This is a genomic window from Streptomyces sp. NTD91 (assembly GCF_059510455.1).
Genome location: NZ_JCAJZW010000003.1, coordinates 57,672 through 286,593, shown reverse-complemented (window position 1 = coordinate 286,593; position 228,922 = coordinate 57,672). Strand labels below are relative to the sequence as shown.

At 71.3% G+C, this 228,922-nt stretch carries 197 protein-coding genes, 5 tRNA genes and 5 pseudogenes (2 of these 207 only partly in view); 152 read left to right on the top strand and 55 right to left on the bottom strand.

From position 1 onward, the window contains the following. The 9 genes from AC5WRT_RS05835 to AC5WRT_RS05795 form a co-directional block, all read left to right on the top strand. A protein-coding gene (locus AC5WRT_RS05835; RefSeq protein ID WP_496096097.1) for an enhanced serine sensitivity protein SseB crosses the window boundary here: on the top strand, positions 1-362 show its 3' end. The gene continues 430 nt to the left of window position 1, outside the view; only the last 362 of its 792 coding nucleotides appear in the window; its start codon lies off the left edge, out of view; the stop codon is at positions 360-362. Positions 363-590: 228 nt separating this feature from the next. Next, positions 591-1,343, top strand: a complete 753-nt coding sequence (locus tag AC5WRT_RS05830; protein WP_496096128.1) for an enhanced serine sensitivity protein SseB C-terminal domain-containing protein — start codon at positions 591-593, stop codon at positions 1,341-1,343. 374 nt (positions 1,344-1,717) lie between these two features. After that, positions 1,718-2,716 carry an ABC transporter permease gene (locus AC5WRT_RS05825; protein ID WP_496096096.1) on the top strand — a complete coding sequence of 333 codons (999 nt, stop codon included), beginning with the start codon at positions 1,718-1,720 and terminating at the stop codon, positions 2,714-2,716. Positions 2,717-2,744: 28 nt separating this feature from the next. Further along, positions 2,745-4,487, top strand: a complete 1,743-nt coding sequence (locus AC5WRT_RS05820) for an ABC transporter substrate-binding protein (RefSeq protein ID WP_496096095.1) — start codon at positions 2,745-2,747, stop codon at positions 4,485-4,487. A 90-nt stretch (positions 4,488-4,577) separates the two neighbouring features. Continuing rightward, positions 4,578-5,588, top strand: coding sequence for an ABC transporter permease (locus AC5WRT_RS05815; protein WP_496096094.1), 1,011 nt, complete (start codon positions 4,578-4,580; stop codon positions 5,586-5,588). After that, complete coding sequence (locus AC5WRT_RS05810) at positions 5,585-6,667, top strand: ABC transporter ATP-binding protein (RefSeq protein ID WP_496096093.1); 1,083 nt, start codon at positions 5,585-5,587, stop codon at positions 6,665-6,667. The genes AC5WRT_RS05815 and AC5WRT_RS05810 overlap by 4 nt, the downstream gene beginning before the upstream one ends. An 11-nt stretch (positions 6,668-6,678) precedes the next feature. Then, on the top strand, positions 6,679-8,004 hold the full coding sequence (locus AC5WRT_RS05805) for an ABC transporter ATP-binding protein (protein WP_496099992.1): 1,326 nt from the start codon (positions 6,679-6,681) through the stop codon (positions 8,002-8,004). 56 nt (positions 8,005-8,060) lie between these two features. After that, complete coding sequence (locus tag AC5WRT_RS05800; protein WP_496096092.1) at positions 8,061-9,452, top strand: M1 family metallopeptidase; 1,392 nt, start codon at positions 8,061-8,063, stop codon at positions 9,450-9,452. Positions 9,453-9,499: 47 nt separating this feature from the next. Continuing rightward, positions 9,500-10,159: a trimeric intracellular cation channel family protein gene (locus AC5WRT_RS05795; RefSeq protein WP_496099991.1), complete on the top strand. Its 660-nt coding sequence runs from the start codon at positions 9,500-9,502 to the stop codon at positions 10,157-10,159. Here AC5WRT_RS05795 and AC5WRT_RS05790 read toward each other — a convergent pair. Further along, positions 10,068-11,321 (bottom strand): alpha/beta hydrolase, encoded by a 1,254-nt coding sequence (locus AC5WRT_RS05790; protein ID WP_496096090.1) that lies wholly within the window; start codon positions 11,319-11,321, stop codon positions 10,068-10,070. The two genes, AC5WRT_RS05795 and AC5WRT_RS05790, sit on opposite strands and share 92 nt — an antisense overlap. 197 nt (positions 11,322-11,518) lie before the next feature. On the opposite strand from AC5WRT_RS05790, the gene AC5WRT_RS05785 reads away from it, so the two are divergent. Next, complete coding sequence (locus AC5WRT_RS05785) at positions 11,519-12,382, top strand: thioesterase family protein (protein ID WP_496096089.1); 864 nt, start codon at positions 11,519-11,521, stop codon at positions 12,380-12,382. Here the strand turns inward: AC5WRT_RS05785 and AC5WRT_RS05780 are convergent. Continuing rightward, on the bottom strand, positions 12,369-12,968 hold the full coding sequence (locus AC5WRT_RS05780; RefSeq protein ID WP_496096088.1) for a TIGR03086 family metal-binding protein: 600 nt from the start codon (positions 12,966-12,968) through the stop codon (positions 12,369-12,371). The two genes, AC5WRT_RS05785 and AC5WRT_RS05780, sit on opposite strands and share 14 nt — an antisense overlap. A 115-nt stretch (positions 12,969-13,083) precedes the next feature. Between AC5WRT_RS05780 and AC5WRT_RS05775 the strand changes: the two genes are divergently transcribed. Further along, positions 13,084-14,061, top strand: coding sequence for a helix-turn-helix transcriptional regulator (locus tag AC5WRT_RS05775; RefSeq protein WP_496096087.1), 978 nt, complete (start codon positions 13,084-13,086; stop codon positions 14,059-14,061). A gap of 79 nt (positions 14,062-14,140) precedes the next feature. On the opposite strand, the gene AC5WRT_RS05770 is transcribed toward AC5WRT_RS05775, so the two are convergent. After that, entirely contained in the window at positions 14,141-14,767 is a 627-nt protein-coding gene (locus AC5WRT_RS05770) for a TetR family transcriptional regulator (protein ID WP_496096086.1), read from the bottom strand. A 146-nt stretch (positions 14,768-14,913) separates the two neighbouring features. On the opposite strand from AC5WRT_RS05770, the gene AC5WRT_RS05765 reads away from it, so the two are divergent. The 3 genes from AC5WRT_RS05765 to AC5WRT_RS05755 all read left to right on the top strand — a co-directional run bounded on the left by AC5WRT_RS05765 (position 14,914) and on the right by AC5WRT_RS05755 (position 16,738). Next, positions 14,914-15,081 carry a hypothetical protein gene (locus AC5WRT_RS05765; protein ID WP_496096085.1) on the top strand — a complete coding sequence of 56 codons (168 nt, stop codon included), beginning with the start codon at positions 14,914-14,916 and terminating at the stop codon, positions 15,079-15,081. 32 nt (positions 15,082-15,113) lie between these two features. Further along, on the top strand, positions 15,114-15,392 hold the full coding sequence (locus AC5WRT_RS05760) for a DUF4190 domain-containing protein (RefSeq protein WP_496096084.1): 279 nt from the start codon (positions 15,114-15,116) through the stop codon (positions 15,390-15,392). 176 nt (positions 15,393-15,568) lie between these two features. After that, the gene (locus tag AC5WRT_RS05755; protein ID WP_496096083.1) at positions 15,569-16,738 is read left to right on the top strand and encodes a cysteine desulfurase family protein; all 1,170 of its coding nucleotides are present in this window, start codon (positions 15,569-15,571) and stop codon (positions 16,736-16,738) included. 271 nt (positions 16,739-17,009) lie between these two features. Here the strand turns inward: AC5WRT_RS05755 and AC5WRT_RS05750 are convergent, their stop codons facing one another. After that, positions 17,010-17,663 carry an N-acetylmuramoyl-L-alanine amidase gene (locus tag AC5WRT_RS05750; protein WP_496096082.1) on the bottom strand — a complete coding sequence of 218 codons (654 nt, stop codon included), beginning with the start codon at positions 17,661-17,663 and terminating at the stop codon, positions 17,010-17,012. A 119-nt stretch (positions 17,664-17,782) separates the two neighbouring features. On the opposite strand from AC5WRT_RS05750, the gene mnmA reads away from it, so the two are divergent. Next, entirely contained in the window at positions 17,783-18,907 is a 1,125-nt protein-coding gene (gene mnmA, locus AC5WRT_RS05745) for a tRNA 2-thiouridine(34) synthase MnmA (protein WP_496096081.1), read from the top strand. Positions 18,908-19,384: 477 nt separating this feature from the next. Here the strand turns inward: mnmA and AC5WRT_RS05740 are convergent, their stop codons facing one another. Both AC5WRT_RS05740 and AC5WRT_RS05735 read right to left on the bottom strand, forming a co-directional pair. Next, positions 19,385-20,167, bottom strand: coding sequence for an alpha/beta fold hydrolase (locus AC5WRT_RS05740; RefSeq protein ID WP_496096080.1), 783 nt, complete (start codon positions 20,165-20,167; stop codon positions 19,385-19,387). Positions 20,168-20,204: 37 nt separating this feature from the next. Next, on the bottom strand, positions 20,205-20,528 hold the full coding sequence (locus tag AC5WRT_RS05735; protein WP_496096079.1) for a DUF427 domain-containing protein: 324 nt from the start codon (positions 20,526-20,528) through the stop codon (positions 20,205-20,207). Between the two features lie 65 nt (positions 20,529-20,593). On the opposite strand from AC5WRT_RS05735, the gene AC5WRT_RS05730 reads away from it, so the two are divergent. The 18 genes and pseudogenes from AC5WRT_RS05730 (at position 20,594) to AC5WRT_RS05645 (ending at position 40,149) form a co-directional block, all read left to right on the top strand. After that, positions 20,594-21,133, top strand: coding sequence for an LOG family protein (locus AC5WRT_RS05730; RefSeq protein WP_496096078.1), 540 nt, complete (start codon positions 20,594-20,596; stop codon positions 21,131-21,133). A gap of 16 nt (positions 21,134-21,149) precedes the next feature. Next, positions 21,150-21,839, top strand: a complete 690-nt coding sequence (locus AC5WRT_RS05725; RefSeq protein ID WP_496096077.1) for an SDR family oxidoreductase — start codon at positions 21,150-21,152, stop codon at positions 21,837-21,839. Beyond that, positions 21,836-22,048, top strand: coding sequence for a hypothetical protein (locus AC5WRT_RS05720; protein ID WP_496096076.1), 213 nt, complete (start codon positions 21,836-21,838; stop codon positions 22,046-22,048). Before AC5WRT_RS05725 ends, AC5WRT_RS05720 begins: the two co-directional genes overlap by 4 nt. 225 nt (positions 22,049-22,273) lie before the next feature. Beyond that, positions 22,274-23,281, top strand: a complete 1,008-nt coding sequence (locus AC5WRT_RS05715; RefSeq protein ID WP_496096075.1) for a methionine synthase — start codon at positions 22,274-22,276, stop codon at positions 23,279-23,281. 15 nt (positions 23,282-23,296) lie between these two features. Further along, positions 23,297-25,492: an NAD-dependent DNA ligase LigA gene (ligA, locus tag AC5WRT_RS05710; RefSeq protein WP_496096074.1), complete on the top strand. Its 2,196-nt coding sequence runs from the start codon at positions 23,297-23,299 to the stop codon at positions 25,490-25,492. A gap of 259 nt (positions 25,493-25,751) precedes the next feature. Further along, positions 25,752-28,025, top strand: a complete 2,274-nt coding sequence (locus AC5WRT_RS05705; protein ID WP_496096073.1) for a putative bifunctional diguanylate cyclase/phosphodiesterase — start codon at positions 25,752-25,754, stop codon at positions 28,023-28,025. Positions 28,026-28,116: 91 nt separating this feature from the next. Continuing rightward, a pseudogene (locus tag AC5WRT_RS05700) lies at positions 28,117-28,368 on the top strand (DUF4267 domain-containing protein); the annotation flags it as partial. A 33-nt stretch (positions 28,369-28,401) separates the two neighbouring features. After that, complete coding sequence (locus AC5WRT_RS05695) at positions 28,402-28,896, top strand: cupin domain-containing protein (protein ID WP_496096072.1); 495 nt, start codon at positions 28,402-28,404, stop codon at positions 28,894-28,896. Positions 28,897-28,988: 92 nt separating this feature from the next. Then, positions 28,989-29,285 (top strand): Asp-tRNA(Asn)/Glu-tRNA(Gln) amidotransferase subunit GatC, encoded by a 297-nt coding sequence (gene gatC, locus AC5WRT_RS05690; RefSeq protein ID WP_004925108.1) that lies wholly within the window; start codon positions 28,989-28,991, stop codon positions 29,283-29,285. A 5-nt stretch (positions 29,286-29,290) separates the two neighbouring features. After that, on the top strand, positions 29,291-30,790 hold the full coding sequence (gatA, locus tag AC5WRT_RS05685) for an Asp-tRNA(Asn)/Glu-tRNA(Gln) amidotransferase subunit GatA (protein ID WP_496096071.1): 1,500 nt from the start codon (positions 29,291-29,293) through the stop codon (positions 30,788-30,790). After that, positions 30,787-31,026, top strand: a complete 240-nt coding sequence (locus AC5WRT_RS05680) for a hypothetical protein (protein ID WP_330337665.1) — start codon at positions 30,787-30,789, stop codon at positions 31,024-31,026. Before gatA ends, AC5WRT_RS05680 begins: the two co-directional genes overlap by 4 nt. A 16-nt stretch (positions 31,027-31,042) precedes the next feature. Then, positions 31,043-32,557: an Asp-tRNA(Asn)/Glu-tRNA(Gln) amidotransferase subunit GatB gene (gene gatB, locus AC5WRT_RS05675; protein WP_496096070.1), complete on the top strand. Its 1,515-nt coding sequence runs from the start codon at positions 31,043-31,045 to the stop codon at positions 32,555-32,557. A gap of 268 nt (positions 32,558-32,825) precedes the next feature. Further along, positions 32,826-35,057, top strand: a complete 2,232-nt coding sequence (locus tag AC5WRT_RS05670; protein WP_496096069.1) for an MMPL family transporter — start codon at positions 32,826-32,828, stop codon at positions 35,055-35,057. Then, on the top strand, positions 35,035-35,589 hold the full coding sequence (locus tag AC5WRT_RS05665; protein ID WP_496096068.1) for a GNAT family N-acetyltransferase: 555 nt from the start codon (positions 35,035-35,037) through the stop codon (positions 35,587-35,589). The genes AC5WRT_RS05670 and AC5WRT_RS05665 overlap by 23 nt, the downstream gene beginning before the upstream one ends. Positions 35,590-35,643: 54 nt before the next feature. After that, positions 35,644-36,243 carry a hypothetical protein gene (locus AC5WRT_RS05660; RefSeq protein WP_496096067.1) on the top strand — a complete coding sequence of 200 codons (600 nt, stop codon included), beginning with the start codon at positions 35,644-35,646 and terminating at the stop codon, positions 36,241-36,243. Positions 36,244-36,440: 197 nt separating this feature from the next. After that, the gene (locus tag AC5WRT_RS05655; RefSeq protein WP_496096066.1) at positions 36,441-36,632 is read left to right on the top strand and encodes a hypothetical protein; all 192 of its coding nucleotides are present in this window, start codon (positions 36,441-36,443) and stop codon (positions 36,630-36,632) included. 203 nt (positions 36,633-36,835) lie between these two features. Next, positions 36,836-39,880 carry a helix-turn-helix transcriptional regulator gene (locus AC5WRT_RS05650; RefSeq protein ID WP_496099996.1) on the top strand — a complete coding sequence of 1,015 codons (3,045 nt, stop codon included), beginning with the start codon at positions 36,836-36,838 and terminating at the stop codon, positions 39,878-39,880. Positions 39,881-39,930: 50 nt separating this feature from the next. Continuing rightward, positions 39,931-40,149, top strand: a complete 219-nt coding sequence (locus tag AC5WRT_RS05645) for a DUF6191 domain-containing protein (RefSeq protein ID WP_496096065.1) — start codon at positions 39,931-39,933, stop codon at positions 40,147-40,149. 14 nt (positions 40,150-40,163) lie between these two features. Here the strand turns inward: AC5WRT_RS05645 and AC5WRT_RS05640 are convergent, their stop codons facing one another. Together AC5WRT_RS05640 and AC5WRT_RS05635 are read right to left on the bottom strand one after the other, a co-directional pair. Beyond that, positions 40,164-41,333, bottom strand: coding sequence for a PQQ-dependent sugar dehydrogenase (locus AC5WRT_RS05640; RefSeq protein WP_496096064.1), 1,170 nt, complete (start codon positions 41,331-41,333; stop codon positions 40,164-40,166). A 95-nt stretch (positions 41,334-41,428) separates the two neighbouring features. Further along, positions 41,429-42,427: an aldo/keto reductase gene (locus AC5WRT_RS05635; protein ID WP_496099990.1), complete on the bottom strand. Its 999-nt coding sequence runs from the start codon at positions 42,425-42,427 to the stop codon at positions 41,429-41,431. A gap of 76 nt (positions 42,428-42,503) precedes the next feature. Here AC5WRT_RS05635 and AC5WRT_RS05630 point away from each other — a divergent pair, with 76 nt between their 5' ends. The 6 genes from AC5WRT_RS05630 to serA all read left to right on the top strand — a co-directional run bounded on the left by AC5WRT_RS05630 (position 42,504) and on the right by serA (position 52,478). Beyond that, positions 42,504-43,445 carry a 2-hydroxyacid dehydrogenase gene (locus tag AC5WRT_RS05630; protein ID WP_496096062.1) on the top strand — a complete coding sequence of 314 codons (942 nt, stop codon included), beginning with the start codon at positions 42,504-42,506 and terminating at the stop codon, positions 43,443-43,445. A gap of 377 nt (positions 43,446-43,822) precedes the next feature. Continuing rightward, complete coding sequence (locus tag AC5WRT_RS05625; RefSeq protein ID WP_496099989.1) at positions 43,823-46,852, top strand: putative bifunctional diguanylate cyclase/phosphodiesterase; 3,030 nt, start codon at positions 43,823-43,825, stop codon at positions 46,850-46,852. A 243-nt stretch (positions 46,853-47,095) separates the two neighbouring features. Next, positions 47,096-48,943 carry an acetolactate synthase large subunit gene (locus AC5WRT_RS05620; protein ID WP_496096060.1) on the top strand — a complete coding sequence of 616 codons (1,848 nt, stop codon included), beginning with the start codon at positions 47,096-47,098 and terminating at the stop codon, positions 48,941-48,943. A gap of 22 nt (positions 48,944-48,965) precedes the next feature. Next, complete coding sequence (ilvN, locus tag AC5WRT_RS05615; protein WP_055708145.1) at positions 48,966-49,490, top strand: acetolactate synthase small subunit; 525 nt, start codon at positions 48,966-48,968, stop codon at positions 49,488-49,490. 120 nt (positions 49,491-49,610) lie between these two features. Continuing rightward, entirely contained in the window at positions 49,611-50,609 is a 999-nt protein-coding gene (gene ilvC, locus AC5WRT_RS05610; RefSeq protein ID WP_496096059.1) for a ketol-acid reductoisomerase, read from the top strand. A gap of 279 nt (positions 50,610-50,888) precedes the next feature. Continuing rightward, complete coding sequence (serA, locus tag AC5WRT_RS05605) at positions 50,889-52,478, top strand: phosphoglycerate dehydrogenase (RefSeq protein WP_496096058.1); 1,590 nt, start codon at positions 50,889-50,891, stop codon at positions 52,476-52,478. Between the two features lie 62 nt (positions 52,479-52,540). Here the strand turns inward: serA and AC5WRT_RS05600 are convergent. After that, positions 52,541-52,858: pseudogene (locus AC5WRT_RS05600) on the bottom strand (MFS transporter); the annotation flags it as partial. On the opposite strand from AC5WRT_RS05600, the gene AC5WRT_RS05595 reads away from it, so the two are divergent. Next, complete coding sequence (locus tag AC5WRT_RS05595; RefSeq protein ID WP_496096131.1) at positions 52,806-53,108, top strand: hypothetical protein; 303 nt, start codon at positions 52,806-52,808, stop codon at positions 53,106-53,108. The pseudogene AC5WRT_RS05600 and the gene AC5WRT_RS05595 sit on opposite strands and share 53 nt — an antisense overlap. Positions 53,109-53,153: 45 nt before the next feature. Here the strand turns inward: AC5WRT_RS05595 and AC5WRT_RS05590 are convergent, their stop codons facing one another. Further along, a complete protein-coding gene (locus AC5WRT_RS05590; protein WP_496096057.1) occupies positions 53,154-54,461 on the bottom strand; it encodes a PucR family transcriptional regulator in 1,308 nt (435 codons plus the stop codon). A 164-nt stretch (positions 54,462-54,625) separates the two neighbouring features. Between AC5WRT_RS05590 and AC5WRT_RS05585 the strand changes: the two genes are divergently transcribed. The 15 genes and pseudogenes from AC5WRT_RS05585 to AC5WRT_RS05515 all read left to right on the top strand — a co-directional run bounded on the left by AC5WRT_RS05585 (position 54,626) and on the right by AC5WRT_RS05515 (position 69,866). Beyond that, positions 54,626-55,552, top strand: coding sequence for a proline dehydrogenase family protein (locus AC5WRT_RS05585; protein WP_496099988.1), 927 nt, complete (start codon positions 54,626-54,628; stop codon positions 55,550-55,552). A 41-nt stretch (positions 55,553-55,593) separates the two neighbouring features. Further along, positions 55,594-57,225, top strand: coding sequence for an L-glutamate gamma-semialdehyde dehydrogenase (gene pruA / locus AC5WRT_RS05580; protein WP_496096055.1), 1,632 nt, complete (start codon positions 55,594-55,596; stop codon positions 57,223-57,225). A 107-nt stretch (positions 57,226-57,332) separates the two neighbouring features. Further along, positions 57,333-57,638, top strand: a complete 306-nt coding sequence (locus AC5WRT_RS05575; RefSeq protein WP_496099987.1) for a hypothetical protein — start codon at positions 57,333-57,335, stop codon at positions 57,636-57,638. A 187-nt stretch (positions 57,639-57,825) separates the two neighbouring features. Next, entirely contained in the window at positions 57,826-57,957 is a 132-nt protein-coding gene (locus AC5WRT_RS05570; RefSeq protein WP_107100810.1) for a hypothetical protein, read from the top strand. 82 nt (positions 57,958-58,039) lie between these two features. After that, positions 58,040-59,083: a 3-isopropylmalate dehydrogenase gene (locus tag AC5WRT_RS05565; RefSeq protein WP_496096053.1), complete on the top strand. Its 1,044-nt coding sequence runs from the start codon at positions 58,040-58,042 to the stop codon at positions 59,081-59,083. A gap of 247 nt (positions 59,084-59,330) precedes the next feature. After that, positions 59,331-60,419 (top strand): branched-chain amino acid aminotransferase, encoded by a 1,089-nt coding sequence (locus AC5WRT_RS05560; protein WP_496096052.1) that lies wholly within the window; start codon positions 59,331-59,333, stop codon positions 60,417-60,419. A 196-nt stretch (positions 60,420-60,615) separates the two neighbouring features. Beyond that, complete coding sequence (locus tag AC5WRT_RS05555) at positions 60,616-61,638, top strand: hypothetical protein (RefSeq protein ID WP_496096051.1); 1,023 nt, start codon at positions 60,616-60,618, stop codon at positions 61,636-61,638. A gap of 14 nt (positions 61,639-61,652) precedes the next feature. Further along, positions 61,653-62,972: a KamA family radical SAM protein gene (locus AC5WRT_RS05550; protein WP_496096050.1), complete on the top strand. Its 1,320-nt coding sequence runs from the start codon at positions 61,653-61,655 to the stop codon at positions 62,970-62,972. Between the two features lie 289 nt (positions 62,973-63,261). Continuing rightward, complete coding sequence (gene ureA, locus AC5WRT_RS05545; RefSeq protein ID WP_496096049.1) at positions 63,262-63,957, top strand: urease subunit gamma; 696 nt, start codon at positions 63,262-63,264, stop codon at positions 63,955-63,957. Next, positions 63,954-65,678 carry an urease subunit alpha gene (locus AC5WRT_RS05540; protein ID WP_496099986.1) on the top strand — a complete coding sequence of 575 codons (1,725 nt, stop codon included), beginning with the start codon at positions 63,954-63,956 and terminating at the stop codon, positions 65,676-65,678. The genes ureA and AC5WRT_RS05540 overlap by 4 nt, the downstream gene beginning before the upstream one ends. An 8-nt stretch (positions 65,679-65,686) precedes the next feature. After that, positions 65,687-66,724, top strand: a complete 1,038-nt coding sequence (locus AC5WRT_RS05535) for an agmatine deiminase family protein (protein ID WP_496096047.1) — start codon at positions 65,687-65,689, stop codon at positions 66,722-66,724. A gap of 17 nt (positions 66,725-66,741) precedes the next feature. Continuing rightward, the gene (locus AC5WRT_RS05530; RefSeq protein ID WP_496099995.1) at positions 66,742-67,344 is read left to right on the top strand and encodes a TetR/AcrR family transcriptional regulator; all 603 of its coding nucleotides are present in this window, start codon (positions 66,742-66,744) and stop codon (positions 67,342-67,344) included. Positions 67,345-67,405: 61 nt separating this feature from the next. Further along, entirely contained in the window at positions 67,406-67,531 is a 126-nt protein-coding gene (locus AC5WRT_RS05525; RefSeq protein WP_496096130.1) for a hypothetical protein, read from the top strand. A gap of 284 nt (positions 67,532-67,815) precedes the next feature. Continuing rightward, positions 67,816-69,426: a citramalate synthase gene (gene cimA, locus AC5WRT_RS05520; RefSeq protein WP_496099985.1), complete on the top strand. Its 1,611-nt coding sequence runs from the start codon at positions 67,816-67,818 to the stop codon at positions 69,424-69,426. Between the two features lie 13 nt (positions 69,427-69,439). Further along, positions 69,440-69,866, top strand: a pseudogene (locus AC5WRT_RS05515) (VOC family protein). Between the two features lie 16 nt (positions 69,867-69,882). On the opposite strand, the gene AC5WRT_RS05510 reads toward AC5WRT_RS05515, so the two are convergent. Together AC5WRT_RS05510 and AC5WRT_RS05505 are read right to left on the bottom strand one after the other, a co-directional pair. After that, positions 69,883-70,482: a GOLPH3/VPS74 family protein gene (locus AC5WRT_RS05510; RefSeq protein ID WP_496099984.1), complete on the bottom strand. Its 600-nt coding sequence runs from the start codon at positions 70,480-70,482 to the stop codon at positions 69,883-69,885. Beyond that, entirely contained in the window at positions 70,479-72,617 is a 2,139-nt protein-coding gene (locus AC5WRT_RS05505) for a ricin-type beta-trefoil lectin domain protein (RefSeq protein WP_496099983.1), read from the bottom strand. Before AC5WRT_RS05505 ends, AC5WRT_RS05510 begins: the two co-directional genes overlap by 4 nt. A gap of 146 nt (positions 72,618-72,763) precedes the next feature. Here AC5WRT_RS05505 and AC5WRT_RS05500 point away from each other — a divergent pair, with 146 nt between their 5' ends. Continuing rightward, complete coding sequence (locus tag AC5WRT_RS05500; RefSeq protein WP_496099982.1) at positions 72,764-75,778, top strand: glycoside hydrolase family 3 protein; 3,015 nt, start codon at positions 72,764-72,766, stop codon at positions 75,776-75,778. A 48-nt stretch (positions 75,779-75,826) separates the two neighbouring features. Beyond that, positions 75,827-77,266 (top strand): hypothetical protein, encoded by a 1,440-nt coding sequence (locus tag AC5WRT_RS05495; RefSeq protein ID WP_496099981.1) that lies wholly within the window; start codon positions 75,827-75,829, stop codon positions 77,264-77,266. Positions 77,267-77,394: 128 nt separating this feature from the next. Here AC5WRT_RS05495 and AC5WRT_RS05490 read toward each other — a convergent pair whose 3' ends face one another. Further along, on the bottom strand, positions 77,395-77,991 hold the full coding sequence (locus AC5WRT_RS05490; RefSeq protein ID WP_496096041.1) for a YceI family protein: 597 nt from the start codon (positions 77,989-77,991) through the stop codon (positions 77,395-77,397). A gap of 239 nt (positions 77,992-78,230) precedes the next feature. On the opposite strand from AC5WRT_RS05490, the gene AC5WRT_RS05485 reads away from it, so the two are divergent. The 3 genes from AC5WRT_RS05485 (at position 78,231) to AC5WRT_RS05475 (ending at position 80,863) form a co-directional block, all read left to right on the top strand. Next, entirely contained in the window at positions 78,231-78,728 is a 498-nt protein-coding gene (locus AC5WRT_RS05485) for a hypothetical protein (protein WP_496096124.1), read from the top strand. A gap of 284 nt (positions 78,729-79,012) precedes the next feature. Next, entirely contained in the window at positions 79,013-80,608 is a 1,596-nt protein-coding gene (locus tag AC5WRT_RS05480) for an acyl-CoA carboxylase subunit beta (protein ID WP_496096040.1), read from the top strand. Positions 80,609-80,665: 57 nt separating this feature from the next. Next, positions 80,666-80,863, top strand: coding sequence for an acyl-CoA carboxylase subunit epsilon (locus tag AC5WRT_RS05475; RefSeq protein ID WP_496096039.1), 198 nt, complete (start codon positions 80,666-80,668; stop codon positions 80,861-80,863). A gap of 509 nt (positions 80,864-81,372) precedes the next feature. Here the strand turns inward: AC5WRT_RS05475 and AC5WRT_RS05470 are convergent. From AC5WRT_RS05470 to AC5WRT_RS05435, 8 genes are all read right to left on the bottom strand, one after another. Then, the gene (locus tag AC5WRT_RS05470; RefSeq protein WP_496096959.1) at positions 81,373-81,954 is read right to left on the bottom strand and encodes a GTP-binding protein; all 582 of its coding nucleotides are present in this window, start codon (positions 81,952-81,954) and stop codon (positions 81,373-81,375) included. After that, on the bottom strand, positions 81,935-82,504 hold the full coding sequence (locus AC5WRT_RS05465; protein WP_496096958.1) for a DUF742 domain-containing protein: 570 nt from the start codon (positions 82,502-82,504) through the stop codon (positions 81,935-81,937). Before AC5WRT_RS05465 ends, AC5WRT_RS05470 begins: the two co-directional genes overlap by 20 nt. Before the next feature lie 93 nt (positions 82,505-82,597). After that, complete coding sequence (locus tag AC5WRT_RS05460) at positions 82,598-83,011, bottom strand: roadblock/LC7 domain-containing protein (protein WP_004983065.1); 414 nt, start codon at positions 83,009-83,011, stop codon at positions 82,598-82,600. A gap of 10 nt (positions 83,012-83,021) precedes the next feature. Further along, a complete protein-coding gene (locus tag AC5WRT_RS05455) occupies positions 83,022-86,291 on the bottom strand; it encodes a nitrate- and nitrite sensing domain-containing protein (RefSeq protein WP_496099980.1) in 3,270 nt (1,089 codons plus the stop codon). A 390-nt stretch (positions 86,292-86,681) separates the two neighbouring features. Next, positions 86,682-87,257 (bottom strand): GTP-binding protein, encoded by a 576-nt coding sequence (locus tag AC5WRT_RS05450; RefSeq protein ID WP_184970470.1) that lies wholly within the window; start codon positions 87,255-87,257, stop codon positions 86,682-86,684. After that, positions 87,238-87,636, bottom strand: coding sequence for a DUF742 domain-containing protein (locus AC5WRT_RS05445; protein WP_009190816.1), 399 nt, complete (start codon positions 87,634-87,636; stop codon positions 87,238-87,240). Before AC5WRT_RS05445 ends, AC5WRT_RS05450 begins: the two co-directional genes overlap by 20 nt. A gap of 112 nt (positions 87,637-87,748) precedes the next feature. After that, positions 87,749-88,162 (bottom strand): roadblock/LC7 domain-containing protein, encoded by a 414-nt coding sequence (locus tag AC5WRT_RS05440; protein WP_005479910.1) that lies wholly within the window; start codon positions 88,160-88,162, stop codon positions 87,749-87,751. A gap of 9 nt (positions 88,163-88,171) precedes the next feature. After that, positions 88,172-92,038: a sensor histidine kinase gene (locus AC5WRT_RS05435; protein ID WP_496096956.1), complete on the bottom strand. Its 3,867-nt coding sequence runs from the start codon at positions 92,036-92,038 to the stop codon at positions 88,172-88,174. 572 nt (positions 92,039-92,610) lie between these two features. On the opposite strand from AC5WRT_RS05435, the gene AC5WRT_RS05430 reads away from it, so the two are divergent. The 3 genes from AC5WRT_RS05430 (at position 92,611) to gltX (ending at position 95,248) form a co-directional block, all read left to right on the top strand. Further along, positions 92,611-92,802: a hypothetical protein gene (locus tag AC5WRT_RS05430; RefSeq protein WP_496096955.1), complete on the top strand. Its 192-nt coding sequence runs from the start codon at positions 92,611-92,613 to the stop codon at positions 92,800-92,802. Positions 92,803-92,985: 183 nt separating this feature from the next. Further along, positions 92,986-93,771, top strand: coding sequence for a fumarylacetoacetate hydrolase family protein (locus AC5WRT_RS05425; RefSeq protein WP_496096954.1), 786 nt, complete (start codon positions 92,986-92,988; stop codon positions 93,769-93,771). Next, positions 93,764-95,248: a glutamate--tRNA ligase gene (gene gltX / locus AC5WRT_RS05420; RefSeq protein WP_496096953.1), complete on the top strand. Its 1,485-nt coding sequence runs from the start codon at positions 93,764-93,766 to the stop codon at positions 95,246-95,248. Before AC5WRT_RS05425 ends, gltX begins: the two co-directional genes overlap by 8 nt. Before the next feature lie 60 nt (positions 95,249-95,308). Here gltX and AC5WRT_RS05415 read toward each other — a convergent pair whose 3' ends face one another. Continuing rightward, on the bottom strand, positions 95,309-95,671 hold the full coding sequence (locus tag AC5WRT_RS05415) for a hypothetical protein (RefSeq protein ID WP_496096952.1): 363 nt from the start codon (positions 95,669-95,671) through the stop codon (positions 95,309-95,311). Between AC5WRT_RS05415 and AC5WRT_RS05410 the strand changes: the two genes are divergently transcribed. The 6 genes from AC5WRT_RS05410 (at position 95,634) to AC5WRT_RS05385 (ending at position 96,932) form a co-directional block, all read left to right on the top strand. Beyond that, positions 95,634-96,380: an HAD family hydrolase gene (locus AC5WRT_RS05410; protein ID WP_496096951.1), complete on the top strand. Its 747-nt coding sequence runs from the start codon at positions 95,634-95,636 to the stop codon at positions 96,378-96,380. The genes AC5WRT_RS05415 and AC5WRT_RS05410 overlap by 38 nt on opposite strands. Positions 96,381-96,470: 90 nt before the next feature. Beyond that, positions 96,471-96,542: transfer RNA gene (locus AC5WRT_RS05405), tRNA-Gln, on the top strand. A gap of 21 nt (positions 96,543-96,563) precedes the next feature. Next, positions 96,564-96,636, top strand: a tRNA-Glu gene (locus AC5WRT_RS05400). Between the two features lie 29 nt (positions 96,637-96,665). Further along, a tRNA-Glu gene (locus AC5WRT_RS05395) sits at positions 96,666-96,738 on the top strand. A gap of 21 nt (positions 96,739-96,759) precedes the next feature. Then, positions 96,760-96,831 (top strand) — tRNA-Gln (locus tag AC5WRT_RS05390). A gap of 28 nt (positions 96,832-96,859) precedes the next feature. Further along, positions 96,860-96,932: transfer RNA gene (locus tag AC5WRT_RS05385), tRNA-Glu, on the top strand. Positions 96,933-96,988: 56 nt separating this feature from the next. Here AC5WRT_RS05385 and AC5WRT_RS05380 read toward each other — a convergent pair. Further along, complete coding sequence (locus AC5WRT_RS05380) at positions 96,989-97,633, bottom strand: MerR family transcriptional regulator (RefSeq protein ID WP_496096950.1); 645 nt, start codon at positions 97,631-97,633, stop codon at positions 96,989-96,991. An 83-nt stretch (positions 97,634-97,716) separates the two neighbouring features. Here AC5WRT_RS05380 and AC5WRT_RS05375 point away from each other — a divergent pair, with 83 nt between their 5' ends. Then, a complete protein-coding gene (locus AC5WRT_RS05375) occupies positions 97,717-98,226 on the top strand; it encodes a DUF4188 domain-containing protein (protein WP_496096949.1) in 510 nt (169 codons plus the stop codon). Between the two features lie 115 nt (positions 98,227-98,341). On the opposite strand, the gene ndgR is transcribed toward AC5WRT_RS05375, so the two are convergent. Further along, positions 98,342-99,058 carry an IclR family transcriptional regulator NdgR gene (gene ndgR, locus AC5WRT_RS05370; RefSeq protein WP_039656563.1) on the bottom strand — a complete coding sequence of 239 codons (717 nt, stop codon included), beginning with the start codon at positions 99,056-99,058 and terminating at the stop codon, positions 98,342-98,344. A 206-nt stretch (positions 99,059-99,264) separates the two neighbouring features. Between ndgR and leuC the strand changes: the two genes are divergently transcribed. The 4 genes from leuC to AC5WRT_RS05350 all read left to right on the top strand — a co-directional run bounded on the left by leuC (position 99,265) and on the right by AC5WRT_RS05350 (position 102,569). Next, positions 99,265-100,689, top strand: coding sequence for a 3-isopropylmalate dehydratase large subunit (gene leuC / locus AC5WRT_RS05365; RefSeq protein ID WP_496096948.1), 1,425 nt, complete (start codon positions 99,265-99,267; stop codon positions 100,687-100,689). A gap of 6 nt (positions 100,690-100,695) precedes the next feature. Further along, entirely contained in the window at positions 100,696-101,289 is a 594-nt protein-coding gene (gene leuD, locus AC5WRT_RS05360; RefSeq protein WP_496099979.1) for a 3-isopropylmalate dehydratase small subunit, read from the top strand. 262 nt (positions 101,290-101,551) lie between these two features. Continuing rightward, the gene (locus tag AC5WRT_RS05355) at positions 101,552-101,782 is read left to right on the top strand and encodes an SCO5555 family protein (RefSeq protein WP_496096947.1); all 231 of its coding nucleotides are present in this window, start codon (positions 101,552-101,554) and stop codon (positions 101,780-101,782) included. A gap of 136 nt (positions 101,783-101,918) precedes the next feature. After that, complete coding sequence (locus AC5WRT_RS05350) at positions 101,919-102,569, top strand: HU family DNA-binding protein (RefSeq protein ID WP_496096946.1); 651 nt, start codon at positions 101,919-101,921, stop codon at positions 102,567-102,569. A 71-nt stretch (positions 102,570-102,640) separates the two neighbouring features. Here the strand turns inward: AC5WRT_RS05350 and AC5WRT_RS05345 are convergent, their stop codons facing one another. Together AC5WRT_RS05345 and cofC are read right to left on the bottom strand one after the other, a co-directional pair. Beyond that, positions 102,641-102,844 carry a hypothetical protein gene (locus tag AC5WRT_RS05345; protein WP_496096945.1) on the bottom strand — a complete coding sequence of 68 codons (204 nt, stop codon included), beginning with the start codon at positions 102,842-102,844 and terminating at the stop codon, positions 102,641-102,643. A 146-nt stretch (positions 102,845-102,990) separates the two neighbouring features. Further along, entirely contained in the window at positions 102,991-103,629 is a 639-nt protein-coding gene (gene cofC, locus AC5WRT_RS05340; protein ID WP_496096944.1) for a 2-phospho-L-lactate guanylyltransferase, read from the bottom strand. Positions 103,630-103,782: 153 nt separating this feature from the next. Between cofC and AC5WRT_RS05335 the strand changes: the two genes are divergently transcribed. The 3 genes from AC5WRT_RS05335 (at position 103,783) to AC5WRT_RS05325 (ending at position 106,831) form a co-directional block, all read left to right on the top strand. Then, positions 103,783-104,562: a lysophospholipid acyltransferase family protein gene (locus AC5WRT_RS05335; protein ID WP_496099978.1), complete on the top strand. Its 780-nt coding sequence runs from the start codon at positions 103,783-103,785 to the stop codon at positions 104,560-104,562. After that, on the top strand, positions 104,559-105,569 hold the full coding sequence (locus AC5WRT_RS05330) for an NAD(P)H-dependent glycerol-3-phosphate dehydrogenase (RefSeq protein ID WP_496096942.1): 1,011 nt from the start codon (positions 104,559-104,561) through the stop codon (positions 105,567-105,569). The genes AC5WRT_RS05335 and AC5WRT_RS05330 overlap by 4 nt, the downstream gene beginning before the upstream one ends. Positions 105,570-105,673: 104 nt before the next feature. Beyond that, positions 105,674-106,831: a D-alanine--D-alanine ligase family protein gene (locus tag AC5WRT_RS05325; protein ID WP_496096941.1), complete on the top strand. Its 1,158-nt coding sequence runs from the start codon at positions 105,674-105,676 to the stop codon at positions 106,829-106,831. Positions 106,832-106,841: 10 nt separating this feature from the next. On the opposite strand, the gene AC5WRT_RS05320 is transcribed toward AC5WRT_RS05325, so the two are convergent. Both AC5WRT_RS05320 and AC5WRT_RS05315 read right to left on the bottom strand, forming a co-directional pair. Further along, the gene (locus AC5WRT_RS05320; protein WP_496096940.1) at positions 106,842-107,360 is read right to left on the bottom strand and encodes a DUF3515 domain-containing protein; all 519 of its coding nucleotides are present in this window, start codon (positions 107,358-107,360) and stop codon (positions 106,842-106,844) included. A 20-nt stretch (positions 107,361-107,380) separates the two neighbouring features. Then, positions 107,381-107,614: an Lrp/AsnC family transcriptional regulator gene (locus tag AC5WRT_RS05315; RefSeq protein ID WP_003997603.1), complete on the bottom strand. Its 234-nt coding sequence runs from the start codon at positions 107,612-107,614 to the stop codon at positions 107,381-107,383. 268 nt (positions 107,615-107,882) lie between these two features. On the opposite strand from AC5WRT_RS05315, the gene AC5WRT_RS05310 reads away from it, so the two are divergent. Both AC5WRT_RS05310 and thiD read left to right on the top strand, forming a co-directional pair. Next, positions 107,883-108,848: a thiamine-phosphate kinase gene (locus tag AC5WRT_RS05310; RefSeq protein ID WP_496096939.1), complete on the top strand. Its 966-nt coding sequence runs from the start codon at positions 107,883-107,885 to the stop codon at positions 108,846-108,848. Beyond that, positions 108,845-109,630 carry a bifunctional hydroxymethylpyrimidine kinase/phosphomethylpyrimidine kinase gene (thiD, locus tag AC5WRT_RS05305; RefSeq protein ID WP_496096938.1) on the top strand — a complete coding sequence of 262 codons (786 nt, stop codon included), beginning with the start codon at positions 108,845-108,847 and terminating at the stop codon, positions 109,628-109,630. Before AC5WRT_RS05310 ends, thiD begins: the two co-directional genes overlap by 4 nt. A 157-nt stretch (positions 109,631-109,787) precedes the next feature. Here the strand turns inward: thiD and rpmB are convergent, their stop codons facing one another. After that, positions 109,788-109,973, bottom strand: a complete 186-nt coding sequence (rpmB, locus tag AC5WRT_RS05300; protein ID WP_003993230.1) for a 50S ribosomal protein L28 — start codon at positions 109,971-109,973, stop codon at positions 109,788-109,790. A 258-nt stretch (positions 109,974-110,231) separates the two neighbouring features. Between rpmB and AC5WRT_RS05295 the strand changes: the two genes are divergently transcribed. Further along, positions 110,232-112,106, top strand: coding sequence for a DAK2 domain-containing protein (locus tag AC5WRT_RS05295; protein ID WP_496099977.1), 1,875 nt, complete (start codon positions 110,232-110,234; stop codon positions 112,104-112,106). Between the two features lie 13 nt (positions 112,107-112,119). Here AC5WRT_RS05295 and AC5WRT_RS05290 read toward each other — a convergent pair whose 3' ends face one another. Continuing rightward, positions 112,120-115,068: a tetratricopeptide repeat protein gene (locus tag AC5WRT_RS05290; RefSeq protein ID WP_496099976.1), complete on the bottom strand. Its 2,949-nt coding sequence runs from the start codon at positions 115,066-115,068 to the stop codon at positions 112,120-112,122. Beyond that, positions 115,068-116,903, bottom strand: coding sequence for an HSP90 family protein (locus AC5WRT_RS05285; RefSeq protein WP_496096963.1), 1,836 nt, complete (start codon positions 116,901-116,903; stop codon positions 115,068-115,070). Before AC5WRT_RS05285 ends, AC5WRT_RS05290 begins: the two co-directional genes overlap by 1 nt. Positions 116,904-117,125: 222 nt before the next feature. Here AC5WRT_RS05285 and recG point away from each other — a divergent pair, with 222 nt between their 5' ends. From recG to mutM, 8 genes are all read left to right on the top strand, one after another. Further along, the gene (recG, locus tag AC5WRT_RS05280) at positions 117,126-119,342 is read left to right on the top strand and encodes an ATP-dependent DNA helicase RecG (RefSeq protein ID WP_496096935.1); all 2,217 of its coding nucleotides are present in this window, start codon (positions 117,126-117,128) and stop codon (positions 119,340-119,342) included. Between the two features lies 1 nt (position 119,343). Beyond that, positions 119,344-120,051: a 16S rRNA (guanine(966)-N(2))-methyltransferase RsmD gene (gene rsmD, locus AC5WRT_RS05275; protein WP_496096934.1), complete on the top strand. Its 708-nt coding sequence runs from the start codon at positions 119,344-119,346 to the stop codon at positions 120,049-120,051. A 26-nt stretch (positions 120,052-120,077) separates the two neighbouring features. Further along, positions 120,078-120,557: a pantetheine-phosphate adenylyltransferase gene (gene coaD / locus AC5WRT_RS05270; RefSeq protein WP_496096962.1), complete on the top strand. Its 480-nt coding sequence runs from the start codon at positions 120,078-120,080 to the stop codon at positions 120,555-120,557. Between the two features lie 57 nt (positions 120,558-120,614). Continuing rightward, complete coding sequence (locus tag AC5WRT_RS05265) at positions 120,615-121,688, top strand: cell division initiation protein (protein ID WP_496099975.1); 1,074 nt, start codon at positions 120,615-120,617, stop codon at positions 121,686-121,688. A gap of 148 nt (positions 121,689-121,836) precedes the next feature. Beyond that, entirely contained in the window at positions 121,837-122,481 is a 645-nt protein-coding gene (locus tag AC5WRT_RS05260; RefSeq protein ID WP_496096932.1) for a YceD family protein, read from the top strand. A 2-nt stretch (positions 122,482-122,483) separates the two neighbouring features. Then, positions 122,484-122,657, top strand: a complete 174-nt coding sequence (rpmF, locus tag AC5WRT_RS05255; RefSeq protein WP_003951102.1) for a 50S ribosomal protein L32 — start codon at positions 122,484-122,486, stop codon at positions 122,655-122,657. Positions 122,658-122,665: 8 nt separating this feature from the next. Further along, positions 122,666-123,523 (top strand): ribonuclease III, encoded by an 858-nt coding sequence (gene rnc / locus AC5WRT_RS05250; RefSeq protein ID WP_496096931.1) that lies wholly within the window; start codon positions 122,666-122,668, stop codon positions 123,521-123,523. Positions 123,524-123,606: 83 nt separating this feature from the next. Beyond that, positions 123,607-124,467 carry a bifunctional DNA-formamidopyrimidine glycosylase/DNA-(apurinic or apyrimidinic site) lyase gene (gene mutM, locus AC5WRT_RS05245; protein ID WP_496096930.1) on the top strand — a complete coding sequence of 287 codons (861 nt, stop codon included), beginning with the start codon at positions 123,607-123,609 and terminating at the stop codon, positions 124,465-124,467. On the opposite strand, the gene AC5WRT_RS05240 is transcribed toward mutM, so the two are convergent. Beyond that, the gene (locus tag AC5WRT_RS05240) at positions 124,440-124,835 is read right to left on the bottom strand and encodes a winged helix-turn-helix transcriptional regulator (protein WP_496099974.1); all 396 of its coding nucleotides are present in this window, start codon (positions 124,833-124,835) and stop codon (positions 124,440-124,442) included. The genes mutM and AC5WRT_RS05240 overlap by 28 nt on opposite strands. Before the next feature lie 137 nt (positions 124,836-124,972). Here AC5WRT_RS05240 and AC5WRT_RS05235 point away from each other — a divergent pair, with 137 nt between their 5' ends. After that, positions 124,973-125,566: a flavodoxin family protein gene (locus tag AC5WRT_RS05235; RefSeq protein WP_496096928.1), complete on the top strand. Its 594-nt coding sequence runs from the start codon at positions 124,973-124,975 to the stop codon at positions 125,564-125,566. Positions 125,567-125,884: 318 nt separating this feature from the next. On the opposite strand, the gene AC5WRT_RS05230 is transcribed toward AC5WRT_RS05235, so the two are convergent. Beyond that, positions 125,885-126,133, bottom strand: a complete 249-nt coding sequence (locus AC5WRT_RS05230; RefSeq protein ID WP_496096927.1) for a hypothetical protein — start codon at positions 126,131-126,133, stop codon at positions 125,885-125,887. Between the two features lie 84 nt (positions 126,134-126,217). Continuing rightward, positions 126,218-127,564, bottom strand: a complete 1,347-nt coding sequence (locus AC5WRT_RS05225; protein ID WP_496096926.1) for a CAP domain-containing protein — start codon at positions 127,562-127,564, stop codon at positions 126,218-126,220. A gap of 181 nt (positions 127,565-127,745) precedes the next feature. Here AC5WRT_RS05225 and AC5WRT_RS05220 point away from each other — a divergent pair, with 181 nt between their 5' ends. The 4 genes from AC5WRT_RS05220 (at position 127,746) to AC5WRT_RS05205 (ending at position 134,137) form a co-directional block, all read left to right on the top strand. Beyond that, positions 127,746-128,027: an acylphosphatase gene (locus AC5WRT_RS05220; protein WP_496096925.1), complete on the top strand. Its 282-nt coding sequence runs from the start codon at positions 127,746-127,748 to the stop codon at positions 128,025-128,027. 381 nt (positions 128,028-128,408) lie between these two features. Further along, positions 128,409-128,612: a hypothetical protein gene (locus AC5WRT_RS05215; RefSeq protein WP_031167290.1), complete on the top strand. Its 204-nt coding sequence runs from the start codon at positions 128,409-128,411 to the stop codon at positions 128,610-128,612. A gap of 243 nt (positions 128,613-128,855) precedes the next feature. Beyond that, complete coding sequence (gene smc, locus AC5WRT_RS05210) at positions 128,856-132,488, top strand: chromosome segregation protein SMC (protein WP_496099973.1); 3,633 nt, start codon at positions 128,856-128,858, stop codon at positions 132,486-132,488. Positions 132,489-132,718: 230 nt separating this feature from the next. Continuing rightward, on the top strand, positions 132,719-134,137 hold the full coding sequence (locus AC5WRT_RS05205; RefSeq protein WP_496096923.1) for a sugar porter family MFS transporter: 1,419 nt from the start codon (positions 132,719-132,721) through the stop codon (positions 134,135-134,137). Between the two features lie 235 nt (positions 134,138-134,372). Here AC5WRT_RS05205 and AC5WRT_RS05200 read toward each other — a convergent pair whose 3' ends face one another. Together AC5WRT_RS05200 and AC5WRT_RS05195 are read right to left on the bottom strand one after the other, a co-directional pair. Beyond that, positions 134,373-135,356 (bottom strand): LLM class flavin-dependent oxidoreductase, encoded by a 984-nt coding sequence (locus AC5WRT_RS05200; protein WP_496099972.1) that lies wholly within the window; start codon positions 135,354-135,356, stop codon positions 134,373-134,375. Positions 135,357-135,459: 103 nt separating this feature from the next. Then, complete coding sequence (locus tag AC5WRT_RS05195) at positions 135,460-136,914, bottom strand: cytosine permease (protein ID WP_496099971.1); 1,455 nt, start codon at positions 136,912-136,914, stop codon at positions 135,460-135,462. A 171-nt stretch (positions 136,915-137,085) separates the two neighbouring features. Between AC5WRT_RS05195 and ftsY the strand changes: the two genes are divergently transcribed. After that, positions 137,086-138,288: a signal recognition particle-docking protein FtsY gene (ftsY, locus tag AC5WRT_RS05190; protein ID WP_496096920.1), complete on the top strand. Its 1,203-nt coding sequence runs from the start codon at positions 137,086-137,088 to the stop codon at positions 138,286-138,288. A gap of 193 nt (positions 138,289-138,481) precedes the next feature. Here the strand turns inward: ftsY and AC5WRT_RS05185 are convergent, their stop codons facing one another. Next, a complete protein-coding gene (locus AC5WRT_RS05185; protein WP_496096919.1) occupies positions 138,482-139,144 on the bottom strand; it encodes a bifunctional DNA primase/polymerase in 663 nt (220 codons plus the stop codon). Positions 139,145-139,601: 457 nt separating this feature from the next. Between AC5WRT_RS05185 and nsdA the strand changes: the two genes are divergently transcribed. The 6 genes from nsdA to ftsH all read left to right on the top strand — a co-directional run bounded on the left by nsdA (position 139,602) and on the right by ftsH (position 149,597). After that, positions 139,602-141,080: a transcriptional repressor NsdA gene (nsdA, locus tag AC5WRT_RS05180; protein ID WP_496099970.1), complete on the top strand. Its 1,479-nt coding sequence runs from the start codon at positions 139,602-139,604 to the stop codon at positions 141,078-141,080. Between the two features lie 338 nt (positions 141,081-141,418). Next, positions 141,419-142,762, top strand: a complete 1,344-nt coding sequence (locus AC5WRT_RS05175; protein ID WP_496096917.1) for an ammonium transporter — start codon at positions 141,419-141,421, stop codon at positions 142,760-142,762. Beyond that, complete coding sequence (locus AC5WRT_RS05170; protein ID WP_039656487.1) at positions 142,759-143,097, top strand: P-II family nitrogen regulator; 339 nt, start codon at positions 142,759-142,761, stop codon at positions 143,095-143,097. Before AC5WRT_RS05175 ends, AC5WRT_RS05170 begins: the two co-directional genes overlap by 4 nt. A gap of 28 nt (positions 143,098-143,125) precedes the next feature. Beyond that, positions 143,126-145,570, top strand: coding sequence for a [protein-PII] uridylyltransferase (locus AC5WRT_RS05165; protein ID WP_496099969.1), 2,445 nt, complete (start codon positions 143,126-143,128; stop codon positions 145,568-145,570). A gap of 476 nt (positions 145,571-146,046) precedes the next feature. Beyond that, complete coding sequence (gene ffh, locus AC5WRT_RS05160; protein ID WP_496096915.1) at positions 146,047-147,597, top strand: signal recognition particle protein; 1,551 nt, start codon at positions 146,047-146,049, stop codon at positions 147,595-147,597. A gap of 59 nt (positions 147,598-147,656) precedes the next feature. After that, on the top strand, positions 147,657-149,597 hold the full coding sequence (gene ftsH, locus AC5WRT_RS05155) for an ATP-dependent zinc metalloprotease FtsH (protein WP_496099968.1): 1,941 nt from the start codon (positions 147,657-147,659) through the stop codon (positions 149,595-149,597). 173 nt (positions 149,598-149,770) lie between these two features. Here the strand turns inward: ftsH and AC5WRT_RS05150 are convergent, their stop codons facing one another. Beyond that, positions 149,771-150,718, bottom strand: coding sequence for an SAM-dependent methyltransferase (locus tag AC5WRT_RS05150; protein WP_496096913.1), 948 nt, complete (start codon positions 150,716-150,718; stop codon positions 149,771-149,773). Positions 150,719-151,242: 524 nt separating this feature from the next. Between AC5WRT_RS05150 and AC5WRT_RS05145 the strand changes: the two genes are divergently transcribed. The 17 genes from AC5WRT_RS05145 to AC5WRT_RS05065 all read left to right on the top strand — a co-directional run bounded on the left by AC5WRT_RS05145 (position 151,243) and on the right by AC5WRT_RS05065 (position 164,302). Then, positions 151,243-151,839: a hypothetical protein gene (locus AC5WRT_RS05145; RefSeq protein ID WP_076091312.1), complete on the top strand. Its 597-nt coding sequence runs from the start codon at positions 151,243-151,245 to the stop codon at positions 151,837-151,839. 328 nt (positions 151,840-152,167) lie between these two features. After that, a complete protein-coding gene (rpsP, locus tag AC5WRT_RS05140) occupies positions 152,168-152,587 on the top strand; it encodes a 30S ribosomal protein S16 (protein WP_208898581.1) in 420 nt (139 codons plus the stop codon). Positions 152,588-152,592: 5 nt separating this feature from the next. Further along, entirely contained in the window at positions 152,593-152,832 is a 240-nt protein-coding gene (locus tag AC5WRT_RS05135; RefSeq protein WP_003973401.1) for an RNA-binding protein, read from the top strand. Between the two features lie 103 nt (positions 152,833-152,935). Then, positions 152,936-153,487, top strand: a complete 552-nt coding sequence (gene rimM / locus AC5WRT_RS05130) for a ribosome maturation factor RimM (RefSeq protein WP_496096912.1) — start codon at positions 152,936-152,938, stop codon at positions 153,485-153,487. Continuing rightward, positions 153,487-154,320, top strand: a complete 834-nt coding sequence (gene trmD / locus AC5WRT_RS05125; protein ID WP_496096911.1) for a tRNA (guanosine(37)-N1)-methyltransferase TrmD — start codon at positions 153,487-153,489, stop codon at positions 154,318-154,320. Before rimM ends, trmD begins: the two co-directional genes overlap by 1 nt. A 135-nt stretch (positions 154,321-154,455) precedes the next feature. Further along, complete coding sequence (gene rplS, locus AC5WRT_RS05120) at positions 154,456-154,806, top strand: 50S ribosomal protein L19 (RefSeq protein WP_055704359.1); 351 nt, start codon at positions 154,456-154,458, stop codon at positions 154,804-154,806. Between the two features lie 45 nt (positions 154,807-154,851). Further along, complete coding sequence (gene lepB / locus AC5WRT_RS05115) at positions 154,852-155,553, top strand: signal peptidase I (protein WP_496096910.1); 702 nt, start codon at positions 154,852-154,854, stop codon at positions 155,551-155,553. Next, the gene (lepB, locus tag AC5WRT_RS05110) at positions 155,546-156,637 is read left to right on the top strand and encodes a signal peptidase I (protein WP_496096909.1); all 1,092 of its coding nucleotides are present in this window, start codon (positions 155,546-155,548) and stop codon (positions 156,635-156,637) included. The genes lepB (AC5WRT_RS05115) and lepB (AC5WRT_RS05110) overlap by 8 nt, the downstream gene beginning before the upstream one ends. Next, positions 156,525-157,505 (top strand): signal peptidase I, encoded by a 981-nt coding sequence (gene lepB / locus AC5WRT_RS05105; protein ID WP_496096908.1) that lies wholly within the window; start codon positions 156,525-156,527, stop codon positions 157,503-157,505. Before lepB (AC5WRT_RS05110) ends, lepB (AC5WRT_RS05105) begins: the two co-directional genes overlap by 113 nt. Positions 157,506-157,633: 128 nt before the next feature. After that, complete coding sequence (gene lepB / locus AC5WRT_RS05100) at positions 157,634-158,368, top strand: signal peptidase I (RefSeq protein ID WP_496096907.1); 735 nt, start codon at positions 157,634-157,636, stop codon at positions 158,366-158,368. Then, complete coding sequence (locus tag AC5WRT_RS05095; RefSeq protein WP_496096906.1) at positions 158,358-158,882, top strand: NUDIX hydrolase; 525 nt, start codon at positions 158,358-158,360, stop codon at positions 158,880-158,882. The genes lepB (AC5WRT_RS05100) and AC5WRT_RS05095 overlap by 11 nt, the downstream gene beginning before the upstream one ends. A gap of 57 nt (positions 158,883-158,939) precedes the next feature. Continuing rightward, on the top strand, positions 158,940-159,248 hold the full coding sequence (locus AC5WRT_RS05090; RefSeq protein WP_003965949.1) for a DUF2469 domain-containing protein: 309 nt from the start codon (positions 158,940-158,942) through the stop codon (positions 159,246-159,248). Between the two features lie 117 nt (positions 159,249-159,365). Continuing rightward, the gene (locus tag AC5WRT_RS05085; protein WP_496096905.1) at positions 159,366-159,728 is read left to right on the top strand and encodes a YraN family protein; all 363 of its coding nucleotides are present in this window, start codon (positions 159,366-159,368) and stop codon (positions 159,726-159,728) included. Between the two features lies 1 nt (position 159,729). Beyond that, on the top strand, positions 159,730-161,355 hold the full coding sequence (locus AC5WRT_RS05080) for a YifB family Mg chelatase-like AAA ATPase (protein ID WP_496096904.1): 1,626 nt from the start codon (positions 159,730-159,732) through the stop codon (positions 161,353-161,355). Continuing rightward, on the top strand, positions 161,352-162,494 hold the full coding sequence (dprA, locus tag AC5WRT_RS05075; protein ID WP_496096903.1) for a DNA-processing protein DprA: 1,143 nt from the start codon (positions 161,352-161,354) through the stop codon (positions 162,492-162,494). The genes AC5WRT_RS05080 and dprA overlap by 4 nt, the downstream gene beginning before the upstream one ends. Positions 162,495-162,816: 322 nt before the next feature. Beyond that, positions 162,817-163,659 (top strand): RNA polymerase sigma factor WhiG, encoded by an 843-nt coding sequence (whiG, locus tag AC5WRT_RS05070; protein WP_496096902.1) that lies wholly within the window; start codon positions 162,817-162,819, stop codon positions 163,657-163,659. 85 nt (positions 163,660-163,744) lie between these two features. After that, complete coding sequence (locus tag AC5WRT_RS05065) at positions 163,745-164,302, top strand: TetR/AcrR family transcriptional regulator (protein ID WP_496096961.1); 558 nt, start codon at positions 163,745-163,747, stop codon at positions 164,300-164,302. Here the strand turns inward: AC5WRT_RS05065 and AC5WRT_RS05060 are convergent. Then, a complete protein-coding gene (locus AC5WRT_RS05060) occupies positions 164,191-164,892 on the bottom strand; it encodes a murein hydrolase activator EnvC family protein (RefSeq protein ID WP_496096960.1) in 702 nt (233 codons plus the stop codon). The two genes, AC5WRT_RS05065 and AC5WRT_RS05060, sit on opposite strands and share 112 nt — an antisense overlap. Before the next feature lie 281 nt (positions 164,893-165,173). Here AC5WRT_RS05060 and rpsB point away from each other — a divergent pair, with 281 nt between their 5' ends. From rpsB to AC5WRT_RS05035, 5 genes are all read left to right on the top strand, one after another. Continuing rightward, the gene (gene rpsB, locus AC5WRT_RS05055) at positions 165,174-166,064 is read left to right on the top strand and encodes a 30S ribosomal protein S2 (protein WP_496099967.1); all 891 of its coding nucleotides are present in this window, start codon (positions 165,174-165,176) and stop codon (positions 166,062-166,064) included. Positions 166,065-166,245: 181 nt separating this feature from the next. Continuing rightward, entirely contained in the window at positions 166,246-167,082 is an 837-nt protein-coding gene (gene tsf, locus AC5WRT_RS05050; RefSeq protein ID WP_496096900.1) for a translation elongation factor Ts, read from the top strand. A gap of 204 nt (positions 167,083-167,286) precedes the next feature. Further along, entirely contained in the window at positions 167,287-168,045 is a 759-nt protein-coding gene (pyrH, locus tag AC5WRT_RS05045; RefSeq protein ID WP_496096899.1) for a UMP kinase, read from the top strand. 177 nt (positions 168,046-168,222) lie between these two features. Continuing rightward, complete coding sequence (gene frr / locus AC5WRT_RS05040) at positions 168,223-168,780, top strand: ribosome recycling factor (RefSeq protein ID WP_014675285.1); 558 nt, start codon at positions 168,223-168,225, stop codon at positions 168,778-168,780. After that, entirely contained in the window at positions 168,780-169,943 is a 1,164-nt protein-coding gene (locus AC5WRT_RS05035) for a phosphatidate cytidylyltransferase (RefSeq protein ID WP_496096898.1), read from the top strand. The genes frr and AC5WRT_RS05035 overlap by 1 nt, the downstream gene beginning before the upstream one ends. A gap of 87 nt (positions 169,944-170,030) precedes the next feature. On the opposite strand, the gene AC5WRT_RS05030 is transcribed toward AC5WRT_RS05035, so the two are convergent. Beyond that, positions 170,031-170,681: a YceI family protein gene (locus AC5WRT_RS05030; protein WP_496096897.1), complete on the bottom strand. Its 651-nt coding sequence runs from the start codon at positions 170,679-170,681 to the stop codon at positions 170,031-170,033. 291 nt (positions 170,682-170,972) lie between these two features. On the opposite strand from AC5WRT_RS05030, the gene AC5WRT_RS05025 reads away from it, so the two are divergent. Then, positions 170,973-171,179 carry a hypothetical protein gene (locus AC5WRT_RS05025; RefSeq protein WP_496096896.1) on the top strand — a complete coding sequence of 69 codons (207 nt, stop codon included), beginning with the start codon at positions 170,973-170,975 and terminating at the stop codon, positions 171,177-171,179. Positions 171,180-171,237: 58 nt separating this feature from the next. On the opposite strand, the gene AC5WRT_RS05020 is transcribed toward AC5WRT_RS05025, so the two are convergent. Then, positions 171,238-171,399 (bottom strand): hypothetical protein, encoded by a 162-nt coding sequence (locus tag AC5WRT_RS05020; RefSeq protein ID WP_496096895.1) that lies wholly within the window; start codon positions 171,397-171,399, stop codon positions 171,238-171,240. 1,131 nt (positions 171,400-172,530) lie between these two features. Then, positions 172,531-172,704, bottom strand: a complete 174-nt coding sequence (locus AC5WRT_RS05015) for a hypothetical protein (RefSeq protein WP_496096257.1) — start codon at positions 172,702-172,704, stop codon at positions 172,531-172,533. A 365-nt stretch (positions 172,705-173,069) separates the two neighbouring features. Here AC5WRT_RS05015 and rlmN point away from each other — a divergent pair, with 365 nt between their 5' ends. From rlmN to AC5WRT_RS04990, 5 genes are all read left to right on the top strand, one after another. Further along, on the top strand, positions 173,070-174,176 hold the full coding sequence (gene rlmN, locus AC5WRT_RS05010; RefSeq protein WP_496099966.1) for a dual-specificity RNA methyltransferase RlmN: 1,107 nt from the start codon (positions 173,070-173,072) through the stop codon (positions 174,174-174,176). A gap of 206 nt (positions 174,177-174,382) precedes the next feature. Continuing rightward, positions 174,383-175,459, top strand: a complete 1,077-nt coding sequence (locus AC5WRT_RS05005; protein ID WP_496096259.1) for a thiamine ABC transporter substrate-binding protein — start codon at positions 174,383-174,385, stop codon at positions 175,457-175,459. Between the two features lie 38 nt (positions 175,460-175,497). Beyond that, on the top strand, positions 175,498-177,099 hold the full coding sequence (locus AC5WRT_RS05000) for an ABC transporter permease (protein WP_496096260.1): 1,602 nt from the start codon (positions 175,498-175,500) through the stop codon (positions 177,097-177,099). Beyond that, positions 177,100-178,119 (top strand): ABC transporter ATP-binding protein, encoded by a 1,020-nt coding sequence (locus tag AC5WRT_RS04995; protein WP_496096261.1) that lies wholly within the window; start codon positions 177,100-177,102, stop codon positions 178,117-178,119. Positions 178,120-178,356: 237 nt separating this feature from the next. Then, complete coding sequence (locus AC5WRT_RS04990) at positions 178,357-179,154, top strand: maleylpyruvate isomerase family mycothiol-dependent enzyme (RefSeq protein WP_496096262.1); 798 nt, start codon at positions 178,357-178,359, stop codon at positions 179,152-179,154. Positions 179,155-179,228: 74 nt separating this feature from the next. On the opposite strand, the gene AC5WRT_RS04985 is transcribed toward AC5WRT_RS04990, so the two are convergent. The 6 genes from AC5WRT_RS04985 to AC5WRT_RS04960 all read right to left on the bottom strand — a co-directional run bounded on the left by AC5WRT_RS04985 (position 179,229) and on the right by AC5WRT_RS04960 (position 184,897). Continuing rightward, positions 179,229-179,906, bottom strand: a complete 678-nt coding sequence (locus AC5WRT_RS04985; protein ID WP_496099965.1) for an LAETG motif-containing sortase-dependent surface protein — start codon at positions 179,904-179,906, stop codon at positions 179,229-179,231. 323 nt (positions 179,907-180,229) lie between these two features. Next, positions 180,230-180,637 carry a VOC family protein gene (locus AC5WRT_RS04980; protein ID WP_496096264.1) on the bottom strand — a complete coding sequence of 136 codons (408 nt, stop codon included), beginning with the start codon at positions 180,635-180,637 and terminating at the stop codon, positions 180,230-180,232. A 108-nt stretch (positions 180,638-180,745) separates the two neighbouring features. Further along, positions 180,746-182,083, bottom strand: a complete 1,338-nt coding sequence (locus tag AC5WRT_RS04975) for a hypothetical protein (protein ID WP_496099964.1) — start codon at positions 182,081-182,083, stop codon at positions 180,746-180,748. After that, positions 182,065-182,811, bottom strand: coding sequence for an ABC transporter ATP-binding protein (locus tag AC5WRT_RS04970; RefSeq protein ID WP_496096266.1), 747 nt, complete (start codon positions 182,809-182,811; stop codon positions 182,065-182,067). The genes AC5WRT_RS04975 and AC5WRT_RS04970 overlap by 19 nt, the downstream gene beginning before the upstream one ends. 197 nt (positions 182,812-183,008) lie before the next feature. Next, positions 183,009-184,373, bottom strand: coding sequence for an aspartate aminotransferase family protein (locus AC5WRT_RS04965; RefSeq protein ID WP_496096267.1), 1,365 nt, complete (start codon positions 184,371-184,373; stop codon positions 183,009-183,011). A 2-nt stretch (positions 184,374-184,375) separates the two neighbouring features. Further along, positions 184,376-184,897, bottom strand: coding sequence for an Lrp/AsnC family transcriptional regulator (locus tag AC5WRT_RS04960; RefSeq protein WP_496096268.1), 522 nt, complete (start codon positions 184,895-184,897; stop codon positions 184,376-184,378). 170 nt (positions 184,898-185,067) lie between these two features. On the opposite strand from AC5WRT_RS04960, the gene AC5WRT_RS04955 reads away from it, so the two are divergent. From AC5WRT_RS04955 to AC5WRT_RS04930, 6 genes are all read left to right on the top strand, one after another. Next, positions 185,068-186,507 (top strand): gamma-aminobutyraldehyde dehydrogenase, encoded by a 1,440-nt coding sequence (locus AC5WRT_RS04955; protein WP_496096269.1) that lies wholly within the window; start codon positions 185,068-185,070, stop codon positions 186,505-186,507. Between the two features lie 788 nt (positions 186,508-187,295). Continuing rightward, on the top strand, positions 187,296-188,252 hold the full coding sequence (locus AC5WRT_RS04950; RefSeq protein WP_496096270.1) for a hypothetical protein: 957 nt from the start codon (positions 187,296-187,298) through the stop codon (positions 188,250-188,252). A gap of 30 nt (positions 188,253-188,282) precedes the next feature. After that, the gene (locus AC5WRT_RS04945) at positions 188,283-188,936 is read left to right on the top strand and encodes a hypothetical protein (protein WP_496096271.1); all 654 of its coding nucleotides are present in this window, start codon (positions 188,283-188,285) and stop codon (positions 188,934-188,936) included. Further along, positions 188,920-189,876, top strand: coding sequence for an inositol monophosphatase family protein (locus AC5WRT_RS04940; protein ID WP_496096272.1), 957 nt, complete (start codon positions 188,920-188,922; stop codon positions 189,874-189,876). The genes AC5WRT_RS04945 and AC5WRT_RS04940 overlap by 17 nt, the downstream gene beginning before the upstream one ends. A 150-nt stretch (positions 189,877-190,026) precedes the next feature. Continuing rightward, entirely contained in the window at positions 190,027-190,881 is an 855-nt protein-coding gene (locus AC5WRT_RS04935) for a helix-turn-helix domain-containing protein (protein ID WP_496099963.1), read from the top strand. Beyond that, positions 190,838-191,044, top strand: coding sequence for a DUF397 domain-containing protein (locus AC5WRT_RS04930; RefSeq protein WP_496099962.1), 207 nt, complete (start codon positions 190,838-190,840; stop codon positions 191,042-191,044). Before AC5WRT_RS04935 ends, AC5WRT_RS04930 begins: the two co-directional genes overlap by 44 nt. Here the strand turns inward: AC5WRT_RS04930 and AC5WRT_RS04925 are convergent. Next, the gene (locus tag AC5WRT_RS04925) at positions 191,041-192,324 is read right to left on the bottom strand and encodes an ArsB/NhaD family transporter (protein ID WP_496096275.1); all 1,284 of its coding nucleotides are present in this window, start codon (positions 192,322-192,324) and stop codon (positions 191,041-191,043) included. The two genes, AC5WRT_RS04930 and AC5WRT_RS04925, sit on opposite strands and share 4 nt — an antisense overlap. 101 nt (positions 192,325-192,425) lie before the next feature. Between AC5WRT_RS04925 and AC5WRT_RS04920 the strand changes: the two genes are divergently transcribed. The 4 genes from AC5WRT_RS04920 to AC5WRT_RS04905 all read left to right on the top strand — a co-directional run bounded on the left by AC5WRT_RS04920 (position 192,426) and on the right by AC5WRT_RS04905 (position 201,670). Next, positions 192,426-198,254, top strand: a complete 5,829-nt coding sequence (locus AC5WRT_RS04920; RefSeq protein ID WP_496099961.1) for a WD40 domain-containing protein — start codon at positions 192,426-192,428, stop codon at positions 198,252-198,254. 87 nt (positions 198,255-198,341) lie between these two features. Next, entirely contained in the window at positions 198,342-198,842 is a 501-nt protein-coding gene (locus tag AC5WRT_RS04915; RefSeq protein WP_496096277.1) for a hypothetical protein, read from the top strand. A gap of 96 nt (positions 198,843-198,938) precedes the next feature. After that, positions 198,939-200,615, top strand: a complete 1,677-nt coding sequence (locus AC5WRT_RS04910) for a PP2C family protein-serine/threonine phosphatase (protein WP_496096278.1) — start codon at positions 198,939-198,941, stop codon at positions 200,613-200,615. Next, positions 200,612-201,670, top strand: coding sequence for a cobalamin B12-binding domain-containing protein (locus AC5WRT_RS04905; RefSeq protein ID WP_496096279.1), 1,059 nt, complete (start codon positions 200,612-200,614; stop codon positions 201,668-201,670). Before AC5WRT_RS04910 ends, AC5WRT_RS04905 begins: the two co-directional genes overlap by 4 nt. Before the next feature lie 27 nt (positions 201,671-201,697). Here the strand turns inward: AC5WRT_RS04905 and AC5WRT_RS04900 are convergent, their stop codons facing one another. Both AC5WRT_RS04900 and AC5WRT_RS04895 read right to left on the bottom strand, forming a co-directional pair. After that, complete coding sequence (locus AC5WRT_RS04900; RefSeq protein WP_496096280.1) at positions 201,698-202,384, bottom strand: glycerophosphodiester phosphodiesterase; 687 nt, start codon at positions 202,382-202,384, stop codon at positions 201,698-201,700. A gap of 19 nt (positions 202,385-202,403) precedes the next feature. Then, positions 202,404-203,607, bottom strand: a pseudogene (locus AC5WRT_RS04895) (adenosine deaminase). A gap of 830 nt (positions 203,608-204,437) precedes the next feature. On the opposite strand from AC5WRT_RS04895, the gene AC5WRT_RS04890 reads away from it, so the two are divergent. Further along, a complete protein-coding gene (locus AC5WRT_RS04890; RefSeq protein ID WP_496096281.1) occupies positions 204,438-204,821 on the top strand; it encodes a DUF4190 domain-containing protein in 384 nt (127 codons plus the stop codon). Between the two features lie 204 nt (positions 204,822-205,025). Here AC5WRT_RS04890 and ybiA read toward each other — a convergent pair whose 3' ends face one another. Then, entirely contained in the window at positions 205,026-205,589 is a 564-nt protein-coding gene (gene ybiA, locus AC5WRT_RS04885; RefSeq protein ID WP_496096282.1) for a riboflavin biosynthesis intermediates N-glycosidase, read from the bottom strand. Between the two features lie 209 nt (positions 205,590-205,798). Here ybiA and AC5WRT_RS04880 point away from each other — a divergent pair, with 209 nt between their 5' ends. The 8 genes from AC5WRT_RS04880 to AC5WRT_RS04845 all read left to right on the top strand — a co-directional run bounded on the left by AC5WRT_RS04880 (position 205,799) and on the right by AC5WRT_RS04845 (position 215,505). Then, entirely contained in the window at positions 205,799-207,334 is a 1,536-nt protein-coding gene (locus tag AC5WRT_RS04880) for a gamma-aminobutyraldehyde dehydrogenase (RefSeq protein ID WP_496096283.1), read from the top strand. A gap of 98 nt (positions 207,335-207,432) precedes the next feature. After that, entirely contained in the window at positions 207,433-208,680 is a 1,248-nt protein-coding gene (locus tag AC5WRT_RS04875; RefSeq protein WP_496096284.1) for an ABC transporter substrate-binding protein, read from the top strand. Positions 208,681-208,685: 5 nt separating this feature from the next. After that, positions 208,686-209,837 carry an ABC transporter ATP-binding protein gene (locus AC5WRT_RS04870; RefSeq protein WP_496099960.1) on the top strand — a complete coding sequence of 384 codons (1,152 nt, stop codon included), beginning with the start codon at positions 208,686-208,688 and terminating at the stop codon, positions 209,835-209,837. Continuing rightward, the gene (locus AC5WRT_RS04865; protein ID WP_496096286.1) at positions 209,837-210,766 is read left to right on the top strand and encodes an ABC transporter permease; all 930 of its coding nucleotides are present in this window, start codon (positions 209,837-209,839) and stop codon (positions 210,764-210,766) included. The genes AC5WRT_RS04870 and AC5WRT_RS04865 overlap by 1 nt, the downstream gene beginning before the upstream one ends. Next, positions 210,767-211,567 (top strand): ABC transporter permease, encoded by an 801-nt coding sequence (locus AC5WRT_RS04860; protein ID WP_496096287.1) that lies wholly within the window; start codon positions 210,767-210,769, stop codon positions 211,565-211,567. A 35-nt stretch (positions 211,568-211,602) separates the two neighbouring features. After that, a complete protein-coding gene (locus AC5WRT_RS04855; RefSeq protein WP_496096288.1) occupies positions 211,603-213,033 on the top strand; it encodes an NAD(P)/FAD-dependent oxidoreductase in 1,431 nt (476 codons plus the stop codon). Positions 213,034-213,190: 157 nt separating this feature from the next. Further along, on the top strand, positions 213,191-213,499 hold the full coding sequence (locus tag AC5WRT_RS04850) for a hypothetical protein (RefSeq protein WP_496096289.1): 309 nt from the start codon (positions 213,191-213,193) through the stop codon (positions 213,497-213,499). Positions 213,500-213,678: 179 nt separating this feature from the next. Further along, positions 213,679-215,505 carry a chitinase gene (locus AC5WRT_RS04845; RefSeq protein WP_496099959.1) on the top strand — a complete coding sequence of 609 codons (1,827 nt, stop codon included), beginning with the start codon at positions 213,679-213,681 and terminating at the stop codon, positions 215,503-215,505. A 73-nt stretch (positions 215,506-215,578) separates the two neighbouring features. Here the strand turns inward: AC5WRT_RS04845 and AC5WRT_RS04840 are convergent. Together AC5WRT_RS04840 and gabT are read right to left on the bottom strand one after the other, a co-directional pair. After that, positions 215,579-215,827, bottom strand: a pseudogene (locus AC5WRT_RS04840) (phosphatase PAP2 family protein); the annotation flags it as partial. A 734-nt stretch (positions 215,828-216,561) separates the two neighbouring features. Next, positions 216,562-217,896 carry a 4-aminobutyrate--2-oxoglutarate transaminase gene (gabT, locus tag AC5WRT_RS04835; RefSeq protein WP_496096291.1) on the bottom strand — a complete coding sequence of 445 codons (1,335 nt, stop codon included), beginning with the start codon at positions 217,894-217,896 and terminating at the stop codon, positions 216,562-216,564. A gap of 290 nt (positions 217,897-218,186) precedes the next feature. Between gabT and AC5WRT_RS04830 the strand changes: the two genes are divergently transcribed. From AC5WRT_RS04830 to AC5WRT_RS04815, 4 genes are all read left to right on the top strand, one after another. Continuing rightward, entirely contained in the window at positions 218,187-220,313 is a 2,127-nt protein-coding gene (locus tag AC5WRT_RS04830; protein ID WP_496096292.1) for an ATP-binding protein, read from the top strand. Between the two features lie 124 nt (positions 220,314-220,437). Next, positions 220,438-222,081 carry a PucR family transcriptional regulator gene (locus AC5WRT_RS04825; protein ID WP_496096293.1) on the top strand — a complete coding sequence of 548 codons (1,644 nt, stop codon included), beginning with the start codon at positions 220,438-220,440 and terminating at the stop codon, positions 222,079-222,081. A gap of 141 nt (positions 222,082-222,222) precedes the next feature. Continuing rightward, entirely contained in the window at positions 222,223-223,668 is a 1,446-nt protein-coding gene (locus AC5WRT_RS04820) for an aldehyde dehydrogenase family protein (RefSeq protein ID WP_496099958.1), read from the top strand. Positions 223,669-223,881: 213 nt separating this feature from the next. Beyond that, positions 223,882-225,249 (top strand): S53 family peptidase, encoded by a 1,368-nt coding sequence (locus tag AC5WRT_RS04815; RefSeq protein WP_496099957.1) that lies wholly within the window; start codon positions 223,882-223,884, stop codon positions 225,247-225,249. An 832-nt stretch (positions 225,250-226,081) separates the two neighbouring features. On the opposite strand, the gene AC5WRT_RS04810 is transcribed toward AC5WRT_RS04815, so the two are convergent. Continuing rightward, a complete protein-coding gene (locus AC5WRT_RS04810; protein WP_496099956.1) occupies positions 226,082-227,131 on the bottom strand; it encodes a LacI family DNA-binding transcriptional regulator in 1,050 nt (349 codons plus the stop codon). A gap of 318 nt (positions 227,132-227,449) precedes the next feature. On the opposite strand from AC5WRT_RS04810, the gene AC5WRT_RS04805 reads away from it, so the two are divergent. Next, positions 227,450-228,922, top strand: partial view of an acyl-CoA dehydrogenase family protein gene (locus AC5WRT_RS04805; RefSeq protein ID WP_496096297.1) — the 5' portion only. It continues 465 nt past the right edge of the window; 1,473 of the gene's 1,938 nt are visible here — the first part of the coding sequence; its start codon is at positions 227,450-227,452; its stop codon lies off the right edge, out of view.

Genomic DNA, 228,922 nt, shown 5'->3' with positions numbered 1-228,922 from the left:
GCACCCCGCTGGACGGCCCGAACACCGGCGGCCGGGTCCGGCTCTTCGAGCCCGACTGGCAGGACGACCCGGTCGACTTCCTGTCCGCGGCGTCCGCCGAGTTCGCCGAGACCGGGGTGGTCCTCACGGCCCGCCGCTGCCTCGCGGCGATCGAGACCGACGAACCGGTCATGTTCGTGGGCGTCGAGCTCTCGCAGTGGGAGGGCGACCTGCGCACCCTCCCCCTCCAGGCCCTCGGCAGGGCCCTCGGCAAAGTCCCGGTCAAGTGGCCGGTCAACCTGGTCCTCCTGGACGTCACGGACGACCCGGTGGCCGAATGGCTGACCGCAAGGGTCCGTCCCTTCTATCAGTACGGCCACTGAGGTGCCCGAAGGGGCGCGGGGCCGTGTCCGGTGCGCGGCTGCGCCGCGGTGCGGGTTCCCGGGTTCGAGCGAAGCCAGGACGGGGAGCGAGAACCCACCACTCACCCGCACTCGTGCACGCACCCGGGGCGGCACCCCGGCGGGCGCATAAGCTGTCCCCGAACGCGGGGCACGGAAAAGAGAAGGGCACGACAGGTGAGCGCGAGCCACAGCGGCGGCGTCGAGCACATGCTGCGCCAGGTCACCCCCGGCCGCTACGACGCCTACGAGGCCCTGCTCCGTGCCCTCGCCACGCCCTCCGCCGGTCAGATCTGGATGCTGTTGTGGCACGGCCAGGCCGGCTCCCCGGACGCCCAGTACGGGAACATGGAGGTCGACGGCTTCCACTACGCCCCCTGCGTCACCTCCGCCCAGGAGCTGTCGGCCAGCGGCTGGAACCGGTCGTACGAGGTCGTCGACGGGCTCGACGTGGCCCGCACCCTCTACCCCGACCACTACGGCCTCTGGCTGAACCCGCACGCCCCGGGCGGCGGTGTCGGCATCCCCTGGCTGGACCTGCGCCGGATCGCGACCGGGCTGGAGCGCCAGCCCGCGGGGCCCCTCCGGCTCGGCGAGCCCGGAATCGAGATCCCGCAGTTCTACGCCCTCCTCGCGCAGAACGCTCACCGCACCCCGGCCCTGCGGTCCCTGCGCCGTGCCTGGGTGCAGCCGGCACTGGGCGCGCCGTACCTCGCCATCGGCCTGGACGTGTACGACACCTCCCCGGCGGCGGTCGACTCGGTGCGCGCGATGATGCAGCAGTCCATCGGTGCGGTCCCGGAGGGCCTGCCGGTGTCGACGGTCGTGATGACGGACGACTACGACCCGGTGGTGATGTGGATGCGGGTCAACGCCCGCCCGTTCTACGACCGCGAGGCGCACGCGGCACCGGCGCCCGCCGCCGGTCCGGGGTACGGCTACACGGGCCCCCGGTCCTACTGAGCGCTCGGGCGCTGTGACGCCGACCACAACGCCGGTGCCTGCCCTCAACCACCCCGTATGTCCGCCCGATTCGGGCGAGGTGTCCGCCGATGTCCGCGTCCGGCAGTCGATCTTCCCTGTTCGGATAACGGATTCCCCTAGGTGGCATCACGTTTACGCATACTTTCTCCATCAGGCCTGGCGCGTGATCGAGAGCGCGTTGAAGACTCGCCTCTCAAGACGCGAGGCCATCGCTCCTGTGCTCGAACCAGTCACAGGATCAGCTGGCACTCCGGGGCCGTCACCAACGTGCGGCCGGCGCAGGTAAGTGAACCAAGCCGCCCACAGCGGCGGACAAAGGCCGGTCACCACCGGCGAGAGGGGTCAGGTCAACTGTGACCGCACCGATCGAGACCACCGGGGAAGAGGCTGCAGCGCCTCCCGAGTCCGTGCTCGCCGGGGCCAAGAAGAGCCAGATCGAAGGGCGTTCACTCAGCCAGATCGCCTGGACCCGGTTCAAGCGGGACAAGGTGGCCGTGGCGGGCGGCGTCGTCGTCATTCTGCTCGTGCTGATGGCGGTGCTCGCCAAGCCGATCGAGTCGATCTTCGGGCTCGACCCGGACAAGTTCCACCAGGACCTCATCGACCCGGCGCTGCTGGCTCCGAAGGGCGGCTGGGGCGGCATGAGCCTCGCCCACCCGCTCGGCGTGGAACCGCAGTACGGCCGTGACATGCTCGCCCGCATCATCGACGGCTCCTGGGTCTCCCTCCTGGTCGCCGGCGGCGCCACCCTCCTCTCGGTGGTCATCGGAACCGTCCTGGGCGTGATCGCCGGCTACTACGGCGGCTGGGTCGACAGCATCATCAGCAAGCTGATGGACACCTTCCTGGCGTTCCCGCTGCTGCTGTTCGCCATCGCCATCTCCGCCTCGGTGCAGGACGGCTTCTTCGGGCTCAACGGCCTGCCGCTGCGGATCTCCGTGCTGATCTTCGTGATCGGCTTCTTCAGCTGGCCCTACATCGGCCGCATCGTGCGCGCCCAGACGATGACCCTGCGCAGGCGGGAGTTCGTCGAGGCCGCCACCAGCCTGGGGGCCCGCGGCCCGTACATCCTGTTCCGCGAGCTGCTCCCGAACCTCGTCGCGCCGATCCTCGTCTACTCGACGCTGATCATCCCGACGAACATCCTCTTCGAGGCCGCGTTGAGCTTCCTCGGAGTCGGTATCGCTCCGCCGCAGGCCTCCTGGGGCGGCATGCTCAGCAACGCCGTGGATCTGTACACCGCAGATCCGCAGTACATGTTCGTGCCCGGACTGGCGATCTTCATCACCGTCCTGGCCTTCAACCTGCTGGGTGACGGGCTGCGTGACGCGCTCGACCCTCGCAGCAAGTGATCCATCGATAGGGGAGGCTTTCCTCAACGTGAAGACCAGAAGGGTTATCGCCGCCGTGGCGTCGGTCACGGCGCTCTCCCTGGGCGCGGCCGCCTGTGGCGGCGGGAGCGGCAAGAGCAGCAGCGGCGGCAGCGGCAGCAAGGACGCGGCGCTGAGCTCCATTGTCAATGCGTCGAGCAAGAAGGGGGGTACGGTCACGCTGGAGGACTCCGACGTGCCGGACTCCCTGGACCCGGGCAACACCTACTACGGCTTCGTGCAGAACTTCTCGCGCCTCTACGCGCGGACGCTCGTCACGTTCAAGCCGGCCGCCGGCAAGGACGGCCTCACGGTCGTCCCGGACCTCGCGGAGTCCCTGGGCACGCCCAGCAAGGACGCCAAGACCTGGACGTACCACCTGCGTCCGGGCCTGAAGTTCGAGGACGGCACCCCGATCACGTCCAAGGACGTCAAGTACGCGATCGAGCGCTCCAACTTCGCGCCCGAGGCCCTGTCCAACGGCCCGACGTACTTCAAGGCGTACCTGCAGGGCGGTGACAAGTACAAGGGCCCCTACAAGGACAAGAAGGGCCTGGACTCCATCGCCACCCCGGACGACCGCACGATCGTCTTCCACCTGAACCAGCCGTTCGCCGACTTCGACTACCTGGCGACCTTCTCCCAGACGGCCCCCGTGCCGCAGGCGAAGGACGACGGTGCGAAGTACGTCCAGCACATCGTCTCCTCCGGCCCCTACAAGTTCTCGTCGTACGAGGAGGGCGCCAGCGCCACCCTCGTCCGCAACCCGAACTGGGACCCGAAGACGGACCCGATCCGCAAGGCGCTGCCGGACAAGATCGTCGTCAAGTTCAAGGTCAACCCGGTCTCGATCGACAACGACCTGATGGCCGACAAGATCACGGCCGACATCTCCGGCGCCGGTGTGCAGCCGCAGACCCAGCCGAAGGTCCTGGCCGGCAAGTACGCCAAGCAGACGGACAACTCCTACGCCGGTGCCACCGGCTACATGGCGCTGAACCTGCACGTCGCGCCGTTCGACAACGTGCACTGCCGCAAGGCCGTGCAGTGGGCGGTCGACAAGCAGTCGGTGATCGACGCCATGGGCGGCGCGCCCAAGGGTGACGTGGCCACCACGCTGCTGCCGCCGTCGGTCAACGGCTACACCAAGTTCGACGAGTACCCGACGGCGGGCCACAAGGGTGACGTGGCCAAGGCCAAGGCCGAGCTGAAGCTGTGCGGCAAGCCGAACGGCTTCTCCACCACGCTGACGGCCCGTTCCGACCGTCCTTCCGAGATCGCGATGGCCACGGCCATCCAGAACTCCCTGAAGGCCGCCGGCATCAACGTCGACATCAAGCAGTTCCCCTCCGGCAAGTACTTCTCCAACTTCGCCGGTGTCCCGAGCTACGTCCACCAGCACAAGCTCGGCATGATGATGATGGCGTGGGGCGCCGACTGGCCGACCGGCTACGGCTTCCTGGACCAGATCATCGACGGCAGCGCCATCAAGCCCTCGGGCGGCAACAACCTGATGGAGCTGAACGACCCGAAGATCAACGCCGCTCTCAAGGCGGCCATCGGCAACACCGACGCCGCGGCTCGTACCAAGGCCTGGGGCGACATCGACAAGATGGTCGCCGACAACGCCTCGGTCGTCCCGCTGGTCTACCGCAAGAACCTGCTGATCAGGCCCACGTCCGCGACCAACGTCACGGTCACGCAGGCGTACCTCGGCATGTACGACTACCTGCTGCTGAGCTCCTCGAAGTAACAGCAGGCCGGATACCCCTGAAAGGCAGGTGAAGGCACCGGGTGGCCGGGGCGGACACACCCCGCCCCGGCCACCCGGAGCCGCACAGCTGTGGCTGCGTACATCATCCGACGCGTCTTCGGCGCATTGGTACTGCTGCTGGTGGTCAGCGCAGTCACCTTCGCCATCTTCTTCCTGGTCCCCCGCCTGGGCGGCCAGACAGCCACCCAGCTGGCCACCCAGTACGTCGGCAAGGACGCCAACCCCGCGTCCATCGCCGCGATCAAGCACAACCTGGGACTCGACCAGCCCATCTACATCCAGTACTGGCACTACATCAAGGGCCTGTTCGTGGGCGCCGACTACAACTTCGGCCCCGATGCGACGCACTGCAACGCCCCCTGCTTCGGGTACTCCTTCAAGAGTCACGTCGAGGTGTGGCCCCAGCTCGAGCAGCGGATCCCCGTCTCCTTCTCGCTGGCCGTCGGCGCTGCGGTGATCTGGCTGATCTTCGGTGTGACGACCGGTGTCGTCTCGGCGCTGCGCAAGGGCAAGCCGGTGGACCGCATCTCGATGTTCATCGCGCTCGCCGGCGTCTCGCTGCCGATCTTCTTCACCGGCCAGGTGATCAACGCGCTGTTCGTCTACCAGTGGCCCATCTGGGACAGCACCGACTACGTGCCGTTCACCCAGAACCCGGCCGACTGGGCCTGGCATCTGCTGCTGCCCTGGATCAGCCTCGCGTTCCTCTTCTCCGCCACCTACGCCCGGCTCACCCGGGCGGGCATGCTGGAGACGATGAGCGAGGACTACATCCGTACGGCACGGGCCAAGGGCCTCAAGGAGTCGGTGGTCGTCACCAAGCACGGGCTGCGTTCCACGCTCACCCCGATCGTGACGATCTTCGGCATGGACTTCGGCACCCTCGTGGGCACGGCGGTGCTCACCGAGACCGTCTTCTCCCTGCAGGGCGTCGGCGCGTACTCGATCCAGGCCATCAAGGACAACGACCTGCCCATCGTGATGGGCGTGACCCTGGTCGCCGCGTTCTTCATCGTCATGTGCAATCTCCTCGTCGACCTGGTGTACGCAGCCATCGACCCCCGCGTGAGGTACTCGTGAGCAAGCTCGACAAGGCGGCGGTCGGCGAACCGGCCATCACCGCCCCCTCCGACGCCGACGACGCGTTCCTCTCCGTTCGCGATCTGCGCATCCACTTCGACACCGACGACGGCCTGGTCAAGTCGGTGGACGGCGTCAGCTTCGACGTCAAGCGGGGCAAGACCCTGGGCATCGTCGGTGAGTCCGGTTCCGGCAAGTCCGTCACCTCGCTCGGTGTGATGGGCCTGCACCGTTCGGCCAACGCCCGGGTCTCCGGCGAGGTCTGGCTGGACGGCCAGGAACTGATCGCCGCCGACCCGGACGAGGTCCGCCGGATGCGTGGCCGCAAGATGGCGATGATCTTCCAGGACCCGCTGTCCGCGATGCACCCCTACTACACGGTCGGGGCGCAGATCGTCGAGGCCTACCGGGTCCACCACAACGTCAGCAAGAAGGTCGCCAAGCAGCGGGCGATCGAGATGCTGGACCGCGTGGGCATCCCGGAGCCGGCCAAGCGTGTCGACGGCTACCCGCACGAGTTCTCCGGCGGTATGCGCCAGCGCGCGATGATCGCGATGGCGCTGGTGAACAACCCCGAGCTGCTCATCGCGGACGAGCCGACCACCGCCCTGGACGTCACCGTGCAGGCCCAGATCCTGGACCTGATCCGGGACCTGCAGAAGGAGTTCGGCTCCGCCGTCATCATGATCACGCACGACCTCGGTGTCGTCGCCGAGATGGCGGACGACCTGCTGGTCATGTACGGCGGCCGGTGCGTGGAGCGCGGGCCGGCCGACGAGGTGTTCGAGGCGCCCCGCCACCCGTACACCTGGGGTCTGCTGGGCTCGATGCCGCGGCTGGACCGGGAGGAGACCGACCGGCTCATCCCGATCATGGGCTCCCCGCCCTCCCTCATCAACGTCCCGTCCGGCTGCGCCTTCAACCCGCGCTGCCCGTACGCGGACATCCCGAAGGACAACGTCACCCGCACGGTCCGTCCCGAGCTGACCGAGGTCGGCAGCGGACACTGGGCGGCCTGCCACATGACGCAGGAGCAGCGGGAGCGTATCTGGACCGAAGAGATTGCGCCGAAGCTGTGAGCGACGAAAAAGTGAGCATCCCCGCGCAGAGTGACGGTGCCGACGTGACCGACAAGGGCGCTGTCTCCGACGGCGAGATCCTGCTGAAGGTGACCGGGCTCCAGAAGCACTTCCCGATCCGCAAGGGCCTGCTGCAGCGGCAGGTCGGGGCGGTGCGCGCCGTCGACGGCATCGACTTCGAGGTGCGCAAGGGCGAGACCCTGGGCGTCGTGGGCGAGTCCGGCTGCGGCAAGTCGACGATGGGCCGGCTGATCACCCGGCTGCTCGAACCGACCGCCGGCACGGTGGAGTTCGAGGGCAGGGACATCACGCACCTCGGCGTCGGCGGCATGCGCCCGATGCGCCGTGACGTGCAGATGATCTTCCAGGACCCGTACTCGTCGCTGAACCCGCGCCACACCATCGGCACGATCGTCGGCGCGCCCTTCAAGCTCCAGGGCGTCGAGCCCGAGGGCGGCATCAAGAAGGAAGTGCAGCGGCTGCTGTCGGTGGTCGGTCTCAACCCCGAGCACTACAACCGCTATCCGCACGAGTTCTCCGGCGGTCAGCGCCAGCGCATCGGCATCGCCCGCGCGCTGGCTCTCAAGCCGAAGCTGGTCGTCGCCGACGAGCCGGTCTCCGCGCTGGACGTGTCGATCCAGGCGCAGGTCGTGAACCTGCTGGACGACCTCCAGGAGGAGCTGGGCCTGACCTATGTGATCATCGCGCACGACCTCTCGGTCGTCCGGCACGTCTCGGACCGGATCGCGGTGATGTACCTCGGCAAGGTCGTGGAGCTGGCCGACCGGGAGTCGCTGTACAAGGCGCCGATGCACCCGTACACCAAGGCGCTGATGTCGGCGGTGCCGATCCCGGACCCGAAGCGGAAGAACGCGAAGAGCGAGCGCATCCTGCTCAAGGGCGACGTGCCCTCGCCGATCGCGCCGCCGAGCGGCTGCCGCTTCCACACCCGGTGCTGGAAGGCGACGGAGATCTGCCGGACCACCGAGCCGGCGCTGCTGGAGCTGCGGCCCGGTCAGCGGGTCGCGTGCCACCACCCGGAGAACTTCGAGGACCAGGCCCCGCAGGACACGGTTCTGCTCTCCGCGGCCAAGGAGGCGGCCGAGCTGGTCTCCGACGAGGTCCTCGCGGAGTCGGCGGAGACGTCGGCTGCGGTGGCGGCGGAACTCTCCGAGGGTTCCGCCGGGGAGAACGGCTCCGAAGCGGGCGTCTCCGAAGAGACGGCGCCGGAAGAGACCGCCTCCGAAGAGACCGCCCCCGAAGAGACGGCGTCCGAAGAGACCGCCTCCGAAGAGAACGCCGACGAGGGCGACTCCCAGGAGCCAACGGACAAGTAGCACGTGACCGGTAAGGTCATGTACATGCCCGAACGGGAGAGTGCAGGGTACGACCCATGGCACTCTCCCGTTCGGCACGTCTGGGGGCGCTCGCGACCGCGGCGGCCTCCCTCCTCGTCATCGGAGCCTCTTCCGCCCCCACTCCGGGGGCCCCCGGCGCCGGCGATCCCTACTTCCCGAACCTCGGCAACGGCGGCTTCGACGCCCTGCACTACGACCTCGACGTCGCCTACGCACCGGACACCGGCCGCCTGGACGGCCGTACGACGCTCACCGCGCGCGCCACCCAGAACCTCTCCTCCTTCGATCTCGACCTCCAGCAGCTGCAGATCACCGGGGTCGAGGTGGACGGCAGACGCGCCCGGTTCGTCCGCGACGGCGACGAGGTCACTGTCAGCCCGCGCCAAAGCCTGCCCCGAGGCCGGAAGTTCAGGGTCACCGTCATCTACGGCGGCGTACCCCAGCCCCTCAGCGGGCCCATCGTGTTCGGATCCAAGTACGGCTGGATGAAGACCGCCGACGGCGTCTTCGTCGCCTGCGAACCCAACGCCGCCTCCACCTGGTTCCCGTCCAGCGACCACCCCTCCGACAAGGCCACCTACGACATCCGGATCAAGGCGCCGAAGGGTCTGACCGCCGTCTCCAACGGTCGGTTGGTCTCGACGTACGACACGGGCGGCTCGACGTACACCCACTGGCGCGAGTCACGGCCGATGGCGACCTACCTCGCCACCGCCACCATCGGACGGTTCGACGTGCGCACCGGCCGCACGCCGGGCGGCATCCCGGTCTACGTCGCCATCGACCCGGCGCTGAAGAACAGCAACGGCGTCGACGTGTACGCCGTCACCGCCGCCGCCACCGACTACTGGTCGCGGATCTTCGGGCCGTACCCGTTCGAGGAGACCGGCGCGATCGTGGACGACATGCCCGAGGCCGGGTTCTCGCTGGAGGTGCAGAGCAAGCCCGCCTACTCGGCCGTGCGCAACGAGACGACCATCGTGCACGAGCTGGCCCACCAGTGGTTCGGCGACTCGGTGAGCGTGGCGCAGTGGAAGGACGTCTGGCTCAACGAGGGCTTCGCCACCTACGCCCAGTGGCTGTGGGCCGAGCACCGGGGCACCCGCTCCGCCCACGACTCGTTCCTCGCGGCGTACGACTCCCTGCCCGGCGACTCGCCCTTCTGGCGGATCGAGGTCGCCGACCCGCAGCGCGACACCATGTTCGCCTCCGCCGTCTACCAGCGCGGCGCGATGACGCTCCAGATGCTCCGCGAGCGCATCGGCGACCCGGCCTTCTTCAAGCTGCTGCCCGCCTGGACCAGGCTCCACCGGTACGGCAACGCGGACACCGCCGACTTCGTCCGCCTCGCCGAGCGCGTCAGCGGGCAGCGGCTGGACGCCCTCTTCCGCACCTGGCTGTTCACCACAGGGAAACCGACCCTGTGAACCTCGCTTTGTAAGGTTCACAGCCCTGGTCGGGTGAGAATGTAGGGGTGCAGCTCCAGCAACTCTTCAGTCCCTCCGTCCAGCACACGCTCGATGTCATCGGCATCTTCGTGTTCGCGATCTCCGGCGCGCTGCTGGCCGTCCGGAAGAACTTCGATGTCTTCGGCATCGCCGTCCTCGCCGAGGTGACCGCGCTGGGCGGAGGGCTGTTCCGCGATCTGGTCATCGGAGCCGTGCCGCCGGCCGCCTTCACCGACCTCGGGTACTTCCTGACCCCGCTGCTCGCGGCCCTGGTCGTCTTCTTCCTGCACCCGCACGTGGAACGCATCCAGACGGCGGTGCTGATCTTCGACGCGGCCGGCCTCGGCCTGTTCTGCGTCAGCGGTACGACGAAGGCGTACAGCTACGGCCTCGGCCTGACCGCGTCGGCGACCCTGGGCCTCGCCACCGCCGTCGGCGGCGGTGTGCTGCGGGACGTGCTCGCCAACGAGGTGCCCTCACTGCTGCGCTGGGACCGCGATCTGTACGCGGTCCCGGCGATCGTCGGCGCCACGATGGTGGTGCTGTGCATCCGCTACGACGTCCTGACTCCGCTCACCAGCGGGCTGGCCGTCGTCACCGCTTTTGTGTTGCGCCTGCTCGCGATGCGGTTCCACTGGCGAGCTCCGCGCGCGTGGAACCGCCGGTCGACGGTGACAGAGGACTGAGCGGGCTGGCGGTGTGCGTGCGGGTGTGCCGAGCCGTGCCGCCGTGCCCCATCTCCATGGTCAGCCACTCGAACACCGTCGGCACCTGCGGCCGCCACAGCGCCATCGAGTGCCCGCCCAGACTGCGCGGCAGGAACACCACCCGCACGTACGTCGGCGGCTTCGCGATCTGCTCCAGCGCCACACCGGCCTGGTAGCCGTCGCCGTTCTCGCCCGAGATGTACAGCGCGATCCTCGGCGGGGTGCGGTAGTGCTTCAGGATGTAGTAGGGGTTGTTGGCCCGCCGCAGCTCGATGCTGCCGGCGGCCAGCGAGTTCCGCTCACCGATCGGGTCGTTGTACCCGGACAGGCTGATGGCGGCCCGGTAGCGGTCGGGGTGCGCCACGGCGAGCTTGGTCGCGCAGTGGGCACCGGCCGAGTAGCCGGCCGCGGCCCAGCCGTCCGGCGCGGACTCGGCGCGGAAGTTGTCCGTGATCATCTTCGGTACGTCGATGCTCAGCCAGGTGTCCGCGTTCACGGTGCCGGGGATGTTGGCGCACCCGGTGTCGATCCTGGCGATCAGGTTCGTCCGCGGGGACACCAGGATGAACGGGGCGACCTGGCCGCTCCTCATGAGCGGCTCCAGCTGCTCGTGCACCTTCAGGGAGCCGAACCAGGCCTTCGCGGAACCCGGGTAGCCCGACAGCAGTTCGACGACCGGGAACTTCCTGTTCTTGTAGGCCGGCTCGTTGTACTGCGGCGGCAGCCAGACGTAGACCTCGGCGTTCACACCGGACACCCGGCCCTTGAGCTGGGTGACCCTGACCCCGCCGGCCGCGTGCATGCCGGGCCCGTCGGCGAGAGTGAACTTCTGCCGCACCTTGGGCAGCCTCCTGTACGCGATGCCGCCGGTGCCGTCGGCGCCGAGATTGGCGGCCTGCTGCACATGGTTGCCCGTGCCGAGCAGGTCGGCCCAGTTGTCGTACAGGTTGTTGGCGTTGTTGACCAGCACGAAGACGAGCGTGATGGCGGTGCCCTGGGCGAACAGCAGCATCAGCAGCCGGGCCGCGGCGCGCAGGGGCTTGGGCCCGCGCACCCGCGACCACAGGACGAGCGGCAGTATCAGTGCGACCACCGCCAGCACGATGATCGTGTAGAGGAACGGAGTCCCGGTGAGGCTCATGTCCCCATAGAGGGGAATCGGGGGTCCGAGGTTGAGGACGTGTCCGGACACTTACTTAGAAATTGCCGGAACCTCACCCGGGAGGGGGATCCAGGCCGGCTGGACACCGAACGGGAGGGCGGCGCGGCTCCCGGCGTCGGCTTGTGGGCCCCCCTGAAAAGCTACCGCTTAGTAGTTACCTGTTGTACCGTTCACCCATGCCAGAAGCAGCTTCCGCAGCCTCCCCTTCGCGGGCCGTGATCGGCGACAGCGAGTTCGACCGCGACACCGCGGTCGCCCGGCGCGAGCCCGGCGTCTACGACATCGACCTCTCGGCCGGCTGGACCATCATCAACGCCGTCAACGGCGGCTACCTGCTGGCCGTGCTGGGCCGGGCCCTCGCGGACACGCTCCCGCACCCGGACCCGTTCACCATCACCGCGCACTACCTGACCGCCTCCCAGCCCGGCCCGGCGGTCGTCCGCACCGGGACGGTCCGCACCGGCCGCACCCTCTCCACCGGCCAGGCGTCCCTCTTCCAGTACGACGACGAGGGCAACGAGGTCGAGCGGATCCGCGTCCTCGCCTCCTACGGCGACCTCGCCGCCCTGCCCGACGACGTCCGCACGACGGCGGCGCCGCCACCGATCCCGCCCCTCGACCGGTGCTTCGGCCCCGAGGACGGGCCGGCCCCCGTCGAGGGCAGCTCGGCGATCACCGACCGCCTGATGCTCAAGCTGGACCCCGCGACCCTCGGCTGGGCGCTGGGCGCGCCCTCGGGCAAGGGCGAGATGCGCGCCTGGTTCGGCCTGGCCGACGGCCGCGACGCCGACCCGCTGTCCCTGCTGCTGGCGGTGGACGCCCTGCCGCCCACGGCCTTCGAACTCGGCCTGGAGGGCTGGGTCCCGACCGTGGAACTCACCGTCCACGTCCGCCGCCGCCCCGCCCCCGGCCCGCTGCGGGTGTCCATCACCACCCGCAACCTGGCCGGTGGCTTCCTTGAGGAGGACGCCGAGATCTGGGACACCGGGAACCACCTGGTCGCCCAGTCCCGTCAGCTGGCCCGCGTCAGGCTCGGCTGAGCGGGGCGCGGCCGAGCCAGGACGCCAGTTCCGTGTGGACGTCGGCTCCTTCGGGGGCGTCGCGGCGGCCGTCGAAGGGCGTCTTCGCGTCGCGCGGCCGGGAGTCCGGCAGGACCGTGCGGGCGGTGGCGAGGGCGAACCCGGCGAGTTCCGGGTCGAGCTCGAGGGGGTGGCCGAGGGCTTCGGCGAGATCCCAGGTGTGGGTCACGATCTCCATGACGTAGCCGGAGAGCGCCGCGTGGCCGGGGACCTCGCCCCACGGCACCCGTACCGGGGACGTCATCCGCTCGTCGCTCGCCCAGGCCTTCAGCACGCGGGCGCGTATCTCGTCGTAGGCCCCGGCCCAGCCGTCGTCGGCGACCCCGTGGGCGGTCGGTTCCACCGCCATTCCGTCGCCGCCCTCGCCGACCAAGGCGATCCGTCGGGTGCCGCCGACGATGTGGCTCAGCAGGGCCCGCACGTCGAACTCCGTGCAGGGCGTCGGCGCGGTGAGCTGTTCGGGGCGCACCGTCCTGATCAGGGCCGCCGCCTGCTCGGTGGCGCGGGAGTAGACGGGGCGCGGGTCGGTGAATCCGGTCGTGGTCATGAGGTACCCCTCCGTGTCGGTGTCTTCCGTGGTCGGTGGCACGAGGATCGGGGGATAACCTGACAACTTCCGTCAACATTTGCGAGGAGTCCGCGGCGGACGGGATCCTGGCCGCGTGAAGTCCGACCGGCTGCTGTCGATCCTGCTGCTCCTGCAGACCCGGGGCCGCGTCCCCGCGCACGAACTCGCCGACCGGCTGGAGGTGTCGGTCCGCACGATCTACCGGGACATCGAGGCGCTCTCGGCCTCCGGCGTCCCGGTGTACGCCGAGCGCGGCCGGCACGGCGGCATCGAACTCCTCGCCGGTTTCCGCACCGACGTCACCGGCCTGACCGCCGACGAGTCCCGCGCCCTGTTCGTCCTCGCCGCCCGGGGCGCCCACGCCGCGCTCGGCCTGGACGCGGCCCTCGGCTCGGCCCTGCGCAAGGTGATGGCCGCGCTGCCGGCGCCGTACCGGCCCGCCGCCGAGGTGACCAGCCGCCGCATCCTGGTCGATGCCACCCGCTGGAAGACCGGCCCCCGCCCGGCCGTCGACCTCGAGGTCCTGCAGGACGCGGTGTTCGCCGACCGGCGCCTGAGGCTGCGCTACCGGCACAGCGGGGAGCGCGAGCCGCGGACGTACACCGTGGATCCGTACGGCCTGGTCAGCAAGGCCGGGACCTGGTACCTGGTCGCCGACCGGCAGGGCGCGCCCCGGCTGCTGCGGGCCGACCGGATCCGCTCGGCCCGGCCGCTGGACGAGCCCGTGCGGCGCCGCGCCGGCGTCGAACTCACGGATGTCTGGGAGGCGTTGCGCCGGCAGGTGGAGGAGCGGCCGCGCGGGATCGAGGTCACCGTGCGGGTACGGCGCGAGCGGCTGGACATGTTCCAGCGGATGACGGCCGCCGACCTGACGGCCCCTTTCGAGGACGACGGCGAGAGCGACTGGGTCACCGCCCGGCTGGCCTACCCGGTGCTGCGCGCGGTCCGCCAACTTCTCGCGTTCTCCGACCAGGTGGAGCTGCTGGACCCGCCCGAGGCCCGCGCGGAACTGCTCGCGGCGGCCCGCTCCGTCACGGCCCTGTACCAGGACGGCCCCGAGGCCGGGAACTGACAGCAGGAACGCAGGTGCCGCTGGGCGGCCTTGGTGAGTGCGGAGGCACCCGGCGGGGCCTGCCCCGCGCCGGGGCGGCTCAGTCCAGCCAGTGGCCGCGGCCGATGGAGATGAGCCGCAGCTGTCGGGCGGCGAGCCGGGTGACGCGCTCGCGTTCCTCCGGCGGGCCGTCCAGGGCCTCCAGGAACAGGGAGGCGGTGATGAGCATCTGGTCGACGTAGAGATGCGCGAGCATCAGCAGGTCGTCGTCGCTCCAGCCCGCGGCCTCGGGGTCCTTGGCCAGCTCGGCCTTCACCTCGTCGGCGAACCGGACCAGTTGGGCTTTGATGGCCTCCCGCACGGGCTGGACCCCGCCGTGCCGTTCACGGGCGATGAACCGCACGTGCGCCGGATGGGTGTCCACGTGCCCGGCGATCAACTCGATGGCTCGCGCGATGCGTTCCTCGCTGCTGCCCGTGGTGGACACCGTCGTCCGCACCATCGGGTGCAGGCTGCCCAGCGCCTCGTCGACCAGCGCCACCCCGAGGTCGGCGGTCGAGCGGAAGTGCCGGTAGAAGGCGGTCGGGGCGACCCCGACGGCCCGGGTGACCTCGCGCAGGCCCAGGCTGCTCAGGCTCTGCTCCTCCAGCAGCGCGAGCGCCGCGTCGAGGAACGCCTGCCGGGTCTTCTGCTTCTGGGCCTGCCGGATGCCGAGGGTGTGACTCATGTCATCCAGTTAACAACTGTTCTCTGGAATTGAAAAGCCGTCGGGCGCGGTACAGTAGAAGTCAGTGAACAAGTGTTACTACAACTGTTCACCCAAACTTCACACCGGCCCGATCACGAGGCAACTCGGAGGGGGGATCCGATCCCATGCTGTTCCTCGTCGCCGCACTCATGCTGCTCGGTGTCGTCCTGGGCACCGTCGCCCACGCACCGCTGACCGTCACCGCCGTCGCCGCCGCCGGCATCGCCGTCTGGCTCGCCGTCTTCGCGATCCGCGAGCGCCTCGCCCGCCGGCGCCGTACCCCGGCCAACTGACCGTCCGCACCGACTTCCAGGAGCTGAGCACCATGCACCTCACCACACCGGTCGCGAGCGGCAACGACGCCCGTCCGGCCACGCGGGACGCCGACGGCATGGCCGTGGCGTCCTTCATCCTCGGCCTGCTCGGCCTGCTCGTTCTCAACATCTTCCTCGGTCCGATCGCCATCGTCCTGGCCGCGGTCTCCCTCTGGCGCGGCACCGCTCGCCGCGGCCGAGCCCTTCTGGGGCTGACCCTGGGCGTGGCCGACCTGGCCGTTCTGGCCGTCGCCATGGAGATGTCCCACACGCTGTCGTGGAGCCTGTGAGCCGGGCCGGCACCGACTGACGTGGGCAGGGCCCGGGGGGAGGGGGAGTGCGACCGGCAGGGGCCGGGTGCGGCGCCACCGAACCGGCCCGGACACGGTGAGGCGCGTGGCGACCCCGGCCACCCGAGACGGCCGAGGCCGAGCGCGGCGCCCGTCGCCGTAGAATCGGCGTCACCATGGCTTACCTCGACCACGCCGCGACCACCCCGATGCTCCCGGAGGCGGCGGGGGCACTCACCGCCCAGTTGAGCATCACGGGCAACGCCTCCTCCCTCCATGCATCCGGCCGGCAGGCACGCCGCACGGTCGAGGAATCCCGCGAAACCCTCGCCGAAGCGCTCGGCGCCCGGCCCAGCGAGGTCGTCTTCACCTCCGGCGGCACCGAGGCCGACAACCTCGCCGTCAAGGGCCTGTACTGGTCCCGCCGCGACGCCGACCCGGCCCGCACCCGCGTCCTGGCCAGCCCCGTCGAGCACCACGCCGTCCTCGACGCCGTCCACTGGCTCGGCGAGCACGAGGGCGCGACCGTGGAGTACCTGCCCGTCGACTCCCACGGCCGCGTCCACCCCGAGGCCCTGCGCGAGGCCATCACCCGCAACCCCGACGACGTCGCGCTGGTCACCGTCATGTGGGCCAACAACGAGATCGGCACCGTGCTGCCGATCCGTGAACTCGCCGAGACGGCCGCCGAGTTCGGCATCCCGGTGCACTCGGACGCGGTCCAGGCCTTCGGCCAGGTCCCGCTCGACTTCGCCGATTCCGGCCTCGCCGCGATGACCGTGTCGGGCCACAAGATCGGCGGCCCCTACGGCATCGGCGCGCTGCTGCTCGGCCGCGAGCAGAGCCCCGTACCCGTCCTGCACGGCGGTGGTCAGGAGCGGCACGTCCGCTCCGGCACTCTGGACGTCCCCGCCATCGCATCCTTCGCCGTCGCCGGGCGGCTCGCCACGGAGCGCCGCGCACGGTTCGCCCGGGAGATCGGCGCCCTGCGCGACCAGCTGATCGCGGCCGTGCGCGGCGCCGTCCCGGACGCGATCCTCGGGGGCGACCCGGCACCCGAGGGCCGCCTGCCGGCCAACGCGCACTTCACCTTCCCCGGCTGCGAGGGCGACTCCCTGCTGCTTCTGCTGGACGCCCAGGGCATCGAGTGCTCGACCGGTTCCGCCTGCACCGCGGGCGTCGCCCAGCCCAGCCACGTCCTGCTCGCCACCGGCACCGATCCGGACCTGGCCCGCGGCACGCTGCGGTTCTCCCTCGGCCACACCTCCACGCAGGCGGATGTGGAGGCGGTGGCCAAGGCGATCGGACCTGCGGTGGAGCGCGCCCGGGCGGCGGGCCTCACCTGAGGTCCGGGGCGACCGGCCGCTACACGCGCCGAGACGCGAGGCGACCTACGAGGCGGGTTCCCTTCGCCGGCATTGTCCGGATCAGGTGCTGGGGGTCGCCTTCCGGTCCTTGCGGACCTTCCGGCCTCTCAGCCCGAGCGTCGATGTCGGCACCAGCGGAGATTTCCTGTACCTCTCCTTGAAGAGATCGTTCTTTCTCTCGCTGAAGTCGGCTACTCCGCTTGGGCTCCCTCACTCGTCTCGTAGGTCTTCAAACAGGATAGAACCGCATCTACCTGACGAAAAAGGGCCTAGGCCTTGATTTTTTCAGATATCTCTCCCAGTCCCAGTGCGGCCCCGGATCGGTGTGGTCCGTGCCCGGCACCTCCGCGTGCCCGATGATGTGCTCCCCGTCCACGGGTATGCCGTAGCGCCCGCATATCGCCGCCGTCAGCCGGGCCGAGGCCGCGTACATGGCGTCCGTGAAGGAGGACGCGTCCGCCACGAACCCCTCGTGCTCGATGCCGACACTGCGTTCGTTGTACTCCCGGTTGCCCGCGTGGAAGGCGACGTCCAGCTCCCGTATCAGCTGGGTGATCCGGCCGTCCCTGCGCACGATGTAGTGCGCGGCCGCGCCGTGCGCCGGGTCCTGGAAGACCTTCACCGCGCTCGCGTAGCCGCCCTGGGTGACATGGACGACCACCCGGTCGACCGGATGGTCGGCCGGCCGGTCCGCGCGCCGGTGGTTCGCCGGGGAGGCCGGCACCCAGCGGGCGCCCCGGAAGTCCACGGCCCCCGCCACGCGCGGTTTCTCCACCCCGGGCAGCCGCCACCAAAGGTGGGCCAGCTCCTCGCGGGCCAGCGCGGCCGTGCCCACGGCCGCCGCCGCGCCGCCGACGAGCAGCGCCCGCCGTCCCGGCCACCGGTCCGTGTCGCCGTCGCCCATGCCCGCCCCCGTCTCCGCACGGCCGCCCTGGTTCCGCCCGCGCCCTTTTCCGCCCCGCGTGATCGTCGAACGGATGTCCGGCGGTCCCGGTTCCCGCGGCCCCGTACCCTGAAAGGGTTATGACTGAGACCCCGCAGCGCCCCCTCCGCGTCCTCGCCGCCATGTCCGGTGGAGTCGACTCCGCCGTCGCCGCCGCGCGCGCCGCGGAAGCCGGCCACGACGTCACCGGCGTCCACCTCGCGCTCTCCGCGAACCCGCAGTCCTTCCGGACCGGTGCGCGGGGCTGTTGCACCATCGAGGACTCGCGCGACGCCCGCCGCGCGGCCGACGTCATCGGCATCCCCTTCTACGTCTGGGACCTCGCCGACCGCTTCCGCGAGGACGTGGTCGAGGACTTCATCGCCGAGTACGAGGCCGGCCGCACCCCCAACCCGTGCCTGCGCTGCAACGAGAAGATCAAGTTCGCCGCGCTGCTCGACAAGGCGCTGGCGCTGGGCTTCGACGCGGTGTGCACGGGTCACTACGCGAGGATCGTGCGCAAGGAGGACGGCTCCCGCGAGCTGCACCGCGCCTCCGACATGGCGAAGGACCAGTCGTACGTCCTCGGCGTGCTCGACGAGAAGCAGCTCGCGCACGCGATGTTCCCGCTCGGCGACACGGTCACCACCAAGGAGGAGGTCCGCGCCGAGGCCGAGCGCCGGGGGCTCGCGGTCGCCAAGAAGCCCGACTCGCACGACATCTGCTTCATCGCCGACGGCGACACCCAGGGGTTCCTGGCCCGGCGGCTGGGCACGGCGGAGGGCGACATCGTCGACGAGACCGGCACCAAGCTGGGCACCCACGAGGGCGCGTACGGCTTCACCATCGGGCAGCGCAAGGGCCTCAGGATCGGCACCCCGGCGCCCGACGGCAAGCCCCGCTACGTCCTGGACATCTCCCCGGTGACGAACACGGTGACGGTCGGTCCGGCCGCCGCCCTGGACGTGACCGGGCTGACGGCGATCAAGCCCCGCTGGTGCGGCACCACCCCCACCGGCCCCGGCACCTACACCGCCCAGCTGCGCGCCCACGGCGGCGAGACCGAGGTCACCGCGGAGCCGGCCGACGGCGAACTGCGCGTCACCTTCACCGAGCCGGTCCGCGGCGTCGCCCCCGGCCAGGCGATCGTGCTGTACGACGGCACGCGCGTGGTCGGCTCGGCGACGATCGCGTCGACCACGCGCGCGAGCGCCGCGGCGGTGTAGCCCGCGCCGAGCCTCGGTGGGAGGGCGGAAACCCTGCGGACCGCACACCGGCGCGCGCCCTCGAGCCTGTCTGACGATGCCCGTCTGCCGCGCGACGCCCTGCACGCTCCCCCACTCGCCGCACCGGCCCCGGACGCGAGTACGTCCGGTACGAGGGCCTGGGGCCGGCGCGCCGAGAGCACGCCCCTGACGCCGCGCGGCCGCCCTCCGGGCAACGACACGAATGGTCGGACAAGCCCTCTAGGGCGTGTTTCGAAAGTCCCGTCTGGTCCGCGACGCCTGGCACGGCACCTCGCCGCGTTGTCGGGGTCGTCCACGTACGCCCGGTACGAGGGCGACCCTCCGCCTTGCGATGCACCGCACCAGACGCCGCGGACCCCGCCCTCCGGGCGGGGTCCGCGGCGTACCCCGCCCTCCGGGCGGGGTCCGCGGCGTACCCCGCCCTCCGGGCGGACGACGCTACTTTCGAAACATGCCCTAGCGGGCGAAGAACTCCGTCAGCACCGGCCCCAGGACGTCCGGTTCCACCATGTGGGTCTGGCCCGGAAGCACCCGGTACGTGCCCTGGGGCACCGCCTCGGCGACGGCCTGGTTCGCCCTGTGCATCCACTCCGGGCTCGCGCCGCCCGCGACCGCCAGCACGGGGACGGCGATCGCAGAGAGCCGCTGCCGGGGGAGCAGACCGTCGCCCATGACCGTGTCGTCGTGGGCGAGACTCGGCGCGACGGCCTCCATGCCGGCCCACATCGGCGACTGGCGGGCGCCCCGGATCACCTCCTCGCCGAGGCCCGTCAGCCGCAGGAACAGCTCTACCGCGTCGCCGCGCCGGTCCTCCGACAACGCCTTGTTCAGCTGCTCCTTGTAGACGGCCTCCCGCTCGGCACCGCCCTCCAGGAAGTCCGCGTACGGCACCTCGTACACGGCGGCCCGGACGGCCGGCAGCCCGCTCGCCACCGCCTCCAGCACCAGCGCGCCGCCCGAGGAGACCCCGAACAGCGCCGCCTCGCCTCCCCCGGCGTCGATCAGCGCGGCCAGGTCCTCCACCTCCCGCTCGACCGCATAGGGACCCGTGTCGCCGCTCCCGCCACGGCCCCGGCGGTCGTAGACGACGGCCGTGCAGTGGTCCGCGAGCCGCTCTGCCAGGGGGGCCAGAGTGCCACCGGTGGACATCGCGCCGCTCACCAGGACCACCGTCGGCCCCTGACCGGTCACCCGGTACGCGAGGGCGGTCCCGTCCCGTGAAGTCGTCTTCTTTTCCATGTCGGTTGAGACTGCCGTACCGGCACGGACTCATCGCTCACGACACGTCGACGTCGTAGAAGCAGAAGTGGTCCTTGATCTCCGCCACCCCCGGCTCGGGGTCCGGGTACGCCCACACCAGGTCCGGCGCGTCCGGCAGCGACCAGTAGGACGCCGTGCCCTTGAAGGGGCACACGGTGCGCATGTCCGACGGGGTCAGCAGATCGAGGCGTACGTCCTCTGCGGGAATGTAGTACCGGTCCGGACAGCCGGTCTCACGCAGCACCAGCGGTCGGTCGCTCTCCGCGAGCACCTCGCCGTCCCGCACAACGCGCACGTGCCGCTCGCTCTTGTCGATGGTGATCGTGTGTCCTTGTCCCATACCTGGACAGCACCGGCGGGACCGCGCTTCTTCCCGTCCGCCGCGGGGGCCGTACGGTAGGGGCCATGAACATCTGCGTCTTCCTGTCCGCCGCCGACCTCGACGAGCGTTACACCCGCCCCGCGCGCGAGTTCGCGGAACTGATCGGCAAGGCCGGTCACACGCTGGTGTGGGGCGGGTCCGACGTCGGCCTGATGAAGGTCGTCGCGGACGGGGTGCAGGACGCGGGCGGCAGGCTGCTGGGCGTCTCCGTGGAGTTCCTCGCCAACAGGGCACGGGCCGGCGCGGACGAGATGGTCATCGCCGCCGACCTCGCCGAACGCAAGAGGCTGCTGCTGGAGCGGGCCGACGCCGTGGTGATCATGGTGGGCGGCACCGGTACGCTGGACGAGGCGACCGAGATCCTCGAGCTGAAGAAGCACGGCCGCACCGACAAGCCGGTCCTGCTGCTGAACACGTCGGGCTTCTACGACGGCCTCAAGCAGCAGTTCCGCCGCATGGAGGACGAGGGCTTCCTGCCCCGTCCGCTGGCCGAGCTGGTGTTCTTCGCGGAGGAGCCGGTGAGCGCGCTGGCCTACCTGGAGGAGCAGCTCGGCATCCACTGATGCGAGCATAGCGGACATGGCTACTCATGTGATCACCGGGGCCGGTTCCGGCATCGGCGCGGCCGTCGCCCGCCGTCTGCACGCGCGCGGGGACGACCTCGTGCTGCACGCGCGGGACGCGGGCCGGGCGAAGGAACTGACGGCCGAGTTCCCCGGCGCCCGCACCCTCGTGGGCGACCTGGCGGACCCGGACCGGCTGTCCTGGGCGTTCTCCCACCAGAGTCTCCCGGACCGGGTGGACTCCCTGCTGCACATCGCCGGCGTCGTCGACCTGGGCGAAGTCGGGGAGCTGACCACGAGGTCCTGGCACCACCAGCTCAACGTCAACCTGATCGCCCCCGCCGAGCTGACCCGGCACTTCCTGCCCCAGCTGCGCGCGGCCCGTGGCCATGTGATCTTCGTCAACTCCGGCGCCGGTCTGAACGCCCACGCCGGCTGGTCCGCCTACGCCGCCTCCAAGCACGGCCTGAAGGCCCTCGCCGACTCCCTGCGCCAGGAGGAACACGCGGGCGGGGTCCGGGTCACCTCGGTCTACCCCGGCCGCACGGCCAGCCCCATGCAGGCCAAGGTCCACCAGCAGGAAGGCAAGGAGTACGACGCCTCGCAGTGGATCGACCCCGAGTCGGTCGCCACGACGATCCTCATGGCCCTGGACCTGCCCAGGGACGCGGAGGTCAACGACCTGTCGGTACGACCGGGGCGGTGATCCCCGGGGCCGCGGACGCCGCCGCGGTACGGGCCTGGCGGGTCCGGGCCCGGTCCCGGACGGAGGCCTCCCTGATCCCGGTCGGCCCGTACCTGGGCAAGCCCCCGGTGGAACGGCCGGTCGTGGGCGAGGTCTTCGTCCCCACGGATCCGGCCCCGCTGCGTGAGCCCACCGCGACGGGCGGGTTCACGGGTGCCATCCGCCGCTGACCGGGCAGCGGCAAGCCGGCCCTGCTCGACGCCGACGGCGGCTTCGTCGGCACCGGCGGCCGGACGTCCCATGGCAGCGGGCGCCGCCGCGACAAGCTGACGGTGGCCGACCCGGAGGGTCTGCTCGCCCTTTCGGAGCGGCACCGCGCCCGCGGGCGGTGAGGAGAGGCGGTGCCGGGCCAGGGGGCGGAGCCTGCCGGAGCGGGTACGGCATACCCTGCCGTGGTGAGTGAGAAGAGCCAGTTCACCTTCCCGGGCGCCACCGGTGTCGGGTCCATGCCCGGTGTCGACGCGAGGGAAGCCGCCAGGACAGTCACCGGGAGCTTCGAGGACTTCCCCTTTCTGCCGGAGCTGCCCGCGCGCGGGCCCGGCGCCGACATGGTCGGCCGTACCGCGGGGATGCTCGTCGAGCTGTACGCGCGCGTCGAGCCCAGTGGCTGGCGCATCGGGGACCGGCCGGGGCGGGACACCAAGCGGGCGCGGTCCTGGCTGGGCGAGGACCTGGACGCCCTGGAGGAGTTCACCCAGGGGTTCGGGGGCGACCTGAAGGTGCAGGCGGTCGGGCCGTGGACGCTGGCCGCCGCGCTGGAGCTGAAGAACGGCGAGGCCGCCCTCTCCGACCCCGGTGCCTGCCGCGACCTCGCCGCCTCCCTCGCCGAGGGGCTGCGGCTGCACCTCGCCGAGGTACGGCGCCGGGTCCCGGGCGCCCGGCTCGTGCTGCAGCTCGACGAACCCTCCCTCACCGCCGTGCTGCGCGGACAGGTCCGTACCGCCAGCGGCTACCGCACGCACCGCGCCGTCGACCGGCAGATCGTGGAGGCCACCCTGCGGGACGTCGTCGGAGCCCACGGCGGCGGGCCGGTGATCGTCCACTCCTGCGCCCCCGAGGTGCCCTTCGCACTGCTGCGGCGGGCCGGCGCGGCCGGTGTCTCCTTCGACTTCTCGCTACTCACGGAACGTGACGACGAGGCGATCGGGGAAGCCGCCGAAGGCGGGACGCGCCTGTTCGCCGGCGTCGTCGCGGGCACGGACGGCCCAATGTCAGACCCTGCCGGTAGCGTCATGGGTGTCAGGACGCTGTGGCGCAGGCTGGGCCTGCATCCGGGACTGCTCGCCGAGGCGGTCACGGTCACCCCGGCGTGCGGTCTGGCGGGCGCTTCCCCCACCTACGCACGCCAGGCGCTCGCCCACTGCGTCCGGGCGGCGAGAACCCTCGCGGACAACCCTGAGTAACGGGAGGACAACACGGTGGCCGGCGACAAGCAGCAGGCGGAGACGGCAGTGCCCGCCGAGGCACGTGACAGGCACGCGCAGCTCGCTGAGCAGATCGAGGAGCACCGCTTCCGGTACTACGTGAAGGACGCTCCCGTCATCAGCGACGCCGAGTTCGACAAGCTCCTGAAGACCCTGGAGGCCCTGGAGGAGCAGTATCCGGAGCTGCGTACCCCGGACTCGCCCACCCAGAAGGTCGCGGGGGCGTACGAGACGGAGTTCACCGCGGTCGAGCACCGCCAGCGGATGCTGTCGCTCGACAACACCTTCAACGACGAGGAACTGGCCGCCTGGACCGAGCGCGTCGCGCGCGAACTCGGCGACCAGGAATACCACTTCCTGTGCGAGCTGAAGGTGGACGGCCTCGCCGTCAACCTCACCTACGAGAAGGGCCGCCTCACGCGCGCGGCGACGCGTGGCGACGGCCGCACCGGCGAGGACATCACTCCGAACGTCCGCACGATCGCGGAGATCCCGGACCGGCTGGGGGGCGACAAGGTGCCCGACCTGGTCGAGATCCGCGGCGAGGTCTACTTCCCGATGGAGAAGTTCCTCGAGCTGAACGAACGCCTGGTCGCCGCCGGTGACAAGCCGTTCGCCAACCCCCGCAACGCCGCCGCCGGTTCGTTGCGCCAGAAGGACCCCCGGGTCACCGCGACCCGCCCGCTGCACATGGTGGTCCACGGCATCGGCGCCCTGGCGGGCTTCACCGGCCTGACCCGCCTCTCCCAGGCCTACGACCTGCTGAAGACCTGGGGCCTGCCCACCTCCCCGCACAACCGCGTGGTCGACGACCTCGACGGCGTACGCGAGTTCATCGCCCACTACGGCGAGAACCGCCACTCCGTGGAGCACGAGATCGACGGCGTGGTCGTCAAGCTGGACGAGATCCGCCTCCAGGGCCGCCTCGGCTCCACCGCGCGTGCGCCGCGCTGGGCGATCGCCTACAAGTACGCGCCGGAAGAGGTCAACACCAAGCTCGTCGACATCAAGGTGGGGGTCGGCCGCACCGGCCGGGTCACGCCGTACGCCCAGGTCGAGCCGATCACGGTGGCGGGCAGCGAGGTGGAGTTCGCCACGCTGCACAACCAGGAGGTCGTCAAGGCCAAGGGCGTCCTCATCGGCGACACGGTCGTGCTGCGCAAGGCAGGTGACGTCATCCCGGAGATCCTCGGCCCGGTGGTCGACCTCAGGGACGGCAGCGAGCGGGAGTTCGTGATGCCGAGCGAGTGCCCCGAGTGCGGCACCCCGCTCAGGCCCATGAAGGAGGGCGACGTCGATCTGCGCTGCCCCAACGCCCGTACCTGTCCTGCCCAGTTGCGCGAGCGGGTGTCGTACCTAGCGGGCCGCGAGTGCCTGGACATCGAGCACTTCGGCGCGGTGGCCGCCGCCGCGCTCACCCGCCCGCTGGAGCCGGCCGATCCGCCGCTGGTCGACGAGGGCGACCTGTTCGACCTGACGGTGGAGAAGCTGCTGCCCATCAAGGCCTATGTCCTGGACCCGGACAGCGGTCTGCCCAAGCGGGACCCCAAGACGGGCGAGGAGAAGGTGGTCACGGTCTTCGCCAACCAGAAGGGGGAGCCGAAGAAGAACACCCTCGCCCTGCTGGAGAACGTCGAGGCTGCCAAACAGCGCCCGCTGGCCCGGTTCCTGAACGGCCTGTCCATCCGGCACGTCGGACCGGTCGCCGCGCAGGCCCTCGCCCGTGAGTTCCGCTCCATCGACCGCATCGAACAGGCCACGCAGGAGGAGCTGGCGACCACCGACGGCGTCGGCCCGATCATCGCCGCCGCGCTCAAGGAGTGGTTCGCCGAGGACTGGCACCGCGAGATCCTCCGCAAGTGGAAGGCCGCCGGAGTCCCGCTGGAGGACGCCTCGACCGGCGAGGACGAGGGCCCGCGCCCGCTGGAGGGACTCACGGTCGTCGTCACCGGCACCCTGGAGAACCACACGCGGGACGGCGCCAAGGAGGCGCTGCAGAGCCGGGGCGCGAAAGTGACCGGATCGGTGTCGAAGAAGACCTCGTTCGTCGTCGTGGGTGACAACCCGGGATCGAAGTACGACAAAGCCATGCAATTGAAGGTTCCGGTGCTGAACGAGGACGGTTTCGGTGTCCTCTTGGAGCAGGGCCCCGAAGCGGCGGCCGAAGTCGCGCTTCCGACCGAGGAGTAGCGGTTGAAGGCCACCCGATCGGCGCATATCAGTTGCATACGGGTGGCCCGGGCGCATTCGGGCAACCGTCGACGACCGGTGCCCGTGGAAGCCTTCCGCGGCCTACTGTTGAGATGTGCACCTGCCGTGCCCGGCTGCGGTTGGGGCATCCCCGTGCGCTTCCGGTGTGCGGGGAAGGGTTCTTCAACGCGGAGCTGCTGATGGCTGTCGGACATCGGGCCGCGTGGCGTGGGCACCGCCGGCTGTGAGAGGGACGGGAATGGAACCGACCGAGAGTGTCGCCCCGGACTCACGGCTGCGCCTGCGCCGTCGCGCGGGCACAGGGCGGACGACCCGATGGGTCGGGACCCGATGGACGACGGGGACTCGTTGGACGGCGCGGGCCCACGGGCATACGCCCGGTGAGGCCCGCACGGCCGGACCGCGGATCGCCGCCGACGCCCACCCGCCCATACCCCTGGCCCTCGAGCCCGCCCCTGGCCTGACCGACGCCGGTCCCGAACGGCACCCGCGCCGGCCCAGCCTGCCCGCGGTCGCCGTGGCCGCCGCCGCGCTCGTCCTCGGCGCAGGTTTCTACCGCGCCTTCAGCGGTCACCACGCCCTGTTCCCGAGCGGCACCGCCGGCTGGTCGCTGGCCCTGCTCACCGGTGTCATCGTCGGTCACCTCGTCATGCTGGGCCGCGCCCGCTGGTGGGGCGGCACCGGCTCCGGCGCCGCCCTCACCCTCGCCGTGCTGCTGCTGTATGGCTGGGTGCCCGCCGGCATGGTCAGCCTCACCGTCGTCGTTCTGGTCGGGATAGCCCGGCGCCACCACTGGCGGCAAGGAGTGCTGCACGGCGCGGTCGACATCCTCGGCATCGGCGCCGGCGCGCTGTTGCTCGGCGCGTTCGGCCGCGTTCCGAGCGTCGAGACGCCGTGGCGTCCGGACAGCTGGAGCGCCGCCACCGCGCTCGAGATCGTCCTCGCCGCGGTCGCCTACCTCGCCGTCAGCCGCGGCCTGCAGTGGTACCTGCACGTCCCGCCCGGCGGCGCAGTGCCCACCGTGGCCCGCACCGCCGTGGTCCGACACGGCCTGGTCGCCGTCGCGCTGCTCGGCATCGCACCGCTGCTGTGTGTCGTCGCCGTCGCCCGGCCGATCCTGCTCCCGCTGTTCGCCATCCCCCTCATCGCGCTGGACTCCACCCTGTGGATGGCACGCGCGCGTGCCGAGGAACAGCTGCGCGACCCGCTGACCGGACTGCCCAACCGGCAGTGGCTGCTGGAGCGGATCTGGACGGCCCTCGACGACGCCGAACGCATCGGCGCCCGTTCCGCCCTCATGCTGATCGACCTCGACCGTTTCCGGTCGGTGAACGACACCCTCGGTCATCTCGCCGGCGACCGACTGCTGCTCCAGATCGCCGACCGGCTGCGGCTCGCGCTGCCGCGCGGAGCGGAGGCCGCGCGGCTCGGCGGAGACGAGTTCGCCGTCTTACTGCCCGTCGCCGACTCCACGACCTCCGCCACCCGCATCGCCCGCGGCCTGGTCGCCGCGCTCAGCTCGCCGCTCGACCTCGACGGGCTCACCCTCGTCCTGGAGGCGAGCGCCGGAGTCGCCGTCTTCCCCGACCACGCACTCGACGCCGAAGGGCTGCTGCGGCGCGCCGACGTGGCGATGTACCAGGCGAAGAGGGACCGTACGGGCGTCGAGGTGTACGAGTCCAAGCGGGACTCCAACACCCCGGACCGGCTCGGCCTCCTCGGGGATCTGCGCCGGGCGCTGGACGCGCACGAGGTGCAGCTGCACTACCAGCCCAAGGTCCGCTTCGACGGCCAGGTCGCCGGTCTGGAGGCGCTGGTCCGCTGGGTGCATCCCGAGCGCGGGAAGGTTCCGCCGGACGAGTTCATCGCGATCGCCGAGTCGTCCGGGCTGATGCCCCATCTCACCGAGTACGTGCTGGAGACGGCGCTCGGGCAGGTCGCCCGGTGGCGCGCGCAGGGGCTGCGGGTCCCGGTCGCCGTCAACGTCTCCCCGCGTGACGTCCACACGCCCGGCTTCGCGGGCTCGGTCGCCGCGCGGCTGGCCCGGCACGGGGTCCCCGCGGGGGCCCTGCAGCTGGAGATCACCGAGCATGTACTGCTGGAGGATCCGCAGCGGGCCGCGGACACCCTCGCCGCGCTGACCGGGCACGGGGTGAAGATGTCCCTGGACGACTTCGGCACCGGGTACTCGTCGCTGGTGCATCTGCGGCGGCTGCCGGTGAGCGAGCTGAAGATCGACCGGTCGTTCGTGGCACGGCTGGCGGTCGACGCGGAGGACGCGGAGATCGTGCGGTGCACGGTGGATCTCGCGCATTCGCTGGGGCTTCTCGTCGTCGCCGAAGGGGTGGAGGACGACGAGACGTGGGAGCGGTTGCGGGATCTCGGATGTGACGCCGTGCAGGGGTGGCTGGTCGCCGCGGCGATGCCGCCCGAGGAGACGACGGCATGGTTGCGGGCGCGGGGGTCCCGGGGCTGGCAGAGGCCGCGGGCGGCTCTGCCGGCGGCCGAGTAGTCCCACCTCCCAACCGCCTGCCCCGCCTGCCCGTCTGCCCCTCCGGCCTCGCCGCAGGGCGACCCGCGGTGCACTTCCCCCGGACCTCTTCGGGGCACGACGTGCACCCCATCTGTCGATCAAGGGGTTGAGGGACGGCACCTTCGGGGTGCTGGGCCTGGTCCTGCTGGCCGCCGCCGGGGCCCGAGCCCAGGCGTGGTCCATGGTCTGCGTGGCACTCGTCCCGTTCCTGGACACCCTGATGGTCCTGCGCCACGGCGGGGCGAAGAGGGTCGCGTTCGGGATCCACCTCGCCACGGCGATCGTCGTACTGATCAGCGCCGGACTGCTCTTCGCGGTCTGACCACCACTCGAGGGCTCAAGGGGGACCCCAGCCATGTCACTGTTCGTGCCGAAGTTCGAAGAGTCCGTGATCGTCCGCGAGGCCGAGGCCGAAGTCGTCGGCGGCGCACCCGCCACCGTCCGCCTGCTGGCCGACAGCAGCGCCACCGGCGGCGCCCTGTCCACCCAGCGCGTCACTCTCAGGGCCGGCGCCGACGGCGCCAAGCCGCACTGGCACGACAACTCCGCCGAGATGTTCTTCCTGCTCGACGGCGCCGCCGACATCCTCTCCGGTGAGGACGTCGTCACCGCCGGAGCCGGCGACCTCGTCGTCGTCCCGCCCGGCAAGCCGCACGCCTTCGCGGCCGTACCGGGGGCCGACGCCGATCTGCTCATCGTCATCACACCCGGCGTCGAGCGCTTCGAGTACTTCCGCCACCTGCAGCGCATCCGCCTGGGCGAGGCCACTTCGGAGAGCATCCTGGAAGTCCAGGACCTGTACGACAACCACTTCCTGCGCAGCGAGGCCTGGGAGACGCGCCGGGCCTGACGGGCGGGGCGGGGAAACCGTTTCACGGCCACCCCGCCCCGCCCCATAGGATTGAGGCCAAACCACACACACTCACCCCAGAGGATCGCTGCATGCCTGGCATCACGCGCGAGGAGGTCGCCCACCTCGCTCGGCTGGCGCGTCTGGAGCTGAAGCCCGAAGAACTCGACCACTTCGCGGGACAGCTCGACGACATCATCGGCGCGGTCGCCCGCGTCAGCGAGGTCGCCGACCAAGACGTACCGCCGACCTCGCACCCGCTCCCGCTGACGAACGTCATGCGCCCGGACGAGGTCCGTCCCTCGCTCACCCCCGAGCAGGCGCTCTCCGGCGCCCCCGCCCAGGAGCAGCAGCGTTTCAAGGTGCCGCAGATCCTGGGGGAGGAGTGACCGCCATGACGGACAGCAACATCATCAAGCTCACGGCCGCGCAGATCGCCGAGAGGATCGCCTCCGGCGAGCTGACGGCCGTCGAGGTCACCGAGGCCCACCTCGCCCGGATCGGGGCCGTCGACGAGAAGGTGCACGCCTTCCTGCACGTCGACCGCGAGGGCGCCCTCGCCCAGGCGCGCTCCGTCGACGAGAAGCGGGCGCGAGGGGAGAAGCTCGGTCCCCTCGCCGGCGTCCCGCTCGCGCTCAAGGACATCTTCACCACCGAGGGCGTGCCCACGACCGTCGGCTCGAAGATCCTGGAAGGCTGGATCCCGCCGTACGACGCGACCGTCACGCGCAGGCTGAAGGCCGCCGACGTCGTCATCCTCGGCAAGACCAACATGGACGAGTTCGCCATGGGGTCCTCCACCGAGAACAGCGCCTACGGCCCCACCGGCAACCCGTGGGACCTCACCAAGATCCCCGGCGGCTCCGGCGGCGGCTCCTCCGCCGCGCTCGCCGCCTTCGAGGCCCCGCTCGCCATCGGCACCGACACCGGCGGCTCCATCCGCCAGCCGGCCGCCGTCACCGGCACCGTCGGCGTGAAGCCGACCTACGGCGCGGTCTCCCGGTACGGCATGGTCGCCTTCTCCTCCTCCCTCGACCAGGGCGGCCCCTGTGCCCGTACGGTCCTGGACGCGGCCCTGCTGCACGAGGCCATCGCCGGGCACGACCCGCTGGACTCCACCTCCATCGACGCCGCGGTCCCGCCGGTCGTCGAGGCGGCCCGCAACGGCAGCGTCGCGGGTATGCGCGTCGGCGTGGTCAAGCAGTTCCGCGGCGAGGGCTACCAGGCCGGTGTCATCCAGCGCTTCGACGAGTCGGTCGAGCTGTTGAAGAAGCTGGGCGCCGAGATCGTCGAGCTGGACTGCCCGTCCTTCGACCTCGCCCTGTCGGCGTACTACCTGATCGCGCCGTCCGAGTGCTCCTCCAACCTCGCCCGCTTCGACGGCCTGCGCTACGGCCTGCGCACCGGCGACGACGGCACGCACTCCGCCGAGGAGGTCACCTCCCTCACCCGTGAGGCCGGCTTCGGCCCCGAGGTCAAGCGGCGCATCATGCTCGGCACGTACGCCCTGTCGAGCGGCTACTACGACGCGTACTACGGCTCCGCGCAGAAGGTCCGCACGCTCATCACGCGTGACTTCGAGAAGGCCTTCGAGCAGGTCGACGTCATCGTCTCGCCGACGACCCCGACCACCGCCTTCGCGATCGGCGAGCGTGCCGACGACCCGATGGCGATGTACCTCGCGGACCTGTGCACCATCCCGACCAACCTGGCGGGCAACGCGGCCATGTCCCTGCCCTGCGGTCTCGCCCCCGAGGACAACCTCCCGGTGGGCCTGCAGATCATCGCCCCCGCGATGCAGGACGACCGTCTGTACAAGGTGGGCGCCGCCGTCGAGGCCGCCTTCGTGGAAAAGTGGGGTCACCCGCTCCTGGAGGAGGCACCGTCGCTGTGAGCAAGCTGTCGAAGGCCAAGGACTTCAAGAAGTCCAAGTCCGGTACGTACCTGTCCATGGCCACCACCGCGTTCGGCGCGATCGGTGTCGCCAAGCAGATCAAGAAGGCCCGCGCCGAACACGACACGCTGCGGCTGATCGACGCCACGGTGTCCGCCGTGGCGATCGTGACCGGCCTCGCGATCCTCTGCCGCGAACTGAAGCGGCTGGGCGACGACGACGTCCTGCTGGGCTGAGAGGGAAGTTTTCACCGTGACCACCACGACCGACCTGGTGTCGTACGAGGACGCGCTGGCGTCGTACGACCCCGTCATGGGCCTCGAGGTCCATGTCGAACTCGGCACCAAGACCAAGATGTTCTGCGGCTGTTCGACGGCGCTCGGCGCCGAGCCGAACACCCAGACCTGCCCCGTCTGCCTCGGCCTGCCCGGCGCGCTCCCGGTCATGAACAAGACCGGCGTCGAGTCGGCGATCAGGATCGGTCTCGCGCTGAACTGCGAGATCGCCGAGTGGTGCCGCTTCGCCCGGAAGAACTACTTCTATCCGGACATGCCGAAGAACTTCCAGACCTCCCAGTACGACGAGCCGATCGCCTTCAACGGCTACCTCGACGTGCAGCTGGAGGACGGAGAGACCTTCCGCGTGGACATCGAGCGCGCCCACATGGAGGAGGACACCGGCAAGTCCACCCACGTGGGCGGCGCGACCGGCCGTATCCACGGCGCGTCCCACTCCCTGCTGGACTACAACCGCGCCGGCATCCCGCTGATCGAGATCGTCACCAAGCCGATCGTCGGCGCCGGCGAGCGCGCCCCCGAGGTCGCCAAGGCGTACGTGCGTGAGCTGCGCGAGGTCATCCGGGCCCTCGGCGTGTCCGAGGCCCGCATGGAGATGGGCCAGATGCGCTGCGACGTGAACCTGTCGCTGATGCCCAAGGGCGCCGACAAGTTCGGCACCCGGTCCGAGACCAAGAACGTCAACTCGCTGCGTTCGGTGGAGCGAGCGGTGCGCTTCGAGGTCATGCGGCACGCCGCCGTGCTGAACGGCGGAGGCGCGGTCGTCCAGGAGACCCGCCACTTCCACGAGGACACCGGCTCCACCACCTCCGGCCGTACGAAGGAGGAGGCCGAGGACTACCGGTACTTCCCGGAGCCCGACCTGGTCCCGGTCGCGCCCTCCCGCGAGTGGGTCGAGGGGATCCGGGCGGCGCTTCCCGAGCTGCCGCTGGTGCGCCGCAACCGGCTGCGTGAGGAGTGGGGCGTCTCCGCCACCGACATGCAGGCGATCCTCAACGCCGGTGCGCTGGATCCGATCGTCGCCACGATCGAGGCCGGTGCCGACGCCGCCTCCGCCCGCAAGTGGTGGATGGGTGAACTGGCGCGCAGCGCCAACGAGTCCGGCAAGGCGCTGGACGAGCTGCCGATCACCCCGGCGCAGGTGGCCCGGGTCACCGAGCTGGTCACGAAGGGCGACCTGAACGACAAGCTGGCCCGCCAGGTCATCGAGGGCGTCCTCGCGGGCGAGGGCACCCCGGACGAGGTCGTCGACAAGCGGGGTCTGAAGGTCGTCTCCGACGAGGGCGCGCTGACCGCCGCCGTCGACGAGGCCATCGCCGGCAACCCGGGCATCGCTGACAAGATCCGCGGCGGCAAGGTGGCCGCGGCCGGAGCCCTGGTCGGCGCGGTCATGAAGGCAACACGGGGTCAGGCCGACGCCGCCCGCGTGAAGGAGCTGATCCTTCAGAAGCTGGGCGTGAGCGAGGGCTGAGACCTCGTCGTCCCGTTCGTACGGCCCCGGAGGCGCGCCCTCCGGGGCCGTACGCATGTCCCAAGTCTCTCGGGAGGGCGACAGAGTTCACGGGTCTGTCCTGTGATGTCTCTCCCACCGCTGTGAATAAGCCCACGAACACATCAAACGATCACGTTCACCTGCAAGAGTGTTCTGTGATTGCACATGCGTTCTTTGCGGGCTGTTCAGTTCATGGACGATCATTCCCTGTCAAAGATCAACAAATCGCACTTCTGGGAGCTCGTCCGTGGCAGACCTCGCGCGTTGGTGTGTCCGGCATCGGCTGATCGTCGTGCTGCTGTGGCTCCTCGCCTTCGGCGGGGTCACCGTGGGCGCCGCCGTGGCCGGTTCGTCGTACTCGAACGCCTATGACGTTCCCGGCACCGAGGCCGGCCGCGCGACACAGCTGCTCAAGGAGGGCTTCCCGGGCCTGGGCGGGGACAACGACACCGTCGTCTGGCACACCGACGCCGGCAGCGTCCGCGCCGACGGCGTCGAGCAGACCATGACCCGCACTCTGGACCGGATCGCCTCGCTGCCCGGCATCGCCTCGGTGGACGGCCCCTACGGCCGCCAGGGCGCGCACCGGATCAGCGACGACGGCCACACCGCCTACGCGACCGTCACCTTCACTCAGGAGGCCGAGCACATCGGCAAGGGGGAGGCGGAGGCCGTGGTGCGCACCGCCAAGGCCGCCGAGGGCCACGGGCTCCAGGTCGAGCTGGGCGGCAGCGCCATCGGACTCACCGCGTCCCCGCGCGAGCACACCGCCGAGGTGGTCGGGGTCCTCGTCGCCGCCGTCGTGCTGTTCGTCGCCTTCGGCTCGCTCGCCGCCTCCGCCCTGCCCATCGCCACCGCGCTGGTGGGCGTCGGCACCGCCTACTCCGGCATCGGGCTGCTCGGGCACGCCATGTCGGTCGCCGACTTCGCGCCCATGCTCGGCATGCTCATCGGCCTCGGCGTCGGCATCGACTACGCGCTGTTCATCGTGACCAGACACCGGCGCGGACTCAAACGCGGCCTGGACGTCACCGAGGCCGCCGTGAACTCCGTCGCCACCACCGGACGCGCGGTCGTGTTCGCGGGCGCGACGGTGTGCATCGCGCTGATGGGGATGCTGATCCTGCGGCTGAGCTTCCTCAACGGGGTCGCGGTGGCCGCCTCGCTGACGGTGGTGCTCACGGTCGCGGCCTCGGTCACCCTGCTGCCCGCCCTGCTGTCGTACATCGGCCCATGGGCCCTCAGCCGCCGCGAGCGGCGCCGGCTCGCCGAGCACGGGCCGCGCCCGGAGCTGCCCACCGGTCTCGCCGCCCGCTGGTCGGCGCTGGTCGAGCGGCGCCCCAAGCTGCTCGGCTCGCTCGCCGTGGTCGTCATCGCCGTGCTGGCCCTGCCGACCTTCTCCCTGCACCTCGGCACCTCCGACCAGGGCAACGATCCCAGCACCTCCACCACCCGCAAGGCCTACGACCTGCTCGCCGAGGGCTTCGGACCCGGGGTGAACGGACCGCTCACCCTGGTCACCCGGGTGGACGGCGCCGACGGCAGGCTGGCCCTGGACAACCTCGACACGGCCCTGCGCGCCACCCGGGGCGTCGCCTCCGTCACCCCGGCCATCTTCGACACCGGCGGCACCACCGCCTACCTCACCGTCGTCCCGACCTCGGCGCCGCAGTCGCAGCAGACCAGCGACCTCGTGCACCGGCTGCGCACCGAGGTGCTGCCGCGCGCCGAGACCGGCACCTCCCTGCACATCCAGGTCGGCGGGGTCACCGCCGGCTATGACGACTTCGCGGCCGTGATCGTCTCCAAGCTGCCGCTGTTCGTGGGTGCGGTCATCGGGCTCGGCTGTCTTCTGCTGCTCGTCGCGTTCCGCTCGCTCGGCATCCCGCTGAAGGCCGCGGTGATGAACATCGCCGCCGTGGCCGCCGCGTTCGGGATCGTCGTCGCCGTCTTCCAGTGGGGCTGGGGCAGCGAACTGCTCGGCCTCGGCCGGGCCGGCCCCATCGAGCCCTTCCTGCCCGTGATCATGGTCTCGGTGCTCTTCGGCCTGTCCATGGACTACCAGGTCTTCCTGGTCAGCCGGATCTACGAGGAGTGGCTGGAGACCGGCGACAACCGGCGCGCCGTCCGCGTGGGCCTCGCCGAGACCAGCCGGGTCATCAACTCCGCGGCGATCATCATGATCTCGGTCTTCCTCGCCTTCGTGCTCAGCGGCGACCGTGTGATCGCGATGTTCGGCATCGCGCTCGCCTCCGCCGTCGCCCTCGACGCCTTCGTCCTGCGCACCCTCCTCGTACCCGCGCTGATGCATCTGCTGGGCGCCGCCAACTGGTGGCTGCCCGCCTGGCTCGAGCGCCGCCTGCCGCGTCTCAGCATCGAGCCGCCCGAGTGCCGTGCCGCGCATGAGAGGCTCGCGGGCGTCACGGTGGAGGACCTGCGGAGGGACGATCAGCGCGATGTACGCGACATCCCTGGGTGACGACGGCGCCGAACTGCGGCCCGTGGAGGTGTGGCACGCCGAGGAGGTGCTCGCCCACATCGACCGGGGACGGGAGTTCATCGGACGGCACATCGGGATGCCGGACGTGGTGGCCGACCTGGCCGGCGCCCGCGCCTGGATCCGGTCGTACGCCGACCGGCGCGCCGTCGACGCCGGCAGCCTGCACGGCATCTGGCTGGACGGCAGGCTGGTCGGCGGCCTGCTGTTCCGGGTGTGGGACACCGCGAGCGGCGTGTGCCGGGTGGGCTGCCGGCTGGAGCCCGCGGCGACCGGGCGCGGGCTGGTCACACGGGGCATGCCGGTGCTGCTGGACTGGGCCTTCGAGGAGCGCGGAATGCATCGCGTGGAGTGGCACGTGTCCGCCGCCAACGAGCCCAGCACCAACGTGGGCCGCCGTCTCGGCATGACCCGTGAGGGTGTGCTCCGCGAGAACCACCCGCACCGGGGCGTGCGCACCAGCACCGAGGTCTGGTCGCTGCTCGCTCCCGAGTGGAGTGCGGCACACGCGTAGCGCGCACGAGGATCATTAAGGGGCCTCTCAGACAGGGTCCGTACGGTGCCGGGCATGGCTACGAAGACAGAGGAAGGCGCCGCGGCCGGCACCGAGGCGCAGGACGACGACACGGCGGTGGAGGCCGCCGGCACCGAGGAGGAGACCGCGCGGGCGCAGGCCCGTGAGGACGGCTCCGGTCGGGCGGACGCCGTCGAGGACGTGACCGCCGAGGCCGAGGAGGAGACGGCCGAGAAGGAGGCCGCGCGGGAGAAAGTGCCTTCCGGGGTCGGTCAGGGCGCCGGTGCCGTCGTCTCCGCCGCGCTGGGCTTCGTCTCGCTCAGCGGTGGCTGGATCGGCACCGTCGCAGGCGCCCGCGAACAGCTCGTGGGTCAGCTGCGGACCTCCTCCACCGCGAGCGTCGCCACCCAGATCAACGCGGTGTACGGCAACGCCTGGCACAGCACCGCCCTGTGGGCCGGCCTGTTCGCGCTGGCCGCGTTGCTCACCGGTGTCGTGGTGCTGGCCCGGCCGGCCTTCGGCACTCCGGGGCGCCCGCAGGACCACTGGATCAAGTCGGTCGCCTGGGGCGGCGTCTCGCTCGGTGTCGTCGGGCTGCTGCTGGCGGTCCTGAAGTACTCCGACGCCCTGCTCGCCCTGCCCTCCACAAGCTGACGAAGGCGCAGGTCCCAGGGGCCTCAGGGAATCCGTGAGTGCCTTACGGACTCCCTGAGGCCCCTTACGCGCGCGTGCGGCCCGTCCGCCGCCCGGAGATGCGGAACTCTCCCGATGTGGCGCACCCCCCTGGGAGACGAAGGTGGAGGCGTCGCAGAACGCGACGCACCACACCGGCTCTCCTCGAAGGACACGTCATGATGGAGTTCGAGTACCACAAGATGCGCTCCGCCGAGCTGATCCGCGAGGCCGAGCAGGCACGACTTGCCCGCGCGGCCGCCCGGGCGCACCGCGCCGCCCGCCGCGCGGGTTCGGCCGGCCTGGACGGCGCGGCGGCCGAGTCCCATACCGGCCGGCCCCGTCGGCACCGGCTCCCGCGCACCGCGTGACCACCGGAGCGACGGAGGCGGCCGGGACGGACGGTGGCCGTACGGGGGCCGGCCGCCTTCCGGACCGCCCGGAGCAGGGGCGTACGACCACCCGTCCCGGTCGTACGCCCCGGCCGTCCGTGGCTGCGACCCTCCCGGTCGTCGGTACGACGATCGGACCGGGCCTGTGGAAAACCGCTGCCCTGCCCTCCGGGTCCCGTGCGATGCTCGGGCCCGTGGAGACCAGGTCCGTCAGTCCCGTGTTCGTCGGCCGCACCGGCGAGCTGGACACCTTGAACGACGCGCTCGTCCGCGCCCGCGCCGGCGAGCCCCAGGCGCTGCTGCTCGGCGGCGAGGCCGGGGTCGGCAAGACCCGCCTCGTCGAGGAGTTCACCGCGCTCGCCGGCCGGCACGCGGTCGTCGCCGTGGGCGGCTGTGTGGAGGTCGGCGCCGACGGGCTGCCCTTCGCTCCCTTCGCCACCGCGCTGCGAGCCCTGCGCGACGCCCTCCCCGAGGAGTTCGCCGCCGCCGCGCGCGGCCAGGAGGAGGAGCTGGCCCGCCTGCTGCCCGACCTGGGCGAGGCCGGCGCCGGCCGCCACGACGAGCAGGGCATGGCCCGCCTGTTCGAGCTCACCGTACGGCTGCTGGAACGGGTCGCGGCGAAGCGGCCGGTCGTGCTCGTCCTGGAGGACCTGCACTGGGCCGACGCCTCCACCCGCCACCTCCTCGCCTTCCTCTTCCGCACCCTGCGCGCGGGCAGGCTCCTCGTCCTCGCCAGCTACCGCTCCGACGACATCCACCGCCGCCATCCGCTGCGCCCCCTGCTCGCCGAACTGGACCGGCTGCGCACCGTCCGCCGCATCGAACTCGCCCGCTTCACCCGCGAGGAGGTGGGCCGCCAGATCGCCGGCATCCTCGCCGCCGAACCCGACCCCGCGCAGGTCGACGAGATCTTCGAACGCTCCGACGGCAACGCCTTCTTCGTCGAGGAACTCGCCGTCGCCGCCTGCGACGGCTGCTGCGCCGGCCTCACCGACTCCCTGCGCGACCTGCTCCTGGTCCGGGTCGAGGCGCTGCCCGAGAGCGCCCAGCGGGTCGCACGGATCGTCGCCGAGGGCGGCTCCACCGTGGAGTACCGGCTGATCGCCGCCGTCGCCCGGCTCGGCGAGGACGACCTCATCGAGGCGCTGCGGGCCGCCGTCGGCGCCAACATCCTCACCGTCACCCGGGACGGCACCGGCTACCGCTTCCGGCACTCCCTGGTCCGCGAGGCCGTCGCCGACGACCTGCTGCCCGGCGAACGCTCCCGCCTCAACCGCCGCTACGCCGAAGCCCTGGAGACCGAACCCACGCTCGTCCCGGCCGACGCGCGCGTGATGCGCCTGGCCAGCTACTGGTACCACGCCCATGACCCCGCCAAGGCCCTGCCCGCCGTCCTGGACGCCTCCGTCGTGGCCCGCCGCCGGCACGCCTACACCGAGCAACTCGGGCTGCTGGAGCGGGCGATGGAGCTGTGGGACAACGTTCCCAAGGAGGTGCGCTCGGCCCTGCGCCCGGTCGACTACACCGAGGTCTACCCTCCGTGCGGCTGCGATCCGGCCACCGCACCGCTGCGTTATCTCGACCTGATGGCCGAGGCGGCGGTCGCGGGCCGCTTCGGCGGGGAACGCGAACGCGCGCTGAAGATCACCAAGCGGGCGCTGCGCCTCCTGGAGGACGAGCCGGACCCCCAGCGCGCCGCCTGGTTCTGGATCCAGCGCTCCCGCCTGGTCCAGGCCCAGGCCCGTGGCGACGGCTGGCAGGAACTGGCCACCGCCCAGGACCTCGTGCGCGGCCTGCCGCCGTCCGAGGTGCACGCCGAGGTGCTGGCCCTCGCCGCCAACTGGTCCATGCTGCACCGGCCCGGCCCCGACGCCTTCGCCGCCGCCGAGCGTGCCGTGGAGTACGCGCGCATGGTCGGCGCCCGCGACATCGAACTGCACGCCCGCCTCACCCTCGGCTGTCTCAAGGTGGACGCGGGCGACACCGAGACGGGCCTGGCGGAGATGCGGCAGGTGCTGCGGGACACCCTCGCGGAGGGCGTGCACCATGTCGCGGGCCGGGCCTATGTGAACCTGCCCTCCCAGCTGCAGGGCATCGGCCGCGACCGGGAGGCCGTCCCCCTCCTGCGCGAGGGCATCGCCTTCGCCCGCACCCACGGGCTGCTGGACTCCGAGTCCTGGATACGGGGCAACCTGTCCGAGGCGCTCTACTCGCTCGGCGACTGGGCGGAGGCCGCCGAGACCGCCACGCACGCCACTCGGGTCGGCCACAGCGCGAAGCCCCGTGGCCAGGGTGCCCTGCGCCTGGCACACCTGGCCCTCGCCCGCGGCGACCTCGCCGAGGCGGGCCGCAGACTCGCCGAGGGCCGTGCCCACTACGGCACCCACGACCCCATGCCCCAGCTCTCCCTGCCCCTGGCCAGGGTCGCCCTCGGTGTCGCCGCCGAGGAGGGCCGCATCGCCGACGCCCGCGCCGAACTGCTACGGGCCCTGGACGACGGCTTCCCACCCGGCACCCAGCGCTACGGCTGGCCGTTGCTGCGGGCCGCCGCCACCGTGGAGGCCGAGGCCCGCACCCTGCCCGCCGCCGAGCCGGGCCGCACCGAGATCCTCGACCGCCTCGGCGAGGCCGTGCGGCACCTCGCCACCGGCGCCCCGCTCTGGCGGGCCTACGAGCAGTGGACCCGTGCCGAACTGCGCCGCGCGCAGGGCACGGACACCGCCGAGGACTGGTCGCCGGTCGTCACCGCCTTCGAGTGCCTGGACCGCCCCTACGAACTCGCCCGGGTCCGCCACCGCCTCGCCGCGGCCCTCCTGGCCGGCGGCGGTGGAGACGACGCACGCGACCGCGCGCTGGAACTGCTCCGGCTGGCCGCGGCGGTCGCCGCCCACCTCGACGCCCGCTCCCTCGCCGACGCCCTCGCCCGGCTCGCCCAGCGCGCCCGCCTCACCCTGACCCACCCGCCCCGACAGGCCCTCGCCCCGGCCGACCCGGCAGCGGCCCTCGGGCTCACCAGCCGGGAGCGGGACGTGCTGCGCCTGGTCTCGGCCGGCCGCACCAACCGCCAGATCGCCGAGGAACTGTTCATCTCCCCGAAGACCGCGAGCGTCCACGTGTCCAACATCCTCGGCAAACTCGGCGTCTCCGGCCGGGGCGAGGCCGCGGCGCTGGCCCACCGGCTGGAGCTGTTCCCGGCCGAGACGCTCACTGCCGGAACGGCGGGCTGACACCTACGCTGGGGAAAGGGCCACAAGGGGGAGAAAACGGGGGAGGGGCCGTGTTCAACGCCTTCGAGGAACTGTTCGCACCCGGTCGCAAACACACCCGGGAAGAGCAGAACCGCCTGGAACTGACCCGCGAGGACGTGGGCGACAGCGACCCCGGCCGGGGTCCGATAGACCTGGCCTCCGGCAAGGCGGTCATACGCCTGCCGGAGCCACCGTCCACCGAGGCCGAGCCGGAGGAGAGCCAGGAACAGGGCACCGAGGGGGCGTGAGCCGTTCGGAGGCGCTACTTCACCTCCACCTCCAGCACCCGGTCGTCCCCCTTCTGGGGCCGGCCCCGGCCGTCGGTGTTGCTCGTCACCAGCCACAGCTTGTCGCCGCCCGCCGCGACGACCGTACGCAGGCGGCCGTACCGCCCGGTCAGGAAGGCCTGCGGCGGCGCCGAGGCCTGCGTGCCGCCCAGCGGGACGCGCCACAGACGCTCGCCCTTCAGGGCCGCCATCCAGATCACGCCCTTCACGTACGCGATGCCGCTGGGGGAGGCGTCGTCGGTGTGCCACTGGGCCAGCGGGTTCCGGAAGGCGGGGTCGGAGGACCTGCCCTCCGCCTTGGGCCAGCCGTAGTTGCCGCCCGGTTCGATCGCGTTCAGCTCGTCCCAGGTGTCCTGGCCGAACTCCGAGGCGAACAGGCGCTGTCTGTCGTCCCAGGCCAGGCCCTGGACGTTGCGGTGGCCGTACGAGTACACGGGCGAGCCGGGAAACGGGTCGCCCGGTGCCGGTTCGCCCTCCGGGGTCAGGCGCAGGATCTTGCCGCCGAGGGACTTCCTGTCCTGGGCCAGGCCCCGCTCGCCGCTTTCCCCCGTGCCCGCGTACAGCATGCCGTCCGGGCCGAACGCGATCCGCCCGCCGTTGTGGACGGAACCCTTCGGGATGCCCTTGAACACCGTGTCCGGGGCGCCCAGTTGCTCGCCGACCGGTTTGCGCTCGTCGTACAGCATGCGGACGATGCGGTTGTCGGAGGCCGAGGTGAAGTAGGCGTAGATCATGTGGTCCGAGGCGAAGCCGGGGGAGAGCGCGATGCCCAGCAGGCCGCCCTCACCGGCCGGGGAGACCCCGGAGACCGTGCCCAGCTCGGTCGTACGGCCGGTCCTGTCGTCGATCCGGATGATCGTGCCGTCGTCGCGGGACGAGACCAGCAGACCGCCGCCGGGCAGCGGGGCCAGCCCCCAGGGTGTCCTGAGGTTCTGGGCCACGGTGCGCAGCACCTTCACCGAGCCCTCGGCCGGCGGAGGCGACTCGGTGACCCGGCCGGACGGGGACCTGCCCGGTGCCGTACCCGTGGCCGCCGTCCGCCCGGGACCGAAGGGGGGCCCTCCGCCGGCCGAGGAGCAGCCGGCCGCCAGCAGGAGGGCGGCCGCGGCCAGCACGGCCGGCACAGCGCGTCGTCGCACGATCATGGTCCCTTCGAGGCGGTGATCCAGCGGTGCTCGTTGTCCTGCACCGCCCAGCCTCTCCGGGTTCCCGCTCCGGCACCGCCGATCCCGCAAACCCGTCAGTCCCACGACCCCTGCGCCGCCGGCAGCGCCGCGGCCTCCGCCAAGTCCTCCTCGGTCAGGCGCAGTCCGCTCGCCGCCGCGTTCTCCACGGCCCACCGCTCCTGCTTGGCGCCCGGCAGGGCGATCACATGGCGGCCCCGGGACAGTACCCAGGCCAGCGCCACCTGGGCCGGGGTGACGTGCTCGCCGTGCCGGCGGGCGATGCGGCGCAGGCCGGCGACGATCGGCTGGTTGGCCGCCATCATCTCCGCCGTGAAACGGGGATGCCGGGCGCGGACGTCGTCCGGCTCGAAGCCCTCGCCCGGAGTCAGCGTGCCGGTCAGGAAGCCGTTGCCCAGCGGCATCGCCGCGAGGAAGCCCACGCCCCGCGCCTCGCACCACGGCAGCAGGGTCCGCAGCGCCTCCGGCGACCACACCGAAAGCTCCGCCTCCACCGCGGCCACCGGGAACACCTGCTGCACCCGCTGCAACTGGCGCAGTGTGCCCTCGTGCAGCCCGGCGCCCGAGCGGCGGCCGCCGCGCGCCCCCACCGCGCACAGGCCCAGCGCCCGCACCTTCCCGGCCCGCACCAGGTCGGCCATCGCGCCCCAGGTCTCCTCCACCGGCACCTCGGGGTCGGCGCGGTGCAGCTGGTAGAGGTCGATCACGTCCGTCTGCAGGCGCCGCAGCGAGGCGTCGCAGGCCCGTTTCACATACCCGGGGCGGCCGTTGGCCACGATGTGCTGCTCGCCCACCAGCAGCCCCACCTTGGTGGACACGAAGGCCTCCGCGCGCCGCTCCTTCAGCACCCGGCCCAGCAGCAGCTCGTTCGTGAACGGGCCGTACATGTCCGCCGTGTCCAGCAGGGCCGAGCCCAGGTCCAGCGCCCGGTGCACGCATCTGAGCGATTCGTCGCCCCGCTGCCGCGAGGTGCTGTACGCCCAGCTCATCGGCATGCACCCGAGTCCGACGGCCCCCACCGCGAGCGCCCCCGCGCCGATCGTCCTGCGCTCCACCTGCTCGTGAACCTCCCTCTGCCCGGCCCCCAACCTAACCTCTGCACACGCGCGTGCCTGACATAGCCTCCTTGCCATGACTGCAGACGTGTGGCTTCCCATCGCGCCGGAGGAGATCGAGGGGCTTCCCGCCGGGCCCCGGTACCTGTTCTGGAACGGTGAGGAGGAGTTCCCCGGCGACCCGGCCGCCTGCTCCTTCTACGTCGTCCCCTACATGAAGCCCGCCGGGATCGGGGTGCGCCCGCTGGCGGAGATGGCCGCCGTCGAGGTCGTACAGACGCTGTCGGCCGGCATCGACCATGTGGAGCCCGGCCTGCGCCGGCTGCGCCCGGGCGTGCGGCTGTGCAACGCGCGCGGGGTGCACGAGGCGAGCACCGCCGAGCTGGCGCTGACCCTGGTCCTCGCCTCCCTGCGTGGCATCCCGGACTTCGTGCGGGCCCAGGAGCGCGGCGAGTGGCTCGGCGGATTCCGGCCCGCCCTCGCCGACAGATCCGTCCTCGTCGTCGGCTACGGCTCCATAGGCGCCGCCATCGAGGACCGGCTCGCGCCTTTCGAGGTCGCGCGGGTGGCGCGCGTCGCGCGCTCCGGACGCACCACGGCGCGCGGTCCGGTGCATCCGCTCACCGAATTGCCCTCCCTGCTTCCGCACGCCGATGTCGTGATCCTCTCCACGCCCTTGACGGAGCAGACGCGGGGGCTGGCGGACGCCGAGTTCCTCGCGCGGATGAAGGACGGCGCGCTGCTGGTCAACGTGGCCCGCGGGCCGGTGGTGGACACCAAGGCGCTGCTCGCGGAGCTGGAGAGCGGCCGCATCAGCGCGGCCCTGGACGTCACCGACCCCGAGCCGCTGCCGCCGGGACACCCGCTCTGGCAGGCCCCGGGCGTGCTCATCAGCCCGCACGTCGGCGGTCCCACCTCGGCGTTCCTGCCCCGCGCGAAGCGGCTGCTCGTCAACCAGCTGACCCGCTTCGTGAACCACGAGCCGCTGCGGAACGTGGTCCTGACGACAGGGGCCTGATCCGCTTCCGGTACCCTGCGCAACCCCCCGGACGCGCACCGTACCGGCAATCCCCGCTGGTCGTCACGGAGCGTAGAGAAGCTATGTCCCTGAGTGACGATCCTGGTGTATCGTCCCGGAAGGGGCAGCGCCGCCGACCGTTCGGCGCCGGGGACGGACATTTCAGAGTTGTGAGGGGGGCGACGGGCGATGCACGGCCTATGGACGAACGATCCGACGCGGCGGAGCCGCCGACGGCGACCCTGGCGTACGGCCGCGCGCAGACGCGGTCACCACGCCGGCCACCACAGCCATCACCAGCGCCGGCACAGCGGCCGCAGGAGGCACGCGCACCGGGATCGCCGGGACCCGGGAGCGGCGCGGACCGGGAGGCCCCGGTGAGCGCGCCGCCCTCGCTGACGACCGCCCTCGACGCAGCCGTGCGCGCACCGCACCCCCAGCAGGCGCCGCCGCCCCGCCGGCCGGCCGCCCGTGAGGGCACCCGCACGCGGGAACAGCTCGTCCTCGCCCTCGTCTGCGCGGCCTACGCCGTCGGGGCCGCTTTCGACTGGGGCACGGACGAACTGGCACTGATCATGGGCGACTTCGGGTTGAGCGCCGCGGCCGGCGCCGCCGCCGTGTCCTGCTTCGCGTACGCCCGCAGCCCGCGCGTCCGCTTCCGCTCGGCGTGGCTGCTGTTCGCCCTGTCCTCGACGATGGCGTCCCTCGGCAACGCCGTCTGGGGGTGGTACGAGGTCGTCCTCGGGCGGCCCGTGCCCAGCCCCAGCTACGCCGACCTGTTCTTCCTGTGCTTCGCGCCGCCCGCCATCGTCGGCCTGCTGGTGCTCGCCAAACGGCCGGTGACCAAGGCCGGCTGGATGTGTCTGGCGCTGGACGCCTGGCTGATCGGCGGCTCGCTGCTCACGCTGTCGTGGAGCCTGGCGCTCGCCCAGGCGGCCCGGTTCGACGGACCGAGCGTGGCGCACACCGCGCTGTCGCTGGCGTACCCGCTGATGGACATCGCGCTGGTCAGCATGGTGCTCGCGCTGCACTTCCGCCGCAGCCCGGGCAACCGCACGGCGGTGAACACGGCGATCGGCGCGCTCGCGCTGACCGTGATGTGCGACGCGCTGTTCACCTCGCCGCTGCTGCACAGCAGTTACCACTCCGGGCAGCTGCTGGACGCCGGCTGGTTCTCCGGTTCGCTGCTGCTCGCCTACGCGCCCTGGGCGGCACCCCGCCGCAAGGGCGCACAGGAGGCGCATGTACCGGACGGGCACACGCGCGTGGTCCACGAGCACCTGCCCGGACAGCGCGGCACCGGCCCCCACCGTGTGCCCGTGCCCACCCCGGGGGGTGATCACAGCCGGTATCCGGCCGGGCGGCCGCTCACCGGCTCCCTCGCCGCCCTCACGCCGTACCTCGCCGCCGCCGTGTGCACCCTGGGCATCCTGTACAACGTCCTCAACGGGCGCCGGCCCGACCATGTCGTGCTGATCACCGCGGGCGCCGTGGTGCTCGCGCTCGTCATCCGGCAGGGCATCATGCTGCTGGACAACATCACCCTCACCCAGGAACTGGCGCAGAAGGAGAACCACTTCCGCTCCCTGGTGCAGGGCTCCAGCGACGTGATCATGATCGCCGCGCCCAACGGCGTCCTGCGGTACGTCTCCCCGGCCGCCGCCGGGGTCTACGGCCGCCCCGCCGAGGAGCTGGTGGGCACCGAGCTGGCCGCCCTCATCCACCCGGAGGACCTGGGCTGCGTGGTGCACGAGGTGCGCCGCTTCCTCGCCGCCAGCCCGCTGGAGGAACCCACCACCCGGATCGAGTGCCGCTTCCGGTCCGGCGGTGGCGGCTGGCTCAACGTGGAGTCGACCGTCAACCGCCACCACGGCGGCCTGATCTTCAACAGCCGGGACGTGACCGAGCGGGTCCGCCTGCAGGCGCAGCTGCAGCACAACGCCGAGCACGACCCGCTCACCGACCTGCCCAACCGCGCCCTGTTCACCAAGCGGGTCCAGCAGGCCCTGTCCGGCCGCCGCGCCACCGACCGGGGCGCCGCCCAGCGCGGTACGGCAGTGCTCTTCATCGACCTCGACGGCTTCAAGGCCGTCAACGACACGATCGGGCACCAGGCCGGGGACGAGCTGCTCGTCCAGGCCGCCCGCAGACTCCAGGACGCGGTGCGGCACGGCGACACCGCGTCCCGGCTGGGCGGCGACGAGTTCGCGGCCCTGATCGTCGGGGACGGCACCCGGGAGCGTGCCGCCCGGGAACGGAACATCCTGGAGCTCGCCGACCGCCTCAGGGTGACCCTCTCCCAGCCGTACGCCATCGAAGGGCGGGACGTCCGGGTCAACGCCTCCATCGGCGTCGCCTTCGCCGAACCGGGCCTCGGCGCGGGCGAGCTGCTGCGCAACGCCGACCTCGCGATGTACCGCGCCAAGGCGGCCGGAAAGGGCCGGGTGGAGCTGTACAGACCGCAGATGCAGCAGGACGTCGTACGCAAGGCGGAGCTGGCGACCCGGCTGCGCGCCGCGCTGCACGACGGCGAGTTCGCGCTGCTGCACCAGCCGGTGGTCTGCCTCGACGACGGCCGGATCACGGCGGTCTCGGCCCAGGCGCGCTGGCGCTCCTCGCAGGGGGTGCTGTTCACCCCGGCGGAGTTCCTGCGGATGGCCGAGGACGGCGACAAGACCGCCGAGCTGGACCGCTGGATCCTGCGGGAGGCCGTCGAGCAGGCCGCCGAGCGGGCGGCGAGCGGGACCGTCGTACCGGTGGCGGTGCGGTCCAGCACCCGGCGGCTGCTGGACCGCTCGATGCCGCTCGGCTCCGTGGAGGCACTGCTGACCCGGCACGGGCTGCCGCCCGGCGCGCTGGTGCTGGAGCTGTCCGACACCGATCCGCGAGTCTGCCTGGACGAGCTGGAGCGTCGGCTGACCGCGCTCAGCCGGCTCGGGGTGCGGATCGCGCTGGACGGCTTCGGCACCGGCCACGCGACCATCACCGCCCTCAGAAGGCTCCCCGTGGACATCCTGAAACTCGACCGCAGTCTGGTCGAGGGCGTCGTGGAGTCCGCGCGGCTGCACAAGATCACCAGCGGTCTGCTGCGGATCGCCGCCGATCTCGGACTGCAGTCCGTGGCCGAGGGCGTGGACCTGCCGGAGCAGGCCGTCGCGCTGCGCGCGATGGGCTGCACCCACGGGCAGGGGACGGCGTTCGCGGGCCCGCTGGACGAGTACCGGCTGCGCCGTGCGCTCGGAGCCGGCCACTACCCGGTACCGCACCCGTCGGCCGAGCCGGCGTTCGCGGGGAGCGTGAGCGAGCCGAAGGGGCGCTCGGGGGTGTACACAGGGGGTGTCACGGCTGTACTCGGAGGCGGCGGTGCCCATCGTTCACATTCTGAGACTCCCGTCCCACCTACTTGACATGTGGTGCGCGTCGGGGGGAGGGTCAGTGCCATGCGCACCCGAATTCTCGTACTTGGACAGCGCGTCGGCTGAGCTGGGACCCACCGGAGGACGTTCCGGAATTCCCAGCGACCTCACCGGCGCGCTCCCCTCGCTTGCCTTGCGGCACGAGGGGTTTTTTGTTGCACGAGTGCCGTTCGTGCAGCGCTTGAACTCCGCACAAACCTCGCAAAAACCCTCAGCATCGAGAAGAGAATGCCGATGACCGAGCAGGCCACCGGGGCCCATCCGCAGCCGCGGCCCCGATCCGGAGGACAGCAGTCCGCCCCCGTCGAGCACGTCACGGGTGCGCAGTCCCTCATCCGCTCCCTCGAGGAGGTCGGCGCTGACACGGTATTCGGCATTCCCGGCGGCGCGATCCTGCCGGCCTACGACCCCCTGATGGACTCCACGCGGGTGCGCCACGTGCTGGTCCGCCACGAGCAGGGCGCCGGCCACGCGGCCACCGGCTACGCCCAGGCCACCGGCAAGGTCGGCGTCTGCATGGCCACTTCGGGGCCGGGCGCCACGAACCTGGTCACGCCGATCGCCGACGCCCACATGGACTCCGTGCCGCTGGTCGCGATCACCGGCCAGGTGGCGTCCTCGTCCATCGGCACGGACGCCTTCCAGGAGGCGGACATCGTCGGCATCACCATGCCGATCACCAAGCACAACTTCCTCGTCACCAAGGCCGAGGACATCCCGCGGGTCATCGCGCAGGCCTTCCACATCGCCTCCACCGGCCGCCCGGGCCCGGTCCTGGTCGACATCTCCAAGGACGCCCTCCAGGCGAAGACGACCTTCTCCTGGCCGCCCACCATGGACCTGCCCGGCTACCGCCCGGTGACCAAGCCGCACGCCAAGCAGATCCGCGAGGCGGCCAAGCTGATCACCTCCGCCAAGCGGCCCGTCCTCTACGTCGGCGGCGGCGTCCTCAAGGCGCAGGCCACCGCCGAGCTGAAGGTCCTCGCCGAACTCACCGGAGCGCCCGTCACCACCACCCTGATGGCGCTCGGCGCGTTCCCCGACAGCCACCCGCTGCACGTGGGAATGCCGGGCATGCACGGTGCGGTCACCGCCGTCACCGCGCTGCAGAAGGCCGACCTGATCGTCGCCCTCGGAGCCCGCTTCGACGACCGCGTCACGGGCAAGCTGGACAGCTTCGCCCCGTACGCCAAGATCGTCCACGCCGACATCGACCCGGCCGAGATCGGCAAGAACCGTGCCGCGGACGTGCCGATCGTCGGTGACGCCCGCGAGGTCATCGCCGACCTGGTCCAGGCCGTGCAGAAGGAGCACAGCGAGGGTCACAAGGGCGACTACACCGCCTGGTGGAGCGACCTCAACCGGTGGCGCGAGACCTACCCGCTCGGCTACGACCAGCCCGAGGACGGCTCGCTGTCCCCGCAGCAGGTGATCGAGCGCATCGGGCAGCTGGCCCCGGAGGGCACGATCTTCGCGGCGGGCGTCGGCCAGCACCAGATGTGGTCCGCGCACTTCATCCAGTACGAGAAGCCCGCCACCTGGCTGAACTCCGGCGGCGCCGGAACGATGGGCTACGCGGTCCCGGCCGCGATGGGCGCCAAGGCCGGCCGGGCGGACCGGACGGTCTGGGCGATCGACGGCGACGGCTGCTTCCAGATGACCAATCAGGAACTGACCACCTGCGCCCTGAACAACATCCCGATCAAGGTCGCCATCATCAACAACGGCGCCCTCGGCATGGTCCGCCAGTGGCAGACCCTCTTCTACAACCAGCGCTACTCCAACACCGTGCTGCACTCCGGGCCCGACGACATCAACCCGGAGGCCAAGGGCACGCGCGTGCCGGACTTCGTGAAGCTGTCCGAGGCGATGGGCTGCGTGGGCCTGCGCTGCGAGCGCCCGGAGGACCTGGACAAGGTCATCCAGGAGGCCAACTCCATCAACGACCGCCCGGTCGTCGTCGACTTCATCGTCCACGAGGACGCGATGGTGTGGCCGATGGTCGCCGCCGGCACCTCCAACGACGAGATCATGGCCGCCCGGGACGTCCGCCCCGACTTCGGCGACAACGAAGACGACTGAGCGAGAGAGACGTAAAAAGACCATGTCCAAGCACACGCTCTCCGTCCTGGTGGAGAACACGCCGGGCATCCTCGCCCGGATCGCCGCCCTGTTCTCGCGGCGCGGCTTCAACATCGACTCGCTCGCGGTCGGCGTCACCGAGCACCCCGACATCTCCCGCATCACCATCGTGGTGGGTGTCGAGGACCTGCCGCTGGAGCAGGTGACCAAGCAGCTCAACAAGCTCGTCAACGTGCTGAAGATCGTCGAGCTGGAGCCCGGTCAGGCCGTGCAGCGCGAACTCGTCCTGGTGAAGGTCCGTGCCGACAACGAGACCCGCTCGCAGATCGTGGAGATCGTCCAGCTGTTCCGCGCCAAGACCGTCGACGTCTCCCCGGAGGCCGTCACCATCGAGGCAACCGGATCCAGCGAGAAGCTGTCCGCCATGTTGAAGATGCTGGAGCCGTTCGGCATCAAGGAACTGGTCCAGTCGGGCACGATCGCGATCGGCCGCGGCGCCCGTTCGATCACGGACCGTTCGCTGCGCGCGCTCGACCGATCTGCGTAAGGCTGAAAACGGGCGGTCGGCGCGTCGTCGCCCGCCCGTATGCCGAGACCCCCAAACTTCCTTCCCACCCACCGTCATACGGTGGGACGCACCATCTGCACACCAAGGAGAGAACCCAAAGTGGCCGAGCTGTTCTACGACGCTGACGCCGACCTGTCCATCATCCAGGGCCGCAAGGTCGCGGTCATCGGCTACGGCAGCCAGGGCCACGCCCACGCGCTGTCGCTGCGTGACTCCGGCGTCGACGTGCGTGTCGGTCTGCACGAGGGCTCCAGGTCCAAGGCCAAGGCCGAGGAGCAGGGACTGCGCGTGGTGACGCCGGCGGAGGCCGCCGCCGAGGCCGACGTCATCATGATCCTCGTCCCGGACCCGATCCAGGCCCAGGTCTACGAGGAGTCCATCGCGCCGAACCTGAAGGACGGCGACGCGCTGTTCTTCGGCCACGGCTTCAACATCCGCTTCGGCTTCATCAAGCCCCCGGCCGGCGTCGACGTCTGCATGGTCGCTCCGAAGGGCCCGGGCCACCTGGTGCGCCGTCAGTACGAGGAGGGCCGCGGAGTTCCGTGCATCGCGGCCGTGGAGCAGGACGCCTCCGGCGGCGCCTTCGCGCTGGCCCTGTCGTACGCGAAGGGCATCGGCGGGACCCGCGCCGGCGTCATCAAGACCACCTTCACCGAGGAGACCGAGACCGACCTGTTCGGTGAGCAGGCCGTCCTGTGCGGTGGTACGGCCGCGCTGGTCAAGGCGGGCTTCGAGACGCTGACCGAGGCGGGCTACCAGCCGGAGATCGCCTACTTCGAGTGCCTGCACGAGCTGAAGCTGATCGTGGACCTCATGTACGAGGGCGGCCTGGAGAAGATGCGCTGGTCGATCTCCGAGACCGCCGAGTGGGGCGACTACGTCACCGGCCCGCGCATCATCACCGACGCCACCAAGGCCGAGATGAAGAAGGTCCTCGCCGAGATCCAGGACGGCTCCTTCGCCCAGCAGTGGATGGACGAGTACCACGGGGGCCTGAAGCGGTACAGCGAGTACAAGCGGCAGGACTCCGAGCACCTGCTGGAGACCACCGGCAAGCAGCTGCGCAAGCTGATGAGCTGGGTGAACGAGGAGGCGTAAGCCTCACGTCAGGGGGTCGGGGCAGTCTGCTCCGGCCCCCTTTCGGCCACCCCGGACGGCGCCGGACCAAGAGCGACCCCGAGCGTTGTCCACCCCGTCCAGCCCCGGACGGGTGATACTTCCGCAGCGGCGCAGAACGACGACCGCGGCGCAACTAGACTGCTGCACAACATACGCGTCAGGCCCACAGCGTCGTGCGTCTTCCGCGGCTAGCCCCCCTCCTCCGCCTGCGGCCGTCGGGACGGCCGTCCGCATGCTCTGGACTTGTGAGGACCTCACGTGAGCTCGAAACCCGTCGTACTCATCGCTGAAGAGCTGTCGCCCGCGACCGTGGACGCACTCGGCCCGGACTTCGAGATCCGGCACTGCAACGGAGCGGACCGAGCCGAACTGCTCCCCGCCATCGCCGACGTCGACGCGATCCTGATCCGTTCCGCCACCAAGGTCGACGCCGAGGCCATCGCCGCGGCGCGGAAGCTCAAGGTCGTCGCCCGTGCCGGTGTCGGCCTTGACAACGTCGACGTCTCCGCCGCCACCAAGGCCGGCGTGATGGTCGTCAACGCCCCGACCTCCAACATCGTGACCGCCGCCGAGCTGGCCTGCGGTCTGATCCTGTCCACCGCGCGCAACATCCCGCAGGCCAACGCCGCGCTGAAGAACGGCGAGTGGAAGCGCAGCAAGTACACGGGCGTCGAGCTGGCCGAGAAGACCCTCGGTGTCGTCGGCCTCGGCCGCATCGGCGCCCTGGTCGCCCAGCGCATGTCCGCCTTCGGCATGAAGGTCGTCGCCTACGACCCCTATGTGCAGCCCGCGCGCGCCGCCCAGATGGGTGTGAAGGTTCTTTCCCTGGACGAGCTGCTGGAGGTCTCCGACTTCATCACCGTCCACCTGCCCAAGACCCCCGAGACGCTCGGCCTGATCGGCGACGAGGCGCTGCGCAAGGTCAAGCCGAGCGTGCGCATCGTCAACGCCGCGCGCGGCGGCATCGTCGACGAGGCGGCGCTGTACGCGGCGCTGAAGGAGGGCCGGGTCGCCGGCGCCGGCCTCGACGTGTACGCCAAGGAGCCCTGCACCGACTCGCCGCTGTTCGAGCTGGACCAGGTCGTGTGCACCCCGCACCTCGGCGCCTCCACCGACGAGGCCCAGGAGAAGGCGGGCATCGCGGTCGCCAGGTCCGTGCGCCTCGCCCTCGCCGGCGAGCTGGTGCCGGACGCGGTGAACGTCCAGGGCGGTGTCATCGCCGAGGACGTCAAGCCGGGTCTGCCGCTCGCCGAGCGCCTCGGCCGGATCTTCACCGCGCTCGCCGGTGAGGTCGCGGTCCGCCTCGACGTCGAGGTCTACGGCGAGATCACCCAGCACGACGTGAAGGTGCTCGAGCTGTCCGCGCTCAAGGGCGTCTTCGAGGACGTCGTCGACGAGACGGTGTCCTACGTCAACGCGCCGCTGTTCGCCCAGGAGCGTGGTGTCGAGGTGCGGCTGACCACCAGCTCCGAGTCGAGCGAGCACCGCAACGTCGTCACCGTGCGCGGCACGCTCGCCGACGGCGAGGAGGTGTCGGTCTCCGGCACCCTGGCCGGCCCGAAGCACCTGCAGAAGATCGTCGCGGTCGGCGACTACGACGTCGACCTCGCCCTCGCCGACCACATGGTCGTGCTGCGCTACGAGGACCGTCCCGGTGTCGTCGGCACCGTCGGCCGCATCCTCGGCGAGGCGGGCATCAACATCGCCGGCATGCAGGTCGCGCGCGCGGCGGCCGGGGGGGAGGCGCTGGCCGTCCTCACGGTCGACGACACGGTGTCCTCCGGCGTGCTCGGTGAGGTCGCCTCGGAGATCGGCGCGACATCGGCCCGCTCCGTCAACCTCGTCTGAGACACCCTGCAAGAACGCCGGGCGGGCCGACCTTCGTCGGCCCGCCCGGCGTCGTGTGTGCCCTACTTCTCCTCCATCTCGACCGTCCGCAGGCCGACCGCCGCACCCACCGCCGCCAGGGCCAGCAGCACCGCCCCGGCGATCGCCGCGCCGTGCATCCCGGTGGTGAGCGCCTCCCGGGCCGTGGCGAGCAGGGACTCACCGGCCGGGCCGGGCAGGTGCGCGGCCGCGGCGAGGGCGTCGCCCAGGGTCTCGCGGGCCCCGGCCGGTGCGGTGGCCGGCATCTCGTGCCGGTAGATCGCCGTACCGATGGAGCCGAGGGCCGCCATGCCGAGCGCACCGCCGAACTCGGCGCTGGTCTCCAGCAGGGAGGAGGACGAGCGGCTGGAACAGGTGCGCAAGCTCCTCGCCGAGGCGCAGAAGGAGGGTCGGGCCGGACTCGCCGCCTTGTTCAGCGGCGTCCCCGAGGCGGACCTGGACCATGAGGCGGTCGAGACCGAGGGCCGCCTCTATCAGACGCTGCTGAACGGCCTCATGGTCCAGTGGCTCTTCGACCCGGACTCGGCGACCACCGCGGAGCAGTTGACGCAGGGGCTGCGGCGGGTGCTCGAGGGAGCCGGGCGGAACTGAGCCGCGCGCGGCACCAGGCGCTGGGTGATGCCCGAGGCGCCGCCCCTACAGCCGGGCCCGCTTCAGGGCCATGTGCAGCAGGAGCCGGTCCTCGCCGTCGTCCAGGTCCAGGCCGGTCAGCTGCTCCACGCGGGACAGGCGGTAGTACAGGGTCTGGCGGTGGATGCCGAGTTCGGCGGCGGTGCGGCCGGCCTGGCCCGCGCAGTCGAGGAAGACCTCGGCGGTGCGCGCCAGGTCGCGGTGTGCGGGGGTCAGGAGCGGGCCGACCACGGGATCGTGCGCGGCCTGCGGCGGCAGCGCGGTCAGCAGCCGGTACGGTCCGATGCGCGCCCACTCCGCGACCGGCCCGAACCGCGGCTCGGCCAGCGCGGCGCGCGTCGCGGCGGCGGCCTCCTGCCAGACCGTCCCCAGCTCGGCGAGCCCCACCCGGGGCTTGCCGACTCCGGCGGCACACCCGGCGCCCGGGGCCTGCCGGGCCGCCGTCGCTCCGCCGAGTCCCGCCGCGGCCACCCGGGTCCCGGCCCCGCGCGCGGCACCTTCCCGCACGCTCCCCGGGACCCCGCGAGCCCCCTCGGCCTCCTTCAGCAGCCGCGTGGCCGCCGCCAGCGCGGGCGTGCTCACGTCCGTGGCCCGCAGGCGCACGAGCAGCGCGAGGCTCTGCGCCGACGCTCCCCAGGGCAGTGTGCACAGCGCCGCGGCGTGCGGGATCGTACGGGCGGCGGGGGCGTCGTCCGGGTCGGCCGACGGCCAGGGAGCCACGCACACCAGGGTGACGGGACCGTCGGCGCGGGTGCCGAGCGCGGTGCGGAGTTCGGCCACCGCCATGTCCTGCCGCCAGCCGCGCTCGGCGGTGAGCACGGCCCGCAGCTCCCGGCTCAGCCCCGCCCCGGCCTCCGCCTCGTCCGCGAGCAGTGCGCCGATCCGGTCGGCCACCACCATCGCGGCGGTGAGCTGGGCGTCCGTCGGCCCGGGGTCGCCGTCCAGCAGCCAGACGTAACCGAGGACGACGCCCCGATGGCGTACCGGGAGGCAGATCCGGCCGCGGTAGACCCCGGCCTTCGGGCTCGGCGGGATCCGCACCGGGCCGGTCGCCCGGGTGATGCCGAAGCCCTCGAACCACGCGCGCACGGTCGCGGTGGAGCGCCGGGTCAGGATCGAACGGGTGCGCACCGGGTCCAGCTCGGAGGGATCCAGTTCGTCGTCGCTGTCGTACGCGCCGAAGGCGATCAGCTCGAAGTCGCGGTTCTCCAGGGTCGCCGGGACCCCCAGCAGCTCCGAGATCTCGTCGACCAGCTCCTGGTAGTCGCCCTTGAAGGCCTTGAAGTCCGCCGCCACACGGGCATTCTCCCTCATTCCCCGGCGACCTTCATACATCTGTCTGAGATCCCGTGCACGGATGCGTGACAGCTGTCGATGGCCCAGGATCGGAGAGATCCTTAGGTTTCACGGTGGTTCTCCGTGCCGTACCCGAAGCGTCGGGTATTGGCTCATTTGATGCTTGCCTGTGGAGGTGCCCCGTGCTGGGTCCCGTGATTCTCGCCGCGTCGCGCAGCGACCGGATGCGACGCCTGGTCTCGGCGGCCCCGGTGACCAAGCAGGTCGTCGACCGCTTCATCCCCGGTGAGACCGTCGACGACATCGTGCCGATCATCAAGGACCTCACGGCCAAGGGGCTGGAGCTGACGATGGACGTCGTCGGCGAGGACATCACCACCCCCGAGCAGGCCACCGCCGCCCGTGACGCCTACCTGGCGCTGATCGGCCACCTCGAGAAGCTGCAGCTCGGCGAGAAGGTCGAGATGTCCGTCAAGCTGTCCATGTTCGGCCAGGCGCTCCCCGGCGGCCACGAACTGGCGCTCGCCAACGTCCGCCCGGTCGTGGAGGCCGCTGCCGCCATCGGAACGACCGTGACGCTGGACGCCGAGGACCACACCACCCTCGACTCGATGTTCGCCATCCACGAGGAGCTGCGGAAGGACTTCCCGAAGACGGGCTGTGTCATCCAGGCCTACCTCTTCCGCACCGAGGCCGACGCCCGCCGGCTCGCCGCCGCCGGCAGCCGCGTCCGCCTGGTGAAGGGCGCCTACAAGGAGCCCACCGAGGTCGCCTACCAGCAGAAGCACGAGATCGACAAGGCGTACGTGCGTATCCTGCGGATCCTGATGGAGGGCGAGGGATACCCGATGATCGGGTCCCACGACCCGCGCCTCATCGCCATCGCCCAGGAGCTGGCCCACCGGGCCGGCCGCAAGCTCGACGAGTACGAGTTCCAGATGCTGTACGGCATCCGTGGCGAGGAGCACCTGCGGCTCGCCGCCGAGGGCCACCGCATGCGCGTCTACACCGCCTACGGCACCGACTGGTACGGCTACTTCATGCGCAGGCTCGCGGAGAAGCCGGCGAACCTGCGCTTCTTCCTCCGCTCCATGGTCAGCAAGGGCTGAGCCAGCCAACACCCGCTCACGTACAAGGAGTTACGGATCTCATGGACGCTGTGACCCAGGTCCCCACCCCGGTCAACGAGCCGGTGCACGGCTACGCCCCCGGTTCGCCCGAGCGCGCCCGGCTCGAGGCCAGGCTCAAGGAGCTGGCCGAGAACCCGATCGACCTGCCGATGACCATCGGCGGCGAGAAGCGGATGGGCGGCGGCGAGCCGTTCCAGGTGGTCCAGCCGCACAACCACAAGGCCGTCATCGGCACCGGCCGCCACGCCACCCAGGAGGACGCCCGGGACGCCATCGGCGCGGCGCTCGCCGCCGCGCCGGCCTGGCGCGCGATGTCCTTCGACGACCGTGCCGCGATCATCCTGCGCGCCGCCGAGCTGCTCGCCGGCCCCTGGCGCGAGACGCTCGCCGCCTCCACCATGCTCGGCCAGTCCAAGACCGCCCAGCAGGCGGAGATCGACACCCCCTGTGAGCTGGTGGACTTCTGGCGCTTCAACGTCCACTACGCCCGCCAGATCCTCGCCGAGCAGCCGCCGGCGAACTCCCCGGGCGTGTGGAACCGGCTCGACCACCGCCCGCTGGAGGGCTTCGTCTACGCGATCACGCCGTTCAACTTCTCGGCGATCGCGGGCAACCTGCCCACCGCCCCGGCCCTCATGGGCAACGTGGTCGTGTGGAAGCCGTCCCCGACGCAGACCCACGCCGCCGTCCTGCTGATGCAGCTGCTGGAGGAGGCCGGTCTCCCCAAGGGCGTCATCAATCTGGTCACCGGCGACGGCATCGAGGTCTCCAAGGTCGCCCTGGAGCACCGTGACCTCGCGGGCATCCACTTCACCGGTTCGACCAGGACCTTCCAGTACCTGTGGAAGACGGTCGGCAACAACATCGAGAAGTACCGCTCCTACCCGAGGCTCGTCGGCGAGACCGGCGGCAAGGACTTCCTGGTGGCCCACCCCTCGGCCGACCGCGCCGTGCTGAAGACCGCCCTGACCCGCGGCGCCTTCGAGTACCAGGGCCAGAAGTGCAGTGCGACCTCCCGGGCGTACATCCCGGCGTCGATCTGGAACAGCGGCTTCAAGGAGGAGTTCGCGGCCGAGGTCGACCACCTCACCATGGGTGACGTCACCGACCTGTCGAACTTCATCGGCGCCGTGATCGACGACCGGGCGTTCGCCAAGAACAAGGCAGCGATCGACCGCGCCAAGTCCGACCCGGCCTGCGAGATCGTCGCGGGCGGCAGCTACGACGACTCGGTCGGCTACTTCGTCCGCCCGACGGTGATCGTCTCCACCGACCCGGAGAACGAGATCTTCCGCACCGAGTACTTCGGCCCGGTCCTCGGCGTGTACGTCTACGAGGACGACAAGTACGACGAGATGCTGACCCAGATGGAGTCGGTGTCCGACTACGCGCTCACCGGTTCGGTCGTCGCCAACGACCGCGCCGCGGCGGCGTACACGATGGAGAAGCTGCGCTACGCGGCCGGCAACTTCTACATCAACGACAAGTCGACCGGCGCCGTCGTCGGCCAGCAGCCCTTCGGCGGCGGTCGCGCCTCCGGCACCAACGACAAGGCCGGCGCCCCGCAGAACCTGCTGCGCTGGACCCTGACCCGTGCCATCAAGGAGACCCTGGTCCCGCCGACCGACTACTCCTACCCGCACATGGGCTGATCGCGGCCCTCCCCGAGCACGGGCCGGGAAGCCCGCCACCGAACAGGCTTCCCGGCCCGTTTCCACACCCCGTGGATCACCGGCGCGGACCGCGGGACAGTGGGTCCATGACGGTCCGACTGGGCCTCGCCCACACCGCCGACCTCGATCCCGAAGAACTCGGGGCCGCCCGCGCCCTGCTGGACGAGGCCTTCGCCGGGGACTTCTCCGACGAGGACTGGGACCACGGGCTCGGCGGGCTGCATGTGCTGATCCAGGCCCCCCGGGCCGGATCGCGGACCGGGACCCCGGCCGTGTCGCCGCCGAGCAGCATCGGCGCGAACGCCTCCGCCATCCCTCGAACCGCGTACGAAAGCCCAGCTCAGGGCGGTATGACGCCATCCGCCGTCTCAGATAGTAGGAAGTCCGAGTAATTGTGCAGACAGAACCGGGCCGCTCCCTTACGTTTGTAGGAGCCGAACGTCTCGCTCGATCCAGCGAATGGCGGTCGTGAGCCGGGCACCCGAGCAGGCAACCCCTGCGGCCCGTGAGCTCCCCGCCCCTCCGGCGTCTCGCACATCTCTCATTGCCGTGCTCCGTCTGCCGAAGGAGTCGATTCCCATGGCCGAGACGACCGTCCGCCGCCGAGTCCGCCACGTGTCCCGCGCGAGCGAGTCCGACCGCAAGAACGCCGCCGCCGCCCTCCAACGCGCCCTCGACCGCCGCGACAACGGCGGCGAGACCGGACACTGAGCCCCCGGCCCGATGCCGTCCGCGTTCGTCCACATGATGGACGGACCGTGTCATCACCTGGGACGAGGGGTAGGGTGCCCGCATGTCTCGCAGCATCGATCTCGCAGTGATTCCCGGGGACGGCATCGGACAGGAAGTCGTGTCCGAGGGTCTCAAGGTCCTCTCCGCCGTCCTGCCGCAGGATGTGAAGCTGGAGACCAAGGAGTACGACTTCGGCGCCAAGCGCTACCACGCCACCGGTGAGACCCTCACCGACGCCGATCTGGAGCAGCTGAAGCAGCACGACGCCATCCTGCTCGGCGCCATCGGCGACCCGTCGGTGCCGTCCGGCGTCCTGGAGCGCGGCTTCCTGCTCAAGCTCCGCTTCGCCTTCGACCACCACGTCAACCTGCGCCCCTCCAAGCTCCTTCCCGGTGTCGCCACCCCGCTCGCCGGTCAGCCGGAGATCGATTTCGTCGTGGTCCGCGAGGGCACCGAGGGCCCCTACACCGGCAACGGCGGCACGATCCGCAAGGGCACCGAGCACGAGGTCGCCACCGAGGTCTCCGTCAACACCGCCTTCGGTGTCGAGCGCGTGGTCCGCGACGCCTTCGCGCGGGCCCAGGCCCGCCCGCGGAAGAAGCTCACCCTCGTCCACAAGAACAACGTGCTGACCTTCGCCGGTCACCTCTGGACGAACATCTTCAACAAGGTGGCGCAGGAGTTCCCCGAGGTCACCACCGACTACATCCACGTCGACGCGGCGACCATCTACCTGGTCACCGACCCGGCGCGGTTCGACGTCATCGTCACCGACAACCTCTTCGGCGACATCATCACCGACCTCGCCGCGGCCGTCTCCGGCGGCATCGGCGTCGCGGCGAGCGGCAACATCAACCCGACCCGCGAGTTCCCCTCGATGTTCGAGCCGGTCCACGGTTCCGCGCCCGACATCGCCGGTCAGGGCAAGGCAGACCCCACCGCCACGGTCCTGTCCGTCGCCCTGCTGCTGCGCCACCTCGGGTACGACGCCGAGGCCGACCGCATCGACGCCGCGGTCACCGCGGACCTCACCGAGCGCGGCGCGCTGGGCACCCGTAGCACCTCCCGGATCGGCGACGCGCTCGCCACCCGAGTAGCCGGCTGACCCGGCGCTCCGCACAAGAAGCCGCCGGGTCGGACGACCGCCCGGCGGCTTTCCCCTGTCCCCGCCGGGTGCCACCATCGACCCCGGGCCGCTTTCACCCCCATTCCTTCCGCCCTCGGCCCCGCGCGATAATCGAACGCGGAGCCGCGGTATGAGGGAAAGCTCGGACGTCCTCGCATCGGTCTGACCAGGCCGGTGACGGGCGTGAGCGCGGCCCGTCACTACAACCGGTGAAGGACAACCACTCATGACGACGCCCACGATCGAGCTCAAGCCCTCCGCCAGCCCCCTCGCCGCCGCCGAGCGCGAGGCGATCCTGGCCGACCCCGGGTTCGGCCGCCACTTCACCGACCACATGGTGACCGTCAAGTGGACCGAGGGCCGCGGCTGGCACGACGCCCAGCTCGTCCCGTACGGCCCGATCTCCCTCGACCCCTCCACCCACGTCCTGCACTACGGCCAGGAGATCTTCGAGGGCCTCAAGGCCTACCGCCAGCCCGACGGCTCGATCGCGCTGTTCCGCCCCGAGGCGAACGCCCGCCGCTTCCGCAACTCCGCCCGCCGCATGGCCATGGCCGAGCTGCCCGAGGAGCTGTTCATCGCCGCGCTGGACGCGCTGCTCTCCCAGGACGCCGACTGGGTCCCGCCGCACGGCGGCGAGCAGTCCCTCTACCTGCGCCCGTTCATGTTCGCCACCGAGGCCGCGCTCGGCGTGCACCCGGCGAACGAGTACCTGTTCATGCTCATCGCCTCCCCCTCCGGCTCGTACTTCGCCGGCGGCGTCAAGCCGGTCACCATCTGGGTCTCCGAGGACCACGTCCGCGCCGTGCCCGGCGGCACCGGCGACGCCAAGACCGGCGGCAACTACGCCGCGTCCCTGCTGCCGCAGGCCGAGGCCGCCGCGCACGGCTGCGACCAGGTCGTCTACCTCGACGCGGTCACCCGCACCAAGGTCGAGGAGAGCGGCAGCATGAACGTCGCCTTCGTCTACGGCGACCGGATCGTCACCCCCCGGCTCACCGGCTCGATCCTGGAGGGCATCACCCGCGACTCCCTGCTCCAGGTCGCCCGCGACCTCGGCTACACCGCAGAGGAAGGCGTCGTCACCCTCGAGGAGTGGCGCGCGGACGCCGCCTCCGGCGCCCTCACCGAGGTCTTCGCCTGCGGCACCGCCGCCGTGGTCACGCCGATCGGCCACGTCAAGACCAAGACCGACGGGTGGACCCACGGCGACGGCACGCCCGGCGAGGTCACCCTCCGCCTGCGCGAGGCCCTGCTCGGGATCCAGCGCGGCGTGGTCGAGGACAGGCACGGCTGGATGCACAAGATCGGCTGAGCCTTCGACCCGGCGTTCTCCCGCACCCTTGTCCCCGCCACGACGGCGGGAACAAGGGTGCGGTTGGCGGAGGGAGCACCTGGGTATCCACCCATCCCACGGGGGGCGCGTGCCCCGCGTGCACGGGGACGGGGGGAGGCACCGCAGGGTGAGCGCATGGTCACCGATACCTCGGCTGCGCTGGTTATGGCGCGCGTTGCGCACCCCGCGCCGCCCGCAGAGCCTCACCGCGCTGCTCGCGCTGGCCGGCTGTGCCGCCCTGCTCCTGTGGCGGGCCTCCGCCATGGACGCCTACGAGCAGAACCTCGCCCTCAACCTGGGCACCGACCTCGTCGGCGTGGTCATCACCGTCTTCGTGATCGGTCCGCTGATCTCCCGTGCCCAGGAGGGCCGGGTCCGTGAGCACACCCGGCTCGACTACGAGTGGTTCGCCTCCCAGGTGCACGGCGCGACGGCGTGCGTGAAGGTGCTCGACACCTTCTCCAACCTGTTCGGACCGCAGTTCTCCGAGCGCCTGTTCCGAGGGGTCAAGGCGGCCACCGCGCGCGGCGCGCGGGTGCAGATCCTGCTGCTGGACCCCGACTCGCTCGCCGTCATCCTGCGCGGCCGGGAACTCGGCGAGCAGAGCGCCGACATCCGCCGCGACATCATGCGCAACCTGCGCACCCTGGACCGCTTCGCACGCCGCCTGGACGACAGCTCCCGCGCCCTGCTCGAGGTCCGCCTGTGCCAGACGTCACCCGGAGTCACCCTCTACCGCTGGGACGAGCGTTGCCTCGTCTCCTTCCTGACGGTGGGCCGGCTCTCCGGCGAGGGCGTCCAGCTGGAGGTCGCCGTCCGCTCCCCGCTCGGCACCTTCGTGGAGCAGCGCTTCGACGAGCTGTGGGGGCAGAGCAAGCCCATGGAGCACTTCACCCGGCTGCCGCTCACCCTGGTCGACGCCACCGACGGCCGCAGGGAGTTCCGCTGCCCCTTCGTGTCCGTCGAGGACCGTCTGTACGTCGCCGGGGCGGACCTGGTGTCGTACATGGCCCGTCACCGCCTCGACCAACTCTCCGCGCACAGCGAGGTCTTCGCCGTGCAGGGCGGGCACGAGCTGCTCGTGGTCGACGACGAAAGTCCCCTGCATGCGCTGCTCCTCCAGCACTTCGCGGAGAAGTACGATGCGTCGGCGGCCGCCTTCGTGGAGTTGCGGCCGCCGGTCCTGGTCACGGAATAGAGGCCCTGGCACATATGAGCTCAGCGCACCACCCCGCTCCGCACGCGAACCCCCGGTTCCGCGCCTTCACCCCCCGTGACCTGGACGGCCTGCTCGGCCGGGTGTCCCTGTCGCCCGCCGAACGGCTCGCCCTGCGGGCCGTGTCCGCGGTCCTGCCGTTCCGCACCAACTCCTACGTGGTGGACGAGCTGATCGACTGGTCGGCCGTCCCCGACGACCCGATCTTCCGGCTGACCTTCCCGCAGAGCGGCATGCTGCCCGCGCACGACCTGCGCCGGATGACGGACCTGCTGGCCCAGGACGCACCCCAGGCCGAGGTCCGGCGCGCCGCGCACGAGATCCGGATGCGGCTCAATCCGCACCCCTCAGGCCAGCTCGACGCCAACGTCCCCCTGCACGGGGGCCGCCGCCTGACGGGGCTTCAGCACAAGTACCCCGAGACGGTGCTGATCTTCCCGCGGCAGGGTCAGACCTGCCACGCCTACTGCACGTACTGCTTTCGCTGGCCGCAGTTCGTCGGGGAGTCCGAGCTGCGCATCGCCACCGACGACATCGCCACCACCAGCGCCTATCTGCGCGCCCATCCCGAGGTGAGCAGCACACTCATCACCGGTGGCGACCCGTTGGTGATGAGCACCGAGGTGCTGCGCCGCTATGTGGAGCCGCTGCTGGAGATCGACACCGTCCGCTCGGTGCGGATCGGCACCAAGTCCCTCGCCTTCTGGCCGTACCGCTTCCTCACCGACCGGGACGCGGACGACCTGCTGCGGCTCTTCGAGAAGGTGGTGGCGAGCGGACGCCATCTGGCGCTGATGGCCCACTTCACCCACCCGCAGGAACTGCGCCCGGCGGTGGTGCGGGAGGCGATGCGCAGGGTGCGGGACACCGGTGCGGTGATCCGCTGCCAGGGGCCTCTGGTCGCCGGGATCAACGACAGCGCGGCGGTGTGGGCCGAGCTGTGGGAGGAGACGACCGCGCTGGGGGCGGTGCCGTACTACCAGTTCGTGGAGCGGGACACCGGCCCGCAGGGCTACTTCGCGGTGCCGCTGGCCCGCGGTCACTCGATCTTCCGGGACGCGCACGCCCGGGTCTCCGGGCTCGCCCGCACGGTCCGCGGACCGGTCATGTCGGCGATGCCGGGCAAGGTCTGCGTGGACGGCGTCGCCGAGGTGGCGGGCGAGAAGGTCTTCGTGCTGCACCTCATCCAGGCCCGCGACCCGGACCTGGTCGACCGGCCGTTCTTCGCCGCGTACGACGAGGGAGCGACCTGGTTCACCGACCTGAAGCCGGCGTTCCACTCGGCTCACTTCCTGCCGGGTCTCGAGGCGGGGTGACGAAAGCCGGCTCTCCGCGCCGGCGGCCGGGGAGACGGTGGCCCGCACGTTCCGGCCGGCCAGGAAACGGCGGGCGCTCCCGGGCGATGCGGGAGGCGGGCGAACCCCCCTGGCAAGGGTCGACCCGAGCGACCTGTTCGGCCGGGCCCGGCAGCCGCACACCCCTCGCGCCTGATTTGAGTGACGTTCAATGAAGCATGGTTCCTCCTTCGGGGTCGACGTTTCTGATTCCTGAATTCCGCGTTTAGAGTGTCGCTCTAAACCATGGAAGGCAAGGAGGTGTCGCGTCGTGAGACTGACCCCCACGGAACGTGACCGGCTGCTGCTCTTCGGGGCCGCCGAGCTGGCCCGTGCCCGCCGGGCGCGCGGCCTGAGGCTGAACGTGCCGGAGGCGACCGCGCTGATCGCGGACACCGTGTGCGAGGCGGCGCGGGACGGCAGGCGGCTCGCCGAGGCCATCGAGGCGGCCCGGTCCGTGCTCGGACCCGACGACGTGCTGCCGGGCGTCGCCGACGTCGTCACCGAGGTGATGGTCGAGGCGGTCTTCGACGACGGCTCCCGGCTCGCGGTGGTCTGCGACCCCATCGGCGGCGGTCTCGGGCAGGACGCCCCGGGCGCGCTGCTGCCCGGACCCCGGCACGCCGACCCCGAGCCGACCGTGCGGGTCACGGTCACCAACACCGCGACCGTGCCGGTCTCCGTCACCTCCCACTTCCACTTCTTCGAGGCCAACCCACGTCTCGACTTCGACCGCGCCGCCGCCTACGGCATGCGGCTCGCCGTACCCGCCGGGTCGTCCGTGCGGTTCGGGCCGGGAGCAAGCGAGGAGGTCGGTCTCGTGCCGATCGGCGGCGAGCGGATCGCGATCGGCTTCGCCGGGCTGGTCGACGGGCCGCTGGACGCGCCCGGGGCCAGGGAGGAGGCCCTGCGCCGGGCCGCCGCCTGCGGATACCTCGGCGTCACGGAAGGAGACGGGGAGCGATGAGCCGCTCGAAGGGGCGCGAGGTGAGCCGGGCGGTCCACATCGACCCGCACGCCTACGCCGCCACCCACGGCCCCCGCGCCGGCGACCGCATCCGCCTCGGCGACCTGGGCCTCACCGTGCGGGTGGAGTCCGACTCCCAGCGCTACGGCGACGAGTTCCTGGCCGGATTCGGCAAGACGGCCCGCGACGGACTGCACCTCAAGGCCGCCGCCGTCCGCGCGACCTGCGACGTCGTCATCAGCAACGTGGTGGTGATCGACGCCGTGCAGGGCATCCGGAAGGTCTCCATCGGCATCCGGGAAGGCCGCATCCACGCCATCGGCCGCGCCGGGAACCCGGACACGCTCGACGGCGTCGACGTCGTCGTCGGCACCGGCACCTCCATCGTCTCCGGCGAGGGGCTGATCGCCACCGCCGGGGCCGTCGACACCCATGTCCATCTGCTGTCGCCGCGCATCATGGAGGCCTCCCTGGCCTCCGGCGTCACCACGATCATCGGGCAGGAGTTCGGCCCGGTGTGGGGCGTCGGCGTCAACTCGCCCTGGGCGCTGCGCCATGCCTTCAACGCCTTCGACGCCTGGCCGGTCAACATCGGCTTCCTGGGCCGGGGCTCCTCCTCCGATCCGGCCCCGCTCGCGGAGGCGCTGGCCGAGGGCGGCGCCTGCGGCTTCAAGGTGCACGAGGACATGGGCGCCCACACCAGGGCGCTGGACACCGCCCTGCGGGTCGCCGAGGAGCACGACGTCCAGGTCGCCCTGCACAGCGACGGGTTGAACGAGTGCCTGTCCGTGGAGGACACGCTGAGGGTGCTGGAGGGCCGGACCGTCCACGCCTTCCACATCGAGGGCTGCGGCGGCGGACACGTGCCCAACGTGCTGAAGATGGCCGGCGTCCCGAACGTCATCGGCTCCTCCACCAACCCCACCCTGCCCTTCGGCCGGGACGCGGTCGCCGAGCACTACGGCATGATCGTCTCCGTCCACGACCTCAAGCCCGACCTGCCCGGCGACGCCGCCATGGCCCGCGACCGCATCCGCGCCGGCACCATGGGCGCCGAGGACGTGCTGCACGACCTGGGCGCGATCGGCATCACCTCCTCCGACGCCCAGGGCATGGGCCGGGCCGGCGAGACGGTCCGCCGCACGTTCGCCATGGCCGCCAAGATGAAGGCCGAGCTGGGCCCGCTGGAGGGCGACGGCGAGTGCGACGACAACGCGCGCGTGCTGCGCTACATGGCCAAGCTGACCATCAACCCGGCCATCGCGCACGGCCTCGCGCACGAGGTCGGCTCGATCGAGGCCGGTAAGCTCGCGGACATCGTGCTGTGGCGCCCGGAGTACTTCGGCGCCAAGCCGCAGCTCGTCCTCAAGTCCGGCTTCCCGGCGTACGGCGTGACCGGTGACCCGAACGCGGCCACCGACACCTGCGAACCCCTCGTGCTGGGCCCGCAGTTCGGTGCGTACGGTGCCACGGCCGCCGACATCTCGGTCGCCTTCGTCGCCCAGGCCGCCGCCGATCAGGGCGACGACACGCTGCCGACGCGCAGGAGAAGGGTCGCCGTACGCGGCACCCGGGGCATCGGTCCGGCCGACCTGCGGCTGAACTCCCGTATCGGAGCCGTCGACGTCGACCGGCGCACCGGCCTGGTCACCCTCGACGGCGACCCGCTCAGCGCCGAGCCCGCCGACTCCGTCCGTCTCAACCGCCTGTACTTCCTGTAAGGATCACCATGTCTGCTGCCGCCGACGGCTTCCGCATGCCCGCCGAGTGGGCCCCGCACGAGCGCACCTGGATGGCGTGGCCCGGCCCCAACCCCACCTTCGAGGACCCGGACGACCTCGCCGCCTCCCGGAAGGCCTGGGCCGGCGTGGCCCGCGCCATCCGCCGCTTCGAGCCGGTGACCGTGGTCTGCGGCCCCGGCCAGTCCGCAGGGGCGCGGGCACTGCTCGGCCCGGACGTCGACACCGTCGAGCGGGACCTCGACGACGCCTGGATGCGGGACATCGGCCCCACCTTCCTCACCAACGGCAAGGGCGAACTGGCCGCCGTGGACTGGACGTTCAACGGCTGGGGCGCACAGGACTGGGCCCGCTGGGGGCACGACGCCAAGATCGCCGCGTACGTCTCCGACCTCGCGGGTGCCAGGACGTACGCCTCGAGGCTCGTCAACGAGGGCGGTGCGATCCACGTCGACGGCGAGGGCACGGTGCTGCTCACCGAGACCGTTCAGCTCGGCCCCGAGCGCAATCCGCACTGGTCGAAGGCGGAGGTCGAGGCCGAGATCCACGCCCACCTCGGCACGGAGAGGGCGATCTGGCTGCCGCGCGGTCTGACCGGCGACTATCCCCCCCAGGGTTTCGGCACCCTCGGCCATGTCGACATCGTGGCCGCCTTCGCCCGCCCCGGCGTGGTGGTCGCCCACCACCAGCCGGACCCGGCCCACCCCGACCACGAGGTCACCCGGGAGGTCATCGGGATCCTGCGCTCCCGGACGGACGCTCGCGGCCGCGCCCTGGAGGTCGTGGAGGTGCCCGCCCCGACCGTCCTGGAGGCCGACGGCCACTGGGCCGACTACTCCTACATCAACCACTACCTCTGCAACGGCGGCGTCGTGCTGTGCGGCTTCGACGACCCCCGCGACGAGATCGCCGCCGGGATCTTCCGCCGCCTGTTCCCGGAGCGGACGGTGACCCTGGTGGACGCGCGTACGATCTTTGCGGGTGGCGGCGGCATCCACTGCATCACCCAGCAGCAGCCGAAGGTGTGAGCGTGCAGGAGACAGGGATGGCCGGTGCGGCACGGGCGCGGAGGAACGCGCCGCCGCGCGAGGAGGTCCTCGCCGCGGCCATGGACATGATCGCCGACCGTGGTCTGGAGAAGCTCACCATGGCGGCGCTCGGCCGCGAGGTCGGCATGAGCAGCGGCCATCTCCTGTACTACTTCCGCTCCAAGGACGAACTGCTGCTGCGGACCCTGGAGTGGAGCGAGGGCCGGCTCGGGGCGGATCGGGGCCGACTGCTCACCGGCCCCGGCACCGCCGGCGAGCGCCTGGCCGCCTACGTGGACCTGTACGTCCCCGACGGCCACCGCGACCCGCACTGGACCCTGTGGCTCGAGGTCTGGAACCGCTCGCAGAACGCCGACGACGACGCGCGTGCCCGGCAGTCCGCCATCGAGGGCGCCTGGCACCGCGACCTGGTCGCCCTGATCGCCGAGGGCGTCTCGCGCGGCGAGTTCCGCCGGGTCGACGCGGACCGCTTCGCGACGCGGCTCCGCGCGCTGCTCGACGGCTTCTCCATCCACGTCGCCATCGGGCTGCGCGGCACCGACCGGGACCAAGTCCTGGCCCATGTGCGGGAGTTCATCAACGAGTCACTGCTGCCGTGAGGCCCGGCCGCAGGTCGGCCCGCCAGGAACGCCGGAGCGGGCAAAGGAGTCGTTTCCTCCGTTGCCGGGCAAGGCGGCCTGTGCCGCCGTCTCCCTGGTGGTGTACGTCACCATGCGGGAGACGAAGGACCTGGACCTCGCCCGGTCGAGGGACCGTACGCATTCCAGTGTGACGACCGCATCCTGAGACGGGCGGCGAGTCGGGGGCGGATTGTGCCAAACTGCCCCCGTGCTCTCGTTCGCCATGATTATTGGCAGCAGGCGCGCCGGTCCGCAGTGACCACCTCGTACGACCAGGTGCGGGTGGCCACCGTCGTCCTCGACCCGCGCGCAGACCTCTCGCACCCGCGAGGGGTTTTTTCGTTTTCCGGCCCACCCGCTGCCGGAAGCGGTGCGCGAGGGACCATTGGGGGGACGGTGGAGCCGGTCATTCCGGTAAGACCGAAGATCCACAACAGGAGCCTTGAGACCATGACCGAGACGGCAACCAGCGAGCTCGACGACTCGTTCCACGTCTTCGACACGACGCTGCGCGACGGCGCGCAGCGCGAGGGCATCAACCTCACCGTCGCGGACAAGCTCGCCATCGCCCGGCACCTGGACGACTTCGGCGTCGGCTTCATCGAGGGCGGCTGGCCCGGCGCGAACCCCCGTGACACCGAGTTCTTCGCCCGCGCCCGGGCGGAGATCGACTTCAGGCACGCCCAGCTGGTGGCCTTCGGCGCCACTCGCCGCGCCGGCACGAAAGCCGCCGAGGACCCGCAGGTCAGGGCGCTCCTCGACTCCGGCGCCCCGGTGATCACCCTGGTCGCCAAGTCGCACGACCGGCACGTCGAACTGGCGCTGCGCACGACGCTGGACGAGAACCTGGAGATGGTCCGCGACACGGTGTCGTACCTGAAGGGCCGGGGCCGCCGGGTGTTCGTGGACTGCGAGCACTTCTTCGACGGCTACCGCGCCAGCCCGGAGTACGCCAAGGCGGTCGTCCGTACGGCCTCGGAGGCAGGCGCCGATGTCGTGATCCTGTGCGACACCAACGGCGGCATGCTGCCGGCGCAGGTCCACGCGGTGGTCGCGACGGTCCTGGCGGACACCGGTGCCCGGCTCGGCATCCACGCCCAGGACGACACCGGCTGCGCGGTCGCCAACACCCTGGCGGCGGTGGACGCGGGCGCGACGCACGTGCAGTGCACGGCCAACGGCTACGGGGAGCGGGTCGGCAACGCCAACCTCTTCCCGGTCGTCGCGGCCCTGGAGCTGAAGTACGGCAAGAGGGTGCTGCCCGAGGGCAGGCTGCGTGAGATGACCCGGATCTCCCACGCCGTCGCCGAGGTCGTCAACCTCACCCCCTCCACCCATCAGCCGTACGTGGGTGTGTCGGCGTTCGCGCACAAGGCGGGCCTGCACGCCTCCGCGATCAAGGTCGACCCGGACCTCTACCAGCACATCGACCCCGAGCTGGTCGGCAACACCATGCGCATGCTCGTCTCCGACATGGCCGGCCGCGCCTCGGTCGAGCTCAAGGGCAAGGAACTGGGCATCGACCTCGGCGGCGACCGGGAACTGGTCGGCCGGGTCGTCGAGCGGGTCAAGGAACGCGAGCTCAAGGGCTACACCTACGAGGCGGCGGACGCGAGCTTCGAGCTGCTGCTGCGCGCCGAGGCCGAGGGCCGTCCGCTGAAGTACTTCGACGTGGAGTCCTGGCGGGCCATCGTGGAGGACCGCCCCGACGGCACCCACGCCAACGAGGCCACGGTGAAGCTGTGGGCCAAGAGCGAGCGGATCGTCGCCACCGCCGAGGGCAACGGCCCGGTCAACGCCCTCGACCGCGCCCTGCGCGTGGCCCTGGAGCGGATCTACCCGCAGCTCGCCAAGCTGGACCTGGTCGACTACAAGGTCCGCATCCTGGAGGGCGTGCACGGCACCTCCTCCACCACCCGCGTGCTCATCTCCACCTCCGACGGCGCCGGTGAGTGGTCCACGGTCGGCGTGGCGGACAACGTCATCGCCGCGTCCTGGCAGGCCCTGGAGGACGCGTACACCTACGGCCTGCTGCGGGCGGGCGTGGCGCCGGCCGAGTAGTCACAGTGGAGGCATGACCGACACCCATCCGCTGTCCCGGGCCCGTGTGGCGACCCGGCTGCCCGCCGGGGACCTGGAGCGGGCCCGGCGCTTCTACGCCGACACGCTCGGCCTGGAACCCGCCGACGAGCGCCCCGGCGGGCTGCTGTAGCGGTGCGGCGGGACCGAGTTCGTGGTGTTCCGCTCCACCGGAGCCCCGCCGGGCACCTTCACCCAGATGGCCTTCGAGGTCGACGACCTGGAGTCGGTCGTGGCGGAGCTGAGGCGGCGCGGGGTGGTCTTCGAGGACGTGGACGCGCCCGGCTTCCGCACCCGCGACGGCATCGCCGAGATAGATCGAGGGCAACTACCCCGGCACGGGCGCGCACGGGGAGCGGGGCGCGGCGTGGTTCCGGGACAGCGAGGGCAACCTGCTGGGGATCGGCGAGCCGGTGCGGTAGCCCTCCCGTCAGGCGTTCAGGGCGCCCGCCAGATGTTGTCGAAGGCCGCGTTCTCGATGCGGCGCCGCTCGCGCACGGCCCCCAGCTCGGTCACCGCGTCGCCGACCGCCACCAGGACGGTGACGACGGACTCGTCGCCGGGCTCCTCCTCGATCGGCCGCTCGCCCCGGATGCCCAGGGTGGCGGCGAGCCCGGCGAGGACCGGCTCGTGGGACCACCAGCGGTCGGCGGCGTGCCGGCGGGCCGGGGTGTCGGCGGCCGCGGCCTTGTCCGCCCGGTGCGGCCAGCGGTGCCGCTTCCCGGACAGCTGCCCCTCGGTGTCCAGCACGTCCCGGTAGGTGGTGGCCAGTCCCTCACCCCGGCGCCACAGCCAGTCCTCGACCGTCTCGTACGGCTCCTCGCGCCTGAGCGCGGCCCCGGCCTCGTCCAGCATCCGGTCACCCGTGGTCAGCACCGGGCCGGGCACGAGCCGCTCACCGTCCAGGGCGAGTGCCCGCACCCCGAGAAGGTCGATCAGTTCGGCCCCCGCCAGGGCCAGCGACAGATCACCCGCCTCGACGGGGTGATCGCCGGGCACGTCGAGGCTGACGAGGAACAGATCCTGCGGTGTGGTCATACCCTCCACCATGGTCCGTCGGCGCCCGATGCGCAGCACGCCACACCCGTCCCGCCCAGCGGGACTTTCCGGCGAGCCGCTCGAAGGAGCGCAGGCTCATCGCCCGCCCGACCGCCCGGAGCTGACCGAGGGGACCCGGTGTCCCCGTGCCGCCCCTCGAGGTAAGGGCCCCGGCAGGTGCCGCCGCACGGACGAACACCGCGTACGGCGTTCGTCCGCTCCGGCCCGCACCCCCGCGAGCGGCAGGTCTCCGATGTGTCAGACAGACCCTGGCGCAGTCGCCACTTCTGGTTGGCGCCTCCGGTGCACGACCAGATCTGCGCCCTCGCCCCGTTCGCCGACGAGTTGTCCGTCACGTCGAGGCACTTGTTCGCCGCGGTGTTGACCACGTCACCGGTCGAAGGGTCGTAGGACCACTGCTGGGCGCCGGTTCCGTTGCAGTCGTACACCTGCACCTCGGCGCCGTCCACCGTCGAACCCGAGGTCACGTCCAGGCACTTGCCGAGCGCCTGGACCGACCCGTCGGACTGGACCGTCCACTGCTGGGCCGCCGTACCGTTGCAGTCGTAGAGCTGCACCGCGGTGCCGTTGGTGTTCGAACCGCCCGCAACATCCAGGCACTTGCCGGCCAGGCCGACGAAGGAGCCGGTCGGGGCGCCGCCGCCGGACCGGGTCCCGGACCAGGTGAAGGTGGCCGATGTCCTGCCGGGCAGCGAGTAGGTGGCATGCTGCGAGCCCCAGTCGATCGTGACGGTCTGCGCCGAGGAGGAGCCGTTGTAGGCGATCAGCGCCTTGCTGCCGTCCGGGTTGCGCCAGGCCACGTTCGGCACGGTGGCGGACGCCGTAGAGGCGATCCGCTGGGCGCCCGGCCGGACGAACCTGGTCAGGTGGCCCATGTCGTAGTACTCGACGGTGTAGTCGACCGTGCCGCTCGCGCCGTCGCCGTCGTGCACGGTGATCAGCCCGGTGCAGGTGCCGCAACCACCGTCGTGCGGGCCCATGTTCTGGTCCACGGCCAGCGACCACTTGGTCACCGACTTCGCCCAGTTGCGGGTGTAGTCGATGATGTCGGCCATGTCCTCGCGCTGTTGGTCGGCGATCCAGGTGCCGCCGGAATGCTCGGTGCCGAAGGCGTCCAGCGAGGGGTACTTGTCGTGCACCGTGGTCTGCTCGGTGACGTCACCGCCGTAGCCGTGCCAGGCGATCCCGCCGAAGTTGGGGTGGTCGCGGATCGCCGGGTCGTCCACGGACTGCGCCGCGTAGGAGTCGTAGGTGTCCCAGTTCCAGTCGTGCGCCAGGACCTTGGTCGACAGGCCCGCCGACTGGAGCTGCGGCAGCAGGTCGTTCTTGAGGAAGTACTGGATGCCGGAGGCGTTCCAGCTCATCGACGGGTAGCCGGAGCAGCACGTCGGCTCGTTCTGCGGGGTGACGTAGGAGACGTCGATGCCCTGGTCCTTGTACGCCTGGAGGTACTTCACGAAGTAGCCCGCGTACGCGCCGTAGTCCTCGGCCTTGAGCCAGCCGCCGTTGAGCGAGCCGCTGTCCTTCATCCAGGCGGGCGCGGTCCACGGCGAGGCCATCACCGTCAGGGAGGGATCGAGCCGGAGCGCCTGCCTGGTCAGCGGGACGACGTCGGTGAGGTCGTGGGCGATCGAGAACTTCGCCAGGGACGGGTCCGACTGACCGGAGGGCACGTCGTCGTACGTGTAGCCGTACCGCGCGAGGTCGGAGGCGCCCATCGGGTTGCGCAGGAACGACAGGCCGATGCCGTCCGTCGGCGAGAACAGCTTGCGCATGGTCGCGTCCCGGGTCGCCCGGGACAGCGCCCCGCTGCTGTTCATCAGCCAGGCCGCGGTGTCCGTGAAGGACGCGCCGCCGCCGGTGAAGGTCTGGTAGCGGGTGTTCTCGTCCACGGTGATGTTCGTGCCGCTGCCGCCGGTGCCGGACTGGAAGGCGAACGGCGTCTGGGCCTGGAGTCCGCGTACGACATGCCGTCCGGCGGAGTCGTCGGTGGTCGTGAGCCAGGCCGTGACCTGCTCACCGGCCGCGTGCGCGGGGGGCACGGCCGCGGTGAGGCCGGCTGCGGAGAGCAGCCCGGCCAGCAGCAGCCGGACTGTGCGGGGGGTTCTCCTCATGGTGCGTCGCCCTTCCTCTCGGGTCGACTGAGCGGATGCCGCCGGGAAGCACAACTGGCCTGCCATCTTGACGAGTTGGCGGGCCGTTAGTTAACTCACGGCATGATCTAAGACATGAGTGAACCATGAGAGCCAAGGGAAGGTCCATGCCGAGAACCGCCCTGCTCGTCTCCGGGGCCCTGCTCGCCGCCCTGTTGCCCCTGTCCGTCGCGGCGCACGCCGCCGACGAGCCCGCGCCGACCCCCGTCGACCGCTTCGAGGGCGAGGTCCCCTTCGCCTCCCAGCCCGCCGACGGCATCTTCACCTGGGGAAGCGACGCCGACGACCCGCCCACCCTCCGTCTCACCGACCGCGCCGACGCCCCCGAGGGGACCAAGGTCCTCGCCGGCACCTACGACATCAGCGGCTACGGCGGCTTCACCCATGACTTCGCCGCCGACCGGCCCGCCCACGACTGGTCCGCCCACCAGGGCATCCGCTTCTGGTGGGAGGGCCGGGACAACGGCCGCAGAATCGCCTTCGAGATCAAGGACGGCGGTGCGAACGGTGAGGCCTCCGAACTGTGGACGACGTCCTTCACCGACGACTTCACCGGCTGGAAGCAGATCGAGATCCCCTTCACCGACTTCCAGTACCGCACCGACTACCAGCCCGTCGGCGGCATCGACCACGTCCTCGGCCTCACACAGATGTGGGGCTACGCCGTCACCCTCCCGGCCGGCACCAAGGGCGACTTCGCCATGGACGACGTCGAGCTGTACGGCAAGGCCGACCAGGCACTGCGGGCCTCCGTCAGTACCGACGCGCCCGTCTACCCCGTCAGGGCCGGCGGCACCGCCCGGGTCGGGGTCACCCTCGCCACGGCCGGCGACCGACCCGTGGACGACCCGGTGACGGTCACCTACGCCACCGGGGACGGCACCGCCACCGCGGGCCGGGACTACACCCCGGCCGAGGGCACCCTCACCTTCCCGGCCGGCACCGCCTCGGGCACGACGCGGACCATCGAGGTGCCCACCCGGAAGAACCGGGCCCCCGCGGCCGCGAGGACGATCCCGCTGAAGCTCACGGTCACTGGAGCGAAGGCACCCGCCGAGACGCCGCAGGTCGTCATCGACGCGCACGGACTGCCGTACCTGGACGCCAAGTTGCCCGTGCGCAAGCGCGTCGCGGACCTGCTGTCCCGCATGTCCCTGGAGGAGAGGGCCGGGCAGATGACCCAGGCCGAGCGCGGCGCCGTCGGCGGCGGTGCGGACATCACGACGTACGCCCTCGGCTCGCTCCTCTCCGGCGGCGGCTCCACGCCCACACCGAACACCCCCGAGGCGTGGGCGAAGATGATCGACGGGTTCCAGCTCCGGGCGCAGGCCACCCGGTTCCAGGTCCCGCTGATCTACGGCGTCGACGCGGTCCACGGCCACAACAACCTGGCCGGCGCCACGATCATGCCGCACAACATCGGTGTCGGCGCGAGCCGCGATCCCCGACTCGCGCAGGAGACAGGCGCGGTGACGGCCGCCGAGGTCCGCGCCACCGGCATCCCCTGGGACTTCGCGCCCTGCCTGTGCGTGAGCCGCGACGAACGCTGGGGCCGCTCCTACGAGTCCTTCGGTGAGGACCCCGCGCTCGTGCAGTCCATGGAGACCGTGATCCAGGGCCTCCAGGGCCGGGCCGACGGCCGTGACCTGAGCCGCGACGACAAGGTGCTGGCCACCGCCAAGCACTTCGTCGGCGACGGCGGCACCGCGTACGGCTCCTCCACCACCGGCACCTACACCATCGACCAGGGCGTCACCACGGTCACCCGGCAGCAGTTGGAGGACATCCACCTGGCGCCGTACAGGACCGCCGTCGAGCGGGGCATCGGCTCGGTCATGCCGTCGTACTCCTCCCTCGACATCGTCGGCGACGGCAGGGGTGCGGTGAAGATGCACGCCCGCGGCGACATGATCAACGGTGTGCTCAAGGGCCGGATGGGCTTCCGCGGCTTCGTCGTCAGCGACTGGAACGCCATCGACCAGCTCCCCGGCGACTACGCCGCCCACGTCCGCACGGCCGTGAACGCGGGCGTCGACATGATGATGGTGCCGTACTCCTACAAGGACTTCACCGCAACGCTCGTCGACGAGGTGACGGCGGGCCGCATCAGCGAGAAGCGGATCGACGACGCGGTCTCCCGCATTCTCACCCAGAAGTTCGAGCTGGGCCTGTTCGAGCACCCCTACGCCGACACCTCCGGCGCCGCCGCCATCGGCTCCCCGGCGCACCGGGCGGTCGCCCGCCGCGCGGCGGCCGAGTCGCAGGTGCTGCTGAAGAACAGCGGCGGACTGCTGCCACTGAAGAAGAACCAGAAGGTCTACGTCGCCGGGTCCAACGCCGACGACCTCGGCAACCAGACCGGAGGCTGGACCGTCACCTGGCAGGGTGCCTCCGGCACCCACACCCAGGGCACGACCGTCCTGCAGGGCATGCGCGAGGCCGGCGGCGACGTCACCTACTCCAAGGACGCCTCCGCCCCGACGGGTGGCTACGACGTGGGCGTGGTCGTCGTCGGTGAGACCCCGTACGCCGAGGGCGTCGGCGACGTCGGCAACGGGCACAGCCTCCGGCTGTCGGCGGCCGACCAGGCAGCCGTGGACAAGGTGTGCGCGGCCATGAAGTGCGTGGTGCTGATCGTCTCCGGCCGCCCGCAGCTCATCGGTGACCGGCTCGGCGAGATCGACGCGCTGGTGGCGTCCTGGCTGCCCGGCACCGAGGGCGAGGGCGTCGCCGACGTCCTCTACGGCAGGCGGCCCTTCACCGGACAGCTCCCCGTCACCTGGCCCAAGTCCGCATCCCAGCTGCCGATCAACGTCGGCGACGCGTCGTACGACCCCCAGTTCCCGTACGGCTGGGGCCTGACCACGCTCACCTACGTGCCCAGGGGCGGTACGGCCACCCTGAAGGCGCTGGGCGCGGCGGCGACGGCGGCCGAGCGCAGGGGCGACGACCGGGCCGGGCGTGAGCTGGTGGGCAAGGCGCGGCTGCTCGTGCAGAACCGGGTGGCGGAGCGGATGACGCAGGCGGTGGCCAAGCCGTTCGCCGACGCCGACCATCTGCTGCTGACCGGGCGGTACGGGGAGGCGGTGGAGAGGCTGGTCGAGGCGTACCGGGAGGCATAGGACCTGTCTCCATGCCCGAGTATGGGGGGCTTCGGGTAGTTTCGAGGGATGAAGGCCGTCCTGTGGACCCGGAGCCTGCCCGCCCTGCTGTTGGCCGCTCTCGCCCTGGTCGCGGCGACCTTGTCCGCGACCGGAGCAGGAGCGGCCCAGGCCGTCTCCGCCGTCGCGTCCGCGACCGGAGCAGACGCGGGAGTCCCGGCCGCCGCGTCCGGCGTCAGGGCGGACACGAGCATCTCCGCCGTCGCCGAGGCCCTTCGCAGAAGTCCGGTGTACGTCGACCCGGCCGCCTCGGCCCAGCTGTCGAAGGCCGACGCCGACGCGCTCGCGCAACGCATCGAGGACGCGGACAAGCCGCTGTTCATCGCGGTCCTCCCGGCCGGCCACCCGACTGCGAACCTCTTCTCCGACCTCCGTGCGGCCACCGGCATCACCGGCCTGTACGGCATTCGCCTCGGCGACCGCTTCGACGCCCGCGCCGACTCCTCCGTCATGTCGGCGACGGCCCGGGCGAACCTGGTGAGCAGCGTCAAGGGCGAGCCGGCCAAGGCTCAGCTCACCGACTTCACCGACCGGGCCCTGGCGCACATGGGCGGTCACGCCCCGAAGAGCTGGGGCGGCTCCGGCGGTGGATCCTCCGGTACGGCCCTGATCGCGGTCGCCGCGGTGCTGGTGGCGGGCGGCGCCGGCGCCTACGCACTGGTCCGCCGCAACCGCCGTCGGCGCGCCGAGGAGCAGCGGGCGGCCCTGGACCGGCTGCGGGTGGTCGTGGACGAGGACATCACCGCCTTCGGCGAGGAACTGGACCGGCTCGACTTCCGGCCCGGCGAACCCGGAGCCGACGACGCGATGCGCGCCGACTACGCCCACGCGCTGGACGTCTACGAGACGGCGAAGCAGCGCATGGCGGCCGCGAGCCGGCCCGAGGACGTCCGTACCGTCACCGAGGCCCTGGAGGACGGCCGCTTCTCCCTGGCCTGTCTCGCCGCCCGCCGTGCGGGCCGCCCGCTGCCCGAGCGTCGGCCGCCCTGCTTCTTCGACCCGCGCCACGGCCCCTCGGCGACCGACGCCACCTGGACCCCGCCCGGCGGGGCGCCGCGCCAGGTTCCGGTCTGCGCCGCCGACGCCACCCGGCTGGCCGACGGCCGCGACCCGGTCATCCGCGAGGTCGACACGGAGTACGGCCGCCGCCCCTACTGGGACGCGGGCCCCGCCTACGGCCCCTGGGCGGGCGGGTACTTCGGCGGCGGCATCCTCCCCGGCCTCCTCGTCGGCACGCTGCTGGGCAGCATGATGGCCACCCCGTCGTACGCGGCCGACTACGGCACCGGGTACGGGGACTTCGGGGGCGGTGACTTCGGGGGCGCCTACCAGGGGGGCGACGTGTCCGGCACCGACTTCGATCCCGGCGACTTCGGGGGTGGGTTCGGGGACGGCGGGGGGTTCGACGGGGGTGACGGTGGCGGGGGTGACTTCGGCGGGGGGTTCTAGGCAGAGCGGAACCCCGGCAAGTTCGTGTGGTGCGAGTTCGAGGGAGGGCCGCAGCCCTGTCTGCAGGACGTACGAGCGCCCGCCTCCCCTTTCCGGGGAGCGGGCGCGCTCGTGGTGGCCGCCGGGGCTCAGGCCTGCTTGATGGCCGAGATCTCGAAGGTCAGCTTGATCTTGTCGGAGATGAGGACGCCGCCGGTCTCCAGGGCCGCGTTCCAGGTCAGGCCCCACCCCGAGCGCAGGATCTCGGCCTTGCCCTCGAAGCCGACACGCTCGTTGCCGAACGGGTCCTTCGCGGCGCCGTTGAACTCCAGGTCGATGGTGATCGGCTTGGTCACGCCGAGGAGGGAGAGGTCGCCGGTGATGCGGTACTCGTCGCCGCCCAGGGCCTCCGCCTTGGTGGAGCGGAAGGTCATGGTGGGGAACTCGTCGATCTTGAAGAAGTCGGCGGACTTGAGGTGGCCGTCGCGGTCGGCGTTGCCGGTGGCGATGCTCGCCATCTGGACGTCGATGGCGGCGGTGGACCGGCTCGGGTCCGCGCCGTCCAGGTGCAGCGTGCCGGTGAAGTCGTGGAAGCCGCCCTTGACGTTGGTGACCATGGCGTGCCGGGCGGTGAAGCCGATCGTGGTGTGCGCCGGGTCGATCGTGTAGTCACCGGTCAGTGCGGACAGGTCGGGGTTCGTGGCGGCCGGCGCGGGGGTGCTGTCCTTGCGGCTGAAGATGCTCATGTCGTGCTCCAAATCAGTTGAACGTTAAACTAATGCCGTGACTCCGACAGTAGACCCATTCTGTTCGGTTTTCAACATCATCCGCAGTGTGTTTCCGTCGTCGCGCAGAGTGATCCCGTACGCCCTCTGGCGGACGCGCGTAGATCTCGGGCACCATCTGCGTGCACCACCTGCACAGCCGCCCCACTGGAAGCACGGCCCCTCGCAGGAAAGGTCCCCCCATGAAGCTCGCCGGACCCATGCGGCTCCGCTCCGTCCTGACCGCGCTCGCCCTCGTCGTCGCCTCCGGTGCCGCCGTCGTCGGCACCGCCACCGACGCCTTCGCCGTCACCAAGATCAGCCAGGCCACCGCCGAGTCGATGTTCCGCCAGGTCGGCATCACCTGGTCGTCGTCCGGCAACTGCACCGACCGCTACAACTCCACGTGCACGTCCTTCGACCAGCTCAACCTCGCCACCGCGCAGGGCGCCCAGACCCTGAAGCGGGCCAGCGGCTGCGCCCTCAACATCACCGGCGGCACCGAGACCGGTCACGCCTCCGGCACCTACTCGCACTGGAACGGCTACAAGCTCGACTACGGCAAGAACACCTGCGTGACGTCGTACATCAAGAACAACTTCAGCTACATCGGCCTGCGCGGCGACGGCTACCCGATGTGGCAGTCCGCCTCCGGCAACGTCTACGCCGACGAGGGCACCCACTGGGACGCCCTCTACTACAACTGCGGCGGCTGCTGACCGGAGCCGGCGAGGAGATGCCGTCGGTGCGCCGGGCCGGTGTGCTCCATCCGGTGGACCGCCGTCCGGGCTCCGCGTCACCCCGGTGATGGCATGTGCGGGCCACGAATGTGAGGCGGCTCTCCGGTGACGTCTTTGTGGCCCCCTTACAACGCCGACGCCCTGTGAGCAGTCGGAACGGCTGCATGGGGCCGAGGTTCTGTTCACTGGTACCAGGAAAACGAGCCGGAGACTGTACGGAGTCGACGGCTCGCTTTCCTCGGTGTCCTTCGTAAGGTCGCTACATGACCGTTTTGGAAGAGACGACGGGTGAGCCGACCGGCGAGCCGGCGGACGCGCGCGGGCGGGTCGCCGAACTGCACGAGATTCGTGCGCACGCGGTGGCGGGTCCCAGCGAGAAGGCGACCGCGGCCCAGCACGCCAAGGGCAAGCTGACCGCGCGGGAGCGGATCGAGCTGCTCCTGGACCCGGGATCCTTCCAGGAGGTCGAGCAGCTGCGTCGGCACCGCGCGCAGGGTTTCGGCCTGGAGGCGAGGAAGCCGTACACCGACGGCGTCGTCACCGGCTGGGGCACGGTGGAGGGCCGTACGGTCTTCGTGTACGCCCATGACTTCCGGATCTTCGGCGGTGCGCTGGGCGAGGCCCATGCCACGAAGATCCACAAGATCATGGACATGGCCATCGCGGCCGGGGCTCCTCTGGTGTCGCTGAACGACGGTGCGGGGGCCCGCATCCAGGAGGGCGTCTCGGCGCTCGCCGGGTACGGCGGCATCTTCCAGCGCAACACCAAGGCTTCCGGTGTCATCCCGCAGATCTCGGTGATGCTCGGCCCGTGCGCGGGTGGTGCGGCCTACAGCCCCGCCCTCACGGACTTCGTGTTCATGGTGCGCGAGACCTCGCAGATGTTCATCACCGGCCCGGACGTGGTCAAGGCCGTGACGGGCGAGGAGATCACCCAGAACGGGCTCGGCGGTGCCGACGTCCACGCGGAGACCTCCGGCGTCTGCCACTTCGCGTACGACGACGAGGAGACCTGCATCGCCGAGGTGCGGTACCTGCTGTCGCTGCTGCCGCAGAACAACCGCGAGAACCCGCCCCGGGCGGAGTCGAGCGACCCCGTCGACCGCCGCTCCGACGTCCTGCTGGACCTGGTTCCGGCCGACGGCAACCGGCCGTACGACATGGCCAAGGTCATCGAGGAGATCGTCGACGACGGCGAGTACCTCGAGGTGCACGAGCGCTGGGCCCGCAACATCATCTGCGCCCTCGCCCGCCTGGACGGTCAGGTGGTCGGCATCATCGCCAACCAGCCGCAGGTCCTCGCCGGCGTCCTGGACATCGAGGCGAGCGAAAAAGCTGCGCGCTTTGTCCAGATGTGTGACGCTTTCAATGTCCCGATCGTCACCTTCCTGGACGTGCCGGGGTTCCTCCCCGGTGTCGATCAGGAGCACGGCGGAATCATCCGCCACGGCGCGAAGCTGCTGTACGCCTACTGCAACGCGACCGTGCCGAGGATTTCGCTGATCCTGCGCAAGGCGTACGGAGGTGCCTACATCGTCATGGACTCCCAGTCGATCGGCGCCGACCTCACCTTCGCCTGGCCGACCAACGAGATCGCCGTGATGGGCGCCGAGGGCGCCGCGAACGTCATCTTCCGCCGCCAGATCGCCGAGGCGCCGGACCCCGAGGCCATGCGGGCCCGGATGGTCAAGGAGTACAAGGCCGAGCTGATGCATCCGTACTACGCGGCCGAGCGCGGCCTCGTGGACGACGTCATCGACCCCGCCGAGACCCGCGAGGTGCTGGTCAGGTCGCTGGCGATGCTCCAGTCGAAGCACGCCGACCTGCCCTCCCGCAAGCACGGCAACCCCCCGCAGTAACCGAGCGGACCCGCCGCGGCAACCCCGCGGACCTCTCTCTCCCGGAGACTGACACCCATGAGCACTCCCGACATCCGCGTCGAGAAGGGCCACGCCGAGCCCGAGGAAGTCGCCGCCATCACGGCCGTCCTCCTGGCCCGCGCCGCCGCCCAGCCGGCATCCACGGGCCGCCCCCACCGAGCCGGCCGCAAGGCCGCCTGGCGGCGCCTGGAGCGCGAGGGCGGCTTCCGCGCCCCGCACAGCTGGCACGGCTAGGGCGTGTTTCGAAAGTGGCGTCGTCCGCCCGGAGGGCGGGGTCCGCGGCGTCTGGTGCGGTGCATCGCAAGGCGGAGGGTCGTCCTCGTACCGGGCGTACGTGGACGATCCCGACAACGCGGCGAGGTGCCGTGCCAGGCGTCGCGGACCAGACGGGACTTTCGAAACACGCCCTAGGGCCTGCTTGACCGTTCCCGTTCGCCGCGCGACGCCGTGCACGCTCCCCGCTGCCTCAAGGGCGTGGGAGGTGCCTCCACTCGCCGCACCGGCCCCGGACCCGAGTACGTCCGGTAACGAGGGCCGGGGGCCGGCGCGCGGAGAGCACGCACCTGACGCCGCGCGGCCGCCCTTCGGGCAACGACGCGAATGGTCGGACAAGCCCTCTGGGCTGTGCCGCTCCACCGGTCCGTGAAGGGCCCCTCCGTCGCGGAGGGGCCCTTCACGCTGTGCACGCAGCGACAAAGGAACCCCGCGTCCCTCGGGGCGCGGGGTTCCTCATGAACCGGCGGCTAGCGCAGTCGCGCCATCAGGGCGTGCTCGACCAGCGTGATCAGCGCGCTCTTGGCGTCGGCCCGGTGCCGGGCGTCCGTCGTGATGATCGGGGTGTCGGGGCCGATCTGCAGGGCCTCCCGCACTTCCTCCGGGGCATAGGGCTGCTGGCCGTCGAAGCCGTTGAGGGCGACGACGAAGGGCAGGCCGCTGTTCTCGAAGTAGTCGACGGCGGGGAAGCAGTCGGCGAGGCGCCGGGTGTCCACGAGCACCACTGCGCCGATCGCGCCGCGCACCAGGTCGTCCCACATGAACCAGAACCGGTCCTGGCCGGGGGTGCCGAACAGGTAGAGGATCAGGTCCTGGTCGAGGGTGATGCGGCCGAAGTCCATGGCGACCGTGGTGGTCGTCTTGTCTCCGGTGTGGGTGAGGTCGTCGATGCCGGCCGAAGCGGACGTCATGACGGCCTCTGTGCGCAGCGGGTTGATCTCCGAGACGGCGCCGACGAACGTGGTCTTGCCCACGCCGAAGCCGCCCGCCACCACGATCTTCGCGGAGGTGGTGGAGCGGGAAGGACCGCCGCTAGAGCTTGCGAAGTCCACTGAGCACCCTTTCGAGCAGTGTCACGTCTGGCTGGCCACCGGCGTTCTCGTCGCCGCCGGGCTGATGGATGGCGACCAGGCCCGCCTCCGCCAAGTCGGCGACGAGGATCCTGGCCACGCCGAGGGGGATTGTCAGGAGCGCGGAGATTTCCGCTACCGACTTGATCTCTCGGCAGAGGTTGCAGATCCGCTGATGCTCGGGCAACTGGCCCTGCATCTGGTGCGGAGCGGCAGTGGTGTGCACCAGCGCCTCGATGGCGAGCTGGTAGCGCGGGCGGGTCCGACCGCCGGTCATGGCGTACGGACGCACCAAGGGGTTGTTGGCCGCCGTGGCCGGCGCCGGCTCGGGGCGGCGCTGCGGCTGCACCGGCTGGATGCGCGGGGCCGGCGGCTGGTCGTACGGCGAGGGGCCGGGCCCCTGCGGGGCGTACGGCTGGCGGTGGCTCGGTGCGGAGGGGAAGTTGTACCGGTTCGCCGAGCCGTCGCCCTGGCCCCGGGTGGGGCCGTACGACCAGTTGCCCGGATGCGAACCACCTGGGGGTGTTGCCACTTTCTCCTCCTCCGACTGTGCCTGGCGCCCATCGCTGTGCACCGCGTCCCGAAACCTTACGGCCCCGGGACGCGAATACGCACCGTCCGATTACTAGTTGAGAAGGCTCCCCTGGAGCTCCGCACGCAGATCCGGGGTCAGAACCGTGCCCGCGCGGTCCACGAGAAGGGCCATCTCGTACCCGATGAGGCCGATGTCCGCCTCCGGGTGGGCCAGAACAGCGAGGGACGACCCGTCGGAGATGGACATGATGAAGAGAAATCCCCGCTCCATCTCCACAACCGTCTGGTTCACGCTGCCGCCCTCGAAGATGCGCGAGGCACCGGCGGTCAGCGAGGTCAGACCGGAGGCGACGGCCGCGAGCTGGTCGGCGCGGTCGCGGGGGAAGCCTTCGGACATCGCCAGAAGGAGTCCGTCGGCGGAGACCACCACCGTGTGGGACACCCCCGGGGTGTTGTCCACGAAGTTGGTGATCAACCAGTTCAGGTTCTGTGCCGCCTGGCTCATCGGGCTCACACTAACGCTCCTGGTTGTAGGTGCTGTCAGGACCGAAGCCCTGGCCGTTCGTTTCACTGCCTGCGCTGCGTCCGCGCTGGACGCCCCGGCGCAGGTTGCTCAGCCTGCCCCGGACGTCCTCCGGGGCACGGGAGACCTGTGGGCCCCCCTGGGGGGTGGTTTCGGCGGAACCCGAGACCAGGTTGGCCTTGGGCACCCGCCGCGGCAGACCGGAGGCGGTGACCCCGCCTGCCTTGGGCTTCCGGAGCTGCGCCGCCTGCTGCCACCGCTCGTCGTTCTGCGAGCGCCAGCCGCTGTCGCCGTTCGTCCCCGGAGCGGGAGCCGGCGCATCCTGCTGCACGTGTGCCCTGCCGGCCGCGGTACCCGAGCCGTTCGAATCGCTCGCGACGGATCCACGGCGGGGCAGCCCGGCGTCGGTCAGCTCGTGCGCGGCGGGAGATGCCGTTCCCGGACGGTCGAAGCCTACGCCGTTCGGCTCACTCGCGTCAGCGGCCTGCGAGGACTCCGTTTCCGGAGCGTACTGGGCCGGATAGCCGTTCTGGTAGCCGTCCTGCTGCGGCTGCTGCGGCCAGTCGTCCTGGTACGACGGGCTCGCCGCCGGCTCCGCGTACGCGGGCTCGGGGTAGCCGCCGTTCGAGGAGTAGCCGTCGCCCTGCGGCAGGTCGCCGTTCGGCGCGTAGTACTGCTCCTCGTAGGCCTTGTCGTACGACGCCGCCTGCGCCGCCGCGTGGGAACCGGTGGACGACTCGGAGTAGGACTCCTGGTATCCGGCCTGCTGCTCCTCGTACGCGGGCGCGTGCTGCTCCTGGTACGCCTGCTGCTCCTGGTAGGCCTGCTGCTCCTGGTAGGCGGGCGGGCCGTCGAACAGCGGGTCCTCGTACGCGGGGGCCTCGGCGGCCTCCTGCTGCGGCTGGCCAGGCTGCTGGCCGTGCGACTGGGCCTCCAGGGCCGCCCGGCGCTCTTCGCGCATCAGGGAGCGTCCGACGGGGTCCAGCTCGCGGATGTCGTCGGGGACGTCCGCGTACCGGCTGTCGTCGAAGCCGAGTTCCGCGGCGGTGCGCATCGGCGGCACCTGGCTGAAGTTCTCACCCTGGAACTGCTGCTCCGGGATGATCTGCGAGACGGTGAACTCCTCGCGGTCGAGCGGGAGCTCACCGCCACCGCCGTGCGTGATCGCGTCGGGCAGCATGACCAGCGAGGTGGTGCCGGCCTGCTCGCCCGAGGGGCGCAGCTGGACGCGGATGCCGTGCCGGTCGGACAGTCGGCCGACCACGAACAGGCCCATGCGCTGGGAGATCGCGGCGTCCACGGTCGGCGGGTTGGCCAGCTTGTGGTTGATGTCCGCGAAGTCCTCGGCCGTCAGGCCGATGCCCTTGTCGTGGATCTCGATCATGATGCGGCCGTCGGGGAGACGGGTCGCGGTGACGCGGACCTTGGTCTGCGGGGAGGAGAACGTGGTCGCGTTCTCCAGCAGCTCGGCCAGCAGGTGCACGAGGTCGGTGACCGCGCGGCCGTGGATCTCGGCCTCCGGGACGCCGGACAGCTCGATGCGCTCGTACTGCTCCACCTCGGAGGAGGCGGCGCGCAGCACGTCGATCAGCGGGACCGGCTGGTCCCAGCGGCGGCCGGGCTCCTCGCCGGCGAGGACGAGGAGGTTCTCGCCGTTGCGGCGCATACGGGTGGCCAGGTGGTCCAGCTTGAAGAGGTTCTCCAGCTGGTCCGGGTCGGCCTCGTTGTTCTCCAGGTCGGTGATCAGGGTCAGCTGGCCCTCGATCAGCGACTGGTTGCGGCGCGAGAGGTTGGTGAAGATCGCGTTGATGTTGCCCCGCAGCAGGGCCTGCTCGGAGGCGAGCCGGACCGCCTCGCGGTGGACCTGGTCGAAGGCGCGGGCGACCTCGCCGATCTCGTCCTTGGTGGTGATCGGGATCGGGGCGACCCGGGTGTCGACCCGGCCCGGGTCGGTGCGGGAGAGCTGGTCGACCAGCATCGGCAGGCGCTGCTCGGCGATGCCGAAGGCGGCGTTGCGCAGCTGGCGCATCGAGCGGCTCATCTGGCGGGCCACGGCACCGGCCAGGATGAAGGCGAGCAGCAGGGCGACCACGACGGCGGCACCGGTGGTGATCGCGGAGGTCTTGGCGTCGTCGGCGATGCCGGAGGCCTCGTTCACCGCCTTGTCGGCCATGTCCGACTCGATCTTGCGGTACGCGTTGAACTTGAGGGTGTTGACCGCCCACCAGTTCTCCGGGGTGACGCCCTTGAGAGCGAGCTGCTGACGCGCGGCCGGACTGGTGGAGTCCAGCGTGGCGAGGTACGTGACCATGTCCTTCGAGTCGGACGGCGGCGCCACGTAGTTCGGGTCCTTGGCCTTGGCCTGCTGGGCCATCGCCTTGGCCTGGGTCTGGATGTCCGCCTTCTCCGCGTCGAGCCGGTCCGCGTCGGCCTGGGTGCCACCGCCGAGGTACTCCTCGACGGCGATGCCCTCCAGGTAGGCGTAGGAGGAGAGGGCGACGCGCTGGCTCGCCAGGTTGCCGGCGTCCGGACCCGGCTTGATCAGCATGTGCATGCCGATCGAGCGCTCCAGCGACAGCGCCGCCTTCGTCAGCGAGATGGCGTACACGGTACGGCCGTAGGAGGTGATGTTGCCGGTGCCCAGGCCCAGCTCGTTGGCGAACTCCATCAGCGGATGGGCGACCTTGACGTAGCCCTCCTCCGTCTGCACACCGGTGAACTTGGAGGTGTACGCGCCGGCACGCAGTGTCTGCAGGAACGGCTCCGTCTGGCGGAACAGCTTCAGCCGGCGCTCCAGGCCGGACTTGTGCGGCATGTTCTGCGCGGCCTGGTCGAAGGCGTCGGCCGCCTTGTCGGTCACGTTGCGGGCCTGTGTGACGATCGCCTTGTCCTTGGCGCTCTCCAGGCTGCCCTTCAGCAGGGGAGCGGCGGTGGTGTCCCGCTCGTTGTAGAGGGCGTCGGCGTACGACAGCGAGGCGCGCACCAGGCGCGCGGTGTTCTCGGCGTCACGTGCCTGCTGCCAGGTGTCGATCGAGGTCTTCACCTGGAATCCGCCCATGACGAGACCGACCGCCACGGGTATCAGCAGGATCGCGTTCAGCCTGGTCGGCACGCGCCAGTTGCGCGGCGAGAAACGGCCGCCGCTCGGCGCGGGAGTGGCCGCCGGCTCCGCACCGGTTACCGGGCTGGGCGCCGCAGCGCGCGGCGGCGGGGTGAAGTTGCCCCGCGCCGACGGCTCGGGACCGTTCTTGCTTCGCCTCACTCGACCAACAACCTCTCGGCGGTCGGCACCTACGTCGTGCCGCAGTCTCTCAGAGCCCGTTTCGTCGTCGACACTTGAGTACGTCCTTGACTATTGGGCAGTTCAGGCATTCCAGCACGCGGACCAGTGCTCTTCCAAACAGTGGAAACCCCGGCGTGATGCTCTTGTAAGGCCCAGATAAAACGGTCATAAAGAGCGAGCCCCGCCAAAATGCGGGGCGATGGTGAGCACAGCGACACTGAGCGACCGCGCCCCGTGGTGATACCGGGGGATTCCTCTGCCGAACTGTTATGAACACCGGAGCCGACCGTGTCAAAGGCCACAGTCGGCTCCGGGTTCCTTTACGACAACTGCCGTATGTGACGTCGCACTTGATTACGGACGCCTGTGCTATTTGAGCCGTGCCATCAGGGCGTGCTCGACCAGCGTGATCAGCGCGCTCTTGGCGTCGGCCCGGTGCCGGGCGTCCGTCGTGATGATCGGGGTGTCGGGGCCGATCTGCAGGGCCTCCCGCACTTCCTCCGGGGCATAGGGCTGCTGGCCGTCGAAGCCGTTGAGGGCGACGACGAAGGGCAGGCCGCTGTTCTCGAAGTAGTCGACGGCGGGGAAGCAGTCGGCGAGGCGCCGGGTGTCCACGAGCACCACTGCGCCGATCGCGCCGCGCACCAGGTCGTCCCACATGAACCAGAACCGGTCCTGGCCGGGGGTGCCGAACAGGTAGAGGATCAGGTCCTGGTCGAGGGTGATGCGGCCGAAGTCCATGGCGACCGTGGTGGTCGTCTTGTCTCCGGTGTGGGTGAGGTCGTCGATGCCGGCCGAAGCGGACGTCATGACGGCCTCTGTGCGCAGCGGGTTGATCTCCGAGACGGCGCCGACGAACGTGGTCTTGCCCACGCCGAAGCCGCCCGCCACCACGATCTTCGCGGACGTGGTGGCCCGGCCCGCGTCAGAGCTTGCGAAGTCCACTGAGCACCCTTTCGAGCAGCGTCACGTCCGGAGCGCCGCCGTTGTTCTCGTCGCCACCCGGCTGGTGGATGGCGACCAGGCCGGCCTCGGCGAGGTCGGCCACCAGGATCCGGGCCACCCCGAGCGGCATGGCCAGCAGCGCGGAGACCTCCGCGACCGACTTGACCTCACGGCAAAGGTGGCAGATGCGCTGATGCTCCGGGAGCAGCCCCATGAGCGCTGCCGGGTCGGCCGTGGTACTGATCAGCGCCTCGATCGCGAGTTGATAGCGCGGCCGGGTCCGGCCGCCGGTCATCGCGTACGGACGGACCAGCGGCTGGTCGCCCTCGTCCCCGTACGGCTCTGCGTACGGATCATGATGGGCGGTGGGCGGGGTCATCGAATCCTCCGGGCGGGACAGCGAGGCGGTCAGTCAAGCCGTCGGACGGGGCCGGTGGGGGGATTGTGGCGGCCGGACGGTGTTTTCGTGAGGTGGGTGGTGCCGGGGCCGTTCAGTGGAGCAGACTGCCCTGGAGTTCGGCGCGCAGGTCCGGGGTGAGCACCGCCCCTGCGCGGTCGACGAGCAGTGCCATCTCGTAGCCGACAAGGCCGATGTCGCACTCGGGGTGGGCCAGGACCGCGAGGGACGACCCGTCCGAGACGGACATCAGGAAGAGGAACCCGCGTTCCATTTCGACGACCGTCTGCGCCACGTCGCCGCCCTCGAAGATCCGGGACGCCCCGGCCGTCAGCGAGGTCAGACCGGAGGCGACGGCCGCGAGCTGGTCGGCGCGGTCGCGCGGAAAGCCTTCGGACATCGCCAGCAGAAGGCCGTCGGCGGAGACCACCACCGTGTGCGACACCCCGGGGGTGTTGTCCACGAAGTTGGTGATCAACCAGTTCAGGTTCTGTGCCGCCTGGCTCATCGCTCTCAACTAACGCTCCTGCTGGTGAGTGGGGCTCGGGAAGCTGCCGGTCTGGCCGCTGCCGGCCTGACGGCCCTGAGCGATGCCCCGACGGAGGTTGGTCAGCCGTCCGCGTACGTCGTCGGGCGCGCGCGAGACCTGCGGACCGCTTTGGTGCTGTTGCTGCTGAGCCGTGCCCGGGACGAGGTTCGCCCGGGGCACCCGGCGCGGCAGACCGGAGGTGGTGACACCGCCGGACGCGGGCTGCCGGACGCGCTCGGCCTGGCGGACGAGTTCGTCGTTCGGCGAGGTGCGCCAGGAGCCGGTGGTGGAGGAGGCGTTTCCGTTGCCGTTCGCGCTGCGCTGCGGGGCCGGAGCCTGCTGCTGCGGTGCGGACGACGCCTGCGGACCGCCGTGGAACCAGTTGGTCTCCAGCGTGTCGTACAGCGGGGTACGGCCGTCGCCCGGGCCGCTGGCCGGCGGCAGGGCCCACCCGTCACCGGACCCCCGCTCCTCGTCGGGCCGCTGCCCGGCGCCCCCGTGGTGGGGCTCACGGTGCACGGGCTGCTGCGGGGCGCCGAAGTCGTCCCGGCCGGCCGGCTGCGGACGCTCGAACTCACCGGTGTGGGCCGGGTCCTGGCGTCCGGGCAGGGCGTGCCGGCCGGTGGCGCTGCCGTCGTAGCCGCCGTCGTAGCCCTGCGGAGCCGTGAACTGACCGGTGTCTCGGCCCGTGTTGCGCGCCGGGTCGTCCTGGCGGGGCGCCGGTGTGCCGAAGACGTCGGAGCGGACGAACTGACCCGAGCCGGAGTCCTGGCGGCTGCCGGGACGATCGAACCTGCCGGGCGGCTGCGGGGCCTCGGGACGCTCGAACCGGCCGGCCTGCTGCGGGTTTCCGGGGCGCGGGAACTGGCCGGTCTGCCCGGGGCCGTCCGGGCGGGCGTACTGACCCGTCTGCTGCGAGGCGTCCGGGAGGGCGTACTGGCCGGTGTTCTGGGGGCTGTTGAAGTCCGGTCGCGGGAACTCGCCGGTGCCGGACGGGCCCTGGTCGCCGATCCGGGGCATTTCCGCCGTCGAGCCCGGACCCTGCCGGTCGTCGATGTGCGGCATGCGCGCGGTGTGCGCCGGGTCCTGCTCGTCGTGGCCGCGCGGCGCGTCCAGCGAGGCACGCGACAGCGGGGCCTGGGCGTCGCCCCAGTCCGGGGTGCGCTGGTCGCCACCGCCGGGCAGTTCGGCCCGGGCGCCGCCGCGCGGCGGCAGCTGGGGCTGACGGCCCTGGTCCGAGCCGGCGCCGGGCCGCTGCGGGCCACGGCCGCCGAAGGCGTCCTGCTGCGGGCCGCCGGGGTTCGCGGTCTGCAGGTTCTGCGGGGCGCCGGGCGCCTGACCGCCGAAGCCGCCCGCACCGGAACCGGCCACCGGCCGGCCCTGCGAGCCACCGGGACCTGAGCCGCCGGGACCGCCCTGGAAACCGCGCGCACCGGGACGGCCGCCCTGGCCCGTGCCGGGCAGCGCGGCCCGGGGACCCTGGCCGGCGCCCACCTGGCCGCGCGGACCGGAACCGGCACCGAGCAGACCGCCGCCGGACGGGGCGCCGCCGAGGGTGCCGCCGTTGTTGCCGGCCGCCTGGCGCCGGGCCGCGGCAGCACCGGCGGCGGCCTGCGCGGCGGCCGGGCCACCGGTGCCGACGGGCGCGCCGGGCTTGCCCGGAGCGGGCTTCTTGCCGCCCTGGGCCACGTCGACGGGCAGCATGACCAGCGCGGTCGTACCACCGGAGTCGGACGGGCGGAGCTGGATGCGGATGCCGTGGCGCTGGGAGAGGCGGCCGACCACGAACAGGCCCATGCGGCGGGATACGGAGACGTCCACGGTGGGCGGCGAGGCGAGCCGCTCGTTGATCGCCGCGAGGTCCTCGGGGGACAGGCCGATACCGGTGTCGTGGATCTCGATCAGCACGCGGCCGTCCGGCAGCGCGTGACCGGTGACCTTGACCTTGGTCTGCGGCGAGGAGAACGAGGTCGCGTTCTCCAGCAGCTCGGCGAGCAGGTGCACGAGGTCGTTGACCACGCGGCCGGCGACCTCGGTGGTGGGTACGGCGGCCAGCTCGATGCGCTCGTACTGCTCCACCTCGGACGCGGCGGCGCGGAGCACGTCGACCAGCGGGACCGGGCGGGTCCAGCGGCGCCCGGGCTCCTCACCGGCGAGGACGAGGAGGTTCTCACCGTTACGGCGCATACGCGTCGCGAGGTGGTCGAGCTTGAACAGCGAGGAGAGCTGGTCCGGGTCGGCCTCGCGGGACTCCAGTTCGGAGATGAGCGACAGCTGGCGCTGGATCAGACCCTGGGAGCGGCGCGAGAGGTTGGTGAACATCGCGTTGACGTTGCCCCGCAGCAGGGCCTGCTCGGCGGCGAGGCGGACCGCCTCGCGGTGCACGTCGTCGAAGGCCGCGGCCACCTGGCCGATCTCGTCCCGGGAGTGCACACCGACCGACTCCACGGAGGTGTCGACATCCTGCGGGTCGGACTCCGACAGCTGCTTGACCAGCTCGGGCAGCCGGTCCTGGGCGACCTTGGTCGCGGTCTCCTGCAGCCGACGCAGCGAGCGGATCATGGACCGGGCCACGACGAAGGCACCGACCAGCGACACGCCGAGCACGAGGAGGATCAGCGCACCGGAGATGATGGCGTCGCGCTGGGTGGCGCTCTTCAGCTCGCGGGCCTTCTGTTCCATCTCCTCGAGCAGCGTGTGCTCGATCTTCTTCATCTGCTCGATCTTGGTCGAGCTGTCGTCCACCCAGTCGCGGTACGAGCGCGCGTTCAGGCTCTGCAGGCCGTCGGGGGAGTCGAAGACACGCTTGGCGTAGGTGTCCGCGGACTCGATCGTCGGGTTGCCCTCGTCGATCGGCTTGAGCAGTTCCTCGGCGTTGTTGTTCGCGTAGATCTTCCGGAAGATCGAGATCTCGGAGTTCTCGCTCTGGTACGCCGACTGGCCGTAGAGGCGGTCGTTCGTCGACAGGTCGCCCTTGGTGGACGTGGTCGCGGGCAGCGCGGCGGCGATCGTGGCGCGCTGCACGGAGGCGTACTCCTTGGCGGTGGAGAAGGCCGCCAGGGCGCGGGTGCGCGAGATCATCTCGGGGCTGCTGGACGCCTGGGCCATGTCCTGGGACAGGTCGATCAGCTGGGTGATCAACCGGTGGTAGGACTCGATCGTCTGGGTCGAGTTGCCCTTCGACGTGTAGGCGCTCTTGCGGATCTTGGCCAGCTGGTCGAGCTGGTTGAAGATGCCGACGAGGTTGTCGCGGACGCCCTGGAGCTGGCCGTCCTTGCTGGCGGCGTCGATCTCCTGGGTGGAGTTCTCGAAGTTCGCCAGGGCCCGGTCGGTCTTGTCCCGGTAGCCCTTGACCGTGTAGTCGCTCGCGTTGAGGCCGTGCGCCAGCGGACCTGCGGACTGGTCGCGCTCCTCCTGGAGCGCGGCGGCCAGTTCGGTGGCCTGCTTGGTCATGTCCGTCAGCAGCTTCATGTTGTCGAGCTGCTGGATGTCGGTGATGTTCTGGTCGATGCGCAGCGCGCCCAGCGAGGTCGCCGCGACCACGGGCAGCGCGAGCAGCGACACCAGGCGCGTGGAGATGCGCCAGTTGCGCAGGGCCAGGCGCGAGCCGGGGCCGGTGGAGCCCTTGGCGGGCTTGATGGCCGGCGTGGGGGCGGGACCGGAGCCGCCGGCCGCTGTCGCCGTCGAGGAGGACGACACGCCGGGGCGCCCGGCGCGGTCACCTCCGTCCGCCGACGGGGCCGGGCCCGGGTTCTGGGCGTGCTGGGGCGAGGAGCTGCCCTTCATGGGGCCAGTTCCGTCGTGCGACTCCGGCTCCGCCGAAGCGCTGCCATCCCTCTTGAAACGTCCCTGCACTAGCGTCGCAACCTCTGGACCAGGCGCCCCCCCGCGTGAACGGAGGGACACGGTGTCGGCGTTGTGGAGAGCGCCCTGAATACGCCCCCCGTTGGTCTTGAGTGACCGGCGCTGGTTCCCCCCTGTCTCACCCGCCACTCGGCGCGGCTTCGCGCCCCCTGTGCGCCGGCTCGATCCCGCAGCGGTCCGTGGAATTCCAGCACAGTGCCGGATCTCCAACAAGGGCCGTGCCCCTAGCTGTGACCTACGTGACGCGCTGTGAGTGCCGCGTCACCTGTCGTGGAGACTGATCCCGGAGATAACGGACGTATCGCAGCGAGTCGTTGTCGGGCTGCGGGTGTCTGAGTCGCCATGATCAGGAGCGGAATGATGGCTTCAGGGAGCCAATGTCCGTTTCGCTGGGGCTGGTTGGCGGCGCGATTTGACCGATTTGTGTGCGGGGTCGTGAGCAAACTCACACACGGATCGAGGGCGGTTGGCGCCTTCGAGTGGGAATCGGATGTTTAGCCTGACGCTTTACAAGAGGGACGCATCTGTAAGCCCGCCGACACAGAACTGGGATCCGTACAACCGTGAAGACGACGATGATGTTCCACAAGATCGCCAACCCGCGTCGCACGACCCTGGCGCATCTGAAGGACGCCGGCGAACTGGAGACCCCCGACCTGCCGGAGCACTCCGTCGATCTCCCGACCCAGACGGCCAACCCGCGGCGCACGGTGCTGGTGGACGTCCCCACCGGCGCGTCGGCCTCGGCAGAGTAGCCGACGGGGCGTCCTGGCCCCCGGCGGGGGCCGCCGCGCCCACCTCGTCCACGGAAGCAAGGGCTGCCGGCGCACACCGGCAGCCCACCCGTATGACCGCTCTTTTTCTGCGGAAGTGCGGGGTCCGACCGGTTAACCTGGGGCGACAGTACGCCGGTTCTCAGTAAGGGGCGCAAGGATCCCGTGCGCATCGCCAGGTTCTCCATCGACGGGAACGTCGCCTTCGGCGCGGTCGAGGGCGACAAGCAGGACGAACTCGTCCTCGACATCATCAAGGGCATCCCGTTCGCGGACTACGAGCTGTCCGGTACGAAGGTGCCGCTGAACAAGGTCAGGCTGCTCCCGCCGGTACTTCCCAACAAGGTCGTGGCGTTCGGCCGCAACTACGCCGAGCACGCGCGCGAGCTGGGCAACGAGGTCCCGGACGCCCCCTTCGCCTTCTTCAAGCCCTCCACCTCGGTGATCGGGCCCGGTGACGAGATCCAGTACCCGCCCTTCTCCGAGGAACTGCACCACGAGGCCGAGCTGGCCGTCGTGATCGGCCGCATGTGCCGCGAGGTCCCGCGCGACCGCGTCAAGGACGTGATCTTCGGCTACACCTGCGCCAACGACATCACCGCCCGCGACGTGCAGAAGCGCGAGAAGCAGTGGGCCCGGGCCAAGGGCTTCGACACCTCCTGCCCGCTCGGCCCCTGGGTGGAGACGGACCTGGACCTCCGGCGTGCGAACGACCTGACCGTCCAGCTGACGGTCAACGGCCGGCAGCGTCAGCTCGGCCGCACCAGCGAGATGATCCACCCCATCGAGGACCTGATCGTCAACATCTCCGAGGCCATGACCCTGCTCCCCGGCGACGTCATCCTCACCGGCACCCCCGCGGGCGTCGGTCCCCTGAACGTCGGCGACGAGGTCGCCGTCACCATCGAAGGCATCGGCACTCTCACCAACAAGGTTGTCAAGCGTGGCTAGCGCACCCGGCTCACCCGTACGCGTCCGTTTCTGCCCCTCGCCCACCGGTAACCCCCACGTGGGCCTGGTCCGCACCGCCCTGTTCAACTGGGCGTTCGCCCGGCACCACCAGGGGACCCTGGTCTTTCGCATCGAGGACACCGACGCGGCCCGCGACTCGGAGGAGTCGTACAACCAGCTGCTCGACGCGATGCGCTGGCTCGGTTTCGACTGGGACGAGGGCCCCGAGGTCGGCGGCCCGCACGCGCCGTACCGGCAGTCGCAGCGCATGGACATCTACGCCGACGTCGCCCGGAAGCTGTTGGACGGCGGGTACGCCTACCACTGCTACTGCTCCCAGGAGGAGCTGGACACCCGCCGCGAGGCCGCCCGCGCCGCAGGCAGGCCCTCCGGCTACGACGGCCACTGCCGCGACCTGAGCGCCGAACAGGCCGAGGAGTACCGGGCCCAGGGCCGGGCCCCGATCGTCCGCTTCCGGATGCCCGACGAGACGATCACCTTCACCGACCTGGTGCGCGGCGAGCTGACCTTCACCCCGGAGAACGTGCCGGACTACGGCATCGTGCGCGCCAACGGCGCCCCGCTGTACACGCTGGTCAACCCGGTCGACGACGCGCTGATGGAGATCACCCACGTGCTGCGCGGCGAGGACCTGCTCTCCTCCACCCCGCGCCAGATCGCGCTCTACAAGGCGCTGACGGCGCTGGGCGTCGCCAAGCAGACCCCGCAGTTCGGTCACCTGCCGTACGTGATGGGCGAGGGCAACAAGAAGCTCTCCAAGCGCGACCCGCAGTCGTCGCTGAACCTCTACCGGGAGCGGGGCTTCCTGCCCGAGGGCCTGCTCAACTACCTGTCCCTGCTGGGCTGGTCGCTCTCCGCGGACAAGGACATCTTCACGATCGACGAGATGGTCGCCGCCTTCGACATCTCCGACGTGAACCCCAACCCTGCGCGCTTCGACCTGAAGAAGTGCGAGGCGATCAACGGCGACCACATCCGGCTGCTGGAGGTGAAGGACTTCACCGAGCGCTGCCGGCCGTGGCTGAGGGCCCCCTTCGCGCACTGGGCCCCGGAGGACTTCGACGAGACGAAGTGGCAGGCGATCGCCCCGCACGCCCAGACCCGTCTGAAGGTGCTGTCGGAGATCACCGACAACGTCGACTTCCTGTTCCTGCCCGAGCCGGTCTTCGACGAGGCGTCGTGGACCAAGGCGATGAAGGAGGGCAGCGACGCCCTGCTCCGCACGGCGAGGGAGAAGCTCGAGTCGGCCGACTGGACCGCGGCGGAGTCCCTGAAGGAGGCCGTCCTGGCCGCCGGCGAGGCCCATGGCCTCAAGCTCGGCAAGGCCCAGGCCCCCGTCCGTGTGGCCGTCACCGGCCGCACCGTCGGCCTGCCGCTCTTCGAGTCCCTGGAGGTCCTGGGCAAGGAGAAGACGCTGGCCAGGATCGACGCGGCACTGGCGAGGCTGAGCGCGTAGCCGGCGCATACGTCAGGGGCCGCATCCGGTGTGTTCCGGGTGCCGCCCCTGTTGTGTTGCTCACTGCGCGTCGGCTTCGTCGATCAGATATGCGCTCTCTTCGAAGATCTCCAGCACGACGATGACCATGATCGGGCCGGCCACCATGTACTCCAGCATGACGCCCGGCGCCACGTAGGCCTTGCGCAGGTGTTCGTCAGGGCCCAGCTGTGCGGTGGAGGTCTTCCGGAACGGATCGCGCGCCAGTATGCGTACGGCCCTGTCCAGCTGTGCCCGACGCTCTGCGGGCAGCGCGTCGAACGTTGCACAGGCCTCGACAGTGAACTGGACGCGGTCTCGTTCATGCCGACCGGTCTGCCCGCCGTTCGGCGGTACCGTCGGCGGTATGACGATCAGAGCCGTGGTCTGGGACGTGGACGACACCCTGTTCGACTACACGAGCGCGGACCGGGAGGGCATGCGGTCGCATCTGACCGCGGAAGGGCTGCTCGCCGGGTACGCGACCCCCGAGCAGGCCCTGGCCCGGTGGCGGGAGATCACCGACGCGCAGTGGGCCCGGTTCTCGGCGGGCGAGATCAGCTTCGAGGGCCAGCGGCGGGACCGGGTGCGGGTCTTTCTCGGCGAGGCCGCGCTGACCGACGTCGAGGCCGACGCGTGGTTCCAGCGCTACCTCGGGCACTACGAGGCCGCCTGGAGCGTCTTCCCGGACGTCCTGCCCGCCCTCGAGGCCCTGGCCGCCAGCCACCGGCACGCGGTGCTGTCCAACTCCAGCATCGCGGTCCAGGAGCACAAGCTGCGCACCCTCGGCCTGCTCGACCGCTTCGAGGTCGTGCTGTGCGCCGCCGAGCTGGGCGTCTCCAAGCCGGAGGCCGGCGCCTTCCTGGCGGTGTGCGAGGCGCTGGAGCTGCCTGCGCACGAGGTGGCGTACGTCGGCGACCACCCGGAGATCGACGGGCGGGGCGCCGCCGAGGCCGGACTGCTGTCCGTGTGGATCGATCGCGGAACGGCCTCGGTGAGGGTCGCCGGAGAGGTCGGCGGGGAGGTCGTCGCGCACCGGATCTCGTCCCTCGCCGAACTCCCGGCGCTCGTCCGCGCGGATACCCGTTTTGGAGCCCCGTCCACCTTCGGGTAATGTTCTTCCTGCGCCGAGGGGAGCGGGCCGGAAGGCCGGAGACCCGAGGAGCACGCTAGAACGAGAACCCCGCAGGGGCTTGAGTTCCGGTGGCCTATGGTGTAATTGGCAGCACGACTGATTCTGGTTCAGTTAGTCTTGGTTCGAGTCCAGGTAGGCCAGCTCGCAGAGCTTATCTGCAAAGCCCCCGTTGTGTAGCGGCCTAGCACGCTGCCCTCTCAAGGCAGTAGCGCCGGTTCGAATCCGGTCGGGGGTACTGGTCCTGATCTTCTCGGGACCGCTGGGGCCCCCGTTGTGTAGCGGCCTAGCACGCCGCCCTCTCAAGGCGGTAGCGCCGGTTCGAATCCGGTCGGGGGTACTGACTGGTCTAAACCATCATTGGTCTATGGTGTAATTGGCAGCACGACTGATTCTGGTTCAGTTAGTCTTGGTTCGAGTCCAGGTAGACCAGCTCGGACCTGCGGAAACGCAGCGTCCATGCCCCCGTTGTGTAGCGGCCTAGCACGCCGCCCTCTCAAGGCGGTAGCGCCGGTTCGAATCCGGTCGGGGGTACGGGAAAGGGAGGCCCCCCGCTTCGGCGGGGGGCCTTCGCCGTTGCCCGGCGCCCGTCACTCGAATCCGTACCGCCGCGCGGTCTCCTCCTCCTGGGCCAGCCGGTGCAGCGCCTGCAGCACCGGCTCGTTGAGGATCGCCCCCAGGATCGCGAACTCGATCCGCTCCGCCTCCGACGGGTACGTCTCCATGTTGTCCAGGTCGAGGACCGCTGTCCGATGCATCAACTCGGCGTAGGGCGCGAGCAGTTCGGCTCCGAAGTCGTACCCGAGCCGACGGAACGCGGCCACCGCCACCACCAGTGAGCGGTACGCGGGGGAGATGGTCGTGAGCTGCGCGGCGTTCTGCCAGCCGAGCCGGTGCAGAAGCGCATCGACCTCCCGGTGCGCGGCCCGGACGTGCTCGTCGTCCTCGTCCGGCTCCGGCACCTGCGGCAGCGCCCACAGCGCCGCGCCCAGGCGGATCGTCCGGGGCAGGGAGTCGTCGTCCACGTGCCCGAGCACCTCGCGCACCTTCGCCACCGGCACCTGGCCCACCTGGATCATCGCCCGCACCAGTCGCAGCCGGCGCAGATGGTCCTCGCCGTACTCGGCCGTCGTCGTGTTGATCTGGCGGCCCGGCGGCAACAGCCCTTCGCGCAGGTAGTACTTGATCGTCGCGGTGGACACACCGCTGCGCTCGCTCAACTCGGCCAGCCGCATCTCTTGCGCTCCTTCTCGGATAACGGCACTATCCAAGCATCACCCATTGGATAGCATCGCTCACCAACAAGGGGGACGTGGTCATGGTGACCCGTACGACAGCCGACGCGAAGGGCGAGGTCGTCGTCCTGCTGATCGGCATGCGCATCAACCGCTTCAGGGCGGCGCACCTGTGGCTGCCGGTGATGCTCGCGATGCTCCGCATGCTGCGGGACCTGCGGAGGGAACCCGGGCGGGGCCTGCTCGGCCACGTCCTGCTGACGGCCTCGCCGCGCACGTACTACGTCGTGCAGTACTGGGAGTCCAAGGACAAGCTGTACGGCTACGCGACCGCCCCTGACGCCTTCCATCACACGGCCTGGGCGCGCCTCAACCGCCTGGAGCGGGCCGGGAAGCTGCGCGGGCAGGTCGGCATCTGGCACGAGGCGTACATCGTGCCGGAGGGGTCGTACGAGGCGGTCTACGGCGACATGCCGCCGTTCGGGCTGGCCGCCGCGCACGGGCAGATCCCGCTGGAGAAGCGAGGACGGTACGCGAAGGACCGGTTCACCCACCGGTCACGACAGGCGACGGTGGCCGGGAAGGCCGACTGAGCCGGGAAGGCCGACTGCCGGAACGGAAGAGCCGACGAAAAGACGGGGGATCGGGGGAGCGGGGAGGGCCTGCCGCGGCGTTGAGGCAGGCCCTCCCCGGCGTTCCCGGGGGGGCTCAGCCCGAGCGGCGCAGGGCCTCCGAGAGGCGGGCCGCGGCGTCGATGACCGCCTGGGCGTGCATACGGCCGGGGTGGCGGGTCAGGCGCTCGATCGGGCCGGAGACCGACACGGCGGCCACCACGCGGTTGGAGGGGCCGCGCACCGGCGCGGAGACGGAGGCGACGCCGGGCTCCCGCTCGCCGATGGACTGGGCCCAGCCGCGCCGCCGTACGCCCGACAGGGCCGTCGCCGTGAAGCGGGCGCCCTGCAGGCCGCGGTGCAGGCGCTCGGGCTCCTCCCAGGCGAGCAGGATCTGTGCCGAGGAACCGGCCTTCATCGTCAGGGTGGAACCGACCGGGACGGTGTCCCGAAGGCCGGACAGGCGTTCCGCCGCGGCCACACAGATCCGCATGTCACCCTGGCGTCGATAGAGCTGTGCGCTCTCGCCGGTGATGTCGCGCAGGTGGGTGAGCACGGGGCCCGCCGTCGCGAGGAGGCGGTCCTCCCCGGCCGCCGCCGCCAGTTCCGCGAGGCGGGGGCCGAGAATGAAACGGCCCTGCATGTCGCGTGCCACCATGCGGTGGTGTTCCAAGGCCACGGCCAGGCGGTGGGCCGTGGGTCGTGCCAGTCCGGTCGCGCCGACCAGACCCGCGAGGGTGGCCGGACCGGACTCCAGAGCGCTCAGGACGAGGGCCGCCTTGTCCAGAACGCCGACGCCGCTACTGTTGTCCATGCAACGATACTCGCGTCTCACTCTGTGAAACGCAAGTTCAATTTTCCGTGGAACGCGCCACCCTGGAATCACACAGCGGCCCGCGGACCAACGGGCCAGGCGGTGGACGCCCGGAATCACGACTTTCAGGGGCCCCTCAAGGGCAGTCGCCGCATCCCAGGATCTCTAGTTGGGCCGGTGGACGTTTGCCGGCCGGAGGGAAAGCGATGGGTAGGACACTCGCGGAGAAGGTCTGGGACGACCACGTCGTCCGGCGCGCCGAGGGCGAGCCCGACCTCCTCTACATCGATCTGCACCTGCTGCACGAGGTGACCAGCCCGCAGGCGTTCGACGGGCTGCGCAAGAACGGCCGCAGGGTCCGCCGCCTCGACCTCACCATCGCCACCGAGGACCACAACACCCCGACCCTCGACATCGACAAGCCCGTCGCCGATCCGGTCTCCCGGGCCCAGCTGGAGACGCTGCGCAAGAACTGCGCCGAGTTCGGCGTGCGCCTGCACCCGCTGGGTGACGTCGAGCAGGGTGTGGTGCACGTGGTCGGCCCGCAGCTGGGGCTCACCCAGCCGGGTACGACCGTCGTCTGCGGTGATTCGCACACCTCCACGCACGGCGCGTTCGGCGCGCTGGCCTTCGGTATCGGTACCTCCCAGGTCGAGCACGTGCTGGCCACCCAGACACTGCCGATGGCCCGTCCCAAGACCATGGCCATCACGGTCGAGGGCGAGCTGCCCGAGGGCGTCACCGCCAAGGACCTGATCCTCGCCATCATCGCGAGGATCGGCACGGGCGGCGGCCAGGGCTACGTGCTGGAGTACCGCGGCTCCGCCATCGAGAAGCTCTCGATGGAGGCCCGGATGACCATCTGCAACATGTCGATCGAGGCCGGCGCCCGCGCGGGCATGATCGCACCCGACGAGACCACCTTCGAGTACCTCAAGGGCCGCCCGCACGCCCCCGAGGGCGCCGACTGGGACGCGGCCGTCGCGTACTGGAAGACGCTGAGGACGGACGACGACGCGGAGTTCGACGCCGAGGTCGTGATCGACGCCGGCGAGCTGTCGCCGTTCGTCACCTGGGGCACCAACCCCGGCCAGGGCGCGCCGCTTTCGGCCTCGGTCCCCGACCCGGCTTCGTACGAAGACGCTTCGGAGCGCCTCGCCGCCGAAAAGGCCCTGGAGTACATGGGGTTGGAGGCCGGGCAGCCGCTGCGCTCCATCAAGGTGGACACCGTCTTCGTAGGCTCCTGCACCAACGGCCGCATCGAGGACCTGCGCGCCGCCGCCGGGATCCTCAAGGACCGCAAAGTCGCCGACGGCGTACGGATGCTGGTCGTCCCGGGATCCGCGCGGGTGGGGCTGCAGGCCGTCTCCGAGGGCCTGGACGTGGTCTTCAAGGAGGCCGGCGCCGAATGGCGGCACGCGGGCTGCTCGATGTGCCTCGGCATGAACCCCGACCAGCTGGCCCCGGGTGAGCGCTCGGCGTCCACCTCCAACCGCAACTTCGAGGGCCGGCAGGGCAAGGGCGGCCGTACCCACCTGGTGTCGCCGCAGGTCGCGGCGGCCACCGCCGTCCTGGGCCACCTGGGCTCCCCGGCCGACCTGTCCGACACCTCTGTGCCCGCTGGAGTCTGATCAGTCATGGAAGCATTCACCACGCACACCGGCCGGGCGGTCCCGCTGCGCCGCTCCAACGTCGACACCGACCAGATCATCCCTGCTCACTGGCTCAAGAAGGTCACCAGGGACGGTTTCGAGGACGGGCTGTTCGAGGCCTGGCGCAAGGACCCGGAGTTCATCCTCAACCGCCCCGAGCGGCAGGGTGCGACCGTCCTGGTGGCGGGCCCCGACTTCGGCACCGGCTCGTCCCGCGAGCACGCCGTCTGGGCGCTGCAGAACTACGGCTTCAAGGCCGTGATCTCCTCCCGCTTCGCCGACATCTTCCGGGGCAACTCGCTGAAGAACGGCCTGCTCACGGTCGTGCTGGACCAGAAGATCGTGGACGCGCTGTGGGAACTCACGGAACAGGACCCCACTGCTGAGGTCACTGTGGACCTTGAGGCTCGTGAGGTGCGCGCCGAGGGAATCACCGCCTCCTTCGAGCTGGACGAGAACTCCCGCTGGCGGCTGCTGAACGGCTTGGACGACATCTCCATCACGCTCCGGAACGAGGCCGACATCGCCGCCTACGAGGTCAAGCGGCCGTCCTACAAGCCGAGGACGCTCCAGGTCTGATCCGCCCCCCGACGGGTCGCGTTTCGGCCACCCGCGCACCCCCTCCGTACCCCCGATCGCCACGATCGGGGGTACGGCCGTGTCTGCACCCGAACGGCCCCCTGAGCTTCTTTCTCACCCCTCAACTTGCCACGTTACGACGGTCGTTGACTGGGTACGCGAGTGCTGGATCCGCGTCCTTCGCAAGTGCCTGGAAGGCCATTCGAGGCGGCAGTTAACCCCTGCGCAGGCGACAACTCGCCCCAGATGGCACAATCTGTGCATGGAACACGACGGCCAACTCCAGCTCTGTACGGCGGTCGCGAACCAACTCAAGGAAGCGCACGCAAGGGTGCGCGCACTGCAAGTCCCGGAGGGCGTACGGATGGCGCTGACCCGGAAGCTGCTGGTCATCACGGCCGCGGCCAAGCACGATCTCGCCGCTGCGGCAAGGCGGCTCGAGCGGTTCAACACGGACCTCGACGAGGGTCGGATCCCCGACGAGGACCACTGAGCGGCCCGAGATCGCCGAGTCCGCTGCGGCACGAGGGTGATAAGCCCGTTTCGTGTTTGATTTGCGGTATATATCTGCCTAACGTGCGAAAAAGCTTGAACACTTTCGTTCTGGCGATGTCTCCGAAGGGGAAGACGTGAACAAGGCGCAGCTCGTAGAAGCGATTGCCGACAAGCTGGGTGGCCGCCAGCAGGCCGCCGACGCTGTCGATCATGTCCTGGACGCCATCGTCCGCGCGGTCGTCGCGGGCGAGCGGGTCTCGGTCACCGGCTTCGGGTCCTTCGAGAAGGTGGACCGCCCCGCCCGCTACGCCCGCAACCCTCAGACGGGCGAGCGGGTTCGGGTCAAGAAGACCTCCGTGCCGCGGTTCCGCGCCGGTCAGGGGTTCAAGGACCTGGTGAGCGGCTCGAAGAAGCTGCCGCGTGGCGGCGAGGTCTCCGTCAAGAAGGCGCCGAAGGGCAGCCTGACCGGCGGTGCCGCTGCGCCGACGGTGAAGAAGGCCGCCGCGAAGAAGACCACCAAGGCCGCGGCCAAGAAGACCACGGCGAAGAAGACGACCGCCAAGAAGACGACGGCCGCCGCGAAGAAGACGACGGCGAAGAAGGCGCCCGCCAAGAAGACGACGGCGACCGCCAAGACCACCGCCGCGAAGAAGACCACCGCCAAGAAGGCGACGGCCAAGAAGGCCCCGGCGAAGAAGGTCACCGCGAAGAAGGCCCCGGCCAAGAAGTCGACGGCCCGCAAGACCACCGCCAAGAAGGCCACCGCCCGCAAGGCGACGTCGTAACGACGCCGAGGCACTCACGCGCCGGGCCGGACTCCTCCAGGGAGTCCGGCCCGCGGCGTGTCTAAGGGCGGTTACAGCGTTTGAAGGGTTACCAGAGTGATCCGCAGGGCGTCGCCCTGCCCCTCGGTCTCGATCCGCACCCGCTGCCCGGGGCGCAGCAGCCGCAGACCGCCCTTGTCGAACGCCGGCGCGTCGAAGGGCACCGGGGTGCCGTCGTCGAGCAGCACTTGACCGCTGCGGGTCTCGGGATCGTACGTGTATGCGGTGGCCTGCATGGCAGCAGGGTAGTGGTCACTGCGGTCCCGGGCTCGCCGTGGGGCCGCGGGCGTCTGCGGGACGCGGGCGCGTCCTGGCCGGTCGCGCAGTTCCCCGACGCCCCTCACGGGGAGATCGGCGCCGTCGCGGCCCGCGGACCTCAGGATCAGGACTCAGGTATCAGCAGGCCCGCCGAAACGGCCGCCGTATACGGTCCGACCCCCAGGGCGAGTGCCGCTCGCAAGTCGTTCCCGGTGTCCACGTCCTGCCGTACCGAATCCACCCCGGCCAGTCGGAGTTCCTCCGCCCCGGAGGCACGATGACGAGAACGGGAATCCACGCCGAACTCCGGCCGCAATTCCTCCTTCGGTCCCGCCGCCAGCAACGTCGTGCCCAGCTGCGCCGCGTCCGCGAGAAACGCCCGGGAAAACTCCTCCGCCGCGCCTAGGACGACGGCCAGTTCCGCCGGGCGCAGCGCCGGCAGGTCGGCGTTCAGGGCCGCGACCGGTGTGCGCGGACGCATTTCCCGTACGACGGCCGTCCCGTGCGCCAGAGCGGCGTTCAGACCGTTCGCCGGTGTGTCCGCAACGATTTGTGCGCCCAGCGCCGCCAACTCGCGAGCCGCCCGCTCGTCGTCCGTGACGACCGCCACATCCGCGACCGCCGCACAGGCCATGGCGGCGGCCACCGTGTCCTGCGCGAACGCGAGCGCCAGCCCGGGACGCACCCAAGCACCCGCGGTGTCCGAGAGCCTGCTCTTGGCCCGCGACAGGGGCTTCAAGGGGATGACCAAGGTCCACTGCACCGGCGTACCGCCCCTCTCTTGTCGCGATCATTGTCTCCCGGTCATCTGGCGCTGTGGGTGGCGGGGCGTACGGTGTCCTCGACAGACCGGCGGCCCGGAGCGACACTTGTGCGGCCCCCCGCCGGGGTGACAGCCCTAGAGGAAGGTGTCCTTGTGCCCCGCCGCAGAATCGGCTTCTGGTACCGCTTCGCCGCGGTGATCTGCAAACCGCCGCTGGTGGTTCTGATCAAGCGGGACTGGCGTGGAATGGAGCACATTCCGGCCGAGGGCGGATTTATCACCGTGGTGAACCACAATTCCCACGTCGATCCCTTCGCGTACGCGCACTATCAGTACAACACCGGACGGGTTCCGCGATTCCTGGCGAAGAGCGGGCTTTTCAAGAAGGGATTCGTCGGCGCCGCCATGCGTGGCACCGGGCAGATCCCCGTCTACCGGGAGTCCACGGACGCGCTCAGTGCCTTCCGCGCCGCGATCGACGCCGTGGAGCGCGGCGAGTGCGTCGCCTTCTACCCCGAGGGCACCCTCACCCGCGACCCGAACGGCTGGCCCATGACCGGCAAGACCGGCGCCGCCCGGGTCGCCCTGCAGACCAAGTGCCCGGTCATCCCGGTCGCCCAGTGGGGCGCCAACGAACTGCTGCCGCCGTACGCCAAGAAGCCCAGCCTCTTCCCGCGCAAGACGCACCACGTGCTCGCGGGCCCGCCCGTGGACCTGTCCCGCTTCTACGACAAGGAGATGACTCCGGAGCTGCTCAAGGAGGCCACCGAGGTCATCATGGCGGCCATCACCCGCCGGCTCGAGGAGATCCGCGGCGAGAAGGCGCCCGAGACGCGCTACGACCCGCGCCGCGAGCGGATCGAACAGCGGCGCCGCACCGAGGCGCAGACGGCGCAGACCAGGGGCAAGGAACCGGAGGGGCAGGGCAAGTGAGCACGGCGGTCAAGGCGGCGGTCATGGGCACCGGCTCATGGGGCACCGCCTTCGGTATGGTCCTCGCCGACGCGGGCTGCGCGGTGACCCTGTGGGCCCGCCGTCCCGAGCTGGCCGAGGCCGTCAACTCGACGCGGACCAACCCCGACTACCTGCCCGGCGTCGAACTCCCGGAGAGCCTGAGGGCCACCTCCGACCCCGCCGAGGCCCTGCGGGACGCGGACTTCACCGTCCTCGCCGTCCCCTCCCAGACCCTGCGCGCCAACCTCGCCGAATGGGCGCCGCTGCTCGCCCCGGGCACCGTGCTCGTCTCCCTGATGAAGGGCGTCGAACTCGGCTCCGCCATGCGGATGAGCGAGGTCGTCGAGGACGTCGCCAAGGTCGGCGCCGAGCGCATCGCGGTCGTCACCGGGCCCAACCTGGCCCGGGAGATCGCCGCCCGCATGCCGGCCGCCGCCGTCGTCGCCTGCACCGACGAGGCCGTCGCCCGGCGCCTGCAGGCCGCCTGCCACACGCCGTACTTCCGGCCGTACACCAACACCGACGTCGTCGGCTGCGAACTGGGCGGCGCGGTCAAGAACGTCATCGGTCTCGCGGTCGGCATCGCCGACGGCATGGGCCTCGGCGACAACGCCAAGGGCTCGCTCATCACGCGCGGCCTGGCGGAGACCACGCGGCTCGGCATGGCCCTCGGCGCCGACCCGCTGACCTTCTCCGGACTCGCCGGTCTCGGCGACCTGGTGGCGACCTGTTCCTCGCCGCTGTCCCGGAACCACACCTTCGGCACCAATCTGGGCAAGGGCATGACCCTGCAGGAGACCATCGCGGTCACCAAGCAGACCGCCGAGGGCGTCAAGTCCTGCGAGTCGGTGCTGGATCTGGCCCGCCGGCACGGTGTCGACATGCCCATCACCGAGACGGTCGTCGCCATCGTCCACGAGGGCAAGTCGCCGGTGGTCGCCGTCAAGGAGCTGATGTCGCGCACCGCCAAGCCCGAGCGGCACTGAGACAGCCGCCGCCACAACGCTGAGCGACCGCCCGGGGGACACGCAGTCACGGCGGCCGAGCGGGCGCTGACTCGGGAGATACCAGCGGGTACTCTCAACGCGATATGAGCACCGAGAACCTTCCCCAGAGCCCCGAGCAGCCGTCGCGCAAGCCGCGCGTGGCCGTCGTGTTCGGCGGGCGCAGCTCCGAACACGGGATCTCCATGGTCACCGCCGGCGCGGTCCTCAAGGCCATCGACCGGACGAAGTACGACGTCCTGCCGATCGGCATCACGCGGGAGGGCCGTTGGGTGCTCACCGCGGACGAGCCGGAGCGGATGGCCATCACCGACCGCCGCCTGCCGGAGGTCGAGGAACTGGCGGAGTCCACCGACGGCGGCGTGGTGCTCCCCGTCGACCCCGCCAGCCGCGAGGTCGTCTACAGCGAGCCCGGCTCGGTGCCCAAGGCGCTCGGCGAGGTCGACGTCGTCTTCCCGGTACTGCACGGCCCGTACGGCGAGGACGGCACGCTCCAGGGCCTCCTGGAGCTGTCCGGGGTGCCGTACGTGGGCGCGGGTGTGCTCGCCTCGGCCGTCGGCCAGGACAAGGAGTACATGAAGCGGATCTTCACCTCCTACGGGCTCAAGGTCGGCCCGTACGTGGTGATCCGGCCGCGCGAGTGGGAGCGGGACGAGTCCGCCGCCCGCAAGAGGATCATCGACTTCGCCGGCGACCACGGCTGGCCGCTGTTCGTGAAGCCCGCGCGCGCGGGCTCGTCGATCGGCATCACCAAGGTCGACGACCTGTCCGGCCTGGACGAGGCGATCGCCACCGCGCAGGCCCACGACCCGAAGATCCTGGTCGAGGCCGCCGTGCGGGGCCGGGAGATCGAGTGCGGCGTGCTGGAGTTCGAGGACGGGCCGCGCGCCTCCGTGCCGGCCGAGATCCCGCCGCCCGACGCCCACGCGTACTACGACTTCGAGGCCAAGTACATCGACTCCACGCCCGGCATCGTCCCGGCTCCGCTCACCGAGGAGCAGACCGCCGAGGTGCGGGACCTCGCCGTGCAGGCCTTCGAGGCCGTGTCCTGCGAGGGCCTGGTCCGCGCGGACTTCTTCCTCACCGAGGACGGCGAGTTCGTGATCAACGAGATCAACACCCTGCCCGGCTTCACGCCGATCTCGATGTACCCGCAGATGTGGCAGGCCAGCGGCGTCGGCTACCCGGAGCTGATCGACCGCCTGGTGCAGGCGGCGCTGCGGCGCTCGACCGGCCTGCGCTGAGCCCGCACGCTCACTTCATGGAGGCGATCCCCTCGGGGATCGCCTTCTTCACGGCCGGGGCGAGATCCGTGAGGATGCCGGTGCCCTCGTCCTGCGCGGACATCCCCCTGGGCAGGCTGATCTGCACGTAGGCCACGCGGCCTGCGGTGGTGAACCGCCAGGTGCCGTCGCCCTGCTTCTCCATGAGCCAGTCGACGCCGTCCACCCCGCCTGCGATGGCGTCGGGGTCACCGCCCTCGGCCACCTTCGGGTCGATCATCTTCGGGGGCCGTACGACACCGCAGCGCAGTATGATCGCCGGGTTTCCCCAGCCCGCCGTGTAGGCGGACCGGGGTTCGGGGTCGTTGCGGCTTCGCCCGTCGAGCTTGTGCGGCAGCACCCGGTGCAGATCCCGGCACACCGCCGCCGTCCTCGCGTCGGGGCTGGGAACCGCCACGGTGGCGCTGTCGTCTGCTGAGGAGCAGCCCGCGACCGCGATCAGCAGCGCGGGCGCGAGCAGGCCGAGAGGCCGGTGACGGAAGATGTTCACCGGCCAAGGGTAGACGGGGGCTACAGATGCACGACCGGACAGGTCAGGGTGCGGGTGATGCCGTCCACTTGCTGGACCTTGGCAACCACCATGCGGCCGAGGTCGTCGACCGTGTCGGCCTGGGCACGGACGATGACGTCGTACGGTCCCGTCACGTCCTCGGCCTGGATCACTCCAGGGATCTTGCTGATCGTCTCGGCGACGGTCGACGCCTTGCCGACCTCCGTCTGGATCAGGATGTACGCCTGTACCACGGAACCTCCAGGGCGGCCACGAGGATCATGTGGGGAAAAGGAACGCCACGGTATCGCGTCCCCGCTCCCCGCGGGGAGACCTGCGGGAACCGGGCTTGCGCGCCAGGGTGCGGGCACGAACGGAAGTTGACGGTCTCACGATCGTCCCGACGGCCGGGCGGACCGTGTCGGCGGTCGGCGGGACCGGACCGACGGTCACCTCGACCGTATCGGGGACACTGATGACGCGCGAGTGGACACGGCATGGCAGAGAAGGGGAGCAAGGGCGATGAAGGGCACTGTTGGTGAGCTCGGGGAGTTCGGGCTCATCAGGGAGCTCACCTCCCGTCTCACCACCACCCCGGCGGTCCGGGTCGGGCCCGGCGACGACGCCGCGGTGGTCGCCGCGCCCGACCGGCGGGTGGTGGCGAGCACCGACATCCTGCTGGAGGGCCGGCACTTCCGCCGTGACTGGTCCACGGCCTACGACGTCGGGCGCAAGGCGGCGGCGCAGAACCTCGCCGACATCGCCGCCATGGGCGCCGTGCCGACCGCCCTGCTGCTCGGCCTCGTCGTCCCCGCCGAACTACCGGTGACCTGGCCGAGCGAGCTCATGGACGGCCTGCGCGACGAGTGCCAGGTTGCGGGCGCCTCCGTGGTCGGCGGTGACGTCGTGCGCGGCGACACGATCATGGTGTCGATCACGGCGCTCGGCGATCTGCGCAACCAGGAGCCCGTCACGCGCGCCGGCGCCCAGCCCGGCGACCTCGTGGCCGTCACGGGCTGGCTGGGCTGGTCCGCGGCCGGTTACGCGGTCCTCTCCCGCGGTTTCCGCTCCCCGCGCGCGTTCGTCGAGGCCCACCGGCGCCCCGAGCCGCCGTACCACGCGGGCCCGGCGGCGGCCGGGCTCGGCGCGACCGCGATGTGCGACGTGAGCGACGGGCTGATCGCCGACCTCGGGCACATCGCCGAGGCCAGCAAGGTCCGCATCGACATCCGCTCCGGCGCGATCGACATTCCCTCCCAGATGAACGACATCGGGCAGGCCGTCGGCGTGGATCCCCTGCAGTGGGTGCTGACCGGGGGAGAGGACCACGCGATCGTCGCGACCTTCCCGCCGGACACCAAGCTCCCGGCCCGCTGGAAGGTCATCGGCGAGGTCCTCAACCCCTCGGCGCTGCCCCAGGTCACCGTCGACGGGGCGCCCTGGACGAGCAAGGGCGGCTGGGACCACTTCGGGGACATCGAGTCGTGATCCCGCGCGTGCTGACCGTGGCCGGCTCCGACTCCGGTGGCGGGGCCGGCGTCCAGGCCGACCTGAAGACGATGCTGGCGCTCGGCGTGCACGGGATGAGCGTGATCACCGCCGTGACCGCGCAGAACTCACTGGGTGTCCAGGGCGCCTGGGAGCTGCCCGTGGAGGCGGTGCGGGCCCAGTACCGCAGCGTGATGGACGACATCGGCGTCCAGGCCGTGAAGACCGGGATGCTGGGCTCGGCGGAACTGGTCGAGGCGGTTGCCGAGTTGATCTCCGGCACCGACGCGCCGGCCGTGGTCGACCCGGTGGGCGTCTCCAAGCACGGGGACCCGCTGCTGGCCGCGTCCGCGCTGGACTCCGTGCGCACCAGGCTGCTGCCGGCGGCCACCGTGGCGACTCCGAACCTGGACGAGGTGGCTCAACTCACGAGGGTCCACGTCGAGTCGGAGGACGATCTGCGCCGGGCCGCGGCGGCCGTTCTGGAGCACGGGCCGCGGTGGGTGCTGATCAAGGGCGGGCATCTGCCCGGGGACGCCGTGGACCTGCTCACGGACGGCTCGGCGGAGCACTGGCTGCGCGCCCCCCGCCACGACAACCGGCACACGCACGGCACCGGCTGCACGCTGGCCTCCGCGATCGCGTCGGGGCTGGCGAAGGGGCTGGGCGTGCCGGCGGCGGTCCGCGAGGCCAAGGAGTACGTCACGGGGGCCGTCGCGGCCGGGTTCGCGCTGGGGTCGGGGATCGGGCCGGTGGACCACGGGTGGCGGCTGCGGAGGTGACCCCTGTGGGTACGGCGAACCGGACGGGGCGAGTCCGGGTACGGCAAAAAGCCGGCCCACCCTGAGGTGGACCGGCTCAGTGCAGCGAACCAGGCAGTGGCCGCGCGCGGATGGGGGTCCCCCCGCTCGGGCGAAGCCGAGACTGGGGGATGTAGCGTCAGCGCGAGACCTTGCCGGCCTTGATGCACGAGGTGCAGGCGTTCACGCGCTTCGGCGTCCCGCCGACCACGGTACGCACACGCTGGATGTTCGGGTTCCAGCGACGGGACGTACGGCGGTGCGAGTGCGAGATGTTGTTGCCGAAGCCCGGCCCCTTGCCGCAGACGTCGCAGTTGGCAGCCACCGGTCACTCCAAAGACTTCAGATGCACTTACGGTTGGTCCCGGCATGCCGGGATCGAGATCCTAAGACCTGAGATCTTGAGTGGCGTTGCCAGGGGAATGGCCCGACATGGATCGGGCAACCGGAGCAGCATACAACGGCTGCGCCCGTACAACGAAACTACCATGGCAGCTCAGGGCGCCGTTCACGCCCTCTTCCGGTGGACACCGGCTCGGGGTCTACGCTGCGTCCCACGTACGACCGGCTCAGGGAGGCGCAGGTGGCGCAGGTGCCGCAGACATTCCTCGATGCTCTCGCGGTGCGCACCTGGTGCGGTCTGGCGCTCGCGGCGCTGGGCCGCGCGCGGGAGGAGATCGACGCGATCAACGTCTATCCGGTGGCCGACGGCGACACCGGGACCAATCTCTACCTCACCCTCGAGTCGGCGGCCACGGCCGTGGAGGCGGTCTTCGCCGGGTACGAGACGGGCGCCGGGGAGCCGTCCCTGGCGGACACCGTGCACGCGATGGCCCACGGGGCGCTCATCGGGGCCCGCGGCAACTCGGGGACGATCCTGGCGCAGCTGTTGCGGGGGGTGGCGCAGGTGCTCGCCGAGGAGGGGGAGGGGACACGGGGCGACGGCGCGGGGCTGCGGCTGGCGCTGCGGCGGGCCGCCGACTCCGCCCGGCAGGCCGTGGCCCACCCCGTCGAGGGCACGGTGCTCACCGTCGCCTCGGCCGCCGCGGACGCCGCCGAGGAGGCCGAGGGCGACTGCGGGACGGTCGCGCGGGCGGCCTACGAGGGCGCGCTCACGGCCCTGGCGGCCACTCCGGGCCAGCTGGCCGTGCTCGGCCGTGCCGGGGTGGTCGACGCGGGCGGACGCGGACTGGTGGCGGTCCTGGGGGCGCTGGTGGAGGCGTTCACGGGGGAGGCGGTACGGGAGGCTCCCCCGTCGGCACGGGGGGACGCGTCGGTACGGGGGGCGGCGGGGGTGCCGGGGAGCCGGGAGGCGGGCGGGACGCCTGCCCTGCGCGACGCGTCGGCGGTTCCGGAGAGCCGGGCGGTGGGCGGGACGCGTGCCGTGGGTGAGGCCTCCGGGGTGCCGGGGTGCCGGGCCGGCGGCGAGATCTCCGGCGTGCGCGAGACGGCCGTGGCCCCGGGGGCCGTTTCCGCCGGGTACGCGCGCGTGGGCAACGCGTCCGGCGCGGACCTGTGCGCCGACGCCGACACCGGCGGGCCCGCCTACGAGGTGATCTATCTCCTGGAGGCCGACGACACGGCCGTGGCCCGGCTTCGGGACCGCCTCGACGCCCTCGGCGACTCCCTGGTCGTGGTGGGCGGCGACGGGCTGTGGAACGTCCATGTGCACGTCGACGACGCCGGCGCCGCAGTGGAGCTGGGCGTGGAGGCCGGGCGGCCGTACCGGATCCGGATCACCCACTTCGGGCTCGGGGACGTGCACACCGGCGGCGAGCGTCCGCCGCGCGAGCGCGCCCAGCGGGCCGTCGTCGCCGTCGTACCGGGCGAGGGCCTGGCCGGCCTCTACACCGAGGCGGGCGCCACGACCGTGCTCGCGCGCCCCGGGGAGCCGCCCGCCAGCGGGGAGCTGGTGCAGGCCGTACGGCGGGCCCACGCGCGCGAGGTGGTCCTGCTGCCCAACGACGCCGAGCTGCGCCACACGGCCGCGGCTGCCGCCGAGCAGGCCCGCACCGAGGGCATCCGGGTGGCCCTGATCCCGACCCGCTCGGCGGTCCAGGGCATCGCCGCGCTGGCCGTGCACGAGCCGGGGCGCCGGTTCGACGAGGACGTCGTCCAGATGACCGCGGCGGCGGGCGCCACCCGGTACGCCGAGGTCGTCGTCGCCGAACGCCAGTCCTGGACGACGGCCGGCATCTGCCAGGCCGGGGACGTGCTCGGCCTGATCGACGGCGACGTGGCGGTGATCGGCGCCGATGTCACCGCCACCGCCCGAACCGTCCTGGACCGCATGCTCCAGGCCGGCGGCGAGCTGGTCACCCTCGTCGTCGGCGACGAGGCCCCGGAGGCCGTCGCCGAACAGCTGGAGGCCCGGGTACGGGAGTCCTACCTCGCGGTGGACACGGTCGTGTACCGGGGCGGCCGCCAAGGGACGCTGCTGCTCATCGGCGTGGAGTGACCCATCCGTCGGCTCACCCGTCGAGCCCGAGCAGCTCGGTCGCCTCCGCCCGCCGTGCCCGGACGGTCTCGTCCTCCTCGCCGGCGTCCTCGTAGGCCGCGAGCACGGCACGCGCGCGTGCCACCGCCTCGGCGGGCCGGCCCAGCCCGGCCGCCAGCCGTCCGGCGGCGAGTTCGGCCCCGGTGCGGTCGTCCAGCCCGCTCGGGCCCAGCGCGCCGAACAGCGTGGCCGCCCGCTCCAGCTGAACCAGTGCCGCCTCGAACGCGGCCCGCACCGCCGTGTCCTCGTCGCCCCCGGGGCCCACGGCGGCATCCGCCTGTGCCGCCCCCTCCGTCGCCGAGCGGACCAGCAGCTCACCGAACTGGCGGTGCGTATGCGCCAGTTCGGTCGTGAGGTGGTCCCGGGACGCCGGGTCCGCCGCTGCCCGAAGCGCTCCCTCGCACTCCCGCAACGCCTCCGCCATCAGCTCCCGGGCGCCCTCCGCTCCGCTCTCCCGGCGCAGCGCCAGCCAGCCACGGGCCCGCAACGAGCGGGCGAGGAAGGCCGGATTGCCCAGCGTCCGCCACAGTGCGCCCGCCCGCGCGTACGCCCGGTCCGCCTCCTCCAGCAGACCGGCCTTGCCCAGCGACTCGGCGGCGAGATGGGCGAGCGTGGCGTGGTCCTGCTGCTCGGGCCAGTGCCGGGCGATCTCGGCCGCTCGCAGCCGGCGTTCGGCCGCCGCGCGATGGTCGTCCAGCTCGCTCAGGCAGTCGCCGAGCCACCACAGCGTCTGTACGACGGCGCCGTCGCCGTGCGTCTCGGCGGACAGGTCGGCCAGCGCCGACTCCAGCACCTCGGCGGCCTCCGCGCAGCGGCCCTGGCGGAGCAGGTGGCCGCCCAGCGCCTGCCGCGCCCAGGCGCCCAGCGTGCCGCTCTCGCCCGCCTCGTCGGCCCAGTGCGCGGCCTGGAGCGCGTGTTCGGCGGCCTCGGCGACCGCTCCGCGTCCGCCCACCACCTCGGCGAGCTGCAGGTGCAGCTGGGCCCGCCCGACCGGCTCCACGTACGGCCCGCCGTGCTCCAGCGCCGAGCGCAGCGCCCGCTCGGCCCCGGCCATGTCACCGGCCTGATGGGCCAGCGCGGCGACCTGCACCTCGTACTCCACGGCGAACCACGGCAGCCCGGCGCCCACGTACTCCTCGGCCGCCCGCCGGAACAACTCCGCGGCGCGCCCGCCGTCCCCGCGCATCCCCGCCAGTTCGGCGAGCATCCCCCGCGCCTCGGCGGCCCGGGCGGCCAGCCGTACGTCGTCCCCGGTCCGCCCGCCGACCAGCGCGAGCACCTCCCGCACGGCCTGCTCGACCCGGGTGAACGTCTCCGCGGCGGGCTCTCCTTCCGGTCCTTCGCGCACGTACCGCATCAGCACCCGCGCCCGGCTCATCACCACCGACGCCGTCTGGCGCACGCCGGTCGCCTCCTCGGCGTACAGGGCGAGGGCCTCGTCGTACAGGGCGTCGACCGTGTCCAGGGCGGCGGCCGGGTCACCCGCGAGGGCGCGGACGTAGGCTCCACGCGCGCGTGCCGCCAGGGCCTCGCCGGGGTCGCCGGCCTCCGCGTACAGGGCCGCCGCCCGCTCGAAGAGGTCGATGCCCTCGGGGCCGCGGGCCATCGCCTCGTGGTCGGCGATCTCGGCGCCGTCGCGGGGTTCCAGCTCGGTGTCGTGCGCGGCCCGCGCCACCGCCGCCCACGCCTCCAGGGCGTGCGGCCGCAGCGTCTTCGACAGCCGCCGCGCCTCGGCGAGCAGCGCCGCAAGGCCGGGCTCGTCCCGCGGTCCGGGTGCCGGGGGAGCGGTCACCGCAGCCGGCGCCGGGCGCACCGTGCGCACGCCCAGCGGCAGGCGGTCCACCAGCGGGCGCCGGTCCATGCGCGCGCGTGCCTGGTCGCCGACGTACGACGTGCCGTTGCGCCGGTCGAACCGCTCCGCCAGCTCGCGCGCCTCCACGCGTGCGTGCGCGGCGAGTTCGCCCGCCGTCCAGGTCCGTCCGGCCGGCCCCGGCACCCGCTGTCCGCCGAGGCCCAGCTCGGTCAGCCGGTCCATCAGCAGCGTCACCACGGCAAGGAAGTCCAGTCGGCTGCGCGGATGCCCGGTGTCCGTGAAGTACGCCGGCCGCTCGGCGAGCAGTTCCAGACCGCGCGCCTCGTTGCCGGTCAGCGCGCAGAACTCCACGTGGTCGGCGTACGCGCCGCGCATCGACTCCATCGGGCGCACGAGCCGGAAGCCCCGCAGGTGGTTCGCGCGGGCCTCGTCCAGGCGGCCCAGGCGCAGCAGCGGGACCAGCGAGGAGGCCAGCACGGTGTGTGGCTCGTGGGCGCAGGCGAACTCGCCCTCCAGCACCGGCCGCCACAGCTCGAGCGCCTCCGCGTCCCGGCCGCACCGGACCTGCCAGACGCCCTGTCCGTGCAGCTCGCACGCGTGGCAGTCGGCCATCTCGTCGCGGTCCGCGGCGAGCCACGCGGCGTACGCCCGCTGCGCCCGCGCCAAGTCCCCGGTGTGCGCGGCCACAGTGAACTCGGCGCTGCGCACGGCGCGTTCGGAGTACCCCGCGAGCCGGTGGCGGTGCTCCATCTCGCCGAGCCACTTCTCGATCGAGGCGAGCGGGACGTGCGGCTGGTCCAGCATGCCCGCCGACACCCACTTGAAGACCCAGTGCAGCGAGTGTGCCTCGTACGCGTCGAAGTCCTCGGGCCGTTCGTCCCACATGCGCAGCAGCCGCGCGAACGGGACGAACATCTTGTCCTTCTCGGAGCTGTAGTTGTAGACCTTCAGCTGGTGCCCGAGCGCCTCGACGACGGCCGGCGGGATGCCGAGCGACTCGGCCTCGGCGAGCAGCCGCTCCGCGCGCGCGTTGCGGGCCGGGCCCTCCGGCTGCTCGGCGTTCTCCGCCATCGCCCGGCGCAGCGCGTCGAAGTCCGCGATCTCCCCCATCAGCGGTCGCCCTCCCGGTGTGTGGCCCACTCCAGCAGGCCGATGAACGCCCGGTTCAGCAGCGCCGAGTCGGCGGGCCTGAGTGGACGCTGCGCCATCAGCAGCGCCTGCCCGTACAGCGACTCGGTCGCCGTCCCGATCAGCTCCGGCTCCTTCAGCGAACTGATCCTGCGCACCAGGGGGTTGAGATGGTTGAGCACCAGACGTGCGCGCGGCGCGCCGCCGCGCAGGGAGCCGAGGATGTCCGCCCACAGGTCGTCGGCCTGCTCCTCGGCCGCCGCGCGGGCCTGTTCGTGCCGCGCCGCGCGGTCGTCCAGGTGCAGGGCGGGCACGGAGAGGGGATGGAAGGCCCGCAGGACGACGTCGCAGCCCAGGGGGTCGAGTCTCGCCCGCGCCGCCGCCAGGAAGCCGGACAGCGCCAGCTCCTCGGCCGGGTCGACCGCGTCCAGGTGCGCGGTCACGGTCTCCGCGTCCAGCTCGGCGACCACCGTCCCCGGCCGCACCGACGGCAGCGCCTCGACCAGGTCGCCGTCGTACGTGTAGCCGCCGTTCACCACCCCGATGCCCTGCGCCGAGGCGATCGGCGCGACCTGCCGGTACTCCTCGACGGTCCGCGTGAAGTGCACCACCGGGTGCCGCTGGGCGAACTCCTCCAGGGACAGCTGCCCGTCGGTCGTCTCGAACGGCAGCCAGGGCAGCATCGTGCGCAGCATGCCGCGGTCGTGCCGGGCGAGCGACTTCACCCCCAGGTGGTGCACGGCGAGAAAGGCCGTCAGCCGCTCCGGATCACCGGCGGCGAGCCCAGTGAGCCAGGAGCGGATCCTCTCGCCGAGCGCGTCCCGCACGGCGGCCAGCGTCTCGTCCTCGTACAGCGACTCGCGCGAGGCCGTGGGCCGCAGACTGTCGGTGTCGAGCACACAGCGCACGAAGAATGCCCAGTCCGGCAGCAGCTGTTCGGCCCGTTCGGTCAGCAGCATGCCCTTCAGATGCACCCGGTGGCCCGCCCGCTGGGCCGGGCTCACGGCCGCCGGCAGGACGTACGCCACCCCGCGGATCCCGGCCAGCGGCACGTCCAGGTCGATCGAGTCCAGCGGCGCGAACCCGAACAGCTCCTGGCAGTGCCGGGCCAGCGCCACCCTTCTGCCCGCCGGGCCCGGACACGGCCGGTCCCAGGGCGCGGGCAGGTCGGTGACGGGTTCCTCGCCCACCCGGACGTCGTAGGGCAGCAGCGAGCCGAAGTCGCGGGCCAGACTCAGCACGCGCTCCGGCGCCAGCCACTCGGCAGCGCCGGGCCGCGCCGTGAGGTGGACGGTCGTACCGGGCTCGGGCCGCGCGGAGTCCGGCAGGGTACGGACGGTGTACGAGCCGTCGTCGCGCGCCGTCCACTCCACCGGCGGTGCGCCGGGCGTACGGGCGCTGCGGCTGACCACCCGGATCCGCTCGGCGACCACGAAGCAGGCGAGCAGGCCGATGCCGAACTGGCCGAGGAAGCCCGCACGGGCCTCCTGCAGACCCTCGGCGCGCTTGGAACTGCGCCCGATGGTCGCCAGCAGATCGTGCACGTCCGCCTCGGTGAGCCCGATCCCGCTGTCCTCCACCCGAAGGCCGCCGTCCGCCGGATGCAGCCGGACCAGCGCCGGGGCGTCCGGTTGCTCGGCCCGCCGGGCGGTGACGGCGTCGACGGCGTTCTGCAGCAACTCGCGCAGATAGACCCTGGGGCTTGAGTAGAGGTGATGGGAGAGCAGGTCCACCAGACCGCGCAGGTCGACCTGGAACATGTGAGGTGGGTGAGGTGACTGGGATGCCTGGGATGACTGTGAGGTCTGGGAGTCCATCGTCACTGCGCCGCAGGGAAGGGCGTGCGGCGCGGGGTCGGGCGGTCCCGGCGGGGCGGTGACCGCGAAAAGGATGGGCCGGAACGCGCCATCCTAGGCCCGCCGAGCGCGCCTGACCAGGAGATTCACCGATCCGCCCGACGACACTTCCCGAACCGCGGGACGCCGTCCGCGGCACATCCGCAGGTCGGCGCTACGGCATTGTCGGTGCCGTGGTGTGCAATGGATCGCGTGCCCGCACTGCGAGAACCACTGAAGCAGCCACTGAAGTCGGTGCTCGGCCCCGCCACCGCGAAGGTGATGGCCGAGCACCTCGGCCTGCACACCGTCGGCGACCTCCTCCACCACTACCCGCGCAGATACGAGGAGCGCGGCCAGCTCACCCGGCTCGCCGACCTCCCCATGGACGAGCACGTCACGGTGGTCGCCCAGGTCGCCGACGCCCGCCTGCACACCTTCGCCTCCACCAAGGCCCCCCGCGGCAAGGGCCAGCGCCTGGAGGTCACGATCACCGACGGCGGCGGCCGGCTCCAGCTGGTCTTCTTCGGCAACGGCGTCCACAAGCCCCACAAGGAGCTGCTGCCGGGCACGCGCGCGATGTTCGCGGGCAAGGTCTCCGTCTTCAACCGCCGCCTGCAACTCGCCCATCCCGCATACGAGTTGCTGCGCGGTGACGGCGAGGAGACCGTCGAGACCTGGGCCGGCGCCCTGATCCCGATCTATCCGGCCACCGCCAAGCTGGAGTCCTGGAAGATCGGCAAGGCGGTCCAGACGGTGCTGCCCACCGCCCTGGAGGCGGTGGACCCGCTCCCCGTCTCCCTGCGCGAGGGCCGCGGCCTGGTGCCCCTGCCCGAGGCCCTGCTCAAGATCCACCGCCCGCACACCAAGGCCGACGTCGCCGGCGCGCGCGCCCGCCTGAAGTGGGACGAGGCCTTCGTCCTCCAGGTCGCCCTGGCCCGCCACCGCTACGCCGACACCCAACTTCCCGCCCTCCCCCGCAAGGCCGGACCCGACGGTCTCCTGGCGGCCTTCGACGACCGCCTGCCCTTCACCCTCACAGAGGGCCAGCGGAAGGTCTCCGAGGAGATCTTCGACGACCTCGCCACGGAACACCCGATGCACCGCCTGCTCCAGGGCGAGGTCGGCAGCGGGAAGACGCTGGTGGCCCTGCGAGCCATGCTCGCCGTGGTCGACGCCGGTGGGCAGGCGGCCATGCTGGCGCCCACCGAGGTGCTCGCCCAGCAGCATCACCGTTCGATCACCGAGATGATGGGCGAGCTGGCCGAGGGCGGCATGCTGGGCGGTGCCGAGCACGCCACCAAGGTCGTCCTGCTCACCGGCTCCATGGGCGCCGCCGCCCGCCGCCAGGCCCTGCTCGACCTGGTCACCGGCGAGGCCGGCATCGTCATCGGCACCCACGCCCTGATCGAGGACAAGGTCCAGTTCCACGACCTCGGCCTCGTCGTGGTCGACGAGCAGCACCGCTTCGGCGTCGAGCAGCGCGACGCCCTGCGCGGCAAGGGCAAACAGCCCCCGCACCTGCTGGTGATGACGGCCACCCCGATCCCGCGCACGGTCGCCATGACGGTCTTCGGCGACCTGGAGACCTCCGTCCTCGACCAGCTCCCCGCGGGCCGCTCACCCATCGCCAGCCATGTGGTCCCGGCCGCCGACAAGCCCCACTTCCTCGCCCGCGCCTGGGAGCGGGTCCGTGAGGAGGTGGCGAACGGCCACCAGGCGTACGTCGTCTGCCCGCGCATCGGCGACGAGGAGGACGACCCGAAGAAGGCCGGCAGGAAGTCCCCCGAGGACGAGGCCGAGAAGCGCCCGCCGCTGGCCGTCCTCGACGTGGCCGACCAACTGAACCGCGGCCCCCTCCAGGGCCTGAGGGTGGAGGTCCTCCACGGTCGTATGCACCCCGACGACAAGGACGCGGTGATGCGCCGTTTCGCGGCCGGCGAGACCGACGTCCTCGTCGCCACCACGGTCATCGAGGTCGGGGTGAACGTCCCCAACGCCACGGTCATGGTCATCATGGACGCCGACCGATTCGGCGTCTCCCAGCTCCACCAGCTGCGTGGCCGCGTGGGCCGCGGCTCGGCACCCGGCCTGTGCCTCCTGGTCACCGAGATGCCCGAGGCCGGCGCCGCCCGCCAGCGTCTCAACGCGGTCGCCGCCACCCTCGACGGCTTCGAGCTCTCCCGCATCGACCTCGAACAGCGCCGCGAGGGCGACGTCCTCGGTCAGGCCCAGTCCGGTGCCCGCTCCTCCTTGCGCGTCCTGGCCGTCATCGAGGACGAGGAGGTCATCGCGGAGGCACGACGGGAGGCGACGGCCCTGGTGACGGCGGACCCGGAGCTGGAGGCTCTGCCGGGTCTTCGTACGGCGCTGGACGCGCTGTTGGACGAGGAGAGGGAGCAGTACCTGGAAAAGGGGTGATGTGGATCACGCAGGAGGCGCGGGGCCGTGCGAACTTGCGGCTGCCGCCCGCGGGCGCGAGCAGCCACGGCGCACCTGCTGCCAAACTGATTCCGTAACCACCCTCGAACAAGGACCGAAGATGACCCGCGTGATCGCCGGCCGGGCAGGCGGACGACGTCTCTCAGTACCTCCCGGCACCGGAACCCGCCCCACCTCCGACCGCGCCCGCGAAGGTCTCTTCTCCACCTGGCAGTCCCTCCTCGGCGGTCCCCTCGACGGCGAACGGGTCCTGGACCTCTACGCCGGCTCCGGCGCCGTGGGCCTGGAGGCCCTGTCCCGGGGCGCGAGCCACACGCTCCTCGTGGAAGCCGACGCCCGTGCGGCCCGAGTGGCCCGCGAAAACGTGCGGAACCTGGGGCTTCCGGGCGCCGAGGTGCGCGCGGGCAAAGCAGAACAGATCATCCGGCAACCGGCACCGGACGAGCCGTACGGCCTGGTCTTCCTCGACCCCCCGTACGCCGTCCCGGATCACGATCTTCGGGAGATTCTGCTCACACTCCGCTCGGAAGGCTGGCTCGCTGAGCAAGCGCTCGTCACCGTGGAGCGCAGCACCAGAGGCGGCCCCTTCCACTGGCCGGACGGCTTCGAGGCGATCAGGTCCCGTCGCTACGGCGAGGGAACGTTTTGGTACGGTCGCGCCGCCTCTACGTGCGAAGACGCACGATGACCGGACCGGAGAGCGAGGGATCACAAGTGCGCCGCGCCGTCTGTCCCGGGTCGTTCGACCCGATCACCAACGGACACCTCGACATCATTGCCCGCGCCTCCCGCCTGTACGACGAGGTCTACGTCGCGGTGATGATCAACAAGTCCAAGAAGGGCATGTTCGACATCGAGGAGCGGATCGAGCTGATCCGCGAGGTCACCGCCGACTACGCCAACGTCCGGGTCGAGGCCTTCCACGGCCTCCTCGTCGACTTCTGCAAGCAGCGCGACATCCCCGCCATCGTCAAGGGCCTGCGCGCCGTCAGCGATTTCGACTACGAGCTGCAGATGGCCCAGATGAACAACGGCCTCACCGGCGTCGAGACGCTCTTCGTGCCCACCAACCCCACCTACAGCTTCCTCTCCTCCTCCCTGGTCAAGGAGGTCGCGGCCTGGGGCGGCGACGTCTCCCGCCTGGTGCCCGCCCCGGTGCTCGAGGCCCTGAACAAGCGCCTGCGCACACCCTGATGGGACTACAGTCGTCCCGTCCGTCTCCATCCCGGCTGTAGAGAGTGGCGAGCACAGGTGGACGTGCAGAAGAAGCTCGACGAGATCGTCTCCGCGGTCGCCGGCGCCCGGGCCATGCCCATGTCGGCGTCCTGTGTGATCAACCGTGCCGATCTGCTCGCGATGCTGGAAGAGGTGCGCCAGGCCCTGCCCGGCTCCCTCGCGCAGGCGCAGGAACTGATCGGCGACCGTGAGCAGATGGTCGAGCAGGCCCGCCAGGAGGCCGAGCGGATCATCGAGAGCGCGCATGCCGAGCGCGGTTCGCTGGTCTCCGGCACCGAGATCGCCCGCCGCTCCCAGGCCGAGGCCGACCGGATCCTCGCCGAGGCCCGCAAGGAGGCGGAGGAGATCCGCGCGGAGGCCGACGACTACGTCGACTCCAAGCTCGCCAACTTCGAGGTCGTCCTCACCAAGACCCTCGGTTCGGTCGGCCGCGGCCGCGAGAAGCTGCTCGGCACCGGCCCCGGCCTGGACGAGAACGGCTACGAGGACGAGGACGCCCCCGAGCGCAGCCACGACCCGGAGACCCTGCGCCACAACGCCGACCAGTACGTCGACGCCAAGCTCGGCGCCTTCGAGGCGGTGCTGGCCAAGACCCTGGAGGCCGTCGGCCGCGGCCGGCAGAAGCTGCAGGGCCGCATCGCCACGGACGACCTCGGCGCCCTCGCCGACGACACCTCGACCTTCCAGCACTCCAGCGACGCCGACTACCTCGCCGACCTCGCCGCGCTCGCCGAGCAGGACACCCCGGCCGAGCGCCCGGACCGGTCGCAGCAGACCCCGCAGCAGCCGTCGTACGACCCGCAGCCCGCGTACGCGTACGAGCAGCAGCAGCCCGATCCCTACGGCGGCTTCCCGCAGCAGCCCGCCTACGGCGGGCAGGACCCCTACGGCTACCAGCAGGCCGACCCCTACGCCGGCTACCAGGGCTATGACCACCAGCAGGGCGCCTACGACCCCCAGCAGGCGCACCAGCAGTCCCCTCAGCACCAGCCGCAGCAGGGCTACGCCCTGGACGAGACCAGCCTCTTCGACACCAGCATGATCAGCGCGGAGCAGCTGAGGGCGTACGAGCAGGGCCGGGGGCTGTAGCGGGCCGACGCGGCCCGCCGACCACCGGATTGGGCCGTGAGCGAAAGGTCCAGTATCCTGGCTGTTCGGTCGCGCGTACGTCCGCGATCTCCGCTGCCCGCGGTACCGCAGGGCGGCGGCCCTCCGAGCTCGAAGATCGAAAGCAGGAATGGCCTCCAACGCCCGCCTCGACCACCGCAACCCTCTCGTGTTCGACACGCACGAGCTGGGCCGGCGGCCTGGCGCGCTCCAGCGCCTGACCCGCACGATCGACGCCCCCGCCGAGCTCGGCATCCAGGGGGTCATCGGAGTGCCGGAAGGCGCCCCGGTGGAGCTCGAACTCCGGCTCGAGTCGGTCATGGAAGGGGTGCTCGTCACAGGCACCGCCCGTGCACAGGCCGAGGGGGAGTGCGTAAGGTGTCTGGAGCCGGTCGGGCTGGAGCTCGAAGCGGACTTCCAGGAGCTGTTCTCGTACCCTGACGCCGACGACCGGGGCCGCGTGATCGCGGAACCGGGCGACGACGCCGAGGACGACGAGGACAGGTTCTTCCTCGAGGACGGACTGTTCGACCTCGAACCTCTGCTGCGCGATGCGGTGGTGCTCGCACTGCCGATGCAGCCGGTGTGCCGGGAGGACTGCCCGGGCCTGTGTTCCGAGTGCGGAGCGCGGCTCGCGGACGACCCGGACCACCACCACGACGCCGTCGACATCCGTTGGGCGGCTTTGCAGGGACTCGCCGGTTCACTCGGAGACGGCGAGAAGGACGAGATGAGCGGCGCCGAAGCGGGCGTCGACGAGAAGCAGGAGAAGTAGCCGTGGCTGTTCCGAAGCGGAAGATGTCGCGCAGCAACACGCGCCACCGCCGGTCGCAGTGGAAGGCTGCGGTCCCCACCCTGGTTGCGTGCGAGCGCTGCCACGAGCCCAAGCAGCAGCACATCGCGTGCCCGTCTTGCGGCACCTACAACAAGCGCCAGGTCCTCGAAGTCTGAGCGGGCTGGTGAGAGGCACTGTGTCCAGTCCCAAGAAGGCGGAAGACGCCAAGGCGGACGCACCCGCCAAGAAGAAGGCGGACAACCAGGCCTCGTCCCACACGCTTCTGGAAGGGCGGCTCGGCTACAAGGTCGAGTCCGCCCTTCTGGTGCGCGCGCTGACCCACCGTTCCTACGCGTACGAGAACGGCGGTCTGCCGACGAACGAGCGGCTGGAGTTCCTCGGGGACTCCGTGCTCGGCCTCGTCGTCACGGACACGCTGTACCGCATCCACCCCGACCTGCCCGAGGGCCAGCTGGCCAAGCTGCGGGCCGCGGTGGTCAACTCGCGTGCGCTGGCGGAGGTCGGCCGGGGCCTCGACCTGGGCTCCTTCATCCGGCTCGGCCGCGGTGAAGAGGGTACGGGCGGCCGGGACAAGGCGTCCATCCTCGCCGACACCCTGGAAGCGGTGATCGGCGCGGTCTATCTCGACCAGGGCCTCGAGGCGGCGTCCGAGCTGGTGCACCGGCTCTTCGACCCGCTGATCGAGAAGTCCTCCAACCTCGGTGCCGGCCTGGACTGGAAGACCAGTCTCCAGGAGCTCACCGCGACCGAAGGACTCGGCGTGCCCGAGTACCTGGTCACGGAGACCGGCCCCGACCACGAGAAGACCTTCACTGCTGCCGCCCGCGTCGGAGGCGTCTCGTACGGCACCGGCACCGGCCGCAGCAAGAAGGAGGCGGAGCAGCAGGCCGCCGAGTCCGCCTGGCGGGCCATCAAGGCCGCCGCGGACGAGCGCGCCAAGGCGGCCAAGGCGGCCCAGGAGGCCGACGAGGCGGCCAAGGCCGCCGTCAAGGACGACGAGTCGTCGTCCGCCCCCGCCTGACCCACAGCAGTACCGAGCGCCCGCCCCACCGTTCACGACGGGGCGGGCGCTCCGCTCATCCACAGCTCTGTACGGGGGTCCCGATGCCCGAGTTGCCCGAGGTCGAGGTCGTCCGGCGCGGCCTGGAGCGCTGGGTCGCGCACCGCACGGTCGCCGAGGTCGAGGTGCTGCACCCGCGCGCCGTACGTCGGCACGTCGCGGGCGCCGACGACTTCGCGCACAGGCTCAAGGGCCACCACATCGGTACGCCCAGTCGGCGCGGCAAGTACCTGTGGCTGCCGCTGGAGGAGACGAACCAGTCCGTCCTCGCCCACCTCGGCATGAGCGGCCAGCTGCTGGTGCAGCCGTACGAGACGCCGGACGAGAAGCACCTGCGCATCCGGGTCCGGTTCGCCGACTCCCTCGGCACCGAGCTCCGCTTCGTCGATCAGCGCACCTTCGGCGGGCTGTCGCTGCACGACAACACTCCCGAGGGCCTGCCCGACGTCATCGCGCACATCGCCCGCGACCCCCTGGACCCGCTCTTCGACGACGAGGCCTTCCACCTGGCGCTGCGCCGCAAGCGGACCACCATCAAGCGGGCGCTGCTGGACCAGTCGCTGATCAGCGGGGTCGGCAACATCTACGCGGACGAGGCCCTGTGGCGCGCCCGCATCCACTACGAGCGCCCGACGGCGAACTTCACCCGCCCGGTCACCGCCGAACTCCTCGGCCACGTCCGGGACGTGATGCACGCGGCCCTCGCCGTCGGCGGCACCAGCTTCGACAGCCTGTACGTCAACGTCAACGGCGAGTCGGGCTACTTCGACCGGTCCCTGGACGCGTACGGCCGCGAGGGCGAGCCGTGCCGGCGGTGCGGAACACCGATGCGCCGGCGCCCCTGGATGAACCGGTCCAGCTACTTCTGCCCGAGGTGTCAGCGGGCGCCGCGCGTCTCGTCGTAAAGCGCGCGTGCCGCGAGGACGTCGTCCATGGCGCCCTCCACACAGTGGATGAGCGCCAGCAGCCGCTCGGTCACCTGCCGGCCCAGGGGCGTCAGTTCGTAGTCCACGCGTGGCGGATTGGTCGGCTGTGCCTCGCGGTGCACCAGGCCGTCGCGCTCCAGCGCGTGCAACGTCTGGGACAGCATCTTCTCGCTCACGCCGTCGACGCGGCGGCGCAGTTCGTTGAAGCGCAGCGGGCTCTCGTACAGCGCGCCGAGCGTCAGTCCGCCCCAGCGGCCCGTGACGTGCTCCAGTGTGCCGCGCGAGGGGCAGGCCTTGGCGAAGACGTTGTACGCGAGGTCGTCGTGGTCCCGGGTGGTGGCGGTCATGACATCAGGGTACGCGCGCGCAGCGCTAACCACCAGCTTGCACTAACTCAAAGTTAGTGCTTTCCTGAAGTCACTGCTTCTGAGCTGCCCGTGCCGCTGCCGGACGGTGCAGCCGTGCTGCCACTCGAGGAGACCCTGTGACCACCCCTGTCGTTTCGATCGCCTACCACTCCGGCCACGGGCACACCGCCGTACTCGCCGAGGCCGTCCGCGCCGGTGCCGCCGAGGCGGGTGCCGAGGTGCACCTGATCAAGGTCGACGAGATCACCGACGCGCAGTGGGAGACGCTGGACCGCTCCGACGCGATCGTCTTCGGCTCGCCCACCTACATGGGCACCGCCTCCGGTGCCTTCCACGTGTTCGCCGAGGCGACCTCCAAGCGCTGGTTCGGCCAGGACTGGAAGGACAAGCTGGCCGCCGGCTTCACCAACTCCGGCTCCAAGAGCGGCGACAAGCTGCACACCCTGCAGTTCTTCCAGATCCTGGCCGCACAGCACGGGATGAACTGGATCAACCTGGGCCTGCACCCCGGCTGGAACAACAGCGCGGGTTCCGAGAACGACCTCAACCGCCTCGGCGTCTTCGCGGGCGCGGCCGCCCAGACCAATGTGGACGAGGGTCCTGACGCCGTGCACAAGTCCGACATCGCCACGGCCGAGCACCTGGGCCGCCGGGTGACGCAGACGGCCCGGACGTTCGCCCGGGGCAAGGGCGCCGTACCGGCTCGGTGACCGGTTCAGCGCGCGCCAGGCGTCCGTCGCCGACAGGGTGACGGCGCCGTACCGGTGGTGATCCGCCGGCTCGACCCACGTGGCAGGGTCGTCGAGGGCCGTGGGGAGGTCGGCGCGCGACGGGCTCGCCGTACTGGGCGCCCTTCCTGCCGTCGGGTGCGGTCCACCGCGCGAAGCGGTGGACCCGGACCCGGCCGGCGGGCCCGCGTCGGTCACCATGACCGCCGCAGTAGCCGAAGCTGCTCCTTCGCCCACAGCACGGATCAGCGGCCCGCGATCCCCGCCCCGGCGGCGAAGGCTGTGGACCGGTCGGCTGGATCACTTCTTCCGAATGCCGGTCCTCCGCTCCATGACCTCGCGGAACGCCTCGGCGAGCGTACGCAGTTGCTGCCGTCGTGCTCGCTCGGCCTTGCGCCTCGCTCGTCGGGCGTCGGCGATGCGCATCGACGTGCCGCCGACGCCGGCGGCGAGCCACAGTGAGGCGTGGACGAAGGCGTGTCGGTATACGTGGTGGACGCCGATGGCACAGGCGTCGAGAAGCAGCAGACGCCCGGACCACCGGCGCATCGCATCGGCGTTCCGCTCGAACCATCGCGTGGCGTCACGGTGCCCGGCCCCTCCGCCTCCCCCACCGGTCCTCCGGCGGCTGTCTCAGTACCCGAAGTCCTGTGTCCACCAGGGTCCGCCCGGGCCGAAGTGGACGCCCACGCCCAGGGTCCTGAAGTCGCAGTTCAGTATGTTGGCGCGATGGCCGGGGCTGTTCATCCAGGCCTCCATCACGGCCGCCGCGTCGGCCTGGCCGCGGGCTATGTTCTCGCCGCCGAGGTTGGTTATGCCCGCCGCCGCGGCCCGGTCCCACGGCGACTTGCCGTCCGGGTCGGTGTGATCGAAGAAGTCCCGCGCCGCCATGTCACCACTGAACGACTCGGCCAGCTTGCTCAGGGAGGAGTTCGCCGTCAGCGGGGTGCAGCCGACCTTCGCCCGCTCCTGGTTGACGAGCTTCAGCACCTGCGCCTCGGCGGCGTTCGCCGCCGGCACCGTGCCCGGCGCGCTGCTCGCCGTGGGCGCCTTGCTCGCCGTATGCGACGGGGTGGTCAGGGGCTTGCCGGCCGGTGTCGCCGTGGCAGGCTTCCCGGTCGCCTTCTTCGAGGGGGTGGTCGTGGGGGACGCCGAGGCCGACGGTGACGGCGACGGCGATGCCGACGAGGAGGCGGACCGGCTCGGCGACCGAGGGGTCGTGCCGGCCGGGCCGGCGCCTGTCGCGCCCCCGGGGCTGTCGGCGCTGCCCGAACTGCCGCCCTGCTCCGCGGCCGTGTTGCCCGGCGCGTTCGCCGCCTGCACCCGGTCCCCGCCGGTCGTGTGGCTGCCGCCGCCGAGCCGGTAGCTCTGCAGGCCCGGCACCACGCCGGCCGCCACTGCGGCCGTACCGAAGGCGACGGCCGCGGACACCCCGAGCAGGCCCGTGCGCACCGGCCGCGCGGTCTTCTTCCGGCGGCGGTGGCCGGGGGAACGGTTGCCCGCCGAGGCGAAGCCATCGCCTCCGGGACCGCCCCGGCCGCCGTCCTCGGCCGCGAACAGGTAAGCGTGCGCCCGCGCCGTCGCGTCGGCACGGTCCAGCGGCCGAAGACCCGTCGCCGGGGTGTGGGCCTCCGGGTTCAGATACGGGGCGATGCCGCGGGGAGTCCGGCTGTGCGCGTACGGCGCGAAGTTCCGTGCAGTGCGGTCACCCGCGTACGGGGCGAGGTACCAGGCGGCGCGGTCGTCCGCGTACGGCGCCAGGTCCCAGGGTTCCGGCTCGCTCGTGTACGGGTCCCGGGGCGCCCACGCATCCGCGTACGGCGCCGGGTTGTCCCAGGGCTCCGGTGCGCGGCGGACGATCTCACCCTCGTACACGTCCCGCGGCTCCACGCTTCCCCCGGGGGAGTGCTCCGTCCGGGGAACCCCCGTGGCGCGGCCCGTGGTGGCGCGGCCGGCGTCGGTGCGTCGGTGGCGTCCCATGTCCTTGCCCTCTTTCGCATCCTCGCGGGCGACCGGCGCCTGTGCGGCGAGTGACGCCGCTTGGCCGACCCGACTCACTCGAACGAGTGAGTTTCATATGAGATTCATCGGGTCGGGACGGTACCGCATGCCACCCACGGGGGGTGTGTCCCGAGCGACATCGGCCGGTTAGGTTGCACCCATGAGCGAAGATGTACGGCTGGTCGCCTGGGTGCGCGGACGCGTGCAAGGTGTGGGTTTCCGCTGGTTCACGCGGGCCAGGGCGCTGGAGATCGGCGGGCTGCGTGGTTTTGCTCTCAATTTGGCCGACGGCCGGGTCCAGGTGGTCGCGGAGGGTTCGCGCGAGGGCTGCGAGGGGCTGCTGGACTGGCTCCAGGGCGACGACACGCCCGGGCGCGTCGAGGGAGTCACCGAGATCTGGGACACACCCCGCGGCGGCTACGACGGCTTCGCCATCCGCTGAGCCGGTTTCCGTGAAGGCGCGCGACCGGCGCACGGGGGCTTGCCGGGGGCACGTGCGGGAAGCGGAAACGACCTGGTGGTTGCCAAGAACGGCCCGGCATGGCAGGCTCCGCTGGTACCAGCTGATCGTCACGCCCTGAGGCACCGGATGACATGCAGCGTCGCCGATTTCCCCGGCCGCGCGCCCGGTTTGCCCCCCAATACAGGGCGTGATCGTGTTGACCGTCAAACTTTTTGGTGAGACGCTGAAAGCCCCGCGCACCTTAGCTGTTTGGCATGGAGCAACACCAGATCCACACCTGGATGTGCCAAGCACCGCGGGTGCAATCCCTCACGACCCACACCGCATCGGTCGGTCACTCATTGTGGAGGACCATCCATCATGGCAAAGGCGCTTCTCGGTTACGTCGGCGGCTCCGACCCTCGACTCCTCGCCGAGATGCGACGGCTGCAGCAGCGTGTACAGGACCTGGAGTCCGAGCTCGTACGGATCCAGGCGGAGAACGAAGCGCTGTCGGCTGCCGCCTCTCAGGACAGGATCATGGAGAGCATCGACGCACACCAGGCGGAGCCTGCGCTCACCTGATCGCTGCATCAGCTCCACAACAGCAGTCGCAGTGATCGGGCTGCCGTATCAACCGCTCAGCCGATCCGACGGCCGCGATCCGGTCGTCGGAGTTGCAAGGGACGCTTCGGCGTCCCTTCTTTCTTTGCCACGCATCCTTTCACTGCCTTTAACGTACGGTGTGCCCTGCATGTTCAATGGCGAAACCGCGCGGTTGCGAGGGCTCATGGAGTGAGATAGCGGCTCCCGGTAGAGTCCAGCGGCGTGCACCTCAAGGCCCTGACCCTCCGCGGGTTCAAGTCGTTCGCCTCGGCGACCACGCTCCGGTTCGAACCGGGGATCACGTGTGTCGTCGGTCCGAACGGCTCGGGCAAGTCCAATGTCGTGGACGCGCTCAGCTGGGTCATGGGCGAACAGGGCGCCAAGTCGTTGCGCGGCGGCAAGATGGAGGACGTCATCTTCGCCGGCACCACCGGCCGCCCCCCGCTGGGCCGCGCCGAGGTGTCCCTGACCATCGACAACTCCGACGGCGCGCTGCCCATCGAGTACGCCGAGGTCACCATCACGCGGATCATGTTCCGCAACGGGGGCAGCGAATACCAGATCAACGGTGACACCTGCCGCCTCCTGGACATCCAGGAACTCCTCTCCGACTCCGGCATCGGCCGCGAGATGCACGTCATCGTCGGCCAGGGCCAGCTCGACTCCGTGCTGCACGCCGACCCCATGGGCCGCCGCGCCTTCGTCGAGGAGGCCGCGGGCGTCCTCAAGCACCGCAAGCGCAAGGAGAAGGCGCTGCGCAAGCTGGACGCGATGCAGGCCAACCTCGCGCGCGTGCAGGACCTCACCGACGAACTGCGCCGCCAGCTCAAGCCCCTGGGCCGCCAGGCGGCGGTCGCGCGCAGGGCCGCCGTCATCCAGGCGGACCTGCGTGACGCGCGCCTGCGCCTGCTCGCCGACGACCTGGTACGCCTGCGGGAGGCCCTCAAGGCCGAGATCGCCGACGAGGCCGCACTGAAGGAGCGCAAGGAGGCCGCCGAGCAGGAGCTGAAGAAGGCCCTGCACCGCGAGGCCCTCCTGGAGGACGAGGTACGGCAGCTCACGCCCCGCCTCCAGCGCGCCCAGCAGACCTGGTACGAGCTGTCCCAGCTGGCCGAGCGCGTCCGCGGCACCGTCTCGCTCGCGGACGCGCGCGTGAAGAGCGCCACCTCCGCGCCGGTGGACGAGCGCCGTGGCCGGGATCCCGAGGACCTGGAGCGCGAGGCCGCCCGCATCCGCGAACAGGAGGCCGAGCTGGAGGCGGCCCTGGAGGCGGCGCAGCGCGCCCTCGACGACACCGTCGCCCACCGGGCCGAACTGGAGCGGGAGCTGGCCGTCGAGGAACGCCGTCTGAAGGACGTCGCCCGCGCCATCGCCGACCGTCGCGAGGGCCTTGCCAGGCTGTCCGCGCAGGTCGACGCGGCCCGCTCCCGCGCGGCCTCCGCCCAGGCCGAGATCGACCGGCTGGCCGCGGCCCGCGACGAGGCCCAGGAGCGCGCCGCGCGCGCCCAGGAGGAGTACGAGACCCTGAAGGCGGAGGTCGACGGCCTCGACGCCGACGACGCGGACCTGGCGGAACGGCACGAGGCGACCAGGCGCCGGTTCGCCGAGGCGGACGCCGCCCTGAGCACCGCCCGCGAGGCCCTCACCACGGCCGAACGCACCCGCGCCGCGACCCAGGCCCGCCACGAGGCACTGGCCCTCGGCCTGCGCCGCAAGGACGGCACGGGCATACTCCTCGGCGCCCGCGAGCGCCTCACCGGAATCCTGGGCCCGGCGGCGGAACTGGTGACGGTCACCCCGGGTTACGAGGTCCCCGTGGCGGCGGCTTTCGGCGCGGCGGCGGACGCGATCGCGGTCTCCGGCCCGGCAGCGGCGGCCGAAGCGCTGCGCATGCTCCGCAAGCAGGACGGAGGAAGAGCGGCCCTCTTGCTGGCGGGGGCACCGGAGGCGCCCGGAGGGGGCGCGGGGCAGCATCGACATGCGGCTCCGCCGCAGCGGCCGACCAGCCACGACGTACCCGCAGCCGCCGAGCAGACCCTCGCCGCGCCTCCCGGCACGCGCTTCGCCGCCGATCTGATGCGTGGCCCCGCCGACCTCATGCCCGCCGTCCGTCGCCTCCTGCGAGGAATCGTGGTCGTCGGCACCCTCGAGGACGCCGAAGACCTCGTCGGCGCGCACCCGGAACTCACCGCCGTCACCGCCGACGGCGACCTCCTCGGCGCCCACTTCGCCCACGGCGGCTCCGCCGGCGCCCCCAGCCTGCTGGAGGTGCAGGCCTCCGTCGACGAGGCCGCGGCCGAGCTGGCCGAGCTGGCGGTGCGCTGCGACGACCTGGCCGCCGAGCAGCGGGCGGCGGCCGAACGGCGTGCCGAGGCCGCCACCCTCGTGGAAGAGCTGGCGGAGCGGCGCCGGGCCGCCGACCGGGAGAAGTCCGCCGTGGCCCAGCAGCTCGGCCGGCTCGCCGGTCAGGCGCGCGGTGCCGCCGGGGAGGCCGAGCGGTCGGCCGCGGCCGCTGCGCGCGCCCAGGAGGCGCTGGACAAGGCCGTGCAGGAGGCCGAGGAGCTGGCCGAGCGGCTGGCCGTCGCCGAGGAGATGCCGGCCGAGGAGGAACCGGACACCTCCGTGCGCGACCGGCTCGCCGCCGACGGCGCCAACGCCCGGCAGACCGAGATGGAGGCCAGGCTCCAGGTCCGTACGCACGAGGAGCGGGTGAAGGGGCTCGCCGGACGGGCCGACGCGCTGGACCGGGCCGCCCGTGCGGAACGTGAGGCACGCGTGCGTGCCGAGCAGCGCCGTGCGCGGCTGCGGCACGAGGCGGCCGTCGCGGAGGCCGTCGCCTCGGGCGCCCGGCAGCTGCTCGCGCACATCGAGGTCTCCCTCGCCCGCGCCGAGCGGGAGCGCACCGCCGCCGAGGCCGCGAAGGCGCGCCGGGAACAGGAGCTGGCCGCCGCACGCGCCCAGGGCCGCGACCTCAAGGCCGAGCTGGACAAGCTCACCGACTCCGTCCACCGCGGTGAGGTGCTCGGCGCCGAGAAACGGCTGCGCATGGAGCAGCTGGAGAGCAGGGCGCTGGAGGAGCTGGGGGTCGAGCCGGAGGGGCTGGTGGCCGAGTACGGCCCGCACCAGCCCGTGCCGCCCTCGCCCCCCGCGGACGGCGAGGTCCTGCCGGAGGACCCGGACGACCCGCGCAACCAGCCGCGCCCCTTCGTACGGGCCGAGCAGGAGAAGCGGCTCAAGGCCGCCGAGCGGGCGTACCAGCAGCTCGGCAAGGTCAACCCGCTGGCGCTGGAGGAGTTCGCGGCGCTGGAGGAGCGGCACAAGTTCCTCAGCGAGCAGCTGGAGGACCTGAAGAAGACCCGCGCCGACCTGCTGCAGGTGGTGAAGGAGGTCGACGAGCGGGTCGAGCAGGTCTTCACCGAGGCCTACCGGGACACCGCCCGCGAGTTCGAGGGCGTCTTCAGCCGTCTTTTCCCGGGCGGCGAGGGCCGGCTCGTGCTCACCGACCCGGACAACATGCTCACCACCGGTGTGGACGTCGAGGCGCGCCCGCCCGGCAAGAAGGTCAAGCGGCTCAGCCTCCTTTCCGGCGGCGAGCGCTCGCTGACCGCCGTCGCGCTGCTGGTGTCGATCTTCAAGGCCCGGCCGAGCCCGTTCTACGTCATGGACGAGGTCGAGGCGGCCCTGGACGACACCAACCTCCAGCGGCTGATCCGGATCATGCAGGAGCTGCAGGAGACCTCGCAGCTGATCGTGATCACGCACCAGAAGCGCACGATGGAGGTCGCCGACGCGCTCTACGGCGTCTCCATGCAGGGTGACGGCGTGTCAAAGGTCATCTCACAGCGCCTTCGTTAGCGCGGAGCCAAAGATCAACTTCACTCTATGTTCAAGAAGTGAACGCGTTGCGGCCTCAGGCCTTCCCCACTTCTGTCGAAAAACTCACAGCAGTCGACCTATTGACTTCGAAACTTGAAGACATAGTCTCTGCAACGTTGCTTTTACCTTCAGGACTCGCCTGTAACAGGTCCCACCTGTAAGGGCTCGCCCCCCACGCGGCAGCGCTGCCGCGGCCCGAGGAGATACACGTGACCAGCACTACGCAGGCACCTCAGTCAGGAGTCAGGACGGCTCATCCCGAGCATCTCGGGCACGTCATCTTCATCGCGGCGGCCGCCGCCATGGGCGGCTTCCTCTTCGGTTACGACAGCTCCGTCATCAACGGCGCGGTCGAGGCCATCCGTGACCGCTACGACGTCGGCTCCGCGGCCCTCGCCCAGGTCATCGCGATCGCCCTGATCGGCTGTGCCGTCGGCGCCGCGACCGCCGGCCGCATAGCCGACCGGATCGGCCGCATCCGCTGCATGCAGATCGCCGCCGTCCTCTTCACGATCAGCGCCGTCGGCTCCGCGCTGCCCTTCGCCCTGTGGGACCTCGCCCTGTGGCGCATCGTCGGCGGCTTCGCCATCGGCATGGCCTCCGTCATCGGCCCCGCCTACATCGCCGAGGTCGCCCCGCCCGCCTACCGCGGCCGGCTCGGTTCCTTCCAGCAGGCGGCGATCGTCGTCGGCATCGCCATCTCCCAGCTCGTCAACTGGGGCCTGCTCAACGCGGCCGGCGGCAACCAGCGCGGCCACCTGATGGGCCTGGAGGCCTGGCAGGTCATGCTCGGCGTGATGGTCGTCCCGGCCGTTCTGTACGGCCTGCTCTCCTTCGCGATCCCCGAGTCCCCGCGCTTCTTGATCTCGGTCGGCAAGCACGACCGCGCCCGCGAGATCCTCGCCGAGGTCGAGGGCGAGAACACCGATCTGAACGGCCGTGTCGCCGAGATCGAGCTGGCGATGAAGAGCGAGCGCCGGTCCACCTTCAAGGACCTGCTCGGCGGCGGCTTCTTCTTCAAGCCGATCGTCTGGGTCGGTATCGGCCTGTCGGTCTTCCAGCAGTTCGTCGGCATCAACGTCGCGTTCTACTACTCCTCGACGCTGTGGCAGTCGGTCGGTGTCGACCCGACGGACTCGTTCTTCTACTCCTTCACGACGTCGATCATCAACATCGTCGGCACCGTGATCGCGATGATCTTCGTGGACCGCGTCGGCCGCAAGCCGCTCGCGCTCATCGGCTCGATCGGCATGGCCGTCGGCCTCGCCCTGGAGGCCTGGGCGTTCTCGTCCCACCTGGTCGACGGCAGGCTCCCCGCCACCCAGGGCTGGGTCGCGCTGATCGCCGCCCACCTGTTCGTCCTCTTCTTCGCCCTCTCCTGGGGCGTGGTGGTCTGGGTCATGCTCGGCGAGATGTTCCCGAACAAGATCCGCGCCGCCGCCCTGGGCGTGGCAGCCGCAGCGCAGTGGATCGCCAACTGGGCCATCACCGCGAGTTTCCCGTCCCTGGCCGACTGGAACCTCTCCGGCACCTACGTGATCTACACCGTCTTCGCCGCGCTCTCCATCCCGTTCGTCCTGAAGTTCGTCAAGGAGACGAAGGGCAAGTCCCTGGAGGAGATGGGCTGACCGGCCCCGCGAACCCGAGGAGAAGGGCCAAGTCCCCGCTGCCCCTCTCCTCGCGCCCTCCGCCGCCCCCGCTCCGGCCACTGCCCGGACCGGGGGCGGCGGTGTCGTGCGGTCCCCCGCCCCGTCGCACCCCGTTGTCGGTGCCGCCCGCCCCAGTGATCCGACACGTTCGACGAGCCTCACGACATCGACCCGGCGTCGCCGCACCACGCGATCCAGCGGCTCGGCCGCACCCTCATCGCGAGGCACGGTCCTCCAGCTCCGGCAGCACCCGTTCCGCGAAGAGCCCGAGGCTGCGCCAGCCCTCCTCCACCGGCATCCCACCGACCAGCGGATGCAGGACGAGACTGCCGCCGCGCAGCGCCACGCATTCCTGAGGCGTGAGGATCCGGTACACGCCCTCCGCACGCAGCTCCGCCACCGTCGTGGCCGCCGACCGCACGGCCGAGCGGACCCCGCCCGACTGCCAGGAGGCGTAGGTACGGGCCTCGTGCAGGAGGTGCTCGCCGTAGAGGGCCCAGGCCCGGTCCGGGTCCTCGGCGATGTGCAGCAGGGGCGTCTCGGCCGCGGGCATCATCACCCAGCCCTCGGTGCCGTACTCGGCCAGCCGCTCCTTGTAGTAGGCCTCCAGTTCCGGGAGGTACGCGCTCGGGAAGAACGGCAGACCCAGGCGGGCGGCCCGCCGGGCTGCGGCCTCGGAGGAGCCGCCGACCAGGAGGAGGGGGTGCGGATCGGTGTACGGGCGCGGGGTGAGCCGTACCGTACGGCCCCGGTACGCGAACGCCTCGCCGGACCACGCCTTCAGCAGGGTCTCCAGCAGTTCGTCCTGGAGCCGGCCCCGGCGTCTCCAGTCGACGCCGAACAGGGCGTACTCCTCGGGGCGGTAGCCGATCCCGGCCACCGTCACCAGGCGGCCGCCGCTCAGCAGGTCCAGGACGGCGATCTCCTCCGCCAGCCGCAGCGGGTCGTGCAGCGGGCCGATCACCGCCGACACCGTGACGGCGATGTTCCGGGTGGCCCCGAAGACCGCGCCCGCGAAGGCGAAGGGCGACGGCAGCCAGTTGTCCCCGGCGCCGTGGTGCTCCTCGGTCTGCACGGTGCCGATCCCGTGCTCGTCCGCGTACGCGGCCATCTCCAGGGCGGCCCGGTACCGGGCGGAGAGCTCGGCGGGGCCGGCGCCTGGAGCGACGAGGTTGAAACGGACGACCGTGACGGGCATGGGAAGTCCCCCTCCGGTGCGATGCGGTGGAGGGGAACGTTATCTGACGCTTCGTCAGATGACCAGGTCGGGACGCGCCGGACGAAGCCGTACCTGCGGCCCGTCAGGCGTTGACGGTCGCGCGCTCCTCGGCCGGTGCCGCCTCGGCGGCCTCCGTCCGCTTCGCCACCGGCTTCGGCAGGACCAGGTACAGCACGCCCGAGATCACGATCGTGGCCACCCAGCCGAGGCCGTACTCGCCGATGACGTTGTTCTTCACCAGCGGGCCGGTGAACCAGTCCGAGGTCGTGAACATCAGGCCCGAGACCAGGCCGATCACCCAGGAGGCCACGGCCGCGGGGGAGAAGCCGCCCTTGTACCAGTAGGCGCTGGTGCGGCTGGTGTCGGCCATCGCCGCGCCGTCGTACTCGGTGCGGCGCAGCATGTCCGCGCCGAAGACGCCGACCCACGCGGAGAAGGCCACCGCCAGCAGCGACAGGAAGGCGATGAACGAGCCCATGAAGCTCGTCGCCACCAGCATCAGCACCCCGCCGAACGCCAGCGAGATGACGGCGTTCACCGAGACCGCCCAGTGCCGCGGCACCTTGAAGCCCAGCGTCTGCGCCGTGAAGCCCGCCGAGTACATCGACATCGAGTTGATCAGCAACATGCCGATCAGCGCGATGAACAGGTACGGCACCGCAATCCAGGTCGGCAGGATCTCGGCGAGGAAGGACACCGGGTCGGTGGCCTTGGCCAGGTCCGGCGTGGACACGGCCATCACCGCGCCCATCAGCACCATGGGGAGCACGACGACACCGGCGCCGCCCACCGCCGTGCCGACGATCGCCCTCGAGGACGCCGTACGGGGCAGGTAGCGGGTGAAGTCCGGAGCGGACGGGATCCAACTGACACCGCCGGCCGCGATCATGCCGACACCGGTGATCACCGCCGCCGTCGAGCCGGCGCCGTGGTGCACCACCTCCGACCAGTCGGTGTTGGCCACCAGGTAGGCCAGGACCAGCACAGAGAACAGACCGAAGAGACAGGTCGCGTACTTGTTGCACCTCTGCACGGCGTTGATGCCGAGCCCGGAGATCGCGAAGGTCGCGACCACGAACGCCAGCAGCATCACCAGGTCGAGCACGCTGTCGGCCTTCAGACCGAACGCGATGTCCAGGATGGTGAGCATCGCGTAGGCGCCGGTGACCGCGTTGATCGTCTCCCAGCCCCAGCGCGCGACCCAGATCAGCGAACCGGGCAGCAGATTGCCGCGCTGGCCGAAGACCGCGCGCGAGAGCGCCATGCCGGGTGCGCCGCCGCGCTTGCCCGCGATCCCGATCAGACCGACCAGGCCGTAGGACACGGCCGGCGCGGCCACCGCGACGGCGAGCGCCTGCCAGATGTCCAGGTGGTACGCCACGACCAGGCTCGCGCCCATCGTCAGCAGCAACACGCTGATGTTGGCGCCCACCCAGGTGGGGAACAGCTCACGGGTCTTCGCGGTGCGTTCGCGATCAGGGACCTGTTCGATGCCTCGGGTCTCGAGAGCACCTTCTGTCTCGACGGTTTTGCTCATCAAAAAGGGGGCCAGACGTGGGGGGACAGGGGGCGGTCGGGACTCTACGCGCGTGGACGGAGCTGTCACCATCGTACTTTGCTTCGAGTTGTTGCGTTAAGTGGCGTTTGTCTCTCGGGGCAAGCCACAAACCCGTTCCCGCCCTGCCCCATGGCTGATACTGGACGCGTTATGGAAACCGTCATCCTTGCTGTAGTCATCGCCGTGCTCGTGATCGCGGCGCTCGGTGGGCTGGTGGTGGGCACCCGGCGCAAGAAGCCGCTGCCTCCGCCGCCCCCGAAGGCGCCCGACATCACCGCGCCCCCGGCCGAGCCGCACGTCGGCGAAGAGGCCGAGACGCCGCGTGAAGAACCGCGCCGGACCATCGAGGAGGTGGACCTCCCCGGTGGCCCCGCACCGGTCGTCGTGGAGGAGCCTCCGTCCGTCGAGGCTCCCGCGATCGAGATCCCGGAGCCCACCGCCGGCCGGCTGGTCCGGCTGCGCACCCGTCTGTCCCGCTCCCAGACCGCTCTCGGCAAGGGCCTGCTCACGCTGCTCTCGCGCGAGCACCTGGACGACGAGACCTGGGAGGAGATCGAGGACACGCTGCTCACCGCCGACGTCGGCGTGCAGCCCACCCAGGAACTGGTCGAGGGCCTGCGCGAGCGGGTGAAGGTGCTCGGCACCCGCACCCCCGAGGAGCTGCGCGGCCTGCTGCGCGAGGAGCTGCTCAAGCTGGTCGGCACCGAGGTCGACCGCACGGTCAGGACCGAGCCCGCGGACCGCAGGCCCGGCATCGTGATGGTCGTCGGCGTCAACGGCACCGGCAAGACCACCACCACCGGCAAGCTCGCGCGCGTACTCGTCGCCGACGGCCGTACGGTCGTGCTCGGCGCCGCCGACACCTTCCGCGCCGCCGCCGCCGACCAGCTGCAGACCTGGGGTGAGCGGGTCGGCGCCTACACCGTGCGCGGCCCGGAGGGCGGCGACCCGGCCTCCGTCGCCTTCGACGCGGTGAAGGAAGGCAAGGAGATGGGGGTCGACGTGGTCCTCATCGACACCGCCGGCCGCCTGCACACCAAGACCGGCCTCATGGACGAGCTGGGCAAGGTCAAGCGGGTCGTGGAGAAGCACGCGCCACTCGACGAGGTGCTGCTCGTGCTGGATGCCACCACCGGCCAGAACGGCCTGGTGCAGGCGCGCGTCTTCGCGGAGGTCGTGGACATCACCGGCATCGTGCTGACCAAGCTGGACGGCACGGCCAAGGGCGGCATCGTCGTCGCGGTCCAGCGCGAGCTGGGAGTGCCGGTCAAGCTCGTCGGGCTCGGCGAGGGCGCGGACGACCTGGCCCCGTTCGAGCCGGAGGCGTTCGTGGACGCCCTTATCGGTGACTGAGCAGTCGGCAGACCTGCGAACCGCTGTCAGGAAGCGCCCGCCCCAAGGTGCAGTTGGGTCGGGCGCTTCGCCCTTGTGCGCCTGAACCGGCGCCGCTCTCGCGGATGTGGGTGCTCGCCGTAGTGCTGGCTCGAACGGTTGCGCTGCCAGGGCGATGGACTGCTCGATGCGTGCTGTGCCCGGGGCCCGGCCACTACGTGCGGGCCCGCGACCGGTGCGCCACATACGCCAGCGTGCCCAGCAGCAGTCGGGCCGCCGGCGGGTGGGTCGCGCAGTCCAGCGCGGGCGGGCGCAGCCAGCGCACCGGGCCCAGGCCGCCCCGGTCGGAGGGCGGCGCGGTGATGTGCGTACCGGGGCCGAGGCCGCGCAGGTCCAGGGCCGAGGGGTCGTCCCAGCCCATGCGGTAGAGCAGCCGGGGCAGCTCCGCGGCGGCGCCGGGGGCGACGAGGAAGTGGGCGCGGCGGTCCGGGGTCGCGGTCACCGGGCCGAGGGGGAGTCCCATCCGCTCCAGGCGGACCAGGGCCCGGCGGCCGGCTGCCTCGGAGACCTCGATGACGTCGAACGCCCGGCCCACCGGCAGCATCACCGCGGCGCCCGGGAACTCCGCCCAGGCCCTGCCCACCTCGTCGAGGGTGGCCCCGGCCGGCACCGGTGGCGCGAAGTCCAGGGGGTGCGCGCCGGGCGCAGTGCAGTCCGCGCGTCCGCACGAGCACGCGCCCGCCGCGGCCCGCGCCCCCGGCACCACGTCCCAGCCCCACAGCCCGGTGAACTCGGCGACGGCAGTGCACTCCGACGAACGGCCGCGCCGACGCGTGCCGGAACGAATCTCGCGAATGCCGCCGATCGTGAAGCCCATGCCCCCTCCAACGGGTCCGGCGCGCCGGTGGTTACGACGCGGAACGAGACGGAAGCGGAACGTAACGCTACGGCTCCGCCTTCCCTCGTCGACGCGAACGTAAGGCGGCGCCTTGAGGTGTGACGGGTGGCACGCCGAGGTGTTCGCGCCCCCATGCGCACCACTCCGCCCACTTCCGGCCGTCCTATGTCAAGTGAATCGCGTGCGGACCGCAGTGGGTTCATTCGAAGGGGTGGCGAATGGTGGCGTTTCTGGGATCCCCGTGGCTGGGCGGGTGATCGTGGGATTACTGTGAGTGTGCGAGTCGGGTCGGCATATGCGTCCATGGGTATGCCGGAGGCGAGTCGTCAGCTCGTTCGAAGGGTGAGAACCGGCGGACAAGAGGCCGTATTTACCGGCATTCTGATAGGGCTTGGCGCACTCGACGACAAGTGGTCTCAGGGATGGGGGCGTTCCAGTGGGCGGCAACGGCGGAAGCGCGACGAACGCTGACAAGCGCCCCAACGAGCTGCTCGGGTCGTGGTTCGTGCGCAGCGGCTGGTCCAAGGGCGAGCTGGCTCGCCAAGTGAACCGCCGGGCCCGCCAGTTGGGCGCCAACCACATCTCCACCGACACGTCGCGCGTGCGCCGCTGGTTGGACGGGGAGAATCCGCGCGAGCCGATCCCGCGCCTCCTCTCGGAGCTGTTCTCCGAGCGCTTCGGCTGTGTGGTCTCCATCGAGGACCTCGGTCTGCGCGCCGCCCGCCCGACTCCCTCCGCGTCCGGGGTCGACCTGCCCTGGACGGCCCCGCAGACCGTCGCCCTGCTCGGCGAGTTCTCGCGCAGTGACCTGATGCTGGCCCGGCGCGGCTTCCTCGGCACCTCGCTGGCCCTGTCCGCCGGCCCGTCCCTCATCGAGCCGATGCAGCGCTGGCTCGTGCCGAGTCCCACCTCCCCGGTCCCCGCAGGGCCCGAGCCCGTCCTCGATGCGCGCAGGCCCGGCCGGCTGTCCAAGCCCGAGCTGGACCTGCTGGAGTCCACCACGCGGATGTTCCGCCAGTGGGACGCCCAGTGCGGCGGTGGTCTGCGCCGCAAGGCCGTCGTCGGCCAGCTGCACGAGGTCACCGACCTGCTCCAGGAGCCGCAGCCGGAGGCCACCACCCGCAGACTCTTCAAGGTCGCGGCCGAACTCGCCGAACTGGCGGGCTGGATGAGCTACGACGTCGGACTCCAGCCCACCGCGCAGAAGTACTTCGTCCTCGCCCTGCACGCGGCCAAGGAGGCCGGCGACAGGCCCCTGGGCTCGTACATCCTCTCCAGCATGAGCCGCCAGATGATCCATCTCGGCCGGCCCGACGACGCCCTTGAGCTGATCCACCTCGCCCAGTACGGCAGCCGGGACTGCGCCGGCCCGCGCACCCAGTCCATGCTGTATGCGATGGAGGCCCGCGCCTACGCCAACATGGGCCAGCCGGGCAAGACCAAACGCGCGGTCCGTATGGCCGAGGACACCTTCGCCGAGGCCGACGAGTGGGACGAGCCGGACCCCGACTGGATCCGCTTCTTCTCCGAGGCCGAGCTCCACGGCGAGAACTCCCACTCCTTCCGCGACCTCGCCTACGTCGCCGGCCGCAGCCCGACCTACGCCTCGCTCGCCGAGCCACTCATGCAGAAGGCGGTGGAGCTGTTCGCCGAGGACAGCGAGCACCAGCGGTCGTACGCGCTGAACCTGATCGGCATGGCCACCGTGCACCTGCTGAGGCGCGAGCCCGAGCAGAGCACGGCCTATGCCTCGCAGGCCATGGACATCGCCAGGAAGGTCCGCTCCGAGCGTGTGAACACTCGTATTCGAAAGACGGTCGACACGGCCGTACGGGACTACGGCGGTCTCGCGGCCGTGGTCGACCTCACCGAGCGGCTCACCGCCGATCTGCCGGAGGCCGCCGAAGCGGTCTGACACCCGGCTCCCCCGCCCCGGCCGCGGCCGGTCCTCCCGAACTGCCCGACTCGGCTCCCCCACGCCAGGTCATCGGAGAGGCCGCCGCGGCCGGCCTGTGTGTCCGGCGGGATCTCCGGAGCAGGTTGCGTCACGATAACGATCGGCACGGCCGGGATCCGGCAGTTCATGGACGCGTAACACGCCCGGCGCCTTCGTCACCCCGGTGAAACAACGAGGGGCCTCGACCGAAACCGCGCTGCGTCAATCTCGTGGCGCATAACCGGCCCACCCCACGACCCGCCGGACCGCTCAGGCACCGCCCGCACGGGGCCGTACCAACCGACGAGGAGACGCCGATGGCACCAGCCATCACGCTTGCCGCGGAGGCACCCAAGCTGTCGTCCGCGAACACAGGCTTCATGCTCATTGCTTCCGCCCTGGTGCTGATCATGACGCCGGGTCTCGCCTTCTTCTACGGAGGCATGGTCCGCGTCAAGAGCACCCTGAACATGCTGATGATGAGCTTCATCAGCATGGGCATCGTCACCATCCTCTGGGTGCTCTACGGCTTCTCCCTCGCCTTCGGCACGCACAACAGCCTCATCGGCTGGGACTCCGACTGGTTCGGCCTGCGCAAGATCGGCCTGACCGAGCTGTGGCCCGGCTACACCATCCCGATCTTCGTGTTCATGGTCTTCCAGATGATGTTCGCGATCATCACGCCGGCCCTGATAAGCGGCGCCCTCGCGGACCGCGTGAAGTTCTCCGCCTGGGCGCTGTTCATCGCCCTGTGGCTCACGATCGTCTACGTCCCGGTCGCCCACTGGGTCTGGGGCGCCGACGGCTGGGCCTACAAGCTCGGCGTGATCGACTTCGCGGGTGGTACGGCGGTCCACATCAACGCGGGTGCCGGGGCCCTCGGTGTCATCCTCGTCATCGGCAAGCGCGTCGGCTTCAAGAAGGACCCGATGCGCCCGCACAGCCTTCCGCTGGTCATGCTCGGCGCGGGCCTGCTGTGGTTCGGCTGGTTCGGCTTCAACGCGGGCTCCTGGCTCGGCAACGACGACGGCGTCGGCGCGCTGATGTTCGTCAACACACAGGTCGCCACGGCGGCCGCGATGCTGGCCTGGCTCGCCTACGAGAAGATCCGGCACGGCGCGTTCACCACGCTGGGTGCCGCCTCCGGCGCGGTCGCCGGTCTGGTCGCGATCACCCCGTCCGGCGGCGCGGTCTCCCCGCTCGGCGCGATCGCCGTCGGCGCCATCGCCGGTGTCGCCTGCGCCGCGGCCGTGGGCCTGAAGTTCAGGTTCGGCTACGACGACTCCCTCGACGTCGTCGGCGTCCACATGGTCGGCGGCATCATCGGCTCCCTGTTGATCGGCTTCTTCGCCACCGGAAAGGGCCAGTCCACCGCGACCGGCGTCTTCTACGGCGACCACTCCTTCACCCAGCTGTGGAAGCAGTGCGCCGGTGTCGGCGCGGTCCTCGCCTACTCCCTGGTCGTCTCCGCGGTCCTCGCCTTCCTGCTGGACAAGACGATCGGCATGCGGGTCACCGAGGACGAGGAGGTCTCCGGCATCGACCAGGCCGAGCACGCCGAGACCGCCTACGACTTCAGCGGCGCCGGCGGCGGTGTCCTCGGCTCCGCCGCCCACGCCCCGGCCCTGGCCGCCACGCAGACCAAGAAGGTGGACGCATGAAGCTCATCACCGCCGTCGTGAAGCCGCACCGGCTGGACGAGATCAAGGAGGCCCTGCAGGCCTTCGGCGTCCACGGCCTGACGGTCACCGAGGCCAGCGGTTACGGTCGTCAGCGGGGCCACACCGAGGTCTACCGCGGTGCCGAGTACACCGTCGACCTGGTCCCCAAGATCCGCATCGAGGTGCTGGCCGAGGACGACGACGCCGAGCAGCTGATCGAGGTCGTCGTCAAGGCCGCCCGCACCGGCAAGATCGGTGACGGCAAGGTCTGGTCCCTGCCGGTCGAGACGGCCGTACGGGTCCGCACCGGCGAGCGCGGCCCGGACGCGCTCTGACCACCACTGTGAGAACGGGAGTCGCTGGGTGACGGGAGCGGACGTGCGCACGGATGCAGAGGGCTCGGGACCCAGCGGCTACGCGGCGGCCCGGCTGCGCCTCCTCACCGAGGGGGCGCGGTCCGGGCCGCCGCGCCGTGCCGCCCTCGCCGAACTGACCGACGACTGGCTCTCCGGACTGTTCACGGCGGCGGCCGCGGGACGCGCGGGCGTCTCCCTCGTCGCCGTCGGCGGATACGGCCGTGGAGAGCTGTCCCCGCGCAGTGACCTCGACCTCCTGCTGCTGCACGACGACTCCGATCCCGGCGCGGTCGCCGCCCTCGCCGACCGTCTCTGGTACCCCGTCTGGGACCTCGGCCTCGCCCTCGACCACTCCGTGCGCACCCCGGCCGAGGCACGCAAGACCGCCGGGGACGATCTGAAGGTCCACCTCGGTCTCCTGGACGCCCGCCATCTCGCCGGCGACCTCGGGCTCACCGCCGGACTGCGCACGGCCGTCCTCGCCGACTGGCGCAACCAGGCCCCCAAACGCCTGCCCGAACTCCAGGAACTGTGCGCCGAGCGTGCCGAGCGCCAGGGCGAGCTGCGGTACCTGCTGGAACCCGACCTCAAGGAGGCGCGCGGCGGCCTGAGGGACGCCACCGCCCTGCGCGCCGTCGCCGCCTCCTGGCTCGCCGACGCCCCGCGCGAGGGCCTCGCTGACGCGCGCCGGCGCCTGCTCGACGTACGGGACGCGCTGCACCTGGTGACGGGCCGTGCCACCGACCGGCTCGCGCTCCAGGAACAGGACCAGGTGGCGGCCGAGCTGGGACTGTTGGACGCGGACACGCTGCTGCGGCAGGTGTACGAGGCGGCGGGGATCGTGTCGTACGCCAGCGACGTCACCTGGCGCGAGGTGGGGCGCGTGTTGCGGTCGCGCGCCGTGCGTCCACGCCTGCGCGCCATGCTGGGCGGCGGCAAGCCCGCCGCGGAGCGGTCGCCGCTGGCCGAGGGCGTGGTGGAGCAGGACGGCGAGGTGGTGCTCGCCCGCACCGCGCGCCCCGAACGCGACCCTGTGCTCCCGCTGCGCGCCGCGGCCGCCGCCGCGCAGGCCGGCCTTCCGCTCTCCCTGCATGCCGTACGGCGCATGGCCGCCACCGCGCGCCCTCTGCCCACGCCCTGGCCCGCGGAGGCCCGCGAGCAACTGGTCACCCTGCTCGGCTCCGGCCGGCCGACCGTGGAGGTCTGGGAGGCGCTGGAGGCCGAAGGCCTGATCAGCCGCATGCTGCCGGACTGGGAGCGGGTCCGTTGCCGCCCGCAGCGCAACGCCGTCCACATCTGGACGGTGGACCGGCACCTGATCGAGACGGCCGTCCGCGCCTCGGAACTGACCCGCCGTGTCAGCCGCCCCGACCTGCTCCTCGTCGCCGCCCTGCTGCACGACATCGGCAAGGGCTGGCCCGGCGACCACTCCGTGGCCGGCGAGATCATCGCCAAGGACGTCGCCGCCCGGATCGGCTTCGACCGCGCGGACGTGACCGTGCTCTCCCTGCTGGTCCGCCACCACCTGCTGCTCGTCGAGACGGCCACCCGGCGCGACCTGGACGACCCCGCCACCGTCCGTTCGGTCGCGGAGGCCGTCGGCGCACAGAGCACCCTGGAGCTGCTGCACGCCCTCACCGAGGCCGACGCCCTCGCCACCGGACCCGCGGCGTGGTCCTCCTGGCGCGGCTCCCTCGTCGCCGATCTGGTGCGGCGTGCCTCCGCCGTGCTCGCGGGCGACGCCCCCGACGAGCCGGAACCCGCCGCGCCCACCGCCGAGCAGGAGCGGCTCGCGATCGAGGCGTTCCGCACCGGCGGCCCGGTCCTCGCGCTGCGCGCCCAGACGGAACCGGCCACCGAGGCCGAGCCGTCCGGCGAGCCCCTCGGCGTGGAACTGCTCATCGCCGTACCCGACCAGCCCGCCGTCCTTCCCGCCGTCGCCGGTGTCCTGGCCGTCCACCGCCTCACCGTCCGTACGGCGGAACTCCGCGCCCTGCGCCTGCCCCACGACGTCGACGACGGCTCGGTGCTGCTGCTGAACTGGCGGGTGGCCGCCGAGTACGGTTCCCTGCCGCAGGCCACCCGGCTGCGCGCCGACCTCGTCCGCGCCCTGGAGGGCACCCTGGACATCGCCGGACGGCTCGCCGAACGGGACGCGGCCTATCCGAGGCGCCGCGGCTGGATCGCCCCGCCGCCCCGGGTGACGGTGGCCCCGGCCGCCTCCCACCACGCCACGGTGATCGAGGTCCGCGCCCAGGACGCTCCCGGGCTGCTGCACCGGATCGGAATGGCACTGGAGAAGGCGGGAGTGCGGGTGCGGAGCATGCACGTCTCGACGCTGGGCGCCAACGCGGTGGACGCGTTCTACGTCACGACCGGCGCGGGCCAGCCACTGCCACGCGAGGACGCGGGCTCACTCGCGCGCGTGCTGGAGGAGACGCTGCGAGGGTGACCCGGGGCGCTCTCGCGCCTCCGGGCTGCACGCACCGGCTCCCGGGCGTCCACTGGAGGCGGACGCGGACTGTAGGCATCGCCTCCCGGCGGGCTCACGGCCAGTTGCGGGCCTCGGGCACAGCGTCTCCGCGGGGCGGGTGCGGATCGCAGGGATCGTGGCCCGGAACGTCCTCGGGCGGGCGTGGTGGCGTCGCGCCTCGGGTGCCCCCCGGCCGGCGGTGCGGACGGCGGCGTCTCGCCTCCGGGGCCGCCCAGCGGGCTGCGGGGGCGGACCTCGGCTCGGTGCTCACGTGTTCACCGGGCGTGCGCGGATCGTGGCGATCGCGTCGCCGTGTGCCCCACGGACAGGCGTGGAACCCCTGCGTCCCGCCCTCGCGCGCTCGCCGGTCGAGCGGGCGCGGACGATTTGCTTGCGCGGCCAGATACCCTGGAGGGCAGCCCAGACCGACCCCGACCTCGAGGACCGACGCCACCGTGTTCGATACCCTCTCCGACCGCCTCAGCGCGACTTTCAAAAATCTCCGCGGCAAGGGGCGCCTCAGCGAGGCGGACATCGACGCCACGGCACGCGAGATCCGCATCGCGCTCCTCGAAGCGGACGTGGCCCTGCCGGTCGTCCGCGCGTTCATCAAGAACGTCAAGGAGCGTGCGCTCGGCGCCGAGGTCTCCAAAGCGCTGAACCCGGCCCAGCAGGTCCTGAAGATCGTCAACGACGAGCTCGTCACCATCCTCGGCGGCGAGACCCGGCGTCTGCGCTTCGCCAAGCAGCCGCCGACCGTGATCATGCTGGCGGGTCTGCAGGGTGCCGGTAAGACCACCCTCGCCGGCAAGCTCGGCAAGTGGCTCAAGGAGCAGGGCCATTCCCCGCTGCTGGTCGCCTGTGACCTCCAGCGCCCGAACGCCGTCAACCAGCTGAGCGTCGTCGCCGAACGCGCCGGCGTCGCGGTGTACGCCCCGGAGCCGGGCAACGGCGTCGGCGACCCGGTGAAGGTCGCCAAGGACTCCATCGACTTCGCGAAGTCCAAGGTGCACGACATCGTGATCGTGGACACCGCCGGCCGCCTGGGCATCGACCAGGAGATGATGCAGCAGGCCGCGGACATCCGGGACGCGGTCGGCCCCGACGAGATCCTCTTCGTCGTCGACGCGATGATCGGTCAGGACGCGGTCAACACCGCCGAGGCCTTCCGCGACGGCGTCGGCTTCGACGGCGTGGTGCTCTCCAAGCTCGACGGTGACGCCCGCGGTGGTGCCGCCCTGTCGATCCGGCAGATCACCGGCAAGCCGATCATGTTCGCGTCGAACGGTGAGAAGCTCGAGGACTTCGACGCCTTCCACCCGGACCGGATGGCCTCCCGCATCCTCGACATGGGTGACCTGCTCACCCTGATCGAGCAGGCGGAGAAGACCTTCAGCCAGGAAGAGGCCGCCAAGATGGCCTCGAAGCTGGCGTCCAAGAAGGGCCAGGACTTCACCCTGGACGACTTCCTGGCCCAGATGGAGCAGGTCCGGAAGATGGGCAGCATCTCCAAGCTGCTCGGCATGCTCCCGGGCATGGGCCAGATCAAGGACCAGATCAACAACATCGACGAACGCGACGTCGACCGTACCGCCGCGATCATCAAGTCGATGACCCCGGCCGAGCGCCAGGACCCGACGATCATCAACGGCTCCCGCCGCGCCCGTATCGCCAAGGGTTCCGGCGTCGAGGTCAGCGCGGTGAAGAACCTGGTCGAGCGGTTCTTCGAGGCCCGCAAGATGATGTCCCGCATGGCACAGGGCGGCGGTATGCCCGGCATGCCGGGGATCCCGGGCATGGGCGGCGGTCCCGGTCGGGCGAAGAAGCAGCCGAAGAAGGCCAAGGGCAAGCAGCGCTCCGGCAACCCGATGAAGCGCAAGCAGCAGGAGCTGGAGGCGGCCCAGCGCCGGGAGGCCACCGCGCAGGGCGGGAACGCCTTCGGGCTGCCCCAGCAGGGCGGCCAGGACTTCGAGCTGCCGGACGAGTTCAGGAAGTTCATGGGCTGAGTCGGCCCGCGTCCACCTCTGCGCGTGCCAGGGGTTGGCCATTGTCGTACCGTCCGCATATGACCAACCCCGCGCCGCCGCGCAAGTCACCCGACCAGCCCTGGCGCACCGAGGGCGCCCCTGACGAGCCGCCCCGGCAGCCGCCCGGCGGGCGCCGGATGCGCGGCGGCTGGTGGCGGCTGGTCATCACCGCCCTGGTCGTGTACCTGATCGCCAACCTGGTGCTGTCCTACTTCGACCAGGCCAACGAGCCGACGATCTCGTACACAGAGTTCAGCAGGCAGGTCAACGACGGCAACGTCGCCAAGATCTACGCCAAGGGCGACTCGATCCAGGGCCAGCTGCGCAAGGAGCGGGCCGACCCCGAGGGCGGCGGGAAGTACACCAAGTTCAACACCGAGCGCCCGTCCTTCGCGCACGACGACCTCTGGGCCAATCTGACCAAGCACAACGTGACGGTCACCGCCGAACCGGTCGTCCAGCACCGCAGCTTCCTGTCCAACCTGCTGATCTCCCTGGCACCGATGGTGATCATCGTCGCCCTGTGGATCCTCGTCGCGCGGCGGATGAGTGCCGGGCTGGGCGGCGCCGGCGGCATGCTGGGCCGCAAGGCACCGCCGAAGCCGGTCGAGCTGGTGCCGGGGGAGAAGCGCACCACCTTCGCCGACGTGGCCGGCATCGACGAGGTCGAGGGCGAGCTGAACGACGTCGTCGACTTCCTGAAGAACCCCGATTCCTACCGCCGCATGGGCGCCAAGATGCCCCGCGGTGTGCTGCTGGCGGGCCCGCCCGGCACCGGGAAGACGCTGCTCGCACGCGCGGTCGCGGGCGAGGCGGGGGTGCCGTTCTTCTCCGCGTCCGCCTCGGAGTTCATCGAGATGATCGTCGGTGTGGGCGCCTCACGCGTGCGGGAGCTGTTCGCCGAGGCCCGCAAGGTCGCCCCGTCGATCATCTTCATCGACGAGATCGACACCATCGGCCGGGCCCGCGGCGGCGGCGCCTCGATGGGTGGCCACGACGAGCGCGAGCAGACCCTGAACCAGATCCTCACCGAGATGGACGGCTTCTCCGGCTCGGAGGGCGTCATCGTCATCGCCGCCACCAACCGTGCCGACATCCTCGACCCGGCGCTGACCCGACCCGGCCGTTTCGACCGGATCGTCCAGGTCTCGCCCCCGGACCGGGGCGGCCGCAAGGCCATCCTGGAGATCCACACCAGGGACATCCCGCTCGCTCCGGACGTCGATCTCGCGCACGTGGCGCGTACGACACCGGGCATGACCGGTGCGGAATTGGCCAACCTCGCCAACGAAGCCGCCCTGATCGCCGTGAAGCGGGGGCAGCAGGCGGTGACGCAGACCGACCTCTCCGACGCCCTGGAGAAGATCCAGCTCGGCGCCGAGCGCGCCCTGGTGATGCCCGAGGAGGAACGCCGGCGCACCGCCTACCACGAGAGCGGGCACGCCCTGCTCGGCATGCTCCAGCCCGGTGCCGACCCGGTCCGCAAGATCACCATCGTGCCGCGCGGCCGCGCCCTCGGCGTCACCCTGTCCACACCGGACGCGGACAAGTACGCGTACACCGAGGAGTACCTGCGCGGCCGGATCATCGGCGCGCTCGGCGGGATGGCGGCCGAGCAGGGCGTCTACGGCGTGATCACCACCGGTTCCGAGAGCGACCTGGAACAGGTCACCAACATCGCACGCGGGATGGTGTCCCGCTGGGGCATGAGCCGGGAGGTCGGCCGGCTGTCCGCGCTCCCCAACGACGCCCAGCAGGCCTACGGCCTCGCCGCCGCCCCGCAGACCCTCGACGCGATCGACACCGAGATGCGGCGGATCGTGGACGAGTGCTACGAGGAGGTGTGCCGCAAACTCCGCGAGCACCGCGGCCAGTTGGACGCTCTCGCCGAGGCGCTGCTGGCGAACGAGACGCTGGAGGAGGCGGACGCGTACCGGATCGCCGGTATCACGCGCCTCACCAAGGAGACCGAAATCTAGGGCGTGTTTCGAAAGTCCCGTCTGGTCCGCGACGCCTGGCACGGCACCTCGCCGCGTTGTCGGGATCGTCCACGTACGCCCGGTACGAGGACGACCCTCCGCCTTGCGATGCACCGCACCAGACGTCGCGGACCCCGCCCTCCGGGCGGACGACGCCACTTTCGGAACACGCCCTAGGGCACGCGCGCGACGAGGTAACGGAAGACGTTCGGCATCCACACCGTTCCGTCCGGACGCCGGTACGGATGCAGGGCCTCCGTCAGCTCCTTGTCGACCTGCTCGGCGTCCGTGGCCGCGATCGCCGCGTCGAACAGCCCCGTCGACAGCAGTCCTCGTACGGCGCTGTCGAGGTCGGCGTACCCGAAAGGACAAGCCACCCGCCCCGAGCCGTCCGGCTTCAGCCCCGCCCGCTGGGCGACCTCCTCCAGGTCGTCGCGCCGGGCGGGCCGCCAACTGCGCGCACTGCGCAGCGGATCGGCCAGTCTCGTCGCCACCCGCAGGACCGAGGAGGTGGCGCAGCGCTCCGGCGGGCCCCAGCCGGCCAGCACCACGGCGGCGCCGTGCTCGGCCAGCGGCAGCGCGTCCGCCAGCAGCTCACCGAGCCCCGCGGAGTCGCCCGCGAGGCAGCCGATCGGTTCGAAGACGGTCACCAGGGTGTAGCGGGAGCCCTCCGGGCGGGCCGCGTCCCGGGGCGGGCCGCCGACGAGCCGCACGGCAGGCACGTGGGTACGGCCGCCCGCGCCGGATGCGCCCCCGCCGCGTGGGCCGTGCCGGTGCCCGCCGTCCTTTGGGGGTCCGGAGAGGACGCTTCCGCTCGCACCGCGCGAGGCGTCCGGCAGCAGCCGCTCGCGGGCGAGGGCGAGCCGCTCGGGGGAGGCGGCGTCGACACCGGTGACATCGGCCCCTCTGCCGGACGCGAGCAGCAGGGCGAGCCCGGCGCCGCAGCGCAGGCCCAGCAGCCGGGTGCCGGGGCCCACTTCGAGTCGTTCGTGGACGGCTTCGTAGAGCGGCACCAGCATCCGCTCCTGGATCTCGGACCAGTCACGCGCACGTGCGCACAGGTCCACGCGGGGTGCGGACTCCGCGTGCGCCACGTGCTGCCGCACGAGCGTAGGTGTCATAGGTAAGCGCCCCAATCCGCCGACAGTTCACCGCTGTGCCCGGTTGCGTGGCCCCCGTGCCGTGCGCGCGCACTTCCCACGTATGCCAGGTAACTCCCGGCCCGCGGCCCCGTCCAGGGGTCGAGGGGCCCGGCTTGGGGCCCGGGCGCCGGTGTGGCGAGATTTCACATCCCGGCAACCTGCGTGGCCGTACGGTGTCCGCTGCGGAGGAACGGGCCGGTACCAGGGGGCCGGACTGCGCGCGGTAACGTCACGCGACTCATGGACGCTGACCGAGGTGAGGCCTCGCGCCGAGAGCGGCCGAAACACGTCTTGCGCACCTGCCGACCACTCTCGCACCGGGCACTACTGGCCGGGGCGTACCGCGGACTACGCACCAGCTTGATAGGAGCTGCGAGGCTTCTCCGCAGATCAGCGCACCCGCCCTCGTCCGGGCGCATCAGCGGCAACTGACGGGTACGTGCAAATTATTTGAGATGGCCCCGGAATAGGAACACATTCGACGTCCCGCTCGTTGTCATTACGTGAGCACGACACAGACACCACCTGTTCTCGCCGCGGAGCTGGCGCAGGCGTGGGCCGACATTCAGCGGTACCACCCCGAGCTGCCGGATCTCGCCGCGCCAGAATCCCTGATCGGAGAGTCGTCGTCCGCCTGCGGCCACGAGCTCTCCTTCGAGCGACTGCTGCACGAGGCAGTCCACGGCATCGCCGCCGCCCGCGGGATCCGCGACACCTCCCGCGCCGGCCGCTACCACAACCGCCGCTTCCTGGCCATCGCCGAGGAACTGGGCCTCGACCACCCGGAGGAGCCGCACCCGAGCAGCGGTTTCTCCCTGGTCACGCTCAACCCCGAGGCCAAGCGCCGCTACCGCCCGACGATCGAGCGGCTCCAGCGCGCGCTGAAGGCCCACACGGCAGCCACCTCATCGGACACCACCCGCACCTTCCGGGGCCCGGCCGCCCGGCACGGCTCCTCCGGGGGCGGCGTCCGGGTCAAGGCGGTCTGCGACTGCGGTCGCAACGTCCGGGTGGTCCCCTCGGTCCTGGCCCAGGCCCCGATCGTCTGCGGCGGCTGCGGCAAGCCGTTCCGGATCCCGGAGGTCGCGGGGGCGGCGTGACACGGGCCGCGGACACCGGCATCTCGTGGGTGCCGGGTCGCGGACGGCGGACGGATCCGTGCGGCCGGCGAACTTCACAGCACCGGGCGGCGCACCCGACGTGACCTCACCTCCACGCCGGGTGCCTCCCCGTCATGCCCGCCCCCGGCTCGCCCACCCTCGGCCAAAAGCGCCCCGACGGGTGTGGCACAATGGCTAGCTGTACTCGACAGCCGCACAGGACCCCTCTCTCCTCCGGCTGACGCGTCCGTCGGGCACTCGGGTACCGCAACCCCACGCGGCATGCTCGCCGTGCCCAACCACGTCAAATCCAGGAGAACCCACTCCCGTGGCAGTCAAGATCAAGCTGAAGCGTCTGGGCAAGATCCGTTCGCCTCACTACCGCATCGTCGTCGCCGACTCCCGTACCCGCCGTGACGGCCGGGCCATCGAGGAGATCGGCAAGTACCACCCGACCTACAACCCGTCGGTCATCGAGGTGGACGCCGAGCGTGTGGCGTACTGGCTGGGTGTCGGCGCGCAGCCGACCGAGCCCGTCCTCGCCATTCTGAAGAAGACCGGCGACTGGCAGAAGTTCAAGGGCGAGCCGGCCCCCGCGCCGCTGCTCACCGCCGAGCCGAAGCCGGCCCGTCCGTCGTTCGAGGCGCTCGGCGGTGACGACGAGGGCAAGGGTGAGGCGATCACCCAGAAGAAGAAGGCCGAGAAGAAGGACGAGGCGGCTGCCGAGTCCGAGTCGACCGAGGCCTGAGCAGCATGCTCGAAGAGGCGCTTGAGCACCTCGTGAAGGGCATCGTCGACAACCCTGACGATGTGCAGGTCGCCTCGCGCAACCTGCGCCGCGGGCGCGTGCTCGAGGTCCGGGTCCACCCGGACGACCTCGGCAAGGTGATCGGCCGCAACGGCCGTACCGCGCGCGCCCTGCGCACCGTCGTGGGCGCCATCGGCGGTCGCGGTGTCCGCGTCGACCTCGTCGACGTGGATCACGTCCGCTGACGCTTCATCGCAACCGGCGCGGGCCGGGGAGGGCCACTGGCCGTCCCCGGCCCGCAGTCGTATGAGCAGGACGCCGGCAGGAGATGACAGGAGAATTGGACACGTGCAGCTGGTAGTCGCACGGATCGGCCGTGCCCATGGCATCAAGGGCGAGGTCACCGTCGAGGTACGCACCGACGAGCCGGAACTCAGGCTCGCGCCCGGCGTCGTACTCGCCACGGACCCCTCCTCCGCGGGGCCGCTGACCATCGAGACGGGACGCGTCCACAGCGGCCGCCTCCTGCTGCGCTTCGAGGGCGTCACCGACCGCAACGCGGCCGAAGCCCTGCGCAACACCCTCCTGATCGCCGAGGTCGACCCGGAGGAACTGCCCGAGGGCGAGGACGAGTACTACGACCACCAGCTCATCGACCTCGACGTGGTCACCGAGGACGGCGAGGAGGTCGGCCGGATCACCGAGATCTCGCACCTGCCCTCCCAGGACCTGTTCATCGTGGAGCGGCCCGACGGCAGCGAGGTGCTGATCCCCTTCGTGGAGGAGATCGTCACCGAGATCGACCTGGAGGGGCAGAAGGCCGTCGTCGCACCCCCGCCCGGCCTGATCGACGACCGCGCCGGGATCGCCTCCTCGAGGGACTCGGGAGACGAGTCGTAATGCGCCTCGACGTCGTCACGATCTTCCCCGAGTACCTGGAACCCCTGAACGTCTCCCTCGTCGGCAAGGCACGCGCGCGTGGACAGCTCGACGTGCGGCTGCACGATCTGCGGGAGTGGACGTACGACCGGCACCACACGGTCGACGACACGCCGTACGGCGGCGGCCCCGGCATGGTCATGAAGACCGAGCCCTGGGGCGACGCCCTGGACACGGTCCTCGCCGACGGCTACGAGAGCGGTGACCGGGCCCCCGCGCTGATCGTGCCCACGCCCAGCGGCCGGCCCTTCACCCAGGAACTCGCCGTGGAGCTCTCCGAGCGCCCCTGGCTGATCTTCACACCGGCCCGCTACGAAGGCATCGACCGGCGCGTCATGGACGAGTACGCCACGCGCATGCCGGTCCACGAGGTCTCCATCGGCGACTACGTCCTCGCCGGCGGGGAGGCAGCCGTACTGGTCATCACGGAGGCCGTGGCGCGGCTGCTGCCCGGCGTCCTCGGCAACGCCGACTCCCACCGCGACGACTCCTTCGCGCCCGGTGCCATGGCGAGCCTCCTGGAAGGGCCCGTCTACACCAAGCCGCCGGTGTGGCGCGGCCGGGACATCCCGGACGTGCTGCTCAGCGGCCACCACGGCAGGATCGCCCGGTGGCGCCGTGCCGAGGCCCTCAGGCGCACGACCGCCAACCGGCCGGACCTGATCGAGCGCTGCGACCCCAAGGCCTTCGACAAGAAGGACCGCGAGATGCTGTCCGTCCTGGGCTGGGAACCGGACCCGGCGGGCGAGCCGTACGGACGATTTTGGCGGCGGGCCGAGGGCATGGAAGAATAGGCCGCTGTTGTGCGCCCGTCCGGCGTGCGCCCCTGCCACAGGGGGACACGACGTCCGCCCCGACTCGCACACGGCTTCGTGCAAACACCTAGTTTCCGTTGATGACCTGTGGCATCAGCGAAGAAAGCAGACGAAATGTCTCACCTGCTCGACTCCGTCGACGCCGCGTCGCTGCGCAGCGACATCCCGGCCTTCCGCCCGGGTGACACCGTCAACGTCCACGTCCGCGTCATCGAGGGCAACCGCTCCCGTGTGCAGCAGTTCAAGGGCGTGGTGATCCGTCGCCAGGGCTCCGGTGTCCGCGAGACCTTCACGGTCCGCAAGGTCTCGTTCTCCGTCGGCGTCGAGCGCACCTTCCCGGTGCACACCCCGATCGTCGAGAAGATCGAGCTCGTCACCAGGGGTGACGTGCGCCGCGCCAAGCTGTACTACCTCCGTGACCTGCGTGGCAAGGCCGCCAAGATCAAGGAGAAGCGCGAGAGCTGAGCGCTTCACCGGCGTCACAGCGGAGCCGGATAGCATCTGGCTCCGATGGACACCGAAGCACAGCCGACGGAACGCGACCGTTCCTCCCACCCGGATTCCCCGGGTCCGGAGGGACGGTCGCGTTTCGCGTTGGCGGCGCGGATCACCGACTGGCTGCCGGGCGGCCGGATCACCCTCACCGTCCTCGCCTGCCTCGTCTTTTTGCTGGTCCTCAACGCTTTCGTGGTGCAACCGTTCCAGATTCCGAGCGGATCCATGGAACAGGGTTTGAGGATCGGGGACCGCGTTCTCGTAAATAAGTTGGCGTACCGTTTCGGTGCCCAGCCGCGCCGCGGCGACGTGATCGTGTTCGACGGCACCGGGTACTTCGGGGACGCCGACTACATCAAGCGCGTCGTCGGTGTGGGGGGAGACCATGTGGTCTGCTGCGACAAGAAGGGGAGGATCGAGGTGAACGGCCGCGCGGTCGACGAGTCGTCGTTCCTCTATCCCGGGGACAGCCCCTCCACCGTGCCCTTCGACGTCGTCGTGCCGCCCGGCCGTCTGTTCGTCCTCGGCGACCACCGCGGCGACTCCAGCGACTCCCGCGACCACCTCGGCTCGCCCGGCGGCGGCATGATCCCGGTCGGCGACGTCATCGGCCGCGCCGACTGGATCCTGTGGCCCTCGGGGCACTTCCGGCACCTGACGCGCCCCGGCGTCTACGCGCGCGTGCCGGCGGCCTCCGCGGAGGGCGCGCATGGGTAGCCGCGGCAAACCGCGCGGGGTGCCCGGCAGTCCCGCCGACAACCTGCTGCCCACAGGGGCGCGCCGCACCTCCACGCCCGGCGGCGGCCGTACCCGCGCGGAGCGGCGCAAGCTCCAGCGCAAGGTCAAACGCAAACGCCGGCGTTCAGCAGTTCGGGAGATCCCCCTTCTGGTCGGTGTCGCCGTCCTCATAGCGCTCGTCCTGAAGACCTTCCTCGTCCAGGCGTTCGTGATCCCGTCCGGTTCGATGGAGCAGACGATCCGGATCGGCGACCGGGTCCTGGTCGACAAGCTCACCCCGTGGTTCGGCGCCAAGCCGCAGCGCGGGGACGTCGTCGTCTTCCACGACCCGGGCGGCTGGCTGGCCGACGAGCAGACGGCCAAGAAGCACGACCCGGTCGTCGTCAAGCAGCTCAAGGAAGGCCTCACCTTCATCGGCCTGCTGCCCTCCGACAACGAGAAAGACCTGATCAAACGGGTCATCGGAGTCGGCGGTGACCATGTGAAGTGCTGTGACGAGCAGGGCCGCGTCACCGTCAACGGCGTACCGCTCACCGAGGGCGGCTACATCTATCCGGGTGACGCCCCCTCGGCCCAGCCCTTCGACATCACCGTCCCCAAGGGCCGGCTGTGGGTCATGGGCGACCACCGGGGCAACTCGGCGGACTCCCGGTTCCACCAGGACACGCCGTACGGCGGCACGGTGGCCGAGAGTTCCGTGGTCGGCCGGGCCGTCGCCATCGGCTGGCCGATCGGCCACTGGACACGCCTCCAAGAACCTAAAACCTTCGCAAGCGTCGGCCACTCCGGGGCGGGTGCGACGGCTGGTCCCGGACTCTCGCATAGGGTTGCCTCCGAGAATCCGAACGGAACGACCCAGCTCCCGACCCCTGCGGAACTCCCGCTCGTTATGGGAGTGGTGGGCCTGCGCCGTATGCGGCGCGGGCGGCGGAGCAGAGTAAGGAGTTGGCGTGGGGGATGTGGCGGTTGGCGCACGGTCGGGTCACGACGGCGAAGAGCACCGCGGGCACCCCGTGGAGGACAACGTCCCCGGGCCGGACGGCGCCATGACCTCCGGGAATGATGCGGCGGGCGACGAGGGCACGCCGCAGGACGGACAGCGGCCGAGCACCGGGAACGCGGGCGCGGGCGAGTCGGCCGACGGGCCGAGGAAGCCTCGCTCCTTCTGGAAGGAGCTGCCGATCCTCGTCGTGATCGCGCTGGTGCTGGCGCTGCTGATCAAGACCTTCCTGGTGCAGGCGTTCTCGATCCCGTCGGCCTCGATGGAGAACACCCTCCAGGTGGGTGACCGCGTCCTGGTGGACAAGCTCACCCCGTGGTTCGGTTCCCAGCCGGAGCGGGGCGAGATCGTGGTCTTCCACGACCCGGACAACTGGCTGGCGGGCGAACCGACGCCGAGCCCGAATGCCGTGCAGAAGGTCCTCAGCTGGATCGGTCTGATGCCGTCCGCGAACGAGAGGGACCTGATCAAGCGAGTGATCGGCGTCGGCGGCGACACGGTCGAGTGCAGGGGCACCGGCCCGCTGCTCGTCAACGGCCACGCCCTGAACGAGCCGTACGTCTACGCCGGCAACACGCCGTGCACGGACGACGAGCTGGGCGGCCAGTTCAAGGTGACGGTCCCCAAGGGCTACGTCTGGGTGATGGGCGACCACCGGCAGAACTCCCGGGACTCGCGCTACAACCAGTCCGACAAGCACCATGGCATGGTCCCGGTCAGCGACGTGGTCGGCCGCGCGATCGTCAAGGCGTGGCCGATCAACCACTGGGGCACCCTGCCCGTCCCGGACACCTTCGACCAGCCCGGCATCAACCAGCAGTACGCGACCCCCGCCGCCCTGTCGGTGGTCCCGCAGGGCGTGGCCGTCGCGGCGGTGCTGCCGGTCCTGGTGCGGCGGCGGCGCAAGGCGACCAGGGCGAAGCGCGACTGACCGGCCGAGCCGACGGCTCGTGGGACCGCCGGGTCCGGGGCGGAGCCGGCCCCGGCCGACGGCCCGCCTGGCGGAGTGCCCCGGGGTGGGTGGGCAAGCGCCCGTACCGCCGGGTAGGGTCCGGGTCCATGACTGGTGAGAGCAGGCAAGGGCTCGGACAGCGGCTGTCCGGGGTGGCGGTGGCGCTGGGTCTGGTGCTGTTCCTCGGCGGGTTCGCCTGGGCGGCGGTGGCCTATCGGCCGTACACCGTGCCCACCAGCTCCATGACACCCACGATCGACGCCGGTGACCGGGTACTGGCGCAGAAGGTCGACGGCGGCGAGGTGCGGCGCGGTGACGTCGTCGTCTTCGAGGACAAGAGCTGGGTCACCAACTCCAAGGTGGTCAAGCGGGTGGTCGCCGTCGGCGGTGACACCGTCTCCTGCTGCACCGACGGCAAGCTGACCGTCGACGGCAAGCAGATCGACGAGCCTTATCTGCCCAAGGGCAGCCTGGCCGAGATCAAGAACTTCCCGACGGTGACCGTGCCCAAGGGCCGGCTCTTCCTCCTCGGCGACGAGCGCCAGGGCTCACTGGACTCCACGGCGCATCTGACCGACGCGGCCAAGGGCACGGTCTCCCGGGATGCGGTGACGGCCCGCGTGGACGCCGTCATCTGGCCCTGGAAGGGCTCGCTCAAGCGTCCCACCGGCTTCGAGGCCCTCGGCGCCCTGTCCCGGCCCGGTCCGCTGTCCACGATCGAGCTGCTGATCGTCGCCGGTGCGGTCCTGGTGCTGGCCGGCGGCGCCTATGGACCCGTCGCCAAGCGCGTGGGCGGCTCCGGCGCCCGTACCGCCCGCCCGGAGGCGGCCGGTGTCCGCTGAGACCACGCGGACCGGCGCGGAGTCGTACGGGGGCGGCCTGCGCAAGGTGGCCCGGGTGGTCCTCCTCGACCCCGAGGACCGCATCCTCCTGCTGCACGGCCATGAGCCGGACGATCCGGCCGACGACTGGTGGTTCACCCCGGGCGGCGGTCTGGAGGGCGCCGAGACGCGCGAGGAGGCCGCCCGGCGGGAACTCGCCGAGGAGACCGGCATCACCGACGTCGTACTCGGCCCGGTGCTGTGGCGGCGGATGTGCTCCTTCCCGTTCGCCGGCCGCCGCTGGGACCAGGACGAGTGGTACTACCTGGCCCGTACGACGCAGACGGCCACCGTCGCGCAGGCGCTGACGGAGCTGGAGCGGCGCAGTGTCGCCGGAGCGCGCTGGTGGACGTGTCAGGAATTGACCCGGGCACATGAGACGGTGTATCCGACCAGACTCGCCGAGCTGCTGCGCACGCTGCTCGGCGAAGGTCCCCCGTCCAGTCCTGTGACCCTCGATACGGAAATCGTCTGAGGGCCCGTCGGACTGGCGCACAATGGGGGGGATCGCACGGCTGAAGGGGAACATGCCATGAGCGCCGAGGACCTCGAGAAGTACGAGACCGAGATGGAGCTGAAGCTCTACCGGGAGTACCGAGATGTCGTCGGTCTGTTCAAATACGTGATCGAGACCGAGCGGCGTTTCTACCTCACCAACGACTACGAGATGCAGGTGCACTCGGTGCAGGGTGAGGTGTTCTTCGAGGTGTCGATGGCGGATGCCTGGGTGTGGGACATGTACCGGCCGGCCCGCTTCGTGAAGCAGGTCAGGGTGCTCACGTTCAAGGACGTGAACATCGAGGAGCTGAACAAGAGTGATCTCGAGCTTCCGGGCGGGTGAGCGGAGGCTGCTGTGGCTCGTGCGGGTGACAAGGTTGTCCACAACCGCTGAGTAACTCACCAAGATCAACACGTGTCGGGCGGATGCGTGACCGTTGGCGCCGGAGGTGGTGCCGACATGAACGCACGAGTGGCACTGGGCAGGTACGGCGAGGACCTGGCCGCCCGGAGGCTCGCCGAGGCCGGGATGACGATCCTTGAGCGCAACTGGCGCTGCGGCCGGTCCGGCGAGATCGACATCGTGGCCCGTGACGGGGACACGCTGGTCATCTGCGAGGTGAAGACCCGCACGGGCGGCGAGTACGAACATCCGATGGCCGCCGTGACCCCCGAGAAGGCCGCCAGGCTGCGGGAACTGGCCGAGCACTGGGTCCACGCCCATGGAGGCGCTCCACCGGGCGGCGTCCGCGTCGACGTGATCGGCGTGCTGCTGCCCCGCCGGGGCGCCCCGTCCGTCGAGCACGCGCGAGGGGTGGCCTGACATGGGCTTCGCCCGCACCTGCTCGGTCGCCCTGGTCGGCGTGGAGGGCGTCGTCGTGGAGGTCCAGGCCGGCCTGGAACCCGGCGTCGCCGCCTTCACCCTGGTGGGCCTCCCGGACAAGAGCCTGACAGAGAGCCGCGACCGGGTACGGGCGGCGGTGGTGAACTCGGGCGGCGAATGGCCGCAGAAGAAGCTCACGGTCGGTCTCAGCCCGGCGTCGGTGCCCAAAGCCGGTTCCGGCTTCGACCTCGCCGTCGCCTGCGCGGTGCTCGGAGCAGCCGAACGGATCGATCCGCGTGTCCTCGCGGACATCGTCATGATCGGGGAGCTGGGCCTGGACGGCCGGGTCCGGCCGGTCCGCGGCATCCTGCCGGCCGTCCTCGCCGCCGCCGACGCCGGCTACGAGCAGGTCGTCGTACCCGAGTGCGCCGCCGCCGAGGCCTCCCTGGTCCCTGGCGTCTCGGTGCTCGGCGTCCGGAGCCTGCGGCAACTCGTCGCGGTCCTCACCGAGGAGCCCGTCCCGGAGGAGGAACCGGACGAGCAGGGCCGTCCCGACCCCCTTCTGGCCGGCCTGCGCGTGCCGGGCACCGGCGCGGCCACCGGCATGCACAGCGTCGGCGGCGCACACCACGAGCCCGATCACGACCTTGCGGATGTCGTGGGCCAGAACTCCGCCCGTACGGCCGTGGAGGTGGCCGCCGCCGGAGGACACCACCTCCTGCTGGAGGGGCCGCCCGGCGCCGGCAAGACCATGCTCGCCGAGCGGCTGCCCGCCGTCCTTCCTCGGCTCACCAGGGAGGAATCGCTGGAGGTCACCGCGGTGCACTCGGTGGCCGGCCTGCTTCCGCCGGGCAAGCCGCTCATCGACGTGGCCCCCTACTGCGCCCCTCATCATTCGGCCACGATGCAGTCACTGGTCGGCGGAGGCCCCGGCATCGCACGGCCCGGAGCGGTCTCCCTCGCCCATCGCGGCGTGCTGTTCCTGGACGAGGCGCCCGAGTTCCACAGCCAGACCCTGGACGCCCTGCGGCAGCCGCTGGAGTCGGGGCACGTCGTGATCGCGCGCAGCGCGGGCGTCGTCCGGTTCCCGGCACGCTTCCTCATGGTGCTGGCGGCCAATCCCTGCCCCTGCGGACGCTTCTCGCAACGCGACTGCCTGTGCGAGTGCCCGCCGTCGTTGATCCGCCGCTACCAGGCCCGCCTCTCCGGTCCACTGCTGGACCGGGTGGACCTGCGCGTCGAGGTCGACCCGGTCACCCGGGCCCAGCTCGCCGACCCCAGCGCCCGGGGTGAGTCCACGGCGACCGTGGCCGAGCGGGTACGGCAGGCCCGCGAGCGGGCGGCGGCCCGGCTGGCCGGCACCCCTTGGCGCACCAACAGCGACGTGCCCGGCCGGGAACTGCGGAGTCGGTACCACGCCGTCCCCGGCGCGATGGACGAGGCCGAGCGCAGCCTCGAGCGGGGCGTGCTCACCGCCCGAGGCATCGACCGGGTGCTGCGCGTGGCCTGGACGGTCGCCGACCTCGTCGGACACGACCGGCCGGACGCCACGGACGTCGCGCTGGCCCTCCAACTGCGGACCGGCGTGCCGCGCGGGGTGCCCATGGCCCTCGGGGCGCGCGCGTGAGCGCCGAACTGCTCGGGCGGGTCCATCTGTGCCGGGTGGTCGAGCCGGGGGACGAGGCCGCGGGGCGGTGGGTCCGGGAGTTCGGGGTCGACGAGGTGGTGCGGCGACTGCGGGCCGGGGGACCGGTGCTGCCCGGGGTGGGCGACGCACGGTGGGCCGGGCTGGTCGCTCGGGCCCGGCGGGCCGAGCCCGAGCAGGATCTCGCCGTCGCGGCTGCGGCCGGTGCCCGGTTCGTGGGGCCCGGCGACACCGAGTGGCCCGGGCAGCTCGACGACCTCGGTGACGCCCGGCCGCTCGGGCTGTGGGTGCGCGGCCGGCCCAGCCTGCGGATATGGGCGCTCCGGTCGGTGGCCGTGGTCGGCGCGCGGGCCTGCACCGAGTACGGCACCCATGCCGCCGCCACCCTGGCCTCAGGGCTCGCCGAGCGCGGCTGGGTCGTCGTGTCGGGCGGGGCGTACGGCATCGACGGCGCCGCCCATCGGGGCGCCCTCGCCGCCCGCGGAGCCACCGTCGCCGTTCTGGCCTGCGGCGTCGACCGGCCGTACCCGCGCGGCCATGCCGCCCTGATCGACCGGATCGCGGAACAGGGCCTGGTGGTGGGCGAGTTGCCCCCGGGCGACCATCCGACGCCCAGCCGGTTCATCCTCCGCAACCGCGTCATCGCCGCCCTGACCCGGGGCACGGTCGTCGTGGAGGCCGCCTGCCGCAGCGGCTCGCTGGCCACCGCACGCGCCGCGCAGCGCCTCGGACGGTTCACCATGGGCGTGCCGGGGCCCGTCACCAGCGCCCTGTCCGCCGGTGTGCACGAACTGCTCCGCGGCGAGGCCACCCTGGTCACGGATGCCGCAGACGTCGTCGAGCTCGTGGGCGACATGGGTGAGCTGGCCCCGCCCCGGCGCGGCCCCGTGCTCCCGCGCGACCTGCTGGAACCCGGCGCACGGGCCGTCCTCGCCGCACTCCCCGGCGACCGCGCGGCCGGCGTCGAGGAGATCGCGCTCGGCACGCCGGCCGCCCGCGACGAGGCGATCGCGAGACTGTACGAACTCCGAGCACTTGGTTACGTCGAACGACATGGCGATGGCTGGAAGTTGACACGCCAGGCGGTGATGTCGGTCCGCACCGGCCGCGGGCCGTGTTGACCGAGCGTGTTCGGCCGTCCGAGGGAACGCCCGACGCCCTTGAGGTTTCCCGGAGTTGGCGCTCCGGCCGGTCACACAGAGCGAGCCGCGCGACCCGTGCGTGGGGCGGCCCGGAGCGCCCCGCGCACGGGTGGTGCCGCATTGTTCGCACACCGCGACACCTCAGTCACGCTACGCTCACGAGGGCGCCGACACAGAACGCGCCAACTCGACACCAGACCGACAGCTCACCCAGCCGGCCCACATCACCCACACACCAGCCCACGAACCCCATCCGCTCTCACTTCACAGCACTTCACGGCAGAACGGCACAAGGCGACGAATGCCCCAGCACACCTCCGGGTCCGACCGGGCGGCGATCCCCCCAGCCGCCCGCGACGGTGGCAGCGTGCGGCCGCCCGCTCCCTCGACGCTCGACGAACTGTGGCGGTCGTACAAGGCGACGGGGGACGACCGGCTGCGGGAGCAACTGATCCTGCACTACTCGCCGCTCGTCAAATACGTCGCGGGGCGGGTGAGCGTCGGTCTGCCGCCCAACGTGGAGCAGGCCGACTTCGTCTCCTCCGGTGTCTTCGGGCTGATCGACGCGATCGAGAAGTTCGACATCGACCGGGAGATCAAGTTCGAGACGTACGCGATCACCCGGATCCGGGGCGCGATGATCGACGAGCTGCGGGCGCTGGACTGGATCCCGCGGTCGGTGCGACAGAAGGCGCGGAACGTGGAGCGGGCCTACGCCACGCTGGAAGCGCGGCTTCGGCGCACCCCGACCGAGTACGAGGTCGCCGCCGAGCTGGACATGGAGGTCGAGGAACTGCACGCGGTTTTCAGCCAGTTGTCGCTGGCCAATGTGGTCGCCCTGGAGGAGCTGCTGCACGTCGGCAGCGAGGGCGGCGACCGGCTGAGCCTCATGGACACGCTGGAGGACACCGCCGCGGACAACCCGGTGGAGGTCGCCGAGGACCGGGAGCTGCGCCGCTTCCTGGCGCGAGCGATCAACACGCTGCCCGAGCGGGAGAAGACCGTGGTCACGCTGTACTACTACGAGGGACTCACCCTCGCCGAGATCGGCAACGTCCTCGGCGTCACGGAGAGCCGGGTCAGCCAGATCCACACCAAGTCGGTGCTGCAGCTGAGAGCGAAGCTGGCGAGCTTCGGGCGCTGAGGCCGGCGGCACGCGGGCACATGGCTCCCGCTCGGGTGGGGGCATCCGTAAAGTGGTTGACGTGCCAAGGATTCGAGCGGCCTCCGTGGCCGAGCACCGGTCGATGCAGCGAGCCGCCCTGCTGGACGCGGCTCGTTCACTGCTGTCCGAAGGCGGGACCGAAGCGCTGACGTTCCCCGCGCTGGCCGAGCGGACGGGGCTGGCGCGATCGTCCGTGTACGAGTACTTCCGGTCGCGGGCCGCCGTGGTCGAGGAGCTGTGCGCGGTCGACTTCCCGGTGTGGGCGGCGGAGGTGGCCGCCGCGATGGAGCGGGCCGACACCGCCGAGGGGAAGGTCGAGGCGTACGTACGGCAGCAGCTGGCGCTGGTCGGGGACCGGCGGCACCGGGCGGTCGTCGCCATCTCGGCGAGCGAGCTGGACGCCGGGGCGCGGGAGAAGATCCGGGCGGCGCACGGGGGTCTCGTCGCGATGATCGCCGAGGCGCTCGCGGAGATGGGACACGAGCAGCCCCGGCTGGCGGCGATGCTGCTTCAGGGGATCGTGGACGCGGCGGTGCGGCGCATCGAGCTGGGGGCCGCCGAGGATCCTGCCGCGGTGACGGACGCGGCGGTGGCCATGGCACTGCGGGGCGTGAAGGGCTGAGGCTCACGGGGCCGCGGCTCCGGCACCCCGAGCACCGGCAGCAGTCTCGGCGGTGGCCCGTGCAGGAGCCAGGGCGGGAGCAGGGACAGCGGGTTCAGGTAGATCTTCCCCCGCAACAGCCCCCAGTGGACGCACGTGGTGGGGCAGTGGGAGCCCGACGGTTGCACCGTGCCCACCACCTCGCCGGCGCTCACCTCGTCTCCCTCGTGGACCGACGCGGTCACCGGTTCGTACGTCGTCCGCAGATCCGTGCCCGTCAGGTCGACCGAGACGACCCCGAGCCCGGCCACCCGGCCCACGAAGGACACCCGGCCCGGGGCGACCGCCCGTACCGGGGAGCCGGCCGGTGCCGACAGGTCCACGCCACGGTGGCCGGGGCCGTACGGCGTCGCGGGTGGCTCCCAGCCGCGTGACACCGAGGGGCGCACGCCCACCGGCCAGCCGCGAGCGACGGCCGGGACCGGGGCGGCAGGCGGCGGCGCGGGGGCCGGAGGCGGGGAGTCCGCCCAGGCCGGAGCGGTGAGCAGGGCCGCCGGCCGGCCGAACAGTACGAGCGCCCACAGGGACGCCCACAGGCACACGATTCGCATCGCTTCTCGCATGCGACCACCGTCCCGCACCTCGCCGATCACGGCCGGGGACTGTGGACAACTCGCTGGTTGTGGACAGCGGCGTCACCCGGCGCCCCGGCGGTCCCGTACACTTCTTGTGGCGATCCGGGTCACCGGGTCGACTTCGCACGCCCCGACACAGGCCCTCACCGGCCGGTGTCAGCGCCTCTCGGTCCTCAGCGGCACGGCGCACACGGGCGTCAGGCGCGGAAGCCGTCCGGCATCCGCGGCACAACCGAGAAACTCAAGGAGAAACGGCCATGGCCGTCGTCACGATGCGGGAGCTGCTGGAGAGCGGCGTCCACTTCGGTCACCAGACCCGTCGCTGGAACCCGAAGATGAAGCGCTTCATCTTCACCGAGCGCAACGGCATCTACATCATCGACCTGCTCCAGTCGCTGTCGTACATCGACCGCGCCTACGAGTTCGTCAAGGAGACCGTGGCCCACGGTGGCACGGTCATGTTCGTCGGCACCAAGAAGCAGGCGCAGGAGGCCATCGCCGAGCAGGCCACCCGCGTCGGCATGCCCTACGTCAACCAGCGCTGGCTGGGCGGCATGCTCACCAACTTCTCGACCGTCTACAAGCGTCTGCAGCGCCTGAAGGAGCTGGAGCAGATCGACTTCGAGGACGTCGCGTCCTCCGGTCTGACCAAGAAGGAGCTGCTGGTCCTCTCCCGCGAGAAGGCCAAGCTGGAGAAGACCCTCGGTGGTATCCGCGAGATGCAGAAGGTGCCGAGCGCCGTCTGGATCGTGGACACCAAGAAGGAGCACATCGCCGTCGGTGAGGCCCGGAAGCTGAACATTCCGGTCGTCGCGATCCTCGACACCAACTGCGACCCCGACGAGGTCGACTACAAGATCCCGGGCAACGACGACGCGATCCGCTCCGTCACCCTGCTCACCCGTGTGATCGCCGACGCCGTCGCCGAGGGCCTCATCGCCCGTTCCGGCGTGGCCGCCGGTGAGAAGGGCGAGAAGGCCGCGGGCGAGCCGCTCGCCGAGTGGGAGCGCGACCTGCTCGAGGGTGAGAAGAAGGCCGACGAGGCGGAGAAGCCGGCCGAGGCCGCCGCCGAGGCTCCGGCTGCCGAGGCTCCGGCTGCCGAGGCTCCGGCCGCCGAGGCTCCGGCCGCCGAGGGCGAGCAGGCCTGACGCCGGTCCGTCAGCGTTCGACGGCGGGGGCGGTGCTGCGTCACGGCGCCTCCGGCGCGGTGAAGTCCGCCCCCGCTGTTCACCCGTAGGTCGGCACGACGTACGCGTTCCGCGACTACATGTGGAACGCAACCGTGCGGATCTGAAGATCTTCCAGACTTCGAGAAAGACTCACAGACTCATGGCGAACTACACCGCCGCCGACGTCAAGAAGCTCCGTGAGCTGACCGGCGCCGGCATGATGGACTGCAAGAAGGCGCTGGACGAGGCCGAGGGCAACGTCGACAAGGCCGTCGAGGCGCTGCGCATCAAGGGCCAGAAGGGCGTCGCCAAGCGTGAGGGCCGCTCCGCCGAGAACGGCGCCGTGGTCTCCATCATCGCCGACGACAACTCCTCCGGTGTCCTGGTCGAGCTGAAGTGCGAGACGGACTTCGTCGCCAAGGGCGACAAGTTCCAGGCCGTGGCCAAGGCCATCGCCGAGCACGTCGCCAAGACGAACCCGGCCGACATCGAGGCCCTGCTCGCCTCCGAGATCGAGCCCGGCAAGACCGTCCAGGCGTTCGTGGACGAGGCCAACGCCAACCTCGGCGAGAAGATCGTCCTGGACCGTTTCGCGCAGTTCTCCGACGGCTACGTCACCGCCTACATGCACCGCACCATGCCCGACCTGCCCCCGCAGATCGGTGTCCTGGTCGAGTTCGACAAGCCGAACGCCGAGGTCGCCAAGGGCATCGCCCAGCACATCGCCGCCTTCGCGCCGAAGTACCTCGCCAAGGAGGACGTGCCGGCTGACGTCGTCGAGTCCGAGCGCCGCATCGCCGAGGAGACCACCCGCGCCGAGGGCAAGCCCGAGGCCGCGATCACCAAGATCGTCGAGGGTCGCCTCAACGGCTTCTTCAAGGACGCCACGCTGCTCGGCCAGCCGTACGCGCTCGACAACAAGAAGTCCGTCCAGAAGGTGCTGGACGAGGCCGGTGTCACCCTGAAGCGCTTCGCGCGCATCAAGGTCGGCATCTGAGTCCGTACCGGGATCGGCGCGCGACCCGCGGAGAAATCCCGATAGGGTCGACAGCAGTCGTCCGCGCACACCGCCTCACCCGGGCGTGGGGCGGACGGCAGCAGATCTGACGAGGAGGCCATTGCCGCGCATGGGAGCGAAAAGCGACCCCATCGGCAATGGCCTTCTTCGTATGTGCAACACGTGAAAGAGGCGGGATCTCCCATGACCACCAAGGCCCAGAAGAGCGACGACGGCAAAGTACGCGGCCGGTTTCTGCTGAAGCTGTCCGGAGAGGCGTTCTCCGGCGGTGGGGGCCTGGGCGTGGACCCGGACGTGGTGCACAAGATCGCCCGGGAGATCGCGGCCGTCGTGCGGGACGGCGCCCAGATCGCGGTCGTCATCGGCGGCGGCAACTTCTTCCGCGGTGCCGAACTCCAGCAGCGCGGCATGGACCGGGCCCGCTCCGACTACATGGGCATGCTCGGCACGGTCATGAACTGCCTCGCCCTCCAGGACTTCCTGGAGAAGGAGGGCATCGACAGCCGGGTGCAGACCGCCATCACCATGGGCCAGGTCGCCGAGCCGTACATCCCGCTGCGCGCGGTGCGGCACCTGGAGAAGGGCCGCGTGGTCATCTTCGGCGCCGGTATGGGCATGCCCTACTTCTCCACCGACACCACCGCCGCCCAGCGCGCCCTGGAGATCGACGCGGAGGCGCTGCTCATGGGCAAGAACGGCGTGGACGGGGTCTACGACTCCGACCCCAAGAGCAACCCCGACGCCGTCAAGTTCGACGCCCTCGGATACGGCGAGGTCATCACCCGCGACCTCAAGGTCGCCGACGCCACCGCCATCACGCTGTGCCGCGACAACAAGCTCCCCATCCTCGTCTTCGAGCTTCTCGCGGAGGGCAATATCGCCCGTGCCGTCAAGGGTGAGAAGATCGGCACGCTGGTGGGTGAACACGGCAGCCAGGACTGACCCGGGATCAACCCGGCCGGTGGTGTGCGGCCCTGCAAGGGGGCCCGACCCCGGCCGGGGGATGGACAATGTCCTGCCGGTCGGGAACCGTGCAGGAAGAAGACGCGACGCAGCCGGCCGCCGCCCCGACATCAGGAACAGCAGCCGGGCCTTACTCAAGACACGCAGGAGCAAGTGGTGATCGAAGAGACCCTCCTCGAGGCCGAGGAGAAGATGGAGAAGGCCGTCGTGGTCGCCAAGGAGGACTTCGCCGCGATCCGCACCGGCCGTGCGCACCCGGCGATGTTCAACAAGATCGTGGCCGACTACTACGGTGCCCCGACGCCGATCAACCAGCTGGCCTCGTTCTCCGTGCCGGAGCCGCGCATGGCGGTCGTGACCCCGTTCGACAAGAGCGCGCTGCGCAACATCGAGCAGGCGATCCGCGACTCCGACCTGGGCGTCAACCCCAGCAACGACGGCAACATCATCCGGGTGGTGTTCCCCGAGCTGACCGAGGAGCGTCGCCGCGAGTACATCAAGGTCGCCAAGGGCAAGGGCGAGGACGCGAAGGTCTCGATCCGCTCCGTGCGCCGCAAGGCCAAGGACGCCATCGACAAGCTGATCAAGGACGGCGAGGTCGGCGAGGACGAGGGCCGCCGCGCGGAGAAGGAGCTGGACGACACCACGGCGAAGTACGTCGCTCAGGTGGACGAGCTTCTCAAGCACAAGGAAGCGGAGCTGCTCGAAGTCTGATGAGCGACTCTTCCTGGAGGGTGCCGCCCGCGGCGGGCCAGGCCGGGTACTGGGGGCCCGCCGAGGGTGGGCCGGCCCAGCCCGTACCGGGGGCCGTCCCGGCGGGTTCCGCGTACGATGCGCCTGAGGCGCAGCACACCCGCCCCATGCCCATCGTGCCGGACGAGCCCGCGTACGGACCGGACCAGGACGGCGACCTGGGGGCCGCTCGGCGGAGCGGCGCCTTGTTCCAGGAATTCCGCGACGAGTTCCGACCCGAGTCCCCGCAGGCCCGGGCACTCCCGGCCGAGAACCAGAATCCGGAGCCCATGCCCGACGCCCACCAGCCGGCCCCAGCGCCGCAGAAGAAGAGCGCGGGCCGTGACCTGAGCGCGGCCATAGGGGTCGGGGTCGGGCTCGGGGTGGTGATCGTCGCCTCGCTGTTCGTCTACAAGGCCGTGTTCGTCGGAGTGATCGCGGTCGCGGTCGTCGTCGGCCTGTGGGAGCTGACCAGCAGGCTGCGCGAGCGCAGGGAGATCAAGGCGCCGCTGGTGCCGCTCGCGGTGGGCGGTGCGGCGATGGTGGTCGCCGGGTATGTCAGCGGCGCCGAGGGCGCGTGGGTCGCCATGGCGTTGACGGCGCTCGCGACCCTGGTCTGGCGGATGACCGAGCCGCCGGAGGGGTATCTGAAGGACGTCACGGCGGGCGTCTTCGCGGCGTTCTACGTGCCGTTCCTGGCCACGTTCGTCGCGATGATGCTGACCGCGGACGACGGCCCCTGGCGCGTGCTGACGTTCCTGCTTCTCACGGTCGTCAGCGACACCGGCGCGTACGCGGTCGGCTGGCGGTTCGGCAAGCGCAAGCTGGCCCCGCGCATCAGCCCCGGCAAGACCCGCGAGGGTCTGGTGGGCGCGGTGAGCTTCGCGATGGTCGCGGGCGCGCTGTGCATGCAGTTCCTGATCCACCACGGCACCTGGTGGCAGGGCCTGCTGCTGGGCCTCGCGGTCGCGGCCAGCGCCACTCTGGGCGACCTCGGCGAGTCCATGATCAAACGCGACCTGGGCATCAAGGACATGGGCACCCTGCTCCCGGGCCACGGCGGCATCATGGACCGCCTGGACTCCCTGCTTCCCACGGCGCCGGTGGTCTGGCTGCTGCTGGTGGTGTTCGTCGGGTCGGCGTGAGCCCATGTGCGCCGACGCGCTTACGGCCCCGTCCTACGCGAAGGACGGGGCCGTTGCCTTTGCGGGCCGTCGCCCGCCCGAAAGGCCTCACGTGGCCCGGATGGCCGCGATGTCGAACTGGAGGCGGACCTTCTCGCTCACCATGGCGCCGCCCTGGGCCAGCCGGGCGTCGTAGCTCAGCCCCCAGTCCGAGCGGTTGATCGTCGTGGTGCCGTCGAAGCCGACGCGCTCGTCCCCGAACACGTCGGTGACGTGGCCGATGTAGGTGAGGTCCAGGTCGACGGGCCGGGTGGTGTCCTTGATCGTGAGGTCGCCGGTCATGCGGTAGACGTCGGTGTCCACGAGTCGTACGGCGGTGCTGGTGAAGGTCATCCGCGGATGTGCCCCGGCGTCCAGGAACTGCCGACCGATCAGGTGCGCGTCGCGCTGCTCGACACCGGTGTCGACGCTGGCGGTGTAGAGCACGATGTCGGCGCGGGAGCGAGTCGGCTCACGCCCGTCGAAGTAGAGGCGGCTCTCGTACTCGGTGAACGCGCCCCGCACCGTCGTCACCATCGCGTGCCGCACGGAGAACCCGATCCTGCTGTGCGCGGGATCGATCAGCCACTCGCCGGTGAGATCCGCCAGCTCGGGGTCGGGCAGAACGGCGGTGGCACCGGCCCCGGGGGCGACGCTCGCCATGGGAGCGGCGGACGGCTGTGCACGCCGCTGGAAGGAGTTGCGGCCGAAAAGGTTCATGGCTCGTGGTTACGCCAGGGCAGGGGACCGGACAAGGCTTGATCAGGAAACCCGACCGTTCCCCGGAAGAACTTCACGGCGCGCAGCAACGGCGACCGTCCCGTGCCGACGCCCGGAGAACCGGCGGTGACCGGCGAACAAGGGCGCCAAAAGGCTATGCAGGCGGCAAATGCTCCGATAAAGGGTATTGACCTCACGTCTGAGGCATACAACCATATTCGGAACCACGAGCGCCGAATTGTCGCCCTGCGGACCGCGCGGCGCTCCGTCTCGGCCCGAAGGAGGGCGGCCATGAAGACGTTTCTGAGGCGTATGCCGGGCAAGCAAGCGACGGTGGCGGCAATGATCCTGGGGGCGACCCTTTTGATCGCTCCCACCGCGACCGCCGCCACCGACAGCCCGAAGCCCCAGAGCCCGAGCCTCGACCGCTGCGTCCACAGCGCGGGCCCGGCCGGGCGCTATTTCTACCCGGGCTACGCCAACGTCCCCTGTCTGTGACGGGAGTACGGGCCAAGGGGGCTCGGTCGCGCCCCCCCCGGGCCCTTACGCCGGAGCCTCAGCCATCGGCCGGACTGCGGCCGAGGAGGATGAGCAGGTCGTCCCAGTGGCGCTGCGGCACGGAGGCGTTGAAGGCGTCGGTGTCGGACGCGCTTTGATCAACACGACGGAGGCGGAGCGCGCGCAGCAGCGCGGGATCCTCGATCGAACGGCGGGCCACCCTCGGCCCGTACGGCGCTCAGGGGGGCACCGGGTCACCGATCCGTGTGTGGCGGCGCATTGCCGTCCCGGTAGCCATCGCCGCACAGGGTGGCCCAGTTGACGGAAGGCGACGCGAGGGTCGAGCCCGAATCGCTTGGCGCGGGACCAGGTCGGGCGCACGATGATCGCTGGGGAAGGGGCTCTGGCGAGCACTCTCGCCGCACCGGCCCCAGACCCGAGTGCGTTCGGTACGAGGGGCTGGGGCCGGCACGCCCGGAGCACGCACCTGACGCCGCACGGCCGCCCTTCGGGCAACGACGCGAATGGTCGGACAGGCCCTCTAGGGCGTGTTTCGAAAGTCCCGTCTGGTCCGCGACGCCTGGCACGGCACCTCGCCGCGTTGTCGGGATCGTCCACGTACGCCCGGTACGAGGACGACACTCCGCCTTGCGATGCACCGCACCAGACGCCGCGGACCCCGCCCTCCGGGCGGACGACGCTACTTTCGAAACACGCCCTAGTTGACAGAACACCTAGTACGTCAACGTGACCGCAGCAGCCCCGCGGTCGCCTCATCACCTGCGGTGGTTCATCCAGGAGAGATCTTCACCGCTGTTGCCCATGGCCCCGCGCTTCCAGGCGCGCAGATCGCGCCGGGCCTCCCGCGCATCAACCTCCATGGTGCGGCTGTCTCGGTTTGTACTCCCGCGGCGTCGCGCACGTCTGTCGCTAAGAACGCCGAAGGCGAGGAACCCCAACACCAGTAGTGCTGTCGGCACTAAAAGAATCATGGACATGATGGTCCAGCCGCTCAACCTCGCTGTCCAGCGATATGCGTCGTGCGACTGCGGGAGAGTGCTTCGACGGGGGGAGTCGCAGGCGAGCAGGGAGGGCGGGAGAACGGCATACGTGCCCTCTACGTGCCCGATCAGATGGTGAGCCACGGGGAACGTCAGCAACCCACTCAGGAACGCGCGGGTCAGCGTCTTGCCAGCTCAGGCAGCACCCGCATACGCGATCTTCCAAACTAGCTACGCGGGTTCGATTCCTGCCGCCCGCTCTGAACGCCGAAGGCCCAGGCAAGAGGTTGTCTCCCTCTCCCTGGGCCTTCAGCCGGTCCTGGGACGGGTTCAAGCCTGCGGCAGCGCTCTCAGCGCTTGAAGGAGCCCTTGGTCTGTTCCTTCGTGCCCCGCATCTTGCCTCGTGCTTCGAGAGCGGCGCCTTTCGCCGCGAGGGTTTCCTTGTGCATCGCGTGGGCCGCCGTCCGCACGGTCTTTCCGATGATCTGTTCGGCCTTTGCCTTGGCCCGTTCTCCGGCGCTCATCTCGGTACCTCCGTGGGTCTCACTGGCCGTGTGCCCCTTGAGGCAAAGGGTGAAGCCACCCTTGTGGGCCGCGTTGGTAAGGGGCGGCCGAGGTCCCCACGGGCCCGACGTGGAGTGGTTCCAGATCCGCTCTCACCCGGATGATCGCCTCGATGCCTTCGTGGCGGCGGCGCTTATCGCCAAGGACGGTCTGCTTCGCGTAAGGGGATCGAGTGGCAGCTCAGCCGGGACGTGCAGCCCCGTCGGCTGGGCCGTCTCTGGGCCGTCCGAGGCCGCTCGATGGCGACCGCTGACGACCACTACCGACAGTCGTAGCTGACGACAGTCCCAGGTCACCCAAGTGGATCTGCGACACTGGTACCACCATGCCCAAGCCCGGAGAACTCACTTTCGTCGCGCCGCGCGGAGCCAAGAAGCCGCCGCGGCATCTTGCCGATCTCACGCCCGCGGAGCGCAAGGACGCGGTGGCCGAGATCGGTGAGAAGCCGTTCCGTGCCAAGCAGCTCTCGCAGCACTACTTCGCGCGGTACGCGCACGACCCGGAGCAGTGGACGGACATCCCCGCCGGCTCGCGCGACAAGCTGCGCGAGGCACTGTTCCCGGGGCTGATGACCGTCGTCCGGCATCTGTCGACGGACGAGGGGACCACCCGCAAGACGCTGTGGCGGCTGTTCGACGGGACCCTCGTGGAGTCCGTGCTGATGCGGTACCCGGACCGGGTCACCATGTGCATCAGCTCACAGGCCGGATGTGGCATGAACTGTCCGTTCTGTGCGACCGGGCAGGCGGGGCTGGACCGGAATCTGTCCACCGCCGAGATCGTCCACCAGATCGTGGACGGGATGCGGGCGCTGCGGGACGGTGAGGTTCCCGGCGGTCCTGCCCGGCTCTCCAACATCGTCTTCATGGGCATGGGCGAGCCGCTCGCCAACTACAAGCGGGTGGTGGGCGCCATCCGGGCGCTCACCGATCCCGCCCCGGACGGGCTGGGACTCTCGCAGCGCGGGATCACCGTGTCCACCGTCGGGCCCGTGCCGGCCATCCACCGGTTCGCCGACGAGGGCTTCAAGTGCCGGCTCGCGATCTCCCTGCACGCCCCCGACGACGAGCTGCGCGACACCCTCGTCCCCGTCAACACGCGCTGGAAGGTGCGCGAGGTGCTGGACGCCGGGTTCGAGTACGTCGAGAAGAGCGGGCGCCGGCTGTCGATCGAGTACGCGCTCATCCGCGACATCAACGACCAGGCATGGAGGGGGGACCGGCTCGGGCGGCTGCTCAAGGGCAGGCCCGTGCACGTCAACCTCATTCCGCTGAACCCGACGCCGGGGTCGAAGTGGACCGCCTCGCGGCCCGAGGACGAGAAGGCCTTCGTGGAGGCCATCGCCGCCCATGGTGTGCCGGTCACCATACGGGACACCCGGGGACAGGAGATCGACGGGGCCTGTGGTCAGCTGGCGGCCACCGAGCGGTAATCTGGCCACCGTCCCATCACACCTTCATATTCCGACAGGGGAGCGCCACAGCGCTGAGAGTGCGGCGGACAGGGCCGCAGACCCTCTGAACCTCGCCCAGGTCATTCTGGGTAGGAAGTTCGGTCATCACTCGAGCTGTTGCGCCCTGCCCGGGGTTCTCCGGGCGGGGCCGCGTCTCTTCCTGGCCAACCCCAGGAGGACATCCAGTGCAGAACAAGACCCTCGTGGCCGTCGCGGTCGGCCTCGGACTCATAGGCCTGTCCGCGTGCGGATCGACGGGCTCGAAGAGCGCCGCCGCCGACTCCAGGACGGTGACTCTCGTCAGCCACGATTCGTGGGCCGTGTCCAAGAACGTGCTCGCCGACTTCGAGAAGAAGACCGGGTACACGGTGAAGGTCCTCAAGGACGGCGACGCCGGGCAGGCCGTCAACAAGGCGATCCTGACCAAGGACAACCCGCAGGGCGACGTCTTCTTCGGCGTCGACAACACCCTGCTCTCCCGCGCCCTCGACAACGGCCTCTTCCAGCCGTACACCGCCAAGGGCCTGGACACGGTGGGAGCCCAGTACCAGCTCGACAAGGCCAGGCACCGGGTCACGCCCGTCGACTACGGCGACATCTGCGTCAACTACGACAAGGCCTACTTCGCCCGGCACAAGCTGACCCCGCCGCAGTCCTTCGCCGACCTCGTCAAGCCCGAGTACAAGAACCTCCTCGTCACCGAGAACGCCGCCACCTCCTCGCCCGGTCTCGGCTTCCTGCTCGGCAGCGCCGCACGGTTCGGCGACCAGGGCTGGCAGGACTACTGGAAGAAGCTGAAGGCCAACGGCGTGAAGGTGGTCGACGGCTGGGAGCAGGCGTACTACCAGGAGTTCTCGGGCTCCTCGGAGGGCAAGAAGGCGGGCGGTGACCGGCCGCTCGTCGTGTCGTACGCCTCCTCCCCGCCCGCCGAGGTGATCTACGCCAAGAAGCGGCCCAGCGCCGCCCCGACCGGTGTGGCGGACGGTACCTGCTTCCGGCAGATCGAGTTCGCCGGCCTGCTCGGCAACGCGAAGAACCCCAAGGGCGCCAAGGCGTTCATCGACTTCCTGGTCTCCAAGGAGTTCCAGGAGGACATGCCGCTGAACATGTTCGTCTACCCGGTGGTCCAGGGCGCCGCCGTACCCGCCGACTTCACCAAGTACGGCCCTGCCGCCCAGCACCCCGAGACCATGGCCCCCGGCAAGATCGCCGCCAACCGTGACCAGTGGGTCAAGTCGTGGACCTCGCTCGTACTGAAGTAGCGAAACCCCGGCGGGGAAACGCGGCGCGGCTCGGCCTGATGGCCCTGCCCGTCGCGTTCTTCGCGCTGTTCTTCGCCTGGCCCGTCGCCGCGATCGTGGCGCGCGGGCTGAAGGTGGACGGCGCCTGGCAGTGGGGGCGGCTCACCGACGTGGTGACCCAGCCGGACATCCGGCACGTGCTGTGGTTCACCACCTGGCAGGCGCTCGCCTCCACTGCGCTGACCCTGCTGCTGGCGCTGCCCGCCGCCTACGTCTTCGCCCGTCTCGACTTTCCGGGCAAACAGGTGCTGCGGGCCGTGGTCACCGTGCCGTTCGTGCTGCCGACCGTTGTCGCCGGCAGCGCCTTCCTCGCCCTCGTCGGGCACGGCGGGCTGCTCGACGACCTGTGGGGCGTCCGGCTGGACACCACCGTGTGGGCGATCCTGCTGGCCCACGTCTTCTTCAACTACGCGGTCGTCGTACGGACCGTGGGCGGGCTGTGGTCCCAGCTCGACCCCCGGCAGGAGGAGGCCGCCCGCATGCTGGGGGCCTCGCCGCTCGGCGCCTGGCGGAAGGTCACCCTCCCCGCGCTCGCGCCCGCCGTGGCCGCCGCCGCGCTGATGGTGTTCCTGTTCTGCTTCACCTCCTTCGGTATCGTCCAGATCCTCGGCGGCCCCACCTTCTCCACCTTGGAAGTGGAGATCTACCGGCAGACCTCCGAGGTCTTCGACCTGTCCACGGCCGCCGTCCTCACCCTCGTCCAGTTCGCCGCCGTCGGCGCGATCCTCGCCGTGCACGCCTGGTCCGTACGGCGACGGGAGGCCGCGCTGCGGCTGGTGGACCCGGTGGTGACGGCCCGTCGGCCGCGCGGCGCCGGGCAGTGGACGCTGCTCGGCCTGGTCCTCGGCACCGTCGCCCTGCTCCTGGTGCTGCCCCTCGCCGTCCTCGTCCAGCGCTCCCTCGACGCACCGGACTTCGGCTACTACCGGGCGCTCACCGACTCCGACGGCGGTACGTTCCTGGTGGCGCCGGTCCACGCGGTGTGGACCTCGCTCCAGTACGCCGTCGCCGCCACCGCCATCGCCGTGGGCGTGGGCGGTCTCGCCGCCGCAGCGCTGGCCCGGCGGGACGCCGGACGGCTGGCGCGGGGCTTCGACGCGCTGCTGATGCTGCCGCTCGGCGTCTCCGCCGTGACCGTCGGCTTCGGTTTCCTGATCGCCCTCGACAGGCCGCCGCTGGACCTCCGGCAGTCCTGGGTCCTCGTCCCGCTCGCCCAGGCGCTGGTCGGCGCCCCCTTCGTCGTACGGACGATGCTGCCCGTGCTGCGCGCGGTGGACCTACGGCTGCGGGAGGCGGCCGCCGTGCTCGGGGCCTCGCCCTGGCGGGTGTGGCGTGAGGTGGATCTGCCGATGGTGCGCAGGGCGCTGCTGGTCGCGGCCGGGTTCGCGTTCGCCGTCTCGCTCGGCGAGTTCGGGGCGACGGTGTTCATCGCCCGGCCCGACAATCCGACGCTCCCCGTCGCGGTGGCCCGGCTCCTCAGTCGGCCCGGGGACCTCAACTACGGCCAGGCGATGGCCCTTTCGACCATTCTCATGGTGGTGTGCGCGGCCGCGCTGCTGCTCTTGGAGCGGCTGCGCACCGACCGGACGGGGGAGTTCTAGATGCTGCTGAGTCTCGACGCCGCGACCGTGCGCCTCGGTGGACGGGCCGTGCTCGACGCGGTCGGCCTGGAGGTCGCCGAGCACGAGGTGGTGTGCGTGCTCGGGCCGAGCGGCAGCGGGAAGTCGACCCTGCTGCGGGCGGTCGCCGGACTCCAGCCCCTCTCCGCCGGACGGGTGTTGCTCGACGGGCGGGACCAGACGCGTGTGCCCGCGCACAAGCGGGGCGTCGGGCTGATGTTCCAGGACCACCAGCTCTTCCCACACCGGGACGTCGGCGCGAACGTGGCCTTCGGGCTGCGCATGCACGGCGTGGCCAAGGGTGAAAGGGACGCCGAGGCAGCCCAGTTGCTGGATCTGGTCGGGCTGCCCGGCGCCGCCCGGCGGGCCGTTGCCTCCCTCTCCGGCGGCGAACAGCAGCGCGTGGCTCTCGCCCGCGCGCTGGCGCCGCGCCCCCGGCTGCTGATGCTGGACGAGCCGCTCGGCCAGCTCGACCGCTCGCTGCGCGAACGTCTGGTCGTCGAACTGCGGGAACTCTTCGGCCGGTTGGGTACGACCGTGCTTGCCGTGACCCATGACCAGGGCGAGGCGTTCGCGTTGGCCGACCGGGTGGTGGTGATGCGGGACGGGCGGATCGCGCAGTCCGGCACGCCACTGGAGGTCTGGCAGCGGCCCGCCGACGCGTTCGTGGCCCGCTTCCTCGGCTTCGACAACGTGGCCGAGGTGACCGTCGCCGGTACGGCCGCCCACAGCCCCTGGGGCAAGCTGCCGGTCCCGGACGGCTCGCCGCAGGGAGAGCGAAGCCTGCTGGTGCGGCCCGCCGGGGTACGGCTGGTGGCGGCCGACGCGGGCCTGCGCTGCACGGTGACCGCGCGCACCTTCAAGGGCACCCATGTGGCCGTCCACCTGCAGCCCGCGGACGCCCCGCGCCTGGAGGCGGCCTGCGCGCTGCGGAACGCGCCCGAGGTCGGGGACGCGGTGGGCGTGGAGTTCGACACGACCGAAGTCGTCGTGCTCGGCTGATCGTCGCCGCCCTGGAGGGCCTGTCCACCCATTCCCGCCTGCCGCGCGACGCCGTGCACGCTCCCCCACTGCCTCAAGGGCGTGGGAGGTGCCGCCACCCGCCGCACCGGCCCCGGGCCCAGGTACGTCCGGTACGAGGGCCTGGGGCCGGTATGCCCAGGGCACGCACCTGACGCCGCGTGGCCGCCCTTGGGGCAACGACGCGAACTGTCGGACGGGCCCTCTAGGGTGTGCCGCATGACCTTTGTCGCACATGACCGTCACTGTGACGAAATCGCCCACCAGCTCGCCCAGTTCCGGGCTCTGGTGTCCTCGGGCGCCGATCTGTCGGCCACTGTGCCGACCTGTCCGAAGTGGACGCTGGAACAGCTCGCACGGCACATGGGCGGCGCCCTGCGCTGGGCGGCCACGCTGGTGCGGGCCCGGGCCCAGGAGATGCTCCCGCGCGAGCAGGTGCCGCTCGGCGGGGGACCGGAGGCCGAGGGTGACGCGGCGGCCCTGGACGCCTGGCTCGCGGAGACCGGCGAGATGATCGTCGGGGCGCTGCGCGAGGCCGGACCCGAGGCCGGTGTGTGGTCCTGGATGGGCATGGCCACCAGCGGGTTCTGGGCCCGCCGGATGACCAATGAGATCACCGTTCACCGTGCGGACGCCGCGCTCACCGTCGGCGCGCCCTACGAGGTCGCGCCCGACATCGCCGCCGATGCGCTGGACGAGTGGCTGCAGATCGCGCAGTGGGTGCAGCGCTCCGGGGCGCGCGAGTGGGCCGACGAGCTGCGCGGGCCCGGCCGCAGCATCCATCTGCACGCCACCGACGTCGCCCCGGACCTGAACGCCGAATGGCTGATCGAGCTGGGCGAGGACGGGCTGAGCTGGCGGCGCGGCCACGAGAAGGCCACGGTCGCCCTGCGCGGCCCGCTCACCTCCGTGCTGCTCGCGTTCTACAACCGGCTGCCGCTGGACGCCCCTGGCCTGGAGATCCTCGGCGAGCGAGAGGTGCTGGAGTTCTGGCGGAAGCACGCCACCTTCGGCTGACGCACGACCGCGGCCCGTCCCCTGGGGATAGGGGGACGGGCCGCGGTGGTGTACGGGTGCCGCGGAGCGGGGCGTCAGCCGTTGCCGCGCGCTCCACGACGGCGCATGCCGAAGTAGACGGCGCCCCCGCCGACGACGACCAGCGCGCCCGCGACGCCGACGATCAACCCGGTGTCGGAGTTGGCACCGGTCTCGGCGAGGTTGGAGTCACCGGCCGCCGGGGAGGGCGCGTTGCTGGGCGCGCTCGCCGGGGCGGAGCTGGACGCGGAGGACGACGGGGTCGGTGTCGCCGACTGGGCCGGGGCGGACTTCGACGGCGAAGGCTTCGGCGTCGACGGGGTCGGGGTGTCGGTCTTGCAGGCGGTGGCCGGGGTCGTCAGTCCGCCCTGGATGTCCTCGTCGACGTAGGGGCTCGCCTTGACGTGGACGCGGTAGGTCGCGTTCGCCTTCCAGTCCTCCGAGAAGGTGACCGGAGTGCCCTCGGCCGACCCCTTGACCTCCTGCTTGCCCACCTGGGTCTCGACGCCACCGCTGCCCTCGAGGAACACGGTGACCTGGGCCGGGGTGCGGGAGCGGTCGGTGTCGGTGACGACAATGACACCCTTCTGGCCGTCGCACTTGGCTTCGGCCTTGAATTCGCTGATGTTGCACGCGAGCGCGGAGCTGGACACACCCAGCACGATCGCGGCCGAGGCGGAGGCAACACCCAGAATGCGCACGGAACGGCGTACGCCACGGTGAGTTATGGACAACGTCTGTCCTTTACAGTGTGCAACTGCGGGGGGTTGAGGGGGAGTTGAGGCACCGAACGGACGAGTGCCCCACCACCCCCGAGAGACTCACAGGTCTATAAGCGCTCCATAAGCACTGTCAATGCATATGCCGCCAGCGGCCGTTGGCTTTGCCTGCTTATTACCCGCAGAGACGTTTGATCGCGTCAGCAGCCGGCTCGATCCGGTCGACGAGGGCGATACGGGGCGCCGCCGGCCGGCCGTCGCACGGTGCCCGCGACACCGGCCCGGCCGACAACTCCCCTGTCCCGTATTGCCTCGACGACATGGACCCCGACGGGGCGTCAGCCCTGCACCGCCGTCGGGTCCATCCAGATGACCTCCCAGGTGTGGCCGTCGAGGTCGTCGAAGGCGCGGCCGTACATGAAGCCGTGGTCCTGGGTCTCGCCGCTCGGCGTGGCGCCCAGGGAGAGGGCCCTGTCGACCAGTTCGTCGACCTTCTCGCGGCTCTCCGCGCCCAGGGCGACCAGCACCTCGCTGGTCTTCGTGGCGTCGGCGATCTCCTTCTTGGTGAAGGTCGCGTAGAACGGCTTGGTCAGCAGCATCGCGACGATGGTCTCGCTGATCACCACCGAGGCGGCCTTGTCGTCGCTGAACCGGGGGTCGATCGTGTAGCCCAGCTCCGTGAAGAACTTCTTCGAGGCGTCGAGGTCGTTCACGGGCAGGTTCACGAAGATCATCTGCTGGTACATGGGCCCTCCCGGGCGTTCCGTGCCGTAAGGCAGTGTGTTCGGTGGGGTGGACCGGGAACCCCGGGAGAACTCATCGGTCGACGGGGAGCTTTTTTTCGAGGTGGGTGGTCAGCGCTCCACGGGCAGGACCACCAGGGCGGTGACGACCAGGGTGAGCGGACCGAAGAGCGCCACCAGGGCCGCCGTGCGCAGGGCCGCCGCCGCGCGCAGCATGGTGGCCGGCGCCCCGAGCCGGAGCAGCGCGGCCGTCGTCTCCGCCCGACACTGGCGGGTCTCCACGGCCGCGGTGAGGAGGGTGGCGACCGTGCAGCCGGTCACGAGCAGCGCGCCGAGGGTGGCCAGCGGGCCGAAAGCGGCTGCCGAGCCGGCGTGCACCGTGGTCATCGCGTAGCCGGCGGACGCGACCGCGCAGACGACGCCGAGGGGGCGGCCGATGCGGGTGGCCTCCGCCATGAGGACCCGCCCGGCGAGGAGACGGAGGGCACCGGGGCGGATGGACTGCAGGAGACGGCCGCACAGATGAGTGAGGCCGGGCCCGGCGAGGACGAGGCCGGTGGCGGTGAGCAATCGGCCGAACAGTACGGCGAGGTTCGAGTGTCCCTCGTAGGCCTCGACGGCGAGACCGGTGGCCAGGAGGCTGATGCCCCAGGGGAGGCCGGTGGGGGCGTCCTCGGGGGGAGGGGCGCCGTCGGTCCAGTCGGCGTCCGGTGTTCGGGGCTCGTGGTCGGTCGCGCTGCCGTCCGCGCCCGCCCTCCCCGTCGCCGCTTCGGGCTGCTCGCCGTCGTCGCCCCTTGCGTGCTCGTCGCGCGGAGCACCGGACCCCGGCCGCGACCGCGTCCCGAACCTCCCGTACGTCCCGAAGGTCTCCCGGACCACCGAGTGGCCGTACGCGCCGAAGCGGCCGTATCTGCGCAGCAGCGGGGTGGTGGGACGGGGGTCCTTCGGGCGGAGGACGAGGGCCACCGTGGCCGAGGCGGCGGCCGGGACCAGCGACAGCAGGTTCAGGGTGGCCGGGACCGGAAGCTGTGCGTCCACCGCGAGGAAGTCCGCCACCGCGCCGTCGAGCGGCACGCCGGTGAGGTCGCCTCGCAGGCCGAGGAAGACCAGCAGGGCCAGCAGCGAGCCCAGGGTGCAGGACAGGGCGGTGGTCAGCGCCGAGATCGCCATCATGCGGGCCGGTCCGAGGCCCACGGCGGACAGGCCCGTGCGTGGCCGGGTGGCGGGATCGGTGCGGGCGACGGCGAGCGCGAAGTACACCGTGGCGGCGAGCGGCACCGTGCACCAGGCGAGCCGCAGCGCGGCGGCGTCCGAGGCCTCGGGGTGGTCCAGGGCGTAGCCGAAGCTGGCCAGCAGGAGGAATCCGGTGCCCGCCGAGGCCGCGGTCACCAGCAGTCGGCGCAGCAGGACGGCGGGCCGGGCCGCACGGGTCAGACGGAGAGCGACCACGCGGCCCGGCCTTCCGTCTCGGGGGTCTCCGGCAGATGCACGGTGCTCACGCGCCGGCCGTCCAGCAGGGCGACCGTGCTGTCGGCGAGGGCGGCGGTGTCGGGGTCGTGGGTCGCGAGCACGACCGTGATGCCGTGCGAGCGGGCGGCCGTGGTCAGGGTGCGCAGCACGTGCGTGCGGTCGGCCCGGTGCAGCGGGGCCGTGGGCTCGTCCGCGAAGAGGACCGTGGGGGCCGTGGCCAGGGCCCGGGCGATCGCCACGCGCTGGCGCTCGGCGTGCCGCAGTTGGCGCGGGCGGCTGCGGGCCTTCTCGCCGACGTCGAGCCGCTCCAGCCACTCGAGCGCCGCGACCTTGGCCCTGCGGCGGCCGGTGCCGCGCAGCATCAGGGGGAGCGCGGCGTTCTCCCAGACGTTCAGCTCGGGCACCAGGACCGGTTCCGTGTCGATCCAGCCGAAGCGTTCCCGGCGCAGCCGTTCCCGGCGCATCGGGCCCAGGGTGTGCATGGGGGAGCTGTTGAACCACACCTCGCCCTCACGCACCGGCACCAGACCGGACAGACAGCGCAGGAGGGTCGTCTTCCCGCTGCCGCGCGGGCCGGTGACGGCGAGGATCTCGCCCGCGCGCACCCCCAGCGAGACCCCGGTGAGCCCAGGGGAGCCGTCGGGATGGCTGAAGTGCAGGGAGCGTGCCCAGAGCACGTCGTTGTCCGGCGGGGCCTCGGCCTCCATGGGCGTACACCTCGGTTCTGATCCGTTTTCCCGTATCCGATCCCTCGTCCGGGGGAACGAAGGCTGGGCCGATCGGTCACCGGAACGCTAGGCAGCGGTCACGGGGAGGCCGGACAGCACACGGCCCCGGGCCGCCGTTCTCACTCGAACGGACGGCACCGGGGCCGGTGCAGATCAGCTGATCGGAGGAATCGGGCTCAGAGCTTGGTCCACGCCTCCGTCAGCGTCGCACGCAGTATCTGCTCGATCTCGTCGAAGGTCTCCTGGTTGGAGATCAGCGGCGGGGCGAGCTGGACGACCGGGTCGCCGCGGTCGTCGGCACGGCAGTACAGGCCGTTGTCGAACAGGGCCTTGGAGAGGAAGCCGTACAGGACGCGCTCGGTCTCCTCCTCGTTGAAGGACTCCTTGGTGTTCTTGTCCTTCACCAGTTCGATGCCGTAGAAGAAGCCGTTGCCGCGGACGTCGCCGACGATCGGCAGGTCGTGCAGCTTCTGCAGCGTCCGGAGGAAGTTGCCCTCGTTGTCGAGCACGTGCTGGTTGAGGTTCTCGCGCTCGAACAGGTCGAGGTTGGCGAGGCCCACGGCCGCGGAGACCGGGTGGCCGCCGAAGGTGTAGCCGTGCAGGAAGGTGTTGTCGCCCTTGTAGAACGGCTCGGCGAGGCGGTCGGAGATGATGCAGGCGCCGATGGGGGAATAACCCGAGGTCATGCCCTTGGCACAGGTGATCATGTCCGGGACGTAGCCGAACTTGTCGCAGGCGAACATGGTGCCCAGCCGGCCGAAGGCACAGATGACCTCGTCCGAGACGAGCAGGACGTCGTACTGGTCGCAGATCTCGCGCACGCGCTGGAAGTAGCCGGGCGGCGGCGGGAAGCAGCCGCCGGCGTTCTGCACCGGCTCCAGGAAGACTGCGGCGACGGTCTCCGGGCCCTCGAAGAGGATCTGCTGCTCGATCTGGTCGGCGGCCCAGCGGCCGAAGGCCTCCGGGTCGTCGCCGAAGATCGGGGCGCGGTAGATGTTGGTGTTCGGCACCTTGTGCGCGCCAGGGACGAGCGGCTCGAAGGGGGCCTTGAGGCCGGGCAGGCCCGTGATGGACAGGGCGCCCTGCGGGGTGCCGTGGTAGGCGACCGCACGCGAGATGACCTTGTGCTTGGTGGGCTTGCCGACCAGCTTGAAGTACTGCTTGGCGAGCTTCCAGGCGGTCTCGACGGCCTCGCCGCCGCCGGTGGTGAAGAAGACCTTGTTCAGGTCGCCGGGGGCGTGGTCCGCCAGGCGCTCGGCCAGCTCGACGGCCTTGGGGTGGGCGTAGGACCACACCGGGAAGAAGGCCAGCTCCTGGGCCTGCTTGAAGGCGGTCTCGGCGAGCTCCGTGCGGCCGTGACCGGCCTGGACCACGAACAGACCGGCGAGACCGTCGAGGTAGCGCTTGCCCTTGTCGTCGTAGATGTAGGTGCCCTCACCCCGGACGATGGTCGGCACGGGGGAGTTCTCGTACGAGGACATGCGGGTGAAGTGCATCCACAGGTGGTCGTACGCGGCGCGGCTGAGGTCCTTCTGGGTCACGGTTATCGGGTTCCCCACATGTAGGTCTGCTTCTTCAGCTTCAGGTAGACGAAGCTCTCGGTGGAGCGCACGCCGGGCAGGGCCCGGATGCGTTTGTTGATGACGTCCAGCAGGTGGTCGTCGTCCTCGCAGACGATCTCGGCGAGGATGTCGAACGAGCCCGCGGTCATCACCACGTACTCGACTTCCGACATGTCGGTCAGCGCGTCCGCGATCGACTCCACATCGCCCTCGACGTTGATGCCGACCATCGCCTGCCGGCGGAAGCCCACGGTGAGCGGGTCCGTGACGGCGACGATCTGCATCACGCCCTGGTCCAGCAGCTTCTGGACGCGCTGGCGCACGGCAGCCTCCGACAGGCCGACGGCCTTGCCGATCGCGGCGTACGGCCTGCGGCCGTCCTCCTGGAGCTGCTGAATGATGGCGAGGGAGACGGCGTCCAGCTGGGGGCTGTTGCCGTTCCTGGACTCGCGGGTGGAGTCCCTCTGGTCTGCGCTTCGACTGGCCACGACCTCACTGTGCACGAGCTCTCGTCAGTTTCGCAAGCCCCGATCGATGAAATCCGTTGTCTGAGACTCGTGCACTTGCGGATTTCGCAGCACCCGATGGTGTGGGGGTGTTGAAAACGTCGGCGTGACGGCTAGGGTGGGTGTCTCAGTGAGTGGACGCACAGAACCAGATCAGGAGGCCGGCAGTGAGCACCGAGCTGCGTCGTCTGCGCAACTACATCGACGGTGAGTTCCGGGACGCCGCCGACGGACGGACCACCGAGGTGGTCAACCCCGCGACGGGCGAGGCGTACGCGACCGCGCCGCTGTCCGGCAAGGCGGACGTCGACGCCGCGATGGAGGCGGCCGCCCGTGCCTTCCCGGCCTGGCGCGACACCACCCCCGCCGAGCGCCAGAAGGCCCTCCTCAAGATCGCCGACGCGTTCGAGGAGCGCGCCGAGGAGCTGATCGCGGCCGAGGTGGAGAACACGGGCAAGCCGATCGGGCTGACCCGCTCCGAGGAGATCCCGCCGATGGTCGACCAGATCCGCTTCTTCGCGGGCGCGGCGCGGATGCTGGAGGGCCGCTCGGCCGGTGAGTACATGGAGGGGATGACCTCGATCATCCGCCGTGAGCCGGTCGGCGTCTGCGCGCAGGTCGCGCCGTGGAACTACCCGATGATGATGGCGGTGTGGAAGTTCGCCCCGGCGATCGCGGCGGGCAACACGGTCGTCCTCAAGCCGTCGGACACGACCCCCGCGTCCACGGTCCTGATCGCCGACATCATCGGCTCGATCCTGCCCAAGGGCGTCTTCAACGTCATCTGCGGCGACCGCGACACCGGCCGCCTGATGGTCGAGCACGACATCCCGGCCATGGCCTCGATCACCGGCTCGGTCCGCGCCGGCATGTCGGTCGCCGAGTCGGCGTCGAAGGACCTCAAGCGGGTGCACCTCGAGCTGGGCGGCAAGGCCCCGGTCGTCGTCTTCGAGGACACCGACATCGCCAAGGCCGTCGAGGACATCTCCGTGGCGGGCTTCTTCAACGCCGGCCAGGACTGTACGGCGGCCTGCCGCGTCCTGGTCCACGAGGCGATCCACGACGAGTTCGTGGCGGCGCTCGCGAAGGCCGCAGAAGACACCAAGACCGGTCAGCCGGACGACGAGGACGTCCTGTTCGGCCCGCTCAACAACCCCAACCAGCTGGGGCAGGTCGAGGGCTTCATCGAGCGGCTCCCCGCCCACGCGCGCGTGGAGGCCGGCGGCAAGCGCGTCGGTGACAAGGGCTACTTCTTCGCGCCGACCGTCGTCTCCGGCGTCAAGCAGGACGACGAGATCATCCAGAAGGAGGTCTTCGGTCCGGTCATCACCGTCCAGTCCTTCTCCGACGAGGACCAGGCCGTCGCGTACGCCAACGGCGTCGAGTACGCCCTCGCCTCCTCCGTGTGGACCAAGGACCATGCCCGCGCGATGCGCATGTCCAAGAAGCTCGACTTCGGCTGCGTGTGGATCAACACCCACATCCCGCTGGTCGCCGAGATGCCGCACGGCGGCTTCAAGAAGTCCGGCTACGGCAAGGACCTGTCGGCGTACGGCTTCGAGGACTACACGCGGATCAAGCACGTGATGACGTCGCTCGGCGAGTGAGCACCGGCGACAGCGGGCAGTGAGCGGCCCCCGGACGGGTTCACCTCCCCGTCCGGGGGCCGCGCATTCCGACGAGTGCTGCGGTGCACGGCGGCACTCACCACGGCGACGGGGCGATCAGCGGCCGGATCCCTCGCCGGCCACCTCGTCGGTGAACAGGACCACGCGCCGGACCGGGACAGGAACACGCCCAACCGGCCGGTGCGAAGCAAGGGGTGGCGTGGTCCCTGCGTGTGCTGTCAGGGATCATGATCCGGTCACCGGTGCGGGCGACCCTCGACGCAGTCGTCCGTTCCGAGACCGCTGAAACTGCTCTTGCGCCACGCCCACGGCTCTGCCACGCCTCCTCCGCCCCGTATGCGGAGGGACGCCGACCCGGTTCGCCCCGCACGGTGAGGTGCCGCCTCCCGTCGACCGGTTACGGACCGTCGTCCCCCTCGGCCCGAGTCGTCGCGCAACGGAGAATCGGCACTCGTCCTTCGCCGTGACAATGCCGCGCGGGACAGGACACGGCACATCGCGCCATGACGAGAACGGCGGGCGGAGCCGGCGGGTACGGCTGGAGACGGCCGCAGAACGACGAGTCGCAGGATGCGAGGTGGCAGAAGCGCAACTCGCCTCCGGCCCGACTGCATGATGAGCGTCACCGTACCGGATCTGACGGACCGGCATGTCTCCGTTCGAGTGGTACCCGGCCGAGTGTGGCATGGCATGCACGGCCGATTGCGGCATGGTTGACCCGGCCCTCCTCCTCCTACGATGGAAGTCGCCGTCGGGGGAGGGTGGTTGTGGCGAACAGTGCACCGCAGGGGGCCGGGCGCCGGCTGGAGGACGCGATCGCCTGGGCGGTCCGGAACGCGGACGGGATCGTCGCGCTCGTCGTCGCGGTCGTCGTCGGGGGCATGGACGTCCTCAACCAGAACATGGACGACAACGTCGTCTCCGGCGCCACGCTGCTCGTCCTCGCCGCGCTGGTGTACGGCTCGCTCACCGAGCGCCGCCGGCGCATGGCCGACATCCGCGCCGCCACCACGGCGACCAGCAGGGCCGTCGAGGACCTGGCGATGGTGCGCGCCCTGTCCGGCGCCGAGGTCGCGCTCGCGCACGAGCGGGCCCGCCGCACCACCACCCGCTGGGTGTTCAAGGGAGGCACCGGCACGTATCTGCGCGCCGTCACGCTGCCCGAGTGCGTGCTGGAGGCCCAGCGGCAGCGACGCTCGCTCAGCATGAAGATCGACATCATCAACCCGGCCGACGACGCCGTGTGCGCCGCCTACGCCCGCTTCCGCAGTACCTTCGGCTCCGGCGGGGACCTCGCCGCGTGGACCGTCGAGCGCACCCGCAAGGAGGCGTACGCCACCGTCGTCGCGGCGAGCTGGCACCGGCAGCGGCTGGACACTCTGGAGATCGACGTCCATCTGTCCTCCGTCGCACCGGCCCTGCGGTTCGACCTCTCGGACACCTGCCTGATCATCACCCAGGACGACCCCAGCCGGGTCAGCCTGTGCGTGGAGCGGGACCGGCCGCTCTACGACTACTACGTCACCGAACTGCACCAGAGCCGGGAACAGGCGGTCAAGCTCGATCTGCGCGAGGCCGTCCCGCTCGCCGACGAACCCACCGTCGACGAGGTCAGACGCCTGCTCGACCGGCTCGGACTGCCGCTTCCGCCGAGCTTCACCGACCGCGACGTCGGCGACATCATCGACAAGGCGCTGCGCGCGGAGAACCCGTACCGCAGGTGAGCGCCGTGTTCCGGCCAAGGGGGAAGGAACATGGACTACCCGGCCCTGGAACGGGCCGCCCGGCGGCACGCCACCGCCGAGCTGACCCGGCACGCCGTGGCGGAACTGGACCGGATCGTCTCGGGCCACCGCACCCTGCGCGCCGTACGGCACCCACTCGGGTTCATCTGCCTGCCCGTCCTGCGCGACGGCACCGACGGCGTCTGCGTCCACGTCTTCGGTATCCCGGAGGCGAAGCCCGACGCCACCGTGCCCCAAGTCCACTGCCACAGCTGGGACTTGACGAGCACCGTGCTGTACGGCCGGCTCGACAACCGGCGCGTGCACATCGACGGCACCGGCGATCCCACCCACCGCGTCTTCGAGGTGCTCAGCGACCCGACCGGCGTGGACGAACTACGGCCCACCGAACGGCTCGTGCGCTGCCGGCCGGGCGTACGGCAGACCAGCGAGCGGGGCCAGAGCTACGCCCTGCCGGCGGGTGAATTCCACACCAGCGTGGTGCCGGACGGGTGCCCCACCGCCACGCTGGTCCTGGGGCGGACCCTGCCCGGCGGGGTGGACCTCTCGCTGGGCCCGCCGTCCGCCCCCGGGCAGCGCATGGTCCGCCGGACGTGCGACGCGACCCGGACCGCCCGGATCGCTCGGGCCGCCCTCAGGAGGATCCATGAGCCCGAACCCTGACGTCTGGTCCTGCGAGCACGGTACGGCCGTGGCCGCCGCCGAGGAGGCCGGGGCGCTGCTGCGGTCCCGCTTCCCCGACGGCTTCGCCGCCCGCCCCAAGGGCGAACTCGGCGACGTCGTCACCGACCTGGACATCGCCGCCGAGCGACTGGTGGTCGGGCGGATCCGGGAACGCTTCCCGCACGACCGGATCCTCGCCGAGGAGTCCGGCGAACTCGCCGGCGACGGCGGTGGCCGCACCTGGCTGGTCGATCCCCTCGACGGCAGCAACAACGTGGTCATCGGGCTCGCCGTATACGTCGTCGGCGTCGCCCTGTGCGTGGGCGACACGCCCGTGGTGGGCGTCGTCCACGATCCGATGACCGGCCGTACGTGGTCCGCGCGGCGCGGTGGCGGCGCGCACGGCCCGGCCGGACGGCTCACGGCCCCAGCGGGTGGAGGTGTGTTTCCCGCCGCCGGGCCCCTGCTCGCCTGGACGCAGGGGCACGCCGTCTCTCGCGACGACCCCGTGGCCTGCTCCCTCAGGCACACCCTCGAACTGCGTTCCCGGCGCCTCCTCCAGCTCTGGGCGCCGCTGGCCGCCTGGGCGATGCTGGCCCGGGGGGACATCGACGGCTTCGTCGGATACCGTGCCGAAGCCATCGACCTGCCTGCCGGTGCGCTGCTCGCCCGCGAGGCCGGTATCGCGCTGCGGCACCTCGACGGTGCGGAGTTCGGCGGCGGCTTCGGCGGTCCCGACACGGGGCGCTCCTTCGTCGCCGGGCGTCCCGAACTCCTCCCGCACCTGCTGGACCTCGTCAGCCCTTTCTCTCCCGGCACCCGGGGCACTCGCACGGCGGAAACCGCCCCGACAGGTCCAGCGGCGCGGCGTTCCTCGGCGGCCGGTACGTCACCCTGGGCCCCCACGTCCGGCCCCCGTCCCGGGACACCCTCAGCGTGAGAAACACCCTGGCGTAGCCGTCTTCCTGGTCTTGCATTCCCGCGCCTTTCACGTTCCGTGGCGAATCATGCACACAGTGATGTGAGGGCGAGTACTTTCGGAAGACGACCGAGAGTGACAACGGGTTCGGCACGAGCGGGAGTGGAACAGGTGGCCATCGAGGACAATCCGCGGTCACGGGAGCAGTACGGGCAGGAGCTGAAGCGGCGGAGGGAGGCGGCTGGGCTCACGCAGGAGGAGCTGAGCCAGGGTGTCGTGATGTCCCGCACCCACATCGCCCACATCGAGGCGGGGCGGCGGAGGCCGGATGTGGAGGACGCCCGGCGGCTGGACCGGGAGCTGGGCACGGAGGGGTTCTTCGAGCGGTTTCTGCCGACGCTGGATGGACGCAAGGTCGCTGAGCACTTCAAGGGGGCGCTGGAGTTCGAGGGGCAGGCCACGGTCATCAAGGAGTACGCACCGAGCCTGGTGCCGGGAGTCTTGCAGACCGAGCCGTACGCGTACGAGGTGTTCAGCTCCAGCTTCCCGCGCAAGAGCAATGAGGAATGTGAGCAGCTCTTGGCCACCCGCCTCGACCGGGCCCGCATCCTCGACAACTTCCACTCACCGGAGTTCTGCGCCCTGCTCGACGAGGCCGTGTTGCGGCGTGTGATCGGTGGCCCCGCTGTGATGTGCGATCAGCTGCGTCACATCCTCGCGTTGGGGACGTGCCGCCGCATCAATGTGCACGTCCTCCCCTTCTCCGCAGGCGCCCACACCCTGCTGGAGGGCTTCCTCTCGCTCATGTGGTTCGAGGAGATGCCGCCCATCGCGTATGCGGAGGGTGTGAACAACGGGCGGATCCTCGAACTCCCCTCCGTGGTACGTGAGTGTCAGGAGATTTACGATCTCGCCCTGGGCGACGCTTTGTCGCACCGTAAATCCCTGGACCTGCTCAGGACCGTCGCGGAGGATTACGAGCATGCAGCGCAGCAGCAAGCACACCGTCCTGCCGGGTTGGCGTAAGTCCAGTTACAGCGGTGGCAGTGGCGGCTCCTGCCTCGAAGTCAACGACACCCGCGCCCCCGCCCACGTCCCCGTCCGCGACAGCAAGAACCCCGCCGGTCCCGCCGTCGTCTTCTCGGCGTGCGCATGGTCGGCGTTCGTCGGCGCGCTCAAGGCCGGTTAACGCGTCAAAGCCAGCGCGGCCACCGCCGCCGCCACCGCGCTCGCGGCCAGTACCGTGCCGGTTCCCATCAGGCGGCGGACCGGCACCCGGACGCCGTACGCGTGGCAGCGCTCGTACCACAGCAGGGTGGCCAGGGACGCCCACGGCGTGATCACCGGTCCGGCGTTGGTGCCGACGAGCAGGGCGAGCAGTTGGTCGTGGTTCCCGACCGGGACCGCCGCCTCGCCGGCCAGGTAGACCGGCAGGTTGTTGAGCGCGTTGGACAGGCCGCCGCCGACCGCCGCCGCGCGGAACAGGCCCGGCGCGCCGCCGTCGGTGCCGACCGCCGAGGCCAGCAGGTGGTGGAGCCCGTGCGCGTCGAACGTCTCGACCACCAGGAACATGCCGGGCACCATCACCAGCAGCCGCCAGGGGACCAGGGACAGTCGCAGCGCGGACCGCTGCCGTACCCCGAACGCCGCCACGGCGACCAGCGCGGCCGTCCCGGACGCCATCCACAGCGGTACGTCGGCCACCAGGATGGCGACCAGAAAGCCGGCGCAGGCGAGCGCACAGGCACGGAAAAGGACGGCGTCGGCGGGGCGGTGGACGTCGGGGGGGACGTAGCGGTCGGCGGTGTCCACGCGGACGTCGGCCGCGCGGGCCGCGCCCGGTCCCGACACCGGCACGGCCTCCATCAGGCCGTCGCCGTCCACCACGGGCGTCCCACGCCGCTCCCGGCGCCAGAAGAACAGCCACAAACAAGCCATCGTCACGGCGAGCGCGGCGAGTTGCGGAGCCCACATCCGTCCCGCGAGGCCCAGGGGGGACAGCGCGACCCGATTGGCGGCCAGCAGGTTCGTCAGGTTGGACACCGGCAGGAGCAGGCTGGCCGTGTTGGCCAGCCATACCGTGGTCATCGCCAGCGGCACCGGGGCGATGCCCACCCGGGAGGCGAGCGCCAGCATCACCGGTGTCAGCAGGACGGCCGTCGTGTCCAGGTTCAGGGCGATGGTGGTGACCGAGGCGAAGGCCACGCACAACAGGAACAGCACCGGATAGCTGCCCCGCCCCGCCCTCGCCACCCGTGCCGCCACCACGTCGAACACCTCGGCCCGGCTGGTGAGTTCGGCCAGCACGATCACGGTGCCCAGGAACGCCAGCAGCGGAGTGATGCGGGACATCGCGTCCGAAGCGGAACGCGTCGGCAGCAACCCCGTCGCCACGCACAGGAGTCCGGTGGTCAGCAGACCGATCGCCACCCGGTCGAGGACATGCAGACGCAGCAGTAAGGCACGCACGGAGGGAAGGGTCGCACGTTTGTGCGTCGCTGTGACCAGGGCACCGTCGAACGCCTGGAAACGACCGGTATCGGCCTCTCTTCTCACGGCATCATGAATACATGGTGGCGCGTCAGATCGCCCCGGGGGACACCGGGCCATTGGACTTCTTCATCAGCTACTCGCCCGCGGACGAGCGGTGGGCGTCCTGGATCGCCTGGACCCTGGAGGAGGCCGGGTACCGGACGGTGCTGCAGGCCTGGGACTTCGTGCCGGGCACGAACTTCGTGGACTTCATGGACCGCGGCGTCAGCCAGTCCGCCGCCGTGATCGCCGTACTCTCACGGAACTACGAGCGGTCCCGGTACGGGCGGATGGAGTGGCAGGCCGCCCTGCGCGCCGACCCGGACGCGCCGGAGCGGCGGCTGATCACCGTACGGGTCGAGGACATCCCGGTGGAGGGCCTGCTGGCCACCATCACCTATGTGGACCTGGTGCCGGTCGCCGATCCCGTGGCGGCCCGGGAACTGCTGCTCGCCCGGGTCCGGCAGGCCCTCGACGGACGGGCCCGGCCCAGTCTGCCGCCGGGCTACCCCGGTGATGCGGACGGCCACGCCCTGACCTCCGCCCCGCCCCCGTCGGGACCCGGGCGGCCGCTCGGCGGCACCGGATGGGCCGGGCGCCGCAGACCCGCGGCGGCGCCGTCGTATCCGCGGGTGTCCGGAGCGGTCCGGGAGCGGGAGGCGGTCACCGTGCTCCAGTTGGCCGGGCCCGCCTTCGGCCGGGGCCAGGACCCCGCCGAGTTGCAGGCCGCGATCTGGGGCGACCTGGTCGAACTGGCCGACGCGGGCGCCCCCTCGCCCGATCTGCTCGTCGTCACCGGGGACCTCACCGCCTCCGGCAGCCGACGCGAGTTCGAGCAGGCCCTCGCCTTCCTCACCGGCCTGCGGGCCCTGCTCGGCCTCGAACCGCACCGGGTCGCCCTGGTGCCGGGTGGCCAGGACGTCAACCAGGCCGCCTGTCAGGCCTACTTCAGCACCTGTGAGGCCGACGAGATGCCGCCCCGGCCACCGTACTGGCCCAAGTGGCGGCACTTCGCCCGGCTGTTCCGGGAGCTGTACCAGGGGCTCGACCTCGTCTTCGACAGCGACCAGCCGTGGAGCCTGTTCCCCGTGCCGGAGTTGCACACCGTGGTCGCGGGCCTGAACTCGTCCATGGCGTACAGTCATCGGCGCGACGACCAGTACGGGCTGATCGGGCGCGAGCAGGCCGCCTGGTTCGCGCAGGCGCTGCGGCCCCATGAGACCGAGGGCTGGCTGAGGATCGGCGTCGTACGGCACTCGCCCGGTGCCGCCCGCGTGGCCGCTCCCGGCGTGCGGCGCCCCGGTACGGCCGCCCTCGACGGCGCCGGGCCGCTGCACGACACCGAGGTGCTGACCCGGCTCACCGCACCCCGGCTGCACCTGCTGCTGCACGGCCCGGCCCACCCCGGCACTCCGGCCGCCCTGGTCACCGGCGCCGGCGAAGTGCCGGTGATCGGCGCCGGGCGGCCCGGTGGACATCAGCTGGTGCGGGTCGGCCGGGACGGGCTGGCCGTCTGGCAGGGGCCGGGCGAGCCACGGCGGCGGCCGGTGCAGTGGCGGCAGGCGGACCGGGCCTTCGGGCCACGGACCGCGCCCGCCGACGACGGCGCCGCCGCCTGCGCGCCCGCACCCGAGCCCGAGCCGCGCGCCGTGCAGACCCCGGCCGAGATCCTGCTCGCCCGGGTGGCCGAGGTCTGCCGCACCCGGCACGAGGGCGCCCAGATCCGCCGCGTGGACGGACCGGTTCCCCAACTCCTCGTCACCTGGAGCCAGTCGGGATTCGTACGGCAGCAGCGGGTGGCCGTCCACCTCGGCACCCCGGCCGCACAGGACGTCGACCGGTTCGTGGCCCTCGTACACGCCGCCGACGCCGAGGCGGAGGCCGAACTCGTCCACGACGGCCCGCCGCCCGCCCGCGAACTGCGCGACGCGGCCCGCCGCAGGGGCGTGCGGGTGCGCAGCTTCACCGAGTTCCAGGGACTGCTCGACCTGCGCGGCTACGTCACCGGGCAGACCGAGCGGCTGCGTACCGACCCCCGCTATCCCCCGGGCATGTACCTGCCGCAGCGGTACCGGGAGGTGGAGCGCCTCGACGCCGAGGACCGCGACGGGCTCGTGGACGAGATGCTGCGCCTGCTCGACTCCGACCAGGGGCGCTTCCTGCTGCTGCTCGGCGACTTCGGCCACGGCAAGACCTTCGCGCTGCGCGAACTGGCCCGCCGTGTCCCGGCCGAACTGCCGCATCTCGTCCCGCTGCTGATCGAACTGCACGCCCTGGACCGGGCCTACTCCTTCGAGGGTCTGGTGGCCGCGCATCTCGCCGCGCACGGCGTCGACAACATCGACCTGCGGGCCTTTCGGTACATGCTCCAGCAGGGCCGCATCGTGCTGCTCTTCGACGGCTTCGACGAACTCGTCAACCAGGTGACGTACGACCGCGCCGCCGAACGCCTCCAGGTGCTGCTGGACTCCGCCGTGGACAGCGCCAAGATCGTGGTGTCCAGCCGCACCCAGCACTTCCGCTCCCAGGGCCAGGTGCTCACCGCACTCGGCGAACGCGTCGGCCTGCTCCCGCACCGCCGGGTGCTGGCCGTACAGGAGTTCACCCCGCAGCAGATCCGCGCCTACCTGGTCAACCGCTACGAGGGCGACGAACGCGCCGCCGACCACCGGATCCGGCTCCTCGACGCCATACCCGACCTGCTCGCCCTGTGCCGCAACCCCCGGCTGCTCGGCTTCGTCGCCGACCTCGACGACGCTCGGCTGCGCGCGGTCGCCGGCGCTGGGCGCGCCCTGAGCCCCGCCGGGCTGTACGAGGAGGTGCTCGGTGCGTGGCTGGGCTTCGAGGCGCAGCGCGGCAGCGGCAGCCCGGGGCGGGCGCCCGGACTCTCCGTGGACCAGCTGTGGGACGCGGTCACCGCGCTCGCCCTGCGGCTGTGGGAGAGCGGGCAGGAGTCGCTGCGACTGGACGAGCTGACCGATGTCGCCGAGACCCTGGCCGGGCTCGCGGACGCCCGGCTGTCGGTTCCGCAGACCGCACACGCCATCGGCTCCGGCAGCCTTCTGGTACGCAGCGACGACGGGGTGTTCAGGTTCATCCACGGCTGGGTGGTGGAGTGGCTGGTGGCGCGGGAGTGCGCCCGCCGGCTCACCGAGGGCGACAGCGGCCTGCTGAGCGGACGTCAACTCAGCCAGTTGGCAGTCGAGTTCCTGTGCGACCTCGCCGACCACCGGGTCTGCCAGGCGTGGGCCGAGCGGGAGCTGTCCGGCACGTCCGGCGACGTCGCGCTGGACGCGGCCCACACCAACGCCGTGAAGATCCTCGGCAGACTCCGCGTCCCCGCCCACACCGACCTGCGCGGAGCCGCCCTCGCCGGGGAGGACCTGTCCCACCGGGACTTCTCCGGCGTCGACCTGACCCGCGCCGACCTCACCGACGCCCGGCTGATCGGCGCCAACCTCTCCGGTGCCGTCCTGCGCGGCGCCCGGCTGACCGGCGCCCGGCTCGACGGCGCCGATCTCACGGGCGCCGACCTGCGCGGCGCCGACCTGCGGCGCGCCCGGCTGATCGGCACCGATCTGACCGGGGCCCGGGTGGACGGCAGCCGGTGGCGGCGGGCGGCGCTGATCTCGGCGACCACCGGGCCGCCGGCCGCGCGCCCCGAACTGGCCACCGCCGCGATCGCGCCCGGCATGCCGGTCGACGCCGGCTTCCGGCCCTCGGCGGTCGGTGTGCCGTACGGCTTCGACATGCGGACCAGCCGGCTGCCCGAACCCATCTCCTACAGCCCCGACGGCGAACTCCTCGCCGTCGGCAGCGAGGACGGCGGCGTCCTGGTCTGCGAGGCCGCCACCGGCACCCCGCTGCGCACCCTCCAGGGCCACACCGGCCGGGTCTACGCCGTCAAGTTCCGCGGCCGCGTCCTGGCCACCGGCAGCTCCGACGGCACCGTACGCCTGTGGGATCCGGTCTCCGGCCGCTGTCTGCACCGGCTGGAGATCCACGCCGGCGGTGTCTGGCCGGTCGTCCTCGACGCCGAGGGCTCCCTCATGGCCACCGGCGACGCCGACGGCCTGGTGACCGTCTGGGACATCGCCGCGGGCACCGCCCTGCACCGGCTGCCCGGACATGCGGCGCCCGTCTACACCGTGGCGTTCGCGCCGGGCAACGCCACCCTGGTCACCGGCGACACCTCCGCCGATGTACGCGTGTGGGACCTCGATACCGGGCGTGCGGCCGGTCGGCTCCCCGGCCACCAGGGCGCGGTGTACCGGGCGCGGTTCAGCCCGGACGGCACCCTGCTGGCCACCGCCGACGGCGGCGACGGCCGGCAGGGCGGCACCGTGCGGCTGTGGGACCTCGCGGCCGGCAGCGCGCGGCACGAGTTCACCGGCCATTCCGGGCGCGTCTACACCCTGGACTTCCACCCCGGCGGCGCCCTGCTGGTCAGCGGCGACACCGAGGGGGAGGTACGGCTGTGGGACCTGGTCGGCGGGCGCGGCGCCGGGCTGCTCGGCGGCTGCCGCGGGGCCGTCTACCAGGTGCTGTTCGACCCCGAGGGAGCCCTGCTCGCCGCCGGGGACAGCGCCGGTGTGGTCCGGCTGTGGCGGATCGACGCCGGCGCCGACCCGGTCGCCGCGCCGTTGAACCGGCAGCCCGCCGAGCACCGCGGCTCGGTGTGGGTGTGCAAGTTCCGTCCGCACGGCGACACACCCGTTCAGGGTGCCGGTGCCCTGCTGGTGACCGGCGGCAACGACGGTGTCGTACGGCTGTGGGAGCCCGCCACCGGGCAGGGCCGGCGCATCCTGCGCGGCCACGGTCGCCGCATCGGCACCCTCTCCTTCAGTGCCGACGGCTCGATGCTCGCGGCGGGCGGCAACGACGGCGTCGTCCGGGTGTGGCACGCCGCCTCCGGCCGCCGGCTTCGCGAACTGACCGGCCACAGCGACCGGTTGGTGTCGGCCGCGTTCGGCCCCGCCGGATCGCTGCTCGCCACCGCGAGCAGCGACGGCGACATCTACCTGTGGAACGCGGCCACCGGCGAGTACCAGCGCGGGCTCGACGTCGAGACCGACCATGTGTGGGCGGAGGCGTTCAGCGCCGACGGCGAACTCCTCGCCACCGCCAACGACGACGACACCGTACGGCTGTGGTACCGGGCCACCGGCGCGCATGTGGCCACCATCACCGAGCACTTCGGGCGGGTCCGGGCGATCGCCTTCCGGGCCGACGGGGCGGTCCTGGCCACCGGCTGCGACGACCGCAGGGTGCGGATCTGGGACGTGACCGAAGGCCGGATCACCGGTGTCCTCGACGGTCACACCGACCGGGTGTACGCCGTGGGCTTCGCGCCCGACGGCTCCTGGCTGGCCAGCGCCTCCTGGGACGGCACGGCGGTGATCTGGAGGGACGGCGAGATCGACCACCGGCTCACCGGCCACACCGGCAAGCTCTGGACGGCGGCGGTGCATCCGTCGCGTCCCCTGCTGGCGACGGCGGGCGACGACCGGACCGTCCGTCTCTGGAACCCCGGCACCGGTGCGGGGACGGCCGTGCTGACGGGCCACACCGGCCGGATCCTGGCCGTGGCCTTCAGCCCCGACGGCTCCCTGCTGGCCAGCGGCGGCGAGGACGGCACGGTACGGCTGTGGAACGTCCCCGCCGGCGCCCCGGCGACCCTCCGGGCCACCCTGGTCGGCATGCCCGGCGGCTGGGCCGCGCTGTCCCCGTCCGGCGGCTACAAGTACGAGGGCGACGTGACCGGCGAGTTCTGGCACGCGGTGGGCATGTGCCGCTTCGAGCCGGGTGAGTTGGACGGCCGCCTGCCGGGGGTGTGGCAGGTGCCGCTGGACGAGCCGTTGGCGTAGGGGAGGGACGCGAGAGCGAGAGAGGCGCGCGGGGGCTCCACGAAGCAGCTTTTGAACATGTTCAATTACGGGCGTAGGCTCCTGCTCATGAGCGACAGAGCCGCCCTGCTCAAGGGCATTCGCGTCTGGCTGGTCTTCTTCGTGGTGTGCCTCGCCCTCAGTGGAGCCACCGCCTTCCCTCTGGTCCACGAACTGCGCTGGACGGAGAGCGCGTTGCGCTCTCTCTCCGTGTCGGACCACCTGCCGGGACTGATGGGGTGGATCGCACGGGTGCGCGGCGGGCTCGACGCCGCCGACGCCGACTACCCGTTCCTGCTCTACGGCACCGACTGGCTGGCCTTCGCCCACCTCGTCATCGCCGTCGCCTTCTACGGGCCGTACCGCGACCCCGTCCGCAACATCTGGGTCGTCGAGTTCGGCATGATCGCCTGCGCCGGTATCGTCCCGCTCGCCCTGGTCTGCGGGCCGATCCGGCACATCCCCTTCTGGTGGAGCCTGATCGACATGTCCTTCGGGGTGTTCGGCGTGCTCCCGCTGTACGTCGTACGGAAGAAGATCAAGCGGTTGGAGGCGCTCGCGGCCGCCTGAGGCGTCGTCCGGGGCGAGGGTGCGGCGCGATGGCTGCCCTGTAGCATGACAAATAGGACAAAAGCGATCTGTTGGGTGGCGGAGTGTGAAACGGCGGTGAGGGACACGGGTGCCCGTGGCCCGGCGGCGCACCGGGGTGCCGGGGAGACGCGGCGTGGCCCCGGGCCGGAGTTCTCCGCCGCCCTGCTCGAACTCGTCGACCAGGCGGTCGTGGTCAGCGACGCCACCGGCGTGGTGCGCTGGTGCAACGGCCTGGCCGGCGTCTACTTCCCGGGCCTGCGTCCGGGAAGCGCGCCGGAACCCCAGATGGCCGGACCCCTGGCGCAGGCGACCGAGTCCGCCGCGGCACGCTTCGACGCCGGCTTCCGCGGCCGATGGCTGACCGGGCGCAGGAACACGGTGGGGGACTTCTCGGTGTGGCTCGTCCGTGACGAGACCGCGAGCCGCCGGCGCGAGACCGAGCTGGCCGTCGAGCGGTCCCGGGTGACGTTCCTCAGCGACGCCGGCCGACGGCTCGGCGCTTCCCTGCACCATGGCCGCACCGCCCGGAGCGTGGTGGAACTCGCCGTGCCGGCCCTGGCGGACGCCGCGCTGCTCGTACTGCCGCCGCGCCGGGGCCACGCGGACTGGTACCGCTGCGTCGCGCCGGGCGTGGCGGTGGAGTCGGGCACCTTGCCGGAGTCCTCCCTCGACGGCGTACCGCACCTGGTGGGGGCCCTGTCCGGCCTGTGGTCGCGGCCCGCCCCCTGCGAGCCGGGCGAACTGCGCGCACTCGGCGGCGCCGCGCCACCGCACCCGGACGAGGGGGGCAAGGCGCTGGTGACGGCACTGCCGGGCGGCGAGGCCCCAGCGGGAGCCCTGGTCCTCGTCCGGTGGCCGGGAGCCGTGGGCGCGGCCACCGCTGATGGCGCGGTTGCCGAGGGCCTCGCGGACGCCGCCGTCGTGCGCGACTTCGCCTTCCGGGCCGGTACGGCGCTGTCGACCGCCGCCCTGTACGCCGAGCAGGCCCACACCGCGGCCGTACTGCGGTCGGGCCTCGCCCCCGCGCCGCTGCCCGAGGTGCCGGGGGTGCGACTGGGCGCCGCCTACCGCCCCGCCCCGGAGGCACTGGGCTTCGGCGGTGACTTCTACCAGGTGGAACCCGCTCGGGACAGCGGCGGAGGCGTCGACTTCGCCCTGGGCGACGTCTGCGGCAAGGGCGCCGAGGCCGCCGTGCTCACCGGCCACGTCCGCCAGAGCCTGCGGACCCTGGCCCTCGTCGGGTCCCCGCCGCTCCGGCTGCTGGACGTGCTCAACCAGTCGTTGCTCGAGGCCGACTCGGGCCGGTTCGTCAGCCTCGTCATCGGCACCGCCCGCCCGAACCTCGGAGGCGCACTGGACGTCGTGCTCGCCGGTGGCGGACACCCGCCTCCCCTGGTGCTGCGGCGAGACGGCACCGTGGAAGCCGTGGACGTGGGCGGGATGCTGGTCGGCGCCCTGCCCGGCGCCGAGTTCGGCCGGACCTGCGTCCGCCTGGCGCCCGACGAGCTGATCCTGCTGTACAGCGACGGGGTCATCGAGGCGCGGGGCGGCCCCGACGGCGCCGAGGAGTACGGAGCGGAGCGGCTGGCCTCCGACCTCGCGGGGTGCGCGGCGATGCCCGCCGGCGCGGTCTCCGAACGGATCGCACTGCGCGTCGCCGACTGGCTGGCCGGACATGCGCACGATGACATCGCGGTGCTGGCGCTGCAGACGGCGCCCGGTTCCCCGGGTGCCGCCGGAGCCCCGCGGTGACCTCCGCCGTGACCCCGCAGGTCCGCGCCGCCTTCGACGGTCACCTCGCGCACGCCGACGAGCCCGGGGCCACCGCGCTCGCCCTGGAGCTGCTGCGATCCGGCACCGCGGCGGAGGACATCCTGCTGCGTCTGATCGCCCCGGCACAGGCCCTTGTCGGCGCCCGATGGGTGTCCACCGAGTGGTCCGTGGCCCAGGAGCACGCCGCCACCCATGTGAGCGAGCGCGTGGTGAGCGTCGTGGCCGCCGCGGCCTTTGGAGCACGGCCGCAGGGCGCCGGGCCGACGCGCCATGTCGTCCTCGCCTGCGTCGAAGGGGAACACCACACCCTGCCCGCGCGGATCGCCGCCGAGGTGCTGCGGCTGCGCGGCTTCGACCTGACCTTCCTCGGCGCCCACATCCTCGCCCCGCCGCTGATGTCCCACGTGCACCGGCACGGGCCCGACCTGGTTGCCCTGTCCTGCATGATCCCGGTGTTCCTGCCCGCAGCGCACCGCCTCGTCGCGTCCTGCCGGCGGGCCGGCGTGCCGGTGCTCGCGGGCGGCTCGGGCTTCGGGCCGGGAGGCGTCTGGGCCCGCACCCTCGGAGCCGACCTCTACGCGCCCGATCCGGCCACCGCCGCCGAGCTCCTCGCCACCCGGTGGCCGGATGCCCCACGGGAACCGGCGCCCCTGGAGCACCTCGCCGACGAGGAGTACTCCCGGATCGTCCGGCAGCGGGCGGAACTGCTGCGGCGACTGCGCTCCCGGCTCGGCGAGCGGTACCCACGGCTGGGCGAGCCGGGTGCCGACCAGGCCGAGGCCGTGCGGGAGGAGCTCGGCCGTCTCCCGGACGTGATGGCCGCGGCGAACTACGTCGACGATCCGCGCGTCCTCACCGACTTCCTCTCCTTCGGCGCGGCGTTCCTCCACGCCCGCGGTATGCCCCCCGCCGTTCTCGGCACGGCCCTGACGGCGCTGTCCGGGCTGCTCGGCACGCTGCCGCGAGCGGCAGCGCAGCTGGACGCCGGGCTGCGCTGGCTGGCGGCCGAGGGCCACGCCGTCCCGCCCGTCTGACGGCGCAGGCCCGGTTCCCGGAACCGCTCAGATGCGGCTGCGCACCGCGTGCAGGGTGTCGATCCGGTTCGTGGTGATCGAGTCGACGCCCACGTCCAGCAGGCGGGTCATGGAGCGGCGGGTGTCCGGGGTCCAGACGGAGAGCAGGTGGCCGTCGCGGTGGACACGGGCCGCCAGGTCCCGGCTCACCAGGGAGAAACGGTAGTTGAGCCAGCGCGGGCGGATCGCGTCCAGCAGCACGGGCCGGGGCGTGGCCAGCGTCGTGCGGGTCAGGGCGATCTCGGCGGCCGGGGCGGCGGCGCGGACGGCCAGCATCGCCTCGGCGCCCGCGCAGTAGTAGACGCGCTCCGCGGCCCCGCTCTGCCGGACCACGTCCATGACCCGGTCCACCATCCGCCGCTCGACCCGCCCGCACAGGTCCACCATCACCCGACGGTCGCCGGTCGCGGCCAGCGCCTCCGCCAGCGTCGGCACCCCGCCCGCCGTGAGCTCGCGCACCTGCTCGGCGGACAGCGCGGCCAGCGGCCGGCCGACGCCCCACAGCCGCTCGAGCGTGTCGTCGTGCAGCAGCACGGGCACGCCGTCACGGGTGAGCCGTACGTCGACCTCGACCACGTCCGCGCCCCGGTCGAGCGCGGAGCGGAGCGAGCCGACGGTGTTCTCGCGGATGCGGTAGGGGTCGCCGCGATGGGCCACGGCGGTCACGGTCTGCATGCCCCCATTGTGGGGTGTCTCAGGAGGCGAGCCAGGTCGCGGTGTACGCGTCGATCTCCGCCACGAGCCGGGTCTTGCCGGCCGGGTCCAGGAAGGACGCCTCCACCGCGTTCCTGGCGAGGCCGGCGAGGCCCCGCTCGTCCAGGTCCAGCAGCCGGGCCGCGACCGCGTACTCGTTGTTGAGGTCGGTGCCGAACATCGGCGGGTCGTCGGAGTTGATCGTGACCAGCACTCCGGCCCGCATGAACTCACTGACCGGGTGCTCCTCCAGGGTTCCCACCGCGCGCGTCGCGATGTTCGAGGTCGGGCACACCTCCAGCGGGATGCGGTGCTCGGCGAGGTGCGCGAGCAGCTTCGCGTCCCGCGCGGAGCTGGTGCCGTGCCCGATGCGCTCGGCGCGCAACTCGGTCAGCGCGTCCCACACCGTCTCCGGGCCGGTCGTCTCACCGGCGTGCGGCACCGAGTGCAGGCCCGCGGCGATCGCACGGTCGAAGTACGGCTTGAACTGCGGCCGCGGCACGCCGACCTCCGGCCCGCCGAGCCCGAACGACACCAGCCCCTCCGGCCGGATCCGGTCGTCCGTGGACAGCCGTGCCGTCTCCTCCGCGGACTCCAGCCCCGCCTCTCCCGGGATGTCGAAGCACCAGCGCAGTACGGTCCCGAACTCGGCCTCGGCCGCCTTGCGGGCGTCCTCGATCGCCGCCATGAAGGCCAGCTCGTCGATGCCGCGCCGGGTGGAGGAGAAGGGGGTGATGGTCAGCTCGGCGTACCGCACCTGCTGCCGGGCCAGGTCACGCGCCACCTCGTAGGTGAGCAGCCGGACGTCCTCCGGGGTGCGGATCAGGTCCACGACCGACAGGTACACGTCGATGAAGTGGGCGAAGTCGGTGAAGGTGAAGAAGTCGGCCAAGGCCTCGGGGTCGCTCGGCACCTTGGAGTCCCGGTGGCGGGCGGCCAGCTCGGAGACGATGCGGGGGGAGGCGGAGCCGACGTGGTGGACGTGCAGTTCTGCCTTGGGCAGTCCGGCGATGAAGGTCCGCAGATCCCGGTCGGCGGTGCCGGTGGCGGGCACGGAACTGTCGGTCATGGGGTCCTCCCCGGGACGGGCGCCCGCGGAGCGTCGTCCGTGGTGACGCGGGCGCGGTGATCGGCTGATCGGGTTGCGCGGCATCATCGTAGGCCCCGCCCCGCGCCGTCCCGGCCTGCCCGTAGCATGGCGGCACAGTCAGCGAGGGGATCCTTCACCATGTCCGACGAGGTGCCGCAGTCCACGCCGCAGGACCCTCAGCCCACCGGCGAAGACCAGGTGCCGCCCCGCCTGACACTGCAGAAGCGCACGGCGGAAGGCTCACAGCGGCACTCGTCGTGGCCGCCGCCGGGGGAGGGGGCCGGCTCGGATCGGGGCCATGGCAGTCCTGCGGCTCCGGGGCAGGGCAATGCCTCGGGTGCGGCGCAGGGGGCCGTTTCGGCTTCAGGACAGGGCTATACCCCGAGTGCGGCTCAGAGGCCTGTGTCGGCTGCGGCGGAGGCGGGTGCTTCGGCCTGGGGGCAGGGCGGTTCTTCGGTCGTGGGGCAGGGGGCCGCTTCGGCTTCGGGTCAGGAGGGCGTCTCGGTTCCGCGGCAGGGGCCTGTTTCGGCTGCGGCGGAGGCGGGTGCTTCGGCCTGGGGGCAGGGCAGCCCGTCGGCCTCGGGGCAGGGCAATGCCTCGGGCGCGGCTCAGGGGACCGCTTCCGCTTCGGCTCAGGGGGCGATACCCGAGGCCCGTCCGGGGGCCGTACCCCGAGACGGATCCGGGTCCGTCCACTACCGGCAGACGCTGGCCTCGCTGTCCTCCTCGCCGGACCAGCCCTCCGACGCCGTGCCGTCGGCCTGGGCCCCGCCCGCCGCTGATCACGTGACCCCGGCGGCGAACCCGTTCGCGCCCCCAGCGAATCCGTACGCTCCGCCGGCCACTCCCGCGAGCCCGTACGCGCCGCCCTCCGCCCCCGCGAGCCCGTACGCGCCGCCGGTTTCCTACGCCCCGCCCGCCGCACCGTACGTGGGACCGGAGCCCGTGCCCCCGCCGCCCATCGCCCCCGACGGCCCCGGCCAGGTGCCGTACGGCTACCCGGGCCCGGCGGCCTACGGCTACCCCGGCGGGCTCCAGTCGCCGTACGCGGGCCCCTACGGCTGGCCCGGCATGCAGCCCGTCCCGAGCAACGGCATGGGTACCGCCTCGCTGGTGCTGGGCATCCTGGGCGTGGTCTGCTTCCTGCTGTGGCCCCTCGCCCTGGTGCTGGGCATCCTGGCCGTCATCTTCGGAGCGATGGGCCGCGCAAAGGCCGGCCGGGGTGAGGCGACGAACCCCGGCGTGGCCCTGGCCGGCCTGATCTGCGGCGCGGCGGGCATCGTCCTGGCGCTGGTCTTCATCGCGGCGCTGGTCGCGGCCCGCTCCTGAGGCCGGGGGCCGCCGCGAGCACCGTGAGGCGCCGTGGCCTGTGGTGGTCCGTGCCCGCGCTGTCGCCGTGGACAGCGTCGAAGGAGACCGGTGGGCGCTGCGGGGCGCGGCACCCCCCGCCCCCCTCGGCCCTCGGACGCGCCCCGGCCGCCCCGGGGGCGTCACAGCCCCCGCGCCCCCGCATCCCGACACCGCCGGTCCGCGTCAGCCGCCCTCCTGGTTCAGCCGCTCCCGCGCCTCCATCAGCGCGAAGCCCAGAAGGTTGAGCCCCTTCCACCGCTCCGGATCCGATGCCGCCTCGTCGTTCGCCGCGAGGCCGATCCCCCAGACGCGGTCCACGGGGCTCGCCTCCACCAGTACGCGGTCACCGGTGCCCAGTAGGAACGCGCGGAGCGCGTCGTCGGCCGCGAACTTGTGGACGCTTCCCTCGACCACGATCCGGAACCGCTCCCGCTCCCAGACCGCCTCGTCGAAATCCCGGACCAGCCGCCCCGCGCTCTTGGCCCGGGACGGGTGCGCAGCCGCCAGCACCCGCCGCTCGGCCTCCGCGTCGCCGAACAGCCGTGCCTTGGCGGCCATCATCCAGTGCTCCGCCGTCGCGTACTCGACGCCGTCGACGACGAACGGCGACGGCCACCACTGGCTCAGGCAGCTCGCGCCGATCGTGCCGTCCGGTCGCGGCCGGTGCCCCCAGAAGTGGAGGTACTTGATCCGGTCACCCTCCCGGACCTCCCTGATGAGCGCTTGCACCCCGTCGATCTTCCCCATGCAGGCGAGTGTGGCAGGCACCACTGACACTCCGTCCTCCCTTTGAGGTCCCGACTCGACATCTGGTCGACAGATTCCGTCGCGTAACCAAAAGGCAACAACGGAATCACTTGTTGGAGTGCACGTGCTCTGTCAGGATCGGCACTCAAATCGAGCTGGAGCTACGCCACCCTCCCCCCGGGGCGGGACGAACGGCGGAGGAGAGCGACATGCACAACCCGGGCACCGCCCCCCCGGAACGATTTCCTGCTGAGGACCGATTCGCCGACGGCGCGCAGTTCGTCGCCGGCCGGCTCACCCGGGGCACCTCGGGCCGTACCCACGCCGTGGTCGACCCCGCCACCGGCGAGGAGGTGTACACCTATGCCCTGGCCGGCCCCGACGACGTGGACGCGGCGGTCGCCGCCGCGCGCGATGCCTTCCCGGGCTGGGTCTCGCTCACCCCGGGCGAGCGCTCGGACGTCCTGCACCGGTTCGCCGCCGTGCTCGCGGACCGCGCCGAGGACCTCGCCCGCGCGGAGTCCCTGCAGTGCGGCAAACCGCTCAAGCTGACCCGCGAGTTCGACGTGCCGGGGACCATCGACAACACCGCCTTCTTCGCGGGCGCCGCCCGGCACCTCCAGGGGCAGTCCGCCGGTGAGTACTCCGGCGACCACACGTCGTACGTCCGGCGCGAGCCGATCGGTGTCGTCGGGTCGATCGCGCCCTGGAACTATCCCCTCCAGATGGCGGCCTGGAAGATCCTCCCGGCGATCGCCGCGGGCAACACCATCGTGCTGAAACCCGCCGAACTGACCCCGTTCACCTCGCTGTTGTTCGCCCGTGCCGCCGCGGACGCGGGTATCCCCGACGGTGTCGTCAACATCGTGACCGGGACCGGCAAGGAGGCGGGGGAGCACCTGGTCGGCCACCCGGATGTCGCGATGACCTCCTTCACCGGGTCCACCGCCGTCGGCAGGCGCGTCGCCGAGGTCGCCACCGCCACCGTCAAGCGGCTGCACCTGGAGCTGGGTGGCAAGGCCCCCTTCGTAGTGTTCGACGACGCCGACCTGGAGGCCGCCGTGAACGGCGCGGTCGCGGGCGCGCTCATCAACACCGGGCAGGACTGCACGGCCGCCACGCGCGCGTACGTGCAACGGCCGCTGTACGACGCGTTCGTGGAGCGGACCGCCGCCCTGATGGAGACCGTGCGGCTGGGCGATCCCTTCGCCCCGGGCACCGACCTCGGCCCGCTCGTCTCGCACGCCCAGCGCGACCGGGTCGCCGGCTTCGTGGACCGTGCGCGTGCCTACGCGCGCGTGGTGACCGGTGGCGAGGCACCGGGCGGCGACCTGGAGAAGGGCGCCTACTACCGGCCGACCCTGATCGCCGGCGCTGCGCAGGACAGCGAGATCGTCCAGTCCGAGATCTTCGGCCCGGTCCTGGTCGTCCTGCCCTTCGACACCGACGACGAGGGCATCCGGCTGGCCAACGACACCCCGTACGGCCTCGCCGCCTCGGCGTGGAGCCACGACGTGTACCGCGCGAACCGCGCCACCCGCGAGATCAAGGCGGGCTGCGTGTGGATCAACGACCACATCCCGATCATCAGCGAAATGCCGCACGGCGGCTACAAGGCCTCCGGCTTCGGCAAGGACATGTCGGCGTACTCCTTCGAGGAGTACACGCAGGTCAAGCACGTAATGTTCGACAATACGGCGGTCGCGAGGAAGGACTGGCACCGCACGATCTTCGGGGACCGGTGACAGCCGGACACACCGTCAGGAACCGGCTGTCGCCGGGTGTGACGTTCCGGCCCTCGACCAGGCCGACCACCCAACCCTCCCGAAAGGGCACCACGCGCATGGAGCAGTACGAGCCCGACCGCCTGAATCCGGTCGAAGTCGCCGCCATACGGCGCAGCCTCCGCACTGGCCGGGCCGCGCTCACCCGCCGGTCGCTGCTGCGCGCCTCCGCGGGCGGCGCGCTCACGGTCGGCGGAGTCGGGGCGCTGAGCGCCTGCGGCATCCCCGCGGCGAACAAGACGCAGGGCGGCGTGTCCGCCGACGACCACTCGGCCACGGAGAAGGTCGTCAACTTCTCCAACTGGCCCGAGTACGTCGACGTGGACGACAAGACCAAACGGCACCCCACACTCGACGCGTTCGCCAAGCAGACCGGCATCCAGGTCAAGTACACCGAGGACATCAACGACAACGACGAGTTCTTCGGCAAGATCCAGCCGGAACTCGCCGCCGGCCACGACACCGGCCGCGACCTGATCGTCCTCACCGACTGGCTGGCCGCCCGGATGATCCGCCTCGGGTACGTGCAGAAGCTCGACGCGTCCAACCTGCCGCACGCCTTCGCCAACCTGTCGGACCAGTTCCGCGCCCCCGACTGGGACCCCGGCCGCGCCTACTCGTACCCCTGGCAGGGTGTGTCGACCGTCGTCGCCTTCAACAAGAAGGCACTCGACGGCATCGAGGTGAAGTCGGTCTCCGACCTGCTCGACAACCCGAAGCTCAAGGGACGCGTCAGCTTCCTGACCGAGATGCGCGACACCATCGGGATGACCATGCTCGACATGGGCAAGGACCCGGCGAAGTTCACCGACGACGACTTCGACGCGGTGATCGCCCGCCTCCAGAAGGCCGTCGACAAGGGCCAGATCCGCCGCTTCACCGGCAACGACTACACGTCCGACCTCACCAAGGGCGACATCGCCGCCTGCGTCGCCTGGGGCGGCGACATCGTCCAGCTCCAGGCGGACAACCCGAACGTCGGCTACATCATCCCCGACAGCGGCTACATGACCTCGACCGACAACATGATGATCCCCAACAGGGCGCGTCACAAGACGAACGCCGAGCGGCTCATCGACTTCTACTACCAGCCCGAGCCGGCCGCCGAACTCGCCGCCTACGTCAACTACGTGAGCCCCGTCGCGGGAGTGCAGCCCTACCTCGCCAAGCTCGACAAGTCGGCGGCGAACAACCCGCTGATCGTTCCCGACAAGGCCATGCAGGCGAAGTCCCGTGCCTTCCGCGCGCTGACGCAGAAGGAAGAGACGGCCTACCAGCAGAAGTTCTCCAAGCTCACAGGGGCGTGACGACGATGACGACACCAGACAACAGCGGCGACGTCCGCCTCTCGGGAATCTCCAAGACCTACGACAACGGCTTCACCGCCGTGCACCCGCTGGACCTGACCGTGCCGCAGGGCTCCTTCTTCGCCCTGCTCGGCGCCTCGGGCTGCGGCAAGACCACCACCCTGCGCATGATCGCCGGCCTGGAGAATCCCACCAGCGGTACCGTGCGCCTCGGCGACCAGGACGTCACCCGTCTGCCGTCCTACAAACGGCCGGTGAACACGGTCTTCCAGTCCTACGCGCTCTTCCCGCACCTCGACGTCTTCGAGAACGTCGCCTTCGGTCTGCGCCGGCGCGGCATCAAGAGCGTGAAGAAGCAGGTCGAGGAAATGCTGGACCTGGTCCAGCTCGGCGAGCAGGCGCGCAAGAAACCGCACCAGCTCTCCGGCGGCCAGCAGCAGCGCGTGGCCGTCGCCCGCGCGCTGATCAACCACCCGAAGGTGCTCCTCCTCGACGAGCCGCTCGGCGCCCTCGACCTGAAGCTGCGCCGCCAGATGCAGCTGGAGCTCAAGCGGATCCAGACCGAGGTCGGCATCACCTTCGTCCACGTCACGCACGACCAGGAGGAGGCCATGACCATGGCCGACACGGTCGCCGTGATGAACGCGGGCCGCGTCGAGCAACTCGGCTCGCCCACCGACCTGTACGAGAACCCGAACACGACGTTCGTCGCGAACTTCCTCGGCACCTCCAACCTCATCGAGGCCGAGGTCGACACCCAGAGCGGCGACGACATCGTGCTCAAGACGGGCGGCGGCAAGCTGCTGCTGCCCGGGTCGCGCTGTGCGGCGCCCACGGCCACCGGCGGCAAGGTTCTGGTCGGCATCCGCCCGGAGAAGATCTCCCTCACGCACGCCGACGACGCCGGCGAGATACCCGACGGGCGCAACCGGCTCACCGGGAAGATCGCCGACGCGAGTTTCATCGGCGTCTCCACGCAGTACGTCATCGACAGCCCGGTCTGCGACGAGCTGTCGGTGTACGTGCAGAACGTCGAGCGCGACGGCCGGCTCGTGCCCGGCGCCGACGTCGTCCTGCACTGGAGCCCGGCGCACACCTTCGGCCTGGACGCGGCGCAGGACATCGACGCGGGTACCGAGGAAGAGGCGGCCGCCTGATGTCGACGCTCACCGAGGCACCCCCACCTCTCGCGCCCGTCACCGAGGAGACCGAACCCCCGCGCAGGCGGGGCCGGTTCACGCCGTACTGGCTGCTGCTGCCCGGCATCCTGTGGCTGCTCGTCTTCTTCGCGCTGCCGATGATCTACCAGGCCTCCACGTCCGTGCAGACGGGCTCGCTGGAGGAGGGCTACAAGGTCACCTGGCACGTCGCGACGTACTGGGACGCGCTCAGCGAGTACTGGCCGCAGTTCCTGCGGTCGGTCTTCTACGCGGCCGCCGCGACGGTCCTGTGCCTCCTGCTCGGCTACCCGCTGGCGTATCTGATCGCCTTCCGCGCGGGCCGCTGGCGGAACCTGATCATGATCCTGGTGATCGCGCCGTTCTTCACCAGCTTCCTGATCCGCACCCTGGCCTGGAAGACGATCCTCGCCGACAACGGCCCGGTCGTGCACGCGCTGAACTCGCTGCACGTCCTGGACCTCACGAACTGGCTCGGCTGGACGGCCGGCGACCGCGTCCTCGCCACACCGCTCGCGGTGGTGTGCGGACTGACGTACAACTTCCTGCCGTTCATGATCCTGCCGCTGTACACCTCGCTGGAGCGGATCGACCCGCGGCTGCACGAGGCGGCCGGCGACCTGTACGCCAAGCCCTGGACCACCTTCCGCAAGGTCACCTTCCCGCTGTCGATGCCGGGCGTGGTCTCCGGCACGCTGCTGACCTTCATCCCGGCGGCCGGCGACTACGTCAACGCCGAACTCCTCGGTTCCACCGACACCCGGATGATCGGCAACGTCATCCAGACCCAGTTCCTGCGGATCCTCGACTACCCGACGGCCGCGGCCCTGTCCTTCATCCTCATGGCCGCCATCCTGGCCATGGTCACGATCTACATCCGCCGGTCCGGGACGGAGGATCTGGTCTAAATGCCCTTCGTCAACTGGCTCAAGCGCCATCTCGTCGTCATCGCGGGCATCCTGACGCTCGCCTACCTGCTGCTGCCCAACGTCGTCGTCACGGTGTTCTCCTTCAACAAGCCGAAGGGGCGCTTCAACTACGAGTGGCAGCAGTTCTCCGTGGACGCCTGGAAGAAGCCGTGCGGCGTCGCCGACATGTGCGGCTCGCTGTCCATCAGCCTGCAGATCGCCGTCTGGGCGACGATCGGCGCCACGATCCTCGGCACGATGATCGCCTTCGCGCTGGTCCGCTACCGCTTCCGCGCCCGCGGCGCCGTCAACTCGCTGATCTTCCTGCCGATGGCGATGCCCGAGGTCGTCATGGCCGCCTCGCTGCTCACCCTGTTCCTCAACATGGGCGCCCAGCTCGGCTTCTGGACGATCCTCATCGCCCACATCATGTTCTGCCTCAGCTTCGTCGTCACCGCGGTCAAGGCGCGTGTGATGTCGATGGACCCTCGCCTGGAGGAGGCCGCCCGGGACCTGTACGCGGGCCCCGCACAGACCTTCCTGCGGGTCACCCTGCCCATCGCGGCACCGGGCATCGCCGCGGGCGCACTGCTGTCGTTCGCGCTCTCCTTCGACGACTTCATCATCACCAACTTCAACGCCGGCTCGACCGTCACCTTCCCGATGTTCGTGTGGGGTTCGGCGCAGCGCGGCACGCCCGTCCAGATCAACGTGATCGGTACGGCCATGTTCCTCGTCGCCGTCCTCATCACGCTGTTCTCGATGCTCGTCACCAACCGCCGCACCGACCAGAAGGCATAGGCCTTTTCAGCCGTTCTCCGTGGGGAGTTGAAATCATGGCCCCAAGCGCCATGAGCCGTGGCAAAGACAACTGGATCGCATCTCTCTCCGAAGCCCAGCCGGTCCCGTACTGGCTGGAAGACCCCGGCAGGCCGCACCCCGAGCCCGCCCTCACCGGCACCGACACCTGCGACCTGCTGGTCGTCGGCGGCGGCTACAGCGGGCTGTGGACCGCGCTGAACGCGAAAGAGCGCGATCCGCGGCGGGACGTGGTCCTGCTGGAGGGCCGCGAGGCGGGCTGGGCCGCCTCCGGCCGCAACGGCGGCTTCTGCGCCGCCTCCCTCACCCACGGCCTGGCCAACGGCCTCACCCGCTGGCCGGGCGAGATCCACAAGCTGGAGGAACTGGGCCGGCGCAACCTCGAAGAGATCGAGGCCGCCCTCGCCCGGCACGGCATCGGCTGCGACTTCGAGCGCACCGGTGAGATCGACGTCGCCACCGAGGCCTACCAGGCATCGGAACTGTGCGACTGGCACAAGGAGCTGGAGGAGAAGGGCCTCGCCGACGGCATCGAGTTCCTGGACGCCGACGCGGTGCGCGAGCAGGTGAACTCGCCGACGTTCGAGGCGGGCCTGTGGGACCGCGAGGGCGTGGCCATGCTGCACCCCGCCAAGCTGGCCTGGGGTCTGAAGAAGGCATGCGTAAAGCTCGGGGTGCGGGTGTACGAGCACACACCCGCGCTCACCCTGAAGCAGTACGGCGCCGGGATGGCCGTACGCACCCCGTACGGCGCGGTCCGCGCCCACCAGGTCGCCCTCGCCACCAACATCTTCCCCAACCTGCTGCGCCGCGTGCGCCCCTACACCGTGCCGGTCTACGACTACGCGCTGATGACCGAGCCGCTGAACGCCGGGCAACTGGCCTCGATCGGCTGGAAGAACAGACAGGGACTGGGCGACAGCGCCAACCAGTTCCACTACTTCCGGCTGTCCGCCGACAACCGCATCCTGTGGGGCGGCTACGACGCGATCCACCACTACGGCGGCCGGGTGCGTGCCGAGTACGACGACCGGCCGCAGACGTACGCCAAGCTCGCGGGCCACTTCTTCACCTGCTTCCCGCAGCTGGAGGGCGTCCGCTTCACCCACGCCTGGGGCGGCGCGATCGACACCTGCTCACGTTTCTCGGCGTTCTTCGGCACCGCGCACCAGGGCAGGGTCGCGTATGCGGCCGGGTACACCGGGCTCGGCGTGGGCGCGACCCGATTCGGCGCGGACGTGATGCTGGACCTGCTGAGCGGGGAGCGCACGGACCGGACGGAGCTGGAGATGGTCCGCAAGAAGCCGTTGCCGTTCCCGCCCGAGCCGTTCGCCTGGAGCGGCATCGCGCTCACCAAGTGGTCCCTGGCCCGCGCCGACGCGCACGGCGGCCGCAGGAACCTGTGGCTGCGGACGATGGACCGGCTGGGCCTGGGCTTCGACAGCTGAGGCCCGACGACGCTCCATCCGGCCGGCACCCGCCCCTTGCGGACGGGTCAAGCCACGAGAATCCGGAGCATGACCCCGCTGCCGCTCTCCGGCGTACTGGAAGCACGGGCCTCACCGGGAGGCACCGACTTCCGCACCGGAGCAGCAGGAGGAGATCATGAAGCGCATCGCCGGCATCACCCGCATCACCCGCAAGGACCACGACTTCCGGGCCCGGCGCCGTCGCCCGGCCCTGGTGGCGGCGGTGGCCTCCGCCGCCGCGGCGGCGGGAGTCGTGCTTCCGGCCGCGGCCGCCACGGCGGCGCCGACGCACCCGACGTCCGCGGCGGTGACCATGGTCCCCCGGCACGGCCACCACGACTGGGACCACTACGACGGGTACGACGGGGACCACCATGACGGGCACCACGACCGGGACCGTCACCACCACTGCTGGTTCTGGTCCTGGGACTCGGACGACGACTGAGGCCAGATGTGACGCGCGGCGGCGGCCCGACCGGCCGGCCGCCCTTCGGGCGGCGACGGGGGTGTGACGACAGGCCCTGGCATCCGAAAGCCTTGACGGCAAAGCCTTGACAACAGGATTGGTCTGGACCAAGTTGAGTGCGACTCCACCCTCCAACTCCCCCAAAACCGGAGGCCCTTGTGGAACGCGCCCCACGCACCCCGCGTGCACGACGTCCCAGACCCGTCCTCGCCCTGCTCACGGCCGCCCTGCTGGCCGTACCCGGCGTCACCGCACTGTCGTCGGCCGCCCGTGCGGCCGACGCGGACCTCGCGACGAACGGCGGCTTCGAGTCCGGCCTGACCGGCTGGACCTGCCCGGCCGGTCAGGCCGTGAGCTCTCCTGTGCACAGCGGGAGTGCGGCGCTCCAGGCGACCCCGGACGGCAGCGACGACGCCCGGTGCGCGCAGACGGTGACCGTGCAGCCCGGCGCGCGGTACACGCTGTCCGGCTACGTCCGCGGTGCGTACGTCTACCTCGGTGCGAACGGCACCGGCACCACCGACGTCTCCACCTGGACGCCGTCCGCCTCCGACTGGCAGCAGCTGACCACGACCTTCACCACCGGCGCCGGCACCACGAAGGTCACCGTCTACACCCACGGCTGGTACGGGACGGGCGCCTACTACGCCGACGACATCTCCCTCGTCGGCCCCGGCGGGACCGGCACCGGTCAGCCGCCCGCCCCGCCGACCGGCCTGCAGGTCACCGCCGTCACCTCGTCCTCGGTGACCCTGTCCTGGTCGCCGGTCACCGGCGCGACCGGCTACACCGTCTACCGCGACGGGACGAAGTCCCAGACGGCGACCGGCACCTCGGCCACCGTGACCGGGCTGTCCGCCGCGACCGCGTACGGTTTCCAGGTCACCGCGAGCAACACCGCCGGCGAGTCCGCGAAGTCGGCGGTGCTGACCGCCACGACCGGCGCGGGCACCGGCGGGGGATCTCCCGGCCTGCCCACCCACGCCCTCGTCGGCTACCTGCACGCCAGTTTCGCCAACGGCTCCGGCTACACCCGCCTCGCCGACGTACCCGACAGCTGGGACGTCATCGACCTCGCCTTCGGCGAGCCCACCTCGCCCACCTCCGGGGACATCCACTTCAACCGCTGCCCGGTCACCGAGTGCCCGAACGCGGAGAGCGACGCCGACTTCAAGGCCGCGATCAAGGCCAAGCAGGCGGCAGGCAAGAAGGTGCTGATCTCCATCGGCGGCCAGAACGGCCAGGTCCAGCTCACCACCACCGCGGCCCGGGACGCCTTCGTCTCCTCGGTCTCGGACATCATCGACACCTACGGCCTCGACGGCCTCGACATCGACTTCGAGGGCCACTCCCTGTCCCTCGACGCCGGCGACACGGACTTCAAGAACCCCACCACACCGGCGATCGTCAACCTCATCTCGGCGCTGAAGACCCTGAAAGCGAAGTACGGCCCGAGTTTCGTGCTCTCGATGGCACCGGAGACGTTCTTCGTGCAGATGGGCTACCAGTACTACGGCACCGGCAAGTGGGGCGGCCAGGACCCGCGCTGCGGGGCGTACCTCCCGGTCATCCACGCCCTGCGCGACGACCTCACGCTCCTGCACGTCCAGGACTACAACTCCGGGCCGATCATGGGCCTGGACAACCAGTACCACTCCATGGGCGGCGCCGACTTCCACATCGCCATGACCGACATACTGCTCACCGGCTTCCCGGTCGCGGGCGACCCGGACAACGTCTTCCCCCCGCTGCGCCCCGACCAGGTCGCCATCGGCATGCCGGCGTCGACGAACGCGGGCAACGGCTATGTGCCGCCCGCCGAGGTCACCAAGACCCTCGACTGTCTGACGAAGAGGACGAACTGCGGGTCGTACGCGACACACGGGACGTGGCCCACGCTGCGCGGTCTGATGACGTGGTCGGTGAACTGGGACCGCTACTCGGACTGGGAGTTCCAGAAGACGTTCGACGCGTACTTCGGCTGAGGCCCGTCACCAGGGACAGGGTGGTCAGCAGCACGGTGGACAGGCACCAGCTGGCCACCACGTCCAGTGGCCAGTGCCAGCCGTGCCGGACCAGGCCGTACGACACGGCGAGGACCAGCGCCGCGCAGCAGGTCACCAGCAGGCGGCGGGCGGCGGGCGACCGGAGCCAGGGCAGCAGGATCAGGGTCGCGGAGCCATAGGCGACGGCCGCCGTGGCCGTGTGCCCGGAGGGGAAATAGCCGACGGTCGGGGGCACCACGGGGGTCCCCGGCCGTGCGGTCCAGTCCTTGAGCGGTACGACGATCGCCGGGACCAGGGCCATGGCGACGGTCGCGGCGAGCGGCGGCAGCCACCACCGGTGCGTGCCGGCGGCCCGTCCCCGCCACAGGACGTAGCCCACGACCGCGCCGAGGAGGGGGACGGCGAGCTCGACGTCGCCCAGGTCGGACAGGGCCGCGCCGAGCCGGTCGGGATGGACGAGGGACCGGCTGAGCCGGGCGTCCAGGCGCAGCAGCGGGCCGTGCGCCACGACCTGCCAGGTGATCAGGGCGAAGAGGACGGCCGGAACGCCGAGGAGCGGGACACCACGGACTGCGCGAAACACGGCGTCCAGCTTGTCAGACATTCGTGCCGGCGACACGCGACATACGTGCGCGGACATCCGGAGAAAGAGGAAGGAGGTCGGCCGCCCCGGAACAGGGGGGGATGGTTCCGAGGCGGCCGTCCGGACCGGAACGTCGCGCGCCCCGGGGGGTTTGGGGCGGCGACCGTCCGATCGGTGAGGAGATCCCGGAGCCGTCAGGCGCCGGTTGTGTGCGCGAGGGCACGACCGGGTCGAAGCTGGGGAGGCCTCGGCCCGAAATCGCCCACAGTCCCCTGCGGGCGGGGTGTATCTCTCATCTGGGTAGAACCTACGGCAGGCCGGGCCGCTTGGGCAGACGGAATCGGGTCCCGCCATCCACCTCGCACACCTTCTTCACACGGCCTGCCGCAGGCGCCCCTCGGAGGGACGAGTGCGCGCTCGGACGGGCGTCCGGTGCCTACGCCAAGCGGGGCTCAGATGCGCGTGAAGGCCTGCTCGATGATGTCGAGGCCCTCGTCCAGCAGGTCCTCGCCGATCACCAGCGGGGGCAGGAAACGCAGCACGTTGCCGTAGGTGCCGCAGGTGAGGACCAGCAGGCCCTCGGCGTGGCAGGCCTTGGCGAGGGCGGCGGTGGCCTCGGGGTTCGGCTCCTTGGTCGTACGGTCCTTGACCAGCTCGATGGCGATCATGGCACCGCGCCCGCGCACGTCGCCGATGACGTCGAACTTCTCGGCCATGGCGGTGAGGCGACCCTTCATGATCTCCTCGATGCGCCTGGCCTTGCCGTTGAGGTCCAGCTCCTTCATCGTCTCGATGGCGCCGAGGGCACCCGCGCAGGCGACGGGGTTGCCGCCGTACGTGCCGCCGAGTCCCCCGGCGTGCGCGGCGTCCATGATCTCGGCGCGGCCGGTGACGGCGGCGAGCGGAAGACCGCCGGCGATGCCCTTGGCGGTCGTGATCAGGTCGGGAACGATGCCCTCGTCCTCGCAGGCGAACCACTGACCGGTCCGGCAGAAGCCGGACTGGATCTCGTCGGCGACGAAGACGATGCCGTTGTCGGCGGCGAACTGACGGACGGCGGGCAGGAAGCCCTTCGCGGGCTCGATGAAGCCGCCTTCACCCAGCACCGGCTCGATGATGATCGCGGCCACGTTCTCCGGGCCGACCTGCTTGGTGATCTGGTCGATGGCCTGCGCGGCGGCCTCCGGACCGGCGTTCTCCGGGCCGGTCGGCCAGCGGTACGCGTACGCGACGGGCACCCGGTAGACCTCGGGCGCGAACGGCCCGAAGCCGTGCTTGTACGGCATGTTCTTCGCCGTGAGCGCCATCGTCAGGTTGGTCCGCCCGTGGTACCCGTGGTCGAACACCACCACGGCCTGTCGCTTGGTGTAGGCACGCGCGATCTTGACGGCGTTCTCGACGGCCTCGGCGCCGGAGTTGAACAGCGCGGACTTCTTGGCGTGGTCACCCGGGGTCAGCTCGGCCAGCGCCTCGGCGACCGCCACGTACCCCTCGTACGGGGTGACCATGAAACAGGTGTGGGTGAAGTCGGCGAGCTGGGCGGAGGCGCGGCGTACGACGGCCTCGGCGGAGGCGCCGACGGAGGTCACCGCGATACCGGACCCGAAGTCGATGAGCCGGTTGCCGTCGACGTCCTCGATGATCCCGCCGCCCGCGCGCGCGGTGAACACCGGCAGCACGGAGCCCACGCCCTGCGCGACCGCGGCGGTACGGCGGGCCTGCAGCTCCTGCGACTTCGGACCGGGGATGGCGGTGACGACGCGGCGCTCCTGCGGAAGTGCGCTCATGAGGGCTCCCTGATGATCTTGCGTACCGGGCGGTCCCGGGATTCCGGGCGGTGAATTCTTCGGCCGCATACCTGTTCTTTCTTCGCAGGCTAGGGCCGGGGGCGGGGGGTGGGCATGCTCCATGTGGGCGTTGTCGAGGGCAGCGGTTGTCCGTGGTGGACATAGCCCGGTGGGGCAGGTGGGCCCGGTCGGCGGGAGCTCTCGGCCGCGTAAGCGGTGAACTCCCCTTGCCGGGGCGTTAGATTGGCTCGCTGATGGTGGACGGAGCGGCTGGTCAGGGGGCAAGGGCGATGGACAGCGACGGCACGTGGGACGCACGCGGCACGCATGCGCATCCTGTACCGCGCCCGACCGCGCCACGGGAGGGCCCCGCGGTGCCCCCGATGCCGGCGGCACCCCCGAGCGCGCCACCAAAACCCGACGGCTCCGCCTTCCTCACCTGGCTGCGGACACCCCGCCCGGAGGCGGCACCCGGCGTATGGCGCCTCGGGCACCGGCCCCGGCCGCAGCAGGAATCCGAGCAGACGCCGGCCCGGCAGCTGATCAGCGGTGCTCTCATCGCCTTCCTCGTGGGCTGGCTGGTCTGGTCCCTGCTGTGGAATGGCTACCTCGGCAGCTGGTGGGTGCTGCCCCTGGAACTGCTCGTCCCCGACTCCTGGCGCAACAGCGACAGCAGTGTGTCGCGCGCATTCCTCTGGTACGGCTACTACGCCGTCATCGCCCTGGCCATTGTGTACATCGTCGGCCGTATCGGCCGCTGGGGAGAGGTCTGGCGCCGCTACGGCCCGCCCGCCTGGCGCCTGAGCCTTCCGGTGGCCGAGCGTCCGCCGGCACCCGAGCAGGACCCGGCCGAGTGGCCCCAGCTGCGCCACGCCGGTGCTCACGAGGCAGCCGACCGGCTCGCCGCCGAGGCGCGGGCCGGACTCATGAGGGACGTCGATCACGCCCGGATCAGCCGGGCCTGGCAGGCGGTGCGCTCGGGCCGGCACACCCTGGCCACCTTCACCGGCGCCGTGCTCAAGGACGGCTCCACCGCCTGTCCGCACCCCTCCGGCGAACGCGACCTGCCCGTCCGGCACGCCCGTCACGACCTGCTCACCGGCCAGGTCCGGCTCGGCGCCGCCGCCGACGATCCCCGCAACCCCTACGAGTACCGGGGCGCGGGCCTCGGACTCGACCCCGGGCTGCTCGGCACCTCGCTCCTCGCGGTCGGCCCGTCCGGCTCCGGGAAGACCGGCGCCGTGGTACGGCCGCTCGCCGAGTCCCTGTGCCTGCACGCCCTCGCCGGGCGGGCCTCCGTCGTGGCCGTCGGCGCGGCGGGCGCCGGACTCGGTCCGGACGAGGCGTACGACGTCGTCGTCGGCATCGGCAACCCGGACTCGGTCTACGACCTCGATCTCTACGGCGGGACCACCGACCCCGACGAGGCCGCGGCCATACTCGCCGAGGCGCTCGTCGGCGACCTCGTCGACCCGCACCCGGGCAGCGACGGACGCCGCGCCACCACGGTCCTCGCTCAGCTCCTCGGCCCCTTCCACGCCGTTCACGGCCGTTTTCCGTCCGTGCCCGAGCTGCGCGGGCTCCTCGACGGCGCGCCAGGCCCGCTCGCCGCGCTGCGCAAGGCCCTCACGGACACCGGACAGGACGGGCTGCTGAGGGAACTCGACGCCCGCGAGCGCCAGATGACCCATCCGGGCGACATCGGCACCGCGCTCGCCGACCGGATCGCGCTGCTCGACCGGCCTGTCTTCGCGCCCTTCTTCGACACCTCCGGACAGACCCGGCCGTTCTCGCTCAAGGCCCTCGACCACCCGGTGCGCGTCCGCATCGACCTGCCCCAGCGCGGACACGCCGACGCCTCCCGGATCCTGGCCCGGCTCGTGCTCGCGCAGTTCACGGCGGTCGTGACGGTACGGGAGGACCGCTCGCTCTTCGCCTGCCTGATCCTGGACGACGCCTCCGGTGTCGTCACCCCGGAGGCGGTCCACGGCGTCCAGCGGCTCCGTTCGGCGGGCGCCGGCGTGGTGCTCACCCTGCGCACCCTGGACGACGTGCCGAGGCCGCTGCGCACTCCGCTGCTCGGCGCCACCGGCTGCCGGATGGCGCTGTCCGGCCTCACCCCCTGGGACGGGCAGGACTTCGCCGAGGTGTGGGGCAAGGAGTGGATCGAGACCCGTGACGTCACCGATCGGCAGATCATCGCCGAGACCCCGGCGGGCAAGGCCGTGCACATGCTGCGCCGGATCATCACCGGCAAGGCGCCCACCGCCCGCGCCGTCACCGTCCGTCAGGTCGAGCGGGAGCGGTGGTCGGCGTCCGAGTTGGCTCATGGGGTGCCGGCGGGGCATGCGGTGGTGTCTCTGACGAGTGTGCGCGGGGAGCACGCGCCGCCGTTGCTCGTGGATCTGCGGGGGTGAGGGGCGGCACGGGATCGTACGGTGAGGCAGAATCGGGGTAGGCCGTTCATACGCTGCGGCCAAAAGATCAGCCTGGCCTGCCGGATTGTCCGGTCGCCTCGATCCCCCTCACCGTGAAGGCCCCATGCCCCCGACGCTCGCCTCGCTCGTCCACCACTCCGCGCTGAAGCTGACCGTACGCGCGGGCGAGGACCGTCTCGATGTGCCCGTCCGCTGGGCGCACGTCAGCGAGCTGGCCGACCCCGTGCCGTACATGGAGGGCGGCGAGCTGCTGCTGATCACCGCGCTGAAGCTGGACGCGGAGAACCGCGAGGCCATGCGGCGGTATGTGAAGCGGCTGGTCGGCGCGGGAGTCGTGGGGCTCGGGTTCGCCGTGGGGGTCAACTACGAGGACATCCCCGCCCCGCTCGTCGACGCCTGCGAGGAGGAAGGGCTGCCGTTGCTGGAGGTGCCCCGCCGCACCCCCTTCCTCGCCATCAGCAAGGCCGTCTCCGCCGCCATCGCCGCCGACCAGTACCGGGCCGTCACCGCCGGCTTCGCCGCCCAGAGGGAGCTGACCAGGCAGGCCCTGAACGCCGGACCCGAGGGGCTGCTCGGCGTACTCGCCGGGCAGGTCGACGGCTGGGCCGCGCTGTACGACGCCTCCGGCGCCGTCGTCGCCGCCGCACCCGAGTGGGCCGGGCGGCGTGCCGCCCGGCTGACGGCGGACGTCGAGCGGCTGCGGGAGCGGCCCGCGCCCGCCTCGTGCGTCGTCGGCGGCCCCGACCACGAGGACCGGGTCGAGCTGCACTCCCTGGGCACGGGCCGGCGCCCGCGCGCCGCCCTGGCCGTCGGCACCGCCGCGCCCCTCGGCACCGCCGAGCGGTACGCCGTGCACTCGGCCATCGCGCTGCTCACCCTCACCACCGAACGCTCCCGCTCCCTGCAGGCGGCCGAACAGCGCGTCGGCACGGCGGTGCTGCGCATGCTCCTCGCCGGAGAGCCCGACCACGCCCGGGCCGTCGCCGGCGATCTGTACGGCGGACTGCTCGACGCGCCGTTCCGGATGATCGTCGCCGAGTCGGTGCCGGGCCCGGCCGCACGGGCGCACGCCGAGGCCCAAGGACGCGCGCGCGCACCGGGTGGCGCCGGGATCACCGACGGCGGGGATCCGCTCGGCGGGCTGACGGAGAGCGTGGAGTCCGCCGCCGCGCGCTCCGGCGAGGCCGTCCTGGTCGTGCCCGAGGGCGAGCGGCTGGTGGTGCTCGCCGCCGACGGGGGCGCCGCGGTGGCCGCCTGCACGCGGTACGCGGCGGCGCTGGAGACGGCCAGGGCCGTGCCCGAGCAGTCCGCGGGAGACGAGGACGAGCTGGTCGTCGGTCTGTCCGCGCCGGCCGGGCCGATCGCCGCCGCCGCTGCCTACAAGCAGGCGGAGCAGGCGCTGTCGGTGGCGCGGCGCCGGGGGCGGGTCCTGGTGGAGCACGAGCGACTGGCCGCGGGCTCGGTGCTGCCGCTGCTGGCCGACGACGCGGTGAAGGCGTTCGCGGACGGGCTGCTGCGGGCGTTGCACGAGCACGACGCGACGGGGCGCGGGGATCTCGTCGCCTCGCTGCGGGCGTGGCTGTCCCGGCACGGGCAGTGGGACGCGGCCGCCGCGGACCTGGGCGTGCACCGGCACACACTGCGGTACCGGATGCGACGGGTCGAGGAGATCCTTGGCCGCTCCCTGGACGATCCGGACGTGCGGATGGAGTTGTGGCTCGCGCTGAAGGCGACCAGCACGGAGTAGTCGCCAGGTCCAGTAGTCCAAACAGTAGTGCGCGGTCCGCCCACTGCTACGAGTCGGACAAGCGACCCCCGGCCGCCCCCGCCCTACCGTGGACCACGAAAGCCAAGCACACCTCCAACGCGGAAGGGCCGGGACTCACCTATGACTTCCACCCACGCCTTCTGGCTCGCCGGCCGCCAGGTCACCGGCGAGGACACCTTCGACGTCACCTCCCCGTGGGACGGCCGGCTCGTCGGCACGGTCAGCGTGCCGTCCGACGCCCAGGTCGAGGAGGCCGTGGCCGCCGCGTACGCGGTGCGGGACGAGTTCGCCGCCACGGCGGCCCACGTGCGCGCCGCCGCCCTGGACCACGTCAGCAAGCGGCTGGCCGAGCGCACCGAGGAGATCGCCCAGCTGATCTCCGCCGAGAACGGCAAGCCCGTCAAGTGGGCCCGTGGTGAGGTCGGCCGTGCCGTCTCGGTGTTCCGGTTCGCCGCCGAGGAGGCCCGGCGGTTCAACGGCGGCGAGGCCCAGCGCCTCGACACCGACGCCGGCGGCCAGGGCCGGCTGGCCCTCACCCGTCGCTTCCCGAAGGGTGTCGTGCTCGGCATCGCGCCGTTCAACTTCCCGCTGAACCTGTGTGCCCACAAGGTCGCTCCGGCGATCGCCGTCGGCGCGCCGATCGTCCTCAAGCCCGCCCCGGCCACCCCGCTGTCCGGCCTGATCCTCGGCGAGCTGCTGGCCGAGACCGAGCTGCCGGCCGGCTCCTGGAGCATCCTGCCGGTGCCGAACGACCGCATGCCCGCCCTGGTCCAGGACGAGCGGCTGCCGGTCATCTCCTTCACCGGCTCCGACAAGGTCGGCTACGCGATCATGGACTCGGTGCCGCGCAAGCACTGCACCCTGGAGCTGGGCGGCAACGGCGCCGCGGTCGTTCTCGCCGACTACGCGAGCGACGCCGACCTGGACTGGGCCGCGACCCGCATCGCGACCTTCTCCAACTACCAGGGCGGCCAGTCCTGCATCTCCGTGCAGCGCGTGATCGCCGACGCGTCCGTCTACGACCGCCTGGTGCCGCGTATCGTCGCCGCCGTCGAGGCGCAGGTCACCGGCGACCCGTCCGACCCCAAGACGGACGTCGGCCCGCTGGTCAGCGAGGACGCCGCCAAGCGCGTGGAGTCCTGGGTGAAGGAGGCCGTCGAGGCCGGTGCCGCGCTGCTCACCGGTGGCGACCGCGACGGCGCCTCCTACGCGCCGACCGTCCTCACCGACGTACCGGCGGACGTGACGCTCGCCTGCGAGGAGGTCTTCGGACCGGTCCTCACCGTGCAGAAGGTGGACGGCGAGGCCGAGGCGTTCGCCGCGGTCAACGACTCCAAGTACGGCCTCCAGGCGGGCGTGTTCACCCACGACCTGCAGGTCGCCTTCCGCGCCCATCGCGCCCTCGAGGTCGGCGGCGTGGTGGTCGGCGACGTCCCGTCCTACCGCGCCGACCAGATGCCGTACGGCGGCGCCAAGCAGTCCGGCGTGGGCCGCGAAGGCGTGCGGTTCGCGATGGAGGACTACACCTACGAGCGCGTGCTGGTCCTCACCGGTCTCGCGCTCTGACCTGCCACGGACAGGTCGGACGAAACGGCCGCAGCCCACTGTGCGGGGGCTGCGGCCGTTTCTGTTTCCCCCATTTCTGCTGTCCGGTAAAGGATTTGATATCGGCGGTTCAAGACTGTGCCCCTGCGTCTTGTCCTGTCCATGACTCACCCGATGGGATGCGCCTGACCACTTCGTCCGCCTCAGGACGTATCGGATCTCCCAGGGGAACACATGCACATAGCCCGTACCGGGCGCGGCGTCGCGGCGTCCGCCGCCACCGCCGCGCTGGTCGCCGCCGCTCTGGCGGCCACCTCCCAGGCCGGCGCCACCACCGCCGCACCCGCCGGCGTGCCGCACACCTTCGCGCAGCCGGCCGTCGCGGGGCACACCCTCGTCCACGGCGTGGCCAGCCCGCTGCCCATCGCGCAGTGCCAGGCCAAGTGGCACATCAACTGCTACAACCCGCTGCAGTACCGCACCGCGTACGGCCTGAACCCGCTGTACAAGAAGGGCATCACGGGCAAGGGCCGGACGATCGTCATCGTCGACTCCTTCGGGTCCCCGACCGTCCAGCACGACCTGGACGTCTACAGCAAGCAGTTCGGGCTGCCCAGCACCAAGGTCGATGTCGTCAAGTGGGGCCACGTCCCGAAGTTCGACCCGAAGAACTCGGACATGACCGGCTGGGCCGGCGAGACCACGCTGGACGTAGAGATGGCGCACGCCGTCGCGCCCGGCGCGAAGATCGTCCTGGTGGAGACCGCGGTCTCCGAGACCGAGGGCACCACCGGTCTGCCGGAGATGATGTCCGCGGAGAAGTACCTGATCGACCACGGGGTCGGCGACGTCATCAGCCAGAGCTTCGGCGCCACCGAGAACACCTTCCCGGGTTTCGACAAGGGCGACTTCTCCAGCATCAAGAAGCTGCGCTACGCCTTCGAGGCCGCGCACCGCAAGCACGTGACGGTGCTCGCCTCCTCCGGTGACGGCGGCGCCACCGACATGAAGCTGGACGGCAAGACGTACTACAACAAGCGCGTCAACTCCTGGCCGTCGTCCGACCCGTTGGTCACCTCCATCGGCGGCACCCAGCTGCACCTGAACGACAAGGGGCAGCGGATCAAGCCGGACAGCGTCTACAACGACTACGGCGCGAGCGGCGGCGGCCAGTCCCACGTGTTCACCCGCCCCGGCTTCCAGGACGGCGTGCGGAAGACCGTCGGCACCCGCCGCGGCACCCCGGACATCTCGATGGCCGCCGCGGTCAACGGCGGTGCCTGGGTGTACTCCAGCTTCGACCCGACCGCCACCGGCTGGGACGTCTCCGGCGGCACCAGCGAGGCCAGCCCGCTCTTCTCGGGCATCGTCGCCCTCGCCGACCAGGCGGCAGGCCACCGTCTGGGCACCATCAACACCGCCCTCTACACCCTGCTGAAGCAGAAGAGCCCGGGCGTCGTCGATGTCAACGACGGCACCGACAACAGCTACCAGGGCGTCAAGGGCTACAAGGCCGTCAACGGCTACGACATGGCCACGGGTGTGGGCACCCTGGACGCCCTGCGCTTCGTCCCGGCCCTGGCCAAGCAGCCCGTCCGCTAGTGGAAACCTTTCTCGAGTAGGCGGGACCGCAGCACCGCCCGCGCTGCAGAAGGGCCCGGCACCACTTTTCGGTGCCGGGCCCCTTCCGCCGCCGGCCGTCTCCGGACCCTCGACCGGAGAAACCGACGTGCGCGAGCCACAGCGGGCCGCGCAGCCCGAGGTGGAGGTCGTGGACACCCGCGGTGGGGTGCCCAGGGGCAGCGCGGCCGGCACCTGGCCGCCGTCCAGGGACAGTGGCCGTACGCCCTCGCCGGCCATCTGCGCCGGCACCTTGCTGTCCCCGTACCGAAGTCGCAGGCCCGGCGGACCGGTTCGGCCGTCCCGCCTGCTCCGGCGTCACCGCGTCGCCCGCCGTCACGTCCGGTCCACGATCGCGGCGCCGGACTGTTCGTCGAAGTCGGCCCCGCGCGGTCCAGCCCCCCGCTCACCCGGGTCACGTCCCGGAACTTCGGCTCACTCAGCGGTACTTCGAAGGCAACGGTGGTCGCGCCGCAGAGGGCGAGGGCGCGTCGGCGGCTCGTGGCGCGGGCGGGCCACCTACGGCTTTGCGACCCGCCCGTAGACCTGCACCACCTCGCCCGCCGGCCGGTCCCCGGCGTTCGCCACCGCGCACGAGATCCGCAGCGCGACCTCCTCGACACCGGCGCGAGGCCGACGTAGGCGAAGGAGGCGTAGTCAGGCCGTGGCCGAAGGGGAGGAGCGGGGGTGCCCGCGAAGCACAGGTACGTCCGGCGGCTGCCGATCACGTCGGAGCCGAGCAGGCCGGGCGGCCGGCGTCGGAGGCGTACCAGGTCCGCGGGAGGCGGCCGGGGGTGTCTCGGTCGGAGTGTCTTCAGGGGGCGGTCGGGACCGGTCCCGAACTCGCCCGCACCGTCAGCTCGGGCGCGATCAGCACGACCTCGTCGCTGCCGCACCCGTTCAGCTTGGCCACCAGATGCTCGACCGCGTAGCGGCCCATCTCCTGCGCCGGGATGCCGACCGAGGTCAGCCGCACCGAAGCCTGCACGGCGACCTGGTCCGGGCAGATCGCGACCACGGACACGTCCTCCGGCACCGCCCGGCCCTGCTGGCGCAGCAGCGCGAGCAGCGGCTCCACCGCCGACTCGTTCTGCACCACGAACCCGGTCGTTCCCGGGCGCTCGTCCAGGATCCGGGCCAGGGTCACGGCCGTCGCGTCGTAACCGCCCTCGCACGGGCGGTGCAGCAGCCGCACGCCGGTCCTCCGGGCCCCGGAGCGCAGACCGTCCAGGGTGCGCTCGGCGAAGCCGGTGTGCCGCTCGTAGACGGCCGGGGCCTCGCCGATGACGGCGATGTCGCGATGGCCGAGACCTGCCAGGTGCTCCACGCACAGCGCGCCCGTGGCGCTCCAGTCCAGGTCCACGCAGGTCAGACCGGTGGGATCGGCGGGCAGACCGATGAGCACCGAGGGCTGGTCGTCCCCCGCCCCCGGCTTCGCGTGAGCGGCGGCGTCGCCACGGCGCAGCAGCGGCAGCCGCTCGTCCTCCAGTTCGACGTCCATGAGGATCATCGCGTCGGTGAGACCGCTGCCGGTCACCCGGCGTACCGCGTCGGGCCCCTCCTCGCCCGTGAGCAGCAGGATGTCGTAGCCGTGCGTGCGGGCCGTGGTGGCCACGGCGACGGCGATCTCCATCATCACCGGCACGTACATGTCGGTGCGCAGCGGGATCATCAGCGCGATGATGTTCGACCGTTTCCCGGCCAGGGCGCGGGCCCCGGCGTTCGGGTGGTAGCCCAGTTCCCGGATGCTCTGCTCGACCCGCTGCCGGGTGGTCGCGGAGATGGACCGTTTGCCGCTGAGGACATAGCTCACCGTGCTCGCCGAGACTCCGGCGTGCTGGGCTACCTCGGCGAGGGTGACCATCCGTGCTCCAAGGCTCTGTGAAGCGCTTCGACTGTTGCGCCTCCCCGACGGGGTTCGGTGAGGGGTGAGATTGACACTAACCCTCGGCCGGGCGGGGTGTCCAGAGGGTGTCGAAGCGCTTCGACGACATGTCTCCGAGGGTAGATGGCCCACCCTGGCAGCAGTACCACACCCGTCGGCCGGGCCTGCGGCAGGGCTTTCGGCCGGATGGACCGCGAGGGGTGGTGGGGGCGGCCCGTTTCGGGTACCAACGATCCAGTAGCACTGGTCGGTAGCGAACGATCCGTAATCATCCCTCTTCGCGGCGAGGTGAGCCTCATGTCCGCCCCCACCACCCCACGCACCACCGTCACCGAACGAGAGGCCCGCCAGGTGGCGGAGGCCGCCCGGCAGCAGGACTGGCACAAGCCGAGCTTCGCCAAGGAGCTGTTCCTCGGGCGCTTCCGGCTCGATCTCATCCACCCCCACCCGCTCCCGGACCCCGACAGCGTCAGCCGCGGCGAGGAGTTCCTCGCCAAACTGCGCGCGTTCTGCGAGTCCACCGTCGACGGCGCCCGCATCGAGCGCGAGGCCCGCATCCCCGACGAGGTCGTCGCCGGCCTGAAGGAACTCGGCGCCCTCGGCATGAAGATCGACCCCAAGTACGGCGGACTCGGCCTCACCCAGCTGTACTACAACAAGGCGCTCGCCCTGGTCGGCTCCGTGAGCCCCGCCGTCGGCGCGCTGCTCTCCGCCCACCAGTCGATCGGCGTGCCCCAGCCGCTGAAGATGTTCGGCACCCAGGAGCAGAAGGACGCCTTCCTGCCCCGCTGCGCCCGCACCGACATCTCCGCCTTCCTGCTCACCGAGCCGGACGTCGGCTCCGACCCGGCGCGCCTGGCCACCACCGCCGTACCCGACGGAGACGACTACGTCCTCGACGGGGTGAAACTGTGGACCACCAACGGGGTGGTCGCCGACCTGCTCGTCGTGATGGCCCGGGTACCGAAGTCCGAGGGGCACAAGGGCGGTATCACCGCGTTCGTCGTCGAGGCGACGAGCGAGGGCATCACCGTCGAGAACCGCAACGCCTTCATGGGCCTGCGCGGCATCGAGAACGGCGTCACCCGCTTCCATCAGGTCCGGGTACCGGCCGCCCACCGCATCGGCCCCGAGGGCGCGGGCCTGAAGATCGCGCTCACCACGCTCAACACCGGCCGGCTCTCACTGCCCGCGATGTGCGCGGGCGCCGGCAAGTGGTGTCTGAAGATCGCCCGCGAGTGGTCGGCGGAACGCGAGCAGTGGGGCAAGCCGGTCGCGCTGCACGAGGCCGTCGGCTCCAAGATCTCGTTCATCACGGCCACGACCTTCGCCCTGGAGGCCGTGCTCGACCTGTCCTCCCAGATGGCCGACGAGGACCGCAACGACATCCGCATCGAGGCCGCCCTCGCCAAGCTCTACGGCTCTGAGATGGCCTGGAAGATGGCCGACGAACTGGTACAGATCCGCGGCGGCCGCGGCTACGAGACCGCCGAGTCCCTCAAGGCGCGCGGCGAGCGCGCGGTCCCGGCCGAGCAGATGCTGCGGGACCTGCGCATCAACCGCATCTTCGAGGGCTCCACGGAGATCATGCACCTGCTGATCGCCCGCGAGGCCGTCGACGCCCACCTCTCGGTCGCCGGGGACCTCATCGACCCCGACAAGTCCCTGTCCGACAAGGCCAAGGCGGGCGCGAACGCGGGCGTCTTCTATGCCAAGTGGCTGCCCAGGCTGGTCGCCGGACCCGGCCAACTGCCCACGGCATACGGTCAG

What these genes read in the sequence shown, in the direction of transcription:
- AC5WRT_RS05830 (WP_496096128.1), top strand. Translation starts at nt 591, where the DNA reads ATGCTGCGCCAGGTCACCCCCGGCCGCTACGACGCCTACGAGGCCCTG.
- AC5WRT_RS05800 (WP_496096092.1), top strand. Translation starts at nt 8,061, where the DNA reads ATGGCACTCTCCCGTTCGGCACGTCTGGGGGCGCTCGCGACCGCGGCG.
- AC5WRT_RS05790 (WP_496096090.1), bottom strand. Translation starts at nt 11,321, where the DNA reads ATGAGCCTCACCGGGACTCCGTTCCTCTACACGATCATCGTGCTGGCG.
- AC5WRT_RS05785 (WP_496096089.1), top strand. Translation starts at nt 11,519, where the DNA reads ATGCCAGAAGCAGCTTCCGCAGCCTCCCCTTCGCGGGCCGTGATCGGC.
- AC5WRT_RS05780 (WP_496096088.1), bottom strand. Translation starts at nt 12,968, where the DNA reads ATGACCACGACCGGATTCACCGACCCGCGCCCCGTCTACTCCCGCGCC.
- AC5WRT_RS05770 (WP_496096086.1), bottom strand. Translation starts at nt 14,767, where the DNA reads ATGAGTCACACCCTCGGCATCCGGCAGGCCCAGAAGCAGAAGACCCGG.
- AC5WRT_RS05765 (WP_496096085.1), top strand. Translation starts at nt 14,914, where the DNA reads ATGCTGTTCCTCGTCGCCGCACTCATGCTGCTCGGTGTCGTCCTGGGC.
- AC5WRT_RS05760 (WP_496096084.1), top strand. Translation starts at nt 15,114, where the DNA reads ATGCACCTCACCACACCGGTCGCGAGCGGCAACGACGCCCGTCCGGCC.
- AC5WRT_RS05755 (WP_496096083.1), top strand. Translation starts at nt 15,569, where the DNA reads ATGGCTTACCTCGACCACGCCGCGACCACCCCGATGCTCCCGGAGGCG.
- AC5WRT_RS05750 (WP_496096082.1), bottom strand. Translation starts at nt 17,663, where the DNA reads ATGGGCGACGGCGACACGGACCGGTGGCCGGGACGGCGGGCGCTGCTC.
- mnmA (WP_496096081.1), top strand. Translation starts at nt 17,783, where the DNA reads ATGACTGAGACCCCGCAGCGCCCCCTCCGCGTCCTCGCCGCCATGTCC.
- AC5WRT_RS05740 (WP_496096080.1), bottom strand. Translation starts at nt 20,167, where the DNA reads ATGGAAAAGAAGACGACTTCACGGGACGGGACCGCCCTCGCGTACCGG.
- AC5WRT_RS05735 (WP_496096079.1), bottom strand. Translation starts at nt 20,528, where the DNA reads ATGGGACAAGGACACACGATCACCATCGACAAGAGCGAGCGGCACGTG.
- AC5WRT_RS05730 (WP_496096078.1), top strand. Translation starts at nt 20,594, where the DNA reads ATGAACATCTGCGTCTTCCTGTCCGCCGCCGACCTCGACGAGCGTTAC.
- AC5WRT_RS05725 (WP_496096077.1), top strand. Translation starts at nt 21,150, where the DNA reads ATGGCTACTCATGTGATCACCGGGGCCGGTTCCGGCATCGGCGCGGCC.
- AC5WRT_RS05705 (WP_496096073.1), top strand. Translation starts at nt 25,752, where the DNA reads ATGGAACCGACCGAGAGTGTCGCCCCGGACTCACGGCTGCGCCTGCGC.
- AC5WRT_RS05695 (WP_496096072.1), top strand. Translation starts at nt 28,402, where the DNA reads ATGTCACTGTTCGTGCCGAAGTTCGAAGAGTCCGTGATCGTCCGCGAG.
- gatC (WP_004925108.1), top strand. Translation starts at nt 28,989, where the DNA reads ATGCCTGGCATCACGCGCGAGGAGGTCGCCCACCTCGCTCGGCTGGCG.
- gatA (WP_496096071.1), top strand. Translation starts at nt 29,291, where the DNA reads ATGACGGACAGCAACATCATCAAGCTCACGGCCGCGCAGATCGCCGAG.
- AC5WRT_RS05665 (WP_496096068.1), top strand. Translation starts at nt 35,035, where the DNA reads ATGTACGCGACATCCCTGGGTGACGACGGCGCCGAACTGCGGCCCGTG.
- AC5WRT_RS05660 (WP_496096067.1), top strand. Translation starts at nt 35,644, where the DNA reads ATGGCTACGAAGACAGAGGAAGGCGCCGCGGCCGGCACCGAGGCGCAG.
- AC5WRT_RS05655 (WP_496096066.1), top strand. Translation starts at nt 36,441, where the DNA reads ATGATGGAGTTCGAGTACCACAAGATGCGCTCCGCCGAGCTGATCCGC.
- AC5WRT_RS05650 (WP_496099996.1), top strand. Translation starts at nt 36,836, where the DNA reads ATGCTCGGGCCCGTGGAGACCAGGTCCGTCAGTCCCGTGTTCGTCGGC.
- AC5WRT_RS05640 (WP_496096064.1), bottom strand. Translation starts at nt 41,333, where the DNA reads ATGATCGTGCGACGACGCGCTGTGCCGGCCGTGCTGGCCGCGGCCGCC.
- AC5WRT_RS05630 (WP_496096062.1), top strand. Translation starts at nt 42,504, where the DNA reads ATGACTGCAGACGTGTGGCTTCCCATCGCGCCGGAGGAGATCGAGGGG.
- AC5WRT_RS05620 (WP_496096060.1), top strand. Translation starts at nt 47,096, where the DNA reads ATGACCGAGCAGGCCACCGGGGCCCATCCGCAGCCGCGGCCCCGATCC.
- ilvN (WP_055708145.1), top strand. Translation starts at nt 48,966, where the DNA reads ATGTCCAAGCACACGCTCTCCGTCCTGGTGGAGAACACGCCGGGCATC.
- AC5WRT_RS05595 (WP_496096131.1), top strand. Translation starts at nt 52,806, where the DNA reads ATGCCGAGCGCACCGCCGAACTCGGCGCTGGTCTCCAGCAGGGAGGAG.
- AC5WRT_RS05590 (WP_496096057.1), bottom strand. Translation starts at nt 54,461, where the DNA reads ATGAGGGAGAATGCCCGTGTGGCGGCGGACTTCAAGGCCTTCAAGGGC.
- pruA (WP_496096055.1), top strand. Translation starts at nt 55,594, where the DNA reads ATGGACGCTGTGACCCAGGTCCCCACCCCGGTCAACGAGCCGGTGCAC.
- AC5WRT_RS05575 (WP_496099987.1), top strand. Translation starts at nt 57,333, where the DNA reads ATGACGGTCCGACTGGGCCTCGCCCACACCGCCGACCTCGATCCCGAA.
- AC5WRT_RS05570 (WP_107100810.1), top strand. Translation starts at nt 57,826, where the DNA reads ATGGCCGAGACGACCGTCCGCCGCCGAGTCCGCCACGTGTCCCGCGCG.
- AC5WRT_RS05565 (WP_496096053.1), top strand. Translation starts at nt 58,040, where the DNA reads ATGTCTCGCAGCATCGATCTCGCAGTGATTCCCGGGGACGGCATCGGA.
- AC5WRT_RS05560 (WP_496096052.1), top strand. Translation starts at nt 59,331, where the DNA reads ATGACGACGCCCACGATCGAGCTCAAGCCCTCCGCCAGCCCCCTCGCC.
- AC5WRT_RS05550 (WP_496096050.1), top strand. Translation starts at nt 61,653, where the DNA reads ATGAGCTCAGCGCACCACCCCGCTCCGCACGCGAACCCCCGGTTCCGC.
- AC5WRT_RS05540 (WP_496099986.1), top strand. Translation starts at nt 63,954, where the DNA reads ATGAGCCGCTCGAAGGGGCGCGAGGTGAGCCGGGCGGTCCACATCGAC.
- AC5WRT_RS05535 (WP_496096047.1), top strand. Translation starts at nt 65,687, where the DNA reads ATGTCTGCTGCCGCCGACGGCTTCCGCATGCCCGCCGAGTGGGCCCCG.
- AC5WRT_RS05530 (WP_496099995.1), top strand. Translation starts at nt 66,742, where the DNA reads ATGGCCGGTGCGGCACGGGCGCGGAGGAACGCGCCGCCGCGCGAGGAG.
- cimA (WP_496099985.1), top strand. Translation starts at nt 67,816, where the DNA reads ATGACCGAGACGGCAACCAGCGAGCTCGACGACTCGTTCCACGTCTTC.
- AC5WRT_RS05510 (WP_496099984.1), bottom strand. Translation starts at nt 70,482, where the DNA reads ATGACCACACCGCAGGATCTGTTCCTCGTCAGCCTCGACGTGCCCGGC.
- AC5WRT_RS05505 (WP_496099983.1), bottom strand. Translation starts at nt 72,617, where the DNA reads ATGAGGAGAACCCCCCGCACAGTCCGGCTGCTGCTGGCCGGGCTGCTC.
- AC5WRT_RS05500 (WP_496099982.1), top strand. Translation starts at nt 72,764, where the DNA reads ATGCCGAGAACCGCCCTGCTCGTCTCCGGGGCCCTGCTCGCCGCCCTG.
- AC5WRT_RS05495 (WP_496099981.1), top strand. Translation starts at nt 75,827, where the DNA reads ATGAAGGCCGTCCTGTGGACCCGGAGCCTGCCCGCCCTGCTGTTGGCC.
- AC5WRT_RS05490 (WP_496096041.1), bottom strand. Translation starts at nt 77,991, where the DNA reads ATGAGCATCTTCAGCCGCAAGGACAGCACCCCCGCGCCGGCCGCCACG.
- AC5WRT_RS05485 (WP_496096124.1), top strand. Translation starts at nt 78,231, where the DNA reads ATGCGGCTCCGCTCCGTCCTGACCGCGCTCGCCCTCGTCGTCGCCTCC.
- AC5WRT_RS05480 (WP_496096040.1), top strand. Translation starts at nt 79,013, where the DNA reads ATGACCGTTTTGGAAGAGACGACGGGTGAGCCGACCGGCGAGCCGGCG.
- AC5WRT_RS05475 (WP_496096039.1), top strand. Translation starts at nt 80,666, where the DNA reads ATGAGCACTCCCGACATCCGCGTCGAGAAGGGCCACGCCGAGCCCGAG.
- AC5WRT_RS05460 (WP_004983065.1), bottom strand. Translation starts at nt 83,011, where the DNA reads ATGAGCCAGGCGGCACAGAACCTGAACTGGTTGATCACCAACTTCGTG.
- AC5WRT_RS05445 (WP_009190816.1), bottom strand. Translation starts at nt 87,636, where the DNA reads ATGACCCCGCCCACCGCCCATCATGATCCGTACGCAGAGCCGTACGGG.
- AC5WRT_RS05440 (WP_005479910.1), bottom strand. Translation starts at nt 88,162, where the DNA reads ATGAGCCAGGCGGCACAGAACCTGAACTGGTTGATCACCAACTTCGTG.
- AC5WRT_RS05410 (WP_496096951.1), top strand. Translation starts at nt 95,634, where the DNA reads ATGACGATCAGAGCCGTGGTCTGGGACGTGGACGACACCCTGTTCGAC.
- AC5WRT_RS05380 (WP_496096950.1), bottom strand. Translation starts at nt 97,633, where the DNA reads ATGCGGCTGGCCGAGTTGAGCGAGCGCAGCGGTGTGTCCACCGCGACG.
- AC5WRT_RS05375 (WP_496096949.1), top strand. Translation starts at nt 97,717, where the DNA reads ATGGTGACCCGTACGACAGCCGACGCGAAGGGCGAGGTCGTCGTCCTG.
- ndgR (WP_039656563.1), bottom strand. Translation starts at nt 99,058, where the DNA reads ATGGACAACAGTAGCGGCGTCGGCGTTCTGGACAAGGCGGCCCTCGTC.
- leuC (WP_496096948.1), top strand. Translation starts at nt 99,265, where the DNA reads ATGGGTAGGACACTCGCGGAGAAGGTCTGGGACGACCACGTCGTCCGG.
- leuD (WP_496099979.1), top strand. Translation starts at nt 100,696, where the DNA reads ATGGAAGCATTCACCACGCACACCGGCCGGGCGGTCCCGCTGCGCCGC.
- AC5WRT_RS05355 (WP_496096947.1), top strand. Translation starts at nt 101,552, where the DNA reads ATGGAACACGACGGCCAACTCCAGCTCTGTACGGCGGTCGCGAACCAA.
- AC5WRT_RS05345 (WP_496096945.1), bottom strand. Translation starts at nt 102,844, where the DNA reads ATGCAGGCCACCGCATACACGTACGATCCCGAGACCCGCAGCGGTCAA.
- AC5WRT_RS05325 (WP_496096941.1), top strand. Translation starts at nt 105,674, where the DNA reads ATGAGCACCGAGAACCTTCCCCAGAGCCCCGAGCAGCCGTCGCGCAAG.
- AC5WRT_RS05310 (WP_496096939.1), top strand. Translation starts at nt 107,883, where the DNA reads ATGAAGGGCACTGTTGGTGAGCTCGGGGAGTTCGGGCTCATCAGGGAG.
- AC5WRT_RS05290 (WP_496099976.1), bottom strand. Translation starts at nt 115,068, where the DNA reads ATGGGGGAGATCGCGGACTTCGACGCGCTGCGCCGGGCGATGGCGGAG.
- AC5WRT_RS05285 (WP_496096963.1), bottom strand. Translation starts at nt 116,903, where the DNA reads ATGGACTCCCAGACCTCACAGTCATCCCAGGCATCCCAGTCACCTCAC.
- recG (WP_496096935.1), top strand. Translation starts at nt 117,126, where the DNA reads ATGGATCGCGTGCCCGCACTGCGAGAACCACTGAAGCAGCCACTGAAG.
- AC5WRT_RS05260 (WP_496096932.1), top strand. Translation starts at nt 121,837, where the DNA reads ATGGCCTCCAACGCCCGCCTCGACCACCGCAACCCTCTCGTGTTCGAC.
- mutM (WP_496096930.1), top strand. Translation starts at nt 123,607, where the DNA reads ATGCCCGAGTTGCCCGAGGTCGAGGTCGTCCGGCGCGGCCTGGAGCGC.
- AC5WRT_RS05240 (WP_496099974.1), bottom strand. Translation starts at nt 124,835, where the DNA reads ATGACCGCCACCACCCGGGACCACGACGACCTCGCGTACAACGTCTTC.
- AC5WRT_RS05230 (WP_496096927.1), bottom strand. Translation starts at nt 126,133, where the DNA reads ATGCGCCGGTGGTCCGGGCGTCTGCTGCTTCTCGACGCCTGTGCCATC.
- AC5WRT_RS05225 (WP_496096926.1), bottom strand. Translation starts at nt 127,564, where the DNA reads ATGGGACGCCACCGACGCACCGACGCCGGCCGCGCCACCACGGGCCGC.
- AC5WRT_RS05220 (WP_496096925.1), top strand. Translation starts at nt 127,746, where the DNA reads ATGAGCGAAGATGTACGGCTGGTCGCCTGGGTGCGCGGACGCGTGCAA.
- AC5WRT_RS05215 (WP_031167290.1), top strand. Translation starts at nt 128,409, where the DNA reads ATGGCAAAGGCGCTTCTCGGTTACGTCGGCGGCTCCGACCCTCGACTC.
- AC5WRT_RS05200 (WP_496099972.1), bottom strand. Translation starts at nt 135,356, where the DNA reads ATGCCCGTCACGGTCGTCCGTTTCAACCTCGTCGCTCCAGGCGCCGGC.
- AC5WRT_RS05195 (WP_496099971.1), bottom strand. Translation starts at nt 136,914, where the DNA reads ATGAGCAAAACCGTCGAGACAGAAGGTGCTCTCGAGACCCGAGGCATC.
- ftsY (WP_496096920.1), top strand. Translation starts at nt 137,086, where the DNA reads ATGGAAACCGTCATCCTTGCTGTAGTCATCGCCGTGCTCGTGATCGCG.
- AC5WRT_RS05185 (WP_496096919.1), bottom strand. Translation starts at nt 139,144, where the DNA reads ATGGGCTTCACGATCGGCGGCATTCGCGAGATTCGTTCCGGCACGCGT.
- AC5WRT_RS05175 (WP_496096917.1), top strand. Translation starts at nt 141,419, where the DNA reads ATGGCACCAGCCATCACGCTTGCCGCGGAGGCACCCAAGCTGTCGTCC.
- AC5WRT_RS05170 (WP_039656487.1), top strand. Translation starts at nt 142,759, where the DNA reads ATGAAGCTCATCACCGCCGTCGTGAAGCCGCACCGGCTGGACGAGATC.
- ftsH (WP_496099968.1), top strand. Translation starts at nt 147,657, where the DNA reads ATGACCAACCCCGCGCCGCCGCGCAAGTCACCCGACCAGCCCTGGCGC.
- AC5WRT_RS05150 (WP_496096913.1), bottom strand. Translation starts at nt 150,718, where the DNA reads ATGACACCTACGCTCGTGCGGCAGCACGTGGCGCACGCGGAGTCCGCA.
- AC5WRT_RS05135 (WP_003973401.1), top strand. Translation starts at nt 152,593, where the DNA reads ATGCTCGAAGAGGCGCTTGAGCACCTCGTGAAGGGCATCGTCGACAAC.
- trmD (WP_496096911.1), top strand. Translation starts at nt 153,487, where the DNA reads ATGCGCCTCGACGTCGTCACGATCTTCCCCGAGTACCTGGAACCCCTG.
- rplS (WP_055704359.1), top strand. Translation starts at nt 154,456, where the DNA reads ATGTCTCACCTGCTCGACTCCGTCGACGCCGCGTCGCTGCGCAGCGAC.
- lepB (WP_496096910.1), top strand. Translation starts at nt 154,852, where the DNA reads ATGGACACCGAAGCACAGCCGACGGAACGCGACCGTTCCTCCCACCCG.
- lepB (WP_496096909.1), top strand. Translation starts at nt 155,546, where the DNA reads ATGGGTAGCCGCGGCAAACCGCGCGGGGTGCCCGGCAGTCCCGCCGAC.
- lepB (WP_496096907.1), top strand. Translation starts at nt 157,634, where the DNA reads ATGACTGGTGAGAGCAGGCAAGGGCTCGGACAGCGGCTGTCCGGGGTG.
- AC5WRT_RS05090 (WP_003965949.1), top strand. Translation starts at nt 158,940, where the DNA reads ATGAGCGCCGAGGACCTCGAGAAGTACGAGACCGAGATGGAGCTGAAG.
- AC5WRT_RS05085 (WP_496096905.1), top strand. Translation starts at nt 159,366, where the DNA reads ATGAACGCACGAGTGGCACTGGGCAGGTACGGCGAGGACCTGGCCGCC.
- AC5WRT_RS05080 (WP_496096904.1), top strand. Translation starts at nt 159,730, where the DNA reads ATGGGCTTCGCCCGCACCTGCTCGGTCGCCCTGGTCGGCGTGGAGGGC.
- whiG (WP_496096902.1), top strand. Translation starts at nt 162,817, where the DNA reads ATGCCCCAGCACACCTCCGGGTCCGACCGGGCGGCGATCCCCCCAGCC.
- AC5WRT_RS05060 (WP_496096960.1), bottom strand. Translation starts at nt 164,892, where the DNA reads ATGCGAATCGTGTGCCTGTGGGCGTCCCTGTGGGCGCTCGTACTGTTC.
- rpsB (WP_496099967.1), top strand. Translation starts at nt 165,174, where the DNA reads ATGGCCGTCGTCACGATGCGGGAGCTGCTGGAGAGCGGCGTCCACTTC.
- tsf (WP_496096900.1), top strand. Translation starts at nt 166,246, where the DNA reads ATGGCGAACTACACCGCCGCCGACGTCAAGAAGCTCCGTGAGCTGACC.
- pyrH (WP_496096899.1), top strand. Translation starts at nt 167,287, where the DNA reads ATGACCACCAAGGCCCAGAAGAGCGACGACGGCAAAGTACGCGGCCGG.
- AC5WRT_RS05035 (WP_496096898.1), top strand. Translation starts at nt 168,780, where the DNA reads ATGAGCGACTCTTCCTGGAGGGTGCCGCCCGCGGCGGGCCAGGCCGGG.
- AC5WRT_RS05030 (WP_496096897.1), bottom strand. Translation starts at nt 170,681, where the DNA reads ATGAACCTTTTCGGCCGCAACTCCTTCCAGCGGCGTGCACAGCCGTCC.
- AC5WRT_RS05025 (WP_496096896.1), top strand. Translation starts at nt 170,973, where the DNA reads ATGAAGACGTTTCTGAGGCGTATGCCGGGCAAGCAAGCGACGGTGGCG.
- AC5WRT_RS05015 (WP_496096257.1), bottom strand. Translation starts at nt 172,704, where the DNA reads ATGAGCGCCGGAGAACGGGCCAAGGCAAAGGCCGAACAGATCATCGGA.
- rlmN (WP_496099966.1), top strand. Translation starts at nt 173,070, where the DNA reads ATGCCCAAGCCCGGAGAACTCACTTTCGTCGCGCCGCGCGGAGCCAAG.
- AC5WRT_RS05000 (WP_496096260.1), top strand. Translation starts at nt 175,498, where the DNA reads ATGGCCCTGCCCGTCGCGTTCTTCGCGCTGTTCTTCGCCTGGCCCGTC.
- AC5WRT_RS04995 (WP_496096261.1), top strand. Translation starts at nt 177,100, where the DNA reads ATGCTGCTGAGTCTCGACGCCGCGACCGTGCGCCTCGGTGGACGGGCC.
- AC5WRT_RS04990 (WP_496096262.1), top strand. Translation starts at nt 178,357, where the DNA reads ATGACCTTTGTCGCACATGACCGTCACTGTGACGAAATCGCCCACCAG.
- AC5WRT_RS04980 (WP_496096264.1), bottom strand. Translation starts at nt 180,637, where the DNA reads ATGTACCAGCAGATGATCTTCGTGAACCTGCCCGTGAACGACCTCGAC.
- AC5WRT_RS04970 (WP_496096266.1), bottom strand. Translation starts at nt 182,811, where the DNA reads ATGGAGGCCGAGGCCCCGCCGGACAACGACGTGCTCTGGGCACGCTCC.
- AC5WRT_RS04945 (WP_496096271.1), top strand. Translation starts at nt 188,283, where the DNA reads ATGGACTACCCGGCCCTGGAACGGGCCGCCCGGCGGCACGCCACCGCC.
- AC5WRT_RS04940 (WP_496096272.1), top strand. Translation starts at nt 188,920, where the DNA reads ATGAGCCCGAACCCTGACGTCTGGTCCTGCGAGCACGGTACGGCCGTG.
- AC5WRT_RS04930 (WP_496099962.1), top strand. Translation starts at nt 190,838, where the DNA reads ATGCAGCGCAGCAGCAAGCACACCGTCCTGCCGGGTTGGCGTAAGTCC.
- AC5WRT_RS04920 (WP_496099961.1), top strand. Translation starts at nt 192,426, where the DNA reads ATGGTGGCGCGTCAGATCGCCCCGGGGGACACCGGGCCATTGGACTTC.
- AC5WRT_RS04915 (WP_496096277.1), top strand. Translation starts at nt 198,342, where the DNA reads ATGAGCGACAGAGCCGCCCTGCTCAAGGGCATTCGCGTCTGGCTGGTC.
- AC5WRT_RS04900 (WP_496096280.1), bottom strand. Translation starts at nt 202,384, where the DNA reads ATGCAGACCGTGACCGCCGTGGCCCATCGCGGCGACCCCTACCGCATC.
- ybiA (WP_496096282.1), bottom strand. Translation starts at nt 205,589, where the DNA reads ATGGGGAAGATCGACGGGGTGCAAGCGCTCATCAGGGAGGTCCGGGAG.
- AC5WRT_RS04880 (WP_496096283.1), top strand. Translation starts at nt 205,799, where the DNA reads ATGCACAACCCGGGCACCGCCCCCCCGGAACGATTTCCTGCTGAGGAC.
- AC5WRT_RS04875 (WP_496096284.1), top strand. Translation starts at nt 207,433, where the DNA reads ATGGAGCAGTACGAGCCCGACCGCCTGAATCCGGTCGAAGTCGCCGCC.
- AC5WRT_RS04870 (WP_496099960.1), top strand. Translation starts at nt 208,686, where the DNA reads ATGACGACACCAGACAACAGCGGCGACGTCCGCCTCTCGGGAATCTCC.
- AC5WRT_RS04865 (WP_496096286.1), top strand. Translation starts at nt 209,837, where the DNA reads ATGTCGACGCTCACCGAGGCACCCCCACCTCTCGCGCCCGTCACCGAG.
- AC5WRT_RS04860 (WP_496096287.1), top strand. Translation starts at nt 210,767, where the DNA reads ATGCCCTTCGTCAACTGGCTCAAGCGCCATCTCGTCGTCATCGCGGGC.
- AC5WRT_RS04855 (WP_496096288.1), top strand. Translation starts at nt 211,603, where the DNA reads ATGGCCCCAAGCGCCATGAGCCGTGGCAAAGACAACTGGATCGCATCT.
- AC5WRT_RS04850 (WP_496096289.1), top strand. Translation starts at nt 213,191, where the DNA reads ATGAAGCGCATCGCCGGCATCACCCGCATCACCCGCAAGGACCACGAC.
- gabT (WP_496096291.1), bottom strand. Translation starts at nt 217,896, where the DNA reads ATGAGCGCACTTCCGCAGGAGCGCCGCGTCGTCACCGCCATCCCCGGT.
- AC5WRT_RS04830 (WP_496096292.1), top strand. Translation starts at nt 218,187, where the DNA reads ATGGACAGCGACGGCACGTGGGACGCACGCGGCACGCATGCGCATCCT.
- AC5WRT_RS04825 (WP_496096293.1), top strand. Translation starts at nt 220,438, where the DNA reads ATGCCCCCGACGCTCGCCTCGCTCGTCCACCACTCCGCGCTGAAGCTG.
- AC5WRT_RS04820 (WP_496099958.1), top strand. Translation starts at nt 222,223, where the DNA reads ATGACTTCCACCCACGCCTTCTGGCTCGCCGGCCGCCAGGTCACCGGC.
- AC5WRT_RS04815 (WP_496099957.1), top strand. Translation starts at nt 223,882, where the DNA reads ATGCACATAGCCCGTACCGGGCGCGGCGTCGCGGCGTCCGCCGCCACC.
- AC5WRT_RS04810 (WP_496099956.1), bottom strand. Translation starts at nt 227,131, where the DNA reads ATGGTCACCCTCGCCGAGGTAGCCCAGCACGCCGGAGTCTCGGCGAGC.